Here is a 230,686-nt window from a genome sequence, read left to right on the forward strand (position 1 = left end):
GTGACGGGCGATACCCATGTGCATGCTCCTCGAGAGTTGGACCACGCACCCTAGCCCCCTACCCGTTACGCGCGCGTCCCTGTGATGCGACGCAACACCTGCACGTCTACGGCGGATGCACGATGATCCGGCCATGACACTTTCACCTGCCCTCGCCGCCGCGCTTGCCGATGCCGTGCTCGTCGTCCATCTCGGCATCGCGGTCTTCGTCGTCGCCATGACACTCGCCCTGCTCGTCGGCGGTCCGCGCGGCTGGCAGTGGGTGCGGCGCCGGTGGTTGCGCTGGCTGCATGTCGCGCTGGTCGTGGTGATCGCATTGCAGGCGTGGCTGGGTCGCCTGTGCCCGCTGACGATCTGGGAACAGTGGCTGCGCACGCGCGCAGGACAGCAGGTCTACACCGAATCCTTCGTCGCCCACTGGCTGTCGCGGATGCTGTTTTTCGAGGCGCCCTGGTGGAGTTTCGTCGCCGCCTACAGTGTGCTCGCACTGGTGGTCGCGGGCGCCTGGGTGCTCTGGCCGCCACGCCGTCGCAGCGCGCGATAGGACCGGGAAACGCAAAAGCCCTGTTTTTTTGCGGTTTCCTATTGGCGCACGTGCCACGATGCCCTACATTCCGCTAGCCGGCTCGCTCGGCCCGGACAACTCAATCATTACTCGACGAGGGAACCACACGCTCATGGCAACGAAGAAGGCCCCCACCAAGAAAGCCCCGGCCAAGAAGGCTGCTACGCCGAAGAAGGCCGCCGCCGCTAAGCCGGCAGCACCGAAGCCGATCAAGGAAGCCCTGAGCAAGTCGGGCCTGGTCGCGCACATCGCCGAATCCACCGGCGTCGTGGCGAAGGACGTGCGCGCGGTGTTCGCAGCGCTCGAAGGCGCCGTGCACGGCTCGATCAGCAAGAAGGGCGCGGGTTCGTTCACGCTTCCCGGCCTGCTGAAGATCACGTCGGTCAGCGTGCCGGCCAAGCCGAAGCGCAAGGGCATCAACCCCTTCACCAAGGAAGAGCAGTGGTTCGCCGCCAAGCCCGCCTCGGTCAAGGTCAAGGTGCGCCCGCTCAAGAAGCTCAAGGACGCCGCCGCCTGATCCAGGGCGCTACGTGTCTTTCGATCGGGACGGCCTTGGCCGTCCCGATTTCGTTTGGGGGTGTGCGGGACTGCGGCTGTCGTGTCGAGAGATTCGTTCGTCTACCTCGAACACGCCCGGCGATCCGCTTCTGAATGATCGGGGTAGCGGCCGGAAACCGTGCACATCCGGTGAACGTATCCCGCCGCATGCTCGGCGCCGTTTTCTCCCGACCGATGGATATCGAACGATGAGCTTCCAGGGTTTTCTCAATCATCTGCTCACCTCGCAGGCCGGCGGCAAGCCGGGCAGCAGCCTGCTCAATGCGGATTTCGGCAAGGGCGCGGCCACCGGCGGTGCGCTGGGCCTGTTGCTCGGCAAGAACAAGAAGACGCGGAAGGTCGCGACGTATGGCGGCCTCGCGGCGATCGGCGTCATGGCCTACAAGGCCTACGGTGATTACCAGAGGCAGCAGGCCGGCGCGCCTGCCGCGCCGCCACAGACTGTCGATCGTCTGCCCGCGCCGCAGGTCGACATCCACAGCCAGGCGATCCTCAAGGCACTGGTCGCCGCCGCGAAGGCCGACGGCCATATCGACGCGCGCGAGCGCGAAGTCATCGAAGGCGAGTTCAAGCGCATCGACGAGGGCGCCGACGTGCAGCACTGGCTGCATGCGGAACTGGAAAAGCCGCTGGATCCTGCCGAAGTCGCCAGCGCCGCGACCACGCCCGAGATCGCCTCGGAGATGTATCTGGCCAGCGTGCTCGTGGCCGACGAGACCAGCTTCATGGAACGCAGCTATCTCGACGAACTCGCGCGCCAGCTCAAGCTCGCACCCGAGCTCAAGATGCGCCTCGAGCAGGAAGTGAAGGCGAACGCCGAAGCGCGCTGAGCCGCTCCGCACCTCCGCAACGGCCTGCCCTGTGCAGGCCGTTCTGCATTGCGCTGGCCAGCGCACTGACTCGGGCTTCGCGCGCCGCCTGCGACCCTGACGCCATGCCCGAGCCCGATCCCACACCCGAGTCCGCACCGCCGGTCGCACCGAAGTCCACCCGCAAGCCGCGTCGCGACTACACGCCGCAGCTGCGCGCGACCTTGCGCTTCGTGTTCTGGGCGGCCTTGTTCGCGGCCGCCGGCTACTGGGCCTGGCACCAGCCCTTCATGGCGAAGCCGCGCGCGATCGCCGCGCTCTCGGCAGCGCCTGCACCGGAATCGTTACCGATGCCGGTCGACGGCGTACGCGCATCGCGCGTCGCCGATACCTACGGCGCGCCGCGCGGCAGCGACCGCCAGCACGAAGGCGTCGACATCTTCGCGCCGCGCGGCACCCCGGTACGCAGCACGACCGATGGGCTCGTCGTTGGCGTGCGCGAGGGCGGCCTGGGCGGCAAGCAGGTCTGGGTGATGGGTCCGGGTCGGCAGCGTCATTACTACGCGCATCTCGATGGCTTCGCGGATCTTCTGGAAGTCGGCGATCTCGTGCGGCCCGGCGATGCGCTGGGCGTCGTCGGCGATACCGGCAATGCGCGTGGCACGCCGCCGCATCTGCACTACGGCGTCTACGCCAGCGACGGCGCGTTCGATCCACTGCCGCTGTTGCGCGCGCACGGTGCCGACAACGGCGACGCGGCGCGCTAGCATCCGTGAAGGCCGCGCATGCGGCGCACGGAGAACATCGGATGTCGCATCGCGCCTGGTGGCTGGTCATCGCGGCCATTGTGTCGCTCGGCATCGCCGTCGCGTTGCAGGAGGGACTGCGTCGCAATGCGGCCGACGTGCCGTCGACGGATGCGCCCTCAGCTTCCGCATCGGACCCAACCCGCGTATCTCCTGTCGCCACCACTCCAGCCGCGAGCGCCGAACTGCGCGCGGCGCACGACGCCGCAATGCGTGACGCGGTCTCGGCCGTGCATGCCTATCTCGCCGCACTGTTCAAGGACGACCGCAGCGAAGCCGACGCTTTGTGGATCCACGGCCGTCCCGCGACGCAGGGCGAGGCGGATCTGCGTACGCTCGAAGGCGTGACCGGGTTGCGGGTCGACAACGAACGCCCGCAGCCGCTGGATGCCGCGCCGGTGCCCACCGCGCTGCGTGTACCGGTGCGCCTGCGCATCGGCGGGCAGGGACCGCTGCGACGCTACACCGGGCATTACGATCTGCGCCGAGACGGCGAGGCCTGGCGCATCACCGCCGCGTCCATCGATCCGTCACCTGCGCAACGCTAACCTGATCCACGCGACACGACTCTTCTGGACACCCTGTGATGGACAAACGGTTCTGGATCTGCGGCTTCACGATCTCCGCCACCGCGCTGGCGCTGGGCTTTTTCGTGCACGGCCTGCTGCTGCGCGACGACTATCTCGCCCTCGCCCATCTGTTCCGCCCACAGTCCGACGCGAACGCGCAGGTCGGCTGGATCCTGCTCGCCTACCTGTCGCTGGGTCTCTCGATGACCTGGCTCTATCGCTGGCTTCCGCCGCCCCATCGCAGCAAGCGCTGGCACGGCGCGCGCTTCGGCCTCGCGATCGCACTGGTCTCCTTCGTGCCCTGGCATCTGCTCGCGCATGCGGGCCAGCCGTTTCCATTGGCGCTGTCGCTGAAGCAGATCGTCTTCGATGTCATCGCGATGCTGCTGCTCGGCCTGCTGCTCGCGTGGCTGCAGCCGCACCGCCGCCCGCTGGCACCCGCGCCGGACTGATGCGCCGCTAATCCCGTATTCACAGCACCTGCGTAGGGTGCCTCCATCGTCGTTCCGGAGCGTGCCATGCGCCGTCCCCTGCATCTGTCCGCTGCAGCCGTGCTGCTGCTCGTCGTCACCGCCTGCACCTCGCTCGGTGTCGTCTCGGCCTGGCTCAACGACCAGGTCGCGTTCACCACGCCGCAGCTGCAGCGCCAGCTCGACACACGTTTTCCGCGCACGTTCGACAAGCTCGGCGGCCTGGTGTCGGTCACGCTCGACAATCCGCACCTGACGATTCCGCAGGGCAACCGCCGCCTGCGGCTGGATTTCGACCTCGGCGTCGGCGGCGTGGCGGCGGATGACCGCCCGGGCCGTCTTTCTCTGGTGAGCGGCCTGCGCTACGACCCCGCGACCCGCGGCCTGCATCTCGAGGATCCCGAGCTGCTGCAGTTCGATCTGCCCGGCTCCAACGCCCTGCTCAAGGGCGGCGCGCGCGGCATCGTCAACAGTCTGCTGTCGGAGTACGCGCGCAGCGAGCCGGTCTATCGCCTTGACGACGATCTGCTGTCGAAGCTGCCCTCGGGCAAGCGCATCGGCAACGTCGAAATCACCGATGGCCGCGTGGTGGTGCATCTTGCGCGCTGACCGCGGCTGCTTGCGGCACGGCGCCGCCCTGGCCGTCGCATTCGCCCTGGTGTGCGCTCTCGGTGCATGCGACCGCGATGCGGCACGCGTCGATGCCGCAGCGTCGGGCCAGTCGACAGACGGCCCGCTGCCCCAGCCGCAGCAGAACGCGGGCGGCGTCACCGGCCTGAGCGGAGAGCCGGGCCCCGGCAACATCCCGCTCGGCGGCGAACAGCCGCTGCCCGAAGCCGGTATCGAGGAAGATGCCCTGCTGCCGCTCGAGGACAACCCGGAAACCGGCCTGGCCGGCGTGCCGGGCGAGACTGCAGTCGCCGGCCCGGAACCGACACCCGAGGAAGCGGCGGCGGTGATCCGCACCTACTACGCGGCGATCAATGCGGTCGATTACGCGCGCGCCTACGCACTATGGTCGGACGGTGGCCGCGCCAGCGGGCAGTCGCCCGAGCAGTTCGCTGCAGGCTTCGGCGATACCTCGGTGGTGATGGTCGACATCGGCGCACCGGGCGCGGTCGAGGCCGCCGCCGGCTCGCGCTTCATCGAGGTACCGGTCTCGCTCCGTGCCCAGCAGACCGACGGCAGCAGCCGCCGTTTCGAAGGCCGCTACGTCCTGGTCCTGCGCCGCGCAATGGTCGACGGCGCCAGTGACGCGCAACGCACATGGCGGATTGCGTCGGCGGATCTGCGGGAAGTGTCTGCGGCGCCGTGATGCGCGACGCGTTTCGAGACTGGATGCGCCACTGAAGATTGATGAACACCTCTCCCTTTGGGAGAGGTCGACGCGCGCAGCGCGTCGGGTGAGGGTTGTGGCTTCGTGCGGGGATCAGCGAGCGCCTGTTCTAATTGCTGCCAGCGAATCCCGGTCAAGCCCCTGCCCTCATCCCACCATCGGCATCCGCCGATGGTTCTCCCCGCGCTTCGAGCCCCCGGCCCTCGCGAGCTGGGAGGGCGTTCCTCGCCACGCGAGCCAGTGGCTCGCAAACGTGTCGCTTCTCCCCAGAGGGGGAGGGGCACATGCGTCCTCCGCTACGCGGAAGACACCATCATTTCTTCGGCTGCAGCATCGTGCCGGTGCACTTCTTCGAACCGCAGCGGCAACCCCACAGCTGCTTGAGCTTGGGCGTGTGGCGCTCGGCAAGGGTGATGCCGTAGTTGTAGGCCAGCTCTTCGCCGGCGGCGATGTTGCGCGTCGCCTCGATGAAGACCTTGTCTTTGTGCCGGCGTTCCTTTGGATCCTCTTGCACAACCGCTTCGCAGTTCGGTGCGCAGCTGTGGTTGATCCAGCGCGCGATGTTGCCGCTCTCGTTCGCGTCGATCACGTACTCGTCGTTGAGCGTGAACAGGAACGTGTGACCGTCTTCGTCCACGTCGCCATACGCCGCATCGACCTCGTCGTGCGTACGCAGCCGGCCCTTGTAGCGGACAATCCGTTCGCCCTTGGCGATGGCCTCGGTCGCGAACACGCCATTGCCGTGGATGCTCGACAGACGCGCCTCGATCTTCTTCGGCGTCTTGGGCTTCTTCGGCGTCTTGGGCATTGCGGATTCCATGGCGGAGTGAGCCCGCATTGTGGCCAACAAGCCGGCGACCCGCCAGCGTGCACGCGTCTCCGCCACGCGGTGCGATGAACGCAGGCCGCCAGTCTCATTGAGCTGACGGACCCAAAAGCGTACAATTTTGGTCCGCTTTCCTACGACGCTCGCCCGGTCGCCCCCGCCCGCAATGCTCCGTGTCACCAAGCTCACCGATTACGCCACCGTTGTACTGACCGTGCTGGCCGCACGGCCGGAGACGGTCATGAGTGCGGCCGACCTGGCGGACCAGGCCGGGCTCGAGTCACCGACGGTCAGCAAGCTGCTCAAGCCGCTGGCACAGGCCGGTCTTGTCGAGGGCTTTCGCGGTACCAACGGCGGCTACCGGCTGGCGCGTCCGGCAACGGCGATCAGCCTGGTCGAGATCATCGAAGCCATGGAAGGTCCGCTGGCGATGACCGAATGCAGTCTGCACGACGGCCAGTGCGGCATTTCCGCCAAGTGTGGTGTCCGCACCAACTGGTTGCGCATCAACGACGTCGTCGCCAATGCGCTGCGCAGCGTGACGCTGGCGCAGATGCTCGGCGATGCACGCGCCACCCCCCTTTCCACCGAAGCCGACGCGAAGCGCATCGACGCCCGCCTCGCTTCCGCATAGACAGTAGGCAGCCCCCATGGCCACCGACATCGCAGAACCGATTGCGAACGCAGAAATTCACGAGCAGCTCGGCCGTCGCTATGACGCCGGCTTCATCACCGACATCGAGTCCGACAGCTTTCCGCCCGGTCTCGACGAGGACGTCGTCCGCGCCTTGTCTGCGAAGAAGGAAGAGCCCGAATGGATGACCGAATGGCGCCTCGCCGCCTATCGCCACTGGCTGACCATGCCGGTGCCGCACTGGGCCAAGCTGTCGATCGCGCCGATCGATTTCCAGTCGGTCAGCTACTACTCCGCGCCCAAAGCCAAGTACGCCTCGCTCGACGACGTGCCGCAGGAGCTGCTCGACACCTACGACAAGCTCGGCGTGCCGTTGCATGAGCGCGCCAGGCTCGCCGGCGTCGCCGTCGACGCGGTGTTCGATTCGGTTTCGGTCGGTACGACGTTCAAGAAGGAGCTCGCCGAGAAGGGCGTGATCTTCTGCTCGATGTCCGAGGCGATCGCCGATCATCCGGAGCTGGTGAAGCAGTATCTGGGCAGCGTGGTGCCGGTCGGCGACAACTATTTTGCCGCGCTGAACTCGGCCGTGTTCTCCGATGGCAGCTTCGTGTTCATTCCCAAGGGCGTGCGTTGCCCGATGGAACTCTCCACCTACTTCCGTATCAATGCCGGCCACACCGGCCAGTTCGAGCGCACGCTGATCATCTGCGAGGACAAGGCCTACGTGTCCTACCTCGAAGGCTGCACCGCGCCGATGCGCGACGAGAACCAGCTGCATGCGGCGGTCGTCGAGCTGGTCGCACTGGAAGACGCCGAGATCAAGTATTCGACGGTGCAGAATTGGTATCCCGGCGACGAGAACGGCAAGGGCGGCATCTACAACTTCGTGACCAAGCGCGCGGAATGTCGCGGCGACCGCAGCCGCGTGGTCTGGGCGCAGGTCGAGACCGGTTCTGCGATCACCTGGAAGTACCCGTCCTGCGTGTTGCTCGGCGATGACTCGAGCGGCGAGTTCCACTCGGTCGCGCTGACGCACCACCGCCAGCAGGCCGACACCGGCACCAAGATGATCCACGTCGGCAAGCGCACCAAGTCGAAGATCGTCAGCAAGGGCATCAGCGCCGGTCGCGGGCAGAACACCTATCGCGGCCTGGTCAAGATCGGCGCGGGCGCCGAGGGCGCGCGCAACTACACCCAGTGCGATTCGCTGCTGATCGGCAAGCAGTGCGGCGCGCACACGTTCCCGTATATCGAGGTCAAGCACCCCGGTGCGACCGTCGAGCACGAGGCCACCACCTCGAAGATCAGCGACGACCAGCTGTTCTATTGCCGCACGCGCGGCATCAGCGAAGAAGACGCGGTCAGCCTGATCGTCGACGGCTTCTGCAAGCAGGTCTTCCGCGAACTGCCGATGGAGTTCGCCGTCGAGGCCAAGAAGCTGCTCGACGTGTCGCTGGAAGGCTCGGTCGGCTGACGCCGGCCGAACCTTCGGGATTCGGACTACGGGATTCGGGATTCGCAAGAGCCCAACCGCAGTCAGGTTCCCCGCTTTTTCCGAATCCCCAATCCCGAATTTCGAATCCCTATGCTCAATATCGACAACCTCCACGCCTCCATCAACGAGCGCGAAATCCTCAAGGGCCTTTCGCTGCACGTGAAGCCGGGCGAAGTCCACGCGATCATGGGGCCCAACGGCGCCGGCAAATCGACGCTGGGCAACCTGCTCGCCGGTCGCGACGGGTACGAGGTCACCGACGGTACGGTCGCGTTCCAGGGCCAGGATCTGCTGGCGCTCGAACCCGAAGAGCGCGCCGCGGCTGGCGTGTTCCTCGCGTTCCAGTATCCGGTCGAGATTCCGGGCGTGAACAACACCTACTTCCTGCGCAGCGCGCTCAACGCGCAGCGCAAGGCACGCGGTGAGGAAGAACTCGACTCGATGCAGTTCCTCAAGCTGGTGCGCGAGAAGCTGGCCGTGCTGCATCTCGACGACCGCCTGCTGCACCGCGGCGTCAACGAAGGCTTCTCGGGCGGCGAGAAGAAGCGCAACGAGATCTTCCAGCTGGCCGTGCTCGAGCCGAAGCTGGCGATCCTCGACGAGACCGACTCGGGCCTCGACATCGACGCGCTGAAGAACGTCGCCGACGGCGTCAACGCGCTGCGTTCGAGTGAGCGCGCCTTCATCGTGATCACGCATTACCAGCGCCTGCTCGACTACATCAAGCCGGATGTCGTGCACGTGCTGGCCAACGGCCGCATCGTGCAGACCGGGGGTCCGGAACTTGCGCTGCAGCTTGAAGAGAAGGGCTACACCTGGATCAAGGATCGCGTCGCGCCGGAGACCGCTGTCTGATGAGTGTCCTGCTCGACTCTCTCGCCGCCGGATTCAAAGGCAACGACGCACGTCGCGCGGCCCTCGACGCGACGCTCGCCACCGGCCTGCCCGGCCCGCGCAGCGAGGCCTGGAAGTACACCTCGCTGCGCGCACTGGAGCGTCGCAGCTTCGTCGTGCCGCAGGCCGATACTGCCGTCGATGCGGATCTGCTGGCCGCGATTCCCGCGCCGCGCCTGGTCTTCGTCAACGGTCGCCTGTCCGCAGCGCTGTCCGATGCGGGCGCCACCGTCGCCGGCCTGTCGATCGGCACGCTCGCCGATGCCGGCACGCTGCCCCAGATCGACAATCGCGACGACGCCGTGTTCGCCCGCCTCAACGGCGCACTCGCCCGTGACGGCGCGTCGATCTCCATCGAGGCCGGTGCCCGCGTCGAGACGCCCGTGCATCTGGTGTTCGTCGGCGCGCCTGCCGAGGGCGACCTCGCCTGGCATCTGCGCCACCACATCACGCTCGGCGAAGGCGCGTCGCTGACCCTGGTCGAGCATCACCTCGACGCCGGGGCGCACCGCCATCTCGACAACACCGTGATCTCGGTGCGTGTCGCCGACCGCGCCGAGCTGCACCACGTCCGCCTGCAGCACCGCGGCAATGGCGCGACCAGCTTCCTGCGTACCGATGCCGAACTGCAGACCGCATCGGTCTACACCCGCGTCGATGTCGAGGCCGGCGGCGCGCTGTCGCGTCACGAACTCGATGTGCGCCTGCTCGGCGACGACGCGCGTCTGACCGCAAACGGTGTGCTGCTGGCCGGCGGCCGCGCGCACGTCGATACGCGTCTGGGCATCCGCCACATAGCGAAGAACACCGCCTGTGAACTCAAGTGGCGGGGGATCGGCGACCAGCGCGGTCGCGTCGTGTTCCATGGCGGCATCACCATCGATGCCGGCGCCGACGGTACCGACGCCCGCCTGTCGAACAAGAACCTGCTGCTGTCGCCCACGGCCGAGATCGACACCCAGCCGGTGCTGGTGATCCACGCCGACGAGGTGCAGGCCGCGCATGGCGCGACCGTCGGCCAGCTCGATCCGGGGGCCTTGTTCTATCTGCGTTCGCGCGGACTGCCGGCCCCGGACGCCCAGCGCCTGCTGACCGCCGCGTTCGTGCGCGAGCCGCTGTCGACGATCACCGATCCCGCCCTGCGTGCACACGCCGAGGCCGGCCTCGATCGCGTGCTGTCGGGGCTCGCGCTCGTATGAGCGCCACCCTGCCACCGCTGACGCCGCCGTTCGATGCGCCCAGCGCGCCGGTCGCGCGCGACGGCAGCGTCGACTGGGCCGCGGTGCGTGCGGACTTTCCGCTGTTGCTGCGCGAGGTCCACGGCAAGCCGCTGGTCTATTTCGACAACGCGAACACCGGCCAGAAGCCGGCATCGGTGATCGAAGCCGTCGACGGGTTTTACCGGCGGCAGAACGCCAACGTCAGCCGCGCCGTGCACCAGCTCGGCACAGAGGCGACCGAGGCTTTTGAAGGCACGCGCACGAAGCTTGCGCGGTTCCTCAATGTGCGCAGCGATGAACTCGTGCTGTGCAGCGGCACGACGTTTGCGATCAATCTGGTCGCCTATTCCTGGGCGCTGCCGCGGCTGAAGGCCGGCGACACGATCCTTGTCTCGCGCATGGAGCATCACGCCAACATCGTGCCGTGGCAGCTCGTCGCCGAGCGCACCGGTGCGACGGTGCGCGTGGCCGAGATTCTGGAGGACGGCACGCTCGACCTCGACGCGCTCCGCCGCGCGATGACGCCCGACGTCAAACTGCTCGCGCTGGCCCACGTGTCCAATGTGCTCGGCACCGTGAACCCGGTCCGCGAGATCTGCCGCGGCGCGCGCAAGCGCGGCATCGTCACGGTCATCGACGGCTCCCAGGCCGTGCCGCATCGCCGCGTCGATGTCGCCGCGCTCGGCTGCGATTTCTACGCCTTCACCGGCCACAAGATGTGTGGCCCGACCGGTACCGGCGCGCTGTGGGCGCGCCGCGAGCATCTGCAGGCCATGCCGCCGTTTCTCGGCGGCGGCGAGATGATCAAGGAAGTCAGCTTCGAGAAGACGGTCTACAACGACCCGCCGCATCGCTTCGAAGCCGGCACGCCGAACATCGCCGGCTTCGTCGGACTCGGCGCCGCAGTCGACTATCTCGACCGGCTCGGCATGGACCACGTCGAGCGCCGCGAGGCCGAGTTGCTCGCGCATCTCACCGGATCGCTGCAGGAGATCGACGGCCTGCGCATCTTCGGCACTGCGCCGGACAAGGCCGCGGTCGTGTCGTTCCTGATCGAAGGCGCGCACGCGCACGATCTCGCCACACTGCTGGATCTCGAAGGCGTCGCGATCCGCTCCGGCCAGCACTGCGCGCACCCGTTGCTGCAGTTCTACGGCGTCGCCGCCACCTGCCGCGCATCGCCCGCGTTCTACAACACGCACGAGGAGATCGACGCCTTCGTCGCCGCGCTGCGCAAGGTGCGCCTGCTGCTGGCGTGACGCGGCGCCTGCGCACCTGCAACGCAGCCTGAGAAGCCGCCACCATGACTCCGCGCGCGCAGTCGCGTAGCCAGCGCGGGATAATGCGGGCGTCACGACTTCTACCGCCGCCATGTCCGCTCCCGTGTTCCGCACCGCCACGCCCCTCGATGTCCCCGCCCTCGTCAACCTGGTGACGTCCGCGTACCGCGGCGAATCCAGCCGCAGCGGCTGGACCACGGAAGCCGACCTGCTCGACGGCGCGCGCATCGATCCCGATGTACTGGCGCGCGACATCGTCCGTCCCGACAGCCGCGTCGTCGTGATCGATGGCGCAGACGGTCGCCCACTCGCCTGCGCGCACGTCGCGATCGAGGATGGTTTCGGCTACTTCGGCATGTTCGCGGTCGACCCCACGCTCCAGGGCCGGGGCACCGGTGACGCCCTGCTGCGCGAATGCGAGCGCATCGCCCGCGACGAATGGCGCCTGCCCGGCATGCGCATGGCCGTCATCGACGTGCGTGATGCGCTGATCGCCTTCTACGTGCGCCGTGGCTACCGCCGCACCGGCGTGCACAAGCCGTTTCCCTACGGCGACACCCGCTTCGGCATTCCGCGCCGCGAGGACCTGCGCTTCGAAGTGCTGGAGAAGACCTTTGGAGTTGCACCATGAGCGAGACCTGGACCTTCGTCTGCGCCACTGCCGAGCTGTTGCCAGGTGAGATGCGCACCACCTTTGACGAGATCACCAGCGTGCCGATCATCGTCTTCAACCTCGACGGCGCGCTGTACGCGCTCGAGGACCAGTGCAGCCACGAGGACTTCGGTCTTTCGAGTGGCGGCGCATTCGATGCGGCAACCGGCACGATCGAATGCGTACTGCATGGTGCGAAGTTCGACGTACGCGATGGCCGTGCCCTGTGTGCACCGGCGTATGAACCGGTGGCGAAGTTTCCGACCAAGGTCGAACACGGCGGCGTCTGGACGCGAGACGACCGCGACTGACACGCCCGACAGCGCGACCTGACCGCAAAAGGAATCGTTATCCTTTGATGTCGAGAATCATTCTCGGTTAAGATTCGTCGGCGGGCATTCGGCCTGCCGGGGGATCCACGTGCCGCAGGGCATTCGACCATCGATCGCACAGTTCACCGCGCGCCTGCGCGCGGCAGGCACGTTGCGCAGCACCACGGCCGTGCTGCTGTGCGTGATGATGGTCTGGGCTGCCACGCTGGGACCGGCAGTAGCCGCCACGCTGTCCAACGACGCGTTGCCCCAGGCCCCAGCCCTTGAGCAGGGCGGCGAAGTACCGGTTGTCCCAGAAGCCCTGTCGGCCGCGCGCACGACGCGGGCCGCGCCTCGATCCGCGACGCCGACCGAGGCGCCCACTTCGCTCGCAGGCGTTTCCGCGCTGCCTGCTTCCCCACGTCGATCGCGCCCGCATGCGCATCGCCCACGCCTTGTCCGCACATCACGGCGCCCAACAGCATCCCGCGGTCGCCAGCATCGCGGACGGGCGCCGCCACGCTGAAACCGCCTGCCGGCCCCGCCGGCGTGCCGACCGATCTTCGCGCAACCGTTGTGCGGCATCGCGCGGCTGGCCACACGCCCTTGCATTTCCACACCGGCCAGCCGACGCCACGCCGCGCTTCGACTCCGTCCAACGAGACCTCCATGACCCGTTTCCCGATCCGTCGCCCGCTCGCCATCGCCCTGCTGGGCCTGTTGTCGGCGCCCGCGCTCGCCGACAGTGCCCCGGCGGCGTCGGCCACCGACTTCGACACCATCGTCGTCACCGCCGCCGGCTTCGAACAGAAGCTCACCGACGCGCCCGCGAGCATCAGCGTCATCACCCAGGAAGACCTGACCAAGCGCCCCTACATGACGCTGCTCGATGCAGTGCGCGACATCGAAGGCATCGATGTCGGCGAGACGCGCGACAAGACCGGCCAAGGCTCGATCTCGATGCGCGGCATGGGCTCGGACTACACGCTGATCCTGGTGGACGGCAAGCGCCAGAACAACCACGGCGACATCTACCCCAACAACTTCGGCGGCAACCAGTTCAACCACATCCCGCCGCTGGACGCGATCGAACGCATCGAGGTGATCCGCGGCCCGGCGTCCACGCTCTACGGCGCAGATGCGATGGGCGGCGTCATCAACATCATCACCAAGAAAGTGCTCGATGCCTGGCACGGCTCGGCGACACTCAGTCGCTCGTTCGAGGACAGCGAATTCGGCGACGACACCACGGTCGATGCTTTCGTCACCGGGCCGCTGGTGCCGGGCGTCCTCAACCTCAGCGCGCGTGCCAGCTGGTACGACCGTGAGGCGTCGAACCCGGTCTACGCGCCGATCACTGATCCCGACGGCGTCGAGCGCACGCGACCGCTCGGCTTCGGCGGCGGCGGCAAGACCGTCGACAACACCAACAAGGCAGGCGGCATCACGCTGGCCTGGATGCCGACCGAGAACCAGAGCCTGACGCTGGACTACGACACTTCGCGCCAGGAGTACGACAACGCGATCAAGATCAACGACCAGGGCGTCGAGGAATACCCCGTCGGCACGGTCGACAACATCAACAGCATCTTCACCGCCGGCAACTTCTGCCTCGGCGCTGCCGGCGCGAACGCGAACGCCTGCAGCGCCAATGGCGGCACCTGGGCACGCCGCGCCAATCCGCGCGTGGGCTACGGCGCAGTGCAGGAGTTCACCCGCGATGCGTGGTCGCTGACCCACGAAGGCCGCTGGGACTTCGGCAACAGTTTCGTCTCGCTGTCGCATGTAGCGACCAACAACGACGGCCGCACGATGCCCTTCACCGTGGACGAGCGCGCCGAACTGCTGCGGATGATCGACGGCACCGGCCCCTACGCCGGACTGTCGCTGGCCGAGCGTCGCGCTCTCGCGGAATCCACGTTCCTGCCGCGCCCCAAGCGCACGCTCGAGAGCGCGCAGTACACGCTCGACGCCAAGCTCGATATTCCGTTTCAGCTGGCCGGCGACCACACCGCCGTGTTCGGTGCGCAGGTGATCCAGGGCGAACTGACCGACGGCATCTTCGGCATCGAAAGCGGCACGCCGGGCCTGAAGCAGGAACACAACATGTACTCGCTGTTCGCCGAGGACACCTGGTACATCACCGAGCCGTTTGCGCTCACCGCCGGCCTGCGTTGGGATGATCACGAGATCTTCGGCAACCACCTGAGCCCGCGGCTGTACGGCGTCTACACCGTGAGCCCGCAGTGGACGATCAAGGGCGGCGTGAGTACCGGTTTCAAGACGCCCAAGACCACCCAGCTCTACGACGGTGTCATCGGGTTCGGTGCACAGGGCACGCTGCCGATGTTCGGCAACCCGGATCTGCAGCCGGAAACCAGCACCAGCACCGAGCTGGCGGTCTACTGGCAGAGCCCGGACGGCCACAACTTCAACCTGACCCTGTTCCACAACAGCTTCGACGACAAGATCGCGTCCCAGTCCTGTGGTCCGGGCACCACCCTCACCTGTACCAGCGCCGGCGAGTTCGCCGACATCGGCTACGCGTCGAGCAGCAGGACGGTCAACATCGACGAGGTGGTGATCCAGGGCGCCGAAGTCGCTGGTCGCTGGCAGATCAGCGAGGCATTCGGCTTCCGCGCGAACTACACCTTCACCGACAGCGAGCAGAAGAGCGGCAGCGAGGCAGGTCTCCCGCTCGGCAACAGCGCGCGCCACATGGCCAACGCCACGCTGGACTGGCAGGCGAGCGAGCGTTTCAACCTGTTCTTGACCGCGGAAGCCCGGTCCAAGCGCTATCGCGGCCTGCATGCCATCACCGGGGAGGTGCTGACGTACAAGGACTACGAGGTGCTGCACCTCGGCGCGTCGTTCAAGCTCAACGAGTCGGTCACCTTCAACGGGCGCATCAACAACCTGCTCGATCGTGACTTCACTACCTACGACACCGAGTTCCGCGAACTCGATGGCACTCCAGGCTTCGACGGCACCGACGAGATCCTCTATTACGACCACTACAACAACAAGGACAAGGCGCGCGGTCTCTGGCTGAGCGTCAACGTCCGGTTCTAAAGCGTCCGGCTCCAAGTGGCTGTATCCCATGCCTCGCTCGGCATCGGGATAAAGCCTCGAGGACGATGCGCCCGCTCCGTCGATCCGGAGCGGGCGTTTCTGCTGCCGCGATGGCGTCTTATGTGCGCTGCGGCTCAGGCGGCAGGCGCGGCGCGCTGGAATCGGGCCAGCAGCACTTCCCCGCCGCCATCGAGTACATGACGACAACGGCCACCGGGCGCCCGGAGCAGCAGGGTGTCGCCGCGTTCGAGTGGCCGCATGTGCGTACCGGCGAGACGCGCCTGCCCCGCGAGCAGGTGCACCATCCAGCAATCGCCGGTATCCACGAACACGACCATCGTGCCGACCAGGGGGCGGTGCCAGGTCGACGCCACCACCTCGCCCGGATGCCACATCAGATTCAGCGCGCTCACCGCCGGGCCGGCTGGCTCTCCACGTAAAGCGCGCTCGCCCGCAAAACGCAGCCGCGCATGCGGCGGCTGCAGGTCCGAGACCTGCCCGTCATCGAAGCGCAACGTCAGCCCATCGCCGGCAAGCAGCATCAGCTCCCGCTCGACCCCTTCAAACCGGGAAAATGCCGCAGGTTGCTCGATCTCGGCGATCGACAGACGCCAGGTCCAAGCGCCCGCCTCGGCGCCCGGTTCGGCGTGGATCTCCCGCGTCCATCCCAGATTATTGCGCCAGCGAAGACGCCGTGCCTCGTGCGCATCGATCCGCTGGAAGGATGAGAATTGGCCGGAAGACTGGGCGCTCATGCCCCAAGTCTAGAACGCCGGCCTGGGACTTTGGGCGAGCCGCCCGGACTGGGCTGATGGGGCAATGCATGTCCATCAGGTGAGGCGTCGCGCCACTGGCACTTGGTCACAACAAGCGTCACGCTTTTCAGCGTCCAGTCCGCGGCGCCGGGAAGCCGGCGTGCTTGGGCTGTTGGCCTCAGTGAACGGACATCCGCCCCGCCCGTTCGCACTCGCAGCGTGTCGCGAGCGAGGTCCCACGCGCCGTGCAGGCGCAATGGGGGAGCAATTCGGGCGTCGGCTCGGACTGCCATCGCCCAAAAAAAGATCGCCCGCATCGCATCCATTGCGAGGCGGGCGACGATTACGTCCCTGTAGCGGCATCCTGCCGGTCCCGTGGAGCGTCCTGCTCCTCGCCTGACGCCGGCACTCCCTGTGCCAACCTCAGCGATGGGTCAAGGTCAGCGCAGTTGCGCTGCCCCCTTGTTACCGGCAGCGGGCGGGTTCGGTGCCCGCGCCGCACCTGCCTGTGATCCGGCGGCGCCCACATCGATGCGATCGACGTTCTGCTCCACGGTCCGCAACCCGATGCCCCTCACCTGCGCCAGTTGCTCGGCGCTTCGGAACGGCCCGTTCTCATCCCTGTAGGCCACGATGGCTTCTGCCTTGGCCTGTCCCACGTTGTGCAGCACGCGTGCCAGCGTGGCTGCATCGGCAGTGTTGATGTTGACCTTCTCAGCGCTTTCGTTTGCGAACGCGGTACCTGCCAACAGCAGCGAAAGGCACAACGACGCCAGAACGGCTCGGATCGACTTCATGTCCTAACTCCTTGGTATTGGGTGGAATCCATTCCCGACTGGCGATTCATTCGTCCTTGCCGGTATTGCCAGTCTTCCCAACACCACGCAGACAGAGTATCCGCGGCCCCGCTGGGCGATAGCCAGCCGAACGCCCGAACCCTTGTAGGAAATTTCCTACACAGGCGTCCGCGATAGAATTGGTGTTTACGCACACTGGATACCCGAATGGACAGCAGCCAAACCGACCGATTCGTTGGCGCCAAGTGGGATGACGAAATCGTTCCCCAGCTTGTCGAATACATCCGGATTCCGAACAAATCGCCGATGTTCGATGCCGACTGGGTCGCCAACGGCCACATGGAGCGCGCGGTCGAACTGATGTCGACCTGGGCGCAGGCCCAGTCGATCCCCGGCATGGTGCTGGAGGTGGTCCGCCTCGAAGGCCGCACCCCGCTGATCTTCATCGAGATTCCCGCTGCCAACGGCGGCAGCAATGAGGACTGCGTGCTGCTTTACGGGCATCTCGACAAGCAGCCGGAGATGACCGGTTGGGACGACGATCTCGGCCCATGGAAGCCGGTGATGCGCGACGGCAAGCTGTACGGCCGCGGTGGCGCCGACGACGGCTACGCGATCTACGGCTCACTGACCGCGATCCTGGCACTGCACGAGCAGGGCCTGCCACATGCCCGCTGCGTGGTGCTGATCGAGGCCTGCGAAGAATCGGGCAGCTACGATCTGCCGGCCTACGTCGACCACCTCGCCGATCGCATCGGCAGGCCTTCGCTGGTGGTGTGTCTGGACTCGGGTTGTGGCAACTACGACCAACTGTGGTGCACGACCTCGCTGCGCGGCCTCGCCGGCGGCAATCTAACGGTCAAGGTGCTCGACGAAGGGGTGCACTCGGGCGATGCGTCCGGCGTGGTGCCATCGAGCTTCCGGCTGCTGCGCCAGCTGTTGTCGCGAATTGAGGACGAGGTGACCGGGCACATTCTGGTCGAGGGGCTGCATGCCGACATACCTGCCGAGCGCCTCGAGCAGGCGCGTCGCGCAGCCGAGGTGCTCGATACCGCGATCTACGACAAGTTCCCCTTGACCGGGACGCTCCAGCCGATGTTCCCGAAGAACGCGGATGGGCAGGTTTCCGAAGATCTGTCGGAACTGGTGCTCAACCGCACCTGGCGTCCGGCGTTGTCGGTGACCGGCGTCGACGGCATTCCGTCGCTGCAATCAGCAGGCAATGTGCTCCGCCCGCACACTGCGGTGAAGCTCTCACTGCGCCTGCCGCCGACCGTCGACGGTAAACGCGCCGGTGAGCTGCTGAAGGAAGCGCTGTTGACCGATCCGCCGAATGGCGCAACCGTCAGCCTTGTGCTGGAGAAGGCCGCAACCGGCTGGAATGCACCGGCGATGTCGCCATGGCTTGCGAAGGCGATTGACGATGCCAGCCATGCCTTCTTCGACAAGCCTGCGATGTACATGGGCGAAGGCGGCTCGATCCCGTTCATGGGCATGCTCGGCGAGAAGTTCCCCGGCGCGCAGTTCATGATCACCGGCGTGCTCGGCCCGCACTCCAATGCGCACGGCCCCAATGAGTTCCTGCACATCGAGATGGGCAAGCGTGTCACCAGCTGCGTTGCACGCGTGATCACCGAGCACCACCACGCGGGCCAGCGTGGCGAGACCACCGGTGCAGCGGTTGTGGCCGACAGCGGCACGCGACACGGTGACCACGGCTGCTGCTGAGATAAGCGACGGGTCGGCGGATCCACCGGCCCTTTCGTTATCCAGCGCTTTGTTCATTCGGTTCGAGCCAGGTAGTCGATGACCTGCGTCGCCAGCGACGCGGTGTCATGACGCACAGTGTCGAGCACCAGATCGGCGGCCTCAGGCACCTCATACGGCGCGTCAATGCCGGTAAAGTTAGGCAGCTCGCCGCGACGCGCCTTCGCGTAAAGACCTTTGGGGTCGCGCCGCTCTGCCTCCGCGAGCGGCGTATCGACGAACACCTCGACGAAATCACCGGACTCGAAAAGTGCGCGTGCGGCAGCGCGCTCGGCACGGTAAGGCGAGATGAAGCTCACGAGCACGACCAGACCCGCATCCGTCATCAATCTGGCGACCTCGGATACCCGCCGGAGATTCTCGACGCGATCGGCTTCCGTGAATCCGAGATCGCGATTGAGTCCCTGGCGCACGTTGTCACCATCCAGCAGATAGGTATGCACGCCGCGTGCGTGCAGCGCGCGTTCGACACGATTGGCGATCGTGGACTTGCCGGCGCCGGAAAGGCCGGTGAACCAGATGCAACGTGGCCGCCGGCCTTTCATCGCTGCGCGCGCCGCACGGTCGACATCCAGCGCCTGCCAGTGCAGATTGTCTGCGCGGCGCAGACCGTGCCGGATCATGCCCGCGCCCAATGTCGCGTGGCTGACCGGATCTACCAGCAGGAACGCGCCGAGTAGGCGCGACTCGGCATACGGCGCGAAAACGATCGGTGTATCCAGCGCGAGCGTCACCCGGCCAATGTCATTGGCCCCGAGCTGCTTGTCTGCCAACAGCTGAAGCGATACCGGATCGAGCCGGTGCTTGAGTTCGCCGATACGGCCCGCCGTCACCCGTCCTGCGGTCCGGCACAGATATCGCCGGCCGGCCACCAGCGGCGCAGCACCGAACCAGAACACGTCTGCGACGAACTGGTCACCGTGCAATACCGGCGAACCTCCGCGCGCCAGGACAGCGCCGCGCGCCGCATCGACCTCGTCGGCGAACCGGACCGCCACTGCATCGCCGTCGACTGCGAAATCGGCTACATCGCCCGCCACGCGCATCGCAGTCACCACCGCCCTCGTGCCATCGGGCGCAACCTGCAGACGTGCACCGACCCGCAACACATCGCCACACCAGGTTCCCGCATACCAGCGCGCGCCGCCGACCTCACGCAGCAACATCTGCACCGGCAGACAATCAAGCCTCGCGCGACGCGGCATCGACTGCAATGCTTCAATCGCATCCAGTACGGTGGGGCCATCGTGCCACGCGAGATGCGGCGAAGGCACGGCAACGTTGTCGCCATCGGCCGCCGCGACGGGCACGGCCTGTACCGAATCGATGCCCAGAACAGAAGCATGCGCGCGGTAGTCCGCTTCGATCGCTTCGAAAGGCCCGCGTGCGAACGCCACCCGGTCCATCTTGTTGATCGCCAGGACCACGTGGCGCACGCCGAGCAATGCGGCGATCGCAGTGTGCCGGAGCGTCTGCGGGGAAAGCCCCTTCTCCGCATCCACGAGCAACACCATTGCATCGGCGGTCGAAGCCCCGGTCGCCATGTTGCGTGTGTATTCGACGTGTCCGGGACAGTCCGCGATCAAAAAGCGTCCACGCGGGGTGCGCAGATGCCGCCAAGCAACGTCGATCGTAATGCCCTGTTCGCGCTCCGCGGCCAAGCCGTCCAGGAGAAGCGCATAGTCGGTCGCACTTCCCCGTGTGCCGTACGTGGCGCTCGCGTCGGCGAGCGCAGCCAGTTCGTCGTCAGGCACGTTGCCGGCGGCCAGCAACAATCGACCGATCAGCGTGCTCTTGCCGTCGTCAACGCTGCCGCAGGCAACGACGCGCAGAATGCGCTCCGCCATCAGAAATAGCCCTCGCGCTTCTTCTCTTCCATCGAAGCACCTTCGGTGCGGTCGATTGCGCGTCCGGCACGTTCAGACTGCCGCCCGTCTTCCATCTCGGCAAGAATCGCGTCGATATCGGCCGCTGCGGATTCCACTGCCCCGGTCAAGGGATAACAACCCAGGGTGCGGAAGCGCACGCGGCAGAGACGCGGCTGTTCATCGATACGCAAGGTATACCGTTCGTCATCGACGACGATCAGCATGCCGTCGCGCTCGACCACCGGACGCTCGGCAGCGAAATAAAGCGGCACGACTGGAATCTGTTCGTGTCGGATGTAGCGCCAGATATCGCGCTCGGTCCAGTTCGACAAGGGAAAGACACGGACGCTTTCGCCTTCGCCCACCTTCGGGTTGTAAAGATCCCAGAGCTCCGGGCGTTGACGGCGCGGATCCCAGCGCTGGGCCTCGTCGCGGAATGAAAACACCCGCTCCTTCGCCCGCGACTTCTCTTCATCGCGCCGGGCGCCGCCAATGGCGGCGTCGTAGCGTCCAGCAGCGAGCGCCTGCTTCAACGCCTGGGTCTTCATGACGTCGGTGTGGACAGCTGCCCCGTGGCTCAACGGCCCCACGCCATCGCGGATCCCGTCGGGATTCACGTGTATACGCAATTCGAGGCCGGTCTCGGCGATGCGGCTGTTCCGGAAAGCGATCATCTCGCGGAACTTCCAGCGCGTATCGACATGCAGCAGTGGGATCGGCGCATGCGCCGGCGCGAAGGCCTTCTGCATCAGATGCAGCAGTACCGAGCTGTCCTTGCCGATCGAATACAGAAGTACGGGACGCCGGCATTCGGCAGCGACCTCGCGCAAGATGTGGATGCTCTCGGCCTCCAGATCACCGAGATCCCCGTCCAACGTCCGCATATGTCACTCCCGTGCGCCTCGACCTACGATTGTGGCGACGCATTGCTGATGCGGCAACGCTATCTTGCGTGAGCGGTCCGCTGGAAGACTATGTGGTGAATGCGTCGCCACTGTCGTGCGATAAGGTCGTACTTGGCCCTTCCACCGGGATCGCCCATGCTCCGTGCGCTGTCATGCATCCTGCTCGTGGCCGCGCTGTCGCCGGCACTCGCAGAAGACCTCGTCCTTCGCAACGCGTCCTACGACCCGACGCGTGAGTTCTATGCCGACTACAACCGCATGTTCGCGGCCGGATGGCGGCAACGCGGCGGTGGCGATATCGAGGTGCTGCAGACACATGGCGGCTCCGGCGCGCAGGCCGATGCGGTGATCGGCGGAGAACCGGCGGATGTCGTGACCCTCGCGCTCGCGGCCGACGTGGACCGGATCGCGGCAGCCGGCCTGCTCGATCCCGACTGGCGGAGACGGTCGCCGCACGACAGCGCGCCCTACATCTCCACCGTGGTGTTCCTGGTGCGCAAGGGCAATCCCAAACGCATCACCGACTGGGGTGATCTGGCAGGGGACGTCGCGGTGATCACGGCCGATCCCAAGACATCCGGTGCCGCGCGCTGGAGCTATCTAGCCGCCTGGACATGGGCGGCGCGTGCACATCGCGACGGCCAGCGCGTGCTGGCCTACATGCGCGAGCTCTACGCGCACGTGGCGGTGCTCGATCGCGGCGCGCGGGGCGCGCGTGACACCTTCATCGAGCGCGGCGTGGGCGATGTGCTGCTGACCTGGGAGAACGAGGCGCTCCGCGTACTGGCCGATGCGCAGACCAGCCAGGCATTCGAGATCGTCTACCCCAGCATCAGCATCCGCGCCGAACCGGTCGTTGCCGTCGTCGACCGCAACGCCGATGCGCACGGCGTGCGCGCAGTGGCCGATGCTTACGTCGAGATGCTGTACACCCCAGCGGCGCAGCGGCTGGTCACGCAGCACCACTTCCGTCCTGCCCTGCGTGAGGGTGTGCCGGCTTCGCAACTGGCGCGCTTCCGCCCCCTGACCATGGTCACCGTCGAAGACGCATTCGGCGGCTGGTCGAATGCGCAGGCCACCCACTTCGCCGATGGCGGCCTGTACGACCACATCCGCGCCACGCCCGCGCGCTGAGTTCGGGGCACGTCCGACGCTGGCACCACCGGCGCGTCGCCACCGTGGCGCCGCATCATCCGATTCAGTAGCGGCGTCGCCATCGACACGGTGGCGACGGCGATCAATACCAGGATCGAAGACAGACCCAGCTTGATCACGCCGGCCTGCAGCCGGATGTCGATCAGGCTCCAGCGCCATGCCGGCGCGGAACTTGATCAGTGCGCTGATCGCCTGCGCATTGCGCGGTTCTCGCCGGCCATGCGCGCGGCCGCCAGGCCGATAACGCAAAAGGCCCGCACTCGGCGGGCCTTCAACGTTCTCGCAATGGTGGCCGGGGAGGGAATCGAACCCCCGACACGGGGATTTTCAATCCCCTGCTCTACCAACTGAGCTACCCGGCCACTGCGGGAGGCGCATGATACGGGGCGGGCTCGCGAACGGCAACCGTTTTTCGAAAGCCCGTGTCCTGCAGCGCATTTCGGCAACCGCCCTCGAGCGGCCGGCAACCGGCAACGCGTTAACATCGGCCTCCACCCGCCACCGGAGCGCCGCGCATGAAACCGTGGAAACTGCTGACTATTCTGCTGATCGCCAGCTTCCTCACCGCCTGCGCAACCGGCCAGCGTCGCGTCTCCGAACCCACCGCGAGCCTCCAGCAGCTGAGTGTCGGTGCCGATGGCAACTGGTCGCTGGATCTGCGCCTGCAGAACTACAGCAGCATTCCGATGCGCTTCGAGTCGATCCGCTTCGCGCTGTCGGTCGGCGGCGAGGCAGTCGGCACGCTCGAGGCCGCGACGACATTGACGATCGGACCGGAATCGGCCGACATCCTCAACCTGAGGCTCGCGCCGTCGGCGGAAGGCCGGCTGCATGCGGCCGATGCGCTGGCATCGGGGCGCTCGCTGAACTACCGGATCGACGGCACCATCCGCGCCGCACCGGACGACCGCGGCAGCGCAAGGGACTACACCGTCCGCCGCGACAGCACGCTGAGCCCGGTACCCGGCCTGCCCGGCGTGATGCGCTGATGCCACCACGTCCTTCCATCATGACCACGCACACGAGCCAGACAGACGCATGAGCACCTATCACGCCCCGCTGACCGACATCCGCTTCGCACTGCACGACGTGTTGCAGGTCGAGTCGCTGTTTTCCACCCTCGGCTTCGACGATGCCAACCGCGAGACCGTCGACGCCGTGCTCGACGAGTGCGCGCGCATGTGCGAGGCGGTGCTCGCGCCGCTCAACCGCATCGGTGACGAACAGGGCGTGCGCTTCGACAAGGCCACCGGCGCGGTGACCACGCCCGATGGCTTCAAAGCTGCCTACGACCAGTTCGCCGAAGGCGGCTGGACCGGCATGAGCGCGCCGACCGAATTCGGCGGCATGAACATGCCGCATGCGATCGGCATCTGCCTCGAGGAAATGATCGACGCTGCGAATCTCGCGTGGAGCAACTTTCCGCTGCTCTCGCACGGCGCGGTCAACGCACTGCGCCACCACGGCGAGGACTGGCAGAAGGAAGTCTTTCTCAAGCCGCTGATCGCCGGCACCTGGACCGGCACCATGTGCCTAACCGAGCCGCAGTGCGGCACCGATCTCGGCCTGCTGAAGACCCGCGCCGAACCGGCCGACGACGGCAGCTACTCGATCACCGGCACCAAGATCTTCATCACTGCCGGCGAGCACGACCTCACCGACAACATCGTCCACCTGGTGCTCGCGCGTCTGCCGGATGCGCCGGCGGGCAGCAAGGGCATCTCGCTGTTCATCGTGCCGAAGATCCAGGTCGCCCGCGACGGTACCGTTGGCGAACGCAACGCCGTGCGCTGCGGCGCGGTCGAACACAAGATGGGCATCCATGGCTCCGCGACCTGCGTGATGAATTTCGATGGCGCCCAGGGCTACCTCATCGGCCAGCCGCACAAGGGCCTGATGGCGATGTTTACGATGATGAACACCGCGCGCCTTGGGGTCGGCGTGCAGGGGCTGGGCCTTGCCACGCGCGCCTACGAGAACGCGCTGCGCTATGCACGTGAGCGTCTGCAGTCGCGTGCACTCTCGGGTGCGAAGCTGCCGTCGAAGCCGGCCGATCCGATCCTCGTGCAGCCCGACGTGCGTCGCATGCTGCTGACCTGCAAGTCACTGACCGAAGGCGGCCGTCTGCTGGCCTATCACGCCGGCTCGCTGGTCGACAGCGCCGAACTCGCCGCCGACGATGCCGCGCGCAAGGAGGCCGACGACCTGCTGGGCTTCCTGACGCCGATCGTCAAGGGCTGCCTGACCGAATGGGGCAACGAGTGCACTTACCATGCGCTGCAGTGCTTCGGCGGTCACGGCTACATCGCCGAGCACGGCATCGAACAGCTTGCACGCGACGCCCGCATCACCACGCTCTACGAGGGCACGACCGGCATCCAGGCGCTGGACCTGATGGGCCGCAAGACCCTGCAACTGCAAGGCGCGGGCCTGCGCGTGTTTCTCGGCATGATCGAGCGCTTCTGCGCGGAGCACGCGAACGATGCGGCACTGGCCGAGTTCATCGAGCCGCTGCGGGCCAAGGCGGGCGAATGGCAGGCGCTGACGCGTTCGATCGCCGAGCGCGCCGCGGCTGATCCCGAGGAGATCGGCGCAGCCGCCTACGACTACCTGTTCTTCTCCGGCTACGTGGCGCTGGCCTACTGGTGGGCACGCAGCGTGGCGGTGGCCGATGCCTCGTCGCGTCCGGAGACTTTCAAAGCCGGCAAGCGCGAAACCGCGCGCTTCTACTTCACCCGCATCCTGCCGCGCACGCTGACCCACGCCGCCGCAATTGCCAGTGGCCCGGCATCGCTCCTGTCGATCACCGACGAGGCGCTCGACAGCTGAGGCAATCCAGTCATGTCGCGACCGCCGCCCGGCGTCGCGACATGCGCGCATGCATTGCACAAAGTGTCATCGATCAGGTATATCCTCGAACGCAATGGAGGCATACAGCGCGATCACACGCCTGACCCCCGCCGGCGCTGCAAACGCGCTGGACACCGGAGTTTCCGCCTCACTTTCTGGTCATCCGCCGCGTCGCGATGCAGTGCGCCTGCTCGCACTCGATGCCCATGGCCGTGCACTCAACTGGATCAGCTGGCAGGACGCGGCGTGTCTGTATGCGCGGGGCGCAGTCGCTTGGACACTTGGCGACCCTTGCATGACGGTGCATGGCGGCACATGCCGCGCGACCGGTCAGCAGAGCCGGATGGATCTGCATCCGATCATCGCGGGCCGCAGCCACGTGCGACCGAGCGCGATCGATCCAACGCCCGCACTCACCAATACCTCACTGTTTGCCCGCGACCACCAGTTGTGCCTGTACTGCGGTCGCCGCGCAGGCCGGCAGACGCTGACCCGCGATCATGTCGAACCACTGTCGCGCGGTGGCCTCGATATCTGGGAGAACGTGGTCACGGCGTGCTTCCACTGCAATTCTCGCAAGGGCGCGCGTACGCCGCAGGAGGCCTCGATGCCGTTGCTGGCGGTGCCGTTCCGGCCGAGCTGGATCGAGCATCTGATCCTCAGCAACCGCAACATCCTCGCCGATCAGATGGCCTTCCTCAGCACCCATCTGCCGCGTCGCGATCGCGGGTGAATTCCGCGCGTCGCGCATCGCGCGCGCTGCACAGCATGCGTGGCACTGGATACACTTCACCGATCACGCGCCTCGCGCCGCGTCGCCCGGTATTGCCTGCATGCCCCTGACCATCGCCCTGAGCGGAATGGACACCGCCACCGAAACCGCATTGCGCGCCGCATTCGCCGGCGCCAACGCCCGTCTCGGCGAGCCGTTCCTGCTGGTCGCCGAACCCGATGCCGAACACGTCATCGTCGACATGGACAGCATGTACGGCCCGATGAGCTGGCTGCGTCTGCACGCGGCGGGCAAGCAGATCATCGGCCTCACCTCGGCGCCGCGCGTACAGACCCATTTCCGGCTCGGGCGTCCTTTCGACGACACCGCGATGGCCGCGTTGCTGCGCGAAATCGCGGCGACGCAGGATGTTGCACTGGATGGCCCGGCCCCGACGCTGCAGTCAGGCGCGCCTGCACACGCAGCTGTGGATGCGGTCGCGCAGGCGTCCGAAACGCGCGAAGCCTCGATCGATACTCCGTCTGCTGAAGACGCCGCAATACCCACCGTCACAGCAGCGGCGCCCGATGCGCCGCCCGCGAAGGCTGGAGCCGCCGCCAGGCCCCTGGACGGCGCCGATCCGCAGTCGGCGCTGCATCCAAGAGCGGAAACCAACGCGCCGCTGACCGAGCCGGCCCCACAGCCCGAACCCGAGCGCGCCCTGCCCTTCGCGACCTGGCTCAGTGTCGGCGTGCTGCGTGGGCGGCGTCGCTATCGCCGCGAGACCGGGCCGAGCTTGTGGATCGACTTCGATGCACAGCACTACCACGGCCCCACCACGCTGAAACCGCTGAGCCAGTATTTCGATGGGGTGATCGAGCGCGATGCGATCGAGGCCGTCGACGACGCGACGTGGTCGCGCGAAGCGCAGGCCTCAGGCGCGCCCCAGCCGCTTGTGCGTCTGGTCTGGCTGGGCGGCCTGCTCGCCGGCGACGGCACGCTCGCGCCTGCGCATGACCCGGACGCCCGCTTCCTGCTGAACAAGTGGCCGCAGACCGAGCGCGAGTACCCGCGGCACTTCCGTATCGCCACGGCCATGATGAAGGGCCCGGCGACGCTCGACGAGATCATTGCCGCCAGTGGGCTGCCGGCGGAGGACGTGATCCGTTTCGTGAATGCGAATCTCGCCACGGGCTACGCCGAGCCCTTCAGGGAAACGCCCGACGCGGTCGAAGCGACTGCGCGTCAGGGCGGCTTCTTCGCCCGCCTGCGCGGCCGCTGAAGGCCGCTGGCAGTCCCGGTTGCATGACAGGCCGATGACGCCAGTCATGGGGTCGCGGCGTACAATTGCGGCATGATCGACTCCACGCGATATCCGCGCCTTGCGCGCATCGACGCGCCGTCCGACCTGCGCCAGTTCGACGAAGCCGAGCTGCCCGCGATCGCCGACGAGCTGCGCGCTTATCTCATCGAATCCGTCGGCAAGAGTGGCGGCCATTTCGGCGCCGGGCTCGGCGTGATCGAGCTGACGACCGTGCTGCATTACATGTACGACACGCCGGACGATCGGATCGTCTGGGATGTCGGTCATCAGACCTACCCACACAAGATCCTGACCGGCCGCCGCGACCGTATCCACACCGTCAAGCAGAAGGATGGCGTGGCGCCGTTCCCGAAGCGCGAGGAGTCCGAATACGACACCTTCGGCGTGGGTCATTCGTCGACCTCGATCTCGGCCGCCTTAGGCATGGCGATCGCCAACGCCCAAGCCGGCAACGACCGCCGTGTGGTCGCGGTGATCGGCGACGGCGCGATGACCGCCGGCATGGTCTACGAAGCGCTCAACCACGCTGGCGGCATGGAGCCCGAGCCGGACGTGCTGGTGGTGCTCAACGACAACCGCATGTCGATCAGCGAGGCTGTCGGCGGCCTGACCAAGATGCTCGGCCGCGCGACCGGCAACCGCACGCTCAACGCGCTGCGCGAAGGCGGCAAGAAGCTGCTCGGCGACAAGAACAATCCGACCGCGAAGTTCGTGCGCCGGTGGGAAGAACACTGGAAGGGCATGTTCGTGCCGTCCACGCTGTTCGAGGAGATGGGCTTCCACTACACGGGCCCGATCGACGGTCATGACGTCAAGGCACTGGTCGACACGCTCAAGACCCTCAAGGGCCTGAAGGGGCCGCAGCTGCTGCACGTCATCACGACGAAGGGCAAGGGGTATGAACTGGCCGAGGGCGACCAGATCGGCTACCACGCCGTGTCGCCGTTCGATCCGGTCAAGGGCCTGATCGCCAAGACGGGTGCGAAGAAGCCGACTTACACCGACGTGTTCGGTGACTGGATTTGCGACATGGCCGCGGCCGATCCGCTGCTGCTCGGCATCACCCCGGCGATGCGCGAAGGCTCGGGGCTGGTGCGCTTCTCGAAGGAATATCCGGCGCGGTATTTCGACACCGCAATCGCCGAGCAGCATGCAGTGACGCTGGCCGCGGGCATGGCCTGCGAGGGCGCCAAGCCGGTTGTCGCGATCTATTCGACCTTCCTGCAGCGCGCCTATGACCAGCTGGTCCATGACGTTGCGGTGCAGAAGCTCGACGTGCTGTTCGCGATCGACCGCGGGGGTGTAGTCGGCCCGGACGGCGCCACGCATGCCGGCAATCTCGACCTGAGCTTCCTACGCTGCGTGCCGCACATGGTGGTCATGGCGCCGGCCGACGAGAACGAATGCCGCACGATGCTGACGACCGGCTTCCGCCATGAGGGCCCGGCCGCGGTGCGTTACCCGCGTGGCACCGGCCCCGGTGTCGCAATCGACACCCGGCTTGAGACCCTGCCGATCGGCAAGGCGGAAATGCGCCGTCGCGGCGCGCGGATTGCGCTGCTGGCGTTCGGTGCGATCGTGCCGGCGGCCGAGGTGGTGGCCGACGAACTTGATCTCACCCTGGTCAACATGCGCTTCGTGCGCCCGCTCGACCGCGCGCTGCTACTGGAACTGGCGAAGACCCACGATGGCTTCGTGACGCTGGAGGACAACGTGATCGCCGGTGGCGCCGGCTCGGGCGTCGCCGAACTGCTCAATGCCGAAGCCGTCACGATGCCGGTACTGCACCTCGGCCTGCCGGATGCGTTCCAGCACCACGCCAGCCGCGAGGATCTGCTCGCCGAAGCAGGACTTGATCCTGCAGGCATCCGCGCCGCCGTACTCGCGCGCTGGCCGGATCTGGCAGCGCGTCCCGCCGCAGGCGCGCAGGCCGCGGCGGGCTAAAGCACCGCGAAGCCGAGTGGCGGACAGCCTCAACGCCATCGACCGCATGTGGGTCAGGGCGTTGCCGGGCTGGTGCCCGCGGCGTCGCTGTCCTCGATCGTATCGGCCTCGTCCGGCGCGAGCACCGCATCCACGCGAGGCCGCAATGCCGCGAGATATCCGGCCGTCCCAAGCAGATCATTGACCGACAGCGTCGCGAAGGACACCGGATGTGTCGCGAGCGCCTCTTCGGCCATCGCCAGCCAGTGCGCACGCACCTGCGCTTCAAGATCGTCGAGCCCCCGTTTGCGCGCCGTCTCGGTCTGCAGGAACGACGACAGGCAGGCCTGCACCTGGCTGCCCTGCCCGGCCGTCGCACGCAGCGCGTCGAGGTCGCCGACGGCCCAGGCATTGGCCCGCGCGGCCACCTGCGGCAGTCCCCGCTCGATGACGTCGAGCGTGTCGCGGACGCAGGCCACGTCTTCTGGTTTCACGGCTTCGTTGCGGAAGTCAGCCAGTGCAGCGCGCGGATCGTCGATCTTGACCTCGAGCGTCGTCGGCGTCAGCGACATGCCGCGCGCCTTGAGGGCCTCGTTGAGGACCGGCGTGATCACACCGCCCTCGCGCAGCCCGTTGGCGTCGAGCGCGGCACGGTACAGCTCACGCACCGCGATCGCCGGCCGCTTGCGCTCGATCCCGCGGTCGCGCCCGATGTAGCGCTGTTTGAGCGTCGACCAACGCTGGTAGACGTCCGCCGGCAACAGTTCGTCCAGCGTGGCGCCGTCGGGATTCCGCGATGCACGCAGGGCGGATGGCAGCATCGTCAGGCCGCGGAACACACCGATATCGCCGCCGACACTGACGCCCGGCGGGCCGAGCACCACGCCGGCTTCGGCGAGCACCTCACGGACTTCGTCCGAGCGCCAGCTGATGGCTTTGGGCAGGGGCGACTGCGTGCCAAGAATGTAGAGCGTGTTCTCCCCGCGGCGAACGCGCCAGAGACCCGGACCGGGCTGAACACCTGTGACCACGACGGTGTCCATGTCGCGGACATCGGACGTATCGGCCTGCATTGCGGCTGCAGGCTCCGCAATCGGCGCGTCCTGAGCCTGCACCAGCGGGCACAGCGATGCAATTGCAAGGGCGAGCACCGTGACATTGAGCCGCTTGTCCATCAGCCAGATCCGTTCAAGAAGATGAAGGGCGAGCATACGAAGCCTCGATCGCGAATGTGCATCGCTAGGCGCAGTCCGTCAGCGCTCTGTTCAGCGTTGGGCGGCAGGTGGCGCTCTGTCCATCGCGCAAACACCCAGCCGACATCCGGATCGCTACCGTGAGACCTTCTCCTCACCGGACTCCCGCATGACGATCACCGACGACCAGCGCCGCATCCTGCGCGACATCGATGCCACCACCCCGATTACCGAAGCGGAGACCGACTGGGCCGTCCATGCAGGCTATGCCGTGCTGGCCGAAGACGGCGATATCGACCTCACGCAAGAAGGGCGCGCACTTCTGGACGCCGCCTGACACGCAATAGCAGTACGCGGTGGTGAGATGCCCGCGAACAGAACGGCCCGTGCTTGCGCACGGGCCGTTCGGATGTCGCGTGTTTTGGTCGGGGTAGCCGGATTTGAACCGACGACCACTTGTCCCCCAGACAAGTGCGCTACCAGGCTGCGCTATACCCCGGAATCTGGAAATTATACCGTCTGGCGGACGTTTCGCCCATCCATGTCGCAAGCGTTACTCAGCGCTTGAGCAGTTGCAGGACATCCTCAAGCTCCATGCGCACCTGGCGCACGATCTGGTTGCTGAGCGCGGACTCCTGCTTCGCGCCTTCGCCCTCGAGGCGCAGGCGCGCACCACCAATGGTGTAGCCCTGTTCGTAGAGCAACCCGCGGATCTGGCGTACCATCAACACATCGTGGCGCTGGTAGTAACGCCGGTTGCCGCGACGCTTGACCGGCTCGAGGCTCGGAAATTCGGTTTCCCAGTAGCGCAACACGTGAGGCTTGACGTCGCACAGCTCGCTGACCTCACCGATGGTGAAGTAGCGCTTCGCCGGAATCGGCGGAAGTTCTCGGTTGCTGCCCGGGTCAAGCATGGGCCGCGCCCACCGAACCGGTATAGGCCTCGACACGTTCCTTGAGCTTCTGGCCCGGACGGAACGTCACCACCGTGCGCGCGGAAATCGGAATCTCCTCACCGGTCTTGGGATTACGGCCGGGGCGCTCGTTCTTGCGGCGCAGGTCGAAGTTCCCAAAACCCGACAACTTGACCTGACGGCCCTGCTGCAAGGCATCGCGCAGCACGTCGAAGAAGGCGTCAACGAACTCCTTCGCCTCGCGCTTGTTCAAGCCGACTTCCTCGTAGAGCTTCTCGGCCATGTCCGCCTTCGTCAGTGCCACGCAGCAACCCCCTGTAAGGCCTCAGCCCCGGATCTTCGCGTCGTGTCCGCGCGCGAGCGCATCCACCACGTCCGCAACGACAGCATCGACATCGCGATCGGTCAGAGTGCGGGATTTTTCCTGCAGAATCAAGCCCATGGCGAGACTCCTGAACCCGGTTTCGACCCCCTGACCGGCATAACGGTCGAACAGGCGCACATCGGCCAGCAGCGGACCTGCGGCTGCCCGTACGGTGGCCTCCAGCGCGGCCCAGTCGACCGACTCCGGCGCGACGATCGCCAGATCGCGCCGCACCGACGGGAACTTCGACAAGCCGGTCACGCGCGGCAGCGGACGTGCCTGCAGCGCAGCGGCGTCAAGTTCGAACGCCACCACCGGCACGTCGATGTCGAGCGTGCGCAGCAGGCGCGGATGCAGTTCGCCAATCCAGCCGACGCGCGCGCCGTCGCGCAGCACGTCGGCCGAACGGCCGGGATGGCCGTGCGGCGCGGTCGAACGCGCAAACGTCAGATGGGCGCCAGCGACTGCGGCCAGCGCTTCGAGATCACCCTTGAGGTCGAAGTAATCGACCGGGCGCGTTGCATCACCCCACTGCTCGACGCTGGCATCGCCGGCAATCGCAGCGGCCAAGCGCAAGGTCTCGACGGGTGCGGCACCGGCGGCGTCCGCCTGCACGAACACCTTGCCGAGTTCGAACAGGCGCACGCGTTCCTGCTGGCGCGCAAGGTTGCGCGCCAGCGTGGACACCAGGCCCGGCAACAACGCGGTGCGCATGACACCCAGTTCGGCGCTCAGCGGATTCGCCAGCGGCACGCTGCCGGCATCCGCCTGCCAGGCCGCGAGCAGCGACGCATCGACGAAGGCGAAGTTGACCGTCTCCAGGCAATCGCGCGCGACCATCTGCCGGCGCAGCTCGGACTCGGCCACACGGGTTTCGCTGGGCGCGGCGATGCGCGTCGCGCCACCGGGCAGCGTGGTCGGCACGCGGTCGTATCCGTGGATGCGCACCACCTCTTCGATCAGATCTTCTTCGATCGCGAGATCGAAGCGGCGCGTCGGCGCGGTGACCTGCCAGCCTTCGCCATCGGCGACGACCTCCAGTCCCAGCGCGCGCAGGATGCGTTCGATCTCCGCGTCGTCAACGGTCAGGCCGAGCACCCGCGTCACGCGTGCGCGACGCAGCGCGATCTTGCGCGGCTGCGCGAGATGCGCGTCCAGTTCCGCGGCAGTCACCGGACCGGCCGCGCCGCCGGCGACGTCGAGAATCAGACGCGTCGCGTATTCGATCGCGGTGCGCGGCAGCTCCGGATCCACGCCGCGCTCGAATCGGTGCGCGGCATCCGTGTGCAGGCCGAGACGGCGGCTACGGCCGATGATCGCGTCCGGGGCGAAGTGCGCGGACTCGAGGAACACGTTGCGGGTGCCGTCGGTCACCCGCGTGTCGAAACCGCCCATCACGCCGGCCAGCGCGACGACGCGGTCCGCATCGGTGATCGCGAGGAACTGCTCATCCAGCGTCACGTCGCGACCGTCGAGCAGCTTGAGCGTTTCGCCATTGCGCGCACGGCGCACGCCGACCGGGCCTTTGAGCAGGTCACGGTCGAAGGCATGCATCGGCTGGCCGAGTTCGAGCATCACGTACTGGGTGACGTCGACGAGGAAGCTGACCGGCCGGATGCCGCTGCGGCGCAGGCGCTCGGCCATCCACGACGGCGTCGGACGCATCGCGTCGATGCCTTCGATCACACGGCCGAGATAGCGTGGCGCATCGGCGCCCGCGTCGAGCACGACCTGCAGCGATGCCTCCGATGTCGCCGGCACCGCGGGCGCCTCGAGCGCGACGACTTCGCTGCCGCAGGCCGCGGCGACGTCGAACGCGATGCCGCGAATACCAAAGCAGTCGGCGCGGTTCGGCGTGAGCTTGAGTTCGATGCTCGCGTCGGGCAGTCCGAGATACCCGGCCAGCGGTGCGCCGATGGGCGCGTCGTCGGGCAGTTCGAGCAGGCCGGATGCGTCGGCGTCGATGCCGAGTTCCCTGGCCGAGCACAGCATGCCGTTGGAGTCGACGCCGCGCAGCTGCGCGGCCTGGATCGTCAGCGTGCCGACTTTGGTGCCGATCGTCGCCAACGGTGCGACAAGACCCGGGCGCGCATTCGGCGCGCCGCAGACGATCTGCAACGTCTGGCCGCCTGCATCGACCTGGCAGACCTGCAGGCGGTCGGCTTCGGGATGCTTCTCCGCCGAGACGATGCGCGCGACGACGACGCCGTCGAGCGACTCGCCCAACGGCGTGATCTCTTCGACCTCGAGCCCGATCGCGGTCAGCGTCGCCGCCAGCTGGTCACGGGTGGCATCGGTCTTGACGTGCTGGCGCAGCCAGTTTTCTGAAAATTTCATGCTGAAATTCTGGAATTCGAAATTCGGGATTGGGGATTCGAAACAGCAGGCATCCGATCGTCGGCGGGGACCGGCGTTTCCGAATCCCCAATCCCGACTCCCGAATCCCGGCCTCAGGCAAACTGCCTGAGAAACCGCACGTCGTTGTCGAAGAACGCACGCAGGTCGTCGACGCCGTAGCGCAGCATCGCGAAACGCTCGACGCCGAGGCCGAAAGCGAAGCCGGTGTAGCGCTCTGGATCGATGCCGACGGCCTTGAGCACGTTCGGATGGACCATGCCGCAGCCCAGCACCTCGAGCCATCGCGTGCTGCCGTCGGCCTGCTGCCAGGCAATGTCGACTTCGGCGCCGGGTTCGACGAACGGGAAGTAGCTGGGGCGGAAACGCATCTCGAAATCGCGCTCGAAGAACGCACGCACGAACTCGCTCAGGGTGCCCTTGAGATCGGCGAACGTCGCGTGCTCGTCGACCAGCAGACCTTCGACCTGGTGGAACATCGGCGAATGCGTCTGGTCGCTGTCGGAGCGGTAGACCTTCCCGGCGGCGATCATGCGCAGCGGCGGGGCGTGATCGCCCATGTAACGCACCTGCACACCCGAGGTGTGCGTGCGCAGCAGGCGGCCGTCGCCGAAGTAGAACGTATCGTGCATTGCACGCGCAGGATGGTGCGGCGGGAAGTTCAGCGCCTCGAAGTTGTGCCAGTCGTCTTCGATCTCGGGACCGTCGGCGAGCTCGTAACCCAGGCGGCCGAAGATATCGGCGATGCGCTCGAGCGTGCGGCTGATCGGATGCACGCCGCCGCGCACACCGTCGCGGCCCGGCAGGGTCACGTCGATGGTCTGCGACGACAGCTTCGCATCGAGTGCGATGTCGTCGAGTGCAATCTTGCGTGTCGACAGCGCGGTACCGATGACATCGCGCGCGCGGTTGATCGCCTCGCCGGCGGCCTTGCGCTGGTCGCCCGGCAATGCGCCCAGCGCCTTGAGCTGCGCGGTGATGCTGCCGCTCTTGCCGAGCAGTCCGACACGCAGCGCTTCGAGCGCCTCCGGCGTGGCGGCGGCCTCGATATCGGCAAGCGCCTGGTTCGAAAGGGAGTCGATTTCGCTCATCGCACTGCTGGCCCGTCACTGATAGGGAATGTCACGCCCGGAAAGTCCGGCGCCACAAACAACAATGGGGAAGGACTTGCGCCCTTCCCCACGTGACCGCCGGACGGATCCGGCGGCAGTACCGCTTTACGGTGGAGACGACGGCCTCAGGCCGCCAGCGCGCCCTTCGCCTTCTCGGCGAGCGCGGCAAAGCCGGTTGCATCGTTGACCGCGAGGTCAGCCAGGATCTTGCGATCCAGGGTGATGCCGGCCTTGAGCAGACCGTTCATGAAGCGGCTGTAGCTGATGCCGTTCAGACGTGCGGCCGCGTTGATACGCGTGATCCACAGCGAACGGAAATCGCGCTTCTTGAGCTTGCGACCGATGTACGCGTACTGGCCGGCCTTGATGACGGCCTGCTTGGCGACGCGGAAGACCTTGCGGCGGGCGTTGTAATAGCCCTTCGCGCGGCCGAGAACCTTCTTGTGACGGCGGCGTGCCTGCACACCACGTTTGACTCGTGCCATTGTTCAGTCCTCAGAGATACGGAAGCATGCGATCGAGACGACCGCTGTCTGACGCGCAGATGATGTTCGTCTGCCGGAGACCGCGTTTCCGCTTGGTCGTCTTCTTCGTGAGGATGTGGCTACGGTTTGCGTGGCCGGCCTTGTACTTGCCGGACGCCGTCTTCCGGAACCGCTTGGCGGCGCCCCGGTGCGTCTTGATCTTGGGCATTGCGAGAGTCCTTGTGGGATACGAGTACTGACTGGGCGGTGGCTGGCGCCACGCTTTCCGTCCTGCCCATGCCGGTTTTAAGCCTTTGATCCCACGAGGGAATCCAGGCGGGTCCTGGATGAATCTGCCACCCCAGTGGACCGGGGAGCCGCGCATTATGCCGCGCGGGGATTGCGCTTGCAAATCATCGGCTTGGCGAGGCAGCGCCACGCCACCCCTCCCCAGCCAGCGATGGAGCGCCTCGAGCACCGTCCGACAGCAGAAGGCTGGATTCGCCTGCCGCCAAGACCTGAAACTGAAAGAGGCGCCTTTCGGCGCCCCTTCATCCGCCCTCCCCCATCAGGCGAAGAGGAACGGCCTACCTACGCGCAGAGCGCGTGGTTACTTCTTCTTGGGCGCGATCATCATCACCATCTGCCGGCCTTCCAGGCGCGGACGCGATTCGATGACGATGTCCTCGCCCAGGTCGGCCTCAATGCGCGATGCCATCTCGCGACCCAGCTCCTGGTGGCTCATTTCGCGGCCACGGAAACGGATGTTGACCTTGATCTTGTCGCCGTCCTCGAGGAACCCGCGCATCTTGCGCAGCTTGATCTGGTAGTCGCCCTCATCGGTGACCGGCCGGAACTTGAGTTCCTTGATTTCCTGCTGCTTGGTCTTCTTCTTGGCTTCGTTCGCCTTCTTCTGAAGGTCGAACTTGAACTTGCCGAAGTCCATGATCTTGCAGACCGGCGGATCCGCGTTCGGCTGGATTTCCACCAGATCCAGAGCTTCATCCTCAGCCGCCTTCAGCGCTTCTTCGCGCGTCAGGATGCCGAGCATTTCTCCGTCCGAACCAATCACGCGCACCCGCGGTACGCGGATGTCCTGGTTGCGCCGATTCTGCTTGTTGTCAGGGGTGCTAATACTGCGATCTCCGATGTGGAACATACCGCCGGTTCGTCAACCAACGGGGCGACCGGCGCGATCCATGATGGACCCGCGCCGGTGAAGGACTCATGCTGCCGCGTGTTCGGCGCGAAGGCGTGAAACGAAGTCGTCGATCGGCATGGTACCCAGATCTTCCCCGGAGCGCGTCCGAACGGCGATGGCGCCGGTTTCCTTCTCGCGGTCCCCGACCACGATCAGATACGGCACCCGCTGCAGCGTGTGCTCGCGGATCTTATAGCCGATCTTCTCGTTCCGCAAATCGGCCTCGATGCGGACCCCTTGATTTGCAAGGGATTTCCGAACTTGCTCGACGAAATCCGCTTGGGCATCGGTGATATTCATCACCACCGCCTGCACCGGCGACAACCACGCCGGGAACGCACCGGCGTGGTGTTCGATCAGGATGCCGATGAAACGCTCCATCGAACCGACGATCGCGCGGTGCAGCATCACCGGCACCTGCTTCTGGCTGTGCTCGTCGACGTACTCGGCGCCGAGGCGCCCGGGCATCATGAAATCGACCTGCATCGTGCCCAGCTGCCAGGTCCGGCCGATCGCGTCTTTCAGGTGATACTCGATCTTGGGGCCATAGAACGCGCCTTCGCCCGGCAGCTCTTCCCACGCCACGCCGCAGGCCGAGAGCGCATTGCGCAGCGCGGCTTCGGCCTTGTCCCAGGTGGCGTCGTCGCCCAGACGGGATTCGGGACGCAGCGCGATCTTGATCTGGATCTCGTCGAAGCCGAAGTGCGTGTAGACGCTGAGCGCCTGCTGGTGGAACGCGGTGACTTCGGATTCGATCTGCGATTCGGTGCAGAACACGTGGCCGTCGTCCTGGGTGAAGCCGCGCACGCGCAGGATGCCGTGCAGCGCGCCGGACGGCTCGTTGCGATGGCAGCTGCCGAACTCGCCGTAGCGGATCGGCAGGTCGCGGTAGCTGTGCAGGCCCTGGTTGAAGATCTGCACGTGGCCCGGGCAGTTCATCGGCTTCACCGCATACGTGCGCTTCTCCGACTCGGTGAAGAACATGTTGTCCTTGTAGTTGTCCCAGTGGCCGGACTTCTGCCACAGCGACACATCGAGGATCTGCGGGCAGCGCACTTCGCCATAGCCGCTGTCGCGGTAGACGCCGCGCATATGCTGCTCGACGACCTGCCACAGCGCCCAACCCTTGGGATGCCAGAACACCAGGCCCGGCGCCTCTTCCTGCAGGTGGAACAGTTCCTGCTGCTTGCCGATGCGGCGATGATCGCGCTTCTCGGCTTCCTCGATGCGCTGGATGTAGGCCTTGAGCTGCTTCGAATCCGCCCACGCGGTGCCGTAGATGCGCTGCAGCTGCTCGTTCTTGGAGTCACCGCGCCAGTACGCGCCGGAGATGCGCGTGAGCTTGAAGGCCTTGAGGAACCGCGTGTTCGGCACGTGCGGGCCGCGGCACATGTCCACGTATTCCTGGTGGTGGTACAGGCCCATTTCAGTGATGTCGACGGACATGTCCTCGATCAGGCGCAGCTTGTAGTCCTCGCCGCGGGCCTTGAAGGTCTCGATCACTTCGGCGCGCGGCGTCATCTTCTTGATGACGTCGTACTCGGTGTCGATCAACTCGGCCATGCGCGTCTCGATCGCGGCCATGTCCTCGGGCGTGAAGGGTCGCTCGCTGTGGATGTCGTAGTAGAAGCCGTCGTCGATCACCGGGCCGATGACCATCTTCGCGTCCGGGTACAACTGCTTGACCGCATGACCGACCAGATGCGCGCAGGAGTGGCGGATGATCTCGACGCCTTCGGGATCCTTCGGGGTCAGGATCTGCAGCGTCGCGTCATGGTCGATGACGTCGGACGCGTCGACCTGGCGGCCATCAACCTTGCCGGCGACGGTGGCCTTGGCCAGGCCCGGGCCGATCGACTGGGCGACCTCGAGGACGGACACGGGCTGTTCGAATTCGCGGCGACTGCCGTCGGGAAGCGTGATGGTGATCATGGCGAGAACCGGGATTGGGAATGAGGGATTGGGGATTCGGAATGGTGGCAATTCGGTACTTTCAATCCGAACCCCAACTCCAGAGATCTGCATGGCCGCTTGGCGGCCACAAAAAAAGCGCCGCGAGGGCGCCTGATGGCACACCCGGGAACGGTCAGCGATGGGCGGTGGTAGTGCTCATGTCGCACGCTCGGCCGGCGGGTCGCGGGCCACCTGTTCCTGATGGAGCGGAGCAGCCGATTCTAGCCGAGAACGGCGGCCTGCGGGACCGGGGCGCCGGGGGTGTCCGATGGGCGGCCGGATTGCGGACGCCCGCCGCCACGCGCTGCAGCCGGACGGGGAACGCGCCGCGGCGTGGCATCATCGATCAAGTTTCCGCCGCCCAGCGCAGGCCCGATGACGATCAAAGGCAAGCCGACGTCCCTGGATATCGCCCACATCGCCGGGGTGTCCCAGCCCACGGTGTCGCGGGCGCTACGCGGGCATCCGTCGGTCAACCGCGAGACCCGCGAGCGCATCCTCGCGATCGCCCGCGAGCTCAATTACAAGGTCGACAAAAACGCCTCGAACCTGCGCCGCCAGCAATCGGGCACGCTGGCGCTGCTGCTGTTCGAGGACCCGACCAGCGACCAGTCGCACATCAATCCGTTCTTCCTGCCGATGCTCGGCTCGATCACCCGTGCCTGCGCGCGCCACGGCCAGGACCTACTGATCTCCTTCCAGCAGCTGTCCAACGACTGGCATGCCGACTACGGCGACAGCCACAAGGCCGACGGCTTGATCCTGCTCGGCTACGGCGACTATCTCGCCTACCAAGGCAAGCTGCGCACGCTGGTCGAACAGGGCACGCAGTTCGTGCGCTGGGGCGCGGTGCTGCCCGACCAGCCGGGCATCTCGATCGGCTGCGACAACGCAGGCGGTGGTGCACTGGTGGGCGCGCATCTCGCCGACCTGGGGCATCGACGCATCGCCTTTCTCGGCGATGCGTCCAGTCGCTATCCGGAGTTCCTCGACCGTTGGCTCGGGTGCGAGTCCGCGCTGCAGACGCGCGGCCTGCCGATGGAACGCGCGCTGCAGGTCGACGCGGAAAGCGCGGAGGATTCGGGCCATGCGGCGGCGACCGAACTACTGCGGCGCGGGCAGCCGTTCGATGCGGTATTCGCGGCCAGCGACCTGATCGCGATCGGCGCGATGCGCGCATTCGCCGAGCACGGCTTGCGGATGCCGAGCGACCTCGCCATCGCCGGCTTCGACGACATCCCCGCCGCGCGCATGACGACGCCGGCGCTGACGACCGTGGTGCAGGACACGCTGACCGCCGGCGAGCTGCTGGTCGATACGTTGATGCGGCTGGTCGTCGGCGAGCCGGCGGAAAGCCTGCGGATGCCGACGTCGCTCGTCGTGCGCGATTCCACGGGCAGACAACACCTGTAGGAGCGCGCTGGCGCGCGAACAGGCATTACCGGGCAAGCCACATCGCGCGCGAGCGCGCTCCTACAGATACAAGGCCGAGACCGTGGTTGGCTGACAGATCTTGTAGGAGCGCGCTCGCGCGCGAAGGGGCATCGCCGGACACCCAAACGCGCCAGCGCGCCTGCAGCACGATCACCGCGCGTCCGGACCACCATGCCGTTCGGCCATCAGCGTCTGCAACCGCGCGCGCAGTGCGCCTGGCACCGCCACGTCATCACGCAGCAGCACGCGGACTCCATGGGCAGGCACATCGATGCGCAGCCCGGCATCGACAGCGACCGGAACACCACCGAACGCATCCCGCCAGCTGCCCGCCGAAATCTCGGCGTCAGTCAGCGTCGCCCGCCACGGTGCATCGCCCTTGTTGAGCAACACCAGCGCGGTCTGGCGCGCGTCGCCATCGCCGAGCACGCGATAGAACGCGGCATGGTCACCGTCGAGCTCGAGCACCAGTTGCAGGCCCCGCTGCAACGCCGGCGTGTCGCGGCGCAGGTTGGCGATGCGGGTCAGCGCGGCATGGATCGGACTCTGCGTGCCGGCGTCGACACGGGCCTGTCCGTAGTACGCGCGATTGCCGGCGTGCTCGCCGCGACCGCGCATGAAGCCGGTTTCCGAGCCGTAGTAGACAACCGGGATGCCGCGCGCGGTGAACAGCCAGTTGTGCGCGTCGATGAAACCGGAATCGCTGGCCGCCATGCGCGGCATGTCGTGGTTGTCGTAGAACGTCGCCAGATCGTAGGGATTGGCATAGGGCCCGCGCTCGAGGTGCAGCGCGGGCGCGAGGCGCTCGAAGCCGGCATCGCCGGCGAAGACCTCGTCCATCGCCTGCTTCATCGGGAAATCGAGCACGCTGATGCCGCCATTGCCGGCCCAGGTGTGCTCGGCGATCTTGTCGGCGTTGTAGTCGAAGGCCTCGCCGAACATGAAGAATCCGGGGTTCTGCGCGCGAATGCGGTCTGCGAAGCGCTTCCAGAACGCGTGCGGCATCCAGGCAATGGTGTCGATGCGGAACGCGTCGGCGCCCTGCCCGATCCACTGTTCATAGGCGCCGGCGAGGTAGTCGAACACGGCCGGATTGGCGGCGTCGAAATCCGAGAGCTGGGCGAGGTTGCCGTCGAAGATCGAGCCGTCCTTGGCATCGACGACGCCGGTCGCGTTGTAGAACGCGTGCAGCGGATTGCCCTTGGGGTCGAGCTGCTGCGGCGGCAGGTTCTGGTGATCGGCGATCAGCTGGCCCTCGGCATCGAAGATCTGGCCGAAGCCGGGCTGCGCCTGCGGCATCGTCCATGACGGCGCGCCATGGTTGCCGACGATGTCGAGCACGGTCTTGAGCCCGGCGGCGCGCATGCCATCGGTAAAACCGCGGAAATCGAGGTCGGCGCTCGGCAGGTGTTCGTCGACGCGGTAGAAGTTCGTGCCCCAGTAACCGTGGTAACCGGTCTTGCCGCGATCGGTCAGCGAGCTGCCGCACTCGACCGGATCGCCGCCGGTGAAGGCCTCGTCCGGGTTGTCGACGATCGGCGTGATCCACACCGCGCCGAAGCCCATGTCGCGAATGTAGCCAGCGTTTTCGAGCACGCCGCGGAAGTCGCCGCCGAGATACCCGATATTGCCGTCGATGCCGTCCGGGCAGCGCACCGGGATGTCGAAGGTCGGATGCGCCCCACCCTGTTCGCGCTGATCGTTCGATGTGTCGCCGTTGACGAAACGATCGGTGACGACGAAATACACCGCGTGTGCGGCGAAGGGCTCGCGGGTGCCGTACACGTTGCCCTCTTCGGCTGCGTGACCCGCCCGGACAGCGCCCGCGGAACTGCAGCCCGCGCACAGCAGCGCGGCAATGGCGACGGTCAAGGTTCGGGTCATGCAAAAACTCCTGTAGTGGATGTCATCGCGTGGTCTGTTCCGACAGCGGCCGCGACACGCGCAGTGCGAACAATCCGGCAATCGCCAGGCTCGCGCCGCCGAGCATCAGCACGCGCATCGGCGCGCCGCCGAACAGGTGACCGAGCAGAAAGCCCAGCGTGCTCACCGCGACCAGCTGCGGGATGACGATGAAGAAATTGAAGATGCCCATGTACACGCCCATCTTGTGCGCGGGCAGGCTGTCGGACAGCAACGCGTAGGGCAGCGACAGGATCGAGGCCCAGGCGAAGCCGACACCGGCCATCGACAGCAGCAACCACTGCGGATCCCGGATGAAGGCGATCGATACCAGACCCGCGCCGCCCAGCCACAGGTTCACCAGATGGGTCATGCGCAGACCGAGCGCGCGCGCCATCCACGGAATCGCGACCGCTGCGAGCGCAGCGAAGCCGTTGTAGGCGGCGAACAGCACACCCACCCAGTTCGCACCTTCGTTGTAGGCGGCTGACTGCGGATCGGTGGTGCCGTAGTGGGTCTGGGCGACCGCGGCGGTGGTGTAGATCCACATCGCGAACAGGCCGAACCAGGAGAAGAACTGCACGACGGCGAGCTGGCGCATCGTCGTCGGCATCGCATGCAGATCACCGGCGATCGCGGCGACCATGCCGCGACCGCGCAGCGCCGCAATCTGCCGCAGCAGTCCATAGGCCAGCGGCACTGCGGCGAGGACATAGAGCATGCGGTCCCAGCCCATCGACCAGACCAGGGCGACGCCGGCGATGCCGACCAGCAGCCACGGCAGGCCGCCGGTCGCCGAAGGTATTGGCGTTTCGCCGCCCGCGACCGTGCCCGGTGGATGCGCGTCATCGAATGCGGCCAGCGCCTCGGGCGGATACTCACGCGTGCGCAGCACAGTCCACAGCACCGCGCCCAGCAGCACCGCGCCGCCGAAGTAGAACGCGTAGCGCACGGTGTCGGGCACTTCGCCAGGGCCGGCGGTATTGGCGACGCCGAACTTCGCCAGCACGAACGGCAAGGCGCTCGCGACGACCGAACCGACGCCGATGAAGAAACTCTGCATCGCGTAACCGCTGGGGCGCTGCTTCGGCGCCAGCTGGTCGCCGACGAAGGCGCGGAACGGTTCCATCGACACGTTGAGCGACGCATCGAGAATCCACAGCGTGCCGGCCGCGATCCACAGCGCGGGCGAGTTGGGCATCACCAGCAACGCGGCGGTGGAGAAGATCGCGCCCCAGAGGAAATACGGCCGGCGACGGCCGAGGCGCGTCCACGTGCGGTCGGAGAAATAGCCGATCACCGGTTGCACCAGCAGGCCGGTCAAGGGCGCGGCGATCCACAGCCCGGGCACCTGTTCCATGTCCGCGCCGAGCGTCTGGAAAATGCGGCTGACATTGGCGTTCTGCAGGGCGAATCCGAACTGGATACCCAGAAAGCCGAAACACATGTTCCAGATCTGCCAGAACGGCAGCTGCGGTTTCGCGTTGCGCATGTGCTGCGACTCCCCTCCCAAGGACCGCTGCCCGCACCAACGCCGGTGCGTGCATGGCTGCATGGTAGCGAGCGTCTCGCGGCGCGCCGCGACCTGCATACGTATTCACTGCCGGCAGGGGCACGGCGTGCTTTCGCAGGCGCGGTGCGATGCACTACTTTCGCTGCGCGCCCCGTCCGGCGCGAGACGAGAGTTCCGATGAGCGAGAGTCCCTGGTGGCGCGGCGCGGTGATCTACCAGATCTACCCGCGCAGCTTCATGGACAGCGACGGCGATGGCATCGGCGACCTGCCGGGCATCATCGCCAAGCTGCCGTACGTGGCCGGGCTGGGGGTCGACGCGATCTGGGTGTCGCCGTTCTTCCGCTCGCCGATGCACGACTACGGCTATGACATCGCCGACCAGTGCGATGTCGATCCGATGTTCGGCACCCTGGACGATTTCGACACGCTGCTGGCGACCGCGCACGGGCTGGGTCTGAAGGTCATGATCGACCAGGTCTTCAGCCACACCTCGAATGCGCACGCCTGGTTCCTGGAGAGCCGCGCCTCGCGCGACAACCCGAAGGCCGACTGGTACGTCTGGGCCGACGCGCGTGCCGACGGCACCGCACCGAACAACTGGCTGTCGATCTTCGGCGGTCCCGCGTGGCGCTGGGAACCACGCCGCGGCCAGTACTACCTGCACAATTTCCTGTCGAGCCAGCCGGACCTCAACTTCCACAACCCCGAGGTGCAGCAGGCGACGCTCGACTACGTGCGTTTCTGGCTGGATCGCGGCGTCGACGGCTTCCGGCTCGATTCGATCAACTTCTGCTTCCACGACGCGCAGCTGCGCGACAACCCGCCCAAGCCGGAAGCGCTGCGGCTGGGCCGCGGATTCGCGCCGGACAATCCCTACGCGTTCCAGTACCACCACTTCAACAACACCCAGCCCGAGAACATCGGCTTCATCGAACGCCTGCGTGCGCTGATGGACGGCTATGGCGACGTCGCCGCGCTCGGCGAGATTTCGTCGGAGGATTCGCTGGCGACGACCGCGGAATACACCAGCGCCGGCCGCCTGCACATGGGCTACAGCTTCGAGCTGCTGGTCGAGGATTTCAGCGCCGGCTACATCCGGGGCACCGTCGAGCGCCTGGACGCGGCGATGACCGAAGGCTGGCCGTGCTGGGCGATCTCCAACCACGACGTGGTGCGCGCGGTCACGCGCTGGGGCGGCGCCGATGCCGACGCGGCATTTGCCCGGCAGATGGTGGCGCTGGTGTGCACGCTGCGCGGCTCTGTGTGCCTGTACCAGGGCGAGGAACTCGGCCTACCGGAAGCCGACGTGCCGTTCGAATCCCTGCGCGATCCCTACGGCATCACCTTCTGGCCCAACTTCAAGGGCCGCGACGGTTGCCGCACGCCGATGCCGTGGACCGCAGAGGCCGACGCGGGCTTCTCGACCGGCACGCCGTGGCTGCCGATTGCCGACGCGCATCGCCCGCTGAGCGTGGCGACCCAGGACGCCGACCCGCAGTCGGTGCTCGCGGGCGCGCGACGCTTCCTGCAGTGGCGACGGACGCAGCCGGCGCTGGTGACCGGCGCGCAGGTGTTCCTCGATGCACCGGAGCCGATCCTGGCGTTCGTGCGCGGCGACGGCGATGCGCGCGTGCTGGTGGTCTTCAACCTTTCCGCCGACACGGTCGCGTGGCCACTGCCGCCGATCGCCGCGGACGCGACGCCGCTCGAAGGCCACGGCCTGCCCGGCGCTCAGCGGGACGGTTCGACACTGACACTGTCACCGCGCGGCGCCTGGATCGCACGCCTCGCCTGACCGCACGCAGGGCACTCAGCGCTTCGGCGTGGCGGTGCCGCCACCTTCGTCGACCGCACGCGCTGCAGTGACATCCGGCCAACGATGCAGCCCGTCCGGCGACACGCCGACGCGGCGGCAGGCCCGCGGCGCCACGCCTTCGCCCAGCGCCCGGCGGAACACCGGCCCGAGGCGCGCGAGCACGCGCGCCGACACCGGGTCGCCAGCGCGCTGCAACGCGGTCCTCGGCAGCATCGCCACCGCCCAGTCCGGCAACAGCGCTGCGCCCGCACCGAGGAACAGGTTGCGTGACAGCCCTGCAAGCGGCACCGGCAGCCGGATCCGCGCAAGCACGTCGAGCACCTCGCGCGAGCGCGCATCGACGCGCAGCTGCGGCCGGATCGTGTCGAAATACGCCGCGACCTCGGCTTCCGAGCGCGGCACGTCGCGCGCGCCCAGCGCATCGGCGACCCGTCGCGACTCATCGTAGTAACGGTCGGCTGCGCCCGGCGGCAAGGCATCGGGTGCGTAGTGGCGGTAGCCCTGCAGGAAGCCATAGGCCTCGGTCACGTGCACCCAGGTCAGCAACGCCGGATCGTCCGCCGCATAGGTGCTGCCATCGGGCAGCGTGCCGCGCACACGCGTGTGGATGCAGGCGACGCGTGCGATCAGGCGGTTCGCTTCCCCGGTGCCTGCATAGGACGTGCCGGCGACGAAGGCCGTCGTGCGCCGCAGGCGACCGACCAGATCGTCGCGGAAGTTTGAGTGGTCGTAAACGCCGGCCAGCGCGCGCGGGTGCAGGGTCTGCAGCATCAGCGCGCACAGGCCGCCGGACAGCATGCCGGGGAAATCCGCGTGGATGCGCCAGGTCGCGCTGTCCGGTCCGAACAGGCCAGGATCGCCCGCGGGCGTGTCGTAATCGATCTGACTCTGTCCGCGCGGAAACACACGCAGCACCCAGTTGCGGACGCGTCCGGCGAGCAGCGTTGTCGCGAGCGGTGAAGAGGTCATGCCGACAAGGTTAGCGACGAACGCGTCGCGCGGCCGCGAGGGTGGATACACGACTGCAGACACGACGAACGCAACCGCGCATGCGCCCACGCATGCATTCGGGACTGGGTACGGGCCCGCCGCGCGGTGCCTCGCGAACGCCTGTGCCATGTGTCGATGCACGCCGCGCAATGAATACGTATGCAGGGTCGGTTGCCTCGCCGACCCCAGGTCTACCATGCGCGGGACCGCTCGACCCGGGCCGTCGCCGCACAGATCCCGTCACGGGACGCGGCGCCGGACCGCACCACTGCATGCAGTCCGCTGGACATCCTTGGGAGGGGACATGTCAAAGCTCAATCGCAATCTACTGAGCGCCGCGCTGGCGTCGGCACTGATCACGTTCGCCGTCGGCGCGCAGGCGCAGACCACCACCACGACCGATGCGGCCGTCGAGCTCGACGCGGTCAAGGTCACCGGCATCCGCCGCGGCATCGAGAGCGCGATCTCGGTCAAGCGCGACGCGACCTCGATCGTCGAAGCGGTCTCGTCCGAGGACATCGGCAAACTGCCCGATGTCAGCATCGCCGAATCGATCGCGCGCCTGCCCGGTGTGTCGGCGCAGCGCGTCGCCGGACGCGCGCAGGTGATCAGCGTCCGCGGCCTGTCGCCGGACTTCGCCACCACCCTGCTCAACGGCCGCGAGATGGTCAGCACCGGCGACAACCGCAGCGTCGAGTTCGACCAGTACCCGTCGGAACTCGTCAGCGGCGTCACCGTCTACAAGACACCTGACGCCGGCCTGTTCGGCCAGGGCCTGTCGGGCACGCTGGACATGCAGACGGTGCGGCCGCTGAACTTCAACGAGTCGGTGATCACGCTCAACGGCCGCTACCAGCGCAATTCGCTGGGCGAGGCGGCGAAGACCGATCCGTACGGCAACCGCATCAGCGGGAGTTGGATCGGTCAGTCCGCCGACCGCCGCTTCGGCTTTTCGATCGGCTACTCGCACAGCGACACGCCGATCCAGGAAAACCAGGTCGGCCTCTACGAACCGTGGAAGACCGATGCGCGGCCCGGTCTGGCCGAAGGCACCTGGGCCACCGATGGCATGAAAGCGCTGCGCCGCACCGGCTACACCAAGCGCGACGGCGTGATGGCGACGCTGCAGTTCCGGCCCTCGAACGCGTGGACCAGCACGCTGGACCTGTTCCATTCGCGCGCCGAGCAGGAAGACACCGCGAACCAGTTCGAGGTCAACACCCAGTTCAACGGCTCGTTCCCCTGCAATCCCGAGTGCGTCTACAGCGACGTGCGCACCAGCGAGAACGGCAGCTTCGCCGGCGGCACGCTGACCGGCGTCTATCCGCTGGTCCGCGGCATGTACAACTTCCGCGAGGACCGCATTTCGGCGGTGGGCTGGAGCAACGAGTTCAATTTCGAGTCCGCACGGCTGTTCACCGACATCAGCTGGTCGAAGGCGAAGCGCTCGGAGATCAGCCTCGAGAACAACGCCCAGCGGCTGCCGAACCCGTCGCTGGACACGATCGAGCTCGACATCCGCAGCAACGATTTCACCCAGCTGGCGCCGGGCCTCGACTACTCCGATCCCAGCCAGCTGTTCTTGACCAACACCATCTACGGCTCGGGCTACGGCAAGACGCCGCAGGTCGAGGACGAGCTCAAGGCCGCGCGGATCGGCCTCACCCTGCCCGGCCCCAGCTCGATCGCATGGCTGGCCGATTTCGATTTCGGCCTCAACCATACCGATCGCGAGAAGTCGAAGCGCCAGCCGGAAGGCAACATCCTCCTCGGCGCGCAGGGCGACACCGCGATCGCCAGCGACCTGCAGTACGGCCTGGTCGATCTGGGCTTCGCCGGTGTCGGCTACATCCCGGCGTGGAACGTGCCGGCCGCGGTCGACCGTTACATGGTGTTCGAGCCGACCGAAGATCTCGACTACCTGATCCCGAAGGCGTGGACCGTCAGCGAGAAGATCACCAGCGCTTTCGCCCGCGCCAACCTCATCACCGAATGGGGCGTGGCGACGGTGACGGGCAATGTCGGCGTGCAGATCCAGCGCGTCGACCAGTCGTCGGCGTCGCGCTACTGGGATGCGACACAGCCGGCCGGCAGCAACGTGCGGCCGTTCGAATCCGGAAAGACCTACACCGACGTGCTGCCGAGCATGAACCTCGCCTTCCAGTTGCCGAACGAGCACACGCTGCGCTTCGGCCTCGCCGAGCAGGTCGCGCGTCCGCGTGTCGACCAGCTGCGCTCCTCGCTGGAATTCGGCGTCGACACCGCGACCGGGCGGCCGGGCGGCAGCGGCGGCAATCCGCTGCTCGATCCATGGCGCGCGTACGCGTTCGACGTCTCGTGGGAGAAGTATTTCGGCAACCGCGCCTACGTGGCCGCGGCATTCTTCTATAAGGACCTGCGCACCTACATCTACACGCAGACGGTCGACGACTACGACTTCTCCGATTTCGTCGACAGCTATGTACCGCCGCCGGGCACACCGCCGGTGCAGAACATCGGCAACTTCACGTCGCCGCAGAACGGCGAGGGCGGCACCCTGCGCGGCCTGGAGCTGACGGCGTCGCTGCCGTTCGACCTGTGGACCGAGTCGCTCCGCGGCTTCGGCATCGTCGCCAGCGCCAGCTTCAATGACAGCAGCATCCAGATCTTCGATCCGGAAAGTGCGAACAGCGTGGGTAGCGGACCGATCGACCTGCCGGGCCTGTCGAAGCGGGTCTACAACCTGACCGCCTACTTCGAGCGCGACGGTTTCGAAGCGCGCGTCAGCCAGCGCCGGCGTTCGGACTTCATCGGCGAGATCGGCAACTTCGACGGTGCGCGCACATTGCGCTATGTGGTCGGCGAGAACATCACCGATGCGCAGATCAGCTACAGCTTCGGCGAAGACTCGTCACTCGACGGCCTGACCCTGCTGCTGCAGGCCAACAACATCACCAACGAGGCGTATCGCACCTATGCCGGCACGCGCGATCGACCGCTGGAGAACCTCGAATGGGGCCGGACGTATCTGTTGGGTCTGAACTACCGGTTCTGAGACATCACGAAGCGATACGACGGAGCGATACGACGAGGGCGGCCTGATGGCCGCCCTTTTTTTTTTCAGCGCCGCTCGGGGCGCACGCAACCCGCCGCGTCAAGCAGCGCGTCGAGTCTCGCTCGCACTGCGGCACGTTCGCGGTCATCGCGTGCGCGGGTGAGAATCTGCGCCGACAGCGCATCGAACTGTGGCCAGAACGCGTCCGGCTCACGCAACTTCTCGCGCCAGACCGGAAGCATTGCGGCCAGCGCGTCGAGCGCGCTTTCCAGTTCGATGCGCAAGGCCATCACCCGGCCCCGCTGTCCGCGCCCCGCGGCCACTCCAGCACCACCTCGTGCACCGCATCCGCGGTATGCAAGGCGATCTGCAGATCCGCCTGCACCACGCCGTCGAGCGTGAGCTGCGGCATATCCGCGTCGCTACGCGTGACTTCGATGCGATACACCGCCGCGCCATGGCGCAGCTGCATCCGGTAGCCGGGCCAGGTATCAGGAATGCAGGGCTCGATGCGCAAGGTGTCGCCGCGACGCTGCAGGCCCAGCAGCGATTCGCTGAGCAGGCGATACATCCAGCCCGCCGAACCGGTGTACCAGGTCCAGCCGCCACGTCCGACGTGCGGGGCGACACCGTAGACATCCGCCGCCATCACATAGGGCTCGACCTTGTAGACCGCCGTGCCCGCCGCGTCCTCGGCGTGGTGCACCGGGTTGATCATCCGCGCGAGTTCCCAGGCGCGTTCGCGATCGTCGAGCGCGGCGAAGGCCATCGCCGTCCACACCGCCGCATGCGTGTACTGCCCGCCGTTCTCGCGCACGCCCGGCACGTAGCCGCGGATGTAGCCGGGGTCGTGCGTGGTCCTGTCGAATGGCGGATCGAGCAGCTGGATCAGCCCGGCCTCGCGCTTGACCAGGTGGGTATCGAGCGCGGCCATCGCCTGGCGCGCTCGCGCCGGCTCGGCCGCGCCCGAGAGCACCGACCAGCTCTGCGAGATCGAGTCGATCCGGCATTCGTCGCTGGACTGGGAACCGATCGGCGTGCCGTCGTCGAACCAGGCGCGCCGGTACCAGCCGCCGTCCCAGGCTTCGGCTTCCAGATTGCCCTGCAGACGTGCCGCGGCCGCGACGCAGGTGTCGGCAAAGGCGGTGTCGCCGCGCGCGGTGGCGACCGGAATGAAGCGTTGCAGGACGTCGTAGAGGAAGAAGCCCAGCCATACGCTTTCGCCGCGGCCGGCCTCGCCCACCCGGTTCATGCCGTCGTTCCAGTCGCCGGTGCCGATCAGCGGCAGGCCGCGTTCGCCGAGCAGCGACATGCCGCGTTCCAGCGCGAGCACGCAATGGTCGTAGAAGGACTGCACGCGCCCGGACGTGACCGGCAGGTCGTAGTACGACTCCTCATCGGCGTTGACCAGTCGGCCCTCGATGAAACCGACGCGCTCGTCGAGCACGCTGTCGTCGCCGGTGACCTCCAGATAGCGGCAGGCCGCGAGCGGCAGCCACAGATAGTCGTCGGAGCAACGCGTGCGCACGCCGCGGTCGGCCGGCGGATGCCACCAGTGCAGCACGTCGCCCTGCGGGAACTGGTGCTCGGCGCTGAGCAGCAGATGCGCGCGGGTCAGCGCCGGCACTGCGTGCACGGTCGCCATCGTGTCCTGCAACTGGTCACGGAAGCCGAACGCGCCGCCGGACTGGTAGTAACCGCTGCGGGCCACATACCGGCAGGCCAGGGTCTGGTACAGCAGCCAACCGTTGACCAGCAGATCGGTCGCCGGTTCCGGCGTTTCCACCCGCACTGCGCCGAGCGTCTGCAACCAGTGCAGACGTACGCCGTCGAGCGCGTCGTGCGCCGGCATCGATCCACGCAGGGCCTTCGCCAGCTGCAGCGCGGCATGCATGTCGTCGCCGATGCCGAGCCGGAACACGGTTTCGGTCGCCTGCTCCGGGGCCAGGTCGACCTGCACCTGGATCGCGGTACAAGGGTCGAGCCCAGCGCCGAGCCGCCCCGACAGCCGCTCGCGACGCATCGCATCGGGCGCCCGCAGGCTGCCGTTGCGGCCGAGGAACTCGGTGCGGTCGGCGGTGAACGTGCGGCGGTCGCCGTCGACATCGAAGAACGCCACCCGCCCGCCGAACTCGGTGTTGTAGGGATTGCGCGCGGTCAGCACGCCACTGCCGGCGTCCTGCTCGGTGACCACGTGCATCTGCGACTTCACCCGGATGTCGCCGAGCACCCATTCGACATAGCCGGTAGCCGACAGCTTGCGCGCCCGCCCCGACAGGTTGCGCAGCTTGAGCACCGAGAACTTCACCGCATCACGCAGACCGACGTAGATCCACAGTTCGCTGGCGATGCCGTCCTCGACATGTTCGTAAACGCTGTAGCCGAAGCCATGGCGGGTGCGGTACGCCCCGCGTCCGCGCATCGGCAGCGGCATCGGCGACCACACGTGGCCGCTCTCCTCGTCGCGCAGGTAGAACGCTTCACCGCCCGTGTCGGAGACGGGGTCGTTGTGCCACGGCGTCAGCCGGAACTCGTGTGCATTCTCGAACCAGGTGTAGCCCGGACCGCTTTCGCTGACCACGCTGCCGAGCTTCGGATTGGCCATCACGTTCGACCAGGGCGCGGGCGTCGTCTCGGCATCGTCGAGCACGATCAGGTACTCGCGACCGTCAGCGGCGAATGCCCCCAGCCCATTGTCGAACAGCACCGCATCGGCCACCGCTTCGAACGGCCACGGATCCTCGTCGAGCGCGTCGGCCTGGCCTGGCGGCAGCAGTCCGTAGAGTCCGGGCGCGGCACCCGTCACGCCGCCGTCCTCGGCCTGCGCGCGCGTGGCGCCCTCACTCGCGACCAGCAACGGTACGCTGCGTTCCGGCGTCGCATGCCGGGCGACCTGGGCGGCCAGCGTGCCGTACTGGTCACCAACGATCACGCGTGCCACCGACTGGATCAGGATGCGGTCTTCCTGCGAAATCTGCTGCGCGGGGCGCACGAAGATGCCGCCGGGCCTGTCGAGGACGTTGCCCTCCGGGCCTGCCGAGACCAGACCGAGAATCTGCTCCTGCAACTCCTGGCGATACCCGACCTGGTCTTCGTTCCAGATCACCAGATCGACCTGCAGGCCCTTGAGGCGCCAGTAGGCGTGCGCCTGCACCATCTGCCGCACCAGCTCGATGTTCTCCGCGTGGGCGAGTTGCACGAGCACGATCGGCAGGTCTCCGGAGATCGAATGGCCCCACAGTCCCGACTGTCCGCGCCGGTTCTGCAGCAGTACCGCGCTGTCGGCGCGCAGGAACGGGTGCGCGAACGTCAGCAGTCCTGCGATGCGCTCGTAGAGTTGCGCGTCGCCCTGAGTGGCATTGATCTGCCGGCGCACGACCTGGCTGTGGGTCCACGCGAGATCGAACACGCGATCGGCGAGACGACGGTCGCGATACTTGTCGAGCAGCGCCGCACACGCGTCACGGTCGTCGGCGACGCCAGTCACCAGATCGAGCACGGCGGTCTGCTCAGGCGCCAGCGTCACCCGCACGCGGATTGCGACGATCGGATCGAGCACCGAGCCCGCGGTGTCCGACAGCGGTCCGGTCTGGCGCATCGCCAGCGGCTCGCGCGGCGTCAGGCCGCGACCGATGAAGCGTGCGCGGTCGGTCTCGTAGGAGATCGCATCAATGTCCGCATCGTGTGCGGCGACGACGTGGAACATCCACGGCGGAATCTCGTCATGCGCACGCGGACGCCGCGTGCACAGCAGCGCCTGCTTGTCGCGCACGATTTCGCTCTGCACAAACAGGTTGCTGAAGGCCGGATGCAGCTCGTCGGAGATCGCCGGCGCCAGCACCACTTCGGCATAGGTCGTGATCTCGATGGTCCGCGTCCGCCGCGACCGGTTGCTCAGGCGCAGGCGGCGCAGCTCGATGTCGTCCTCGGCCGAGATCGCGATTTCCAGATGCGTTTCGATGCCGCGCCTGCGACCGCGGAATTCAGCCTTGGCATCGGAGAAGATCGCCTCGTACTGCTCAACCGGCGCGCAGGTCGGCTGATACGCGGCTGACCAGACGTCGTGGTTCTCGACATCCTGCAAGTAGCAGAAGCTGCCCCAGTGATCACGCGTGCCGTCCTCGCGCCAGCGCACCACGGCCATGTCGTGCTGCCGCAGGTAGCCACCACCGGCGCTGGTGAGCAGCGCATGCATGCGGCCGTTCGACAGCATCTGTACGGCAGGTCGCGCGGTATCAGGCGTGCGGAACACGCGCAGCTGGGTTTCGTCGCCGCCTCCGGTGGTGGCGCGCACCCCGACCGACTCCACTTCGTGAGGCCGGAACACGCCTGTACGCGGCACGCGTTCCTGCAGCAGCAGCAAGGTCGCCTGGAACTCGGCGTCGGCGGTGAAGCGTTTCTGCATCGGCTGCTCGCGCAGCAGATGGTCGAGCGCGAGGAAACCCATGCCCTGGTGATGCGCCATGAACGAGCGGACCACCGCATGCGTTTGCCCGCGCGGCAGGCGCGAGGGTGTGTAATCGATCGCTTCGAACAGGCCGAAGCGTCCCGAGAAACCGGCCGCGTCGAGGCGTTGCAGGTTTTGCGTCGCCGCCTCCGGCGCGACCATCAACGCCATCATCGTCGCGTAGGGCGCGATCACCAGATCCTCGCCGAGTCCGCGCTTGAGCCCGAGCCCGGGGACGCCGAACGCGCGGTACTGGTAATTCATCCGCGTGTCGACGGTGTTGTAGCCGGACTCCGAAATGCCCCAGGGCACGTCGTGCTGGCGGCCATAGGCGATCTGCGCCTGCACCGCGTGACGCGCGGTCTGGTCCAGCAGGGTGTCCGGATAGCTCGGCATCACCAGCTGCGGCATCAGGTACTCGAACATCGAGCCGCTCCACGACAGCAGTGTCGCGTCGCCGTCGACCTCGGTCAGCAGCCGTCCCAGCGCGAACCACGTGTCCTGCGGCAGTTGTCCCTGCGCGACCGCGACGAAGCTGCAGAGGCGGGCTTCCGAGGCGAGCAGATCGTAATGGCCCTGGTCGAGGCGCCGGTTGTCGACGTCGTAACCGATCGACAGCAGATGCCGCGCGCGGTCGTAGAGGAAGCCGTACTCCATCAGCGAGAACTGGCCGGCGACGTGGGCGAGCCGTTCCAGTTCATGGACCTGGGCGCAGGCCCAGGCGCGCACGTCAGGTGCAATCCCCGGCGCACACAGCGCACGCAGCGACGGCAGGCCGTCTTCGGCAGTCAGGCTGCCGGGCGCGGCAATGGACGCTGGCAGGCAGGCCTGCAGCGCCTGGCGGGCGTGTTCGCAAGCGTCGACCAGGCGCGCGGCCCAATGCGCCGGTGCGTCTTCCAGCGGATCGTAGGTGTCGGGCGGCGGCGACAGGGCGGCGAGCGGCGAGGCCAGCGCCGCGAGTGTCTCGACGGTGGTGAGCGCCTCGCCGAGCGTCTCGGGCGGCGCGGCCCGTGCGAGCGCAAGCCGGGCCCCGAATGCGTCGATCGCCAGGGTCCAGGCCGGGTCGACGTGGCGCTGCGCATCGCAGAGTTCGTGCAACACATCCAGCGTGTGCGCGAGACCCGCAAAGGTCTGCGGTGCCAGCACCGGCGCGTCGATCAGGCCCAGCAGGCCCTGGCGCAGGGTGAGCAGATGGCCGGCGAGATTGCCGCTGTCGACACTGGAGATGTAGCGCGGCTGCAGCGGCGCCAGCGTTTCGGTGTCGTACCAGTTGTAGAAATGCCCGCGGTGTCGCTCCATGTGGTCGAGCGTGACGAACACGCGCTGCGTGCGCTGCATCACCGCGGCGGTCTGCAGGTAACCGAAGTCCCATGCGCCGAGATTGGCCAGCAGCGACAAACCGATGTTGGTCGGCGAGGTGCGCCGGGCGACGACCAGCGAGGGGTGCTCCTGGATGTTGTCCGGCGGCAGCCAGTGGTCTTCTTCGCGGATGTTGACCTCGAAGAAGGCCCAGGTGCGACGTGCCAGCCGGCCGAGGAAGTCGAGCTGGACCGACGACAGCTGGGCACTGCGTTGCGGCGGCGCGCGTCCGAGCCACGCCATCAGCAGCGGCGACGTCGCCCACAGCACCAGCACCGGACCGGCGACCCACAGCGCAGCGGGATTCGTCCGCCACACCAGCAGCCCCACCAGCAACGACAGGACGGGCGCGCCCCACATTGCGCGCAGTTCCGCGGCCGTGCCGCTGCCGAGCGAGCGTTCGACCTCGCTCGACGGGTTCCACTGCAACAGATGCCGGCGGCTGACCAGCGTGCGCCACAGGGTCAAGGCGATCGCCGACAGGCTGAACATCGCCTCGTAGGGCAGGCAGGCGAAATTGACCACCGCCCGCACCAGGCCGCGCCCGGTCGCATCACCGACCTGCAGCAGATGCGTGTCGAGGCGCATGTCGGCCGGCTTCGACAGCAGATCACGCAATGCGGGAATCAGCACCGGCGCGAAGAACACCGTGAGCAGCCAGAACGTCCACGCCGCCGGCGCGGCGAGCGCCACCCAGCCGAACACCAGCAGTGCCAGCGCAGACGCGGGCACCAGACTGCGACGCAGGTTGTCGATCAGCTTGCCGCGCGACAGCCATGACAGCGGATTGCGCACCCGGCCCTCGCGCGCGGTCGGCACCCACGGCAGCAACCAAGGCAACAGTTGCCAGTCGCCGCGGATCCAGCGGTGGCGACGTTTGACGTCGGCGGCGTAGCGCGCGGGGTAGTCCTCGTACAGGCGGACATCGCTGACCAGACCCGCGCGCGCATAGCAGCCCTCGAGCAGGTCGTGGCTGAGGATGCGGTTGTCGGGGAACCGGCCATGCAGCGCCTGCTCGAACGCATCGACGTCGTAGATGCCCTTGCCGACGAAGGAGCCTTCGCCGAACAGATCCTGGTACACATCCGACACGGTGCGGGTATACGGATCGATGCCCGGCTCGCTGCCGTACATGCGCGCGTAACGGCTGATGCGGCGCCCGCTGAAACTGCTGCCGACGCTGGGCTGCAGGATGCCGTAGCCGCGGGTCACGCGATCGCGCCTGGGGTCGAACACCGCGCGGTTGAGCGGATGCGCCAGTGTGCCGACGAAGGCACGCGCAGCGTCACGCGGCAAGCGCGTATCGGTGTCGAGGGTGATCACATACCGCACGTTGGCCAGCACCTCGGTGCGGCCGACGATCTGCTGGAACGCGCCCGTGCCGGCACCGCGCAGGAAGCCGTTCAATGCAGCCAGCTTGCCGCGCTTGCGCTCCTCGCCGATCCAGCGCCCCTCGCCCGCATTCCAGGTGCGCGGGCGATGGAACAGGAAGAAGCGGTCGCCGCCCGGCGCCGGGCTGTCGGCGAGATAGCGCTGGTTGAGGCCCGCGATCAACGCCGCCGCATGCGCCAGGACAGCCGCATCGCCGGGCAGCGTCTGCTGGTTTGCATCGAGATCGTCGCTGAGCAGGGCGAAATGCAGATGCGCATCGCGGTTGGCGAGGAAGCGCACCTCGAGGCCTTCGACCAGGGCGTCGACCGTGGCGATGTCGCCGAACATGCAGGGCACGACGACCAGCGTCCGTTCGGCGGCGGGCAGGCCGTGCGAGAAATCCAGACGCGGCAGCGGCTTGGGCGCCACGATCACCGTGGCCAGCCAGTTGGTCAGCGCGATGCCGAGCTCACTGAAGACCAGCAGGCCCAGCAGGATCAGCGCCCACGCCGGCGCCCAGGGCACCAGATGCGCGCCCGATTGCCCGAGCAGGCCGGTCGTCGCCAGCGCGACGACGACGGCGATCAACGCGAGATAGACCGGCAGCGGCACGGTGCGCGGCGCCATGCGCACTTTTCGCCGCCCGTGTGCGGCCGCGAGTGTGGACAGGGTGCGGTCGATACCGTCGTCGACCAGGTAATAGCCGACGTGCGCTTCGATGCTGTCGGCCGGATGCGCCTGCGCCAGTTGCACGGTGGTCTGCGCAACCTCTACTTCGCTGGCGCCGGAACGCTTCGCGATCGTCTCGACCGCGTGGCGGTAATGATCGCGCGTGGCGAAATCCATCAGCCCGTAGGTCGCGCCCGGATCGTCGCGTAGTGCGGCGTCGACCAGACTCATGGTTTCGACGTATTCGCGCCAATCCATGTTCGCGAGGAAACGCAGGCTGCCGATGCTGTTGCCGATCGACACCTGGTCGGCGGCCTGCTGCTGGCTTTCGGCGTGCACCAGTGCCTCGATGCGCAGGCCCGCGTCGGTCAGCCACTGCTCGATCCACGTCAGCGGCAAGGACAGCAGGGCGCCGCGGCCGTGCAGGCCACGGGTGAGCTCGGCGACGAACGCGCCGGTGGCCGGCGGGCGGCTGCGCGCCATGTCGGCGACGACCAGCACCACATCCTTCGGTGCCGATGTGGCGGTGGCATTGAGTTGCTCGGCCCATCGCCGCGCGCGGCGGTGGTCGCGGCCATCGCGGACCACGCGGGCGGCCATGCGGCGCAGGTTTTCCAGCACCGCGAGCCGCAGCATGATGGGAATCGCCCACAGTTCACCCAGCGTCAACGGCGTGACCTGCTGATAGGCCGCGACGAAGCGGCTCATCGTGACCGCGTCCACCTGCCCGTCACCGTGCGCGACCGCCTCCATCGCCAGGTCGTAGACCCGCGGCAATCCGACCGATGCGCCCTGCGACAGCGCCGGCAGCTCACGGCTGTAGCCCTTGGGCAGATGTCGCCGCGCAAGGCGCACCTGCTCTTCGATCAGGTGGTAGTTGTCGAGCAGCCATTCGCCGGCCGGGGTGATGCGGATATCGTCACGCACCATCAGCGACAGGAACGTGCGCGCATCCTCGAGCAGCGCGGCGTTCTCGCTCAATCGCGCGAGCAGTCGATCGGGCACGCGGCCGGTATGGATGCGATGGGTCAGCGCGAGCGCCTTGCCATGCAGTTCCATCTGCTCGGCGCTGAAAAGCTGCGCACGCAGCGGCGCCTCGGACTCGAGGTCGGCGGAAGCAACCGGGGGGGACAACTGGCCGGACCGGCGGCGCAAGCGCGACCAGCGGCGGAACATCCTCGAAGCAGCGTGCATGGAGGATCCTGTCAAGCCGACGCGGCCTACTTGCCGCTAGGTTGCGCCCGGGCTGCAGTGGCGCGCGTGATGACATGAGCGGGCGCGCGCTCCCCGACCGCCTGCACGCATCACGTACCCGGATCCGTCGAGCCATGATGTCGACGCCGCAACGGCTCGCTGCACGAGACACGAGAATGCGACCGGTGTGCGGTCAACGCGAATGCAGGAGAATTGGGGACTAACGGGCGCTCAGCCGGTCTACTTCCACATCGGCACGGGGAGGTTCAACACCCGTGCCGGATCTTCGATGCCACCTGCGCCTGTTGTCTCAGGGATGCAAGGTGGTGGGCGGTACAGGGTTCGAACCTGTGACCCCTACCATGTCAAGGTAGTGCTCTACCGCTGAGCTAACCGCCCGAAGGGTGCGAATCATACACCGGATTCGCGCGTTGTCGAATACCCGCGCGCAAATTTCTACCGGACCAGGCTGGCGTCCTTGATCTGCCGGATCTGGTCGCGGATCCGGCCCGCGGCTTCGAACTCCAGATCGCGGGCGTGCTGGTACATCTGCTGCTCCAGCGCCTTCAGCCGCGATGCGAGCTTCTCCGGCGACAGCGCCGCGTAATCCTCGGCCGGCTCGGCGACCTTGCGGCTCTTGCCCCGCCCTTTCTTCTCGAGCTCGGGCTCGGCGCGCGCGCCTTCCATGATGTCCACGATCGCGCGCGCCACCGATTTGGGCGTAATCCCGTGCTCGGTGTTGTACTCGACCTGCTTGGCCCGGCGACGGTCGGTCTCGTCGAGTGCCATCTGCATCGAATTGGTGATGCGGTCGGCGTAGAGGATCGCCTTGCCGCGCAGGTTGCGCGCGGCGCGGCCGATGGTCTGGATCAGCGAGCCGCCCGAGCGCAGGAAGCCTTCCTTGTCGGCATCGAGGATCGCCACCAGCGAGACCTCGGGCATGTCCAGCCCCTCGCGCAGCAGGTTGATGCCGACCAGCACGTCGAACTTGCCCAGACGCAGGTCGCGGATGATCTCCACGCGCTCGACGGTGTCGATGTCCGAGTGCAGATAACGCACCTTGACGTCGTGCTCGCCGAGGTACTCGGTGAGGTTTTCGGCCATGCGTTTGGTCAGCACCGTGATCAGCACGCGATCGCCCATCGACACCCGCTCGCGGATTTCGCCGAGCACATCATCGACCTGGCTCGCGACAGGGCGGATCTCGACCTCCGGGTCGATCAGGCCGGTCGGGCGCACCACCAGTTCGGTGATCTGACCTTCGGATTTCTCCAGTTCGTACTTGCCAGGCGTGGCCGACACGAAGATCGCGCGCGGCGCGCGTCCTTCCCACTCCTCGAACTTCAGCGGCCGGTTGTCCATCGCCGACGGCAGCCGGAAGCCGAAGTTCACCAGCGTCTCCTTGCGCGCGCGGTCGCCCTTGTACATCGCGCCGATCTGCGGAACGGTCACGTGCGACTCGTCGACGACCAGCAGCGCGTCCGGCGGCAGATAGTCGAACAGGCACGGCGGCGCTTCGCCCGGCATGCGCCCGGTCAGATGACGCGAGTAGTTCTCCACGCCGTTGCAGTAGCCGACCTCGGCCATCATTTCGAGATCGAACTGGGTGCGCTGCTGCAGCCGCTGCGCCTCGAGCAGCTTGCCCTCGGCATAGAACTGCTCGAGCCGCGGGGGCAACTCGGCCTTGATCGCGTTGATCGCCTCGTGCGTGGTGCGGCGCGTGGTGACGTAGTGCGACTTCGGATAGATGGTGTAGCGCGGCAGGGTGCGCTTGGTCTCGCCGGTGAGCGGATCGAACTGGGTAATGCGCTCGATCTCGCCGTCGAACAACTCGATCCGCAGTGCATCCATCTCCGATTCCGCCGGATGGATGTCGATGACCTCACCGCGCACGCGGTACGTACCGCGCCGCAGTTCGGTGTCGTTGCGGCTGTACTGCATCTCGGTCAGGCGGCGGATCAGCTCCCGCTGGTCAATGCGCTCACCGCGCACCATGTGCAGCACCATCCGGAAATACTCGTTCGGATCGCCCAGACCGTAGATCGCCGACACCGAGCAGACGACGATCGCATCGCGCCGCTCGAGCAGTGCCTTCGTCGCGGACAGCCGCATCTGCTCGATGTGCTCGTTCACCGAGCTGTCCTTCTCGATGTACGTATCCGACGACGGTACGTAGGCCTCGGGCTGGTAGTAGTCGTAATAGCTGACGAAGTACTCGACCGCGTTGTGCGGAAAGAACGACTTGAACTCGCCATAGAGCTGCGCCGCCAGCGTCTTGTTCGGCGCCATCACCAGCGTCGGCTTCTGCACCCGCTGGATCACGTTGGCGATCGTGTAGGTCTTGCCCGAGCCGGTGACACCGAGCAGCGTCTGGTGCGCCAGCCCGGCGTCGAAGCCGTCGACCAGCTTTTCGATCGCCTGCGGCTGATCACCCGCCGGCTGGTAGGGCGAGACGAGCTGGAACGCGGCGGGGTGGATGACGTCGTTCATGGCGGGCAGGCGATTCTGGGAAGCACGAAAGATGGGGACTGGCCCGCCGAACGGCAACCGCTCGACAGGCCCGTTCTGCGCCCTCACCCACCGGACAGGCGCTAGACGAAACGGCCCACGACCGCAGTGGGGACTTTCCGACCGCGACCACGGGAATCCGCCGGCTGCTCAGAACTGTACGCAGGAGGACGCTGAACGTCCTGCAGGATCGCAGGGAGCAGGTGCAGGAGACGAGACGGCAGGATGCGAACGGCAACGTAGAGCCGCTTGCAGCCAGTCGCCTCGCGACCTGCCGCGACAGGACAAGGATGTCCTTCCATGCGTCAGTACCAAAGCCAACGCCCCCCGCACCGGACGCGCCCACAAGCGCGCAGGCTGCATGGCGCCACGCTGATCGAACTCGCGGCCGTGCTCGCGATCGTCGTGACACTGTCAGCCCTCGCACTTCCGCCGCTTGCGGAACTCACGCATCAGCGCCGCGCCGACGCAACTGTCAGCGCCCTTCGTGCGGACCTGACGTTGGCCAGAACAACGGCCATCATGCTGGGTCGGTCCGTGACCGTATGCGGTCGGACTTCCACCAACCAGTGCGCGCCCGATCTCGACTGGAGCCAGGGCTGGCTGGTTGTCTCTGGGCCTCCCGCCGAAGCGGGGCCGGAGGACATCGTACGTATCGGGGCGCTGCTTGATGATGGCTTGAGTCTGCACTCGAACCGCAAGCGCCTGAGATACAGGAATGACGGCACCAGCCCCGGCACCAACCAGACGATCCGGGTCTGCGTGGCCGGTCGCCAACGGGCCGCGCTGGTCATCAACAACGCCGGACGTCCCAGAAGCTCCCGAACCGTCCCTCACATTGCATGTTGAGACCCCGCAGCGGCGCGGCAAACAAAGGACGCTTGACGTGGACCCGGCAGCCATTAGAATAGCGCCCTCGCCCGAATAGCTCAGCTGGTTAGAGCACTTGACTGTTAATCAGGGGGTCGTTGGTTCGAGTCCAACTTCGGGCGCCAGATTGAACAAAAAGGCCGCGACTCTGTCGCGGCCTTTTTGTTTTCAGCAGATGCAGGGCCAGTGCGACGAGGAACTACCAGCACCCCGCAGTAGTCGGGGTCTTCGCCCCCTGGTGATTGATCGTCAACGTGCCGCACGTGTCGGAATGTTGCGGAACGGCCTGCAGCGTATAGCTCCTTATGTCCACCTCACTCTGCGACACCACGTAGTGCGGCGCAGTGGAGCTGTCGCAGGTGAAGTTGCCCGGCGATCCGATGTAGGTCAGATTCGCCGTGTAGAAGCGCTCCATTTGCTGCGCGGCCTGCATCAGGCAGGCGGTTCCGCCCGCCCGGCGCCCCTTGAGCACATGTTCGTGGTAACTCGGGAACGCGATCGCGGCGATGATGCCGATGATGGCCACGACCACCATCAGCTCAATCAGGGAAAAGCCGGCCTGTCCGCGCGTACTACGAGGCAGCAACGTCGAGCCTGTGTCCATTCTGTTGATCATCTTCAATCCCTCCGGACTTCGCGCCAGGAGACTCGCTCCCAACGCGGGCTGACAGTACCCACCGAACCGATATTCGAGCCGGCGCTACCGCCGGCAGCCAACAGGCCACGCATCAGATTCGGCAGGGTCGGCATGCCCACTCCGAGATTGACCGAGCCGACGGGCAAGCCGTTGTTCACCGGATTGTCCGGGTCGACTATGGGACCAAGATCAAAATAGGACCCCGAGCCGCTGGTCCCGGTGAATGCGCTGAGCGCATTGATGAAGCCGGTGCCGCCCGCGTCACAGGCATTGCCGCTGGGCAGCATGCTCGCGGTGACCAGCATGCCCGATACAACCTGGGCATCCTGCACGATCCGCTCGCCCTGCGGAAGGTTGATAAACCAGCCCTTCTTGTCGGCGGGAATCGGGGCGCTCACTTCGAACGCGCGGGACGGATAGCCGTCTACGGTCGCACTGGTCACCGCAATCGTGCGCTGAACCAGATCCGCGCTGGTCAGCGTGGCTGTATCTTCGGCGAAACCATACATGCCCTGCGTCGCCTGACTACCAACACTGTCGGGATCGGCGTCAGACACGGTGAGATAGCGACCAGTGCCGAAGAACACCCAGCGCTTGCGTGTCTTGGGGTCGATGGATATAGCAACCCGCCCGCTGATCGGCCGGCTCGTACCGGCTGCAAACAGCTTGCTCACTGTCCACGCCGTCGCCGATCCGTTGCTCAGATCGAACTTCCAGACGTTGCCGAGCATGTCGCCCGCGTAGACGTAGGACAGCGTCCTGCCATCGGCGCCGTATACGCCGGTTGGTGCCGAGAGACCATTGGGCTGTGCTGCCGAGCCTACGCCGGTATCGATCTCTCGGATGACGTCGCCGGTTTCCGCATCCAACACAATGAGCACCGCCCGATTGTTGGCACTGTTCACGCCGTTGGACACCACCACCGCCGGCTTCACGGTGGTAGCCGAATTCCGCACGCGCGCGACGATAGGCTGGGACATCACCAGCCCCATGTTTGCAGTGTTGCTCTCCCACAGCACGTTGCTGGCCGAGAACGAATCGGGATCGGTCACATCAAGCGCGTACATGCCCCGGCCACCCTTGCCGAGACTGCCGAACAACAGGTTTTTGTCGGGCGTGATCTGACGGTTGCTGACGGTCACCGGGCCGTCCACGAGAAACTTGTGCACGTAATCGCCGCGGCTCAGCGTGGCCATGTTGCCGATGTTGACGATTCCAGGAACGAAGGCGAACAGCTCCCGGCCATTCGCGGCATCAAACGCATGCAGCATGCCGTCGTTCGCGGCTACATACAGGGTATCGGTGTCACGCACATAGGCTGGCGACGAACCGACGATGTCGCCCAGCAGGCTTTCGCGGACCCGCAACTGTCCAACGTTCGGCCCTTCTCTGGTCCTGTCGCCCTTCAGATAGCTCGCATTGTCCGCCCCCGACACCGGGTAATTCGCGATGCCTCCGGTCCGCTCCAGTGCCGTCTCCTGCGCGGTTGTGGGGAATGTCGCGCCCTGCGTGCCGTCGAAGGTGAACACGTTGCGCTGCGCCAATGCCGGAATTGACGAGGTCCAGATGGCGTCGGCGGACACGCCACTGCTGGACACCGCTTTGGCCGTGACCTGGCCGGTCCATACGCCCGACACATAGCTGGCATTGAAGACCCTCGCACCCGCTTCAAGGGAAACCGAATTGGCGGCGACATTACTGAAGGAACTGCTGCGCTCGGAGATGGCCGCAAGCGTCGAGCGCAGACCTGCCGTGAACTGCTCGGGATTGGAAGCAGAGACGAAGCCGCCGCGCCCGTTAACAGCCGCATGCAGCAAATCGTCGATCTTCGCAGCATCACTCGCGCCCGGGTCGGGCCAGGAGGCGTTGGCGGGTACGTCAGACACTGCCGACCAGCCGGTACTGCCCGACAGTCCGATTGAAATTCCGAATGTCACCATGTGTTGCCAGAACGCCGGATTCGCCGAGGTCGTCGCGACGTTGTTGACCATCCAAGTTTCCGGACGCAAGTCGCGCTTCCAGTAGTACATGGCCACGTCAGCCAGGGTATTGGAGTGGTCATCGCTATAAGGCGAGACCGCTGCATAGCGATAGCTCTGACCGTTCGGACCGGTGATCGTCGTGCCCGCAGTGCCGTCCGCGTTGGAACGGGATGGGCTCGGTCGCGTGGTCCAGTAGCCATCGGTCGTCAGGATCGCGAAGTTCTGGCGACAGGTAAATTGTTCTGCGCCACTCTCTGGGCCATACGGACCACTGCTACCGGTTTGACTGAAATACTCACCGGCAGTGTTCAGCGCCGTGCCCAGCGGGGTACCGCTGGTGCGGGCGGTCGCGTTGTGGAGACGCTGAAACCAGGTACTGCGCGAAGTGGTCGCCGGGCTGACGTTGTCGACGAAACGGCCGTCATTGCCGTCGCCCACGGGAATATTGAAGTTGCTGAGGCCGTTGATCGAGTGATAGCCGACACGCACGCGGCTATCGAGGGTGGTAAACGCATCGCTTGCGCCGGCCTTCGCCGCCTTGGCGCGGGTGCGGTGATAGGAATACCAGGTCGCGAAGTTTCTCAACTCTTCCGCCTGGGTACGCCCCGTGGGCGTCGCGACTGACACCGCCGAGGAGTAGGTGATCACGGTCATCGAGGCGTTCTGAACATTACTCCAACCAACATTTGCGACCCGGAACCGCCAAGCCCCCTGCGCAGGGTTCTGGATAACGATACTCTCCGTACTGCCGGACTCGTTGCTTCTCGCGGTGTAGGCGACTAAGTCCGGCGCGGTTGTGCCTTGTCGGGCATAAACGTCAAGATTTCCTCCAGCGACTGGCTGGCCCGCAACATGCACTTCGAGGCGCACAGTCCCCGCGGGGACACTGAAGCTAAGTGTGTTCCCCCAAGAAAGGGCATTCACCGTCTGGCTCGCACTGGCGCCGCCGTTCACCGCGCTGGTCACTACCTGCGTGGTGCCAGAATTTGTCCGGATCCAATAGCGGTTGAAATTCGCGAATGCGGTCGTGGCCGCAGCCCCCTCCTTGGGGACGTAAAACACCGACTCCTCGTTGTTGCGCAAATCACGCGTGCCGCGGTCATCATTGGCGAACTCCCAATCGAACCACGCTGCGCTGGGGTCCTGCCCGCCGGTCATGCGCGCACCATTGGCTTGCATCCATGGCTCGTAAGTCACGTTCGGGTTGTAGTAGATGGTGTTGTGGCGGTACGAGCGGTCCGCCGGCCGGTCCAGCATCTTGGTGGTATCGCAACCCGTGGTGCCATCATTGTTGTTGCCGGCAACGAATGCACGATCACTCGCGCATGCCGGCATGATCGTCGAGGCCATCGAGCCGGACGTATCCAGGATAAACAGGATATTGGGGGCGACCCGGGCTTCAGTGGTCAGGGGCGCGTCCGGAATGGGAAACGCTGCATTGACAGGCTGTGCAAGCAGCACAACCAGACACGCCACCGGCGCGGCCCACCAGGACCGACGCAGGCCGGGCCGGAATTCGCGCATGCGTAAAGACGTGTTCTCGTTCTTCATGATCAAATTCCCAAGTCCGGAAGACGGCTCATCACGCTCGCCTGGATGACGACATCGGCGCGACCTTCGGAGCGGCTACGTGCGGTGATGCGATAGATCGGGTTCACGCAATTGATGTCGCTCACGTCCTCGGGTCCCACAACATCGCAGCCGCCGGGGATCGCAGGCCCGGTCCCGATGTATTCGATCCAGTATTCGGGCGCAGCTTCCAGCCCGGCATTCGCAAAGTTATAGGACGCCAATGGAACTTCCTTCCAGGCCGCGGCAGCATCGGTGGGGCACACACCATCCGCAGTGCAGGCCGCACCGGGCGCTGGTGGAGTGATGTCCCATGCCGCACCACCCAGCACATCTGCTTGCGCATAGCGCAGCGCCGCTTCGGCGGCCTGGAAAGCAAGGCTGCGGTCGCGGACGTTGGCACTCATGCGCTCCTGCATCATCGCGCTGCGGAGGATGGCGATGCCGAGCAAGGCAGTAATGACTAGCAGGATCATCACGACCACCAAGGAAATGCCGCCCTGACGCCGCCCGGACGCAGCACGGGATTGGGAGACGGTCATAGGGTCCTCGCACGTACGTTGACGACACTGGAGGCAGTGCGGGACACGGCTTGCCCATCCACAGGCGCGCCAGCGAGGGTGATCTGCACATGCACTGCGTCGATATTCCCCGCCGTCGGCGCCGCTGTGTATGCACCTCCCACAGAGCGATACTGGAAGGCAATTGCGTTGACGCCTTCGACGACTTCCTCATTGCTCCCGCCTTCACGGGACACCCACAGCGATGAGGTCCCACGCGTGTTGCCAGCGACGAACCACCTGGCATTGCGGAACCGCGCCACCGCCACCGTGGCCAATCCGGCAAACTCATCCGAGCCGATGTCGTAGCCACCCGGCAACGCATCGTGGGTAATGTCGAGACCGCTGACAGCGGTAGCGTCGACGATGAAGCTCTTGCGGGCGTTGCACAGCAATAGCGTGTCGCCGACGGCGAAGGCATTGGTAGCGTCATCGCCATCCACCTGGCCCGCCTCCAGCGTGAGGGTTGTGGCGGACGCGCTGGCGATGCGGTAGGCGCTGTCCTCTGCGGATGTCACGGTAAGCGAAACCGCGTCGCCAGCCACGGGCGTGTCGCGGAACGCCTGCTCGGCGCCGCTGCCCCCCGTCAATTCCGAGGCGTTCGAGCAGGCGCTCCCGCCTGCAGCGCGGATGTCGCGCGCAATGAGTTCAAGGCCGACCCGCGCGCCTTCCTGGACGCGGTTGAGCCCTTCATTCGCGGTGTAACTCTGCTGGTTGGACAGGAATACCGCGAAGGCGGCCCCCACCACGATCAGTCCAAGCACCATCGCGATCATGACCTCGACCAGCGACATGCCTCCCTGTGACGCGAGACGTCTCACCCTCGCGCGATCGCTGCCGGTCATATCCGAGTCCTCGTGACAATTTGTCGATTCGCGCCCCCACCGGCGCGCTGGTCGTCCCACCGCACGGTGATCGTGCAATCCAGGGGGCAACGTTCGATAGTCCCGCAGGTCGTCGTATCCGCAGCCACGGCGCCTCCGATCGATGTCTTAAGATCGATCATCCACTGACTGATGTCGCGCTCTGCGCGCGTCCCGCTGGCGCCCGGCACGGCGCAAAGCTGACCGACGTTGTAGCTGGCGGCGGCCGCCGCGTTCGAACGGATCGCCTCCAGAATCGAGTTCGTCTGCGCTACCGCCATGCTGCTCTCAAAGGAACTTTGACCACCGCGAAGTGCAGTAGCCTGCAACGCGGCGGTGCCGAGCAGACCGACTCCGAGAACGACCACCGCGACCAGCACTTCGATCAGGCTCACGCCCCGCTGTCTCAGTGCGGCATCGATATGCCTGCGTCGCCGTGGCTTGTTTCGCATGACGCCCTCCTTCATGGACATGCACCCGCGCCATTGGCGCGTGTAGTGACGGGACTGCCGCTCAACACGACAGCCACGACACGTTGGTTGTTTGCCGGATTGGTCGTCGGCACGCACACCGTGAGCTGGGCTTGGCTGACCACCAGTCCGGACGGCCTGAACACGATCCTGCCTGCGGGTCCGCTGACCTGGGCGTTGCCGGGTGCGGTGCCATCGAGCACGACGTCCGTGCCGCCGGACGTGTTGTCAGGCGCCTGCACGATCCAGCGCGACCAGTCGGCGGAGTCCGAACAGGTTGCACCGTCTCCGCTGGCGCACAGCGTCACCCGCGCATTCCTCCGAACGGCCTCGCTGCGGGCGAGCTGGACGGCGGAGACGACTTCGCCGCTCAGGCCTGAAATTCTGGAATTGTTGATCAGGCCGGTCATCGCAGGCACCGCAACCACAGTGAGAATCCCGATGACCGCTACCGTCACCATCAGCTCGACCAGCGTGAACCCCGCCGCGCCGCCGCGGCCACTCGGCCCGCGCACGCTCCCCTTCATGCACCCCATATCGCCACCCCGGATTTGCAGATCGCACCATAGGCATCAGCGGAACTGCAGCCAAGCCCCCGCCGACCGGCGGCATGGCGGGACGGACCAGCGGCGGGCGCGGTATCGAGGCCGACTGGTGCACGATAGCGACCTGTCTCACTGGAGCCGCACATGTCCGCAATCGCCCAGCGCGAGCACCCCGTCGAGGCATTACTCCGCCCCAAGGCGCTCGTGGTGACCGTGCTGGCAAGCGAGGCGCTCGCCGTGGTCCTGAGCCTGACGCACCCGCTGGATGCAGACTGGCCCGTCCGCCTCGGACTGTTGTCGCTGTCCCTGCTGTGGATCACCATCACCGCGCTCTGCGGGCTGGCGCTGTGTCGCCCGCTGCTGCGTCGCCTGCCGACGACTGCATTCCCATGGCTTGCGCTCACCCTGCTCGTGCTCGCCACCGGCGCAGTCGCCCATACGGGATGGACGCTCACGCGGAGCGCTTCGGTATCGGACGATGGCTACAGCATGTTCATGCTGCGCGCCATCGCCACCGCGCTCGTGGTGGGCATGCTGGCGCTGCTGATCTATCAGAACTACCTGCAGGGTCGCGAGGCCGCGATCGGCCACAAGGAGGCAGAACTTGCCGTCCTGCGGGCTCGCGTACAGCCCCACTTCCTGTTCAACACGCTCAACACGGGCATCGCGTTGCTGCACAACCAGCCCGAGCGTGCGGAACGGCTACTGCTGGATCTCTCGGATCTGTTCCGGGCCGCTTTCAGTGGGCCGGCAGTCGGACCCTTGCGTGCGGAGATCGCATTGGCACAACAGTATCTGGCGATCGAATCGCTGCGCTTCGCCGAGCGGCTGGACGTGCAGTGGGTGCTACCCGACGAGGACAGCCCATTGCTGGACACTCAACTGCCCGCGCTGTCGCTCCAGCCGCTGGTCGAGAACGCGATCAAGCACGGCATCGAACCCAGTCTGCTCGGTGGGCGTCTCGAGATCTCCATCGAGCCGCAGGGCGCCCAGGTCCTCGTACGCGTGCGCAATACGATGCCAAACCCGCCCTCGACGTCGTCGCGCGGGCACGGCATCGGGCTGGATGCCGTGCGTGCACGGACCGAATCGTTCGGCGATGGCAGTGGCCGGCTGCAAGCCGGGCCCGACGCCGACGGCAACTTCGTCGCCGTCCTCACGCTGCCGCGCTGACCGCCGCCGCAGACCGATCAGACGACCACGCGTCGAACTCTGCGACTCAGGCCACCACGTCGTAGCAGGGCCTGTAATCCCCCGCGATCTTCATGCGCCGCTGCTCGACGAATGCGCGCAGCAGGGCGTCGAGCGACTGCATGATGTCGCGGTCGCCGTTGATGCGGAACGGGCCAAACTCTTCGACGCGGCGCAGGCCGTCTTCCTTGACGTTGCCGGCGACGATGCCGGAGAACGCGCGGCGCAGGTCGGCGGCAAGTTCGTGCGGGCGGCGACCGTGGTGCAGGTCGAGTGCGGCCATGGCTTCGTGCGTCGGCACGAAGGGCTGCTGGAGATCGAGTGGGATCGACAGCGACCAGTTGAAGTAGAACGAATCCTTGTGCGCCACCCGGTACTCCTTGACCTTGCGGATGCCGGCCGACATGCGGCGCGCGACCTGTTCGGGATCGGCGACGATGATCTCGTAACGCGACGCGGCTTCGTCGCCAAGCGTCAGACGGATGAACTGGTCGATCTGCTCGAAGTAAGGCGCCGACGCGGTCGGACCGGTGAGGATGAAGGGGAACGGGATGTCGCGGTTCTCTTCCTGCAGCAGCAGGCCCAGCAGATAGAGAATTTCTTCCGCCGTGCCGACGCCGCCGGGGAACACGATGATGCCGTGGCCGAGGCGCACGAACGATTCGAGGCGCTTCTCGATGTCCGGCATGATCACCAGTTGGTTCACGATCGGGTTCGGCGACTCGGCCGCGATGATGCCCGGCTCGGTGATGCCGATGTAGCGCGCGGGGTATTGACGCTGCTTGGCATGGGCGACATTGGCGCCCTTCATCGGCCCCTTCATCGCGCCCGGGCCGCAGCCGGTGCAGATGTCCATGCCGCGCAGGCCGAGCTCGTAACCGACCAGCTTGGTGTAGTCGTACTCGACGCGGTTGATGGAGTGACCGCCCCAGCAGACCACCATGTTCGGGTCGCCCGGCTGCAGCAAACGCGCATTTCGCAGCAAGCCGAACACCGCGTTGGTGATGCCGGCCGAGGATTCGAGATCGGTCGCGTACTCGGGACCCAACTCGATCGCGGTGTACGCAAGATCGCGCACGACCGCAAACAGCAGTTCGGCGACGCCGCGGATGATCTGGCCATCGACGAAAGCCATCGCCGGCGCGTTCACCAGCTCGATGCGGATGCCGCGATCCTGCTGCAACACCTGGATGTCGAAATCCGGATACAGCTCCTGCGCAGCGCGTGGATCGTCGGACGCGCTGCCGCTGGTCAGCACCGCGAGTGCGCATCGACGCAGCAGGTCGTGCATGCCGCCGAGCGACGCGTCCTTCAGACGGGCGACTTCGTCACGGGACAGCACATCCAGGCCACCACGCGGATAGACGTAGGCATTCACTGTGGGCAGCGCCGTCGCCGCCCCGATCTCGTTGCTCATTCTTCTTCGCTTTTCGTATGGGTGCGGCACTGTAGCGCAGGACCCCGCACATAAGAAAACGGCCGGGTTTCCCCGGCCGTTTTCAGATTACCGTGACACCGATGGATCAGAACTTGTAGCGGAAGCTGAGCTGTGCGGCCCAGCGGGAAATGCCACGGTCGTCGTAGATGTTGGCAGTGTCCGGGGTATTGAACCGATAGACGTACTTGCCGTCCGCGTCAACGCCGCCGTACTCGACGATGCCCTTCATTGCCGGGAAGCCCACCTCTTCGACACGCCCCCAATCCTTGTTGATCAGATTGCCGACATTGAGGATGTCCAGTGCAATCTCGGCCTTGTTCCCGTTGAAGAAGCCCGGGAATTCCTGCGAGATGCGGATGTCGAACTGGTTGACCCATTCATTGCGTGCAGCATTACGGCCGGCGATCTGGCCCTTGTGCGAACGCAGGTACTCGTCGCCGTCCACGTACGCCCAGAACGCTGCCTCCTCGGCAGCCGAGCCGAACGTGACGTCGCCCGGACCGGTCGGGATGTACAACAGATCGTTGAGACGACCGTCGCCGTTTGCATCGTTGTCGAAGGTGTAGCTGAAGGGACGGCCCGAGCGGCCTTCGTAGAACATCGCCACCGAGGTGTTGTTGTCACCGAAGAACGCACGCTTCCAAGTCAGCGCTGCGGAGAAGCGGTCGCGGATCTCGTAGTTCGAACGCGACGCGACGGCTTCATTCGCCTGAAACACTGCGGTGTTGCCAAGCTGCGAACCCGAGGTGGAACTGGTCAGCGCGCTGACTTCGGTGGCGTAGGTGTAGGTGTAGGCCAGCTGCCACGACCAGTCGCTGTCGTTGAACGGCTTGTTCAACGCAAAGGTGTACTGCTGGCTTTCACCCTCGTCGGTGGGCCTGGCGATGATGACGTTGGTGAAATCCGTGTCGCGATCTGCACGTGCGTTCACACCGGTGCCGACGCCCTGCTGGTTCCAGCTCGCAGGATTGTAGCCAGCCGCGTTCCAGTACAGCAGACGGCCGTCCTGTCCGACCCGGCTCGACGCACCGAGGTTGAGTTCCTGGTAATAAATCGCTTCCTTGACCTGCGTCCAAACGCCTTCAGCCGATGCGACCACACCCCACCACGGAAGCTCGGTATCAAACGCCAGATTGGCCTTCCACACGGCCGGCTGGCCCAGATCGGGATCGATGAAGTCGATGGCCTCAGCGCCACCGGCAGCTGCGCTCGGCGGGCAGGTCAGTCCGTTCTGAGTCACCAGCGCGCACTGGGCAGCCGGATCCGGGCTGAAGCCGACAAAGCCACCCTGCGCTGCCGTACGCAGGTAGTCCACATACGCCTCGCGTCCATAGTTCGAGAAGCCATTCGACAGCCACACGCTTGCCGCCGCGCCCTGGAACAGGCCCACACCGCCGCGCAGCTGCGTCGGCAGGTCGCTGTCGAAGGTGTAATTGAAGCCCACGCGAGGCTGGAACAGGCCGTTGCCGTCAATGGTCTTGCTGTTGTCGAACCCGAACTCTTCGAACGCGCGCGGGTTGTAGAACGGCGAACCGCCGACACGGGGTTCGTCGTAGCGCACGCCAAGGCTCAACGTCAGGTTGTAGTTGATCGCCCAGGAATCCTGCAGGAAGAGGCCCACGTTCTTTAGGCCGAAGATCGCGGCCATGTTGTTCGGATCGCCGGCGCGCGGATAGAACAGCTGGTAGCGGCTCGCAGTGCCCGCTTCAAAATCATCAATGCTGTCGTAGGTGTACACGCCGTTGAGGCGACGGCCATACAGGTTGTAGATGTCGTTGTCTTCGTAATCGAAGCCGAACTTCAGCGTGTGGTCGCCCAGGAACAGGTTGCCGGCGAAGAATGCATTCCAGGTCTTGGTGCCAACCTCGTTGACGTGGGTGTTTTCTTCGGTACCGAGGTTCAGCGTGTTGTCGCCGATGCGCACCGAGATCGCCGGCAGATTGGCCAGCGGCACGCGCGGCACGAAGTAGTCGCGGTACGAAACCTTGAACTCCGTCGAGAAGCGGTCGTTCCAGTCACTGAACAATTGCGCGGTCGAGGTCTCGACCTCGTAGCTCTTGGTGTAGTGGTAGGTATTGAGGGCCAGAGCGCTGTTGGTGAAGCCCTGCAGGTAAGCCTGGTTCTGCTCCGACTTGGCGTAGCGGAAGCTGGCGCGATGGTTGTCGTTGATGTTCCAGTCGATCTTGAGGCCGTATTCCTCAGACTCGGTGTCGAGCGAAGGCAGCACCAGCGAACCGGCATCGAAGCCCCAGGTGTTACGGGCAATGCCGATCACTCGGTCGATGTCGCCCTGCTCGATGCCGACAATATTGCTGGCACCGGAGCCGATCGGGCCGTAGCTGGAGTTGCCGATGAACAGGTTCTTGCCGGTGTACTTCTCGTAGTTGGCGAAGAAGAACAGGCGATCCTTGATGATCGGGCCACCGAAGGTCACCCCGTAGGTGTTCTCGCTGTCGAACAGTACCGGACGCACATCGCTCTGGTTCTTGCCCGACCAATCGTTGTCACGGTAGATACCGTAGACGGTGCCGCCAAAGGTATTCGTGCCCGACTTGGTGACCGCGTTGATCACGCCGCCGACGCCGCCGGAGATGGTGACGTCGTAGTTGGCCACGTCCACGGCGATTTCATCGATGGTGTCCATCGAGAACGGCTGGCGCGGCGCTGCCAGACCGTTGGATTCCAGGCCGAAGGTGTCGCCGCTATTGATGCCGTCGACGCGGATCGCGTTGTAGCGCGGGTTCTGACCGCCGATCGAGATCTCGTTACGGCCCTTGTCGGTCTGCGACACGCGCGGGTCGAGGCGAGCGTAATCCTGCAGCGTACGGCTGATCGAGGGCAGCGATTCGAGCTGGTCACTCGTCACGTTGGTGCCGGTGCCCATCTTGTTGGCGCTGAAGATTTCCGAGCCGCCGCCGATTGCCGTCACCGCCACAGTCTGCAACGTGGTCATGTCACCGGTCAGCGCCGTGTTGACGGTATTGACCTGGTTGAGATTCAGATAAACGTTGTCCTCGGTCCGCGTGCCCTCGCCTGCCTTCGTCACGGTGATCGAGTACGGACCACCCACGCGCAGACCGCGTGCGTTGTAACGACCACTCGCATCAGTCGTGGCGCGGCTGACAGTGCCGGACTCGGTGTGCACGATAGTCACCTCTGCGCCGGTCACCGGGGCGCCGCCTGCGCCTGTCACCTGGCCGCCGACACCGGCGGAGGTGCTCTGCGCGAACGCGGGAGCGGCTGCAAGGGCAACGATCAGGCCGAGCGACAGCTTGGAGAGTCGGGCGCGATGCGAGTGGTTCATGGGTTGTATAGCCTCGATACGTGGAGTGCGGCGCAAGCCGGATGGCGAACGACGATCAGGTCTTGAAACAAGAGTGGGGGCCCCGCCACGGGATGCAGGCGATGCGCCGTGGTTAACAACAGGTTAACACGGTACCCAACGCGCATGACAGTGGCATGACAGCCCACATGCCATGCAACTCACTGACCACATTGATATTTATGACCAGCGCGAGCAATCGGACGTAAGTCCTTGTCGCGCCTCGGTCACGCCGCCCTCACATGGGCGCGAGGCCTGCCCGGAGATAGCTGACGAGCCCGTCCAGCAGCATCTGGACCGAGATCGCGACAAGCAACATGCCCATCAGACGCTCGATCGCGGTCAACGCACGCGCACCAAGCAATTTGTAGAGATAGGTGGCCGAGAACAGGATCGCGGCCGTCGCGCCCCAGGCGATCAGCAGCGCGAGGCTCCACTCGCCGAGCCGGTCGGGCTCGTTGCTGCCCATCAGCATGACCGCGGCCATGCCGGACGGGCCGGCGACCAGCGGGATCGCCATCGGCACGATGAAGGGCTCGCCGTCTGGAATCTCGCCCATCAGGCCTTCCGGCGGCGGGAAGATCATGCGGATGCCGATCAGGAACAGCACGATGCCGCCGGCGATCGCCACCGATTCCTGACGCAGGTGCATGACTTCGAGCGCGTACTTGCCGGCCCACAGGAACAGCATCAGCACGACCAGCGCGATCAGCAGTTCACGGGCCAGCACGATGCGCTGCCGCTGCGGGGTGAGCCGCCGCAGCATGCTCAGGAAGACCGGGATGTTGCCCAGCGGATCCAGGATCAGGAACAGCAGCAATGCGGCCGAGGCGATGGTCATGCGGGCAGCACCGCGCCAGGCGACCAGAGCTGGCCGCGATGCGGCGCACCGGCGGGCGACAACAACGCGACGCAATGGGCCGCGACCTCGACGGGCGAGCGGGCGACGCGGTCTTCCGCCTCGACGTGTGCCTTGGCCCGGAGCGGCGTACGCATCGGCGGCGGCAGTAGCCCACTGACGCGGACCGGCGCATCGCCGAGTTCGGCCTGCAGCATGCCGACCAGAGCCGACAAGCCGGCCTGGGCCAACCCGTAGCCGCCCCAATAGGCACCGGTCGTGCGGGCGGGATCGTCGATCGCGAACACGACCGAACCGTCGCCCGAGCGACGCAACAAGGGCAGGCAGGCCTGGGTCAGCCACCAGCGCGCAGTGAGATTGACGTGCAGCGCGCGGGCAAACGTCGCCGGGTCGGTCAGCTCCAGCGGCGTAAGTCCCTCGAAGGCGGCCGCCACATGCACGATGCCGTCCAGCCGGCCGAACTCCGCATCGATGCGCGCCGCGAGTTCGGCATGGTCATCCGGCGTCGCGCCTTCGAGATCCAGCGGATACAACGCGGGCGCAGCGCCCGCCTTCTGCAACCGGTCGTGCAAGCGGTTGAGCTTCGGCACGCGTCGACCCAGCAGCACCAGTGACGCACCCGCCTCCGCGCAGGCTAGCGATGCAGCCTCACCAAGCCCGCCCGAAGCGCCCACGACGAGCACGACACGCCCGTCCAGTGCGCCGGGCACGCCCGCCGAAGCCGGCACGCTCACGCCTCCAGCACCTCGGCCACCATGCGCGACAGCTCGCCGGATTCGTGCAGTTCGAGGGTGATGTCGCAACCGCCGATCAGTTCGCCATGGATGAACAGCTGCGGGAAGGTCGGCCAGTTCGAGAAGCGTGGCAGATTGGCGCGGATCTCCGGCGTCTCGAGCACGTTGATCGCACGGTAATCCTTCGCGCCGGCTTCGCGTAACGCGGCGACCGTGCGACTGGAAAACCCGCACATCGGAAACTGCGGTGTGCCTTTCATGAACAACACGATGGCATGACCGTCGATTTCGGCCTGGATGTCTTCGAGGATCGACACGCTGACGCTCCCTGTGGACCACGCCGCGGCACTGGACCGGCGGGGATCGGGTTTCGGAATTGGTGCATTCTATCGCGTCGTCGCCACCGACCACCGGACCGCCGTCCATGCCCCTCGAACTCGCCGCCCTGCCCTACGACCGCACCGCGCTGGAGCCGCACCTGTCGGGCGACACGCTCGACCAGCATCACGGTCATCTGCAACGCGGCCACATCGAGCGCCTCAATACCTTGCTGGCCGGCACCGAGCTTGCCGACGCGTCGCTGGAAACCATCGTCCGCAAGGTGCAGGGCGCGGCATTCGATCATGCCGCGCAGGCCTGGAACAACACCTTCTACTGGCACTCGCTCAAGCCGGCCGCGGGTGGGGGTGGCGGTGAACCCAAAGGCCGCCTGGCCGAAGCCATCATCCGTCAGTTCGTTGATTTCGCCGGCTTTCGCGCGCGTTTCGACGCATTGGCGCTGTCGACGTTCGGCGCAGGCTGGGTCTGGCTTCTGCAGCGCCCCGATGGTCGTCTCGCATTGGCCGCGACCGCGAACGCGGCGACGCCGATCACCGGGCAGGACACGCCGCTGCTCGCGGTTTCGTTGTGGGAACACGCCTGGTATCTCGACTATCGCGACAACCGGCAGAAGTATCTCGATGCGTTCTGGCAGTTGGTGAACTGGGAGGCGGTGGCGGCCCGCCTGCGTTGAGCAAGCCCGGGCGAGCTGAACCCCGCAGACACAGTGACTGCTGAGGTCAACGGACACCGGCAACAACAGGCAACAGGGGCGCAGACCACGCATCGGCGGGCGCCAGGCGAACGATCAGATGGCCTTGCGGAGCGTTGCGATGTGCTTCGCGCAATCGCTCGCGTCGCAGGAAAGATGCCGGCCCTGGATGGGAGAACCGCCTATGATCGGAAGCCGACCCGATGCAGGAGTGTCCCCCATGCCGTCCCGTCGCCGTTTTCTCAGCGCCGCGTCCCTCGCCGCCGCCGGCCTAGCGCTGGCTCCACTTGCCGCCTGCAGCCGTGATGCCGCCGCCCCGGCCGCAGCCGCGCCCGCGCCGGCTGCGCCGCCCGCCGCTGCGAATGCCGGCAACCTGATGACTCGCGCCATTCCGTCCACAGGTGAAACCGTGCCCGTGATCGGCGCGGGGACGTCGGGCAGCTACGAGATCGCGCTGGACTCGCCGGATTTCGCGCGCCTGCAGGAGACCATCAAGGTCTTCTTCGACGGCGGCGCGACACTCTTCGACACTTCGCCCAACTACACCAATGCGGATGAGGTGCTCGGCGCCCTGCTCGCCGACGGTGGCTGGCGCGATCGCTGCTTCCTCGCGACCAAGATCGCCGCTGATGACCGCGCCGCGATGGAGGCGCAGTGGGCGCAGAGCCAGCGCCGCCTGCAGACCGATCACGTGGAACTGCTGCAGATCCATAATCTGCGCGCGCTCGACATCGCCTGGCCGTACGCGCAGCAGCTGAAAGAAGCCGGCGCGACGAAGTACATCGGCCTCACCCACTATCTCGAAAGCGGGCACGCCGCCCTGGTCGCCGCGATGCGCGCGCACCGCCCGGATTTCGTGCAGGTCAATTATTCGGTCAATGCACCGCAGGCCGCGCAGACCGTGCTGCCGGTCGCACAGGAACTCGGGATCGCGGTGTTGATCAACCGCGCATTCGACGACGGCAAGCTGTTCGCACGCGTCAGCGACACGGTGCTGCCGGACTGGGCTGCGGAAGTCGGCGTGACGTCCTGGTCGCAGATGTTCCTGAAGTTCGCGATCAGCCATCCGTCGGTGACCGCGGTGATCCCGGCCACCGGCCGTCCCGACCGCCAGGCCGACCAGCTGCGCGCTGGCACGGGCCCCTTGCTGAGCGAGGCGCAGCAGGCCGAGCTCGTCGCGCAGTTCGCCTGACGGCCGGCCACGATGACCACCGGAAAGATCGCGGATGTGTTCAACCTGCGCCGCGGCGAGGGTGCGCCGGTGCTTGTTGCAGGCCTGTTCTTTTTCTGCATCCTGACCGCGTTGATGATGCTGCGGCCGGCACGGGACGCGCTGGGCATGGAACGCGGCCTCGACAGCGTGCGCTGGCTGTTCATCGGTACGGCGGTGGTCACGTTGCTGGTCAATCCGGTGTTCGGCTGGCTCGTCGCGCGCCTGCGGCGGTTGCACTTCATCTCGGCGACCTACGCGTTCTTCGCGCTGAGTCTGGTGGGCTTCTGGGCGCTGCTGATGTTCGCGCCCGGCGCAATCGGCGCGCGCAGTGGGCAGGTGTTCTACGTGTGGTTCAGCGTCTTCAACCTGTTCGTGACGATGGTGTTCTGGGCCCTGCTGGCCGATCGCTTCAGCAGTGATCAGGCCAAGCGCCTGTTCGCACTGATCGCGGTCGGCGGCACGCTCGGCGCGATCTTCGGCCCCTGGCTCGCCGCGCGACTGGCCGAGCCGCTGGGCACGCCGGCGCTGCTGCTGATCGCCGCTGGATTCCTCGGGGTGTCGATCGCGCTGGCCTGTTGGCTGGTGCGGCTGCGCAGCGATGGGCCGCGCGATGCGGCCGTACACGACCCGGACGCGGTGCGCATCGGCGGCAGCGCTCTGGCCGGCATTCGCGCGGTGTTCGCGTCGCGCTATCTGATGGGCATCGCCGGTTACGTGGTGATCATGACCATCGTTGCGACCTTCATCTACTTCACCCGGCTGCAGATGGTGGCCGCTGCGGAAACCGACCTCGACGCGCGCACCGGCCTGCTCGGCAATATCGACATGTGGACCCAGGTCGCGGTGCTGGTGCTGCAGGTCACACTGACCGGTCACATCATCCGCCGGCTCGGACTGGCCTTCGCGCTGGCACTGTTGCCGATCGCGATGGCGGTCGGCTTCATCGGGCTGGCGATCTACGGCTCGTTTCTGGTGCTGATCCTGCTCGAAGCGACGAACAAGGCAATCCAGCGCGGACTGACCCGACCCGCACGCGAAACGCTGTTCACCGTCATCGGCCGCGAGGACAAATACAAGGCCAAGGCCTTCATCGATACCTTCGTCTACCGCGTCGGCGACGTGGTCGGCGCGCAGACCGAGGGCGTGCTCGGGCGGCTGGGGATGGCGCTCGGGGGCCTGGTCAGTGTGGTCGTGCCGCTGGCACTGGTGTGGGCCGCGCTGGGCATCTGGCTGGGCCGGGCGCAGCAACGGCAGGCGGACCTGGAATCGCCCCGCTCGACCACGGACGGAAACACCGCACCGCGCTGACCGGCGTCCGCCCGCAGCGGGCACCGGCGATGGATAATGCGCGCCCTTGCCGGCGCCCTCTCCGATGCAGCCCACGACGAAAGCCCATTGGCAGATCCACTTCTGCGTCCTGCTGTGGGGCTTCACCGCCATCCTCGGCAAGCTGATCACTCTGCCCGCGCTGCCGCTGGTGTGGTGGCGGATGCTGCTGGTCGCCGGCACGCTGATGCTGCTGCCGCGAGTCTGGCGCGGCGTGCGCGCCTTGCCACCGCGTCTGCTGCTCGCCTACGCCGGCGTCGGCGCGCTGGTCGCGCTGCACTGGCTCACCTTCTACGGCGCGGTGAAGCTCGCCAATGCATCGGTCGCGGCGACCTGCATGGCGCTGGCCACGGTGTTCATCGCGCTGATCGAACCGCTGGTCGCGCGCAGCAAATTTTCCTGGCGCGAGCTCGCGCTGGGTATCGCGGTGCTGCCGGGTGTGGCGCTGGTGGTCGGCGGCATTCCGGACGGCATGCGGATCGGTGTCGCGGTCGGCGCGCTGTCGGCGCTGTTCGTCGCCTGCTTCGGTTCGTTGAACAAGCGCCTGGTCGAGCGCGCCGATCCGCTGACCGTCACCGCGCTCGAACTCGGCGCCGGCACGCTGACGCTGACCCTGCTCGCGCCGCTGATGCCACTGCTGTTTCCGGCCTTCGCCGGCAGCCTGCTGACCTTGCCGAGCCTGCACGACGGCGCGTATCTGCTGCTGCTCGCCTTCGCCTGCACCTTGCTGCCGTTCGCACTGTCGTTGGTGGCGCTGCGGTACATGAGCGCGTTCGCCGCGCAGCTGGCGGTGAATCTGGAACCGGTCTACGCGATCGCACTCGCCATCGTGCTGCTCGGCGAACAGCACGAACTCACGCCGCGCTTCTACGCGGGCGTGGCGATCATCCTGGCTGCGGTGCTGGTCTATCCACTGCTGTCGCGGCCGAGACGCATCGCCCACCCAGAGAACCTTGCGGGCGAATCCAAGCAGATCGCGGACTGACCTCCGGCTGCGGGATGACGCGCGGCAGGCGGGCGCGCCGATACGGGCAGAGACACAAATGATGCAAGCGAGAGCAAGAGGCCATCTCGCATACCTGCATCAACGGCCGGCAGCCACGCCGCGAAACGCCACGCCTACACTTTGCGGCGATGCGCGCATGCCACCGACTCAGGGCAGCGCGCAGACGCGATCCCGCCCCTCGTGTTTGGCCTTGTACAGCGCCTGGTCGGCGCGCGCGAGCAGCGAGGATGCGTCCTCGCTGGGCTGTAGCGTCGCCACGCCGATGCTGATCGTCACCGGTAGCCCGGTCGGCATCGCCGCCACCGCTTCGCGCAGGTATTCCGACTCGCGCGCGGCGTCTGTCAGGCCGCGATCCGGCAATAGACGTACGAACTCCTCACCGCCGAACCGCGCCACCCGGCCACGCGCCGCCTCGCCGGTGAGCAACATGGCGCCCAGCGCCTGCAGCACGCGGTCGCCTTCGGCGTGGCCGTGGAGATCGTTGATCGACTTGAAGTGATCAATGTCGACGATCGCCACCGACAACGGCTCACCTGCCGCATGTGCCCGCGTGATCGCCGCCTCGAGCGTGCGCGAGAACGCGCGACGGTTGGCCAGACCGGTCAGCGGATCGGTCGAGGACTGTTCTTCGAGATCCGCGTTCTGGTGTTCGAGTTCCCGCTGATAATGCAGCAGCTGCTGCTCGTACCAGCCGCGTTCTTCCAGCTGCAGACGCAGGGCCCGGCTCACGCTGTGCAGTTCCATCAAGCGCGAAGCCTGCCGCGACAAGGCCTCCAGCGCGATGCGCTGCGGCGTTTCGAGCTGGCGCGGCCGGTCGTCGAGCACGCATACAGTGCCCATCGGCTGACCATTGGACGCACGCATCGGCGCGCCGGCGTAGAAGCGGACCCGCGGACCGCCGACCACAAGCGGGTTGCCGCTGAAGCGCGGATCCTCGCGGGCATCGTTGACCACCATGGTCTCGCTCGGATCGAGGATGGCGTAGGCGCAGAACGCCATCTCACGCGAAGTTCCGCTGCCGTCGATGCCTCGCGCCGCCTTGAACCACTGGCGATCGCGGTCGACCAGCGAGATCACCGCGATCGGCACGTTGCAGATCGCGGCGGCAATCGCCACGAGATCGTCGTAGGCCTCCTCGCGCTGCGTATCGAGAATCCGGTAGGCATCGAGGGTGGCCTGTCGGACATCCTCGTCGGCCGGCATCGGCGGGCGGATCATGGACGCAGGGCGCCTGATCGGATTTGGCTTGCAGCCATCGCTGTGCTCCTCAATGGTCAGCGCTCACGTTAGCGCACCCCACCTGACCGCGCCCGCCACGCGATACGCCGCTGAATCAAGGGCGCGTCGCCGATGCACGCAGTCCGGAACTCACGATCGCGGATAATGCCGGTCCGTACCACGAGACAGACCGATGCCCGCGCCAATCGATTTCCCGCTGGAACGCGACCACGTCGAACTCAACCAGTTGCTCAAGCTCGCCGGTCTCTGCGACAGCGGCGGCGCCGGCAAGGCGATCGTCGCCAGTGGTGCGGTGTTCGTCGATGGCGTCGTCGAGTTGCGCAAGACCTGCAAGATCCGCGCGGACCAGACCGTCGAACTCGACGGCCAGGTGATCCGTGTCGTCGCGGCAGGCTGATTGAACGACGCAGACACACGAACGGCGCCCGCAGGCGCCGTTCGGCAATTCAAACCGGCAAGCCGGCTCAGCGCACGCTGTAGCCCGACACGCGCCAGGTGCGGTCTTCGTCGAAACGGAACGACACCAGCTCGCGGACTGCTTCGGGCTGGCTGGCGAACGTGGTCGGGGATGCGACGTTGATGTAGATACCTTCGGGCACCGCTTCACCGGCGCCGAACTGCGAGCGGCTGACAACAGGCTGATCGCGCTTGGTCGGCGCACCAAGGCGGTTGCGGTCGACATTGAGCTGGCGCACGAACTCGTCGCGGGTCACTGCGCTCTTCATCGTCGCCGACGCGCCGTCCCAGACTTCACCGGCGCGGTTGCTGTCGATCATCTGCATGACCTGCAGCGCAGCGGCGCCCATCTCGGCATCCTGGCGGGCGACCTGCGCCTGCTGCTCGGGGGTAAGCGGCGGCTGGGCGGCAGCCCCCGCTTGCGCGGCAGGCTGCGCTGGCGGCTGCTGGGCATGTGCAGCGGAGGCCGACGCGACCAGCAAAGCGGCCGACAGCGACAGGCGTAGAGCGTTCATCATCGTGACGTTCCTTGCAGAACTGCATTAGAAGTGGACCGAGTGTACGCATTGCATCGCGGCCGGCAAGCGCCCGCAAACCCGGCGCGACCGGGTGGCTCTGACGTGCTGAGCGGGTATGCTCGGCCGCTTCCCCGCTCCCGCATGGTCCATGGATCGAATTCCCGACATCACAGGCGGTCATCCATGATGGCCACCCTCATCGGGGGGCTGCTGCTCGCGGCCCTGTTGGTCTGGGCAGTCATCGTGTTCAACCGCCTGATGCGCTTGCGCAACCAGGTGCGGACGGCCTGGGCCGATATCGACGTCCAACTGGTGCGCCGCCATGACCTGGTGCCACAACTGGTCAGCGCGGTGCAGGCCTACGCTGCGCATGAGCGCGCCACGCTCGATGCGGTGACCGCTCTTCGCGCGCGCGCGATGGCCACCGCGGACGCAGCGACGCTGTCGGATCTCGAACAGAGCCTCGGCGCCGGCATCCAGCGCCTGATCGCGCTGCAGGAGGCCTATCCGGTCCTCGCAGCGAGCGACAACTTCGCGCAGTTGCAGGCCGATCTCGTCGAGGTCGAAACCCAGTTGCAATACGCGCGTCGCTTCTACAACGGCGCGGTGCGCGATCTCAACGATGCAGTGCAACGCGTGCCCGACACGCTCGTCGCGCGGCTGACGGGCGTCGGCCAGGCCGTCTACTTCCAGGCCGTCGATGACAGCCGGCGACCCGCAGCCGTGGAGCTGACGCGCTGATGCGGGGCGCGCTCCTGCTGCTCCTCGTCTGTATCGCGCTGCCCGCATGGACGCAGGAGCGGATCCTCCACCACGACGTCGATGTGCGGGTGCTGGCAGACGGCCGACTCGACGTGACCGAGCGCATTGAGGTGCGTGCCGAAGGCCGTACGTTCCGCCACGGCCTCGTCCGGGATTTCCCGGTCCGCTACCGCGATCCACAGGGCGATGTCGTGGTCACCGAAGTGCAGGTGCAGGACGTGCGGCGCGATGGCCGCGTCGAACCGTGGCGCATCGAGCGTGCCGGGGACGTGCTGAGGCTGTCCACCGGCGACGCCGGACATCTGAAGACGCCCTCGCAACCGGTCTACATGCTGCACTACCGCACAACGCGGCAACCCCTGTTCGGCGAGACGCAGGACGTGCTGTCGCTGGATGCAATCGGCGCCGATCAGGCAGTTCCCGTCGAACAGGGCTCGGTCACGGTTACCCTGCCACGCGCGGTCGCCGTCGACACCCTGCACGCCCACGGCGTGACCGGCGCAGCCGGTCGTGACTTCCATGTCGCCCTGTCGGCCGCGGGGACCGCCCGCTGGACACTGGCGCGACCGCTGCAGCCGCACGAAGGCCTGCATGTGAGACTGGCATTTCCCAAAGGCGTGATCGCGCCGCCGACGCTGCGCCAGCGCAGCCTCTGGTGGATGCACGATCACGCCGGCCTGCTGGTCGCGCTGACCGGACTGTTGTTGCTGGCGGGGTACTGCGTCGTGCGCTGGCGGCGTGTCCGCCAACCGCAGGTGCTGGGCGCCGTGCCGGATCTGCACGAACCACCGCCTGGCTTCTCACCAGCGGGCCTGCGCTACCTGCGGCGCATGCGCTACGACGCGCGCTGTTTTGCGGCGGATCTGCTCGCCAGCGCGGTCGACGATCACCTGTGCATCCTTCGCCAGCCACAGGGTACGCGTACCGGCTGGCGGATCCAGCGGACACACGAGGGCGCCCACACCCTGCCGACGATGGAGCAACGCGCGCAGTTATCCGCGTTGCTGCCCGAGCCTCACGATGCGGTGGATCTGCGCAGTCGCGAGCACACGCGAATCGCACAGGCCTGCAAGGCGCACGAGACTGCCCTGCGCAGACGCTTCGTGCCCGCACTGTTCCGCGCACACGGCGGCAGCATTCTCGGCGCTCTGGCCATCGCGATTCCAAGCGCGGCCGTGGCGCTGCGGCTGGCCTGGCATTCGCCGGCGTTGATGGCGACGCTCCTGGCTGTCGTGCTGATGGTGCCGATGCTGCTCGCATTCGCACTGCTGGTACGCGCGCCCACGGCGGAAGGCCGGCAACTGCTGGCACACGCGGAAGCCCTGCGCCGGTATCTGGTCGGCAGCGCGCACGCCGGGCGCCGCCTCGAGGGGAACCCTGATGTCCCGCCGCTCGACGCCAGGCGCTACCTGCGCCTGTTGCCGTACGCGGTGGCCCTCGACGCGGAAGATGCGTGGACCAAGGGTTTCGCAGCGCGGGTCGGCCCCCAGCGCGCGGTCGAAGCCGTCGCCGGCGTTCCCTGGTACCGCGGACTTGTCGTCACCGACCTGGCGCGTTTCAGCCGCTCGATGGGCGACAGCCTGACCGCGCGCATCGCCGCAACGGCGCGTCCGAAGAAAAAGCGGCACGCGGCAAAGTCCGCCCGGTCCTGAGCGTGTACGCGCGCGCCGGGTGAAGCGCCTGCGAAGCGCCTCGCGCACAGCCGAGGCCTGCCAGCGTCAGCCTTCGAGATACAGCGCGCCGGGTCCGCGTGCGCCGGCGACGTCGTCCGGGTTGCGCAGCGGACAGGCCTTCAGGGAAAGACAGCCGCAACCGATGCAGCCGTCGAGCTGGTCGCGCAGCCGCGTGAGCTGGTCGATGCGTGCGTCGAGTTCGGCGCGCCAACGGCGTGACAGGCGCGTCCAGTCGGCGGTCGTCGGCGTACGGCCATCAGGCAGCGTATCCAGTGCCTCGCGTATCGAGGCCAGCGGAATGCCGGCGCGCTGCGCGACCTTGATGATCGTCACCCGCCGCAACACCTCGCGGCCATAGCGTCGCTGGTTGCCGGCGTTGCGACCGCCGTGGATCAGTCCCTGACGCTCATAGAAATGCAGCGCCGAGACCGCCACGCCACTGCGCGTCGCCAGTTCGCCGACCGACAGTATTTCGTCCCCGCGCCGTGCACGCGTCGCCATGGCTTGACCTCAACATTGGTTGAGGTCATAGCCTGCGCGCCAATCCTCCTGCTGTCCACGGCCGCCCGATGACCTTCGACGATTCCACACTTCATCCCGCCCCCGGTTCCGAAGACTTCAGCGTGACCGGGGCGACGCTGGACGAGACCATGCTCGCCCTCGCCTTCGAGCGCTTCGGGGGGGCCGAGGTGCTGTCCCTGGTCGAGCGACCGATTCCGCTGCCCGGCGCGGGGCAAGTGCTTGTACGCGTGCTGTCGGCGGGCTTCGGCCCCTGGGATGTGCTGGAGCGTGAAGGCGCGCTGGCGCCATTCGCCTGCGGCGCGCCGGTGTTTCCCTACGTGCCCGGCGCCGAGGGCGCGGGCACGGTGGTGGACGTGGGCGCAGGCGTGCAGCGTCTGCGCGAGGGCGACCGGGTCTGCGGCCTGCTGCCATTGCGCAGTCCCAAGCACGGCTTCCACGCACAGTTCGTCGTCGTCGACGCGGACCATCTGTGGCCGGTGCCGCCGCGCCTCACGCTGCCGCAAGCGGCCGCGCTGCCGGTCGACGGCGGCCTGGCGATGCACGCGGTTGCGGTCGCACTGGCGCTCGGCCCGGGGGATACCGCGCTGGTGTTCGGCGCCAGCGGCGGCATCGGCCACATGGCGCTGCAGTTCGCGCGGCAGCGCGGCGCGCGCGTGCTGGCGGTGGCGTCGGGCGCAGACGGCGTGGCACTGGCCGAACGGCTCGGCGCGGACATGGCCATCGACGGCCGACGCCACGCATTAGCGCCGGCCCTGCGGATCTTCGCGCCCGACGGCCTCGACGCCGCGCTGCTGACCGCGAGCACGCCGGACGCCGGCACCATCGTCGATGCGCTTCGCCCCGGCGGTCGCATTGCCTGGCCGCGTGGCGTCTCGGCGCCGCCGGCGCGCGACGCCATTGCCGCATCGGCATTCGGCGCAGGCGCCGGCGCGCGCCAGGTCCATGCAGCCTGCCGCGCTGCGGCGCGCGGGCCGTTCCATCTGCACATCGACGCACGCTTCCCGCTGGCCGACGCCGCCGCGGCCGCAGCCGCGATCGGGCGCCATCACCTAGGCCGCATCGTGCTCGACGTGCCCTGATCGCACGCAGCGTTCGCAGCGCGTCGCGCCAGCCGCGACCGCCATCGCCGACAATAGGCGACCTATCCCCGCGCGCCTGCCGCGCCGCCATTGGATTCCCCATGCTTCGCTGGTTCGAAAACCGCATCGATCCCTTCCCGCCGTCGATCCCGACCCAGCCGCCAACCACGCTGTTCGCGTTCTGCATGCATTACGTGCGTGGCAGCGGCCGCTGGCTGCTGCTGATGGCCGCGTTCACCGCCTTGATCGCGGTGGCCGAGGTCGTGCTCTACGCCTACGTCGGTTCACTCGTCGACCGGCTGGCGTCGCATACGCCTGAGACCTTCATGGCGGCCGAAGGCGGTCGACTGGTCCTGATGGCCGTGCTGGTGCTGATCGGCCTGCCACTGCTGACCTGGTTCAACACGATGGTCATCCACCAGACTCTGCTCGGGAACTTCCCCATGCGGATCCGCTGGAATGTGCATCGCTATCTGCTGCGGCAGTCGATGAGCTACTTCCAGGAAGAGTTCGCCGGCCGCATCGCGACCAAGCTGATGCAGACCTCGCTGGCCGTGCGCGAGACGGTGATCAAGCTGCTCGACGTCGGCAACTACGTCATCGTCTATTTCACCGGCGCGATCATCGTCGCCGCCGCGGCCGACTGGCGGATGATGCTGCCGTTCATTGGCTGGCTGCTGCTCTACGGCGCGCTGATGTGGCGCTTCGTGCCGCAGCTGAGCCGCATCTCTGAGAAACAGGCCGACGCGCGGTCGGTGATGACCGGACGCATCGTCGACAGCTACACCAACATCGCAACCGTCAAGCTGTTCTCGCATTCGCAGCGCGAGCAGGCCTACGCACGCGAGGCGATGGACGGTTTCCTGCAGACCGTGCACCGGCAGATGCGCCTGGTGACGATCGTCAACGTCTGCAACTACGTGCTGAACATGTTGCTGGTCGCCTCCGTCGCAGGCCTGGGCCTGTGGCTGTGGCTCGTTGGTGCGATCAGCACCGGCTCGATCGCCGTGGGTCTGGCGCTGGCGCTGCGCATGCTCGGCATGTCGCAATGGATCATGTGGGAGCTGTCGTCGCTGTTCGAGAACATCGGCACGGTGCGCGACGGCATCAATTCGATCTCGCTCGCGCCGACCGTCGAGGACACACCCGATGCGCCGCCGCTGGCGAAGATCGCCGGCGACATCCGCTTCGAACATGTCGACTTCCACTACGGCCAGAACGACCGCAGCGTCATCGAAGATCTCGACCTGCACGTGCGGCCCGGCGAGAAGATCGGCCTGGTCGGGCGTTCGGGTGCCGGCAAATCGACGCTGGTGAATCTGCTGCTGCGGTTCTATGACCGCGAGGCCGGCACGATCCGCATCGACGGTACCGACATCGCGACGATCGAACAGGACTCGCTGCGCGCGCAGATCGGCATGGTCACCCAGGACACCTCGCTGCTGCACCGCTCGGTACGCGAGAACATCCTCTACGGCCGCCCGGATGCGAGCGAGGCGGAGATGATCGAGGCGGCCAGGCGCGCCGAGGCGCACGAGTTCATCCAGACGTTGAGCGATGCCAAGGGCCGCACCGGCTACGACGCCCACGTGGGCGAGCGCGGCGTCAAACTCTCCGGCGGCCAGCGCCAGCGCATCGCCATCGCTCGCGTACTGCTGAAAAACGCGCCGATCCTGGTGCTCGACGAAGCCACGTCGGCACTGGACTCGGAAGCCGAAGCCGCAATCCAGGAAAACCTCTATCGCCTGATGCAGGGCAAGACGGTCATCGCGATCGCGCATCGCCTGTCGACGATCGCGGCCATGGACCGGCTGATCGTCATGGACCGCGGCCGCATCGTCGAGCAAGGCACGCACGAGGCGCTGGTCGCCGGCGACGGCGTGTATGCGCAGCTGTGGAAGCGGCAGTCGGGTGGGTTTCTGGCGGAGGGATGAGGCGTTGGCGCAGCGCGCCTATCGCGACCCAAGCGTCATCTTGTTGAGTCCCTCTCACTCTGGCGTGAGGTGGCACACATGCGAGCCACTGGCTCACGTGCCGACGCGCGCCATCGCGGCAACGCGAGGGCCGGGGCGCGGAGCGGGAGTTGGGGTGAGGGAGACAGGTCGCGGAAATCTTCGAGCGCTAGCGCTTTGAGCCCCTCTCCCTCAGGGAGAGGGGTTGGGGTGAGGGAAGCAGGTCGTGGATCACCGAAGGCGGCCCTAGGCCTTTTCACGGATGACTGGTCGAACCTCGCCCTCACCCGACGCGCTCCGCGCGTCGCCCCCGGATCAAGTCCGGGCAGGCTCTTTCCCAAAGGGAGAGGTGCTCAGTTCATGGCGGCCGGTTCGCCCCTGAGCCTGCAGTCTTCAATCAGTTCTTCGCGTTAATGCCGTTCCCACGGCCTGGCTCCACAGCCACGCCTGGATCAGCGCGAACCCCTTGCGCCAATTACGGAACAGGCGCCTCCGCCTCTTCATCCGTCGCCGAATCACCCTCGTCCGCAGGCTCGCTCGCCGCCCCAGCCCGCGACTCGGCAGAGACCGCCGCAGGTGCCGGCGTCGGCGTCGCACGCGTCGGCGTTGCAGGACGTGCAGCAGGCCGCGGTTCGCCCACAGGCACGCCGAGAATGCGCAAGCGGCTGGCATTGCCGGCTGCAGCGGTCAGCGCGCCGACCAGATCGAACTCCGACAGCGGACTCTCGGTCGGGCACTGCTCGTCGGGGAAACCGAACTTGCCGCGCAGCTCGAGGCCACAGTTCGCCATCTGTTCGACATCACGGTCGGGCGCGTTGCAGGTGGTGTCGAACGCACGCGAGTACGCATCGCGTCGGGCGACGAAATCCTGGCCGCATTTGCGCATCAGACGCAGGCGGTCCAGATCGTCCTGGGCCGGATTCACGCCGTCGAGGCCATAGAGCTTGAGTTCGTCCGGGGTGAGGATGCGCAGGCTGCGGTTGGGCACGGCCATCATCAGGTCGGCGACCGCGACCGCGGCGCCATTGCGCTCCAGGTAATCGCGCACCCGGCCGTAGACCGCGCGCAGTTCGCGGTTGAGCTCGGCGCGGGTCGAGGCGCTGGAACTCATGCGGATGATGCGGTGGATACCGACGCGTCCGCCGATCAGACGGGTGTCGCCACCGGCCAGCAGGAACACGCAGGAGCTGTGACACACCGCGCCTTCGCGCACCCAGATCGTCCAACGCGTTTCGGCGATCACGTCGCCGGCGCGGATGGCCTCCTCGACCATGCCGCCACTGGAATCGATGTCGAGCACGCGCTTGTTGATCGACAGTTCGTCGGCCACCACGGCCAGCCGCTTCATCAGGCGGGTGAAGTCTTCCGTCACCCGGCCCTTGAAGCGCAGCCGGAACACGCCACGTTCGGCGCAGTCGTCCATCGCCTCGCGCAGCGCGTCCTGATCGAACGCGGTCAGCGGAGCGCCATCGCCGGCATTGGCGTAATCGAGTTCGCAGCTGATCGAAGCGGTGGCTCCGGCCAACGTCATCGGCGACCAGTCCACCGCGCCGGTGTCGGGCTCGGCAACGGGCACGGCGGGTACGGCGTCCACGTCCACCGGCGCGCTGCTCACCGCACCCCCTTCCTCGGGGCTTGCGACCTCCACCGTCTCGACCGGCGGCGTGGTGTCTTCCACGGTGCGCTGGCAGGCCGCCAATCCCAGACAGGCGATCAGCAACACGGGCAGTGGCAGGCGCCGGATCAGCATCGGAAAACAGGTCCTGTTGGGCGGAGCGCACGACGCGCGGTGTAGTGACCAGTCTAGGGGCTGCGCCCTGCCCCGGACGAATGCGGAATGAATGTCGAATCGGCCATGGCTGCGAGGGTCGTGGTGTCGTCAACGGGGCACGAGTCCGCGCAGCAGGGCCGCATGGAATTCGTCCGGCGCCTCGACCTGCGGGGAATGGCCCAGCGCCGGAAACTCGATCAACTGTGCATCGGGAATGGACTCGGCGGCCTTGCGGCCCAGCGCCGGGTAATCGCCCAGCCGCGCGGCCACCACTTCGGGCGCGCGGTTCGCGCCGGGCGCGGTGCGGTCCTTGCCCCCGATCATCAGCAGCGTGGGCACGCGCAGCGCCGGAAATTCGTGGACGACCGGCTGGGTGAACACCATCTCGGAGGTCTGCGCCTGGTTCCAGGCGACGATCTCGCGATCAGGACCGGCGTACATGCCGGCGAGCATGTCGACCCAGCGGTCGTAGCGCGGCGCCCACTGGCCGTCGTAGTAGAACTTCAGCTGGTAGGCCTTGATGCTGTCGAACGTGGTCTTGCGCTCACCCTCGGCCATCGTGTCGATACTCGCGTACGGCACGCCCTCGGCCTGCCAATCCTCCAGGCCGATCGGATTGACCAGCACCAGTTGCTCGACCGCGTCGGGATACTGCAGCGCGTAGCGCGTGGCCAGCATGCCGCCCATCGAATGCCCGATCAGCACCGCACGCTCGACGCCCAGCGCTTCGAGCAGGCCCTGCGTGTTCGCCGCCAACTGGGCGAATGAGAACTGGTAGCCACGCGGCTTGGTGGACCCGCAGAAGCCGATCTGGTCGGGCGCGATCACCCGCCAGCCGGCCTCGACCAGCACGGTGATCGTGTCGTCCCAGGTCGGCCCGCAGAAGTTCTTGCCGTGCAGCAGTACCGCCGTGCGTCCATTGCCCGCGCCCTCGGGTCGCACGTCCATGTAGGCCATCGACAGTGCCTGCCCCTGCGAATCGAACGCGTGTGCCTGACGCGGGTGCGGATAGTCGAAGCCCTGCAGCTCGCCGCCATAGGGCGATGCGGACACGGATGTGGCCGACAGTGCAGCGAGCGACAGGAGATACGGTGCAATGCGGATCATCGGGCGGTCTCTTGCAGGGGCAGCGATCATGGCAGTGCGCCGCCGGCGGACGACCGGCGACGCGTGGCGGCGCGCGTCAGCAAGCAAGCGCCGCAAAACGTTGCGCAGGTGCTCAGCGCTCGGGCACGGTCCACAGGTAGATGCGGGTGCCGTCGATTTCCTGGGTCTGCTCGGGTTTCCACTGGTCGGCCATGTCGAAGGCGTGGCTGACGATGCGTGTGCCGGGCTTGAGCTCGGCCAGCAGCTTGGGCCGCAGCTTCACGTTGAGGCTCTGCAGCAGATACAGCGTGACCACGCTGGCCTCGCTGATGTCTTCCTCGAACAGGTCGGCTTCCTTGAACGTGACCAGATCGGTGACACCTGCCGTTTCCGCGTTCGCGTTCGCCTCGCGCACGCGAACCGGATTGATGTCGATGCCGACGCCGCGCACGCCGAAGCGCTGGGCCGCGGCGATCGGGATGCGGCCATCGCCAGAGCCCAGGTCGTAGAGCACATCGCCTTCTTTGACGCCGGCGAGGTTGAGCATCGCGTCGACGACAGGTTCGGGCGTCGGTACGTAGATCACATCGGGCTCGCGCGACGGCGCGGGCGCACCCTCGGCGTACGGCGAATCGGGACCGATGGCGGCGGTGACGGTGTGCGTGGTGTTCATCGCCGCGTCGTCGTCCGCCGCGGCTGGACTCGCGGCGCTGCCGTCGACCGGTTCATAGGCGTTGACCGCCTGGTCGGCGCAGGCCAGCAGGAACGGGGCGCAGATGGCGAGTGCGAGCAGGGTCTTCTTCGACTTCATGACGGTGTCTCCTCGGAAAGCGGGATCGGTTTGAACAGCAACAGCAGCAGGCCGCCCACCGCGAGCACGGCAACGCCGACAAGCGCCCCGCGGCCGGTGTAGGCCAGACTGGAATACAGCAGATAGGCGCTGGTCGCGCAGAACAGCAGCGGCAGCAGCGGATACAGCGGCACGCGGAACGGCCGCGCCAGATCGGGATCGCGTCGGCGCAGCACGAACAGCGAAATGCCGACCATCAGGAAGAACAGCCAGAACACCGGCGCCGTGTACTCCACCGCCACCTCGAAACCATCGCGCGCAAACGCACCGAGCGTGACCAGTGCAAGCGCCAGCACCCCCTGCGTCATGATCGCCGCGCGCGGCGTACCGCTGCGCGCGTCCCAACGGCCGATGAAACCGAGCGCGGGGAAGTCGCGGCCGACGGCGTATACGCTGCGCGCGCCGGTGATCATCGTCGCGTTCGCCGACGTCAGCGCAGCAGCCACGACGATCGCGCTCATCAACACCGCGCCGGTCGGTCCGAACACGCGTCCCATGACCTCGGCCGCGACGGCGTTGTGCTCGGCCATGCCGCCCAGGCCCAGCACCCGCAGGTACGCCAGGTTCACCAGCACGTACAGCGCGGCGATCGCGATCAGGCTCAGGATCAGCACGCGCGGCATCCATTTCTTCGCATCGCGCACTTCGGAGGTCACATAGACCGCCTCGTTCCAGCCGCCGTAGGTCAGCAGCACGAACACCAGAATCAGGCCGATCGCGCTGTCACCGCCGCTGCCCGGAATCGGCGCGATGTCAGTCGGCGCGAACCACAGTCCGGCTACGATGATCACCAGCACGCCGACGATCTCGGTGATCGTCAGCCATGTCTGCACCGCGGCGCCCTGCCGAGTGCCGATCCAGTTGATGGCAGTCAGGCCGATCACCGCAGCAGCGGCGTAGAGCGCCGACGACCATGGGCCCAAGTCGAACAGCTGCGCCATGTAGTCACCCACGATGAAGCACAGCAGCGCGATCGAACCGGTCTGGATCACCGACACGCGCGCCCAGGCGAACAGGAATGCGGGGCGCGGGCCGTAGGCGCGTCGCAGATAGGTGTAGTCGCCGCCGGCCTGCGGATAGGTGGTCGCGAGTTCGGCGTAGCACAGCGCGCCGATGATCGACAGGATGCCGCCCACCACCCAGGCCGCGAGCATGACGAATTCACTCCCCGACGCACCGGCGATCAACGAAGGCGTGCGGAAGATGCCGGCCCCGACGACGACGCCGATGGTGATCGCGAACGCGTCGCGCGCACGAAGTGTGGCGCGCGGTGGCACTTGGTCGGCCGTCGCAGGCCGGCGTTCGCGTATATCCATGGGGCTCCAGAGTGGCGCGGCACATCGCTGCCGGTCGGCGAGCGATTCGGAACTGCTGGGCCTGCCGATTCAAGCATCCTTGCGATGCGGAGCACGTGAACGCGCGGTGCATGGACCGTAGGAGCGCGCTTGCGCGCGAAGAAGCATTCCCGGCCAGACCCCATCGCGCGCAAGCGCGCTCCTACACGCACAGATCTGTGCGCCGGCAATCTGTCGCGCGGGTCCACTCAGTCGAAGGCCCAATCCGTCACCGGAGCGTCCACCGCGTCCGGCACCACCACCGTATCGACGACGGCCTCGTCGCGCATCGCCTCCAGCACGCCGAACAGGCTGCGCAGATCCTGTGCGTTGTGCAGCCCCACGCGGCGCAGCTTGTCCGCGCTGCCGCCGCGCAGATAGTCCAGCCACGCCGCGGGCGCTTCGCTGCCCGGCAGGTCGTCCTCGCGCAGCACGCCGAGCAGTTCGCGTTCGACCGTCGCCAGCTTGCAGTTGGCCCACACGCCGCGATAGCGGCGCCGCACCGGATGCAGCAGGTCGACATGGCGCAGCTCGATCAGCGGATCGCGCAGGCGCGCGAGCCGATAGCGCGTCGTCAGCAAGGGCCGGTCGTAACTGCGGCCGTTGTAGCTGACCAGCACGGTTTCAGGGCGCAGCCATTTCGAGAACGTCTTCAGCATCTCGCGCTCGGCGCCCAGCGTGGTGATGCACAGCTGGCGGATGCGCAACCGCCCCTCGACGAAATCGGCGGCGCCGATCATGAAGGCCCGCGTGCCGGTACCGCCGGCGAGGCCGGTGGTCTCGGTGTCGAAGGCCAGCAGATCGGTTCGCCGTGCCGGTTCGTGGCGGATGTCGTAGAGCGCGAGTTCGCCATCGTCGTGCGGCCACGGCGCGGTCTGCTCCAGATAGCGCAGACCGGGGGCGATCTCCTCCCCGGGCAGCGCGCGATCGACCGGTCCGGACGGGCGCTTCGCCGGCGTGGGCACGCGCAGCTTCATCAGTTTGCGCAATTGCGCGACGACCTCCTCCGGTGAACGCGCACCATCGGCACGTGGCCACTGCGCGCGCGTTGCAGTCGTCGGCATCGGCGGCGTCGGGGTCACCGACGGCAAGGCCGTCCCGGCCTGGCTGCGCAACAGGCCGAGGCGTTTGGCCAACGCGCTCATGCGGGCAGCTGCGGCGCGTGCGCCAGCAGTTCGATCACGCGCGCAGCGAGCTGGCGCGGCGTGCGTTCGGCATCCTCCTCCGACGCGAGAATGGGACCGACGCAGGCCGGACAGCCGGCGCGGCAGCTGCAGGACGCGACCAGCGCCGCGGCCTGGACGAGCAGTTCATCGCGCCGCTCGTACAGCGGCGACGACAGGCCCACACCGCCGGGGTAGTTGTCGTAGAGATACAGCGTGGGCGTGAACCGGGCGATGCCCTCGAAATCCAGCGCGGCGCCATCGCCATCGCGCAACTGGCCGCGGCCACGCTGGTCGGCGGTCGCGAACCAAGTTCCGTCGCCACTGCCCACCGCCTTCTGCAGATCGCGGCTTTCCGCCATCACCGCGACCTGCGCAACCAGGTGCAGCGCATACGACGCACCGAGAAAACCATCGAGCGCCTCGTGGCGCGCATCGAACGCGCGGTCCAGCGCGGCTTGCGGCAACTGCCACCACACCGCACTCGTATGCAGTTCCTGGTCCGGCAGGTTCACCGGCCCGTAGCCGATGTTCTCGTGGGTGTGGAAGCGGATCTTCTTGTAGCCCGACACGCGCCGCACCACATGCACTTCGCCCAGGTGCGCACTCCCCTGCCCCGCGTCGGCCTGCTCTTCATCGTCGAGGACTTTCAGCTTGGTGTAGTCGATCGCATCGGTGTAGTAGTCGACCTGGGTGCGGGTGACGTAGGCCTTGCGGCCCTCCCAGTCGAGGCGCTCCACCTGGAAGGGCTCGGACTGGATCATGTGGATCGCGCCCTCGTACAACGTGAGCGCGGCCGCGGAGTAGTCGACCTCGGCAATGATCGTCTGCCGGCCATCGGTACGGTCGACGACGACGAAGTTGCCGTCGGCGACCGAGCGCAGGTTCACCGCCTGCGCCGGATAGCTGTCGGCGATCCACTCCCAGCGGTCGCCCTCGTGATGCAGCACACCGGATTCGGCGAGCACTTCCAGCCACGGCAATGGTGCGACCGGGCCGAAGCCGTCGCCGTCGACGAACGGCAGCTCGAACGCGGCGCAGCGGATGTGGTCGAGCAGGATCAGCGACTGGTCGGGCTCGATGCGCGCGTGCTCGGGATTGGCGTCGGCGAAGAACTCCGGATGCCGCACCACGTACTGGTCCATCGGCTCGGAGCTCGCCACCAGCACGCCGACCGAGGGTTGCTGCCGGCGCCCCGCCCGACCGAAACGCTGCCACGTCGCCGAGATGCTGCCCGGATAGCCGTTGAGCACCACGACATCGAGGCTGCCGATGTCGACGCCCAGCTCCAGCGCCGAGGTGCTGACGATGCCGTCGATGTTGCCCGCGCGCATCTCGCGCTCGGCCGCGCGGCGTTCGGTCGGCAGATAGCCACCGCGGTAGGCGCGAATGCGCTTGGGCTTGCGCGGATCGTGGTCGAAGACTTCCTTCAGATACTTCGTCAGCACTTCGACCATCAGCCGCGTCTGGCAGAACACCAGCGTCTTGAGGCCCGCGCGGATCGCCATGCGCGCGATGCGGTTGGACTGCGAGCGCGCCGAGGCGCGCAGGCCGAGATCCGGATTGATCACCGGCGGATTCCACAGCAGCACGTGCTTGTCGCCGCGCGGCGCGCCGGATTCGAGGATCGCCTCCAGCGCGGCGTCGTCCACTTCCACCAGCGCAGCGCCGTGCTCGCGTGCATTGCCGATCGTCGCCGAGCACAGGATGAACTGTGGGGTCACGCCGTAGAACGCGCAGACGCGCTTGAGCCGGCGGATCACGTTGGCGACATGCGAGCCGAACACGCCGCGGTAGGTGTGGATCTCGTCGATCACCACATAGCGCAAGTTCTCGAAGAACTGCGCCCACTTGGTGTGATGCGGCAGGATCGCCTGGTGCAGCATGTCGGGATTGCTGACCACGATGTCGCCGTTGATGCGGATCGCCTGGCGCGCGTCGCCCGGGGTGTCACCGTCGAAGGTCGCCGCGCGCAGGCCCAGCTCGCCGGCCTTGTTGAGCTCCAGCAGTTCGGCCACCTGGTCCTGCGCCAGTGCCTTGGTCGGAAACAGGTACAGCGCCTTGCTGCGCGCTGTAATCGCCGCCGACAGCACCGGCAGCGTGTAGCACAAGGATTTTCCCGAAGCGGTCGGGGTCGCGACGACGAGATGGCGACCGGCCTGCGTCGCGGCCCAAGCCTGCGCCTGATGGCGATACAGCCGGTCGATGCCGCGACTGCGCAGCGCGCGTGCCAGCGCCTCGGGCACGTCGTCGGGCAAGGGCGCGTAGTCGCCGGCCTGGCCGGGCAGCAGCAAGGTGCCGGTCACGCGGCCCGGATATTTCGCTGCGAGCTTCGTCGCCAATGCGCTGCCGGACACGGCGTCGCCAGCGGTCGCCAGTGCCTGCACAGGCTTGAGAATTGCGTTCAAGGGCCTGCTCCGGCGCGTTTGATATCGGGGCGCAAGCGTGGCCGCGGCGCGTCTCACCAGACGAGACTGAAGTCTCACACGCGGCGAACGGCCGCTTCACGGCAGAGGGACTCGGCCTCGCCCAGCATCGTCGCTTCATTCCCCCGGAGACACCCCCGATGCAGAACCTCGACGGCAAGAAGATCGCCATCCTCGCCACCGACGGCTTCGAACAGTCCGAACTCGAGCAGCCGCTCAAGGCGCTGAAGGACGCCGGTGCACATGTCGACGTCATCTCGCCCGGCGATGCCAGCTCGATCAAGGGCTGGGACCAGAAGGACTGGGGCCGCAGCGTCGACGTCGATGTCGCCCTGTCCAAGGCCGACTCCGGCAGCTACGACGCACTGGTGCTGCCCGGCGGCCAGATGAATCCGGATGTGCTGCGCGCCGACAAGGACGCCGTGGCATTCGTGCGTGCATTCGGCGATGCCGGCAAGCCGGTCGCGGCGATCTGCCATGGTCCGTGGCTGCTGGTGGAAAGCGGCCTGGCAAAGGGCCGCAAGGTGACATCGTGGCCTTCGGTGAAGACCGACCTCGTCAATGCAGGCGCAAGCTGGGAAGATTCGGAAGTCGTCGTCGACGGCAACCTGATCACCAGCCGCAAGCCGGACGACATCCCGGCGTTCAACGCTGCGATCGCCAAGGCGGTCGCAGGCTGACACCTACAGAAACGGAGCAATGACGATGACGATCGAACTACAGATGCTGGGTTGGGCGATCGTCCTCGGTCTCGTCCACATCGGCGTCGCCGCCGCGTTCGCAACCGCGCAACGCGGCCTGCGATGGAATGCCAGCAATCGGGACAGCGCGGACATCCCGCCGCTGACAGGCGCCGCAGTCCGCACTGCGGCAGCGAGCCGCAATTTCCTCGAAACGTTTCCATTGTTCGCTGCCGCGGTGCTTGCGGTGGTGGTGGCCGGCCGCGCCGATGCGGGCACCGCACTCGGCGCGCAGGTCTACTTCTGGGCCCGCGTCGCTTACCTGCCGATCTACGCCATCGGCATTCCGTATCTGCGCAGCGCGGTGTGGGTGGTGTCTTTGTGGGGCACGATCCAGGTCATCAAGCCGCTGTTCTGAGTGCACTGCAACATTTCGGCCGTCTGAATTGGCACATGCCTTCCTGAGCGAAGGGTTGCACTTCGCCCAGTGCATCGCGCAATGCAGCGACCCGCAGCGCCTGCCGCTGAACACGCACGCCAGATACGTGCGTTGTCATCGAAATCGACAATGTGGTTCACGGGAACGAGACGAAACAGGTCTTAGCCTGCGCGCTCCCAACCGGCAGCATCTCCCCATGAAGCACGACTCGGACCGCACCCTGGTGATCTCGCTCGGCCGCAACGGCCGCGCTTCGTATCCGGAACGCCCGTGGGAGGACATCGAGCCGGTGCTGCGTCGCATGTGGGAGTTCGATGGCCGCCTGCGTGCATGGCAGGACGTCCGCGCCGCCGTGCAGGCCGCCTGGCGCGCCAGTGACGATGTTGTGCCTCCGCGCGAGCGGCGGGCGCTCGAGCGCAGCCGCGCTGCCTGAAGCGTTGCGCTTGCGGGATTCCTGTTCACAGTTCGGCTTGCGATGACGGCTGTCAGCGCTGCGAATTCGATTTCTATTCGCGTGACATCGGCAGCACTGTAGACCTCGCAACGATCCACGTAGTGGCGGAGACCTGCCATCGCCGGACATCGCACAAGGCTCACACCGCTTTGGCGCCGGCATGACGCATGCGGGCGCAGCCTGCAGTGCCGCACGAGGAGACTACATATGATCAAGGCGAACCCCACCCGACCGGCCGCGCCGGAAGACGAAAAGGCGTTGCGCGATCACGAGGACCTGCCTCGGACCGATGGTCCTGCGTTGCGCGATCCGCGATCGCAGTCGGCGATCGACAATATCGGCCTTGATGATCAGGCCGATCTGCTGGATCCGGAGCTCGACGATCAGCCAGGCGATCGGGACGCAAGTGGCCGGTCATTCGCGGACGATGTCCGCAGCGATACCGGGGTGGAGAACGGCGAGCCCAAGTAAGGTCCCGCCGACCATGCATGCAGAAACGGGCCGGCATCGCCGGCCCGCGCTGTGTCAGCGGCGATACACCGCCGCGTTAATGCAGGCAAAGATGCTGACCACGAACCAGCCGAACGGCAGCAGCGACACCGTGAGCAGCCAGGTGATCACGAACGCGATGCAGCCGGCGGCGAACCAGAGGATGGCCGAGAGAATGCGGCCCTGCACCAGCTGGCCAAGGCCGGGGATGAAGAAACTGCAGATAGCGGCAATGACGTTGCCAGCCGAACCCTGTGCGCTCATGGCGGTGCTCCGGAGAATCGATGAAGGCGGCGATCCTCTCGCACCTATCTGAATGGGTACGTGAAGGCGTCGCGCACCCGCCGCAACCCCACCTGCAGCGCACGCCCGTTGACGACACCACTCCCCAAGGATGTCGCCATGCCCCGTCTCCGCTCATGCCTGTGCGCCCTGCTCTGCCTGGCCGTCCTGCTGCCGACGATGACCACGGCCCAACGCCTGCCCGATCTCGCTGCGCCGGCGCTGATCGTCGCCGATGCAGGCGAATCTCCAGTGCGGCTCGAGTCCGCTTCGATGCGCGTGGACGCCGGCGCGGGTGTCGCGCGCACGACGATCGATCTGGTCTTGCGCAATCCCACGCAGCGCGTGCTTGAAGGCAATCTGCAGTTTCCGCTCGCGCCGGGGCAGCAGATCGTCGGCTTCTCGCTGGATATCGACGGCGCGCTGCGCGACGCGGTGCCGGTGCCGAAGGACCGGGGCCGCGAAGTCTTCGAGACCATTGTCCGCGAGGGTGTGGATCCGGGCCTGCTCGAGCACACTGCAGGCGATGCGTTCCGGCTGCGCGTCTATCCGTTCGCCCCCGGCGGCACGCGACATGTGCGACTGGTGTTGATGGCGACGCTGCAGCGCGAGGGACGCACCGACACGGTGGACCTGCCCCTCGCGTTCGCACGCGGACTCGATCGCATCGAGCTGACGCTCAAGACCACCGGTCGCCCGTCACTGTCCGGGCTGGTCGGCACACCCCCGATCACGCGGTCCGGCGACGTGCACCGCGTCACGCTGCGCGCTGGCGATGTGGCGGATGCGGGCATTGCGACGCTGCGAGTGCCCTCAGAACGGCGTCCTTTCGTGCAATGGCAACGACGCGACGGCGCGACCTGGTTCGTGGCCGATGTGCCGGTGGACGCGGCCGACGCGCCGCGTGCGCTGCCGCAGCGCATCGGGCTGCTGTGGGACAGCTCGATGTCCGGGCGAGAACGCGCGCATGCGCTGGAGTTCGCGCTGCTGGATGCGTATTTTCGCGCCGCCGGCGATATCGAAGTCGAACTGCTGCGCTTGCGGGATGTCGCGGACGCGCCGGTGAAATTCCAGGTGCGCGACGGCGACTGGCGGGCGCTGCGGCGCGAACTGGAATCGACGGTCTACGATGGCGCGAGTGCAGCCGGTGGCTGGACGCCGTCAGCGGGCGCCCGCGAATTCCTGCTGTTCGGCGACGGCCTGTTCAACCACGGCGCCCAATCGTTCCCGGCCTTCGACGACGGCCAGCGTCTGTACGCGGTGCAGTCCGCGAACGGTGACGCGACACGACTGGCAGCGCTCGCGCAGGCCCGTGGCGGGCGTGCGATCCCGTTGCGCACTGTCGCTGCATTGCCCGCTGCAACCCGCGCACTGCTGCGTGATGCACCCAGGCTCGAAGCGATCGACGGCACCGGTGCGCGCGACCTGGTCGCCGAATCGAACGTGGCGGAGAACGGCATCCTGCGCATCGCCGGCCGACTGGATGCGCCGCATGCCGATCTGACGCTTGTCGTGCATGCAGGAGGCCGCACGCAGCGGATTCCGCTGTCGATCGACGCCGCGCGCACGCCGCAGGGCGAACTGGCCGCGCTGCAATGGGCGCGCTTCCAGTTGGCGGCGCTACAGGCCGAACCCGAGCGCAACCGCCAGCGCATCGCCGCGCTCGGTCAGCGCTTCGGTCTGGTGACGCCGGGCACCTCGTTGCTGGTGCTCGAACGCATCGAGGACTACGTGCGCTTCGACATCGAAGCGCCGGCTTCGATCGCCGACGCAGTGGCCTCCGCGCGTGCGCAGGCCGAGATCACGCAGGTACGCGACCGGCAGACACGACGCGATGCGGTCGCGCGCGGCTGGGCCGAACGGATCGCGTGGTGGGCGCGCGTGTTTCCAAAAGACGCCCCACCGAAACAGATCGCCGCGCCGCAGGGCGTGGACGATTCGATGCCCCCGGCGCCACCCGCACCGGCGCCCATGGCTGCGGCCGCGCCGATGGTGATGGCCGAAGCAGCCTCGTCGCCGATGCCGCTCGATCGCACGCAGACGACTGCTTCACGCGCGCGCGCCGGCAATGTGGCCGATGCATCCAGCGACGCGCAGGCGCCCGCCGCGACAATCCGCCTCAACCCCTGGCAGTCCGACGCCCCGCTCGCCCGGCGATTGCGTGAAGCACCGGATGGCGAAGTCTATGCGCGCTATCTCGATGCGCGCGATGCCGAAGTCCAGGGCACCGCGTTCTATCTCGATGCCGCCGATGTATTGCAACGTCGCGGCGAGACCGCGCTTGCCTTGCGCGTGCTGTCGAACCTCGCGGAGCTGGATGTCGACAACCCGCATGTGCTGCGCGTGCTCGCCTATCGCCTGCGCGAACTGCAGCGCGACGATCTCGCGGTACCGGTGCTCGAACGCGTCCTCGCGATGCGGCCGGAGGAGCCGCAGAGCCTGCGTGATCTCGCGCTTGCCTATGCGGCGACCGGCGAACGCCAGCGCGCGGTCCATCTGCTCGCAGACGTCGTGGATGGCGACTGGAACGGCCGCTTCGCCGAGATCGAACTGACTGCGCTGGCCGAGCTCAACGCGCTGATTGCAACCGCAGCGACGCCGCTCGATACGTCCGCGATCGACCCGCGTCTGCTGCGCAATCTGCCGCTGGATCTGCGCGCGGTACTGAGCTGGGACAGCGACGACAGCGACATGGACCTGTGGGTCACCGACCCGGATGGCGAGAAGGCGTACTACGGCAACCGCCTGACCCGTCAGGGCGCGCGCATGTCGCCGGATTTCACCCGCGGCTACGGCCCGGAGGAATTCGCACTGCGCGATGCCAAGCCGGGCACGTACCGCGTGGAAGCGAACTTCTTCGGCCAGCGCCAGCAAGTGGTGACCGGTGCGACCACACTCACGCTGTGGCTCAGCACCGGCTTCGGCACTGCGGCACAAACCGACCAGCGCGTCACGCTGCGGCTCTCCGACGCACGCGAGACGGTGTTCGTCGGCGCGTTCGAGGTCGAATGACGCGCAGCCCCGCACACGCCCTACATTGCCGCGTTCAGGCCCGGCCACAGCACGGGCGCCAGCAGCATCCAGATCGCCATCGCGACCATCATCAGGTTCTCGGTCAGCGACACAAACCCCAGCGGCACGTTGCTGCCGCCACCGACGCAGGCGCACTTGAGCGTGCGCTTCTCGAGGTAGACCGCCTTGAATACCGAGACCGCACCGATGCCGCCGATGACCAGCGCCAGTGGCGCGGAAAACCAGGTCAAGGCGCCGGCGAGCATCAGCACGCCGGCCAGCCCTTCGGCGAATGGATACAGCGTCGCGTACGGCACCCAGCGCTTCGCCAGCAGGTCGTAATTGAGGAACATGCTGGAGAACGTCTGCACGTCCTGCAGTTTCAGCAGCGCCAGCACGCACATGCTCAAGGCGACGAACCACTCCGCTGCGCGCACCGTCAGTACGGACCCGTACACCGCGTACGACAGTGCGAGCGCCATCAACGCGGTCATCGCGAACAGCGCGGCGACCGGTCGATACGTCGTCGCCTTCGGATCGCGCACCTTCAGGCCGAGGAACCTGCGCAGATCGTCATAGCCGCCGATCCGCACGCCGTCGATGAACACCTGCGGCGTGGTCTTGACGTCGTGGGCGGCCTTGAACGCATCGGTGGCCTCGCGCGTCTCCAACCAGTGGTCTTCGACTTCGTAGCCATGGCTGCGCAGCAGATGCCGCGCCTTCAGGCCGAACGGACAGACATGGCCGGGCATCACCATGCGATGGAGCACCGCGCGCGGTCGGGTGGGGGACGTCGTCATCGCAATCTCCTCAGGTGGACGCCTTGCCGGCATCGGATGCCGTCCTGTATACCCCCCGTACCATGGTACGGAGTCAAGCGTGGACACGATGACCATCTCCGCATTGGCGGATGCGGGCGGCGTTGGAGTCGAGACCGTGCGCTTCTACCAGCGCCGCGGCCTGCTGGACACGCCGACGCGCGACGCGCGCATCCGTCGCTACGGCGCAGCTGATCTGCGCCGGCTGCGTTTCATCCGCAGCGCGCAGGCGGCCGGCTTCACTCTCGACGGCATCGCCGAACTGCTGGCCCTCGATGCCACGCATGACCGCAAACGCGTGCGCAGTCTGGCTACCGAACGCATTGCCGCGCTCGATGCGCGCATCGCCGAACTGCAACAGGCACGCGACGCGCTGGCCACCCTCGCACAGCGCTGCGGCCACGGTGGTCGGGGCCCCTGCCCGATCCTGGGCGCGTTCGATACGCAGACGGGAGACGCCTGAGCGCCTCTAGGCGCAGGAACGGCTGAATACGCGGCGGCGGCATGTCGAAACGCGCTGCCCTAGGGCGTCGTTCTCCAGGAAAACTGCAGCACGGTGCTGTAGTGCACCCGCGCATCCGCGCCCCGACAGGAGTTCCGCCATGTCCTACATCGATGGTTTCGTCATCGCCGTGCCGACGGCCAACAAGCAGAAGTTCGTCGACCACGCCACCAGCGGCGATGCGTTCTTCATGGAGCTGGGCGCCACGCGCGTGCTCGAGTGCTGGGCCGACGATGTCCCGGACGGCACGCTCACCGACTTCCGCAAGGCCGTGCAGGCCAAGGACGACGAGACGGTCGTGTTCTCGTGGATCGAGTGGCCGGACAAGGCCACCCGCGATGCCGCGTTCGCGAAGATGATGGACGGCAGCGATCCGCGCATGGATCCCGAAAAGAACCCGATGCCGTTCGACGGCAAACGGATGATCTACGGCGGGTTCACGCCCGTGGTCGAGCTCGGCGGCAAGGGCTGAGGCGCAGCATGCGCACGAATGCCGACATCGCGCGCGCTTGCTTCCAGGCCTATGCAGACGGTGACCGCGCCGCGCTCGACGCGGTACTGGCAGCAGACCTGCACTTCACCAGTCCGCTGGACAACGGGATCGATCTGAACACCTATCTCGAGATCTGCTGGCCCACGCAGGCCGAAATCGTCGGCTTCCGCTTCGTGCGTGTCGTCGAGCACGGCGACACGGTGCTGCTGACTTACGAGCAGACGCGCAGCGACGGCAGCGTGGGCCGCAACACCGAAGTGCTGACGATCCGCGACGGACTTATACACGCGGTCGAGGTGTATTTCGGTTGGCCGGTGCCCCATCCGGCGGCACCGGGCACGCATCTAGCAGCTGAATGACCAGACCGCACAATGTAGACCCTTGCTGCGTTTCCCCAAAGAAAAAGGGCGCGCCAACGGCGCGCCCTCGTCTACTCTGAAACGAAGCCAAGCTCAGCCGACGCGGAACTTGTCCGTATCGTCGCGGCCGCTGTTTTCGCGGATGTAACTGCCGCCGCTGTAACGATCGTGCGAGACGTACGCATCCTGCACTGCCGCCTTCGCGCGGTCCCAGTCCAGCGGCGAATCGCCACGACGGTTGGCCCAGTCGCGCTCCAACTCGGCCGCCAGGCTGTCGTCCCACGCACGGTCCGCATGACGCGTACGTGCGTAAGCGCCGTAGCGATAGGCCGGTTGATACTGGGTGTAGTCGGCGTCGGCATCACGGTAGGGCGCGCTTTCGAAGGCGTCGGCGTAGTAGGCGTCACTGCGCTCGTAGAGATCGTAGGTCCGGTCCGTGCGGTCCCAGGCGTCACGCACCGCCGGTTGCGCATCTTCCCAGGCCAGACGTGACTCGCCACGCGCCGACTCCCACTCCTTGCGCAGCGACGCCTCGGATTCGCCCCAGTCTCGGGTGCGATCGGCTTCGCGTGCCTGCAGCCCGAAGCCGTAGGCGGGTGCGTAGTCACGATCGTAATCGTGGTCGGTCTTCACGTAATCGCGTTCGCGATGCGCGTCGCGCCAGTATTCGGTTTCACCTGTGGGGTCGATCCGCTCGGCGACGCCCTTACCCACAGCCGCACCCGCGATTACGCCGATTGCTGCGCCGATCAGTGTGCCAACCGGTCCGAACACTGTGCCTGCCGCAGCACCTGCCGCCACGCCGCCCGCAGTACCGCCCACGCCGACGCCGACCGGATGGGCACCGGGCGTCTTGCTGATGGGATCGCGATTGAGGTCGCGGCCGCCGTCCTGGATTTCGTCTTTCCTGCTCATCTGGAGAATCTCCACGTGCGTTGGGTTCGAACCCACACCGTGCGGGGCATCAGATGAAACCGCCGTCGTTAAAACCCGAATACGCGCCCAAATCATTCAGTCCCGTGCGCACACCGGCATCACTCATCGGGCTGCATGTCGTCAGCGTCGGACGGATCCTTGCGCTGCAGTCTCGGCACTGCGCCGACGACGAGCAGGGCCATCACGGTGGTCGCGAGCGCGACCATCTCCTGCCCCATGCCGGCGGCCATACCGATTGCTGCCGTCATCCAGACGCCTGCCGCTGTCGTCAATCCCTGCACGCGTTCGCCCTTGTCGAGCTTGAGGATGGCACCCGCACCGAGGAAGCCGATGCCGGATACGATGCCCTGCATCACGCGCGTCACATCACCGCCGTCGATGCCGCTGAGCAACGGGGCGAGCACGAAGAGTGCCGAACCGATCGACACCAGAATGTGCGTTTTCAATCCGGCCGCGCGACCCTTGTGCTCGCGTTCCCAGCCCACCATTCCGCCCAGGACCGCGGCGACCAGCACGCGCACCACGATGGTGGTCGTCGTGTCCACGTCCGGCAGGGCGAGCTCCCGCATGACCGCGGCGCCGATCTGGTCGAGCACGCTCATCGTGGCGTTGCCGCGACGTGGCACACGGAAATACAGGTGATCGTTTGCGGCATCACGGCCCCTCCAGGACAGGTGGCGGGACGCTAACGCCTGCGTGGTTGGGTCACGGTGATGACCGGCGGATGACAGTTCCGCACGCATTCGCAACGAAGCATCCCGTGCCCCATACCGCCGCCGCGCTTGAAAAGCGGCCCCGCACCCAGCAGGTCAGGCGCTCACCGATTGGAACCTCCCCCTGATGCCCACCCTGTTCGATCCCCTGACCGCCGGCGCGCTGTCGCTCGCCAATCGCGTCGTGATGGCGCCGCTGACCCGCAACCGCTCGCCGAACGCGATTCCACCGCCGCGCACCGCGCTCTATTACGCGCAGCGCGCGACGGCCGGCCTGCTGGTCACCGAAGCTACTGCGATCACCCATCAGGGCCAGGGCTACGCCGATGTGCCCGGCCTGTACGCGCCCGAGCAGCTCGAGGGATGGCGCCGCGTCACCGACGCCGTCCATGCCGAAGGCGGCCGCATCGTGGTGCAGCTGTGGCATGTCGGCCGTATCTCGCACACGTCGCTGCAACCGGATGGCCAGGCGCCGGTCGCGCCCTCGGCGATTGCCGCCAAGGGCAAGACCTTCATCCATGACGCCGACGGCAACGGCGCCTTCGTCGACACGTCCACGCCGCGCGCGCTCGAGCTCAACGAACTGCCCGGCATCGTCGAGGACTATCGACGCGCCGCGCGCGCGGCGATCGATGCCGGTTTCGACGGCGTCGAGGTGCATGCCGCGAATGGCTACCTGATCGACCAGTTCCTGCGTAGCGGCAGCAACACGCGCAGCGACGCCTACGGTGGCAGCATCGAAAATCGCGCACGCTTCCTCGGTGATGTCATGCGCGCCGTGGTCGAAGAGATCGGTGGCGATCGCACCGGCATCCGGATCTCACCGGTCACGCCGGCTAACGACGCGCACGACCCGGATCCGCAGCCGCTGTTCGCACACGTGGTCGAGGTGCTGGCACCACTGGGTCTCGCGTTCGTGCACGTCATTGAAGGCGCGACGGGTGGCGAGCGTGACTACACCCAGGGCGATGCGCCGTTCGATTACGCCGCGCTGAAGGCGGCGTATGCCGGGGCCGGCGGCCGTGGCGCGTGGATCGTCAACAACGATTACGACAAGGCCGACGCCGAAGCGGCGGTCGCGTCGGGTCATGCCGATGCGGTGGCATTCGGCCGGCCCTTCATCGCCAATCCGGATCTGGTGCGCCGCCTGCGCGAGGACGCGCCGTTCAACACGCCCGATCAGGCGACGTTCTATGGCGGCGGCGACGCCGGCTATACGGACTATCCGACGCTGGACTGATGTGGGCATGCGCGCCGCCGGTTGCCGGCGGCGCGTCGGACGGACTTAGAGCGGACGCGGTGTCGGCGTCGTCTGGAACTCCTGACCGGTCACCGGATCGCGTGCGCGGCCGGGGACCACTTCCTGCGCGCCCGGCACGATGCGGCCCTGGGCATCCCGAACCTGGGTCGGCATTGCCCGAGGCGTGACCGGCGCGGTCGCCGGCGTCGCCGGTTCTGGTCGCATCTGCGGTGCGGGACCGGTGGACGGAATCGTCCCCGGCGGCTGGCCGCGCTGCGAAGGCGTCGCCGGCACTGCAGGGGGCGCAGGCATCGCGGCGGGTTGCGTGGCAGCACGCGCAGGCGTCGTCGGCTGCTGCAGCTGCTGTGCGAACACGGGCGCCGATGCGACTGCGAGCAGCATCGGCACACCAAGCTTGAAGATGGGACGGGTCATGACGCCTCCGGGGCGCGAGTGAAGCCCGACCCTATGCCCCGCCTTATGCAGAGCCCATGAAGTTTCCGCGGCCATCGCCCGGTGTCACGCCGGGCGATGCGCCTCGTTCAGTCGACGCAGATCGTCGAAGCGACGCCGTCACGTACACGCTGCTGGCAGCCGAAGGGATTGGTGTCGACGCTGCAGGTGCCGCCGACCTGGGTCCCGTCGACACTGCCCTCGGGAGCAAGACACTGGCCTTCGCACTGCTCCGACTCGGTGCATGCCTTGCCGGCATCTGCGGTCTGGCGCAGGCACTGCTTGACCGGCGCACGGCCAAGCTGGGTCCACTGCCCGCCCACCGCAGTGCACTCGGCTTCGTTGGTCACGGTGGCCTTGTCGGGGCCGCCGGTCGGCATGACGGTGTCGGTGCGTTCGGCAGGTGCGCTGCAGGCGGCGAGCAGGCCGACGAGAAGAACGGAAGCGAAGCGCTTGATCATGGCGAGAGGTCCGCGGATGGAGTGGCGGCGAGTCTAGCCACGCCGATGTGAACCCATGCGCATGGCCCGTCGCTGCCCATAACCCCGTGCTGCGCGCGCATACGTCGCAGCGCCGCACGTGCGACATGTCGATTTCGAGGATGCGTGGGCGTCGTCATGATGAAAGCGCCGCGCGGCCGCTACGCAACCGGAGACACGCATGCGCAAACTCATGGTGGCCGCCTTCGTCAGCCTCGACGGCGTGATGCAGGCGCCAGGCGGGCCCGAGGAAGACACCACGGGCGGGTTCATCCACGGCGGCTGGACCGTGCCCTTCGCCGACGCGGTCTTCGGCGAGGCGATGGCCGCGCTGTTCGCGCAGCCCTTCGAGCTGCTGCTCGGCCGCCGCACCTACGACATCTTTGCCGCGCACTGGCCGCGCGTATCTGAGAACAGTGGCGATGCCGACCTCGCCACGCTGTTCAACGGCGTGACCAAGCACGTCGCCACGCATCGACCCGACTCGCTGGACTGGCCGCACAGCCGCGCACTCGGCGGCGACGTCATCGGCGCGCTGCGCGCCCTGAAAGCACAGGACGGGCCCGACATGTTGACCCAGGGCAGCGGCGCGCTCGTGCGGCAACTGCTGGCCACGGATCTGGTCGATACCCTGCAGCTGATGACCTTCCCGGTGCTGCTCGGTGCCGGCAGACGGCTGTTCGGCGATGACGCGCAGGCCGCGGCGTTCTCGCTGGACACAACCATCGTGTCGCCGACCGGCATCGTGGTGTCGCGCTACGTGCGGGCGGGCAAGGTGCAGACGGGATCGTTCGCGCTCGACTAGCGCCGGTATCGGGCATGCCGCCCGGGTTCTTCAGCGCGGCAGATCCACCAGCAGGCCGGGCGCGGCGTTCGGATCGATCCACAGCGCGCCGATGCGCGGCGGCTGGGGATCGCCACGCTCGAGGCCCGCCACCAGCGCCGGCAGCGACAGGGTCTCGCGCTGCGCGAGCGCATCGAGCACGAACTGGAACTGGTACCAGCCGTACTGCATCGGATCCCGACCGAGCGCCTCGTAGTTGTCGTTGAAATAGGCAGGTGCCGTGGTCCCCGTCGGCACCGGGTCGGGCAGCATCGCGTGCGCCTTTGCGACGACCGGCGCCATTGCATCGAGAAACGCGACGCCCTCCGGCGTGCGCATCCAGTAGGCCACTGCGAACGCGTTGGCCTCGGACTCGTTGCGGTAGTGATCCACCTGGTCGAAGAACGCGTCGTTGTCGCGCAGCCCGGATGCCTGGAACTGCAGCCAGTGAGCGGCTTCGTGTACGACGAAGAACTGCTGGAACAGCAGATCGAACAACTGACGGCCCGCGGCTTCATCGCCGGCCAACTGGGCGAACACGGCCTGTGTCGCCGGATCCATGTCGTCCCACCACGGCACGAAGATCGTGCGCCGGTCGAAATCGACGAGGATCAGGCTCGGCGTGGTCTCGACGACAACGGGCACGCCGGTGAAGCCGGGCCGACCGCTGGCGCGGACCGCGTCGACGAAACCGTCCACCATCGACTGCGCACCGGACTGCAGCGCGGCCTTGTCGGTGTACCGGCACGCGCAGTCGGCAGCGAAGGCCGCAGCGCTCACACCTACCCACAGCAGCAGCACGATCAACACGCGCGGCAACGCGCGCAGCGGAAATCCGGACATGGGGAATCTCTTCGTGATGCGGCGGGACCAGGCGCCCATTCCATCCAACGCCAGACAGGCCGTCGGCCGGCCAGCACCCTTTCAACGCACCGCGAGGAGTCGGCGCTCACCAGACGTGGCTATGACTTACCACCTATTGACTACAGATGTAGTCAGGTGCAATCTGCCTACAGTTGTAGTCAACCAGGATCACGCCATGCGCAACAAGACCGTCGGGGACCAGGAACTGGCCCTGCTGCAGCACATCGCCGCACACGATGCCGCCTCGGTCGGTGAGGTCGCCGTCAGCTTCGGCGAACCGCGCGGACTGGCCCGCTCCACGGTGCTGACGATGATGGAGCGCCTGCGCGCGAAGTCGTACCTCAAGCGCAAGCAGGGCGATGGCGGCGTGTACCGCTACTCGGCCACCGCGCGCCAGGACGACGTCGTGCGCAACGCGGTCGGAAGTTTCGTCGAGAAGACCCTGCAGGGCTCGGTGTCGCCGTTCGTCGCGTGGATGTCGGAGCGCAAGGACATCAGCGCCGACGAACTGGCCGAACTCGAGGCGCTGGTCGCCAATCTGCAATCCAAGCGCAAGGAGCGTTGAGATGGCCTTGGAACTGATCAGTGACCTCCTGCTGCCGCGCCTGCTGGCCGCCAGCGTGCAGTCCACGATTCTGGTCGCCGTGGTCTGGGCGCTGTGCCGGTGCGTACCGCGCCTGTCCGCGGCCACCCGTTGCTGGTTGTGGTGGCTGGTTGCGCTACAACTGCTGGTTGGTCTGGCGTGGTCGAGCCCCATGGCGCTGCCGTTGCTGCCCGCAGACACCGTGCAGCCCGCGCTGCAGGTCGCGCAGGTCGCACCTGCCATGGCCGCGGACGCGTCCATCGTGTTTGCGCCGAGGTCGGCGTCCGCCGCATCGCCCGCATGGTCGTGGTCGTGGTCGTGGCCACTGGCGCTGGCCGCCGCGTGGCTGCTGGGCCTCAGCGTGATGGTCACGCGCAGCCTGCGCGGCTACCTCGCAACGCGCCGCCTGCTGCGCATGTCCGCGCCCTGCCGCGACCGCAGCCTGCTGCATGCATTGGCCCTCGCCGCCGAGGCGCACGGCCTGCGTGCGCCGCCGCGGCTCCGCTTGTCGGATGCGATCGATTCGCCGCAGCTCATCGGCCCGTGGCGTCCAGTGCTCCTGCTGCCTGCGCACCATGCGGACGCGCTGCAGCCCGATGAACTCGACATGGCGCTGACCCACGAACTGGTGCATCTACAACGCCGGGATCTGTGGCTCGGCCTCGTGCCAACGCTCGCGCAACACCTGTTCTTCTTCCATCCCCTCGTCCATCTGGCCGCGCGCGAGTACGGCCTGAGCCGCGAAGCCGCCTGCGATGCCGCCGTGCTCGAAGGCAACCGTCACTGCGCACGCCAGTACGGGCAGCTGTTGCTGCGCCTCGGCGTTGCGCCACGTCCCTGCGCCGGGCTGGCCAGCGCCTCGCCCGACTTCACCCTGCTCAAGCGGAGACTCACCATGCTCCAGACCACATCGTCCCTCCCGCGCGCCGTCGCGGTGCTGATGACCGTCGCGATCGGCGTCGTCGGCGTCATGCCCTATCGCCTGACGGCTGCGACGCCCCCCGCGACGCCGCAGACCGCTGCACCCGCCGCGCGTCCAGCGCCCGCATCGACACCCACACCGCTCTCGACGCAGACGTCGACGACGACGGCCACTCGCAATGGCGTGGCCGTCGACCCGGCCGACATGCCCGCACCGCCTGCACCACCCGCACCGCCTGCGCCTCCAGCGGCTGTCGTTCCGCCGGCACCCGTCGCAGCGCCCGAACCACCGGCCGGCGCACTGCGGGGCACCTTCACCCTAGGCACGCAGCCGGTCGAGAACGCATTCGTGCTGATCGACGACGACCACAGCATCGCCGTCAGCGCCACGTCCGATCTGCGCGAAGCCCAGGCTGCACGTCGTGGCGACGCACCGGTGCTGTGGATGCGCCGCGGCGACGCGCGCTATGTGGTCCGCGACCGGGCCACGATCGAGGCGATCCGCGATGCCTACGCTGAAGTCACCGCGCTCGGTGCGGCGCAGGGCGAACTCGGCGCGCGTCAGGGCGCTCTCGGCGGACAGCAGGGCGCGCTGGGCGCACGCCAGGCGCAGATCGCCCTGCAGGCCGCACAACGCGCACTCGCCGACGTCGATGTCCGGGCGCAGGTGGACGCGAACGTGACCGCGGCACTGCAGACCAGGCAGGCCGGCATGCAGGAAGAGATGCAGCGCCTCGCCGCCCAGCAGGCCGTGCTGGCCCGCGAGCAGACCGCACTGGCGACACGACAGCAGACCGCCAGCGCGCGCGCCGAGCGTGAAGCACGCGCCCTGATGGACGCCGCGATCCGCACCGGTCTGACCGAGCAGTTCTGAATCCAGAGCACTGCACAGCGCAGCCGATCGCTGCGCTGCGACCCGATACGCCATGCACCACCGGCCCGACACCACAGGCCGGTGATGATCGTGCGTGCAGGTCGATGGCCCGCGCCCTACCGGGTCAACGGTGTCGTGCGGAATCTGCAGGCTTGGTACGACGCAGTCGACGTGCGCGCAGGAAATGCAATGTTCGCCACGCCATCGGCACGCGCGGCGATCTGGTGAGCAGCGCTAGGGAAGGTCTGAACAATTCCGCTTCTGGCCGTCATTCCCGCGGGGCATCAAGCGTCTCTGGGTTTCAAAGGCTTGAAGTCACTGGATCCCCGCCTGACCGGACATGCGTCCGTTGAAAGCCGCGGGGATGACGGCAGTTATTCAGAGCTTCCCTAGATGTCTCATCGCTCCGGCCAGTACCACGCCGGCGCGTCCAACATGCCCTGCCCCTCGATCGTCGTCTGGCTGTCGCGTTTGACCAGTTGGACCGGATTGCAGTCGGGATCCTGTTTCAGCGCCGCGATCAGCCGCGTCGCATGCGAAACCACCCAGACCTGGGTGCGCTTCGATGCATTCGCGATCAGCCGCGCCAGCGCCGGCAGCAGGTCGGGGTGCAGGCTGGTCTCGGGCTCGTTGAGCACCATCAGCGGCGGTGGGCGCGGGGTGTGCAGCGCGGCGATCCACAGCAGATAGCGCAGCGTGCCGTCGGACAGCTCGGTGGCCGACAGCGGCCGCAGCAGACCGTGCTGCCGGAACTGCAGCGAAAACCGCCCGCCTTCGACCAGCACCTCGACCCGCGCACCGGGAAACGCATCGGTGACCGCGGCATCCAGCGCCTGTACATCGCCGATCTCGCGGATCGTCGCCCAGGCTGCTGCAAGATCGTGCCCGTCGTGACTCAGCACCGGGGTACGTGTGCCCAGTTGGGGCAGCCGCGCCGGCGCATCGGCATCGGCGCGGAAATGATCGTAGAAGCGCCAGCCGCGGATCGTCTCGCGCAGCTGCAGCACTTCCGGCGCGCTGCGCGGATCGGCGATCTGCGCGAACAGGCTCTCGAAGGGATTGAGATGCTCTCCAGCCCCACGCCAGTCGCGGCCGTCGCGCACGCGCACCAGCGCGCCGCGTCGATCGACCAGCGTGTTGCCCTGGCGCAGGAACGGCCCGCCCCAGATCACCTCACGCTTGATCTCAGGATCCTGCGCGAACAGCGACTGCGTCGGCACCGGCAATCCGAAATCGATCGCGTAGCCGAATTCCTCGCCGGCGAATCCGAGTTTCAGCGAAACGGGCTGCTGCCGCGGCCCGCCCTCGATCGGCACCTCGCCGCGACGCATGCGCGCACTGAGGGTTTCCGGCCCGGCCCACAGCGTGGACTGCAGCCCGCCCTCGCGCGCCAGTGCCGGCACCACGCCGCCCTGCGCGGTCTCGGCCAGCAGGCGCAGCGCGCGATAGAGGCTGGACTTGCCGCTGCCGTTGGCACCGGTGACGAGGTTCAAGCGCCCCATCGGCACCACCAGCGTGTGCAGCGAACGGTAGTGGGCGATGGCGAGTGTAGTGAGCATAGAAACAGGAAATCCGGGCGCGCCGCGTCTTGTACTACCGCGGCGTCGCAGGCCCTGCGATCTGCAGACGTACGCGCGCCAGGATGCTGTTGGACGTCAGATACAGCGTGCGGCCGTCGTCGCCGAAGGCCACGTTGGCGATCGGGCCGCCGGTTTCGATCCGGCCGAGCCGCGTGCCGTCCGGCGCGAACACCAGCACGCCGCCGGGGCCGGTGGCGAAGATCGTGCCGTCGGCGGCCACGGCCATGCCGTCGGGCAGGCCGGGCGCGTCGTCGCCGACCAGATCGCCGGCATCGGCGAACACACGACGCGAGCTCACCGCGCCCTCGGCGTCGAGTGCATAAGCCATCCAGATCGCGCGTTCGGGATCCGAATTGGCGACATACAGCGTGCGCCCGTCGGGCGACAGCGCGATACCGTTGGGGCGCGTCAGGCCGTCATCGAGCAGATGCACGCGGCCGTCGGTGTCGAGCCGGTAGACGCCGTTAAACGGCAGCTCCTTGACCGGGGAATCATCGAGATCCTTGAGGCCGTACGGCGGATCGGTGAAGAAGATCGCGCCATCGCGGCGGGGCACGACATCGTTGGGACTGTTGAAGCGACGGCCGTCGAATGCCTGCGCGAGCACGGTCTTCTGTTTCGTGCGCGGGTCGAGCCGTGCCAGCGTGCGACTACCGGAATCGGCCAGCAGCACCGTGCCGGACGGCTCCGCGTGCAGGCCATTCGCACCGGCCTCGCGCAGCACATCGAGCGGTGGGCCGTCGTAGCCGGACGGCTCGAGGAACACCGACAGTCCATCGGCCTCCGACCAGCGATGGATGCGATTTTCCGGCACATCGGAGAACAGCAGATAGCCGCCGTCCTCGATCCACACCGGCCCTTCGGCCCAGGTGAAGCCTTCGGCCAGACGCTCGATCCTGGCATCGGACGCAACGACGGCCTCGAAACCCGGCGCGTAGGTGGTCAGTCCGCCGATTGCGGGACGCTCACTGGTCGACATCGCCGCACCACCCGCGCAGCCGCCGAGCAGGGCGGCGCACAACAGGCCGGAGAAAGGACGGAAGGGCTGCATCGGCGTGCCTCGCATGTGGTCGGGCCGTACAGCCTGCCACGAGCCGAGGCGCAGGTCGCGCGACGATCAGAGCCGCAGCACGGCCTGCATCGCCCGCGCGATCCAGCCACTGAACTTCATCGGCGCGTCCGACGCGGCCACGCAGATGCACGGCACGCCCTGGCTTGTGACCGGCTGATGCTCGGTGTCGGCGTCGAGATCGGCGACATCACCAGGGCCGAAATGCCCGAGCACATCGTCGTAGGCGCCGCGCAGGATCAAGGTCAGTTCGTTGTTGCCGTGGCTGTGCAGCGGCATGCGCCGGCCAGGGGCGGTGCGCAGCATCATCAGCTGCGCGCCCAGCACGTCGTTCTGCGCCCGCAACAGGTGGATGCCCGGCCCCACCGCGCGCCAGCGCAGCGTCGAGTAGCGCTCGCCAAACCAGGGCCGCAGCGGCGTCGGCAGCAGGTCGGGATCGGCCTGCCGCTGCATCGGGGCCGCGGGGGGCGGCGCAATGAGTTCGCCCTCGAGCCGGGCACGGAACGCATCGCGCGCGGTCGCCGACAGCGGCGCGCCTTCCTGCTGCTCGATCAGCCGCGCGCCAATGGCATCAGCCGCCTGCAGCTGCGCGCGACAGGTGGCGCACAGCTCGAGGTGGCTGGCGACGACTGCGGCGAACGCGACCGGCAATGCACCAGCCGAGTACCCGACCAGGGTCGCGTGGTCGAGATGGCGTACCGGCCCGTTCATGCCTCGCCTCCGAGGCCGCGACGCAACTTGGCGAAGGCGCGGCGCAGGGTCGATTTCACCGAGCCCAGCGGCATGCCGAGTTCGTTCGAGATTTCCGAGTGACTCTTCGATTCCAGGTACGACATGCGGATCAGCCGCGCCTGGGCCACCGGCAGCGCATCGATCGCGCGGCCCAGGCCGACGTGGTCGGTGAAGGCTTCCGGCCCGCTCGTGCCCAGCTCGCCGTCCTCATCGTCCTGCAGCAGTTCGACATCGTCGGGCCATGCGGTTGCCGACGCCCCACGGCGCAGGGAGTCGATATGCAGGTTGCGCGCGATGCGGAACAGCCAGGTACCGAGACTGGCGCGGCTGCCGTCGAACGAGCGCGCACGTCGCCACAGTCGCAGCATCGCCTCCTGCACCAGATCCTCCGCCTGCGCAGGCGCAATGCCCTGCCCCAGCAGATAGCGTTTGAGACGAGGTGCGAAATGGTCGTAGATGCGCATGAAGCAGTCGACATCCGCATCCGCAGCCACCCGGGTCATCTGTTCAGACCAGAACGCCGCGTCGGGAGCCGGATCGGCGAGAAACTTGGACATGCGAAGCGGCCCGTGCAGGGGCGTGACCTTCGTGACGGCGGTAGCGGGCAGCTTGGGCATGGCGCCGTGTTCGAGGTGTGCAGGCGGAGACATGGGGTGATACGGCGCAGGGGCGCGATTGGATGCCCTGGCGTCGCAAGGATAAGTGGACGGGTCGGGGGATGCGGCGCGCGGGGTGCCCGTTGCGCAACGATGCTTCGCTGGCGTGACGGTTTATCGCCGCCGCCGGCAGGCCTAGCCTGTCCGCATCGTGGCCGCGCCCTTCCCCCGCCGGCCGCTCCAGGAGCACTCCGATGACCCGCATGCCCGCCCTCTACATCTCGCACGGCTCGCCGATGACCGCCCTGGCGCCCGGTCTGGTCGGCGCGCGCCTGGCCGACCTGGCGCGCGCGCTGCCGCGTCCGCGCGCGATCGTCATCGCCTCCGCGCACTGGCTGGCACGGGCACCGCTGGTCGGCGGCGCGGCTGTGCCGGAGACCATCCATGACTTCGGTGGCTTTCCGCAGGCCTTGTTCGACATCCGCTACCCGGCGCCGGGCGACACCGCACTGAGCGCACGCGTGGCCGGCCTGCTGCAGGCGGCCGGACTGGCGCCGCAGCTCGATCCGCAACGCGGTCTCGATCACGGGGTCTGGGTGCCGCTGCGCCTGCTGTACCCCGACGCCGACATTCCGGTGGTGCCGGTGTCGATCCAGCCCGGCCTCGGCCCGGCGCACCAGTTCCAGCTCGGCCACGCTTTGGCGCCCCTGCGCGACGAAGGCGTGCTGGTCATCGGCTCGGGCAGCATCACCCACAACCTGCACGACTGGCGCAGCTACGACGACGCCCGTCAGGCACCGTACGTACAGCCCTTCATCGAGTGGGTGGAGCAGCGACTGGCGGCCGAGGACGTGGAGGCCTTGCTCGACTACCGGAAACAGGCCCCGTTCGCCGAGCGCGCGCATCCGACCGACGAGCATCTGCTGCCGCTCTACGTCGCGATGGGCGCCGCCGGCACGCCGATGCGCGCGCAACGCATCGATGCCGGCATCGACATGGGCTTTCTGGCAATGGACATCTACCGGTTCGACGGCGAGCCGTCGAAGGCATGAACCCACGCGTGCTCCCCAAGGAGCACGCGCCACCGTCTCCGCGCAGCCCAAAGAAAAAGCCACCCGCGCCGGCTTATGCGCGAGTGGCTTCAAGGGTCACGCCGCAATCAGCCGCGCTTGGCGACCCGCTCGCGCATATGCGCTTCGTCGTCGAGCCAGTTCTGGTCCTTGTTCTTCAGGAAGAACACGTAGACCACCAGCGAGACCGCGATGATGGCGGTGGCGTACACCGCGAACGTGATCACCTGGTCCGACTTCAGCGCCGCCTGATAGAGCAGCGGCGCGGTGCCGCCGAAGGCCGAATTGGCCAGCGCGTACCCGAGGCCGACGCCCAGCGCGCGGATGTGCGTGGGGAACAGTTCCGCCTTCACCACCGCGTTGATCGACGTGTAGCCGGTGAGGATGATGAAACCGATACCCAGGATGATGAAGGCCGACAGCGCGCTGGTCTGCTGCGGCAGCGCCGTCACCAGGAACCAGGTGTAGAGCACGCCGCCGATGCCGAAGAACACCAGCAGGCTCTTGCGGCCCACGCTGTCCGACAGCCAGCCGCCGATCGGCTGCAGCACCATCAGGAAGGTCAGCAGACCGAGGTTGATCAGCGTGCCCACCATGACGTCGTCGCCGGCGAACGCGGTCTGGATCATCTTCGGACCGTTGACCGAGTAGGTGTAGAACGCGACCGTGCCGCCGGCGGTGATCAGGAAGCACAGCAGCAGCGGACGCCACTGGTTGACGAACAGCTCGCGGATCGACCCCGACGCCTGCGCGCCGCCGGTCTTGGCGGCCTTGATCGAATCCGACTCCAGCGACTCGTCCATCGTGCGACGCAGCCAGAACACCACGATCGCCGCGAGGCCGCCGATGCCGAAGGCCACGCGCCAGCCCCACTCGGAGATCTGCGAGGTGTCGAGCATCAGCAGCATCGCCAGCAGCGTTGCCTGCGCCAGCACGTGGCCGCCGACCAGGGTCACGTAGTGGAACGAGGACAGGAAGCCGCGACGGCCGGGAATCGCGGCCTCGGACATGTAGGTCGCACTGGCGCCGTATTCGCCGCCGGTCGCGAAGCCCTGGATCAGACGCGCAATCAGCAGCAGCACCGCGGCCCAGATGCCGATCTGCTCGGCGGTCGGGCTGATCGCGATGAGAAACGAACAGCCGGCCATCACCGACACCGAGACCGTCAGCGCCAGGCGCCGGCCGTAGCGGTCGGCGAAGCGGCCGAAGTACCACGCGCCGATCGGGCGCATCAGGAACGTCGCGGCGAAGATCGCCCACACGTACAGCGTGGAATTCTTGTCGTCGGGCGAGAAGAACTGCGACTCGAAGTACACGGCGAACACCGAGTAGACGTAGACGTCGAACCACTCGACCAGGTTGCCGGCCGAACCTTTGAGGGTGTTCGACACGGACCGGCGCAGGCTGGCCGGCCGGGCCGCGTTGGGCGCGGCGGGTGAAGCGACGGAACTCGAAGCAGTCATCGGGGGGAGCCTGCGTGGGGGCAAGGGTGGCGAGTATAGGCACCGGAGCGGGGAGGATCGGCGTCAATAGCGAAGAGGTATTAGATGGCTGCCGCCTTGCGCACCCGTGTGCCTCCGGCTACCCAGACAGATCCTCCCGCGAACCGGTCTTCTCGACGGGTCAGTGGCGTGCGTTGGCGCCTGGACGATTCGCGCATATCGGCCTCTGTCGTCGCGTGTTCTCCGCATTCACGAAGGCGCGCATCAGCAATCGATGTGCGGGCCCCGCGCCGCCGCGCTGCTGAGCGCATCCGCGTCGCATCGCCCTCGACCGCCCCACGGCGCCGACGACCGCAACCGCACATCACGCCACGACGATCTCCGCGTCACGTCGCCCTGTCATCGAGCTGCGTCAGATGTGCGCACCCCATTGCAACAGGACGACACGATGAAAGCGCTCACCTATCACGGCAGCAAGGACGTCCGCGTCGATACCGTGCCCGACCCGGTCCTGCAGGATGCCGACGACGTCCTGCTGCGCGTCACCGCCACCGCGATCTGCGGCTCGGACCTGCACCTGTTCCGCGGCAAGATTCCCGAGCTGCACAAGGGCGACATCCTCGGCCACGAGTTCATGGGCGTCGTCGAAGACATCGGCGCCGACGTCAAGAACGTCAAGCGCGGCGACCGCGTCGTGATCCCGTTCGTGATCGCCTGCGGCGACTGCTTTCACTGCCGCCTGGCGGAGTTCTCCGCCTGCGAAACCACCAACGATGGCCCCGGCGGCTCACTCAACGCCAAGGGCATGCGCCCGCCGGCGGCGCTGTTCGGGTTCAGCCATCTCTACGGCGGCGTGCCGGGCGGTCAGGCCGAGTACGTGCGCGTGCCCAAGGGCAATGTCGGCCCGATCGTCGTGCCGGATGCGTTGCCCGACGAACAGGTGCTGTTCCTGTCCGACATCCTGCCGACCGGCTACCAGGCGGTGCTCAATGCGCGCGTGACCAAGGGTTCGACGGTCGCGATCTTCGGCGCCGGCCCGGTCGGCCTGATGGCCGCCGCGTGCGCAAAGATGCTCGGCGCCGAGCGCATCTTCATGATCGACCGCTACCAGTACCGTCTCGACTTCGCGGTCGCGACCTACGGCGTGATCCCGATCAACTTCGAGGACACCGACGACCCGGCGGAAGAGATCATTTCGCAGACCAACGGCCGCGGCGTGGATGCGACGATCGATGCCGTCGGCTTCGAGGCCAAGGGCAGCAAGGCCGATACCATCGCCACCCAGCTCAAGCTCGAGACCAGCAGCGGCGCGGCGCTGCGCCAGTGCATCGCCGCGACCCGCCGCGCCGGCACCGTCAGCGTGCCCGGCGTGTATGCCGGCTTCATCCACGCCTTCATGTTCGGCGACGCCTTCGACAAGGGCCTGCGGTTTGAAATGGGCCAGACCAATGTGCAGAAGTACATGCCGGAACTGCTGGAGCACATCGGCGAAGGTCGCCTGCAGCCGGACGTGATCATCTCGCACCGCATGGCGCTGGCGGATGCAGCCAAGGGCTACGAGATCTTCGACGGCAAGGAAGACGCCTGCCGCAAGATCGTGCTGACGCCCTGACGTCAGACGGTACTTTTGATACCCGCACGCCGGCGCCTTCAGGGGCGCCGGCGTGTCTCGTGGTGGTGACAGAACGTCGACGCGGATGGCGTCGACGGCATCCGCCGCAGCCAGAGGCGTCCGGCGGAAATCGAGGGGCTGGAGGGCGACTGACCGCGCGCGCTCAGGCCAGTGGCAGTGCCTGCGCCGCGCGCGCGACTGCGTCATGCATTGCCATCACCTGCCCGGCCTTCGGATCGATGACGCCCGTGCCGAACGCGCGCAGGTAGCGGCAGGCTGCAAATTCTTTCGACTTCGCCTCGTAGTCCGCGATCCAGTCCAGCCGCTCCGGCAGCCGCGCCTGGCTGCGCGACCATGCCGCGCTGCGCGGCTTGATGCGGCGGTGCATGTCGAGGCGCCAGGGCTTGGGCGTGAGCCGGGCGCGGAAGCAGTGCTGCAGCCGGCACATCGTGGCGTAGAGGCTGTCCGCCTGCAGCGCCTGGAACAGCCGGTCCACATCGGGCTCCAGCGGATCGAACGTCCGGTGCATCACGAGCACGCGCAGCCCGGCCGCGGTGCGGTAGGTGCGCAGGTGCCAGTCCGGATTGGCCTCGGAGAACGCGGCGACCCGGGCCAGCGCCCGCGCCTCGGCGCCACCGTCGCGGTCGAAACGGTGCCGACGCCAGCCGAGCATCGCCAGGTTGGCCACCACCAGCACCGCAATGGCGACCGCCGCCGCCAGACGCCAGTCCATGGCCAGCACCGCCGCCGCGAACGCCGCGCCGCCCACCAGCACGCCGGTCGCCAGCGGCATCACGCAACCCGACGGGCGCGCCTCGAAATCCATGTCGGCGAACAGCACGTCCGGCGTGTTGAGGCACAAGGCGCCGTAGCTGTTGCGCGTGATCACCAGATCGCCCGCGCGCTCGACGATTTCCTCGCGGATCGGCACGCCCATCACGCCGTAGTTGGTCAGCGGCTCGCGGCGCGGCAGTGCCTCGCCGGCCAGCACCGCGTCGAACGCCCCCTGCACGCGCAGTTCCGCGTGCGCCTGCGCCGCGTCCTCGCTGTCGTCGGACCAGCCGAACCGGCGCACCGTCACGCTGCGCCCGCCATGCCGGGTCTGTCGCCGGGCCTCCGCCCAGTATTCGGGAACGATCACGCAGTCTCCCCATTCCGTGATGAGCGGGGATTGTCACCGACGGCCGCATTCCCGCCCCGCCGCCTGACCCACGCGCGACCGGATCAGGCGGGCACTGCGCTTATGCCGGACCCGCTTCCGCGCCGCCGCGCTGCAGCGGATCAGGCAGATCCTCGTCGGCGTCGACGAACGACAGCGACACCGAATTGAGGCAATGGCGCTCGAACGTCGGCGCCGGGCCGTCGGGGAAGATGTGGCCCAGATGACTGCCGCAGCGCGCGCAGACTTCTTCCACGCGGATCATGCCGTGGCTGGTATCGCGGATGCGTTCGATATGCGCCTCGTCGTACGGCGCGAAGAAACTCGGCCAACCGGTCCCCGAATCGAACTTCGCACTCGACTGGAACAGCGGCAGCCCACACAGGCGGCAGCAGTACGTGCCCTCGCGCTTGTTGTCGAGGAACACGCCGCAGAACGGCGCCTCGGTGCCGTGCTGCAGCAGCACCCGGCGCTCGTCGGCGGACAGATCGGCTTCCAGCGCGGTGCGCTGCTCGGCCGAAGGCGGTGTGAGATCGAAACGGCTCATGGGAATTCCGGCAGTGGCGCGGGTCCCACAAGATGGCGACGCGAACCGCGCTGCACAACCCGCACGGTCAGGCCGCGGCGGGTCCGCGGGACCGGCGCCAGATGCGGCGTGCAAGCGCATAGACGCCCAAGTGGGCGAACGCCGACAGCATCGCCACGATCCCGCCGACCAGCAGCGGCAGCACTGCGCCGAACACCACGGTCATCGCCAGTACAAAGCCCAGCAGGCACTCGGCGCGGTAGGCGGGCAGGACCAGGCCCAGCCCCAGCGCCGACAGCAGCACCGCGCTGGCGACATCCTCCCGGCCGCTGACGAACGCGAGCGACAGCGCCGCGCCGCAGGCCACAGCGATGACGAATCCGGTGAGCGCGCCCCGCAGCGCCCGGCGCCTGTCGACACGACGCCCCACACGCTGTGCCACGCGCCCGGAGACGTACCAGGCCATCGCGGGCAGCAGCACCAGCCCCCAGCCGTTCCAGACCGCGGGCAGATCGGGCCGTGCCAGCAGATGGTGGCTCACAATGCCACCATGCAGATGCTCCCAGGCCAGATGCGCCAGCGCGGCCAGCAGCACCACGAGTGTCAGCCCGATCCGCCAGGCGCGCACGCGCGTCGCGCCGTCGCGCTTTTCGAACCCATTTCCGCCCAGTGGCATCCGGATGTCCCCGTCGATTCGCATTCGAATCTAGGCCTCGCCGAGGCCGGGGGCCCGTGGCATTCGCCATCATGACGTCCGGCGACCGGTCTCCCGGCGCCGGCCAGGCTCAGGCGTCGGGTAGGCGGTCCGGGGCGAGCATCGCGCTGACGCGCGCTGCCAGCGTATCCACCGTGTAGGGCTTGCCGATCAATTGCACGCCCGGATCCAGCACGCCGTCATGCACCAGCGTGTTGCGGCTGTTGCCGGTGGTGAACAGCACCTTGAGATCGGGACGACGCTTCAGCGCCGCGTCCGCGAGCTGGCGCCCGTTGACCTCGGGCATCACCACATCGGTGAACAGCAGCACGATGTCCGGATGCGCGTCGAGCAGCTGCAGCGCGCTGGCCGCGCCGTCGGCCGCGAGCACGCGATAGCCCAGTTCGGTCAGCGCATCGGTCGAGAACTGTCGCACCGCCGGCTCGTCGTCCACCACGAGCACCAGCTCCTGCCGACCATGCGGCGGCGCGACGCCCTGGTCCGCCGGCGGCTTTGGTTCGACACCGCCGACCAGTCGCGGCAGATACAGCTTCACCACCGTGCCCCGCGCCACCTCCGACAACATGCGCACATGGCCCGCCGATTGCCGGACGAAGCCGTACACCTGCGACAGCCCGAGCCCGGTGCCCTTGCCGACCTTCTTGGTCGTATAGAACGGATCGAAGGCCTTGGCCATCACCTCGGGCGGCATGCCACTGCCGTCGTCGGACACGCTGATCAGCACGTACTCGCCGGGCGGCACGCCGTGTAGCGCCACGGCATCGTCGGCGTCCAGGCGGCAATTGTTCGTGGCGATGGTGAGCCGGCCACCGCCGGGCATCGCATCGCGCGCGTTGACCGCCAGATTGAGGATCACGTTCTCCAGCTGGTTGGCGTCCACGTGGGTACACCAGAGGTCGTCCTGCAGCAGGGTCTCCAGGCGCACGCTGCTGCCCAGCGAATGCACCAGCAGATCGCGCATGCCCGCGAGCAGGCGGTTCGCGTCCACCGGCACCGGCTGCAGGGGCTGCTGGCGGGAGAACGCGAGCAATCGCTGCGTGAGCTGCGCAGCCCGGTTCGCACCGTCGATCGCCATGTCGATGTAGCGCCGGGTGCGCGGATCGGGATGGTCCTTCAGACGCGAGGACAGCAGATCCAGCGGACCGACGACGGCGGCGAGCATGTTGTTGAAATCGTGCGCGATGCCGCCGGTCAGCTGGCCCACCGCTTCCATCTTCTGGCTCTGCCGCAGGGCTTCCTCGACCCGCGTGCGCTCGGCGACTTCTGCCAGCACGCGGCTCTCCAGCTGTTCGTTCAATTCCTGCAGGCGCGCATCGGCGCGTTTGCGCGCGGTCACGTCGATCGCCACGCCGAGCACGCGCACGCAGCGGTCGCCCTCGAAAACACCACGGCCCTTGGCCGCCACCCAGCGTTCGATGCCGTCTTCCTTGCCGATGGTCCGGTATTCCACGTCGTAGAGTGCGCGCCGGGCGGGATCGGCCGCTGCCTCGAGCGCGGCAGTGGTGGCCTCGCGATCCTGCGGGTGCAGGCCGTCGTAGAAATCGCGAAGCGTCACCTCAGCGTCGGGGGAGATGCCGAACATCGCCTTGGTGCGCCGCGGCCAGATCAGCGCGTCGTGCACCAGATCGACATCCCAGAAGCCCAGGTCGCCGGCCTCGGTCGCCAGCCGCAGCCGCTTCTCGCTCTGCGCCAGCGCCGCCTCGGCGGTCCTGCGTGCCGACAGGTCCAGCATTGCGCCGATCATGCGCACCGGTTCGCCTCCGCTGCCGCGCAGGACAGTGCCGCGATCGAACACGGCAGCGTAGCTGCCATCGTCGCGACGGAACCGGTACTCGTCCGTCCACACCGACGCGTCGCCTTCGATGACCTCGTGGATGCGGCTGTCGATGCGCGCGCGATCGTCGGGGTGGATATGGTCGAGCCACCACTGCGCGTCGGTCTCGACCTCGGCGTGGCCGAACAGCGTGGTCAAGGCCTCGTTCCAGACCACCTGGCCGTCGCCGATCTTCCAGTCCCAGATCGCATCGTTGGTCGCGCGGGCGGCGAGCCGGTAACGCTCCTCGACTTCCAGGTGGCGCGCCTCGGCGGCCTTGCGGTCGGTGATGTCGAGCGAGGTGCCGACCAGCCCGATGACCGTACCGTCGCTGTCCCGCAGCGGTGCCTTGGTCGACAGCCACCACGCGCGCCGACCATCGGGGAAACTGATCGCTTCCTCGATCTGCTCCGACTGGCCGCTGGCCATGATGCGTTCGTCAGTCGCCATCACCACCGCCGCCTGCACGGCGTCGCCCAGGAACTCGGCGTCGGTGCGTCCCACATAGTCTTCCAGCGGACGGCCGATCAGTTCGGTCGTGCCGCGGTTGCCGATCAGCATCCGGCCCTGCCGGTCCTTGGCGTAGACCACGCCCGGCGCGGCATCGATGAACGATCGCAACAGCGTCTGCGCATGGTCGCGCTCGGCTTCGATCCGCCGGCGTTCCTCGATGTCGATCAGCACGCCGGGAAATCCGATCGCGTTGCCGTCCGCGTCCAGATCGACCCGGCCGATCGCTTCGATCCAGCGGTACTGCCGGTCCGTGCCCAGCGTCCGGTAGGCGTGCGCATAGCGGCCGCCACGCGCAATGGCATCGGCGATCGCCGCCGACACACCAGGCCGGTCGTCGGGATGCACGTACTCGAGAATCTGTTCCAGCGGCAGATTGTCGCGCGAGACCGACGGATCCAGACCGAAGGCATCGGCCAACGCGTCGTCGATCGTCACCCGGTTCCGCGGAATGTCCCAGAACCAGGTGCCGACAATCGCGCCGGCGGCCAGGGCCATCTCGACGCGTTCGGCATCACGCACGCGATCGAGGTCGTCGGGTGTCGAAGCATCCAAGAGGGGCTCGGGTGGAATCGGAGAGAGCCGCATTCTCCCAAATTGCCGCGACAGTGGCGTCTACAACCCACAGAACCTGCCGCGCGGACGAACGGCCGGCATCCACGCGCGTGGATGCCATCGACTGCTTCCGGCGGCGCCCTCGCGGTGAAACGGCGCGACGGCTTCGGACGTGCATGCGCAAAGCACGGGCACCCGGCGACACGAACACGCAGGGCATCTCGCCGCGCCCGGCATACGCGCAACGACGCCGGTGCCTGGACACCGGGTCGACACCCCGTGCATGGTGTCGCCCCTCCGCAATCGCCCAAGGACCGTGACCATGCGCTTGATGCCCCTGCTGGCAATGACCGCCGCCCTCGCCGCCTGCGCACCGGATGCCGCGCCGCCCACGTCCGCCGCCGATGCCGGTGATGCGCGCGCCCACGCATCCCCCGCCACGACGACGGTCGAAGGAGGCACCGCCACCGCCTCCACGCTGGCCTACCAGCGCATCAACGAGACCATGCATGCCGGCATGGGCGCCGGTTTCACCGGCGACGCCGATGTCGACTTCATGCGCGGCATGATTCCGCACCACCAGGGCGCCATCGACATGGCCCACGTCGTGCTTGAGCACGGCACCGACCCGGAGGTGCGCGTCCTCGCGCAGCAGGTCATCGCCGCGCAGGAAGACGAGATCGCGCAGATGCGGCGCTGGCTGCAGGCGCGCGGCGTCGCCGTCGAGGCACCGGCAGCAGATGCCGGCGCGCACGACCATCACTGAAGGCACGGACGTGCGCTGCGTTCTTGAACGACAGGCCTGTAGCTCATGAATCCGGAAACACCCAGCACGACAGGCGGCACGTCATGACCCACGACATCGGCTCAATGCTGCGCGATCGCCTCGGTCTCGCGCCGCCTGTGCCCGTCGCATTCGAACGCGGCGAGGTGACCGGGCTCCATGGCTACACCCGACAGCGCATCGAGTACGGCGGGCTCGAGGGCGACACGATTCCCGCCTTCCTGTTCACGCCGACGGCGCAGCCCGCCCGAGGCGGCGTGGTGGTCTTCCACCAGCACAACGGCGAGTTCCACTTCGGCAAGAGCGAAATCGCCGGCGAGGTCGGCAGCCCGTTCCAGGCGCTCGCGCGTCGCGGACTTGCCGTGCTCGCACCGGACGCCCTCACGTTCGAAGATCGCCGCGGCCAGGTCCACGGCGTGGAACCGCATGACTACGACTGGCTGCAGCACTACAGCGCCATGAGCTACCGCCTGCTCGACGGCGACACGCTGATGCGCAAAGGCCTCGACGACGCCCAGCGTGCGCTGAGCGTGCTGATCGACGCGACCGAACTGGACTAGCAGCGCGTCGGCATCGCCGGGCATTCGTACGGCGGTTACACCGCGCTCTACCACGCCGCCGTCGATCCGCGCTGCCGCTTCGCCTGCATCAGCGGCGCGGTCTGCAGTTTCGAAACCCGTCGCCGCGAAGAAACCGGCATCACCCTGTTCGAAGCGGTGCCCGGCCTCGCGCAGCTGATCGACACGCACGATGTACTGTCGGCCATCGGCCCGCGCCCGACGCTGGTCGTGTCGGGGACGGAGGACAAATACTCGCGGGATGCGGATCAGGTCGTGGCGAAGGTCGCTGGTGATTTCATCACCGAGCTGCGCGTCGAGCGGGGGCATGCGCTCGATCAGGAAGGATTCGATGCGATGGTCGAGTGGATTGTTGGGCGCGCAGCCGAGTAGCGTCGCCGATCCTTGCACGCCCGGATGGAGATAACGCTCGACTGCCGTGCTCGCAGTTCAAGAAGATCACGCGCGGCGGGTGACCGTGGCACCGTGATTTCCGCGCTTCTGTCCTGACCGAGCCGACAGCACCGTTCCCCTGCAGGCAAGACCCGAGGTGATACGCCCGGGTTCCGCCTGTTGCGTGTCGGCCCGTCGGACATTCACACGCCGCCCATGCGGCGGGGCACGACACCGCGGGTTCCGCTCGGAAACACAAGGCGTCGAGTGGATGCGCCGTGCTCGACGCTCGTCACAGGCCGTGGCCGGCCAGAATCCATCTACACGACGAAGCGCGCGCGGCATGCCCGCGAATGCGCGCCGGTGGTCCACGCATGTATCTATATCCGCAGGCGGGTGCGCCGTGTCCGCGGCTGCCGCAGACGGCGACTCAAGTTCACGACCGCGCTGCCGATAGCGGCTTGAAGCGGCAAAGCCGCCATCGCCGCCGTGCAGGCCGCGGTCCATTGCTGCTCGCCCCACCCCACTGGAGCGTCATGAACGAACGTGTTGCCACCGCGGCGGCCGAGGCCAGCGTCGACGACCATATCCGCTCCGTGGCCGGCATTTCCGATGCGCTGCTGCGCCAGTTGCGCCAATCCCTGCAGCGCATCGACGACATCAACCGGGTGACGCGGATCATCTCCATGAACGCCCGGATCGAGGCCGTGCGCATCGGCGCCGCCGGGCGCAGCTTCGGGGTGATCGCGCAGGAAATGGACAGCCTGTCGCGCAACGTCAGCGACACCGCCCAGGAGATCGACCGCATGGCTGGCCAGACCAGCCTGGACCTGCAGGCTCGGCTGCAGCAGTTGCAGAACGACGTGCGGCACACGCGACTGACCGAACTCGCGCTCGGCAACATCGACCTGATCGACCGCAACCTCTACGAACGCAGCTGCGACGTGCGCTGGTGGGCGACCGATCCGTCACTGGTCGATGCGGCATTGCGCCCGGACACCGACACGCTCGCCCACGCAAGCCGTCGCCTCGCGCAGATCCTGGACTCGTACACGGTGTACTTCGATCTGGTCCTGGCCGGGCTGGACGGCCGCATCATCGCCAACGGGCGGGCCCATCAATACGCCTCGGTCGGCACGAACGCGGCCGAGGCCGCCTGGTTCAAGAGCGCGATCCGCACCCGGTCTGGCGAGGACTACGGTTTCCAGTCGGTGCATGCCAGCGCGCTCGCCGGCGGCGAACGCGCCCTCGTCTACTCCTGCACGGTGCGTCATGGCGGCCGAGTCGACGGCGCCCCGCTGGGAGTCCTCGGCATCGTGTTCCGCTGGGATGCCCTGGCCCAGACCATCGTCGAGCGCACGCCACTGTCGGACGCCGAGTGGCAGCGCAGCCGGGTCTGCATCGTTGACGGCAGCGGCCACATTCTCGCCGACTCGGGCACGCATGCGGACCGCTGCACCCTCGAGTTCGACGGCCGCGACAGGCTGTTCGCGCTGCCGCGCGGCGCCCTCGAAACATCGCATCTCGGCCGCCCGCATTGCATCGCGCAGGCCGCCTCACCGGGCTACGAGACCTATCGGACCGGTTGGCACAGCGTGATCATGCAGGCGCTCGGCTAACCCCGTCGGCGCGTGTGTCGTCTTCAGCCCGGCGGGCCCACCGGTCCTCGAAGCGGTGCGTCGCCGGGCCCCACTCGAACACGGCGCCGGGACACATACTGCTCTGCGGCAGGCGAAGTTGCATCCGGGCGAGACAGAGCGTCTGCCAATACCGTCCGTCAGCCTTGTGCAGGACCTTGATCGTGATGACCTCGGAGGCCTGGCTGCGCATCGCCAAGCGGAACTCGAACCGCTCGGTGGACGTAGCCTGCAGCACGGCGTGCGTGGCGCCCGGCCATGCGTCGTCGCTGTCCAGCGTGGCAGGTCCACCCGTAGCGGCAGCGCAGCCGGCATTCTTGTGGAACACCGGAACCCGGGGCCGCTGCCCGACTGGCGTTGCGCTAGGGAAGGTCTGAACACTTCTGCTTCTGGCCGTCATTCCCGCGCAGGCGGGAATCCAGTGTCTTTGGTTTTCAAAGGCTTGAAGTCACTGGATCCCCGCCTGCGCGGGGATGACGGCAGTTATTCAGACCCTACCTAAAGCGCGGCGCGCGATGCCAGCATCCGGAGCCCGGCGTAACCGAACAGGACCGCCAGCGTGCCTTCGAACCAGCGGTGCGTGCGCTGGTAGACACGTCTCGCAGCAGCGGTGGAAAAGACGAGTGCATAGCTGCAGAACACCGCCACGCCGATGGGGACGCAACCCGCGACGATGCCCAGCGCCTGGCTACCCTGGGCCCCGGCAGGCAGCGCGAGCGCCACGATCGACAGCCAGACGAAGATCGCCTTGGGATTGGTGAGATGCATGGCGGCGCCGCGCAGGAAGAGGCCCTGCACAGTCGAGCGCGTCGACGCCATCTGCAGCGCCGGCCGACTCACCTGCAACGCCGACCGCGCAGACTTGAAGGCCAGCCACAGCAGATAGAGCCCGCCCAGCACCTTCAGCACCACGAGCGACTTGGAGTATCCAGCCAGCAACGCGCCGAGCCCAAACGCTGCGAGAACTCCCCACAGAGCGGAGCCACACACCACCCCCAACGCCACGACGAGGGCGGCACGTCGTCCCTGGTGCATGGCGGTCGCCATCACCGCCAGATTGCTGGGGCCAGGACTGGCGGTGCCAAGCGCGTAGGCGCCGTACGCCAGGATGACGTTGGTCGTGAGAAAGGCAGGTTCGATCACCGGACGCTCCGCATCGTGCTGCAACACCGGAACCAGGCCGCACCGCGCAACAGCTTCGGCCTGGATGACCGTTGAACCCTATCCCAGATCGGGCGTCCGCCGGACATCGGGCACCTCGATGGGTCAACGCGCGCCGCCCCGCGCGCCTCGTCCCTGCATGCCGTGGATTACATCATCACGACTGCGGCGGCGATCTCCCTGCAGTGGCCAGCACAGCCCGGTTGGCGTCAGCTGACGCCACACCAGCCCACTACAGCCACGTCGTCTCGCCCAGCACCACTTTCTTGTAGTAGCTGACGTTGGCGCGCACTGCGTACAGGGCAGCGAAGCCGTAACCCGCTGCACGCGAGAACTCGCCGAGTCCCACCACTTCGAACAACACAACCAGTGTCACTGTGCACATCAGGTACACGATGGACTGTCGCCACAAGCCTTTGATCAGGAAATAGATCGGGCCGAAGAGGAAGCCGAGAATATTAAAGTTCACGCGCAGCCGCTCGCCGGGCCGTAGATCCCGGAACCCCGGCAACTTCGGCCCGCCAGCCTTTTCGATCAGTCGGAACTTGCGTTTCCACGATTCCGAAACATCAAGGCCAGCGATTGGATCTGGCTTGGCGCTGGCCGTGGACGTCGGGGCAGGCCGTGCAGCTGGAGGCGCGTACGGTCCCGCAGAGTTGTAAGGGTCGGTCACGTTGATTCCTTTCAGAGTGATTGGCTGGACAGCCCCGACGCCGGGCAGGCGCGGTGCATCAGCAACAAGCTGGTGAAAAAACCGTCGAATTCGGAACACGCAGCACCACCTTCCATCTTCGACAGGGCTGGAGCACTTACATCAGTCAATTGCACCGGACGCCGTGCATCCTCTCCGCCGGTGACACCTTCAACGCCAGAACGCCCACCAGGGCTTCGTCTGCGGAATGACTGGCGCAGCAGGCAGTGGCGGGGGCGCGAATGGCGTGGGCCATGTCGGACTCGTATTGGCGGCGCCCACGAGTTCGAACGCGTCGTAGGCGTGCATGTCTTCGGACCAGAGTCCGGTGATGTTGCGCAGCGCCGCGTCCATACGCAGTGCGCCCTCGGCAGCGGGCTGTTCCAGCTGCTGCAGCGCCTCGCGGAGCTGCGTCTCGAGTTGGCCTTCCTCCCCCATGCAGTCCAGCTCTTCGGTCCGGACCAACACATTCTCGTAGGGCTCGTCTGCCATCCGCGTGCACCAGGCCTCGTAGAGCGAGAACTGCGGCCCATCCAGCGATGCCCGCATCAGAGGCGCGCGAGCGTGCAGCCGGGCGACACCAGATGCCCGGTCGCAGATCAGATACGCATAGCTGCGCGCCTCTTCCTCGCCGTCAATCCCGTCATCGTCGAACGTGGCGATCCGGATGTCGGCTGCGGAAAAAAGCAGCAACCAGAACAGCGGAATGCACGCGCCGGCTTCGTACTCGACACCGGACTGCGCGAAGAACGCATCCCACTCGTCCGAGTTAGGCAGGGCCTGAAAACGGGTGCAGTGGAGATAGACGCGATTAGACATGTCGGTGACCTGGTTGGGTCCGTCACCCCTCGGCGCCGGATTGAAGCATTGCTGGCATTGCGATTCGACGCTGCATCCGGTGGATACCAAACGATCTGCCTGAGCAGTAAAAATCTGGATCAGCGAGATGCCCTGCCGCACGAGCTATTCAAGCTACAACACCAGGCCATGCGGCCAATCGCACTGCAAAGCCAAGCCTCATATCTCCGCGTCCGCCCACAAGAATGAAACCCGGCAAGTGAACGTGGCGCCGTTAGCTCCCGTTCGGGATATCAGCTGAAACCGACACTGATGTCTGGAGACGGATTAATTACCTCCGCCCCCTTTAGTTGCTGATTAATTACCTCCGTCCCCTTTAGTTGCTTGCCTGCGTGGGCGCACGCAGGTCAAGCCGAAAGACGTGCCAGATCGCATCGACCAGTGGGTGGACAGCCGTCAGCTGCATGCGCTGGCGTCGACGACGCCTTACGAACTGCCGCTGATGCTGAGCAATCGGAGTGATCCGATCGAATGCCGACTGGTGGTTTACGCGAAGGCGCGCCAGGGGCGGCGCAGCCCGAATCGGCGAATGCCAAGCAGGACATCGCGCTCGACCGCGAGCAAAAAGGCGTCCGCCAGCGAACGCGAGCCGTGGCTGATCGTGGCCTCACCGGAACTCGAAGCGCCCAGCGCACGACAGCTGGTGAATCTTTACGCGCGACGCATGCAGATCGAGCTCGGCTTCCGCGATCTCAAATCCCATCGTTACGGCCAGGGCATGGAAGACAGCCTCACCCGGCAAGGTTCTCGGCTGCAGGTGCTTCTTCTGGTGAGCACGCTCGCGAGCTTCGTCAGCTGGCTGGCAGGCCTGGGCTGTGAGGCGACCGGCGTCGCGCACTGGCTCTCGCCCCGCCGCAGCACGCGCAAACTCTACTCGACCATGCGCATCGGACGCGAAGCGCTGGTCAGACGATGGCCGCTTGAACCCGTATCCAGATGGCTGGACCGCATACGATCACTGCCGCCAGCTGTCCTCGATCAGATGGCGCTGACGCGATGAAAACGTGGGGAAACCTTAGAACCTGGCACCGTTAGTCATCGGGTGGCCCAACTGCTACCCGGTTATGAAAGAAAAGTAAGTGAACCTTGCACCGTTATCTGCCGCCAACGCTCTAGCTTTGATCCCACAAATCACCTCTAACACTTGAGATAAACGAGCCGCTAACGGCATCGGCTTCAATGAGCCATTAGACCACATGCGGGGGGCTTTGATTCTGCACACGAACAAAGACCCGATCATTGTCGACCGCTACGGATTGATAGGCGCTAGCCCTTACAGGCTTTGTTCGTGCGCCGATTCTGCATGACCCAAATTCCTCAAGAAACTGCGTCTGTGTCAGTCCATTGACGAAGTACCCGGCTTTCCTGCTCTCGTAAGCGCCGAATAGCTCACGGGCTTCGCAGGCCGTGAAATACATGGCATCTGGCTTCCGATGTAGCGCGTACCAAGACCCGCAGCAGAATCGATTGGTGGGACGACAGTTAACCGGGCAAGCATTCTGCAGTTCGCGCAGTTGCTGATCGTCTAGAACGACACGATCTGAAGAGTTCGGCTTCTTGTACTGCACAAGAACGAACTTCCTATTCCCGAGTTCATAGTAGAGATCCGCTCCTTTCACGTCGCTAAGGTCGAGCCCTAGGCGATGAACTTTCCATACCTTGAGCTTGGACTGGCCCACAGTGACTGTGCGGTGCCTGCCTGGCTGGGTCCCGAAGGAATCCATGTCTATGATCTGTTCTTCAGTAAGAGCATCACGTCGACGGTTGAGGAGGTCACGGATGCCACCTTGTGTCTCCGAGGCTTTTGTGAGCATCTCAATGTCGCGATTAACGGCTTTCGCTAAGACGTGCCAGTCTTCTGAATTCATGTCGTCTAACACCAGAATTAAGCCGCGCCGCGAAGCAGCGCCAACTTGAATGATTTTTTAGGTGGTGGCTTGCTCATTGGAGCGGTCTGAAATTGACTTTGCCGTATTGATGACCTTTCCCAAAGACGTAGCGGTCATATCATTCCACGCGGATTTTAGCTGGCGAGTACCCGCCTTTGTCGGTGGCAGTTGTTCATCGGGAATTCCGGCGATATCAGGGAAAGTACGCCAGAAGGCCAGTGCGCTTTGAGTTTCTTGCTGCAAGTCAAATAGCAACTCAATGTCTGTTGATTCTAGTCGATGACTGAACTGCAGTAGTCGCTCAGATTCCTGCCATGTTCCTTGCAAATGAGCTGCTAGCGTCTTCCACCCTTGAACATCTAAGGTCTCTAGTCGAGAACGAAGGTTCGGCTGAAGAACGTGTACTCCAATGCGCATAACTTCGGCATTGATCTTTCGCACGTCGCCAGACTGGATAACCGCTTCATTAAGGATGTCCGCTCCGTAGCCGAGTGAACTACGCAGACCGCTAACAGTCGCGTTGGATAGAGTTCGGAGCCTATCCGCAATTCGATCTGACGTTCCCTTCCAAGACTTCTTCTCGTGCGCCTTGAGCACCCAATCGACATAAGCGACCGTAACCACGATTCCTATTAGCTCTGTGGCTAGGTTGAGTAGGAATCCATCGGTTGGTACTGCAGAGTTGAGCCATAAGCTTGCAATCGCAAGCGCCAGCAAAGGCAAGGCCAGTTTGAGCAGGAGTGCTTTTCTCATCGCAGCGTCTTTGACCTTTACCAGTCACCTAATACGGAATTAGACCGACCTACAAAGCGGGCTCAGCTCAATGAACTGTTAGAGTTCGCTGTCACAGCAGCATCCAGCCTTCAGTGAGAAATGGAACTCTGAGAGGCCGACCAGTCTCATCCGCCTCTTCCAAGCGACCTTTTGCCTCGTCTATTACGATAGTTGAAGCCAAAAGGTCCGCTAAGCGCTCATCAGGAAAGGTCTGCTTTGTGGCTAGAAGTGTGAATGACTGGTTGCCGAGGTCTGCTTTGTGGGCAACGATGAAATACAGCCAATAGTTATGCTCGGCTGTCAAATTTTTCTTGCTCAAGGACAAATCAAAAGCAAGGCCTCGCTTTGTTGTGTGGGGAACATCCTGGAGCATCTCAGTAACTGGGGATGGCATGTTTTCTCCGTGCGAGCCGTAACACCAAGTAGCGGTGAAAAACGCGATATTCACGGATCATCTTTGACCACCCGATGGCTGTCAACGCCGCAAAACCCGCGCAGAGAACATTCGTTCCTTGCCAAGTGTGAGAGCCACCTCTCAGCGTCCGGTGCATCTCAGCGGAAATGCGCTTAGACGTTCTGTTAGGGCGGCGTTCCGACGGAACCAGAACGCGTCTCATGTACGCGCGGGGCCGCCAGTCCGCTTCAGGCAGGCAACATGCCGCAGGACACGCGTGGCAGAGTCCACAATCGCCAGCGAGACCGTGCTTATCGAGTGATCCGCAGCGCGGATCTGGCCGCCGGGCCGGCAGACGGCCAAACCTCCACCTGGACGGCTATCTGGCCATCCGTTCATTCAGCCCCTGCCCCACCCACCTTCCCCGCCACGATCTCCCCCAACGCCCGCTCAAACACTTCCACCGGCTGCCCACCCGAGATCAGGTGCTGCTGGTCGATGATGATGGCCGGCACGCTGTTGATGCCGCTGCGAATGAAGAATTGTTCCTCGGCGCGCACCTCATCGGCGTACTCGCCGGATGCGAGAAGCGCAGCAGCGCGCTCGACATCCATTCCCACGCCAGCTGCGATGCGCACCAGCGTCGCGTGGTCGCTGACGTTCTCGCCATCGCCGTGATACGCCTGCAGCAGCGCCCGCTTGAGGTCGAGCTGTCGGCCGGCGATACCGGCCCAATGCAGCAGGCGATGCGCATCGAAAGTATTCCAGGTGCGCAGGCGGTCGCCGAAGGTGAAGCCGACCTCGGTACCGCGGCTCTGGATGTTGGCGCGGGCGGCGGTCAGTTGCTCGGGCGACATGCCGTACTTGCGGGTCAGGTGTTCGGCGATGTCCTCACCTTCCGGCGCCATCTGCGGGTTGAGTTCGAAGGGGCGCCCGTGGAATTCGACATCCACGTTGTCCGGCAGGCGCGCGAGTGCCTGTTCCAGTGCGGCCAGGCCGATGGCGCACCAGGGGCAGACGATGTCGGAGACGAAATCGATGCGCAGCGGCACGCGGTCCGTGGCGGCGTTCATGCCTGCACCATCGGCAGCTTGAGCACTGCGCTCTGAAGCAATTCCCCGGCGACCCTGTTGCCAGTCATCGCAATTCCCAACACGTCACTCGCCATGTGGTCCTCCTGCACTCGTCGTGGTCGTGCCGCTGGTGACGTCGCAGGCATTGGTGCAACCCGCAGCCCGTCGCCTGCCCCCTGCCGCGTCGGCGCTGCCGCGCGGGCCGGTGGGCTGGGTGCCGTAGGTCAGGCGCAGTCCGATACTGCTGTTCTGCGTCGATTGGCTCGCCTGCTCGTGACCGAGCAGCAGCGACAGTGCCCAGCCGCCCGTCAGACGCACGTCCAGTCCACCCGACAGCGTCAGGGCATTGTCGTTGTAGCTGCGCATGGCGAAGCTGTAGTCGGTGGCCTGCGGCAGGATCACGTAGTTCATGGCTGCGTCGTTGCGGTTTTCAAGCGCCTCGCGGTATTCCAGGGTCCAGAACGGACGCACGCGGCCGGTGTCGCCGCCGATGCGATAGCTGCCTTCAACGCCCAGCGCCACGGTCGTGCTGTCGACGTCCTGGCGGCGATACGCCAGGTCGTAGAGGTCCAACCCGTATTCGCGATACGCATCCAGCGTGGAACGACTGGTATCCACGCGGCCGTAGCTGGTCAGCGTCATCGCCGGCCCGCGGTGTTCGTAGCCCATCGCGAGCGAGGCGAACCACTGGTCACCCTTGCGGGCGCCCGTTGCCAGGGCGCCAGCGTCACTGCTCCAGCGCCGCAGATCGAACTCCAGCCGGCCGGCGCCCGCCAGGGCATCGACGAAGACGTGCTCGCCGGCCCGCCACAGGCCATACAGCGCCAGCGAGCGCTGGTCGGCCTGCATGCGTGAACCACCCACGGCATCCAGCTCGGTGTTGTTGTGGGCGAGGCTGCCGGCGACGCCGATCAGCACTTGGTCGCTGAGCGCGCGATCGGCGCCGATGGTGATGCCATCGGTGTCGAAGTCGTACGCCGAGGCGCCGCCTCGGCCGCCGACGGTGGCGGTGCCCGAGACCCAGGCGCCCCAACCTGCCGGCATCGCCGGCCACAGACTAGCCGCGGCCTGCCCTACTGGTGCCGACAGGCCCTGGCCGTTGACGCCGCCGTCATAGGTCAGTGTGACGTTGCTGGACGAAGCATTGACGCCACTGCGCACCTGGCGCAGGCGGTCCCGGATGTTGGACTGCTGGGCCTGCGCGAACCGGACGCTGGCGTCCACCTGCGCCTGCAGCAGGCCGGTGACACCGGGATCGCGCGTCGGGTCCGGCCGGGTGGTCACGCTGAGCCGCATTTCGATGCTGGCCGCGGCGTAGTTGCCGGCCGCCGCCTGCGTGGCGGTGATGATCGCGACGCCTTCGCCGTGCAGGGTGACTGTGCGGCCGTCGATGCTGGCCACCTCGCGCTGGCTGCTGCTGAAGGCGAACGTGCCGGCGCTGGGGCTGTCGGGATCGTCCAGTGCAAAGGCGGCTTCACCCAGAATCTTGTTGAGCTGTTCGGGCCAGACGAGCGTGGGCACAGCTGCGGCGATCTCGACATCCAGCCGCACCTGCGGCGCGGCCTCGAAGTTGGCATCCCCCGCCTGGTCGGCCGTCAGGCTGCACAGCCCTGCCGCGCGCATCGTGACGACGGCACCCTCGACGGTGCAGACCGTCGGCGAGGTACTGGCGAACACCAGCGGAAGACCGGATGCACCACCTTCGGCGCTGAGCGCAAACGTGCCATCAGGCGCGAAAACAGGCGCGGCAGGATTCGTGGCAAAACCGGTAATGCTTTGGACCGCTTGCGAGACGACCAGCTCGAAGCCCTGCGACGCCGTGAACCCGTTGGCATCGCGGACCTGCGCGGTCACATCGAAGCGACCCGCGACGCTCGGTGCGCCGGACAACCTGCCCGACATGCTCAGCACCAATCCGGCGGGCAGCGCGCCGTCGATGACGGTGTAGGTGTAGGGCGCGGTTCCGCCGGTGGCATCGAGGGTCTGCTCGAACGTATCGCCATAGATCGCGTCCAGCGTCGCCGGCAATGACAGGCTGATCACCGGCGCTGCAACTTCCAGCGCATAGGCGCGTTGCGCGGTAAACGGACCCGTGCCCGTGCTGCTGTCGACCACGGCGGCAGTGAACGCAAAATCGCCGGATTCGGTCGGCGTGCCCGACAGGGCACCGTTGGCCGAGAGCGCAAGCCCTTGCGGCAGGCGGCCGCCGACCAGAGTGAACGTGTACGGCGCGGCGCCGCCGCTCGCCACGAGAGCGTGCGTGTACGTCGTTCCGCCAGTGGCCGCAGGTGGCGCGGTGGCGTCGAGTGCGACCGAGGGCGCGGCGACGGTCACCGTAACCACTGCGGGCGTTGTCGTGGTGTACGCGTCGCTGGCGGTGTAGGTAAAGCTGTCCTGACCCGCATAGCCGGCCGCGGGCTGATAGGTGATCGTCATGCCGCTGACGACCGCGACACCGTGCTGCGGGGCGCTCGCGATGCCGACCAAGGTCGGCGTGCCGGTGATCGCCAGGTCCACCGGTGAAGCGCTGGCGCCGTAGGCCACCGTGACGGCAACGGGATCGACATCCAGAGCAGGCACAGGCGTGACCGGGGCGGTCGCGCCCGAGGCGATGCCTGTCCCGACTGCATTGGTCGCAATGACGGTGAAGGTGTACGCAGTGCCCGGATCCAGCCCGGTCACAGTGACCGGGCTGCCGGCGCCCGTGGCGGACACGCCGCTCGGATTCGAGGTCACCGTGTAGCCCGTGATCGCGGCACCGCCGGCGAACGTCGGCGCGGTGAACGTCACCGCCACCGCGCCTGGACCCGCGATGCTGGCAGCGCCGATGCCCGGGGCGCCAGGCGCCACCGCATTGACGGCGAACGACTGGCTGACCCGCAGCGCGGGCGCGTTGCTGGCGTCACCGGTCTGGTCGGCGTTGATGGTGCAGGTGCCTGGGGTAACGAAGGTCAGCACGCCGCCGGAGGTCACCGTGCAGACACCGGTTGTCGACGAGGTGAAGGTGACCGGCAGGCCGGAGTCGGCGGTGGCGACCAGCGTGGGTGAAGTGCCGAAATCCTGCGCACCGGGATTGGCGAACGTGATCGTCTGGTCCGCGGACAGCGTGACCGGGTTGGATGCTACCGACGCGCTGCCGGTGCCGGCCGCGTTGTCGGCCGTGACCGTAAAGGTGTAGCTGATGCCATTGCCCAGGCCATTGACCGTGATCGGCCCCGCCACGCCCGTGGCGGTCAGGCCGCCTGGGCTCGAGGTCACCGTGTAGTTCGTAATTGCAGCGCCGCCGGTGGATGCCGGGCCCGTGAATGTCACCGCCACAGCGCCCGGACCATCGATGCTGGCGGCGCCCATGACCGGGGCACCAGGCACCACAGGATCAACGGCAAATGACTGACTGACCCGCAACGCGGGCGCGTTGCTGGCGTCACCGGGCTGATCGGCGTTGATGCTGCAAAGGCCCGCCGTGACGAAGGTGAGCACGCCGCCGGAGGTGATGGTGCAGACCCCCGTCGTCGACGAAGTAAACGTGACCGGCAAGCCGGAATCGGCGGTGGCCACCAACGTGGGCGAGGCGCCGAAATCCTGCGCACCGGGATTGGCGAACGTGATCGTCTGGCCTGCGGTCGGTGTGATCGCATTCGATGCCACCGACGCACTGCCGGCCCCGGCCACGTTCTCGGCGGTGACCGCGAAGGTATAGCTGACGCCATTGGTCAGACCACTGACCGTGACCGGTCCCGCCACAGTCGTGGCAGTGAGGCCACCCGGACTGGACACGACGGTGTACCCGGTCACGGCACTGCCGCCGGTAGACACGGGCGCGGAAAAGCTGATCGAGGCCTGCGTATCGCCGGCAGTCGCCGTGATTGCGGTCGGTTCACCCGGAACGACGGCATTGACCGCGAACGACTGGCTGACCTGCAACGCGGGCGCGTTGCTTGCGTCGCCGGCCTGGTCGGCGTTGATGGTGCAGGTGCCCGCGGTGACGAAGGTCAGCACGCCGCCGGAGGTCACCGTGCAGACACCGGTCGTCGACGAGGTGAAGGTGACCGGCAGGCCGGAGTCGGCGGTGGCGACCAGCGTGGGTGTGGTGCCGAAATCCTGCGCGCCGGGATTGGCGAAGGTGATGGCCTGGCCCGCCGCCGGCGTGATCGCATTCGATGCAGCCGATGCGCTGCCGGTGCCGGCGACGTTGTCGGCGACGACCGTAAAGGTGTAGCTGACGCCATTGGTCAGGCCATTGACCGTGATCGGCCCCGCCGCGCCCGTGGCGGTCAGGCCGCCCGGATTGGAGGTCACGGTGTAGCCGGTCACGGCGCTGCCGCCGGTAAACGCGGGTGCGGTGAACGCGACTGACGCCTGCGTATCGCCGGCAGTCGCCGTGATCGCGGTCGGCGCGCCGGGGGCAACGGAGTTGACGGTAAACGTCCGGCTGACCTGGGGCGCCGGCAGATAGCTCGCGTTTCCATCCTGGTCCGCATTGATGGTGCAGCTGCCCGCCGCGAGGAAGGTGAGCGTGCCGCCCGACGTCACCAAGCAGACCCCGGTCGTCGTGGACGTGAAGGTCGGCGTCAGACCGGAATCGCTGGTCGCCGTGAGCGTCGGCGTGGTGCTGAAATTCTGCGTGCCCGGGTTGTTGAAGGTGATGACCTGCGGCGACGCCGGCGTGATCGAATTGGATGCGACGGATGCGTCACCGGTGCCGGCGGCGTTGCTCGCGGTGACCGTGAAGGTGTAACTGACGCCATTGGTCAGGCCATTGATCGTGATCGGGCCCGCTGCGCCGGTGGCGGTGAAGCCGCTGGGGCTGGAGGTCACGGTGTACCCGATGACGGCACTGCCGCCGTTGGACGCGGGCGCGGTAAACGCGAGTGTTGCCTCCGTATCGCCAGCAGTCGCCGAGACCGCGGTCGGCGCACCCGGAACGATGGCATTGACGGTGAATGTCCGGCTGATCTGCGGCGCGGCTAGAAAGCCCGTGTCGCCCCCCTGGTCCGCATTGATGGTGCAGCTGCCTGCCGCGAGGAACGTGAGCGTGCCGCCGGAGGTCACCGTGCAGACCCCGGTCGTCGACGAGGAAAAGCTGACCGGCAGACCGGAATCGCTGGTCGCCGTGAGCGTCGGCGTGGTGCCGAAATTCTGCGCGCCGGGGTTGTTGAAGGTGATGGCCTGTTCGGCTTTCGGGGTGATGCTGTTCGATGCCGCCGACGCCGCGCCCGTCCCGACCGCGTTGGTGGCGGTGACGGTGAAGGTGTAAGCCGTGCCGTTGGTCAGCCCGGTCACGACGAGGGGCGAAGACGTCCCGCTGCCGACGATGGCGCCGGGACTGGACGTCACCGTGTAACCGGTGATGGCAGCGCCGCCGTTATCGGCTGGCGCGCTGAAGGTGATCGATGCCTGTCCGTTGCCCGCCGTCGCAGTGCCGATGTCAGGCGCGCCCGGCACCAGCGGGATCGCCACGGTGTGCGACGAGCCTGCGTTGAATGCGGCCGGAGGCCCATTGCCGGCACCGTCCAGGATGTCGGTGCCGCTGTTGAGATCCACACGCAGGGTGCCTGCGCCGGTGATGCCATTGACGACGAGGTTGAACGCGGCGCCGCTGCCCGACACGCTGGCGATGGTGCCCGTGGCACTGCCGGTGGACGTCAACGAGAAATCGTCGACAGAGAGACCGGTGACGGTTTCGGTGAAGATCGCAGTGAAAGTCACCGAGGTGTCGGTATCTGATGCGCCGCCCGCAGGCGCGATCGAGACGACCGCGGGCAGTGTGTTGTCGACGGTGGCGTTGGCCGTGTCCGCACGTGTGGTGAGGTTGCCGGCATTGTCGGTCGCACTGACGCTCACGTTCCGGCCGTCGGCACTGATGCCACCCGCCGCAAGGACGTAGGTTGCCGTCCAGGTGCCGCTGCTGTTCGTCGCGACCACGGCGGAACCGCCACCGAACCCGTTGAAATCCACGGTGACATTGCTGATGGTGTCGCTGTTGTTGTCACCGCCGGCCGTGTTGTTCCAGGTCGCCGTGACGGTGTCGCCGATCTTGTAGGCGCCCCCCGTCCCGCTGGCGCCAGAGATGGCGATGTTGGCAGCGGTGACGGTCGGCGCCACGTTATCCACAGTGGCGTTCGTCGTGTCGGCAGTGGTCGTCGGACCGACGTTGTTGATTGCCGTGACCCTGACATTGCGGTTGACTGCATCGATGGCCCCCGCCGTCAGGGTGAACGACGCTTGCCACGTTTCGGCGGTGTTCGTGGCGACGACGGCCGCACCCCCACCGAAGGCGCTGAAGTCGAACGTGACCTCGGTGACGCCCAGGTTGTTGTCGCCGCTGGCAGTGTTGTTCCAGGTCGCCGTGACCGTGTCGCCGATCTTGTACGCGCCACCGGTGCCGCTGGCACCGGAGATCGCGATGCGGGCGTCACTGACCACAGGGGGAAGCGGTACGACGGCATCGTCGATGACGATGTTGTTCATCGAGTGCCAAGTACCCGAATCGCCGTTCACTCCTCCTTCCGAAATGAACATCCGGACGTCATCCACATTGGCGAATGCATCGCTGAGTGCGATGGTCCTCTGTACGAAATCGGACGAATTGAATCCATTGAAAGTCATCGTCGCGACCTGAGCGCCATCGCGGTACCCGACCACGGTATTGGTAAACGGAGTCTGCTCGCCCCAGTTCAGATAATCGAATGACACCAGGCGGAATTCAGCGCCGTCGCCCGAGCGGACAGCCATCCCTTTTGTGGTGCCGTCGGCGAAGTCGTCATACGTCAGGGCGCTGGGAATTCCAAAGGCAGGACCCCGCCAGTGGATTGCGCCTCGATTCGTCCCAGCGGTGTCCGAGATGTTGATGATCTGGATATCCTTGCCCGGAATATCCAGCGAGCCCCCGTCGCCATCCGACGCGATGGCATCACCGAGGCCAGCATTGCTGGAGAACGTGAGGGTGGCGGGTGCCGCCAGCGCGCCGGGCGCCACGGCGAGCAGCGCCAGCAGGCCCAGCGCATGCAGCGCGGAGCGGATCTTGGTGGATACCGACATTGAAACTTCCCCTGTGTCTCCGCGTGCCGCGGTCAACCGACCGACGGGCGGATAGCTCGTTGACATGCTCCAGGGCATGACCGGCGCCAGGACGTCAGGTGTTTTCGACACCTTCGGCAAAGCGCTGCTGTCCTGCGTCCCGGCCCCCTGGGCGGCTCTCTCTCTTTCTTTCGAAGAGACGAACCACCCCTACGACGTTCGCTGCTCCCTCAGTCCGTCCCCCACCCCTGCCGCACCGGACTCCTTGCGCCTGTTCATCTTCGCACTTTCCAGTACGTCCGCGGCAGACCAGTGGTCATGCAGGATCTGTGCCGACGCAGGATTCCCCCGCGGGACGGGCGTGCGCTGTGCCCGATTGTCTGCAGATGACGCCGTTGGACTACCGCTTGTCCCGCACGTTCGGCGTTCCCACCGCGCCGCGGAGACTTCATGCGCTGCCGGCGACAGCGACACGGGCGCGTGCGTCTCGAACGCGAATCCGACTGAAGATCCGAAACAGCCTTACTACTCAGAAAGAGACTGCGCACGTTACGGGCGATTCGCCACCGGGTGACTGTCGATAACAGACGCGCGGGATAGCAACCAAGAGCGGCGCCTGTGGCGAGCTTCGACCAATCCCATCGCCTGCGCCGTTCTAGAGCGGATTAAGCGCTGGCACCGGCATTCGTCCGAATGCGTCCCCCAAACGCGCTTCCGGACCAACGGTCAGACAGCGGCCACGCTGGACAACGCGAAAATTCGGGTGCGCGGCCACCCAAAGACACGCACCAGCGTGTTCTGTCCCAGCTACACCATCGGCAGCTTGAGGCCCTGCTCTTTCGCGCAGGCCTTGGCGATGTCGTAACCCGCATCCGCATGGCGCATGACGCCGGTGCCGGGGTCGTTCCACAGCACGCGGGCGATGCGCTTGTCGGCTTCCGCGGTGCCGTCGCAGACGATGACCACGCCCGAGTGCTGCGAATAGCCCATGCCGACGCCGCCGCCGTGATGCAGGCTCACCCAGGTGGCGCCGCCGGCGACGTTGAGCATGGCGTTGAGCAGCGGCCAGTCGCTGACCGCGTCGCTGCCGTCGCGCATGGCTTCGGTTTCGCGGTTCGGGGAGGCGACAGAGCCGGAATCGAGATGGTCGCGGCCAATGACGATCGGCGCTTTCAGTTCGCCATTGCGCACCATCTCGTTGAACGCGAGACCCAGCTTGTCGCGCAGGCCGAGGCCCACCCAGCAGATGCGCGCGGGCAGGCCCTGGAAGGCGATGCGCTCACTGGCCATGTCGAGCCAGCGGTGCAGGTGCGGGTCGTCAGGGATCAGTTCCTTGACCTTGGCGTCGGTCTTGGCGATGTCCTCGGGATCACCGCTCAGCGCGACCCAGCGGAACGGGCCGATGCCGCGGCAGAACAGCGGGCGTACGTAGGCCGGCACGAACCCGGGGAAATCGAACGCGCGGGCGCAGCCGACATCCTTGGCCATCTGGCGGATGTTGTTGCCGTAGTCGAACGTGGGCACGTCCATCGCCTCGAACGCGAGCATCGCCTCGACGTGCACGCGCATCGACTGCTTGGCGGCGTCGCGCACCTTGTCGGGATTGGCTGCCTGCTCAGTGAGCCACTGTTCGACCGTCCAGCCGATCGGCAGGTAGCCGTGCACCGGGTCGTGGGCGCTGGTCTGGTCGGTGACGGCGTCCGGGCGCACGCCGCGCTCGACCAGCTGCGGCAGGATCTCGGCTGCATTGCCGAGCAGCGCGATGGATTTCGCTTCGCCGGCCTGCGTGTACTCTTCGATGCGGGCCAGGGCGTCGTCGAGATTGGCCGCCTGTTCGTCGACGTAGCGGGTCTTCAGGCGCATGTCGATGCGCGACTGCTGGCATTCGATGTTGAGGCTGCAGGCGCCGGCGAGACTCGCGGCCAGCGGCTGCGCGCCACCCATGCCGCCGAGGCCGGCGGTGAGAATCCACTTGCCGGTGAGATCGCCGCCGTAGTGCTGGCGGCCCATCTCGACGAAGGTCTCGTATGTGCCTTGCACAATGCCCTGGCTGCCGATGTAGATCCACGAACCGGCGGTCATCTGGCCGTACATCATCAGGCCCTTGCGATCGAGTTCGTGGAAGTGCTCCCACGTAGCCCAGTGCGGCACAAGGTTGGAATTGGCGATTAGCACGCGCGGCGCATCGGCGTGCGTGCGGAACACGCCGACGGGCTTGCCGGACTGCACCAGCAGGGTCTCGTCATCGCCCAGGGTCTTCAACGATTCGACGATGGCGCCGTAGCAGGCCCAGTCGCGCGCGGCGCGACCGATACCGCCGTAGACGACGAGGTCTTCCGGGCGCTCGGCCACCTCGGGGTCGAGGTTGTTCATCAGCATGCGCAGCGGCGCTTCGGTGAGCCACGAGCGGCAGCTGAGCTCGGTGCCGCGCGGCGCGCGGATGACGCGCGAGGGGTCGTGGCGCGAAGAGGTGTCGGACATGGCGGCGCGTTCCTGCAATGACGATGCGGCGATTATCGCACCGCGCCGCGCCGCGGCCTGACGCGCCGCGGCGTGAGCCGGACCGGGCACGACGGCTAAGCTGCGACGCATGAAACTGATCCCGTTTGCCCTCGCCCTGCCCGCCGCGCTCGGCGCGTGCACGTCCACCTCGCCCACGCCCACGGCACATGCGGCATCCGATGCCGATGGCGGGCCGCCGCGCGTGCTGGTGTTCACGCGCACCGCGGGGTTCCGCCACGATTCGATCCCCGTGACGATCGAGACGCTGCGCGCGCTCGGCACCACCGCCGGCCTGACGATCGAGACGACCGAAGACCCGATGCGTTTCGACGACGCAACGCTGGCCGGCTATCGCGCCGTCGTCTTCGCCCACACCACGCGCGAGGTGCTGGACCCGGCGCAGCAGGCGGCGTTAGAACGCTATGTCGCGAGCGGCGGCGGCTTCATGGGCGTGCACGCGGCGGCCGACAGCGGCTACACCTGGCCGTGGTACGGCGAGCTGGTCGGCGCGTGGTTCGCGCGGCATCCCGAAGGCCTGCAGTCGGTACGCGTGGTGTTCGAGGACGGCGGCGGACCCGATGGCCTGCAGGACTGGCACGTCACCGACGAGATCTACGACTACCGGCGCAATCCGCGGCCGCATGTGCGCGTCACCGCGTCGGTCGACCCGGCCTCGCACCCGGACGGCGGCATGGGCGACGACCATCCGATCGCCTGGTGCCACACGAACGCCGGTGGCCGCGCCTGGTACACCGGGCTGGGCCACGATGTCGCGCTGTACACCGATCCGGTGTTCCGCGCGCAGCTGCTGCGCGGCCTGCTGTGGACGACCGGACGCAGCGACACCTGCTGACGGCCAGACATGCAAACGCCCGGCCGGAGCCGGGCGCTTGCAGTGTCGCGTGGGAGCGGACTTCAGTTGATCGAAGGGTCGAGCCTGCGCAGCGCGTCCTTGACGTCGACCGAACCGGTGCGATCGATGTCCTCACGCGTATAGACCCGACCACCGCCCGTGGTGCATTCCTGATCGGCGCGCCTGGAGCGCGCGTTGCGGGCCGCAGTGACGCGCGAGCCGGTTTCGCGGATGCAGAAACGATCCGAGGCACTGGCGCGTTGGCCGCGGTCGCGCGCGGATTCCTCTTCCTCTTCTTCCTGCTGCTGCGCGTGCGCCACCTGGGAAACCGCACCGAACGCGAGGCTGGCGAAGATCGCCGCCGTCCACCATGCATGCTTCATTACGCACCTCCCGGTGCAGACCATCGGTGGCCACACGATACGCGCGATGGGCGGTGGCGTGGTCTGGGCAGGATGAATGTTCAGCCTGCATGTCGATGCGTCGTGCGTCGCTTCATGCTGCTGACTGCGAAGCGTCATGTCGCGCCGCTATCCTATGCGGATGCCCCGATCTGTCTGTCTGCGCGCCTTTGCGCTGCTCCCGTTGTTGTTGCTGACTGCCTGCACCACGGTCGAGCCTCCGTTCCAATCCACCACTGCAGTTGCCCCGGCGGCCGATGCCGAGGCGCGCCCGACGCTGCTGCTGGTGTCTCTCGATGGCCTGCGGCCCGACTATCTCGGACGTGGCGAGACGCCGCATCTCGACGCGCTGGCGCGCGAGGGCGTGCAGGCATGGATGCGTCCGTCGTATCCCTCGCTGACGTTTCCGAACCACTACACGCTGGTGACCGGGCTACGCCCCGACCGCCATGGACTGATCCACAACTCGATGGTCGATTCGACGCTCGGCGACTTCCGGCTGTCGGACCGCGACGCGGTCGGCAACGGCGCCTGGTACGGCGACGGCGAACCGTTGTGGGTGACGGCCGAGAACGCCGGCCTGCGCACTGCGACGCTGTCGTGGCCGGGTAGCGAGGCGCCGGTGCACGGCGTGCGCCCGACGCGCTGGTTTCCGTTCGATTACACACGCCCGATCGAAACGCGCGTGGACATGGTGCTCGACTGGCTGTCGGAACCTGCGGGCACGCGCCCGGCCTTCGCGACGCTGTATTTCGAGCACACCGATTCGGCCGGCCACCACTTCGGTCCCGATTCGCCGCAATTACATGAAGCGCTGCAGGCCGTGGACGCCGCCTTGGGGCGACTGATCGAGGGCCTGCGCACGCGCGGGCTGCAGGACCGCGTGAATCTGGTCGTGGTGTCCGACCACGGCATGGCCGAAGTGCCGCCGGGCCAGGCGATCGCGGTCGAGGACATGGTCACGCTGGAAGAAGCGCGCGTGACGTCTACCGGTCAGGTGATCGGCATCGTGCCCAATCCCGGCTTCGAGGCGCAGGTGGCGCGCAAGCTGATCGGCGCACATCCGCAGTACGACTGCTGGCGCAAGGGCGAGATGCCGGCACGCTGGAAGTTCGGCACCCATTCGCGCGTGCCGCCGATCGTCTGCCAGATGCACATGGGCTGGGACGCCGTGCCGCGTGACGCGCTGGCCCGGCGCCCGGCGCATGCACGCGGCTCGCATGGCTACGACCCCGCATTGCCGGAGATGCGCGCGGTGTTCATCGCGCAGGGGCCGGCGTTCCGTCGTGGCGTGACGCTGGAAGGCTTCGACAATGTCGACGTGTATCCGTTGCTCGCGCGGCTGATCGGGGTGACGCCGGCGGAGAACGACGGCAATGCGGAGACGTTGCTGCCGGCGTTGCGGGATGGGGTGCGGTAACGCGGGATTGATGCGCTGCGTTGGATTGTTGAGAGCTCCGCTGCAATTGGACGGCGGTTGGGAATTGCGGGTCCGGGTTTGATGCGAACGGCGGCCCTCACCCCAACCCCTCTCCCAGGGGGAGAGGGGCTCGGATGTCTGCGGCGTCACGCATCCGCGGCTGCCCGCAGATTGGTGATCGAGTGCGGCGCGCTTTAAGCCCCTCTCCCTCCGGGAGAGGGGTTGGGGCGAGGGCAGACGCTCGCGGCATCCCCCACAACATCCATGTCCGAATCCGGCCAGTCAGCATCCAGCCCCGGTGCTAGCCTGCACCGCATGTCCCCGCCCCTCCCCGCCTCCGACATCTGCGAACAGGCGCGCCTGAGCCGGGATGCACGCTTCGACGGGCTGTTCTTTACTGCGGTGCGCACGACCGGCATCTACTGCCGGCCGGTGTGTCCGGCGCCCGCGCCGAAGGCGACGAACGTCGTCTACTACCCGAACGCCGCCGCAGCCGAAGCCGCGGGTTTCCGCCCGTGCCTGCGTTGCCGGCCGGAACTGTCACCTGCGGATGGCCATTGGCATCGCGGCGACGATCTCGTTGCGCGTGCGCTGGCGCTGATCGACCAGGGTGCGTTGAACGAGGCGCCGCTGGCGGACCTCGCGCAGCGGCTGCACATCGGCGAGCGTCAGTTGCGGCGTCTGTTCGTCGAGCGCCTCGGCGCGGCACCGGTCGGCGTGCACGGCACCCGGCGCCTGCTGTTTGCCAAGCAGCTGCTGACCGAAACTGCATTGCCGATCACCGAGGTTGCGCTCGCGGCCGGCTTCAACAGCGTGCGGCGTTTCAACGCGGTGTTCCAGGATGCGTATCGCATGCCGCCGCGCGACCTGCGCGAGGCGCCGCGCGAATCGACCGGCGATGCGCTGACGCTGCGGCTCGCCTATCGCCCGCCCTATGACCTGCCGGCGATGCTCGACTTCCTGCGCGGACGCGCCTTGGCGGGCATCGAGGTTGTCGACGAGGTCGCCTACACCCGCGTGATCGGCACTGCGGACGCTCCCGGCTGGCTGCGCGTGCGCGCATGGCCCGGCAAGCGCGGCGAGCCTGCACCGGACGCGCTGCGTCTGGAACTGCACGGCTGTGCGCCGTTGCGGCTGCAGGACACCGTGCAGCGCGTGCGGCGGATGTTCGATCTCGATGCGGACCCGCACACGATCGCCATGCATCTCGGCCACGACGCCCGGCTGGCGCCGCTGCTGCGCAAGCGGCCGGGGCTGCGCCTGCCCAGCGGCTGGGACGGGTCCGAAATCGCGGTGCGCGCGGTGATCGGCCAGCAGGTCAGCGTGGCCGCCGCGCGCACGCTGACCGCAAGGCTCTCGAAGCGCTTCGGCACGCCGTTGCCGGAGGCGTTCGTCGCGCAGGGCTTCGCGCATCTGTTCCCCACGCCGGAGGCGCTGGTCGATGCCGACTTCGACGGCCTCGGCCTGATCGGCAGTCGCATCGCGACGATCCGCGGCATCGCCGCGGCGTTGCTCGATGGTCGCGTGGATTTCGACCGCGCGCGCACGCTCGACGACTTCGTCGCCCGTTGGGTGGCCCTGCCCGGCATCGGCCCGTGGACTGCGCAGTACATCGCGTTGCGCGCGCTCGGCCATCCCGATGCGTTTCCAGCCGAGGATCTGGTGCTGCAGAAGACCTTGCCAACAGGCGAAACGCGCATGACCGCCAGAGCATTGCGCGCGCACGCGGAGGCCTGGCGCCCATGGCGTGGCTACGCGGTCTTCCATCTGTGGCGCGAAGCCGCAGCGTCCGTGCCCGCGGCGCCATCGATCCGCCCGCGCGGCCGTTCCAAACGGAGTCCATCGCCATGAGCCCAACCACGCCCCAGGTGTTCACCTGCACCATCGACAGCCCGGTCGGCCCGCTGTTTCTCGCCGCATCCGACGCCGGCCTGCACGCGGTGGAGTTCGCCGAGCACCGGCATCCGGTGCCCCGCGGCGGCGATTGGCGCGACGGCGCGCATCCGGTGCTCGATGCCACCGCGCAGCAACTGGGCGACTATTTCGCCGGCACACGCCAGACCTTCGACCTGCCGTTCGCCGCGCATGGCACGCCGTTCCAGCAACAGGTGTGGGCTGCGCTGACGCGCATTCCCTACGGCGCGACCGCCAGTTACGTCGAACTCGCCCGCATGGTCGGCAAGCCCGGCGCCAGTCGCGCGGTGGGTGCCGCGAACGGCCGCAATCCGTTGTCGATCGTCGTGCCCTGCCACCGCGTCATCGGCGCCAGCGGCGCGCTCACCGGGTTCGGCGGCGGCCTGCCGACCAAGGAATTCCTGCTGACGCTCGAAGGCGCATGGCCGCGCACTGGCCGCCTCCTGTAGGCGCGCGCTCGTAAGCAAAACGTCGCCTGTGTGACTGCGCGCGCCAGGACGTCAGCGCGTCGGCGCCTGGGTCAGATGCGCGGCGATCAGCCGCCGGAACGGCCCGATGCGCTGGGCGATACGCAGCGTGACGCCCCGCAGCAGGCGTGCGGGCGCGCGGTCGTCGGTGTAGAGACTGGCGACAAGGCCGGTTGCGGTATACAGCGGCCAGCTCGCGGCACGGTGCCCGCGCGCCCAGCGCTCCAGCAGGCCGGCACCGGCGATGTCGCGTCCGGCCGCATGGGCTTCGCGAATCGCCTGCGCCAGCCGGTCCGCGCCCTGCAGACCCAGGTTGAAGCCGTGCGCGGTGACCGGATGCATGCCGACCGCCGCGTCGCCGATCAGCGCCGCACGCGGCGCGCAGAAGCGGTCGGCATAGACACCCACCAGCGGATAGACATGCCGCGTGCCGATCGTCGTCATCGTGCCGAGCCGATCGCGGAAGCGGCGCTGCATGTCAGCGGCGAACGCGGCATCGTCGAGCGCTTCGACCTCGACCATCTGCTGCGGGGGCAATGTCAGCACCACCGAGGCGCGCTGGCCGTTGAGCGGCAGCAACGCCAGCGTCTGCCCCTGGTCGAACCACTCCCAGGCCGCGTGGTGGTGCGACCGCGTATGCGCGACGCGGCACACGAGCATGCGCATGCCGAAATCCCGCGTGCGCGCGCCGATGCCGAGCAGGCGCCGCACGGCGGAGAACCGGCTGTCGGCCGCGACCAGCAGTCGCGCATCGATGCGCCTGCCATCCTCGAGCGCGAGCGTGACGCCATCCACGCGCTGGACGACATCGCGCACCGCGGCGTCACCGTGCACGGTGATGTCGGCCGCGTCCGCCACCACGTCGAATGCGGCCTGGCGGATGCGCTGGTTGGGCACCAGCCAACCGAGCTGCGCGCTGCGTCCGTCACGCGCGGTGATCGTGAGCCCGTCGGTGCGTTCGCCATCGAGGATGCGGGCATCGCGCAGCTCGGAGATCTCGGCCGGATCGAACCGTGCCCACAGACCCAGGTGTTCGAGGATGTGGCGCGATGCATGGGTCAACGCGATCTCGCGTCCGTCGAACGCCGGCTGCGCAATGGCCGCGTGCGCCTGGCGGTCGAACAGCGCGACCTTCAGCCCCGTGCCCGCCAGCGCGCGTGCGAAACACAGCCCCACTGGTCCTGCTCCGACGATGGCGATGTCGACCTGCATGCCCGACTCCTGCGTGGAATGACGCAGGATAGCGGGCACCGTCATTCCGGCGTAGGCCGGAATCCGGTGACCTGGATCTCGTTGCCGTCGTACGTAAATCGCAAAGTCACTGGATTCCGGCTTTCGCCGGAATGACGGCTAGAAAAGTGATCGCATCTGAGGTGCCTACATCCCCCGGAACCGGTGCACGAACGCCGCACTCACCGGCAGCGATTCGCGATGTCCGCGCAGTTCGATCCGTGCCTTGCCCAGCTCGTCGCGGCGCACGCGGTCGATCGTCGAGACCCGCACCACGGTGCCGCGATGCACCTGCCAGAACACGTCCGGGTCGAGCCCCGCCAGCAGCTCCTTCACCGGCGTGCGGATCAGCGCCTCGCCATCGGCGGTGACCACACGCACGTACTTGTCCTGGGCCTGGAAGAACAGCACTTCGTCGATGCCGATCATGCGGACGTGGTCGCCGATACTCGCGCTGATCCAGCGGATCTGACGTTCGCCCGCCGGGCGCAGTCGCGCTTCGAGATCGTCGACCAGCGCCTGCAGATCCCCGGCCGCCGGCTGCCGCAACCGCGCCTGCAGGCGCTCCACTGCGACATGCAACCGTGCTTCGGTCACCGGCTTGAGCAGGTAGTCGACCGCGCCCGCCTCGAATGCGCGGATCGCGTACTCGTCGTAGGCGGTGGTGAACACCACCAGACCACCCCCGGCGACGACGGCACGTGCGACATCGAGTCCGCCGACACCGGGCATGCGGATGTCGAGAAACGCAACGCATGGGCGGTGTTCAGCCGCGGCCTGCAGCGCGGCGATGCCGTCTTCGCAGGCGGCGATGACCTGCAGCGCGGGCCAGACGGATTCGAGCATGTCCAGAAGGGCCGCACGCTGTGGCGCTTCGTCTTCGGCGATCAACGCGGTGACCGGTACATCGCTCATGCGGACACCTCCAGCGGCGTGCGGATTTCTGCGTGCGCGCCGCCGCCTGCCGCGCCAGTCAGACGCAGCGAAGCGCGCGGACCGAACCGTGTCGCCAGTTGATCGCGGACGTTCGCCAGACCCATGCCACTGCCGACACCCGGCTGCAGGCCGGCGCCATCGTCGCTCACGCTGACGTGCAGCAATGCGTCCGCGCGCCATGCGCGGATCGCGATGCGGCCTGCACCTGGCTTGGGTTCGATGCCGTGCTTCACCGCATTCTCAACCAGGGTAATCAGCAGCAGCGGAGGATAGGGCAGCGCGCGCAACTCGGCATCGGACTCGACCGTATACCGCAGTCGATCCGCCGTGCGCAGACGCATCAGCTCGAGATAGTGCGTGCACAGATCCAGCTGTTCGCCGAGCGTGGAGCGCAACGCCGCTTCGCCATCGCGCAAACGCGGAATCGTCGCGCGCAGGTAATCGACCAGTGCGTCGAGCGTGGCCTCGGCGCGCAGCGGATCCTGGCGCACCAGGGCACGGACCGAGGCCAGCGTGTTGAACAGGAAGTGCGGCTCCACCTGCGCCTGCAGCGCGCCGAGCCGCAGGTCCGATTCGCGCTTGTGCGCCTGCACCGTCGCGAGTTCGAGGCGATGCCGGCTTTCGGCCAGACGCCGCTGCTCGCCGAAGTACGCACGCAGTGCCGTGCCGCCGCCCAGCAGTCCGTAGATGCCCACCGCGGTCAGCAACTGGATGGCGATCGCGCCGGAGCGCGCAGCGCCGGATGCGTAGTGCGCACGCATCGCCTCCAGGTCGTAGGGCGCCTTGCCCATCTCGGCCACCATGAACGCGTCGATCCGGGCACTCGCCCAGCGGTCGGCGAAGTAGGACAACGCGATCCCGATGCACAGCGACAGCACCACGCAGGTCCGTTCGCGCCGCAAGGGCAGGCGCAGATGTCGGGCACAGGTCGCCAGCAGCGGGCCGGCGGTGGTCATCAGCAGGAATGCGGCAAACATGTACGCAGACGCCGTGAACGCACCGACCGCACTGACCGGGCCGATCAACGCGCCCAGCAGCGTCAACAGCGAGAACCCCAGGATCACACTGCCGAATAGTAGCGTGCGGCCGACGAGCCAAGGCGCGCTGAACACCGGATAGCGGCGATAGCGCGTCCATAGGAATTCGCCTCCGACCACCACGTCGTCGGGCAGCGGCTGGCGAAGCGGGACGGAAGATGCGCGCATCGGCCCAGCCTCAGATACGCGCGCCACGCAGCACCTGTTCGCCCTGATGCAACTCGAGCGACGTCACCTCACCATCGGCGTCGCGGCGAAAGTGCAGTTCGATGCCGAAAGCCGGCGCGGCGAAGCTGTCGGTGCCGGTCGCGTCGAGCGGAAATGCGCCCTGTCCGGTCGCTTGAGCGCGCAGACGTCCATCAGCGCTGTCGACCTTCAGCACGAAGCCCGGCATCAGGGTGTAGCTGCCCGCATAGTCCTCGAGCGGCACATCTCCGCGGGACGCGCCGTTGGCTGCCGCTGCTGCTGCAGGCGCGCCGTCGGTCACACGTGTCGCCACACTCGTCCCGCCGCCCTGGCGCCAGACGATGCTGTAGCTGCCATCCGCCGCGCGCTGCGGTGTCAGCACCGCGTCGAACTGCGTGGGAAAGAAATCGCCGGCATCGTCATACGCGAGTTCGAACACCGGCTGGCCCGGCGGGTGGATCGTCAGCGTATCGCCGCTGCGCGCCAGCTCTGCCTGCATGCCGGTATCGAAACACCACGTGCCGACCAGCCCGTCGATGAGTTCCGACGGTGGCGTCGTCAGCTTGCGCGGCTTGCCGGGCGGCACCGACGGGTCGAGCAGATGTGCGCCCAAACTGCCGAGACCACCGAGCGCGCTCACGGCCGTGTCCGACAGGATCACCACGCCGCGGCCTTGCGCCGGATCGAAGCCGACCAGCGACGAGAAGCCGCCGGTGCCACCCTCGTGCATCAACACGTTGCGGCCGGCCAGCGGCACGATCATCCAGTGCATCGCCACCGGGGGATGCTGCGACACCGGTTGATGCGTGAGCTGCAACGCGGCGAGTACGGGCGCGGCCGTCGCGCCTTCGGCATGGCCGAGCTGGGCCTGCACGTAGCGGACCATGTCGTCGAGCGTGGCGCGCACGCCGCCGACGCCGGCCATGTCACCGGGAATCGTCCACGCTGGCGTACCACTGCCATTGGGCAGATGCCCCGCAGCCGCGCGCACGCCATCGGGGCGCTGCGCGATGTGGGCCTGGTCCATGCCGAGCGGCGCGAACAGCCGCGAGTTGATCAGGGACTCAAACGGCTGGCCGGCGCGCTGCGCGATTGCATACGACAGCAGCATCGACGCGAAGTTGGAGTACTCGAACTGCGCACCCGGTGCGCGCGTCAGGGTAACGTCGCCCAGCGAGGCGAGCAGTGCCTCGGGCGTCAGCGTGGCGTAGGGATCGGCGGGATCGGTCATCTGCATCCGCGCCGGTAGCGCAGGCAGGCCGGAGGTGTGGGTGACCACGTGCCGCAGCAGGATCGGCTGGCCTTCGAATGTCGGCACCGCGGTGCCTGCGGGCAGCCAGGCCGAGAGCGGGTCGTCGAGCGAAGCCTTGCCCTCGGCGATCAGCTGCGCGAGCAACGCGGCGGTCATCGTCTTGCTGACCGAGCCGATCTCGAACGCGCTGTCGGCGCCGATGCGCGGGTTGGCCGTACCGTCCGCGCAGCGATACGTGCGTGCGACTGCGTCGCCATCGACGAGGGCGACCGCGAGGCACGCGCCGGTGCGGTCCCCCGCGAGCCGCTGGTCGACGATGCCGGCGAGCTCGGCGTCGGTCATCGAGGATGCGCTGCCGCTGACGGCGAGCAGCGCGGCGAGCGTCAGTGCATTGGGCAACATGCGGATCTCCTGTCCATGGGCATGGTGTCATGCTGCGCACGTTTGGCGGTCCGCGCCGGGGTTTACGACGGAATCCCCGATCGAGCGGACGAACGCCCTTTTTGGGTGGTTATTCGCCGAACGGCCTGGCTGCAGGCGCCCAGCTCCAGCGCGAACCGGGCCAGCGTGGCCGAGCCGACAATCCTTGCGGCCGGCCTCGCTCGATCCGGAAAAGAACGTTCTTGTAGGAGCGCGCTTGCGCGCGATGGGCATTCCCGGCGATCGCATCGCGCGCAAGCGCGCTCCCACGCCATAGGCACGTGATTACGCCAGCAACCCCAGCATCGCGTTCGCGTACCCGCGCGCGACGTCCTCATGCAATGCATGACGTCCATCCGCCACGACCTGCCGGCCGGCTACGTGCACTTCGCGCACCAATGGGCGGTTGCCCGCGAACAGCCAGCGGTCGAGCACGTCGCGGTCCGTCGCGCCGGCGAGCAGCGGTGCATCGGCGTCGAGCACGACCGCGTCGTCATGCGCGTCGAACCCCGTTGACGCTGCGGCGCTCGCCTGCACGCCCGCGAACAGGGTCGCGCCGACGCTGGGCGTACCCCGCGCCACGGCGATGTTGCGGCGGCGCGTGGCCAGACGCTGGCCGTATTCCAGCCAGCGCAGCTCTTCGACCGGCGAGACCGAGATGTGCGAATCCGAACCGATGCCCCAGGCACCGCCGGCGTCGAGGTAATCGCGCAACGGGAACAGGCCATCGCCGAGATTGGCTTCCGTCGTCGGACACAACGCAACGGTCGCGCCGCTGCGTGCGATGCCGGCGACCTCGGCCGCGTCGAGATGGGTCGCGTGCACCAGCGTCCAGCGCGCATCGACCGGTGCGTTGTCGAGCAGCCAGGCGACCGGGCGCGCACCGCGCAGCGCAACGCACTCGTCGACTTCCGGCACCTGTTCGGCGATATGTATGTGCATGCGCGCATCACCCGGCAACGCGGCCAGCACGGCGTGCATCGCATCGGGCGGCACCGCGCGCAGACTGTGTAGCGCGCAGCCCACACGCAGGGTGTCGTCCTGGCGGGCATGCAGATCGGCGAACAGCCGCAGATACCCGTCGACATCGTGACCGAAGCGCCGCTGGCGTTCGCCCAATGGCCGGCCGTCGAAACCGCCGCTCATGTACAGCACCGGCAGCAGCGTCAGACGGATGCCGGTCGCGCGCGCAGCGTCGATCAATGCATCGGTCATCGCGCTGGCAGGTGCGTACGGCGCACCGTCGGGTGCGTGGTGGACGTAATGGAATTCGCAGACGGTCGTATAACCCGCTTCCAGCATCTCGACGTAGAGCTGCGCGGCGACGGCGCGCAGGCTGTCGGGATCGAAGCGCCCCGCCATGCGGTACATGGTCTCGCGCCAGGTCCAGAACGAATCGGCGGGATCGGTCTGCACTTCGGCCAGCCCGGCCATCGCCCGCTGGAAGGCATGCGAATGCAGGTTCGCGATACCGGGCAGGCGCCAGCCCGCAGGCGTGCTCGCGGGAACATCATGCATCGGTCCGGCTCCTCGAAAACGTGTGCGGTAGGCTAGCCGTTCTGACCGCCGGGAACATCCGATGAACCCAAGTTCGATCGCAATACTGTGTGCACTGGTGGCCGTGTTCGGGGGTCTGGTTGCGGTATTCGCCAGCCGGTCGTCGACGCGCAAGCGTCGATCTGCGGACGGCGGCGTCGTGGCAGGGGGCAGCACGAAGTCGGAACGCCACGACGGCCACGATTCGGGTGCAGACGCCGGCGGCAGCGATGGCGGTGGTGGCGGTGGCGACTGACGCCTGGGATGGCCTGCTGCTGGGGGCCACACTGGTCACGCTCGCCGACGACGCGGGCTATGGCCTGATCAAGGACGCGGCGCTCGGCTGGCGCGATGGCGTGATCGTTTATGCCGGCCCGCGCAGCGGTTTGCCTTCGGGCGCCGAGGCCGGCGCCGATCTGGTGATCGAGGCCGACGGGCTGGTGACGCCCGGCCTCATCGACTGCCACACCCATGCGGTGTTCGCGGGCAACCGCGCGGCCGAGTTCGAGCAGCGCCTGCAGGGTGCGAGCTACGAGGACATCGCGCGCGCCGGTGGCGGTATCGTCTCGACAGTCCGCGCGGTACGTGAGGCCGACGAAGACGCGCTGCTCGCACAGTCGTTGCAGCGCGTGCGTGCGCTGGTCGCCGACGGCGCGACCACGCTGGAGATCAAGTCCGGCTACGGCCTCGACTTCGACAACGAACGCAAGATGCTGCGCGTCGCGCGGCGCATCGGCGAGGTGCTCGGCATCACCGTGCGCACGACCTTCCTCGGCGCGCACGCACTGCCGCCCGAGTTTGCCGGCCGCGGTGAGGCCTATATCGACGCGGTCTGCGACTGGCTGCCGCGCCTGCACGACGAAGGCCTGGTCGATGCTGTCGACGCCTTCGCCGAGCGCATCGCCTTCAGCATCGATCAGACGCGACGGGTGTTCGAGGTTGCGCGCACGCTCGGGCTGCCGGTGAAGCTGCACGCCGACCAGCTCAGCGACGGCGCGGGTGCTGCGCTGGTGGCCGAATTCGGTGGTTTGTCCGCGGATCATGTCGAACACACCTCGGCGGCCGGCGTCGCCGCGATGGCCGCCGCCGGCACCGTCGCGGTGCTGCTGCCGGGCGCGTTCCACGTCTTGCGCGAAACCACGCTACCGCCGCTCGATGCATTCCGCAGCGCCGGGGTGCCGATGGCGGTCGCGACCGACTGCAATCCGGGCACTTCACCCTTGTTGTCGCTGCGCCAGGCGATGCAGTTGTCGTGCACGCACTTCCGGCTGACCCCGGAAGAAGCCCTGCGCGGCGCGACCGTGCATGCCGCGCGTGCGCTCGGCCTGTCCGACCGCGGCCGCCTGGCCGTGGGCCAGCGCGCGGATTTCGCCTGCTGGCGGGTCTCGCAGCCGGCGGAACTCGTCTACTGGCTGGGCGGGCCGTTGCTTGCGATGTCGTTCGCCGGCGGCATGCGTCTGACCTGAAACCGACCGATGCCCTGAAACGCGAAAGCCCCGCGCAGGCAGGGCTTTCGACGCGCGGCGGGACCTGAAACTCAGGCCTTCTTCGCGACGGCCTTCTTCGCCGGTGCCTTTGCGACGGTCTTGCTGCCGGCGGCCTTCTTCACGACCGGCGCGGTCGCGGTGCCGGTGGCCTTGATCAGGCCCTTCGAGCGGCTGTTGCCGTAGCTCGAGTTGTAGCGCTTGCCCTTGAGGGTCTTGCGGTCGCCCTTACCCATTTCTGTGCTCCTGGAGTGCTGCGTGTTGAATTCGTCTGACGCGAAGTGCGCCGCCAGGGCGCACAGGACCGCGGATTCTAGCACGCGGCCCGAAGTCCGAAGGCGCTCAGCGCCCGGCGCGGGTGTGGGTCAGGCGCAGGTTCAGCAGATGCGCGCCTGCCAGCAGCAGACCACCGATGGTCATCACCACCGCGTGGGTCGTGGTGTGGTCGTGCAGGTGCGTGAACGCGCCCGCCCAGACCAGCACCAGCCCCGGAATGAGCATCGCCCAGGCGTGGAACGCACGATGACGGCGCCAGCCCAGGGTCAGGGTGGTCGCGCCGAGCAGCGTGGCGAATACGACGAAGGCCTGGTCGATATCGACCCAGCCGCCCACGTTCAGACCGAAGGCCGGCAGCAGCGCCAGCGCCACCGGCAGCAGCGCGCAGTGAACCGCACACAGGAACGACGCGGCGAAGCCGACGCGATCTGCGCGTTGCAGGGTGGAATTGTGTGCAGGCATGTCTTTTGGGGGGTGCGGGGATCTGCGTAACATTATAACATTCCCTTTTCGTCCACCAGTGTACTGCATCCGCAATGACCAGAAGCCGCCGTTCCGCCCCCGTCCCCACCCGCCTTGCCATGGCCGTCGCACTGCTGCTTCCGGCTGCGGCGTTCGCCCAGACGACCAGTCAGACCCACGCGCATCCGACCACGCTCGACCGCGTGCAGGTCACCGCCACGCCGCTCGGCGGCGACGCCGAGAATCTCGCGCATCCAGTGGAGGTGCTGTATGGCGACGCGCTGGAAGACCGCAAGGCGGGCAACCTCGGCGACACCGTATCTTCGTTGCCAGGCGTGCAGAGCGGCTTCTTCGGCACCGGTGTCGGCCGGCCGATCATCCGCGGACAGGAAGGCCCGCGCGTGCAGGTGCTCTCGGGCGGCATCGGCAGCATGGATGCCTCGACAGTCAGCGCCGACCATGCGGTGAGCATCGAACCCTTCCTCGCCGACCAGATCGAAGTGCTCAAGGGTCCGGCCAACCTGCTGTACGGCAGCGGCGCGATCGGCGGCGCGGTGAACGTGGTCGACGGCCGCATCGCGCGCGAAGTGCCGGACCGCCCGATCAGCGGCCGCGCCGAACTGCGCGCCGCCAGCGGCAACGGCGAGCGCAGCGGCATGTTCCGCCTTGATGGCGTCAGTGGCGACAACCTCGTCCTGCACGTCGACGGCCTGATCCGCAACACCGGCGACTTCGACATTCCGGGCTTCGCGCAGGTGCCGGAGGATCACGACCATGATCACGACCACGAACATGCCGACGAAGAAGAAGAGAACGCCTACGGCACGCTGCCCAACAGTTCGATCCGCACGCGCGCCGGCGCGGTCGGTGCCACTTATTTCGGTGAACGCGGCCATCTCGGCTTCGCGGTCAGCACCTATCGCACCAACTACGGCCTGCCGGACGGCGCGCATGTGCATGCCGAAGAAGGTGGTCATGACCACGATCACGACCATGACCACGAAGAAGAAGGCCACGACGAACACGGCTCGGTGCGCATCGACATGGTGCAGAACCGCGTCGACCTCAAAGGTGGCATCTACAACCCGCTGCCGTTCCTCAGCGCCTTGAATGTGCGCGCGGCCTACAACGACTACGAGCACGTCGAACTCGAAGGCGGCATGCCTGCGACCCGCTTCACCAACAAGGGCACCGAGGCGCGCGTCGAAGCGGTGCAGAACACCTTCAATGGCTGGAACGGCGCGTTCGGCCTGCAGATCGGCCACGTCGATTTTGGCGCGGTCGGCGAAGAGGCGTTCGTCCCGCCGAGCGTCACCGACACGCTTGGCCTGTTCGTCGTGCAGGAAAAGGAATTCGGTCCGGTGAAGCTCGAGTTCGGCGGTCGCCACGAGCGCGTGGAGATCGACCCGGTTGCCGGCGAATCGCGCAAGTTCGACGCCAGCAGCCTGTCGGGCGCGGCAATTTGGCACCTGTCGGAGGTGTTCGACCTGCGCTTCGGCGCCGACGTCTCCGGACGCGCGCCGACGAATGAGGAACTGTTCGCCGCCGGCCCGCATATCGCCACGCGTTCGATCGAGATCGGCGATGCGGACCTCGACACCGAGCGCGGCCAGCGCCTCGAAGTCGGCCTGCACGCGCATACCGACCGCGTCGAGTTCAAGGCGGCCGTCTACCAGACGCAGTTCAAGCGCTTCACCTACCTCGCCGACACCGGCGTCGTCGAAGACGATCTGCCCGTGCGCCTGTGGACCCAGGCCGATGCGACGTTCCGCGGCGCCGAAGCGGAAGCGAAGTTCCACCTGCTCGAATCCGATGCCGGCGACTTCGACCTGCGCGTGTTCGGCGATGTCGTCCGCGCGGAACTCGACGGCAGCGGCACGCGCACGGTGCAGTTCGCGGTGCCGCACGGCGACCATGCGCACAACTACGAAACCGACATCGCGCTGGGCGGCGACCTGCCGCGCATCGCACCGTCGCGGATCGGCGCCGACCTCAACTGGACCCTGGGCGGCTGGCGCGCGAATGTCGGCGCAGTGCGCTACCAGAAGCAGGACCGTGTGGCCGCGCTCGAAGAGCCCAGCCCGGGCTACACGCTGGTCAACGCCGGTGTTGCCTGGCGTGTCGGCGAAGCGGACGGTACCCAGTGGGAGCTGTTCCTCGACGGCCGCAACCTGACCAACCAGGAAGCCCGCCCGCACACCTCGCTGCTGCGCGACTACGCCCCGCTGCCGGGCCGCACCGTCGCCGGTGGTATCCGCGTGTACTTCTGACCGTGCATGCCCTGACCGGCATGCACTGACCGTTTTCCGTTCTCTCCAGTGACGCGTGCGTCACCGCCCCGCCCCGGTCTCCGGTGCGGGGTTTTTCTATGCCTCTTCGCTTTGTGACGTAGACGCGCGCACCCATGCGCGCTGCACTTTCAATTCCAAAGCGCGTTGACCGGATGCAGATCGGCCTTCGGCGACCCGGGCCTTGGATGCCCCCGACGCGCGCGCATCCAAGGCCAAGCAGCCGGTCGCCGGGGGCCGCGCCAATGCGGCCCCATGGATGGAGACATGTCGTGAATCGAGCGTTGGACGCCAGACCCGTTGGACTTACGCCGCTCAGTCCGCCGCGACGTTCGCGCACTGCGCGCAGAGGCCGTGCACTTCCAGCGTCTGCGCCTGGGGCACGAACCCCAGCGCGCGGGCCCGTTCGTCAAGCGAGGCGACGACCGCCTCGTCTTCCAGCTCGACGGCGCTGTGGCAGCGGTCGCAGATCAGGAACGGCACCGAATGCTGCGCCGTGCTCGGGTGGTGGCAGGCCACGAAGGCATTGACCGACTGCAGCTTGTGGATGAAGCCATTGGCCAGCAGGAAATCGAGCGCGCGATACACCGTCGGCGGCGCCGCAGCGCCTGGCCCATCGCCCTCACGCACCTGATCGAGCAGGTCGTAGGCCTTGAGCGGCCTTCCGGCCTTGGCGATCAGGCCGAGCACGTATGCACGGATCGGCGTCAGCCGCAGCCCGCGTTCGCTGCATGCATGCTCCACCGCGCGGATGAAGCTCGCAGCGTCATCGACGTGGTGGTGCGGATCCGTGCAGGTGTGGTCGTGCTTGGCCATGCGCCCATGATGGGTGCGAGGGGGCACTGACTCAAGCGTGGCCGCTTTCGCGCGCGCTGGTTCGATGTGGCAGCTTCAGGCCTTTGTCTGACGCTCGCCGGAGATCGAGCATGAGAACTCATCCAGGCGCTTCGGCTTCTCGGTTCCTGCAGGACGACACGCTGACGTCCGCAGACCCGAAAAGCGCCGCAGATGATGTGCGGCGCTCTCCGAACGTGCAATCGGCAGGACTTTCCGTTCGCAGGAACAAAAAAGATAAGGAAAAGCTTCCAAAGCACGACCACCAGCAAAGCAAAACTTGCGCCTGCAACGTTCGGCGCATCCCGCCCCCGCTGCTAGCATGCAGTCATGCACCCCGCCCCCAACCTCGTGCTCGTCGGTCCGATGGGCGCCGGCAAGTCCTCGATCGGTCGCCGCCTGGCGGCGCGATTCGGCGTGGTCTTCGTCGATGTCGACCACGAGATCGAGCTGCGTACAGGCGCGCGGATCGCGACGATCTTCGAGTGCGAGGGCGAGGCCGGATTCCGCGCGCGCGAGCGAGCGACGCTGATCGACATCCTCGCCGGCGAAGGCCAGTTGATCGCGACCGGCGGCGGCGCGGTGCTCGATCCCGACAACCGCGCCTTGCTGCGGTCACGCGGCTTCGTCGTGCACATGCATGCCGATGTCGACGCGCAGCTTGCGCGGCTGGGGCGAGACCGTACGCGGCCGCTGCTTGCCGGCGACGATCGCACTGAGGTCCTGCAACGCCTCGCCATCGAACGGGCGCCGCTGTATGCCGACGCCGCGCATCTGCGTTTCGACACCGGGCCGCATGCCTGCAACGAAGCGGCCGCCCAGCTCGGCCATCTGGTCGAAGTGCATTGGCGACCCCCGGCCGGCAGTGTCCAGACGTCCATTTCCGACGCCGCCGCCGACGTGACATCCACGCACGCCTCATGAGCCGCGCCGCAGACAGCGCGTCGGCCAACTTTCCCACCTGTATCCGGATCGCATGACCACCAGTGCCCGAGAGGTCGCCGTCGCCGGCGACACGCCGTACACCATCCACATCGGCCCCCGTCTGCTCGACGACGGCGCATTGCTGGCGCGCAGCGTCCGCGGACGCGACGCGATGCTGGTCAGCGATGCGCACGTCGCGCCGCTGTACGCCGATCGCGTGACTGCCGCGCTGCAGGCCGCGCGCCCGGACTTGCGCATCCAACGGCACGTGCTGCCGCCGGGCGAAGCGGCCAAGACACTCGCAAATTTTGCCGAGGTGACCCTCGCCCTCGCCGATGCGCGCATGCGCCGCGACGCGACACTGTTCGCACTCGGCGGCGGGGTGATCGGCGATCTCGCCGGCTTCGCCGCGGCGTGCTGGATGCGCGGCATCGATTGCGTGCAGCTGCCGACCACGCTGCTGGCGATGGTGGATTCCTCGGTCGGCGGCAAGACCGCGGTGGACCTGCCGCAGGGCAAGAACCTCGTCGGCGCCTTCCATCCACCGCGCGCGGTGATCGCCGATACCGCCGTGCTGCGTACGCTGCCGGCCCGCGAACTGCGCGCCGGTCTGGCCGAAGTGGTGAAGTACGGCGCGCTCGGCGATGCGGACTTCCTCGACTGGCTCGACGACCATGCCGATGCGCTGCTGGCGATGGACGATGCGGCGCTGGCCGAGGCGATCGCGCGCAGCTGCGCGCACAAGGCGGCGATCGTCGCGCGCGATCCCTTCGAACATGGCGAGCGCGCCCTGCTCAATCTCGGCCACACCTTTGGCCATGCGATCGAGACCGAGCAGGGCTACGGTGGCCTCAACCACGGCGAGGCGGTCGCGGTGGGCATGGTGCTGGCCGCGCAACTGTCGGAAGTGCTCGGACTGGCGCCGGCGGCCGACACCGTGCATCTGCGCGATCTGCTGCAGCGCCTCGGCCTGCCGGTCGATCTGCCCGGCGGACTCGATCCCGACCGCCTGCTGGCGCACATGCGCCTGGACAAGAAGGCCCAGGCCGACGGGCTGCGCTTCATCGTCTGGGACGGCGTCGGCCGCGCCCGCGTGCTGGCCGGGGTGCCCGAGGCCGCGGTGCTGGACGTGCTGCGCGGCTGAGCCTCAGGGCGTCTCGCTGGTCCCGCGGCCCGGCTGGCCCATGCCCGGTCCGGCGCCGCCGCCGGCCATGCCGCCGCCCCCACCACCGCCACCGCCACCGCGTCCGCCCTGCGCAGCGCCCTTCTTCGCGCCTGCGTCGCCGCGCACCGGCCCCTGATCGGGCACGGCGAGATCCGTGGGCACGGGATCGAGATCCAGCGCCTGGCGGATGAAGGCGCGCAGCGATACGACCAGCGCCGAGACCCGCACCGGCCGCCGCGCGACCATGTCGCCGGCCGCCTGCGCCGCCAGCCGCACCTGGTCCTCGGTGCCGAGCAGGATCACGTCCGACAAGGCCGCTTCGACCGCGTCCCGAACCCGGCGCCGCCGCACTGCGGCATCCGAATCGAAGGCGGTTTCGGGCGTGCCGGCCTGCAGGTCCGTGCCGGTTTCCGCCTCGCGTGCGCTCTGGCGCAGATCGCGCAGATGCCGCGGATCGACGTCGAGTTCGCCGGTAAACGAACCGCCCAGGGTCTTGTACGCGGCGATGAGCGTCTTCAGTCGCTCGTTGATCTGCCGGTTCTCGCGCTCGCGCCGGCGTTGCATCCGCTGCATGAACACCAGGCGGATGCCGACCGCGATCAGCGTGAACAGCACCAGCCCGAGCAGGGTCGAGGCCGTGGCGCCCAGGGAGCTGAAATCGAGCATGCGCATCGTCGAACCCGTCGTTGGCAGCGGGAGCGCCATGATACGTGCGCCGCCGCAACGGGGCGGGCCGTACAATCGTGCGCCATGCGCCTCTTCCTGCAACAACACCCCGCCGGTCACGAGTCTCCGCGCTTCGTGCAGCTGACCCTGCAACCCGATCTGCTCGGTGGCTGGGTGCTGTTGCGCGAAGCCGGCCAGGTCGGCGGCCGCAGCACCTTGCGGCGCGACCAGTTTCTCGACCAGCCCAGCGCGCTCAAGGCGCTCGAGGCCGCACGCGATGCCCAGCTCAAGCGCGGCTTCCAGTTGATGTTCGCCCGCGGCAGCGATGCGCCGGCCTGAGCGCGCGACCACCGCCCCACCAGGAATTCCAGTCCCGATGTCCGCCGTCCTGAAGAACGACCGCTTCCTCCGCGCGCTCCGCCGCGAACCCGTCGACCGCACGCCCGTCTGGCTGATGCGCCAGGCCGGCCGCTACCTGCCGGAGTACCGCGCATCGCGCAAGGCCGCCGGCAGCTTTCTGGCGATGGCGAAGAATCCTGACCTCGCCTGCGAAGTCACGCTGCAGCCGCTGGCGCGTTTCGACCTCGACGCCGCGATCCTGTTTTCCGACATCCTGACCATTCCCGATGCGATGGGCCTGGAGCTGTACTTCGTCGAAGGCGAAGGCCCGAAGTTCCGGCATCCGGTGCGTGATGCCGCGAGCATCGCCAGGCTCGGCGTGCCGGACATGGAAACGGAACTGCGCTACGTCATGGACGCGGTACGCGTGATCCGCCGCGAGCTCGACGGCAAGGTGCCGCTAATCGGCTTCTCCGGCAGCCCGTGGACGCTGGCCTGCTACATGGTCGAAGGCGGCGGCAGCAAGGATTTCGCCCGCATCAAGGCGATGGCGCTCAACGACCCGAAGGCGCTGCACGCGCTGCTGTCGGTCAATACCGACGCGGTGATCGCATATCTGGCCGCGCAACGCGCCGCCGGCGCGCAGGCGCTGCAGGTGTTCGACACCTGGGGCGGCGTGTTGAGCCCGGCGATGTACCGCGAATTCTCGTTGCCGTATCTGACCCGCATCGCGCAGGAACTGTCGCGTGGCGACGGTGCGGATCGCACGCCGCTGATCCTGTTCGGCAAGGGCAACGCCGCGTATCTCGACGACCTCTCGCGCTCGGGCGCCGAAGGCGTCGGCGTCGACTGGCTGATCGAACTGGGCGATGCCGCGCGTCGCACCGAAGGCCGGGTCGCGCTGCAGGGCAATCTGGACCCGACCACGCTGTACGGCTCACCCGACGCGATCCGCACGCAGGTGCGTCACGCCCTCGACAGCTACCGCGACGGCAACGGCGGCTCGCGCGACGGCCACATCTTCAACCTTGGCCACGGCATGTCGCCGGACATGAATCCCGACCACGTCGGCGTGCTGGTCGACGAAGTGCACGCCTACAGCGCACGCTGACCCACACCGGATCCGTAGGAGCGCGCTCGCGCGCGAAGACGCATTCCCGTGAACGCTCGTTCGCGCGCAAGCGCGCTCCTACAGGGGATGTGGCGTGGACGCAGGGCCCCGCGGGCGTTGCAGACCGCCGCGGGCCAGATCGACGCGGAACCGGCATCCGTTCCGGATATCCAGCCCGGCCGACCGCCCCGGATGCCGCGAATGACGCCCACGCACGGGTCAAATCCGGGTGGGCAGATCTGTCCCGGGTACGGGCCAGACCTCTGCTTCGTCAGTCCGGCGACCGATTCAGACGCCGTCCGTCGGCGCCGCCAGCCGCTTCTGCACATCGTCGCGTAGGCGCGCGAGTTCGCCTTCGGCCTCGCGGCGCTGCTGCATGCCGTCGCGATGGATGCTGCGGACTTCCTCGACGGTCTGGATCAGCTGCTCGTGCACGTGGCGCAGCGTGCCGATGTCGATGACGGCGCGCTGGTTGGCTTTCGCGGTCTCGACCGAGGTCTGACGCAGCAGGTCGGCATTGCTGCGCATCAGTTCGTTGGTCGCGTCGTCGATCGCGTTCGAGAGTTCCACCGCATTCTTCTGCTCGCCCAGCGACAGCTGGATCGCGAACTGGCGCTTCCACGACGGAATCGTGATGTTGCGGACCGTGTTGAATTTCTCCACCAGCTGGATCGCATTGGCCTGGATCAACCGGATCATCGGCAGCGACTGGTCGGCGGCGTGCTGCATCACCAGCAGATCGCCGACACGCTTGTCGAGCAGGCGGACGGCGTTTTCGATTTCTGCACGGCGGGTGCGCGACTGCGGGTCTTCCGCGCCGGCGAGCGCTGCCTGTTCCGCGGCGAGGCGGGCCAGCCGCTCGCGACCGGCGATCACGTGCACACCCAGCGCGCGACGCTCCTCGAGCACCACATCGTGCATGCGGTCGAAATCGGTGATCCGCCGGGTCAGCAGATCCTGCTGGCGGCCGACATCGCCCATCAGACGTTCGATCTGCTGGTTGGTGTTGCTGAAGGTCTGCACCAGCTCGTCGCGGCCGGCGCGCATCTTGTCGATCAGGCGTCCGAGCAGCGGCACCTTGGAGCGGCCGGCGAAGCTGCCAAGATCGAGCGAACGCGCGATCCGCACGACTTCGCCCAGCTTCTCGCCGGTCGCGTCGAGATCGCTGTTGCGCACCTGGTCGAGCAGCTGGCTGGAGAACGCGGCGGTCTTGCTCGCGGCGTCGCGGCCGAACACGTGCAGGTTGCCGGGGGTGATGTCCTCCAGACTGCGGCCGACGACCTCGATGTCGGCGCGGTCGGCGGGCACCAGGCCCAGCGACTGCAACGCGGCATCGTCGGTCACCGGCGTCGCCGACGGCACGTGCGTGGGATAGGCGGTGTCCTGGGTCATGTGTCGGTCTCCTTGGGCCTGTCGGCGCGGTCAAACGCGCCTCGGGCGAGTGTAGCGGTCATGGCGTCGAGTTCATGGGCGACATCGGCCTCGATGTCGGCGGCGGTCACCGCGTGCGCGGCGCCCTGCGCGGCCTGCTCGCCGACGGCGCGTTGCCGCCACAATGGCAGCAACACGTCGCGGACGTTGCGGTAATGCGCGAGCACGGCCTCGTGCTGCTCGGCGATCAGCTGCAGCTGCCGCGCCGACAGCGTGTGCGTGGCGCGCACCGTGTCGAGGTGCTGGGCGCGGCGCAGCCGCAGATCGTGGTGGGCATCGTCGTCGGCGACCGTCTCGCGCAGCGCGGCTGCGGCCTGGTCGAGACGGTCGAGCGCAGGCGTCGATGCCGCGAGACGCGAACGATGGGCGGCGATGTCGGCGCGCAGCGCGGCAGCGGCGCGGTCAGCCTCAATCAGCAGCACGCCCATGCGTGCGCCGAGTGTCTCGGCCTCGTGCTGGTCGACGACATCGCGACCGGTCAGGCGCGCGAACAGGCCAGCGCGCGGCCGTGCACGCGCCGGCAGGACCCCGCGCATCGCGCTGTGCAGATCGCGTAGCCGCGCCACGAGCGCGGCGGCCGGCGCGGCGTCCAGCGTGTCCGCGACATCGACGGTCGCCAGCTCGGCGACGATCGCATCCGCATAGGCCGCGATGCCGGCGGCATCGGCGGGCACGGTGTCGATCGCGTCGTCGCCGGGCGACATCAGTCCTGCGCGCCCGGATCGGATTCCGCCGCGCCGAGACGATCGAGCGCGGCATCGAGGCGACGTTCGGCCGGCGTGCGTTCGCGTCGGCGTGCGGGCGTGCTGCTGTCGAGCGTCGTGCCGCGCGTGCGCAGCCACTGCGCCAGTTCCGCGAGCGCGGCATTGAGCGCCGCCTGCCCGGCGACCGACTGGCCCAGCTGGGCAAGCAGTGGTCCTGCGGTTTCGCGCAACACCGTCTGCAGTTCGCCCGCGACCGCCTTCGCCGTGTCGTCGGATCCGACCACGGGCGCCGCCTCGACAGGCGACGGTGCAGCGGGCGCGCGCAGGTCGTGCAGCGCGGCCAGCAGCTGGTCCCAGGGCGCAGCGGTCGCCTGTGTGTCGCTGCCCTGCCCCATGACCTGCAGGCCGGCGGCGATGTCGGCCAGCTGCGCGACCACGCGCGCGCCGGTGTCGGCGTCTTCGCCGCCCATTGCCTTGTCGCGCATGAAGTCGCGCTTGATCTGCGTCCAGCGCGCGGCTGCCGTCTCGTCGAGTGTGCCGCGCAGCTCGGCCAGCTTGAGCAGGTTCTCTTCGGCGCCAGTGGTCAGCAGTTGCGACTCGCCCATATAGTGATCGTCGAGCAGCTGTTCGAGCTCGGCGGCGTTCATCACCGGCGAGATCTTCTCGGCCAGCTTGTTCATGTTGCGGTAGCTGCCCTGCAGGCGGAACGCAGGCTCGGTGCGGTAACGATCGGCCTGCGCGGCGCTGGCGATGTACTGCTGGTTGACGCGGTAGACGATCTCGCTGACCTGCAGCAGTCGCTGCAGCGTCGCGGTGAGTTCGTTGACCTCGGCGCCGCTGTAGGCGTGCGAGAGATCGTTGGTCGAGACCTCCTTGCCGGCGGCGCGTTCGGCCAGCAGATAGAGATCCGCCATGTCGCGCGTCGCCAGCGGTGCGAGCACCGGGTTGGAGGTCAGGCTGTTCTCGATGTAGCTGAGCTTGAAAGAGTCCTCCATGCCGCCGAGCACGTCGCCGAGGTTGTAGATGTCGGCGCGGTTGGCGAGCATGTCCGGAATCTTGAACACCTCGCCGGACTCGGTGTACGGATTGCCGGCCATGACCACGCAGAACTTCTTGCCGCGCATGTCGTAGGTCCGGGTGCGGCCTTTCCACACGCCCTCGATGCGGCGCGTGCCATCGCACAGCGAGATGAACTTCTGCAGGAATTCCGGGTGCGTGTGCTGGATGTCGTCGACATACAGCATCGTGTTGCTGCCCATCTCCAGCGCGAGGTTGAGCTTCTCCAGTTCCTGGCGCGAGGTCGCATCGGGTGCCTGCGCCGGATCGATCGAGCGCACTTCGTGGCCGAGCGCCGGGCCGTTGATCTTCATGAAGACCAAGCCCAGGCGACTGGCGACGTATTCCATCAGCGTCGTCTTGCCGTAGCCCGGCGGGCTGATCAGCATCAGCAGGCCCATCAGGTCGCTGCGCTTGCTCTCGCCGACGGTGCCCATCTGCTTGGCGAGGTTGTCGCCGATCAACGGCAGGTAGACCTCGTTGATCAGCTTGTTGCGCACGAACGAGGTCAACGGCTGGGCCTTGAACTCCGACAGCCGCAGCGCCTCGCGCTCGCGCGCGGCGATGCGCTGGCGCACCGCCTGGTAGCGGTGGAAGGCCGGCACGAAATGCAGGCGATGGTCGTCGAAGCGCTGCAGGAAGCCGTCGAGCGATAGGCGCAGGCGTCCCTCGTGCACGCGCGGGTGCTCGCCGAGCAGGCCGTCGACATCGGTGATCAGCGTGACCTCGCGCACCGCGTGCGGCAGCGCGTCGGCAGCGAGCAGCAGCACGATCGCCTCGGGCACGTAATCGGCCAGCGCGGCATGCGTCTCACTGCCGCCGAGCGCGCCGAGCCACTGCGCGGCCAGCGACCAGCGCCGCGCCAGCGGGGCGTCCGCATCGCCCAGTGCGCGCTCGACATCCGCGGTCAGGCCCGCGCCGTCCAGCGCCTTGCGCAGCGCTTCACGCAGATCGCGTGCGTAGTGGCTGATGCCGAACGTCGGCGCACCCTCGCGCATTTCCTCGAACAGGTAATCGGCTGCGACCGGCGCGAGCGCGGCATCGAACGGCAGGGTCTGCGCTTCGACGAAGGCCGACACCGCATCGGCAATCTCCGAGCGCAGCGCATCCACGCCGGCATCGGACGCGAACAGCTGGCGGATCGCGCGCGCCCCGGCGCTGCGCTCGGGCCACTGCCCGGCGGCGGTGCCGTCGCGGCCGAAGGCCCAGAACGCCATCGCGAGCGCCCGCGCGGCAGGCGGCTTCGCCAGAGGACCGGCCTTGGCATGCAGCGGCAGCAGCGCGCGCAGGATCAGCGCCGCGTCATGGTCGTGGATGCCCTTCTCGTAGCCTTCGCGGTAGCGCGGCGCGGCGAACGCGCGGACGCTGCGCTCCAGCGCGTCGGGTTCGGAGAGTGCGCGCTGCAGCGTGTCGAGATCGAGACCTTCGCGCCCCTCGACCGCAGCCTGCAGCACGAGCCCGGCGAGGTATTCGGCGCGGGCGATATCCGGTGATTCGGAATCCAGCGTCACCTGCCAGTAGGGGCGCAGCGCTTCGAGTTCGGGATCGTCGATCGGCGCGTAAAAGTCGGTGCCGGTCAGATGGATCGACAGGCCATCGCCGCGCGGCAGGATCGTCAGGTCCAGCGGCTGGGTATTGACGCTGAAGCGGTGCCGCGGCCCGAGCCGGATCACCTGGCCGCCGCCTTCGAACAGATCGCTGCGGTCGCGCAGGCTGCGCACCGCCTGGTCGCGCACGGCCTTCAGGCGCGCTTCGACATCGTCGGCCTTCACCGTGTCGCGGTAGTCGCGCAGGCGGGTGGCGAGTTCGCGCAGCTTGAGAATCAGTGCGTCGCCCGCGAAGAAGGCATTGAGCTCGTCGGGGGTCTCGAACCGCTCGGTGCGCCGCGGCAGGCCGTCGAGGATGCGCGCGGCGGCGTCGAACACTGCCTGGGCCTTGCGCTGGCGCGCGTCGAGCAGCGACTGCTTGTGCGATTCGAAGGTCTCGAGCAGTTCCTCGCGCTTGGCGAGGATGTCGCCGAGGAACTGCTCGTGTTCGCCGAACTGGCCTTCGATCTCCTCGAGCTGGACCATCAACCGCGACAGCTGCTCGTCGGCGCGTTCGGGATCGGTCGCCAGCGCCAGCGCGCCGGCGATCGCCTGGCTGAACAAGGCGAACTGGGCCCCGAACTGCGCCACTGCTTCGGCGGAGCCGAGCGTGCGGCGGCGCTGATCGGCGCGCGCGCGGGTCTGGTTGAGCCGGGCGTAGAGAGCGGAGATCGCATCGACCACGCGCGTCCGCTCGGTCGCGTCGTCGACCTTCAGCGTCGCCATCAGTTCCGACAGCATGTCGAGATCGCCGGACAGCGCCTGCATCTCGGCGATCGACGCGGCGAGCGCTTTCGCGGTCGTGGCGGCCTGGGCGTCGGTATCGAGCACCTGCAACCGTTCCGACACCGGCTGCAGCGCGCGCTCACCGGCGAGGAAGGCGCCGGTCGCTGCGCCGACAGTGTCCTGCGCGGCCTGCAGCGCCTCGCCCATCGCGTCGATGGCGTCGGTATCGACATAGCGCAGCTCGCGGATGGTCAGCAGGTGTCCGCGCTGACTGGATATCTCGTTGAGCGCTTCGACGAAATCCTCGATCCGGTTCCAGCCCTCGGGTTGCAGCCGCCCCAGCAGCGCGCGATGTGCGGCTTCGGCCTCGCGCATCGCCGCATCGGACTGGCGGCGGATGCCCTCGACCTTCTCGTACTCGTCGAGTACCGATTCGCCGGTGGCGGCGATCTCGTGCAGCAGCGCGCCCGCGCCCTCGCTGTCGGCGTCGTCCAGCCAGTGGTGGGCGTCGAACATGCGACGGGTGTCGTGCACCAGCAGCTGGTAGCGCTGCAGCGACACGTCGCGGCCGTCGATCGTGCGCGCCAGATCGAGCAGGTTCGAGATGCCACGCACCAGTTCCGGATTGCCGATGCGCCCCATGAACCCGCTGCCCACCGGGGCATGGGCTGCGAATTCGTCGCTGGTGAACGGCGTCTGCCAGACCTGCATCGGATGCACGCGGGTCGGCGCGTCGCCCTCGGCATGGAACAGCACCATGCGGCCGTCGTGCAGCAGCGCGTAGCCGTGGCCGAACACCGGGTTCTGCAGCGCCCGCTGGATGGTGTTGTAGACGAACAGCGCCGACCGCCCTGCGGCGCGATCGTAGAACACGTACATCACGTCCTCGCCGTTGGGCGAGCGGATGGCGCGCTTGAACTGCATGCCGTCCATCTGCGCATCGAACGCGCGATGGTCGCCGTTCTGCAGGTAGTAGCCGCCTGGGAAGATGATGCCGTGGTCTTCGGGCAGCTGGACACAGGCCTGCACAATGGCATCGTTGCGGACGATCTTGCCGGTGATCGTGTTGTAGATCAGTCCACGCCACTGCTGTTCGCGGTAAGGCAGGACTTTCAGCAGGATCAGCGTGCCGACGCGCGCGAAATCGAAGGTGGCGTCGTCGATCGACTGGGTGCGGTCCTCGACCGGCTCATCAAAGATGCCGGCGCCGGTTTCGGTGTTGTTCTCGACCTTGACGGTGAGATCGCCGCCGGTGGTGTCGACGAACAGCGTGTCGAGGATATTGAAATGCGGATGGCGGCCATCGACCGCGAGTTCGCGGGTGGCGCGGGTCCATTCGAAATCGAACGGCGGCGGCAGCGCGATGTCGCGCTCGCCGCGGGAGTCGAGATAGCTCAACTCACCGGTGTTGGCGATCGACCAGCGGAACACGCGCACATCGGTGCTGCGCTCGCCGATCTGGAACGTCGCCAGCAGGCGGCCGTCGCGGACGATCAGCTGCAGCAGGCGCGCATGCTTGTAGTAGGCGTAGAGCTCGGTGAAATCGTGGACGAATGCCGGCTCCGCCAGGAACGTGCCGGCCGGGTCCACCGGCACCACGTCGTAACCGCCGTCGGCCTCGACCAGGCGATAGAGGCCGAACACGTCCTCGATCCGGGTCTTGCTCTTGAGCCCGATGTAGACGTTGTAGCCAAACAGCACCTGGTCGCCGGGAATCTGCACGACGTCGCGGCCGACGCAGTTGTTCTCGGTGCGGATGCGGAAGCGCCCGACCACCTCCATGCGGCTGTCGCCGAACTCGGCGAGGCGTCGCGTATTGAGCGATTCGGCGCGCGCGCGCAGGCGCGCGCCCTGTTCCACCAGACGCCGACGCAGCACCTCGTAGGCGCCGCCGCGGGCAACGGCCTGGTCGATATGGACATCTTCGGTGGACGCCGTTGCGGCGTCCTGGGTCTGTTCGGTCATCGGCTCACGATCCGGGCTGGCGCGGGCGCGCCGTCACGGCGGCGCCCTGCGTTCGAGATGGCGACCTGGGCCGCGTGCGGGTTCAGGCGGGATCGCCCTCGACGACGGGACGCGCCGGCGTGCTGCCGCCGGCCGCTGCCGGCAGGGCCGAGCTCGAGACACCGAGATAGCGCTGCAGCAGGTCCTGCAGGATCGGGCTCTTCTCGGTGATGCCCTCGATTGAGCGGCCTAGCGAGACCGCCTTGACCACGTTCTCGAACATGCCGCCGTCGCCGCCGATCAGATCGATGTTGGCATTGCGCAGCGCGGTCGCGATGACTTCGGCGTTCTCCTTCGACACTTCCTTGCCGGCCTCGAACGCCGCCAGCGCCTGCTTGAGGCTGGTGTCGAGGGTCATGCGGAATTCCTCGTGGCCGCGCGCGGTGTCGCTGAGCGCGTCGATCGCGCCGAATTTCCTGGTCAGGCCTTCCGCCTCGGCGAAGAGCTTCTTCTCGATCACGCTGGCTTCGGCCAGGCCCAGTGACTCGGTCGCCGTCGCCTTGGCACGGCCCATCTGCTCCTCGCCCTGCGCGCGCGCGGCCAGCTGCTCGGCCAGCACTTTCGCCTCGGCCGAACCCTGCTTGAGGTTGGCATCGGCCATCGCGTCCACGACACGTGCCTCGGCGATGCCGACCTTCTCGATCGCCGACGCACCGGCTTCCTTGACCTGTGCTTCAGCCAGGCCCGGCGCGGCGCGCTCGGCCCGCACGCCCTCGGCCAGCAGCTTCTTGGCCTCGGCCTGCTTGCCCGAGGCATCGAATTCGGCCTGCGCCAGCGTGGTGATCTCGACCGCGCGGTGACGGGCCGCGGTCTCGCGCGCCTCGGCTTCCTTGACCTGGCGCACCATCGATTCCTGGGCCTTGGCCTCGGCATCGAGGATGGTGATCTGCTTCAGGCGATCGGCCTCGGAGACCTCGCGCAGTTCCTTGATGCGTTCTTCCTCGGCCGCGACGGTGCGGTCGATCGAGATGCGCTCGCGGGTGATGTTGGCCACGTCCATGCGCCCCTGCTCGACCACCTTGTCGCGTTCCACGCCCTGCAGCTGCACTTCGCGATCGGTCGTGACCTGCTCGAGCTTGCGCGCGCGCTCGACGCGCTCGGCCTCGATGGCAACGGCGCGCTGGCGGTTCTGGGTGGCCACCTCGACCTCGCGCAGGCGGTTCTCCTCGCGGATGTCGATCAGCTGCTGCGCCTCGATGCGCGCGTTCTCCGACATCTGGCGCTGCTCTTCCTGCACCTTCTGCGTTTCCGCGGTCTCGCGCGCCTGGATGGTCTCGATCTCGCGCTTCTGCCGCGCCTCGGCCTCGGCCTGCTGGCGCTCGAGCGCGAGCGTCGCCTCACGCGTCTCGACGTTCTTCTTGGTGATCGCCAGGCGCTCGTTCTGCTCGAGCTCGTTGGTGACCACGTTCTGGGTCGCGGTGAGTTCGGTGATCTTGCGGATGCCCTCGGCGTCGAGGATGTTGTGCGGATCGAGCACGTGCTTGGGCGTCTGCTCGAGATAATCGATCGCGACGTCCTCGAGCACATAGCCGTTGAGGTCGTTGCCGATGACCGCGATGATCTCCTCGCGGAATTCCTGGCGCTTCTCGAACAGGTCGGTGAATTCGAACTTCTTGCCGACCGTCTTCAGGGCCTCGGAGAACTTGGCGTTGAACAGTTCGTCGACCGCGTGCTTGTCGGACGCGCGGTCGGCGCCGAGCGACTTCGCCACCCGCAGCACATCGGCCTGGGTTTCGTTGACGCGCAGATAGAACGCGACCGCGATGTCGGCGCGCATGTTGTCGCGGCAGATCAGGCCTTCCTTGCCGCGCCGGTCGATCTGCAGCGTGATCAAGCTGATCTTCATGTGCTCGGCGCGGTAGAGCACCGGCACGATCAGCGCGCCGGTGAAATGCACCTTGGGCTGCGCGCTCATGTCATTGACGATCAGCGCGGTGCCCTGGTCGACCTTCTTGTAGAAGGCCTTGAACAGGCCGGCGATGCCCAGCAGGGCGACCAGCAGGACACCCAGGCCGATCAGGAATGGGGCGATCGTGGCAACGCTCATTGCAGCTCCTTGCACATGAGACCCGCGGGCGCGGGCCGTGGAATCAAAGGGTTTGGTATTGGGTTTCAGGCAGCACGCGCCAGGCATGCGCGGCGGCATCGAACGCCACCAGCACGACGCGGTCACCACGATGCAGCTCGACGCCAGCGTCGGCGCGCACCTGCAGGATCAGGCCGGCGCCGCCATCGTCGACATCGGCCATGCCGGCGCGCTCCGACACCTGCGCCGTGCGCACCACCGCGACCTGCCCGAGCAACGACTGCTGCGCCGGCGTACGCCGCGACAGCAGCCAGCGGCGCAGCGGACGCAGCACGGCCGAGGCGATGAACACCGACGCGACGAACGCCACCAGCGCGACGCCACTGCCGACCAGCCAGCGCAGCCAGCTGGCGAATTGGCCAAGCACCAGCAGGTGGGTGAAATAGGTGAGGAACCAGGCAATGAACGCGACCAGGGTGACGACCAGCATCAGCGGCAGCCGGTCCAGACCGAGACGGCCGAGCATGCCGGCCAAGCCCGAGGTGTCGCCGAGTTCGACGGCATCGAGACCGTCGAGATCCAGATCCACGAGGCCGGTGGCCGCGAGCAGCCAGTAGACCGTGCAGAACGCCAGCACGATGCTGTAGACGAGCGTGGGATAGCCCAACGCCGTGCTTGTGAACTCCGCCATGCCGCGTCCAGCTCCCTGTTGCGCGCCGCCTGCGCGGTCGCTCCCCGATCCATCGGTCCTATCATGCCAGCGCCGCATGGCAATGCGCCAACCCGGCAACGGCGCCGATGCGCATCGACGCGTGTCGGATCAGCCGTGTTCGCCGCGCAATGCAAGCCAGCACAGGGCCACCGTGGTGGCATCGCCGAGTGCGCTGTGGCGACCGAGCACCGGGACACCCAGCGCTTCGGCGATATGGGCGAAATCGAGATCAGGGGGCACATCCGGACGCGCGCGGCGTGCACGCGTGGCGTAGGCATCCGCCAGATCCACGCGCGGGTTGGGCAGCGCGAAACCGGTCAGGCCGTGGACGTGCGGAGCCAGCATGGCGAGATCGAAGCGCAGGTTGTAGCCGAGCAGCGCGCGACTGCCGAGCCACTGCAGGAACGCCGCCACGACCGGCGTGACCGACGCGCCGGCGGCGGCTTCCTCCGGCGTGATGCGATGGTGGCGGATGGATTCGATGTCGAACCCGCGGTCGGGACGCACGCGCTGCTCGAAGCGTTCCGACAACACCACGCGGCCGTTGCGCACCGGCACCGCGGCGAGGCTCAGGATGTGGTCGCGGCGTGGATCGAGTCCGGTCGTCTCCAGATCCAGACTGACCCACTCATTGGCGGGCGGGCGCTGCAGCAGGCCGCCCCAGGCGCCCTCGCCGTGCCGGCGCCGCAACCACCACCGCTGCAGCGGCGTCATGCGCGCTCAGCCCGGCACGTGGAACACGCGCCGCACGTGCTCGCGGAACGCCTTGACCACGTGCAGCGCGTCTCGCAGCAGTTCGCGGTCGAGGCGTCGCAGACCTGCGGTATCGACATGGTTGTCGGCCACGCGGCCGTTGGCCAGCGCCGCGAGTTGCGCGTCCAGTCGCATCCGCTGGAACACGTTGAGGGCCTGCGGCAGATCGCGCTGCAGATCCCCGGGCAAGGCGCCCAGCGCCGCAAGCGCTTCGCAGCGCTCGATGCTGGCGGTGGCGGCAACGCCATGGCGCAACGCCAGGCAGCGCAGGCCGTGCACGACCGGGAAGATGCCGCCCTTCTTGAGATCGATGCCCTGCGCATCGCTGCGCATCCGCCCGAAGAACGTCAACGGCGCACCGAACCCCAGCGCGCCGGCGGCCAGGTGGTGCATCAGGATCTCATCCTGTCCCAGCGTCATCAGCGCGGTCTTGACCGGGGCGAACAGCGCGGCGTTGCCGGCGATCGGCCGTGCATCGAGGGCGATCGACAGGTCCAGCGCGGCCTCGCCGCCGTAGTGGTCACGCCAGTGCGCGACGCGCGCCTGCCACTGGCGCGCGGTCATGCGCCAGTGCGGGTTGTCGACCATCACCCGGCCCGGGCACGGCGGGTAACCGATCGTCGAAAGCGCAGCGCTGAAGCGGTCCATCGCCGCCTCGAGCCCCGGCCAGTCGAGATCGTCGGCGAGCACCAGCGCGTTGTCCTGGTCGGTCTTGAGCAGTTGCTCGCGACGGCCTTCGCTGCCCATGACCAGCAGGCAGACACGATGACGATATTCCGCCGGCACGACGTGCTCGAACACCTGCGCCATGACCCGTTCGTTGAGCGCGCTGACCAGGCCCATCAGATACGGCATGCGGGCACCGTGCGCGGCCAGGCTGCGCACCAGGCCGGTCATGCCGCTGGCGGCGGCGGTGATCTCGTCCAGGCTGCGCGCCCGGGCCAGACGCAGGCTGATCAGGTGCGAGTGGCTGGCGAAATGCGACAGCACCTCGGCGATGCCCAGCGTGCCGGCGATACCGCCGTCGCCGGTCCGCACCACCACGCGCTCGATGCGGCGCTCGGTCATGCCGATCAACGCCTGGAACAGCACATCGCGCGCGTCCACGCAGACCAGCGGCCGGTTTGCCAGCGGCCCCACCGGGGCGTCCAGCGGCAGCCGCTGCAGGGCGATGGCGTCGAGCAGATCGGTGCGGGTCACGATGCCGGGCTCGGGTACGCCCGACGTGTCGACCAGCAGGCAGTCCACCCCGGCATCGCGCAGCTGCGCGGTGGCGTCGGCGATCGACGTCGTCCCGGTCACATGGACCGCCGGCGCCAGCTGTGCCTCGTCGACGCGGGTGAGCATCAGTTCGGCGGACTCGCGCCTGGCATCGCCGGACACCGACAGCTGACCCTTGGTCGCCAGCCCCTCGTTGAAATACGCCGCGAACCGCGAATTGCCGGCGATCAGCGCGCGGAACACCTCGGCCGGAATCAGGAAACACAGACACTCGCCGGCCGTGCGGTAACGCAGGCGCGCGCGACCGGCCAGCACCGCCCAGGCACCGAACACGTCGCCCGGGCCGTAGTCGGCGAAGCGTTGCTCCACTCCGTCGACATCGCGTGCGTACGCATGCACGAGGCCCTTGAGGATCACGTAGACATGCGGCGACGCCTGACCGGCCTCGATGAGCGTGGTGTCGGCAGGATGGAAGCCGATGTCCACGCTGGCCTGCAGACGCGCGCGACCGGGTGCGTCGAGCAGGTCGAAGGGCGGGTGGTCGAGATCGAGGCCGGGCACGGGATCCATGCGGGCATTGTGGACCGATCGACGCCCTGCCCGCGCCTGCCGCGAACACTCAAGCCGACGACAGGTCCACCACCACGTCCGGCGCACACGCGAACAGCCGCGTGCCGGGCTCGGGATCGACCCGCCAACCACCGGCGAAGGCGGTGAACGCCGGCAGCACGCCCGATGTGGCATCGAAGCGGAAGGCCGGCAATCGCGGCACACCGGGCAGCCGCACCACCGGATGCAGGTGGCCACCGAGCCGGTAGCCTGCGGCCGCGTCGCTGATGTCGGCCGGGTCGTGCACGAACAGGAAGGGTGCGAATGCCAGCGCCGCGCCGTGGACATGGATGCCCAGTTGCGCGGCCAGTCCGGCACGCGCGCGCAGCGCGCGGTCGTGGTTGCCGCTGACGAGTTCCACCGACAGCGCGGCGCGACCGCCGCGCCAGTCCATCCAGGCGTCACGCCAGGGCGCATCGGTCACCGCTGCATGCAGCAGATCGCCGAGCACCAGCAGGCGCGCGGCACGGGTCGATGCGAGCAGGCCGTCGAGTTGCTGCAGGTCATGCGCAGTCCCGCCGCTGGGCAGCGCGATGCCGGCGCGGCGGAAATGATCGCCCTTGCCCAGATGCAGATCCGCGATCGCGAGCAGCGACATGCGCGGCCACCACAGCGCGCGCCCGGGGAGCAGCACCAGCGATTCGCCCGCGACCTCGATGACGAGGCTGCCCGGGACCGACGTCTCAACCACGGTTGCGTTTCTCCAGCTGCGCGGCGGCGCGCTGCACGCGCGTGCGCCAGTCCTCGGTGCTGAGCTGGCCGCGCAGCGACTCCGCCCACAGCGGAAACGACATCGGCGTGAACGTCTTCAACGCATGCAGGGACAGGGCGCGGCCGCTGCAATCCTCCAGCGTCTCGCGCAGGCGCACCACTTCCAGCTGCGCGGCGAACACCTCGCGCTCGGCCAGCGCCAGCAGCATGTGGTCGGGGTCGTGGCGGCGCAGCACGTCGAACAACAGGCCGCTGGAGGCCTGCAGTTGCCGCATCGAACGCGGCGCGCGGCCGGGCAGCGATGGTGGCAGCAGACCGGCAACGCGCGCGATGTCGCGGAACTGGCGTCGTGCGAGCTCGGCGAGGTTGAGGCTTTCGCGCAGATCCTCGAGCAGTGAATCGGGCGTCAGCAGCGCGACGATGTCGTCGACATCGAGCTCGACATCCTGCGCGGGCGACAGCACCAGTCCGTAGTCGTTGGCTGCGAACGTGAAGCTGTTGGGATGCCGGCGCCCCCAGCGCAGCGACCACAACGCGGCGAGACCTTCGTGGACCTGGCGGCCGGCGAAGGGATACAGAAACAGGTGCCGTCCACCGCGCACATGGATCCATTCCACCAGCAGGCGACCCGGCGCCGGCAATGCCGAGAGGCGCTGCTGCAGATCGAGCAGGCGCCCGATCGACCGCAGTTCCGGCACATCGCGTGGCGCCTCGAACAGGCGCTCGACTTCGTGCGCCAGCGTGCCCGACAACGCCATGCGCCCGCCCGACCATTTCGGCACGGTGCCGCTGCCCGACTTCGCCACGCGCACATAGGCGGTCATGTCCTCCAGCCGTACGAGTTCCAGCGTCCGCCCGGCGAACTGGAACCTGTCGCGTGGCCGCAGGCGGCCGATGAAACTCTCTTCCACCGAGCCCAGGCCGCCGCCACGCATCAGCTTCACCCGCACCGATCCGTCGCTGGCGATGGTGCCGATCGACAGGCGATGGCGCAGTGCGATGCGCCGGTCCTCGACACGATAGATCCCGTCGTCGCCCCGCACCACGCGGCGGAAATCCGGGTAGTGCGCGAGCGCAGCGCCGCCCTGCACGATGAAGTCGAGCACCGCGCGCCAGGCCGTGTCGTCGAGCGCGCGGAAGGCGTGTGTATCGCGCACTTCGCCCAGCAATGCATCGGCCTCGAAGCCGCCGCCCAGTGCCAGCGTCACGCAGTGCTGGGCCAGCACGTCGAGGCTGAGCACCGGTGGCGGCCGCGATTCGATGGTGCCGGCCGCGACCGCGGCGCGCGCGGCGGCGTATTCCACGAGTTCGAGCGCATGCGTGGGCACGCAGACCACGTGCCCCGCTTCACCGGGACGATGCCGCGCACGGCCGGCACGCTGCAGCAGGCGTGAGACCCCTTTCGGGCTGCCGATCTGCAGCACCTGGTCGACGGCGGGAAAATCCACGCCCAGATCGAGACTGGACGTCGCGACCACGCAGCGGATGCTGCCGTCGCGCAGGCCTTCTTCGGCCGCAGCGCGCAGCTTGGGATCGAGCGAACCGTGGTGCAGCGCCAGGGTTTCGGGCGCTTCCGGCCACACCGCATTCAAGGCGCGATGCCACAGTTCGGCCTGCGAGCGGGTGTTGGCGAACAGCAGGCTGGTGCGCTCGCGCATCAGCCGCTCAAGTACGCGCGGCAGTTGCGCCAGGCCCAGATGACCGCCCCACGGGAAGCGTTCGTCTTCGCCCGGCAGCAGGGTGTCGAGCGTGAAGCGCTTCGGCGCGACGCCCGCGACCAGCGGCGCGTCGGGCAGATGCGGCAGCAGTGCATCGCGCGCCTCATCCAGATTGCCGAGCGTCGCCGACACGCCCCAGATCCGCAGCGCGGGATTCAGACGGCGCAGACGCGCGAGCGCGAGCTGCAGCAGCACGCCGCGCTTGTTGCCGAGCAGTTCGTGCCATTCGTCGACGATCACGCACTGCAGCTGCGCCAGCTGCGGCGCGGTGTCGGCATAGGACTGCAGCAACGACAGAGATTCGGGCGTGGTGACCAGCACGTCGGCCTGCCCGCTGCGCGCAAGCCGCCGGTCACGCGCACTGGCATCGCCGGTGCGCATCGCGACCACCCAGTCCAGACCCAGCGCTTCGATCGGCGCACGCAGCGCGCGGGCCGTGTCGACGGCGAGTGCGCGCAGCGGCGTGATCCACAGCACCTTGAGGCTGCCGGGCGGTCGCGTGGTCGGTCGCTTGCCCGGTTTCGGCGTTGCGCTGTGGCGTGGCATGGAGGCGAGCGCGTCGAGCAGCGGGCCGCCGATCGCGGCCAGGGTCTTGCCGCTGCCGGTCGGCGTCTGCAGCAATCCCGATTCTCCGGCGAGATAGCGTTTCCAGACCTCGCGCTGGAACGGCGCCGCGGTCCAGCCCTGCGCCTCGAACCAGGCGCGCATTGGCGCATCGGGGCCGCGCAAGCGCTTCAACGCCCCGCCCTGTAGGAGCGCGCTTGCGCGCGATCGGGCTTGCCCGGTAATGCCCGTTCGCGCGCAAGCGCGCTCCTACATGTGCCAATCACCGCGCCAGTGCCTTCAAGGTGTCGAGCCGGTCGGCCTCGGCCATCGGCTTGTCCTGGCGCCAGCGCAGGATCCGCGGAAAGCGCACCGCGATCCCGGACTTGTGCCGCTTCGACACGTTGACGGCTTCGAAGCCGAGCTCGAAGACGTGATGCGCCTTCACCGAGCGCACCGGCCCGAAGCGTTCCAGCGTGTGGCTGCGGATCCACTTGTCGAGCGCGAGGATCTCGCTGTCGTCGAGACCCGAGTACGCCTTCGCGACTGGCACCAAGGTGTCGCCATCCCACAGGCCGAAGGTGTAGTCGGTATACAGCGTGCTGCGCCGACCGTGCCCAGCCTGCGCGTACAGCAGCACCGCATCGATGGTCAGAGGATCGATCTTCCACTTCCACCAGTCGCCGCGCCGCCGACCGGTCTGGTAGGGCGCGTCGGCGCGCTTGAGCATCAGGCCTTCGACACCGCGTTCCCGCGCCTCCTCGCGCAGTGTCGCGGCCGCCGCCCAGTCCGTGACCTCGACGCGGGGCGACACCACGATGCGCGGATCGCCATGCGCGGCGATCAGGACCTCGAGCGCCGCACGCCGTTCGTGCTGCGGCCGCGCGCGCCAGTCTTCGCCATCGCGTTCGAGCAGGTCGTAGACCTGCAGGCGCACTGGCGTGTCGGCCAGGGTCTTGGGGCCGGGCTTGAGGCGCTGGATTCGCGTCTGCAGCGCAGTGAACGGCAGCGGCGCATCGTCGTCGGCGCGCCACGCGAGCAGTTCGCCGTCGAGTACGACGCCGTCGGGCAGCGACAGTGCGGCCGCTTCTATTTCGGGAAAGCGCCCGTCGAGCCGCTCCTCGCCCCGCGACCACAGCGCCACTTCGCCGTCGCGGCGCAGCAGCTGCAGACGGATGCCGTCCCACTTCCATTCGAGCAGCCAGTTGTCGATCGGCCCGAGCGCGCGCTCGACAGCCTGGGGATCGTTGGCGAGCGCGATGATGTGCGGCGCGATCGGTGGTGCACCGTCTTCGGCCGGTGCGGCCTCAGGCAGTCCTGCCTCGGCACGCAGGGCCGATTCCAGCGGCGAGGCGAGAAAGAACGGATACGGCTGCTGGCGATCTCCGGGCAGTTCCTCGACCGTCAGCAGATCGCGCAGGAACTCCGGCGTCGGCGCCCAGCTGCCGAGCATCCGCTGCGCCAGGCGCGCGATATCGATGCCGGTCAGTTCGGCGAGCGCCTGCTGCACCAGCCGCTGTGAGACGCCAACGCGCAACGCGCCGGTCAGCAGCTTGTTGAAGAGCAGTCGCTCGTCGAAGCGCAGTGTGCGCCAGGCGTCAACGATCACCGCCCGCCTCAATTCGACGTCCTGGTTGGCGATCGGCAGCAGGCGCATTTCGATCCAGTCTGCCAGCGCGATATCGGGCGACGCCTCAATGGGATCATCGAGCAGCAAGGCCAGCGTCTCGCCCAGATCACCGACCTGGTCGTAGCTGTCGTCGACCAGCCAGTCCGGCGTGCCCGACTCGACCGCGATCCACTCGCGCAGCTCGCGAGTGTTGGCGATCTTCTTGCGTGCGCTGGCGACCTTGCCGCCCGACAGCAGATACAGCGCCCAGGCCGCATCGCGCGGCGGCGCCTCGCGGAAATAGCGGATCAGCGCGGCGCGCTTGTCGAGCGTGGCGGTGCTCTGGTCGAGCTCGCGGTAGAGCTGGGCGAAGCGCTTCATGCGCGTGCCTGCGCTGTCGGGCTGCCGAGCGCCACCTGACGGCCAGGCCCTGCCGGATGGCCGAGCCCTGTTCGGCTGCCGACTCCTGGCGGACTGCCACACAATTTTCGTGATCCGTCATTCCCGCGAAAGCGGGAATCCATGGACGTTGCCGCTGACCCAGTAAAGATCGAAGTCGCTTGATGACCCGCCATTCGGCGCTTGAGAAGCGCCCCGCCTGCGCGGAAACGACGGGCCATGGATGCGCCTTCTGCGGTTGTTTTGGCGGTTTTTTTTGCGGTTTTCTTCGCAGTTGCTGTTGCTGTTGCGGTTGCTCTCGCTCTTGACTCATCGAGCCGTAAAGCGAGCCGAGCATCGCAGGGCCGCGAGGCCGGAGAGCAGCCTATATCTGAGCGCAGCGAGTTTGGGCTGCGTGCCTCGTGGACCGAGAAGCACAGGGAACCGGTGCGGCGTAGCCGTGCCGGATCGCGTCCGGCGAAGACGGTTTTGCTTACTTTTGCCACGACAAAAGTAAGCCGCGCGACAGCGCGGAAGCCCTGTTCTTGATTTAAGCGCTTGTGTACAGCACGCAGACGATCCGTTGAACCCGCGAAGAGAGACGCATAAACAAAAACCACATCAGGTGCACGGCTTTCGCACGCTTCGCGCGCGAGTCCCTTTTTGACGGGCCAAAAAGGAACCAAAAATCCCCTTCGCCGGACGCGATCCGCCGCGATACAGCTGCGGCGGTCCCCTGCGCTTCTCGGACGACGGGGCACGCAGCCCAAACTCGCTGCGCTCAGACATGGGCTGCTCTCCGACCCCGTCGCCCTGCGATGCTCGGCTCGCTCTACGGCTCGATTCGAGATCAGAAGCGAAGAGCGAAAGCCAGAGCAAAACGCGAGCCGAGCCGAACCCGAAGCCAGGCTACCGGCCATCATTCCTCACCCCCGAAATCCGTCCGGAACGCCTCGGCCGCAATGCCAGCCTCGTTGAGCGCACGAATGATCGCGTCGGTGTTGCCATGCGTGGCGATCACCCGCGACGCGCCGGTCTCGCGCACCGTGCGCATCAGGTCCGGCCAATCCGCATGGTCGGACACCACGAACCCGCGGTCGTAGTTGCGACGGCGCCGGTTGCCGCGGATCTGCATCCAGCCCGAGGCGAAGCCCTGCTGCCCATGCCGGAAGCGGCGAATCCAGGCGCTGCCTGCTGCGGACGGCGGCGCCAGCACCAGCTTGCCGGCGAAGTCGGCAGCCTTGTCGGTATCAGCCACCGGCAGCGTGGCGATCATCGGCACGCCGGCGCGGCGGTACACGTCCACGCCATTCGCCACCGCGCCATGCAGCAGAACCGGTTCATCGGTATGCACCGCGAGTTCCGCCAGCACGCGCTGGGCCTTGCCGAGGGCGTAGCAGTACAGAATGGCCGCTTCGCCGCGCTCGGCGCAGTGCTCGCGCCAGGCGACGATGTCGCGGGCGACCTCGGAGGTGTCGGGCCAGCGGTAGACCGGTAGTCCGAACGTGGCCTCGGTGATGAAAGTGTCGCAGCGCACGACCTCGAACGGATCGCAGGTCGGATCATGCTGGCGCTTGTAGTCGCCCGACGCGACCCAGACCTCGCCGTCGACCTCCACCCGCACCTGCGCCGACCCCAGCACGTGCCCGGCCGGGTGCAGCGACACCGTCGCCGCGCCCATTTGGAACGGCACGCCATATTCGTGCGCCGCATAGATCTGCTCGCCGAGCCGCCATTCGAGGATCGGCAGACCGATGCGGGTGGTGTGATAGGCGCCCATGCCGGTCCGCGCGTGATCGCCGTGACCATGCGTGATCACCGCGCGCGCCACTGGCCGCCACGGGTCGATATGGAAATCGCCCGCCGGGCAGTACAGCCCTTCCGGGCGCAGCTGGATCAGATCGTTGGACGCGACGGCCATGGGCGCAGTCTGGATAGCGGCTTGTGCACGAGGCGCCAAGCCTGCATGTGCGCCGTCGCGGCATTCGAGACGGCACGAATGCGGCTTGTGCGGTTCAGACGCAGCAATGCAATCCGGCGGCAGCCGTCACAGCCCGCCTGGGGGTTCGTCGTCGTCGCGCCTGGGTCGCCAGCTCAAGGCCAGCGTGTCGGACAGCATTTCTCCGGTCAGCGGCTTACGCAGGAAGCCGTCGAAGCCCGCCGCGCGCGCCGCCGCCTCGGCCTCGGCATCCGCGCGTGCGGTGACCGCAACTATCGGCTGGACGAACCCGTGCGCACGCATCATCCCGGCCAGGGCCAAGCCGTCAATGCCGGGCAGATCGAGATCGAGCAGCGCCAGATCGAAGCTACGCGTGGCGATCTCCGACAATGCGGCGAGGCCATGCATGACGTGCACCACCTCGTGCCCCTGCGAATGCAAAAGCCCTGCAACCACTTCGGAGATAGTCTGATCGTCCTCGACCAGCAGGATTTCCAGACTCACTGCGGACGTGATGCGTTCGCCTCCGCAATCGGACTGCGGAGGCGGCGGATCGGTGACGACCGGCAATGGTAGAACCACCCGGAATCGCGTGCCTTCGCCCGGCGTGCTATCGACATCGATCTGCCCCCCCATCGTGGCCGACAGCTCCTGGCTGATGGCAAGCCCCAGCCCGCTACCGCCATAACGCGAGGCGGTGCGGGCGCCTTCGGCCTGTTCGAACCGGCGGAACAGGCGCTCGCGCTGTTCGCTGCTGAGACCCGGGCCCGTGTCGGTGACGACGAAACACAGCGCCCCGGATGGATCGACTTCCACGCGTAGACCGAGGCTGCCTTTCTCGGTGAACTTGACCGCGTTGCCGAGCAGGTTGAGGAGGATCTGACGCACACGCCCCGGATCGCCGAGCACCCACGCCGGAACGGCAGGGTCGACGACCACATCGAAGCCCAGCGACTTCTGGCGAGCCATCGGCGCGCACATCGCGACGACATCCTGCACCAGCCGTGCGACCTCGAACGGCTGCGGATCGAGTTCAAGCCTGCCAGCCTCGATGCGCGCCAGATCGAGCGCATCGTTGACCAGCCGCATCAGGTGCTCGCCAGCACGACGAATCGATTCCGCGTAACCGCGCTGGCGTGCATCCAGTGTCGTATGAAGTAACAACTCACTCATCCCGAGCACACCGGTCATCGGCGTGCGGACTTCGTGGCCCAGTGTCGCGAGAAAGCGTGTCTTCGCAAGCGATGCCTGCTCTGCTAGCTGCCGCTTGTGTTCAGCCAGCTGCCACTCTGCCTTGCGCCGCAGCCGACGGCGATAGGACGCAGCGGCAAGCGCTACCAGTATGAGCACGATCAAGAATCCTGCGATGAATGCCCAGATCGTCCGCCACCACGGTGGCGCCTGATGGATTGACATTGGCGCAAGCGCGGTCCACTCACCGTCTTCCGTTCTGGCCTCGACCAGCAGCGTGTAACGTCCGGACTCCAGGCGTGGGAACACACGCTCAGCAGCCTCGTCAGCGTTCACCCACTCGCTTTCATAACCGTCGAGTCGGAAACGATAGTGGTGGGTGTGCGCGTCGGTAAACGACAGCAGGCGGGCAACCACCCGCAGATCCCGGTCACCATGGCGCAGTTGGATCGCCCCCTGCATAGGCAGTTCGACCTCGGCGTCACCACGGCGCACATCCAGAAGTTCGATCACCAGCGGCGGCGTTGTTTCACGCCGATGCACGTTCTTTGGGTGGAACAGAAGCAGACCCTCAGCACTACCGACCGCGAGATGACCCGCATTCGATACCCCGAACTTCTGGTCGCTGAAATCCTGGCTGGGAAGTCCATCGCGCGCGCCATAGATACGGATGCGAGACGTCGACGGCTCGATACGCACGAGGCCGCGCACGGTCGTCATCCAGATATTGCCCTCGTCATCGAGAGCAATCCCGCCTGACATCACGAGTGGAAGCCCATCAGCGTGTCCGTACATGCGTTTCGCCTTGAGCTCGACGCCAGTCCACTCATAGGCGCCGAGCCTGCCTGCACCTGCCACCCAGATGGTGTCCCCACCCTGCCGCGCGAACGCGCCTACTTCCCAATCGGGGGCTCCAGGCACCGGCTTGAACTTACGGTCAGTCCTGTTCCAGCTGTACAGGCCGGAATCGGTCGCAAGCCACAGGGTTCCGTCGGGTCCGCGCGTCGCCTGTGTCGGACGGATCGCGGGCCTCTGTCCACGGATGTCGTCCCACCGGATCGATTCGCTCACGCGCCCGTCCGGTGCCCGCGCCTGAATTTCATAGTGACTCGCAAACCACAGGGTGCCGTCGTCCATCTCGGCGATATGGTCGATATGCCCTTTGACCGTCGGGTCCTGCACGTCGTCGCGGTGCCAGCGCCTGATCACGCCGGTAGTTGGATCGAAGCGCACCAACTGCTCAAAGCAGCCGATCCAGATCACGCCGTTCGCCGCCTCGTACACGGTCCGGATGACGAGATCTCCACAGACCCTGGGCAGGCGGTGGTCGATGCTGCCCGTTTTAGGGTCAAGATGGTCTAGCATGCCCCCGCTGCCGACCAACCAAAAACCGCCATCGGATGCGGATGCAACGCCCCGTACGAAGGCGTTGGCCATCGACGTCGGATCCGATACCTGCCGCTTCAATGTCGTGAAATTGCGCCAGTTTGCGGGTAGGTACCACAGGGCCGCATCGCTGCTGGCGAACCAAAGCCCGCCTTCTCGATCCTGGTAGGCAGCCGTCCAATAAGGGCGCAGCGCGCCTCGACTGGTGTAACTCACCAGTGGCACGTTCTCGACTTGTCCATCGACGCTACGTGCGAGGCCGCTGCGCGAATCAAACCATCGCGTGCCCTGTCGGTCCTCGATCAGCATGTGCAGCAGTGGCTGGTTCAATACAGGATCGCGGAGGGAAACCCGTTCAATACGTCCGGCCGTCATCCGCACCACGCCGTCCGCCGCCACAGCGATCCAAAGGTCACCGCCCGAATCGAACGAAAGGCCATCCACGACGCCGGACATGCCGGCGGGCATCTTGATTCGCTGGAAGTCACGCCCATTCCATGATGCGACACCGTCCCGGGTGCCGATCCACAGCGTGCCCTCGCGGCTGATGGCGAAATAGCCGACGCTGTCCGAAGGCAGGCTGCGTGGATTTGCTGCGTCGGCCCGAAACTGCCGGAGGCCACCGTCCGGTCCCAGCCGGTACAAGCCGGACTCGCCGGTCCCGAACCAGACTGCGCCATCCGCCGTGGAGGTCACGCTCCAGATGTCATCGACATTGATTTCCGGATGCGACGCGTGGCTGTAGTGGGTGAACGTCGTCCGGCGTGCATCCAGCATCGACAGGACACCGCGACTGGTGCCCACCCAGACGCGGTCTTGCGCATCCACATGGACCGCCCAGACAAGATTGTCCTGGAGACCATCCTCGATACGCCAGATGCGGAAGCCCACGCCATCAAACCGGGCGAGCCCATCACGCGTTGCGATCCACAGATAGCCCTGCTGATCCTCGGCAATGCCATTCACGCGATTCGACGGCAGCCCATCGAGCACGCCGATCTGCCGTGGCTGCGGAATGCTGGCCGTCACCGCCGCCTCCTGCGCCCACACGGCTCCGGCCCACAGGCTGCACAGCCACCCCACCAGCATCATCCCTGCAAGACGCATCCCACTCCCCGAACCCGCTGCCGCGCGTTGGCCGCGCGTCCCGACCGGCATCCTCGCAACGCTGCGTTGCCACCGCAAGTTGCGCCGCACCGACGGCACGCGCCTAGAATCGGCAAGACCGCCCGCTCGGCGGCCATCCGGACTCTCCGATGCGACTGCCGTGCCAGCTCGTCCTCACATCCTTCCTGCTGCTCGGCATGGGCGCGCCCGCCTGGGCCGCGCCGGCGCAGTACACGCTGGACCCGGTCCATACCCGCGTGCAGTTCGCCATCGACCACGCCGGTTTTTCGAAGGCGATCGGCACGGTGTCGGGCAGTACCGGCACGATCGTGTTCGATCCCGACGACTGGAGCACCGCGCGCGTGGAGGTGTCGATCCCGATCGCGCGCATCGATCTGGGCGATGCGAAATGGAACCAGGCCACGCTCGCGCGCAACCTGCTCGACGGCGAGCGGCATCCGGTCGCGACCTTTGTCTCCACGCGGATCGAGCCGATCGACGCACAGCGTGCGCTCGTCCATGGCGATCTCACCCTGCGCGGCGAAACCCGCGAAGTCGCGCTGCAGGTCGTGCTCAATGGCCTCAAGCGATACCCGCTGCCACCGTTCCGCCGCACTGTGGGCTTTTCCGCGACCGCGGCGTTGTCGCGCGCCGCCTTCGGCATCGACGCGTGGTCGTCGGTGATCGGAGACGCCGTCGAGCTGCGGCTCGAAGTGGAAGCCACGCGCAGTCGAGGCGCCGCGGATACAGGCGATGAACCGGATGCTGCGGATGATGTGCCCGATGCCGAAGTACCGGCGCCCGACACGCCTGTAGAAGGCACGCCTGCAACGCCGCCGACAGAGCCAACCCCATGACGCTCCGCAATCGGCCCGACCGCTGGGGCGGCGTCAGCCAGCTGCTGCACTGGCTGGTCGTGGCGCTGATCCTGACGACCGGCACTCTCGGGCTGGTGATGGGCGACATGCGCAACAGCCCGACCAAGATCGAGCTCTATGCCCTGCACAAGTCGCTTGGCCTGACGATTCTCGCGCTCGCCACGCTGCGGTTGCTGTGGCGCCTGTACGCCGGCGCACCGCGTCCGGTGCCAGGCCCGCGCTGGCAGGACCGGCTCGCGTCACTGACGCACTGGCTGCTCTACGGCCTGCTGTTCGCGATTCCGCTCAGCGGTTGGACCTTCAATTCCGCCGCCGGCTATCCGCTGCAGTGGTTCAAGCTGTTCAACCTGCCGGCACTGGTGAAGCGTGATGCGGACCTGCGCCAGTTGGCCGGCAACGTGCACGAACTGTTGTTCTGGACGCTGGCCGGCCTGGCAATGCTGCACGCAGCGGCAGCGCTGTATCACCATTTCTTGCAGCGCGACGACACGCTGGCGCGCATGCTGCCGCGTGGCTGGCTGCGTCACCGCACTCCGACTCCCTTCATCCAGGACTGATGCCATGCGCATGTTCCGCTCCCTCGCCCTCGGCGCGCTGACCGCCGCGCTCGCCCTGCCTGCCCTTGCCGCCGACTACGTGCAGGCGCCCGGCTCCTCGCTGGCGTTTGCCGGCAAGTACCAGGGCGAGACGTTCGCCGGCACCTTTCCCGGCTTCCGCACTACGGTCAGCTTCGATCCAGCCGATCTCGCTAGCGGCAAGCTGGCCGTGACCATCCCGGTCGCCACCGCGACCACGCAAAACGCCGATTACGACACCGAGATGCGCGGCGACGCGTTCTTCGACGCATCGAAGTTCGCGCAGGCGACCTACACCGCAACCGGCTTTCGCGATCTCGGAAACGGCCAGTACGCCGCCGACGGCACCCTGGAACTGCGCGGCGTGCGCAAGCCGGTGACGCTGACCTTCACATGGACGAACGGCGCACGACCGCTGCTGTCGGGCCGGGCGACGGTGCGCCGTCTCGATTTCGGCGTGGGCGGCGGCGAATGGGCCGATACCGGCACGATCCCGAACGAGATCGCGGTCAGCACCCGGGTCTACCTGACGCCGGCGCCCTGACCCGGCGGCCGGTCAACGTCGCCAGCAGGCCACCTCGCCTGCGGCGCCACGCAGGCAAATCACTTCATCGTCGATAAAGAAGCCAAGGATCGCCCCGGCGCGCATCAACAGCAGGCCTTCCCAGGTCGACGCCGGGTGACCCAGCTGCAGCAAGCCGAACCGGCCCTGCAGATCCTCGGCCCGGGCCGGCGACGAGGCGGCACGCAGCATCTCGCGGATGTTGCGCAGATCGACATCCCCCGGCGCACTGGTCGCCGCTTTCGTCAGGACGATGCGGTCGATGTCGTCCACGGCGAGGATGTCAACGAGCCGCTTGCCGATCCACGGCGACGCCTCTGCCCGCGCGATGCCGCCGGTATTGGCGAAATCCACATCGCCCACCGCAGGCGGCATGCCGGCGCTTGCACCAGTCGGCAACACCACCAGCGCGGCGGCGGCCAGCCACAGCCGCAGCCGTGCCACGTCGAACGGCCAGTCCAGTTCGACGCCACGCGTCGCGTCGCGCAGCACCGGCACGCGCTCGCCATAGCGTGCTTCGAGACGCGGATCGTCGTCGATGAAAACGCTGTCGAACGCGGGCGCGCGCCCCTGCGCGAGCACGTCGAGGGCCAGATCACACAGGTGGCAGTCGTCGCGCTGGTACAGGATCAACGTCGGAGCGGTCATGGCGCGTCGCAGCAGGCCTGGATGCAGGCGCGGGCCGTAGAATAGCGCGATGGCAGTCAGCACTTTCGACCTTTACAAGATCGGCATCGGGCCGAGTTCCTCGCATACCGTCGGGCCGATGCGCGCGGGCGCGCGGTTCGTGCGCCGCTGGCTCGAAGTGCCGGGGCGGCTGGATGACGTGGCGCGTATCCGAGCCGAAGTCTTCGGTTCGCTGGCATTGACCGGCCGCGGTCACGGCACCGACAAGGCGCTGATGATGGGCCTCGAAGGCCACATGCCGAATCTGATCGACCCGGACATCATTCCCGACGCGCTGGTACGCATCCGCGGCGAGAAGCGGCTGCTGCTCGGCGGCATCCGCGAGATCGGCTTCGACGAGAAGTCGGATCTGGTGATGAACAAGCGGCAGAAGCTGCCCTTCCACACCAACGGCATGCGCTTCACCGCCTACGATGCCGACGGCGCGGTCATCGCGACGCGCGACTACTACTCGGTGGGCGGCGGTTTCGTCGTCAACGAGGACGAGGCTGCCGAAGACCGCATCGTCGCCGACACCACCGACGTGCCGTATCCGTTCTCGAGCGGCGACGAGCTGATCGCGCAGGCCAACGCGCACGGGCTCAGCATCTCGACGCTGATGCTGGAGAACGAGAAGGTCTGGCGCAGCGAGGACGAGATCCGCGACGGCCTGCGCGAGCTGTGGGCGGCGATGCAGTCCTGCGTCGCGCGCGGCATCCGCCAGACCGGCACCCTGCCCGGCGGCCTGCATGTCACCCGCCGCGCGCCGGCGCTGCATGCGGAGCTCTCATCCAAGCCCGAAGCCGGCATGCGCGATCCTCTGACCGTGCTCGACTGGGTGAACCTCTACGCGCTCGCCGTCAACGAGGAAAACGCCGCCGGTGGCCGCGTCGTCACCGCGCCGACCAATGGCGCGGCCGGCATCCTGCCGGCGGTGCTGCATTACTACGACCGCTTCTGCCCGAATTCCACCGAGCAGGGCATCTTCGATTTCCTGCTGACCGCGTCGGCCGTCGGCATCCTCTACAAGGAAAACGCCAGCATCTCGGGCGCGGAGGTCGGTTGCCAGGGCGAAGTGGGCGTGGCCTGTTCGATGGCCGCCGCCGGTCTGACCGCCGCGCTCGGCGGCACGCCGAGCCAGATCGAGAACGCGGCCGAGATCGGCATGGAGCACAACCTCGGCCTGACCTGCGACCCGATCGGCGGGCTGGTGCAGATCCCCTGCATCGAGCGCAACGCGATGGGCGCGGTCAAGGCGATCAATGCCTCGCGCATGGCCTTCCGCGGCGACGGCAAGCACAAGGTCAGCCTCGACAAGGTCATCAAGACCATGCGCGACACCGGCCGCGACATGCGCGACAAATACAAGGAAACCTCGCGCGGCGGTCTGGCGGTCAACGTCATCGAGTGCTGATCTCGTGCGGGCGCTGCTGCTTCCCGGCATGGATGGATCGGGGGCGCTGCTCGGCGAATTCGTCTCCGCGGTGAGGCCGGGGTTCCAGGTCGATGTGGTGGCGTATCCGGCAGACCGGATTCTCGGCTACGACGGCCTCCAGGCGCTGGCCGTGGAACATCTGCCCCGCGATACGCCTTTCCTGCTGATCGGAGAATCGTTCTCCGGCCCAATCGCGATCCGGATCGCCGCAACACGGCCCCGGGGCCTGGTCGGACTGGTTCTGTGCGCGAGCTTCGCCGCCTCGCCCCAGCCCTGGTTTCGGCCGTTCCGGCCACTGCTCAGGCTGCCCTGGCCCAAGCCGCCGACCCGCCTGCTGATGCCGGCGATGATGGGACGCTGGACCACGCAGGAATGGATGCGTCGTGAGCAGGCGGCGCTTGCGGACATGCCGGCCGCTGTCGCGCGGGAGCGCCTTTCGGAAGTGTTGAAGGTCGATGCCAGCGCTGACCTGGCCCGCATCGGATGCCCGATCCTCTACCTACAGGCCAGCCACGACCGGCTGGTGCCGCCGCGCTGCTGGCGCGAGATCCAGACCCTACGCCCGACGGCGAAACGGGTCCGGCTGCAGGGCCCACACTTCCTGCTGCAACATCAACCTGTCCTTGCCGCCCAGGCCATCCAGCAGCACTTCAATGCAGGCTTCTGAGCGCGGATACCAGCAGCCACTCTGGCCCATGCAGGATGGCCGTGCGCACGACGCACTCGCTCGATCACCACTGCCTCGACGGCGAGCCCGACCGAAGCCGGGCTCGCATGCACTGACAGAGCTCAGGGCCGATCAGGCATTGATCGACAGCGTCAGGCTGAACTGCCACGGCACCGGATTGGCGACCGGCTCCGGATCCCGGTTCGGATTGTCGCTGCCCAGCGCCAGGCCACCGTTGAAGCTGATCGCCATCAGCCCGGTGAAGAAGCTGAAAATCTCGGAAAAATGCGCGAGGAAATCCGGGCCACCATTCTTCAGCTCGTCGGTCGCCAGGATGAAAGCCTGGTCGACATTCTGGATGTTGCCGTTCTGGTCGACGGCGATGAACCCGCTGCCGTTTTCGTTCTCCAGCAGCACGTTGCCGTCGCGCACCGCGGCGTCGAGCACGCGGCCACCACCGGCAAATTCCTGGAACGACAGATCGCCGTAGGTATTGCTGTCCACGCCGCTGATCTGCACGCCGTAATCGCCGTCGGTGATCGTGACCACGGAAGCGACCGTCGCGCCATTGCCGCCCTTGTCCCAGGGCGTGGTCTCGATCGTGACCTTGGTGCCGTCGTCGAGCTGGAAGGTGGTCTGGCCCCAGAAATCGAACGCATGCTTGCCGTCGATCTCGACATGGGGGTCGCCCCAGATGCGGTAGTTCTCTCCGGTGCCCTTGTTGAAGACGATGACTTCGTCGTTGTCGCCGGCGGTGATGCGGTAATTATCGTTTTCGAACTGGACCCGGCCGTCGGCAGTGCGCTGGGTGCTGGCGGCGCTCTGCACGCTGGGCAACTGGCCGCTGATGTTGAGCGAGACGGAGAGATTGAGGGAGTCGGTCATGGAATGGCCCCTGGCTGGATGGAAACTGAATGACGCTATTCCAGCGCGTGGGGCCTGCAGATAACACCGGGGCGCACCCGATCTAGGGTTTGCCCCAGTCAGAGAATTCCGACCCGCTCGCCACTGTCGGCCTGTGCATGCGCGATCGCCAGTACATCGTCCAGCAGCGCCGCAGCCGTGACCTCCGCGCCTGCGCCCGGGCCCTGGATCACCAGCGGCTGCGCGCTGTAACGATCGCTGTGGATCGCCACCCGGTTGTCGGTGCCGTTGCCCGCACAGAGCGGATGCCCGATCGGCAATGCCCGCAGGCCCACGCGCGCGCCGTCGGCATCGAAACGTCCGACGAAACAGAGCCGCTCTCCGTTCGCTGCCGCCTTCACGCGACGTGCGTCGAGTGGCCCGTCCAGCGCGGTCAGCGCCTGGTCGACATCGGCGTCGGCAGCGCGTGCGAGCACCTCGGGCACCAGCGATTCGACGACGACCTCATGCGCGGGCAACGCGATGCCCGCCGCCCGCGCGAGAATCAGCAGCTTGCGGCGCACGTCCTCGCCCGACAGGTCGACGCGCGGGTCCGGTTCGGTGTAGCCCGCCGCGCTCGCCGCGCGCACCAGCGCAGAGAACGGACGGCTGCAGTCGTGATGCGAAAACAACCAGGCCAGCGAACCCGACAGCACGCCTTCGATTGCATGGATGCGGTCGCCGCCGTCGATCAGCGCCCGCAGGCTGCGCAGCAACGGCAGGCCCGCGCCGACCGTTGCGCTGTCGCCGTAGCGACCGCCGATCGCGCGCGCATCGCCGATCGCCTGCGCCCGGCCCAGATCGCCACCGGTGCCGAGTTTGTTCGCAGTCACCACGTGCACGCCACGCGTCAGCCACTCGGGATGCCAGTCGGCGACGGTTTCGCTGGCGGTGGCGTCGACGATGATGTCGCCCGGCTTCGGGCTTTCGCCTTCGGCCCACGGGGGGAATCCAGCGCGTCGGTGCGCCGCGGCGCGCGCCTGCGCGAGCGCGGCGGGCAGATCGTCGCCGCCGAGGACCTGGGTGCGCGAATTGCACAGCCACGCGACCTCGGGCAGCGGGACGCCCTGCGCGGCGAGCCGCGTATAGCGCTCGACGAACGCCGAGCCGACCGTGCCGGTGCCCAGCAGCGCCAAACGCGCGGGCCGCGGCTGCGCCCGACGTCCCTGCCGCAACTGCACGACCGTACTCATGCTTCGATGCCTGCGCGGGACGGGCGCGTGGCCGCGTCCAGCACGGTCGCGGCGCGGGCGAGCCCGGCCTCGATGTCGATCAGCAGATCGTCCAGCGCCTCGATGCCGACCGACAGTCGCAGCAGACCGTCGGAGATCCCCGCCGCAGCGCGCGCCGCCGGCGTCATCGCCGCATGCGTCATCGTCGCCGGATGCGCGATCAGGCTTTCCACACCGCCGAGCGATTCGGCCAACGTGAACTGGCGCAGTCCGTCGACGAATGCGCGCACCACGTCGTCCTGCGCCACGCCGGGCGCACCGGCAAGTTCGAAGGACAGCATCGCGCCGAAGCCGGTCTGCTGCCGCGCGGCGATCGCATGCCCCGGATGATCGACCAGACCCGGATAGTGGACGCGCGCGACCGCCGGATGGGCGTCGAGCAACGAGACCACGCCGGCGGTGTTCTCCTGATGCACGCGCAGGCGCGCATCCAGCGTGCGCAGGCCGCGCAGGGTCAGGAAGCTGTCGAACGGCGAGCCGGTGATGCCCAGCGCATTCGCCCACCAGGCGAGCTGCGCGTGCAGTTCGGCGTCGCGCGCGATGACCGCGCCGCCGACCACGTCGCTGTGGCCGTTGATGTACTTGGTGGTCGAATGCAACACGACATCGGCGCCGAATTCGATCGGCCGCTGCAGCGCCGGCGACAGGAACGTGTTGTCGACCACCACCAGCGCGCCGGCGCGGTGCGCGGCGTCGATGACGAAGCGCAGGTCGGTGATGCGCAGCAGCGGGTTCGATGGCGTCTCCACCAGCACCAGCTTCGGCTGCGTGGCCAGCGCGTCGGCCAGCGCGCGTGGATCGGTGAGATCGGCGGTCACCAGCTCGAAGTGGCCCTTGCGTGCCAGTGCGTCGAACAGGCGCCAGCTGCCACCGTAGGCATCATGTGGCACGACCAGACGATCGCCCGGCTCGAGCAGCGCATTGAGCACCAGAGTGATCGCGGCCATGCCGGTGGACGTGACCACGCCGCCCGCACCGCCTTCGAGTTCGGCCAGCGCTTCGCCGAGCAGATCACGCGTGGGATTGCCGCTGCGGGTGTAGTCGTACTGCCGCTTCTCGCCGAAGCCGGCGAAGCTGAAGTTGCTCGACAGCACGATCGGCGGCGTCACCGCGCCATAGGCCGGATCGCGATCGATGCCGGCGCGCACGGCACGGGTTGCGGGCTGACAGGCGGCGTCGGTCGGGGCGTGGATGCTCATGCTTGGTCTCCGGATGTGGGGGCACGCAGCGCGGTGGCGAGCAGCGCATCGATGCGGTCGGTTTCTTTGAGGAAGGCGTCGTGGCCATAGGGCGAGCGCAGCACGCGCAGCTGGCCGCTCGGGCCCAGCCCTTCGAGCAGGGTCACTGCATCGGCCAGCGGGACCAGGCGGTCGCCTTCGACGGCGACCACGGTGGTCGGCACGCGGATGTCACGCGGATCGACGCGGTGCAGGTCGATGGATTCGGACAGGCGCAGCCACGCGGTGAGCGGCGTGCGCGAGACGTAGCGCGCGCCAGCGGCGTCGAGATAGTCCTCGGCGGCGACGCGTACGCGGCCGTTGACGATTTCGGGCGCGGCGTCGAAGCGCTCGGCAAATTCTTCCGGCGTGCGGTAGCTGAGCATCGCGAACTGGCGCGCCAGCGACAGGCCCTGTGCATCGGCGCACTGCAACTGGCCCAGCGCAACGGCCTGCCGCTGCAGCGCGCGCCATGCGGCCGCATACGGATGCGCGCGATGCGCACCGCTGACCGCGACCAGTCGCTGCACACGTGGCGCGTGGCGCGCCGCGAACTGCAGGCCGACCAGCGCGCCGTAGGAATAGCCGACAAACGCATGCAGACGCGCGATGCCCAGCGCGTCGAGTAGCGCGGCGATTGCATCGGCCTGGTCGGTGGTGTCGATCGGCGCGTCGAGCGTGCCATCGGCGCCGACAAAATCGAACGCCAGCAGACGCAGCTGCGATGGATCGAGCGTGCGCCCCGTTGCGACCAAACTGTCGAGCCAGCCGGCTTCGGCATGTGCGGCGTTCGCGGCCAGATGACGATGCGCGGAGATCCCGCCGGCGACGAACACCACCGGCGCCGATGCCGGTCCCTGCAGCTGATACCGCAGCGTGACCTGACGCATGCCGGCATGCCGGGTGGCGAGTTGCACATCGATGCTGCCGCGGGTGACGGCGTGCGCGATCGGCGCATCGGCAGCCAACGCGTGCACGTACGCCGCATCGGGCGTGGGGTCGGGGCGGTAAGCGGTAGTGTCGACGAGACTCATGGCACGGGATTCCGGATGGGCTGGGCCATCGCGTCTCGCGGGAATCACCGGAAGTCGCCTCTCGGCGGAACACAACACCGGCGCGAACGCCGATACGGCATCACCATCTTCCGGTGGACACTCAGGTCCCCGCAGGACTTGGCACCGCGATGGACGCCGCGCGATGCGCGGATCCCATCAGGTTGCCCCGGCATCAAAGGGCCTGCCCCTCCGCCGGTCTCGATGGATGCGTGCAGGTTGCCACCCGCTTTTTCGAAAGTCAATCGCTTCATCCGGATGCAGCGATGGAAGCTTTCGATTGCAACCGGTACGCCAGATGCGTGCCGGGCTCGTCATAATCCGCCGATGCGCATCGCCTTCCTGTTCGCGGCCGCTCTGCTGGCCGGCTGCACCGCTGCTCCCACCCGCCCAACCGCACCTGCGTCGCCGCCCTCGTCGGTCAGTGCGGCGGTCGATCGACCCGTCGTCGGCGAAGCCTGGCGTTCGTCCGCGCATGCGGACGACGAACTGGATTCACTGGCGACTTGGCCGACGCCGGAGGGTGGCACCTGGCTGATCGCGACGGCCAAACGCAGCCATCAACTGCGCGTCTTCGATGCCGACACCGGCGCGATGCTGCGCACCGTCGGTGCCCGCGGGGCCATGCCCGGCAAGTTCGACCGGCCCAACGGTATCGCCGTGCACGGCGATCTGGTGTTCGTCGTCGAGCGCGACAACCACCGCGTCCAGGTGTTCTCGCTTCCGGATTTCACCCCGCTTGCCGCATTCGGCGCCGACACGCTCCGCAGCCCCTACGGCCTTTGGGTCAACGAAGTCGCGCCGGATATCTTCGAGGTCTACGTCACCGACAGCTTCATGGACGGCGCGGACCACGCGCAGGTGCCCGATCTCGCAAGCCTCGATCAGCGCGTGCGCCGCTTCCGATTTGAGGCGCACGATGGTGCCTCGCCCAAGGCCACCGCGCTCGGCAGCTTCGGCGCGACGGATGCGCAGACCGCGCTGCGCATCGTCGAGTCGATCGCCGGTGACGCGGCCCACGACCAGTTGCTGATCGCCGACGAGGATGTGCGCCACAACGCCACCGTCCACGTCTACACGCTCAAAGGCGCATACACCGGCCGTCGCCTGCCGGCAGGCACATTCGAAGCCGAGCCCGAAGGCATTGCGTTGTGGTCGTGCAGTGTCGACGGCGGGTACTGGGTCGTCGCCGACCAGTTGCGGCCGCGCACCGTGTTCCGGATCTTCGATCGCGCACAACTGACGCCGGCTGGCAGCTTCGTCGGTGCGCACGTCGCCGGCACCGACGGCATCGCCCTGCATCCTTCACCGACCGCGCGCTTTCCGTCCGGTGCGCTGTTCGCGGTCGATAACGACGCGTCGGTCGTCGCCTTCGATCTGCGCGACGTGACAACTGCGCTGCAACTCGATCCCGATTGCGGGCGCTGAGTCGGCAGATGCGCCGGGTGCGATGGCATACGACGCTGGCCCTGTCGGCAATGTGGGCAGCGGGCGCCGTGCAGGCGCAGACGCCATCCACCGGCCACTGGACGGACGCGGCCGCAGCGCAGGCCGCACCTGCGCCTGTCGCAACGGCCACCTCGAAGTCCGCCCCGCGTGTCGAGCTCGAACTCCGTGCGCGCTTCGGCGGCACCGAGGCGATCGCGCTGAACCACCTCGCCGGCCCGGTCGAAGTGACATTGCAGGCGGAAGGCGCCCCACCGATCGCCACGCCGGCGCTGCCCGCCCGCGCGACCGTGCCGGCAGGCGGACGCGTGGTTGTCGCAAACCTGCGCGATGAGGCCGCGGGCACACGCCTGTCGCTGCTCGCGGTTCCGGGCCTGCCCGTCGCGCGCGTCCGCCACGTCGAATACCTCTATCCCCTGCGCGATGCACCGCTGCAGATCGCCCAGGGCTACGGCGGCGGCTTCAGCCATGCCGATGCGGAGAACCGCCACGCCGTGGATTTCGCAGTCACGCCCGGCACGCCGGTCCTGGCCGCACGGGATGGTGTGGTGATGCAGGTCGAAGCCGATGCGACCGCGCGCCTCGATCCGCGCGCCACGGTCGACCCGGCCGACGACCGCGTGCGCGGCAACTTCATCCGCATCCTCCACGACGACGGCACGATGGCGCTCTACGCGCATCTGCAGCAGGCCGGCGTGGTCGTCGCGCCGGGCGCGCGCGCGCTGCGCGGCACGATCATCGGCTTTTCCGGCAATACCGGCCTGAGCACGGCGCCGCATCTGCATTTCGTCGTCCAGGCCAACCGCGGCATGCGGCTTGAATCGTTGCCGTTCCGGATGCTTGGACCCGACGGCCCACTGCGCTTCGGACAGGTGCAGACAGACCCGGCGCCGGCGGCGCCCTGAGCCTGCGCGACGGCGGCGTATAAGTATAATCGCCGGCTTCCCGATTCCAGCCTGCGCGCACCCGCGCGGCCGCCCGCATGTCCGATATCGCCTCCGAAAGCTCCCGCCGCCGCACATTCGCGATCATTTCGCATCCCGATGCCGGCAAGACCACGCTGACCGAAAAGCTGCTGCTGTTCGGCGGTGCGATCCAGATGGCCGGCTCGGTCAAGGGCCGCAAGGCCGCGCGCCACGCGACGTCCGACTGGATGGCGCTGGAGAAGGAGCGCGGCATCTCGGTGACCAGCTCGGTGATGCAGTTCCCCTACGAGGGCCGCGTCGTCAACCTGCTCGACACGCCCGGCCACGCCGACTTCGGCGAGGACACCTATCGGGTGCTGACCGCCGTCGACAGTGCGCTGATGGTCATCGACGTGGCCAAGGGCGTCGAGGAACGCACGATCAAACTGATGGAAGTCTGCCGGCTGCGTGACACGCCGATCATGACCTTCATCAACAAGCTCGACCGCGAGGGCAAGGACCCGATCGACCTGCTCGACGAGGTCGAGACCGTGCTCGGCATCCAGTGCGCGCCGGTGACCTGGCCGATCGGCATGGGCCAGCGCCTCAAGGGCGTGGTGCACCTGGTGACCGGCGAAGTGCATCTGTACGAGCCGGGCCGCAACTTCACCCGCCAGGATTCGACGATCTTCCCGTCGATCGATGCGCCCGGCCTGGCCGAGAAGATCGGCGAGAAGATGCTGGCCGACCTGCGCGACGAACTCGAACTCGTCCAGGGCGCCAGCCATCCCTTCGACCTCGAGGCCTATCGCGCCGGCCGGCAGACGCCGGTGTTCTTCGGCTCGGGCGTCAACAACTTCGGCGTGCAGCCGCTGCTGGACTTCTTCGTCGAACACGCCCCGCCGCCGCAGCCGCGCGAGACCACGACGCGCAAGGTCGCGCCGCAGGAAGACAAGCTCACCGGCTTCGTGTTCAAGATCCAGGCGAACATGGATCCGATGCACCGCGACCGCGTGGCGTTCATGCGGGTGTGCTCGGGTCGCTTCGAAGCGGGCATGAAGACCTTCCACCCGCGCACCGGCAAACCGCTCAAGCTCGCCAATGCGCTGACCTTCATGGCCAGTGATCGCGAGATCGCCGCCGAGGCGTATCCGGGGGATGTGATCGGCATCCACAACCACGGCACGATCTCGATCGGCGACACCTTCACAGAGGGCGAGAACATCGCCTTCACCGGCATCCCGAACTTCGCGCCGGAACTGTTCCGCCGCGCGCGCCTGCGCGATCCGCTGAAGCTCAAGCAGCTGCAGAAGGGTCTGGCGCAGTTGTCGGAAGAAGGCGCGACGCAGTTCTTCAAGCCGCTGATGAGCAACGACCTGATCCTCGGCGCGGTCGGCGTGCTGCAGTTCGACGTCGTCGCCTACCGGCTGAAGGACGAATACGGTGTCGATGCGAGTTTCGAGCCGGTGCAGGTCAACACCGCGCGCTGGATCCGCTGCAAAGACGCGAAAACGCTCGAGGCGTTCCGCGACAAGCACGCGATGAACCTGGCACTTGATGCCGCCGACCAGCTGGTCTATCTGGCCCCGACGCGGGTGAACCTGCAGTTGGCCCAGGAGCGCGCAGAGGGCGTTGACTTCCTTGCCACGCGTGAGCATGCGCATGCGGTGTCGGTCGACTGATCCCACCTCTGACAGTTCACAGACGCGCGGTCATACTTCACCGCAGTCCAACCCCCCATCCGGACGTCGATGACCACCGCCCCGCCCCGCTCGCTGCGCGCGAAGCGTGAAGAATTCGCCAGCGCCCTGACCCACGGTCTTGGCGCGACCGCCGCGCTGGCCGGCGGCGCCGTCCTGATCACACTCGCGGCGTTGTACGGCAACGGCTGGCAGTTGGGCGCCTCGATCGTGTTCGGCGTCTCGCTGCTGCTGCTGTATCTGGCGTCCACGCTGTATCACGCAGTCGAACATCCGGTGGTCAAGGGCCGCCTGAAGGTGTTCGACCATTGCGCGATCTACCTGCTGATCGCCGGCACCTACACGCCCTTCACGCTGATCGGCCTGCGCGGCACGCTGGGGTGGTGGCTGTTCGGCATCATCTGGACGCTGGCGCTGGCCGGCGTGGTGTTCAAGCTGTTCTACACCGGCCGCTTCCGCGGCCTGTCGACCGCGATCTACGTCGCAATGGGCTGGCTGGTGGTGATCGCGATCGGCCCCGTCGCCGCCGCGCTCGACACCTGGACCCTGAGCTGGATCATCGCCGGCGGCGTGTTCTACACGCTCGGCACCTTCTTCTACATGCGTGATTCGATTCCGTATGCGCATGCGATCTGGCACCTCTTCTGCATCGGCGGCAGCGTCTGCCACTACGTCGCGGTGCTGGCCCAGGTCGTGCCGGCGCGTTGATCCCTGAGGCGCGCTTCTCGACAATCGAACCTTCGTTGTCCACGCCGGAGCCCCGCATGCGATCCGTCCAGATGCTGTCCGCACTCGCCGCCGTCACGCTGGCGGCCTGTTCCGCAGAGCCGCCGGCCCAGCCCGCCCCGGCCGCCGCGCCCGGCCCGCCGCCCGCCGTGCCCGCGCCGACACCTGAAACCGTGACCTCGACCTACGACTGCCCGAGCGCCGGTGTCGTCGAGATCATTCGCGAGGGGCGCTTCGCCCGCCTGCGCATGACCGATGGCCGCATCGTCAATCTCGGCGTGATCCGTGGCAGCCAGCCACCGGTGTGGTCCGAAGTCGGCCTGCGTTTTGTCACCACTGACGACGGCGCAGAACTCGCGCAGGACAATGGTCGTACCGTGGTCTGCAGCGAAGTGGCCCCGCCCGCCGCGGATGCTGCGGCCGCAAGCTAGCCCACCACGCCAGGGGACATTCACCCGCAGTTGACCGCGGCGCGTCGATGGTGGCGCAGAACAGGCCTCCCATGACGACCACGCCCCCACCTTCCGCATTGCCGCGTTCGCGCTTCCAGCGACTGACATCGTCACGCCCACTGCGCGTGGTCGCCCTCGTGCTGCTGGTCGCGATCGTATTGCTGGTGCTGCTCTGGGACTGGAACTGGTTCAAGGGCCCGGTCGAACGCATCGTCGAAGCACGCACCGGGCGCACGCTGGTGATTGGCGGCGACCTCGACGTCGACCTGGGCCGCACCACGACTGTCCGCGCCGACGCATTGCGGTTCTCGAATGCGGACTGGTCCGACTCGCAGACCATGGCCTCGGTCGAGCGGCTGGAGATTCAGGTCGAGGTGTTCCCGCTGCTGTTCAAGCGGCAGGTGCGACTGCCTGAAATCCGGCTCGTGAAGCCGATACTGCGTCTGGAGACCAACCCCGAAGGCGGCAGCGGCAACTGGGACATCGCGTTCGGCGATGGGGGCGAGGGACCTTCGCCGCAGATCCGACGGCTGTGGGTCGAAGACGGACGACTGCGCTATCTCGACGCACCTGGTGGAACCGACATCGATGTGCGGCTGGCGAGTCGCGAATCACGACGCGGCGAGGATGCCGCCCCCGCGATCGGAATCGAAGGTGGCGGCACCTGGACGCAGAATCCGTTCACGCTCGAAGGCGTGGCCGAATCGCCGCTGGCGCTGCAGGACACCGACAAGCCTTACCGCATCGATCTGCGTGCGCGCGCCGGCGCAACCCGCGCGCACGTCCGCGGCTCCCTCATCGCCCCGTTCCAGCTGCGCGACTTCGACCTGCAGTTCGCATTATCTGGCCGTAACCTCGCCGACCTGTTTCCACTCGTCGGCGTCGCACTGCCCGACACGCCGCCCTACGCACTCGATGGCCGCCTCACACGCGACGCGACGACCTGGCACTACGACGGCTTCACCGGCAAAGTCGGCCAGAGCGATCTCGGCGGTTCTGCCGCGATCACGCTCGGCGGCGAACGCCCGTTCCTGAAGGCAGACCTGGTCTCCAAACGTCTCGACTTCGACGATCTCGCAGGCTTCATCGGCGGCACCCCGGACGCGGAAGGTGACGCCCTGGATCCCGAACTCGTCGAACGCGAACGCGCGCTCGCGGCGAAGGGACGCGTGCTGCCGGACACGCCCTACGATCTCGCGAAGCTGCGCTCGATGGATGCCGACGTGCGCCTGCGCGCGCAGCGCATCAACGCGCCGAATCTGCCGATCGACGATATGGACGCGCATCTCAAGCTCGACGCCGGCCTGCTGCAGCTCGAACCGCTGAACTTCGGCATGGCCGGCGGCAACATCCGGTCCAACATCCGGCTCGATGCGCGCCAGGACATCATCCAGACCCGTCTTCAGGCCTCCGTGCGTCGCATCAGTCTGGGCGGGCTTTTCCCACCCGACACGCTGGCCGGCGAGGCGGTCGGCCGGATCGGCGGCGACTTCACTCTCGTGGGCACCGGCAACTCGGTCGCTGCGATGCTCGGCAGCGCGAACGGTGACGTCGCTATCGGCATGGGCGCCGGGCGCGTCAGTAATCTGCTGGTGGAACTCGCCGGTATCGACATCTACGAGACGCTGAAGTACCTGATCGGCAAGGACAAGCAGATTCCGGTGCGTTGTGCGTTTGCGGACTTCGGCGTGCAGGGTGGTGTGATGGAAACGCGTGCGTTCGCGTTCGACACCACCGACACCATCATCCTTGGCGAGGGCACGATCAGTCTGCGCGAGGAACAGCTGGGCCTGCTGCTGCGGCCGCGCCCCAAGGACCGCAGCATTCTTGCGCTGCGCACGCCGCTGACGATCGGCGGCACGTTCGCCTCGCCGAGTTTCCGCCCCGACCTCGCCAGACTCGGCCTGCGTGGCGCGGTCGCGCTGGCGCTCGGCTCGATCGCGCCGCCGGCGGCGCTGCTGGCCACGCTGGAACTCGGGGGCGGCGAAGACAGCGGCTGCGGCGGGGCCTACGCGAAATAGGCGGTCAGACGTCTGCCGGTGCCTGCGGTGCCTGCATTGCGCCAGGCCCCTGCGCGGGCCGCCAGGCGCTTACGAGATAGAGCGGACGCTGTTTGGATTCCTCGTACAAGCGTCCCAGGTATTCGCCGATCACGCCCAGCGCGACCAGCTGTACGGCGCCCAGGAACAGGATCACCGCCATCATCGTCGGCCAACCTGCAACGCGGTCTCCATACATCCAGGCCTTTCCGATCACGTAGAGCGCAAATGCGATCGCCCCGCACGCGGTGAACACGCCGACGTAGGTCGCCAGGCGCAAGGGCGCGGTCGAAAAACTCGTCACGCCGTCCAGCGCGAAATTCCACAGGCGCCAAAACCCGAACTTCGTGTTTCCCGCGATACGCCGCTCGCGCGCATACGGCACGGCGATGCGGTTGAATCCGATCCAGCCGAAGAGCCCTTTCATGAAACGATGCCGCTCGCGCAACTGGCGCAGCGCATCGAGCGCGCGCGGCGACAGCAGCCGGTAGTCGCCTGTGTCAGCCGGCACCGGCGTCTTCGCCAGACGCTGGATCACCCGATAGAACAGATGCGCGGTCGACCGCTTGAGCCAGCTTTCACCTTCGCGGCTCATGCGCGTGCCGTGCACGTCGTCATAGCCGTCGCGCCAGTGCGCAACGAACTGCGGAATCAGCTCCGGTGGATCCTGCCCATCGGCATCGAGGATCATCGCCGCGCCCTCGGTCACCATATCCAGCCCTGCGGTCAGCGCGACTTCCTTGCCGAAATTACGCGACAGCCGCAGCAGCGCCACGCGCGCATCTCCTGCCGCGATGCCTTGCAGCACCTGCCAGGTCGCATCACCACTGCCGTCGTCGACATACAGCACACGCGCTTCGATGCCATCTGCGGCGAGCGTCTCCATCACCGCCGCGATGCGCGGATGCAGGACCGGTAGCGCATGGGCCTCGTCGAACGCTGCAACGACGATGGTCAGCTGGTCGTGCCCGCTCACTTGAGCGTCTCCAGATACGACTCGCCGCCGATCTGGCGCGCGTTGCGCTGGATCCATTGCGCGCGTCTCTGCACGTAAGGCCCAGGCTGCGAGGCGCTGTAACGCTGCGGACTCGGCAGCACCGCAGCCAGTCGCGCGCTCTCACCCGCGTTCAACTGACCCGCGTCCTTGCCGAAATGGCGTTTCGCCGCGGCCTGCGCGCCATAGACGCCATCGCCGAACTCGGCCACGTTGACGTAGACCTCGAGGATCCGCGTCTTCGGCCACAGCGTTTCCATCAACAGCGTGTAGTACGCCTCCAGACCCTTTCGCACCCAGCTGCGTCCGCCCCAGAGAAACAGGTTTTTCGCAGCCTGCTGGCTGATCGTGCTGGCGCCGCGCATGCGTCCGCCGCTCGCGTTGTGCGCGCGCGCCTGCTCGATCGCGTCCAGATCGAATCCGCGGTGCTTGGCGAAATTCTGGTCCTCGGCCGCGATCACCGAGACCGGCAGCGAAGACGCGATCTGATCCAGATCACGCCATTGGTAATACAGGTCAAAATCGCGCTCTCCGCCGATCCAGGCCTCGGCCTGCCGGATCGCCATGAAGCTCGAGAACGGCGGATCGATGAAACGCAGCGCCAGTACCTGCAACACCGGCAGCACGGCGAGCAGGACGCCCAGCCACAACAGCCGGCGCAACCAGCGGCGGGCGAACGAGGGGCGTGCTTGCGGGACGGCAGTGCCGTCCCCATGTCGGAGAGCCGGTTGTTCCATGGCGGCCACTCTATCGGTCGCCCTCGACGCCGCCAATCGAAATCCCTTCGCGAGCCGATATGACCGACACCGCTCAGCCCGACAGCGACCGCCTGTCCCGCTTCCTGCTGCAGACCGCTGGCGTGCGCGGCGTGCGCGTCCATCTACGCGAGGCTTGGCAGGCCGTGCGCGCGAACGGGCCCTACCCGCCGGCGATCGAAGAGATGCTGGGCGAAGCCTGCGTGGCATCGGCACTGTTTACCGGTCACGCCAAGGTCGACGGCCGCCTGTCGGTGCAACTGCGCGCGCCAGGCCCGATGCGCACCCTGTTCGCCGAATGCACGGCCGCCGGCACGATCCGCGGCATCGCCCGCTTCGACGGTGACGGCGCGGACGTCTCCCGCGATCTGCGCGCGCTCGGTGACGACGCGCTGCTGGCGATCACGATCGAGAACCCCTCCCCGCATCGCGAGCCCAACCGCTATCAGGGTCTGGTGGCGCTGACGGCCGAGTCGCTCTCTGGCGCGTTCGAGGACTATTTCCGCCAGTCCGAGCAGCTGCCCACACGCGTGCTGTTGACGGTCGACGGCGACGAGGCCGCCGGCCTGATGCTGCAGAAGTTGCCGGGCGACGAGGGCGACGGCGACGGCTGGAATCGCGCCAGCCTGCTGTTTGACACCTTGTCGACAGCGGAGCTGCTTCGATGGCCCACCGAGACGCTGCTTTCGCGACTGTTTCCGGAAGACGCGCCGCAGTTGCTCGGGGAACGGCCACTGGCGTTCGGCTGTTCCTGCTCACGGGGACGCGTGGAGGAAATGCTGGTGTCGCTCGGTGCCGAAGAGGCCCGCGCTTCGGTCGTCGATGGGGAGGCCGAAGTGATCTGCGAGTTCTGTGGACAGTCCTACCGATTCGGTGCCGAAGAGATCGATCGGTTGCTCGAAACACCCGGGGGCGACGTCGAAGTGTCGAATCGGTTGCAGTAGCGCGATTGGACCTCGGAGCCTGATTGTTAAAGAAATATAAATGTTCTAGAGTTCTGGATCGACGATAGGGGAACTTCCGGGCGGGGCCCGGGTCACAACCGCCATGCGATTGCCTGTCACACGCCTTGTACTTGCCCTCGGCCTTGCCCTCACGGCGGCCTCGGGCGCGGCCGCGCAGGAAAAACGCAACCAGACCGTGCTGCCCGTGCTCGACACATCCGGCAAGGTCGAGGCCTTCCTGGTCCTCGAACCCACCACCGCCAGCCAGTCGAGCCGCCGCTGGCGCTTTGGTGAAAGCCAGTTCGACGCTGCATTCGGTCTTGAATCCGGCAGCTCGCTGGCTCTGTTGTGCAGTCCCGGAAGCAGCTTCAACGGCGCCGTCAGCAGCCTGGCGCGCAATTGCCAGCTGGCCTCTGTGGGCGATACCACGCCCGGCGCACGTCGCGCGAGCGCCACAGCCAGCATGAGCCGCCCTGGCGGCGGTGTCGGTCTGACGCTCGGCGAAGGTCGTGACACGCTTCCCAGTTTTCTCAGCCCGTCCCGCGCCGGTTCGGCCGGACAGGTTGATCTCAATGACCTGACCGTCTTCGCCAAGAAGGACATCGGTGACGATGCCTACGTCTCGCTTGCCGGCACCTTGGCCAAAGCGACGCTGATTCCGACATCCGCGGCGCCCGCTACGCTCAACGACCACTGGACCAGCCGCAGCCTCAGCGTCGGCGGCGGCATCGGTCGCTTCAGCGCCAACATTGTCGGCCAAGTCGTCGACACCCCAGGCCTCCCGAAATGGGAAGGCGTGGGCCTCGGCGTCAGCTGGCGCACCCCGTGGAGCGGCCAGCTCACGGTCGGCGCCGACAACGTGATCACCCGCGGCAAGAATCCGTTCTCGAAGATGACTGAGAACGCGGACGACGAGGGCGCGGTGCCGTATATCCGGTATCAGCAGGATCTATAGCGGCCGCTCAACTCGCTGCAGTGTGCAAACGAAACGCTGCGCGTTGCAAAGACTCCATTTGGAGCAGCGATTTGCTCACTGCTCCCAGCGCAGCGGTCTCAACCTCTCTGAAATCTTTGCATTTCTCAGACAGGACTTAACGGAGTCCTCGTCGCCCCGCGGGTCCGATCCGGTACGCGTATTCATTAAAGTGTGTCGCAGGCTCGATTAGCAAAATACTTTCACAAGGTCCAATCTTTTTGTTAACGACTCTTTAATTTTCGTACAGAGAGCGCTAGGATCATCCAACCTTGCCGTTCTTGGCGTCCAACTTGACGACGACGGCCGGGTCACCGGGATTTTCCCAAGACACTCGTTGGAGAGAGAGATGACCTTGAAAACCACGAAGCTGCGTGACGCGATCACGTTTGCGCTCGTCAGCACCGCATCGTTTGGCGCGGTGGGCACCGTGTCGGCACAGACCACCGACGCAACCACCCTCGACCGCATCGAAGTGACAGGTTCGCGCATCCGTCAGGTCGACGTCGAAACTGCCCAGCCGATCACCACGATCAACCGTGACCAGATCCAGGCCGGTGGCTTCAACACGGTTGCGGACATTCTGCAGAACATCCCGTCGGCTGGCTCCCCGACCTTCAGCCGCACCTCGCCGCTGACCTCGAATCAGGAGGCCGGCGGCCAGTACATCGACCTGCGCAACCTGGGCGCCCAGCGCACTCTGGTGCTCGTCAACGGCAAACGCCTGGGCATCAGCCCGGATGGTTTCCAGGATGTGTCCACCATTCCAACCGCGATGGTCGAACGCATCGACATCCTGAAGGATGGCGCGTCTTCCATCTACGGCTCCGATGCCATGGCCGGCGTGATCAACATCATCACGCGCACCAATTTTGAAGGCGCGGAAGCAAACGCGTACTTCGGCCAGTACGATGATGGCGATGGTGCGAAGAAGAGCTTCGACTTCGTGATCGGTATGGCCGGCGAGCGTGGATCGATCACGATCGGCGCCGAGTCCCACACCGAAGATGAAGTCTGGGCGCGCGATCGCTTTTTCTCGAACGATTCCTATCCCGGCTATCCGCAGTACAGCACCACGGTAGTCGGCCAGTGGGGCAACTGGCGCCCCGTCGGCAGCACCGGGCCCTGGCAGGCCCCCGATCGCGGTAGTTCCGCACTCGGGCCCGGCGTGTGGCATGACCAGAACGCCAGCGACACCAGCAAGCCGTCTGACCAGATGCATGTCATGACGCCGCTCGAACGCCGCTCGTTGTTCACCAATGTCAACTACGATCTGACTGACAACGTCCGCTTCACTGCCGACATGTCGTACACCAAGCGCTCGTCCGACCGCCAGATCGCGGGCTATCCGACCCAGTCGACGGTGATTGGCGCGCCGATGTCCGTCGACAGCTATTTCAACCCGACCGGCGGCGCCGACCCGGTCAACTGGCGTCGCCGCGGCTGGGAAGTGCCGCGCACCACGGCGACGGACCAGACCACTTGGCGTTTCGCTGCCGCCCTGCAGGGTTCGTTCGAAATCGGTGACCGGTTCTTCGACTGGGACGCCGGCTACATGTACAACGAAAACGACCTGACCATCATCAATAACGGCAACTTCTTCATTCCGAACGTCCGCCGCGCCGTAGGCCCATCGTTCGTGAACGCCCAGGGTCAGGTAGTTTGCGGTACGCCTGGCGCAGAAATCGCCGGCTGCGTGCCGTGGAACCCCTTTGCTGGTTTCGGCACCGGCGCAGTGGCGAATTCGCTTGCCGATCCCGCGGTGCAGGCCTACCTGTTCAAGCAGGAGCAGGCGCTCGGCAGGACCGAGACCAACAACTTCTTCGCAAACCTGGCGGGCTCGCTGTTCACCCTGCCGGCCGGCGATCTCGGATTCGCCGTGGGCGTCGAGCATCGCAAGGAAGAGGGCGGATTTACGCCGGATGCCATCGCGCAGTCGGGTGATTCCACCAACCTCGCGTCCGGCCCGACCTATGGCGCCTACTCGCTGGACGAGGTCTACGCGGAGTTGAACATCCCGGTCTTGGCTGACGTTGCATTTGCCCAAGAACTTTCGTTCAACGTCGCCAGCCGTTATTCGGATTTCGACACCTTCGGCGATACCACGAACAGCAAGGCCGGCTTCAAGTGGCGTCCGATCGAGGATCTCTTGGTCCGCGGCACTTGGTCGGAAGGCTTCCGAGCACCGACGATCGGCGACCTGTTCGGCGGTACAAGTGACACGTTCACCACTGGTTTCCGTGACCCATGCGATACGGTCTACGGCGTCGCGGCGGGATCGCCGCGCTGCCTCCAGGATGTGCCTGTCGGCTATCGCCAGTTGCAGCAGGGCTTCGTCCCAACGACCACGCCCGGTGCGCAGACGCCGGTCGCTTTCACGTCGGGTTCCAACCCGCTCTTGGAACCGGAAACCTCGGTCTCCAAGACCCTTGGCTTGGTCTACAACCCCAACTACGTGCAAGGCCTGAGCGTCGCGCTGGACTGGTGGAACATCCGCATCGAAAACACGATCGTTGCAGACGCCCCCAACACCATCCTGAGCGACTGCTATGTCGGTCTCATCGAGAGCCGGTGCGCCCTATTCTCGCGTGATCCGAGCCTAGGCAATATCGTTGCCGAACTCCAGTACGGCGGCCGCAACGCGGGCTATGCAGAGACCGAGGGTTATGACCTTGACGTGAACTATGGCCTCAGCACCGATTTTGGCCGGTTCGACGCGCGTTGGGCGACAACCTACGTGAGCTTCTACGAGATCAAGTCGACCAATGACGTCGAGGCGGTTCCGGGCCAAGCAAACGGCTTCGGCGGAAGCTTCCGCGTCCGGTCGAACCTCAACCTGAGCTGGTCTTTGGAAGATTTCGCGGTCACATGGGGCATGCGCTACAACTCGGGCTCGAAGGAAGGTTGCTACTTCGAGGAGCTTTGCTCGCTTCCGAACTATCAGGCCCCGGATACCCTGGGCACTATCGTCCCGCAGAACGAGATCGGTTCGGTTACGTACAACGACCTGCAGGTCAGCTGGCAGGCGCCGTGGAACGCGCGTATCGCAATCGGCGCAAACAACGTGCTCGATCGCGATCCGCCGATCTACTTCTCGCAGCCGAGCTCCGGTTTCGCGTTCTACGGCGGCCACGACATCGGTCGCTTCATCTACATGCGTTACCAGCAGAAGTTCTGATCCAAAGAATTTCAGTTGAGCTTTGAACTACAGCCCCGCAAGGGGCTGTAGTTTTATTTGCGCCCTGCAAACGGGAGCTGCCGTCAATCCTTCATAATGAGCAGCCGCGGCACGATACCGACGCCGACGCCGAAGCAAATCGAACATGCAGATATCTGGAGATCCGAGCAGCCTTGAACGACACGCGACCATTGCGCTGCAGCAGCGTCGCTGGCCAGAGGCGCACTCGCTAGCCCTCAGCCTGATCGAGCGAAATCGATTCAACCCCGCCGGCCACTACATCGCTGGCGTGGCTGCTCTTGAGCGTCGCCAGGTCCGCGATGCGCAGGATCATTTCGAACAGGCAATCGCCTTGGATCCGCAGTGCCCCGACTTTCGCCTGATGCAGGCGAGAGCCTGTGCTTCTTCCCAGGATTACCAAGCGGCTCTGGATGCAGCCGATCACGCGGAACGTCTGCTGCACACTGACAACGCCAACGAATTCGATACCCTCGGTGTCATATTCGTACAGTGTCACGCCTTTGAACGCGCAGCCAATGCGTTCCGCCGCGCGGCGCGACTGGCACCCGCTGACGCTGCCATCCGTTTCAACTTGGGAACGGCGCTGACGTTTCTCGGTGACATCGATGGGGCCGAACATGAGTTCGAGGCCAGCATCGGCTTGAATCCGTATCTGTGGCGTGCCCACCACTCGCTCTCCCAGCTTCGCAGGCAGACCAGGGGGTCCAACCATCTCGAGCGGCTGTCGAGGCTTGCCGACGATGCGCGGGGCAAAGTCACCGCGACTACTTTCCTGAATATGGCACTGGCCAAAGAGCTCGACGATATCGGCGATTACGAGAATGCGTTCGATCGATGCGTAGAGGGGAAGAATGCGCCACGGCAGATGCTGCGCTACTCCAGGTCAAAGGACGCAGCGCTGTTTGAATCCTTGGCATCCGCCTTTCCGAGCCCGCATTCGCCGACGACCACCGACGGCAGCGATTCGGACGACCCGATCTTCATCGTCGGCATGCCGCGTAGCGGCACCACCCTCGTGGACCGCATCGCATCCAGTCATCCACTTATCCAGTCCGCAGGCGAGCTTCACAATTTCCCGTCCGTATGGAAGCGCGCACTCGGCGGCGCCCCCTTCGAGATGTTCAACGCGGAACATATTGCCCGCGCGAGCGGCGAGGCCCTGGACTGGCGCAAGCTGGGAGACGACTACGTTGCCAGCACGCGTACCTTCACCGGCTCACGCCCCTTCTTCACCGACAAGCTTCCGCATAACTTCCTTTACCTCGGCTACATCGCCTGCGCACTCCCGCGCGCGAAGATCATCTGTGTCCGTCGGCACCCTTTGGATACATGCCTCGGCAATTTCAGGCAGCTCTTCGGACCAGAATCACCTTACTTTGATTATTCCTACGATCTTCTCGATACCGGCCACTACTTCATTCTTTTTGACAGGCTGATGTCCCATTGGCGGCACGTTTTTCCCGGCCGGATTCTCGAGGTGCAGTACGAAAGGCTCGTCATGGAGCAGGAACAGAGTAGTCGGGCGATCATCGGCCACTGCGGTCTCGACTGGGACGATGCCTGCCTGTCGTTTGAAAAGAACGTTACGCCAGTCACGACAGCGAGTGCCGTACAGGTTCGCGCGCCGATGTACACCACCGCGCTCGCGCGCTGGAAGCACTACGAGCGCCAGCTCGGGCCTCTCAGGACGATGCTCGAGGATGCAGAGATCGACTGCAGCTGAAGGGTGTGCGGGAGGCCGTACGACGCAGCCGCCTTGCTCCTGATGCCGTGAATATCAGCAGCAAGGAGCCTGCACGCTTCTGTCATCCGCCGACGAAATCTGCGCGCTAGCAGCGGACTTCGGCGGCTTGCATTCGGAGAGCCAGCCTGTCTCGGGCGCCAGCAGAAACGGACGCGTCCGTGGCACAAGAAGAGCGACTGGAGTCAGACCGGAACCAGCGTCTGCGCGAGATGCTCGACGTAAGCATCGAACTCATCCTGCTGCATCCGCGCCTGGTGAAGTTGCAGATTGAGCTGCAGAAAACCGACATAGGCAGCGTAGGTCAGGCGCGCGCGATGCTGGGCATCTTCTCGGCCGAGTCCGGCCTGACGGAACGAGGCGGTGAGGTAGTCGAGGCGGCGCTTGGAGACGCGCTCGATCACCGGCTGCACGGTCGGGCGGTCCTGCGCCTTGAGCAAGGCGCTGTAGATCACGTGGGACTTGTATTCGCGCGCGACCATATGGAACAGCGCGCGCAAACGCTCGCGTGCGTCCGGCACTTTTTCCAGCGCGCCGAACAGCGCTTCCTGCTCGACGTTTTCCCAGCGCTCGAGCGCAGCCTGCAGCAGCGCATCGCGCGACGGAAAGTGCCAATAGAAGCTGCCCTTGGTGACACCGAGCCTTCGTGCCAACGGCTCGACCGCCACCGCCTGGACGCCGGTTTCGGCGATCAGATCCAGAGCGGCTTGGGCCCAGTCGTCGGCGCTCAGGCGGCTTGGACGTTCGGGGGGGGGAGCGTCGGCCGGCTGGGCGGTCACCGCGAGTTTCGGGGCAGGTCTGCTCATCGCGACAGTCTATCCATACGCATCCATCCGCAACAGTATCGACGCGCCCGACACAGGACGACTGGCAGCATTGACACCACTGGAAACCGCAACCATACTCGACCGTACGGTCAGCATCGGGATCCCGCCCGTGCAGCCGGCCCCGTGCCGGCCCCGTTCTCTGTAATGCCGATTGCCCGGAGTTGATGATGAGCGTCGCGATCCCTTTTCTCGCCTTTCTGCTGGTGGGTGCCTTCGCCGCCTACCACCGTCTTCGCCTTGTCTATTGGGCGGCGCTCACGTTCACCGTGTTGCTCGCCTGCCGGCTGTTCGGGGCCAACGGCGTCGCCACTCTGATCGCCGCGCTGCTGGTCGCGGCCATCGCGGTCCCATTGCTGATTGCGCCGGTACGCAAATCGCTGATCACCACGCCCTTGCTGAAGTTCTTCCGCAAGGTGCTGCCGCCGCTGTCGCAGACCGAACGCATCGCGCTTGAAACCGGTTCGGTCGGTTTCGAAGGCGAGCTGTTCACCGGCGATCCCGATTGGCAGAAGCTGCTCGACTATCCCAAGCCGCAGCTCACCGCTGAAGAGCAGGCGTTCCTGGACGGCCCCGTCGAAGAACTCTGCAGCATGATCAACGACTGGGAAATCACCCACGTCCACGCCGATCTGCCGCCGGAGCTGTGGGACTACATCAAGGTCAACAAGTTCTTCGGCATGATCATTCCGAAGGAGTACGGCGGCCTCGGGTTCTCGGCGCTGGCGCACCACAAGGTGATCCAGAAGCTGGCCTCGATGTCGAGCGTGGTCAGCTCGACGGTCGGCGTGCCGAACTCGCTGGGCCCCGGCGAACTGCTCAACCATTACGGCACCAAGGAGCAGAAGGATCACTATCTGCCGCGCCTCGCGATCGGCCAGGAAGTGCCTTGTTTCGGCCTGACCGGTCCGTTCGCGGGTTCCGACGCGACCTCGATTCCCGACTACGGCATCGTCTGCAAGGGCGAATGGAACGGCGCGAACGTGCTCGGCGTGCGCCTGACCTTCGACAAGCGCTACATCACGCTGGCGCCGGTAGCGACGCTGGTCGGCCTTGCATTCCGCATGTACGACCCGGACGGCCTGATCGGCGACACCCAAGACATCGGCATCACCCTGGCGCTCCTGCCGCGCGAGACGCCGGGCGTGGAAATCGGCCGTCGCCATTTCCCGCTCAACTCGCCGTTCCAGAACGGGCCCATCCACGGCAAGGATGTCTTCATCCCGTTGAGCCAGCTGATTGGCGGCGCGGAAATGGCGGGCAAGGGCTGGAACATGCTCAACGAATGCCTCGCCGTCGGTCGCTCGATCACCTTGCCCTCCACCGCCTCGGGCGGCGCGAAGGCCGGCGCGGTCGTGACCGGTGCGTATGCGCGCATCCGCAAGCAGTTCGGTCTGTCGGTCGGCCGTTTCGAGGGCGTCGAGGAAGCACTCGCGCGTATCGGCGGCAAGGCCTACATGATCAGCGCGCTGTCGCAGGCGACTGCGGCCGCTGTCGATCGCGGCGATGTGCCGTCGGTGCCATCCGCGATCGCCAAGTACCACTGCACCTCAATGAGCCGCGAAGTCATCAGTGACGTCATGGACGTCGTTGGCGGCAAGGGCATCATCCTCGGCCCGAAGAACTTCGCCGGCCGCAGTTGGCAGGCTGCGCCGATCGCGATCACGGTCGAAGGCGCGAACATCATGACGCGCAGCCTGCTGATCTTCGGTCAGGGCGCGATCCTGTGCCACCCGTGGGTCATGAAGGAAATGAAGGCGGCGCAGGATCCGGACGCGCAGCGCGGACTCGAGGAATTCGACCGCAACCTGTTCGGCCACATCGGCTTTGCGATCTCCAATGCCGTGCGTTCGTTCTGGTTCGGCCTCACCGGCGCAAAAATCGGTTCGGCTCCCGGCGACGATTACACCCGCCGCTACTTCCGCAAGCTCGATCGCTATTCCGCGAACCTGGCGCTGATGGCCGACGTGTCGATGCTGACGCTCGGCGGCAAGCTGAAATTCAAGGAATCGCTGTCGGGTCGCCTCGGCGACGTGCTGAGCCATGTCTACATGACCAGCGCGATGCTCAAGCGCTATCACGATGAAGGCGCGCCGCAGGCCGACCAGCCGCTTCTGGCGTGGGCCTTCCACGACAGCGTGCACAAGATCGAACTCGCGCTGTCGGCGGCCCTTCGCAACTTCCCGATCCGTCCGGTCGGCTGGTTGATGTGGCTGCTGATCTTCCCGTGGGGCCGTCGCGCCGAGGCGCCAGGCGATCGTCTGTCGCGTCGCGTTGCAGCGCTGCTGATGGCACCCAACGAAGCCCGTTCGCGTCTGGCCGATGGCGTGTACATGACGCCGTGCGAAAACAACCCGGGCGGCCGTATCGACAGCTATCTCGCCAAGGCGATCGCGGCCGAGCCGGTGGAGCGCAAGTTCCTCAAGGCGATGAAGAGCAAGGGCATCGAGGCGCTGGACTACGACGCACAACTGGACGAAGCCGTGCGCGAAGGCCATATCACTGCCGAGGAGCGCGCGTTGCTGGTGGAACTGCGTGAGCTGACGCTGGACGCGATCACCGTCGATGACTTCGACACCGAGGAACTGCGTTCGGCGGGTTATCGCGCGCCGACCCAGCCTTCGAGCGCGTCGCGCGAAGCGGCCTGAGCGACACGCGCGACGTGACACCGACAACGGCGGGCCAGTCCCGCCGTTGTCGTATCCGGGATTCCAAGCCAGTGCCTTGCATCAGGTGCGATGCCATGAAAGCGCTGCTGCAGCCGTTTCGCACACGCCGCCTCCACTGCCCGGCTTGCGCTGGCGATGTCCGGCCTGCCGCCTCGTCCGCCACCGAGCGCGTTGGCTTTGCAGACGTCACGGTTCGCATCACCGTGGGCGACGCCGCTGGCAAAGCGGCGCTGCACCAGAACCGGGCGATGTATGCGACACGCGGCCGGTCGATGCGTTGCGCTGCGAGTCAATCGGCCAAGTCGTATTGCACGCGCGGATCGCGATGCGGGCCCTGCCGCGCAGCATGCGCCGCGCTTGAGCACGCATAGATGCGCATCGCATCGGACTGGCTGATCCTCGCCTGCGGACTGCACAGCGCGGCCTTCGCACTGTTCCATCTCGGCTTCTGGCGGCTGTTCGACTGGCCGCGCACGCTGATGGCGACGACGCGGCCCAACCGCGCGATCGTGCAGATCGCGAATGCGCAGCTGGTGTGGGTGTTCGGCGCGGTCGCCCTGCTCTGCTTCGTGATGCCCGCCGAGCTGGCAGCCACGCCGCTCGGACGCGCCGTGCTCGCCGGCATGGCCGGTTTCTGGTGGCTGCGGTTGGTCCTGCAGTTCGTCTGGCTGCGCGTTCGCCATCCGCTGGTGCACAGGTTGAGCGTGACGTTCCTTGTTGGCGCGATGCTGTTTACCGCGGCCGCAGTGCGCTGAGCTTCGACGGTAAGGCGCATCTGCGCCGCGATGGTGCGCTGCTTGAATGCCCCATCGCGCGCGAGCGCGCTCCTACAGACGCACCTTCAGAGGCTGCGCGCGTGCCATGCAGCCAGCACCTCTGCCTCGCGTTGCGGCGTCAGTCCCGACTTGAGCGCGGCGCGGCGTTCGGCCGGCTGGTCCCGCCACCAGACCAGCGTGTCGCGCACGGTGTCGTCGATCGGGCGGTAGGTGAGGCCAGCCGCCATCGCGCGATCGACGCGTGTCCGGCCGAAGCCGGCGTAATCGCCGGCAGGCGCGATCCACACCGGCATGTCCGACCACGCCTTGACGTTCTGCGCTTCGAGAAAGTCGGCAGGCAACCATGTCAGCCGGGCATCCGACGCACCGCCTGCTGCCTTTGCCTGCCGCAGGCAGCTGTCGAGCAGACGCCCCATGTCGAGCGTGCCGGGCGCTGCGTCGGCATTGAACACGCCGGTCGTGTCCCGTTCGATCAGATGCAGCAGGAAGGTCGCCAGGTCGCGCACGTCGATGCACTGTGTCGGATTTCCGGGCGCGCCGGGCGCAGCGATCTCGCCACCGCGATCGGCGCGCGCAGGCCAGTACGTGAAGCGATCGGTCGGATCGCCCGGCCCGACGATCAGTCCCGGTCGCACCACTGATGTGCGGTCCGGCAATGCGGTCTGCGCAGCGCGCTCGCAGGCCGCCTTAAGCCCGCCGTAGGTCTCGCCCGTGATCGTGCGGGTGGTGGGATCGTCGAGCGTCGCCAGCGAGCTGTCCTCGTCATTGGCGATGTCGTTGCGGGCGTAGACCGAGATCGACGAAATGATCTGGTAGCGGCCGATACGCCCGGCGAGTAGCGTCGCGCTGCGCGCCACGTCGTCCGGGAAGTACGCCGAGGTGTCGAGCACCGCGTCCCAGCGGCGGTCGCCTTCGAGCGCAGCGAGATCGTCCTTGCGATCTCCGCGCAGCTGTTCGATGCCTGCCAGCGGCGTACCGTCGAAGCGCTCGGGATGGCTGCGTCCGCGATTGAACAGGGTCAGCGTGTGACCGCGCGCATGCGCGCGCTCGACGAAGTGCGGGCCGAGAAAACCGGTGCCGCCCAGCACCAGCAGTTTCAACGGGCGCACGGCGCGCCCGGTCGATGCGAAAACGGAGACGGGAAACGCCGCGAGCGCCGCGGCGGTCAGGCTGTGGGCGATGAACTCACGACGGCTTGCCATGGCTGTGCTCCGGAGGCCGGCCCGGTGCCGGTTGTTCCGGCAGCCTGCGCTCGGCGCGGATCACCCGCCATGCGCCGAAGGTCATGCCCAACGCGATGCCGATACCGGCGACGAACACCACCTGCGACCCCAGCGCCGACAGCGCCTTGTGCACCCAGACGAAGGTGACGTCGCCGCCCCGATACACGGCAGTGTCGATGACCGCCTTGGCCTTGTAGCGCGATTCGCGACTGACCCGGGTGTACAGCGTTTCGCGCGCCGGCTTGGCCAGCGAGAACTCGCTGGCGCGGGTCATCACCTGCACAGTCGCGATCAGCAGCGGCAGCGGCGATGCCGACAACAGCGCGAAGCCGATCAGGATCGCCACCGCCGGCAGCAGCAACAGCGGCGCCACGCCATAACGGCGCAGCAACCAGCGCGTCAGCAGCAACTGCACCAGGATCGTCAGGCTGGCGACCGCCCAGTCGATGATCGAGTAGTAGCGCGTCGCCGCCTCGGCGGTCGGGTAGTACTGGCGGACGATCGCGGCCTGCTCGTTGTAGAGCAGCGTGCCGACACCGACGCCGAAGAACATCAGCATCGCCAGGCCGCGCAGCAGGGGATCGGCGGCGATGAGCTTCAGGCCCGCCCAGATCGAGCCACCGATCGCCTGCTCGCCCTGCTCGGCCCGCGTCGCCTCGTTGCGCCGCGCCCAGCTGCGTAGCTTGAGGATGCACAGCAGGCACACGCACAGAAAGCCGACCGACACCAGCGTCAGGTTCGCCACGCCGATCCGGCCTACCAGCATCGTGGTGATGAACGGCCCGACGAATGCGCCGATGGTCCCACCCGCGCCGATGTAGCCGTAGTAGCGCTTGGCATGCTCGTTGTCGAAGACATCGGCCATGAAGCTCCAGAACACGGTCACCGCGAACAGGTTAAAGACCGCGATCCAGATGAAGAACAGCGCGCCGCGCCCAGACAGGTTTGTCTCGAAGGCCCAGCGGAATCCCACCAGGCAGACGATGAAGATCAGATAGACCACCGGCAGGAACACCCGCCGCGGAAAGCGCGACACCAGTGCGCCGTACAGCGGCTGCAGCAGCAGCATCACCACGAAGGTGGCGCTGAAGAGCACCTGCAGCGTGAACTCGCCCAGCGCAATGCCGCGCGTTGCGGCCCAGTCCAGCAGAAAGGTCGGGAACACCGCCGACGCATCCGACGATGCCCCCATCGCATCGCGCACCGGGCGCAGCACGTAATAGCCGCACAGCAGGCAGAAGAAATACAGCAGTGCCCACCACAGCGGCGGCGACTCCGCCAGCGCGGCGCGCAGCCGCGGGCGTGGCGGCGTCATGACGGGGGGGCGCATGGCGGGCTCCTGGCGGACGCGGCACGTTAACGCAACGCCATGATGGCGACCAGCACATGGCCAGCACGGTCCGATGCGCGGAGCATATGCTCTAGCCCCCTTGCCTACCGTGCCGCGATGCCTCCCCGCCCTGCTCCCGTCTACGACTACATCATCGTCGGCGCCGGTTCCGCCGGCTGCGTGCTCGCCCACCGGCTCAGCGCCGATCCCGACGTGCGTGTACTGCTGCTCGAAGCGGGGCCCAACGACACGCACCCCTTCCTCCATATGCCTGCGGGCATTGCGAAGCTGGTCAACCGCAAGGGCGTGAACTGGGACTACGACACTGCGCCCGAGCCGCAGCTCGACGGGCGCACCCTGTGGTGGCCGCGCGGCAAGGTGCTTGGCGGGTCGAGTTCGATCAACGCCATGTGCTACATCCGCGGCGTACCGGCGGATTACGACGACTGGGCCGCGCAGGGCGCCGAAGGCTGGTCGTGGGACGAGGTGTTGCCGTGGTTCCGCAGCAGCGAAGGCAACACGCGCGGCAGCGATGCGCTGCATGGCAGTGACGGGCCGCTGACGGTGTCCGACCTGCGCTACGTCAATCCGGTCTCGCGCATGTTCGTCGAGGCCGCGCAGCAGGCGGGCTTGCCGGCGAACGATGATTTCAATGGGCCACGGCAGCAGGGCGTCGGTCTGTACCAGGTCACCCAGCGCGATGGCGCGCGGTGCTCGGCCGCGACCGCGTATCTCGATCGCGACACCCGGGCGCGCCCGAACCTGACGATCCAGACCGGCGCGCTTGCCAGCCGCGTGACGTTCGAACACGGCCGCGCGACCGGCGTGGTCTATTCGACCGCGCGCGGTGCGTTCCACCAGCCGGCGACGCGCGAGGTGCTGTTGTGCGGCGGTGCGATCAACACGCCGCAGCTGCTGATGCTCTCAGGGATCGGCCCGGCGAGCGATCTGCGTCGACAGGGTCTGAAGGTCGTGCACGATGCGCCCGGCGTTGGCGGCAATCTGCAGGACCATCTCGACATCTGCACGCTGTTCCATGCGACCCAGCGCATCACCTACGACCGCGCCAGCGATGTCGCGATCGCGTGGGACTACTTCGCCCGCGGCCGTCGCGGTCCCGGCACCAGCAACATTGCCGAAGCCGGCGGCTTCTACCGTTCGCCGCTCGCGCCCGACGATCGCGCCGACATCCAGTGCCATTTCGTCCCGGCGATGCTCGACGACCACGGACGCAACCGCCTGGCCGGCGACGGCTATACCCTGCATGCCTGTTTCCTGCGCCCGCGCAGCCGCGGCCGTGTGACCCTGGTGAGCAACCGCATCAGCGACAAGGCGCGCATCGAGGCGAACTACCTCAGCGATGCGGACGGCTTCGATCTGAAGATGATGGTCGAATGTGCGCGGATCTCGCGCACGATCCTGTCGCAGGCCGCATTCGACGGCATCCGCGGCGCGCCGATCTTCCCCGCGCGCAACGATCTGACCGATGCCGAACTGGCCGACTTCGTCCGCGCGAAAGCCGAGTCGGTCTACCACCCGGTCGGCACCTGCCGCATGGGCGTCGACGATACGGCTGTGGTCGATCCGCAACTGCGCGTGCATGGCGTCGAGGGGCTGCGCGTCATCGACGCCTCGGTGATGCCGGCATTGCCAGGCGGCAATACCAACGCAGCGGTGATCATGATCGCGGAACGCGCCGCCGCAGGTATCCGCGCGGGCTAACGTGCTGCGTGGGAAGTGGGTCGCGTCACCAGCCACACGCCGACTGCAGCGAGTGCGAAGCCGCCGAGCTTGAGCGCGGTGAGATGCTCGCCGAGGGTCCAGCTGCCGAACAGTGCGGTCACCGGCGGCATCAGGAAGAACAATGCGGCGACCCGCGTGGCCGCGCCGCGACGGATCAGCACGAACAACAGCGCGAACCCACCCAGCGAGTTGACGACGACGGTCCACAGCATCGGCAGGTAGAAGCCGGATGCGTGCGCGAAGCGGAACCCTTCGAGCCACAGCGCACCGGGCAGCAAGACCGCCGTCGCCGCAAGATTCTGTACCGCCAGGCCCGCCCGCAGATCGCCCTGCGAGGCATGCCGCTTCTGATACACCGTGCCAAAGCTGATGCCCGCCAGTCCGGCGAGCAGCGCAAGCCATGCGGCCCATTCGGTCGTGCCGTCGATTCTGTCGGCGACCACCAACGCAACGCCTGCCACGCCGAGCAGCAAGCCCGCCCATTGCACCGGTGCCAGACGCTCGTCGCCGCCGGCCACCGCCAGCACCGCCACTACCATCGGCATCGTGCCGATGACCAGCGCCGCGACGCCGGCGCTCGCATCCCAGGACAAGGCCAGATACACGCCGCCGAACTGAAGCGCGAGCATCAAGACGCCGGTCACGGCGCTGTGCAGGACCGATCGCGCGTTCCCCCAAGGGGCTCGCGCGGCGAGCGCGAGCGCGGCAAACACCAGCCCAGCCACGCCGAAGCGCCAGACCAGCGCGGTCATCGGCGCCGCGTGCGCCACCATCAGCTTGCCGGCGATGTAGCCCGTACACCACAACAGGACGAACGCCGTCCCGAGGGTGGTGTGCGACGCCGCTGGGCGTGAGTCGGTCATGCGTCGTCCGGGCGGGCCATACCGCCATCCTCGGTTGCAGGCGCGCGCGCGTCACTGCGACCTTCGGCGAGGCGGCTCAATGCGGAAGCTGTTCCAGTGTGGGCGGCAGCGGGCAATGCAGCACGCCGCAGATCGTCCGCAGCAGTTCGGACTCGGCGACGCTGACCTGGCCGTCGTGACTGACCGACGCGGTGATCGCCTCGACCATAACCTGCTTGGCCAAAGGATCGAGCGCGTCGAGCGGCTCCCAGACATCGTCGAGCGCCTGCACGCCGCCTGCTGGCGGTGCGTAGGGCACATGGTCGCGCGGCAGCACGCGTTGCATGCCGGCGAGGTAGGCACGTTGTGCGGCGCCCTTGTCACCGGGGTTGCCGGCCTGCGCGACGACGGCCAGCAGCGTCGCGAATTCCTGTTTCACGTTGCCGGGCTTGCGCCGGCCGAAACGGATGTTACGCGCAGGGTCGAGCGTTTCGCGCAGCTGGACCTCCAGCAACCGGCCCAGGCAGTACTCGAAGAGTGAGACCTTCTGGTCGGCATGCACCACCGCATGCACGGTGTCGAGGAATGTCGCCAGTTCCGGACGCGGGCGCCGACGCAGCACCGGGAACGCCAGCGACGCCAGCGGCATACGGAGCATGGGATGCAACTCGAGCAGATGCGTCTCGCGCAGATGGTCGGCCTCTGTCGCGACCGACGCGCCCATCCGGGCGACGATCTCGGCGTGCTGGCGACCGCGGACGCCCTCGTCGTCGTCGAACAGCAGCGCGAGCACCAGCGGCATCGCCGCCTCGCGATGCGTGGCGACATCGTGCAGCGGGTCACTGATCGCCATGACCAGCGTATGCGCGCGCGCGTAGTCGTCGTCGTGCGGATGCGCGACCTGCGCGGCGACCATCGGCGGCGTCACCGCCAGCGCACGATCCTTCTGCGGCAATGCTTCACTAGGTGCCACCAGACCCAGCGCCAGGTCTTCCTGCAGGCCGTCGGGGGGATGCGTCATCCATTGCTGCTGCAGGCGCGTCAGGTGGTCCGGGCGGAACCCCGGCTCCAGCGCCTGGATGCGCTTGATCAGCGGCGGGTGCGTGGCAAACAGCCCGCTCAGGCCCACGCCGTCGCCGAACAGCATGTGGCTCACTTCCTCGGCGTCCTCGCGGTGCGCGAGGCGCGAGCCGCTGTCGAGGCCGCCGATCTTCTTCAATGCCCCGGCGATGCCGGCCGTCTGTCGGGTGAACTGCACCGCCGATGCATCGGCCAGTACCTCGCGCGAACGGCTGACGCCGGCCTTGATCATGCGACCGAACAACATGCCGAGGCTGCCCACGAGCATCGCAGCGAGCGCGCCGCCGATGACCACGATCGTCGCGCTGTTCCGGAAGCCACGCCCATGGATCAGGATCTTGCGGCCGATGATGCCGATCATCAGGATGCCGAACAGCACACCGATCAGACGGATGTTGAGCCGCATGTCGCCGTTGAGGATATGGCTGTACTCATGCGCCACCACGCCCTGCAGCTCGTCGCGGTTGAGCCGGTCGAGCGCGCCCCGGGTCACCGCGACCACGGCATCCGATGTCGAGTAACCGGCCGCGAAGGCGTTGATGGCGGCCTCCTGCTCAAGCACGTAGATCTTCGGCACCGGCACGCCGGACGCAATCGACATCTCCTCGACCACGTTGCGCAGGCGGCGCAGCTGCGGATCCCGCGTGTCCTCCGACACCGGCACACCGCCAAGCTGCTGGGCCACCGTCTCGCCGCCGCTGCGCAAGGACGAGATGCGGAACAACGACCCCAGACCGATCACCGCGAGTGTCGCCACCGCGGCCGCCAGCAGCGGCCCGGGACGCGGGCCGACGATCAGCACCACCAGCACGCCGACCATCACCACGATGCCCAGCACCGCGAGGGAGAACAATGCAATCAATCGCGTGCTGTTGCGCCGGGCCTGGGCCTGGCGTTCGAAGAAGTTCATGCAGAGGCCGAGATTGGTAATGGGTGATGACCGGACATTCGTCCGTTGAAAGCCGTGACTGAAAGAAGCGAAGGCCGGCAGAACACGTGCGCGCCACGCGCCACCCGACGTGCCGGTGGCGCGCACCTGCCTCTGCGCTTTCGAATCACCAATCCCGAATCACCAATCACGGCTTTAGAACGACACCTTCGGCACCTCGCGCACTTCCGCGCGATCGGCCGGAATGTCGAGCAAGGCCGCTTCCTTGAAATTGAACATGCCGGCGAGGACGCTCGAGGGAAACACCTCGCGCTTGTTGTTGTAGGCCATCACCGAGTCGTTGTAGGCCTGACGTGCGAACGCGACCTTGTTCTCGGTGCTGGTCAGCTCTTCGGTGAGCTGCATCATGTTCTGGCTGGCCTTGAGGTCCGGATAGGCCTCCGACACCGCGAGCAGACGGCCGAGCGCACTGTTGAGCATGCCCTGCGACTGCGCGAGCTGCGCCATCGCCGCGGGATCGCCGGGGTCGGCCTTCGCCGCCGACAGGCCGGCCTGCGCCAGATTGCGCGCCTGGGTGACGGCTTCGAGCGTCTCGCGCTCGTGGCTCATGTAGCCCTTGACGGTCTCGACCAGATTCGGAATCAGGTCGAAACGGCGCTGCAACTGCACGTCGATCTGGGCGAACGCATTCTTGTATGCGTTGCGGGCGGTGATCAGCCCGTTGTAGATACCCACGCCCCACAGCGCCAGACCCGCGGCGAGCGCTACGAGCAATACCAGCAGGATCAATGCACTACCCATCAAACTTCCCCTTGTTCATGCAATCCATTACACAGGCGCTATCATCGCCGCAGCACCAGAGCATACGCAGGGGGCAGGGCCGATGAAAAGCCGATATCCATCCCACCGGCCGCTCGTCCGGTTGGGTCTCATTGGCCTGCTGCTGCCTGCCGCGCTGGGGTCCGCCGCGCAGGCACCGACGTCCACCGACGTCATCGACAGCGAAGGCGAGGATGAAATCACCGCCATCGTGCCGCTCGACGAGCAGGCGGGCCGATCGGCCATCGTCACCCGCGAGGATGCCGTCAAACCGCAGCCGCGGATCCCGGGCCAGGGCAAACCGCTAGCGCCTACGTTCGACGTGACCCTGCTCGAAGCGATGGCGCAGGATCTCGTCGCCAACCAGCGCGTGCCGGGTCTCGCGATGGCGATCGTGCACAAGGGCCAGGTCCTCAGCGCTCGTGGCTACGGCATCACCGATGTCAAAGCGGCCGAACCGGTCGACGCACATACCGTGTTCCGGCTGGCCTCGCTGTCGAAGTCATTCGCCGGCACCGTGACCGGCATGCTCGTGTCCGAAGGCGCGCTGCGCTGGGACAGTCACATCGTCGACTACCTGCCGTCGCTGCGGTTCTCCGATCCGCTGGCCGCGCAGCAACTCACCGTCGCCGACGTGTTGAGCCATCGCGTCGGCCTGGGCCGCAACACCTACGATCGCGACATCGAACGCAACGCCGACTACCACGACCTCGTGCAGCGCCTCGCCGCCGCGCCAATGAGCTGTCAGCCGGGCAACTGCTACGCCTACCAGAACGTCGCTTTCAGTCTGGTCGGCGATGTCGTGTTCGCAACGTCCGGCCAGTTCTTCAGCGAAGCCGTCTCGCGCCGCATCTTCAAACCGCTCGGCATGAACGATGCCAGCTACGGGCTTGAAGGCATCCAGGCGAGCACGCGCTGGGCCAAGCCGCACGTGCGCGCCGGTGGCGGCTGGACGTCGCTGATGCCCAAGCCCACCTACTACCGGCTTGCGCCGGCGGCGGGTGTCAATGCCAGCATCAGCGACATGGCGCAGTGGCTGGTCGCGCAGACCGGCCATCGGCCCGACGTGCTGCCCGCACCGCTGCTGGCGACGCTGCAGGCACCCATCGTCGGTACGCCGCCTGAGATGCGCAATTCCTCATGGCGGCGCGACCGTCTCGACGCTGCGGGTTACGGCCTGGGTTGGCGCGTCTACGACTACGCTGGTCAGCGCGTGGTCTTCCACGGCGGCGCCGTGCAGGGCTATCGCGGCCTGATGGCGATGATTCCCGACCGCGATTTCGGCATGGTCGTGTTGTGGAACAGCGAGAGCAGCCTGCCCTCCGGCCTGCTGCCGACGATCCTCGACCGCGCGATCGGCCTGCCGCCGCAGCGCTGGCTGGATGTGGATCCCAACCTTGAAACGCTGCACGCCCAGCGCACGCATGCGCCGCCGTCGACGCAGTCGGCCGGCAGCACCACCCAGCGCGCGGCGGCGACGCCGGAGTAAGCGCTCGAGGTCGGCGGAAGACGGGCCGCCTTTTTTGGGCGGCCTTGTGATTGCTGCCTCGGCGTCTGCCAACGCATTCGCTGCGTCTCCGACGCGACGTGGGTTCTTGAGTTCCGGTCCTTTGCGACGATCACGGTTGCCCGCGACTCAAGCCTGGCGAACCGGGACGATGGGTTCGCTTCCGCTCTACGCCTCCTACGCAAGGCGGCGATCCGTCGACGTGGTGCGCGTAGGCACCTCATCTGGAGCTGCACGTCCGACGCCTGACCTAGGCCAAAAAAAACGCCTCCTCCGCCTGGGCACGCGGAGGAAGCGCTTTCGATGACGAAGTGTGGCTACGTCAGATCAGCGGGGTCGGCATCTGCGGGATCACGACCGGCGCGGACTTCTTGGCGCGCTTGGCCGGGGCACGCTTCTTGGTCGCGGCCTTCTTGGTTGCAGACTTCTTGGCCGCAGCCTTCTTCGGAGCGGCCTTCTTCGTGGCCTTCTTGGCAGTCGACTTCTTGGCAGTCTTCTTGGTTGCAGACTTCTTGGTCGCCTTCTTCGCAGTCTTCTTCGCCGTCTTCTTGGCAGTCGACTTCTTGGCGGTCTTCTTGGTCGCCTTCTTGGCTACGGACTTCTTCGCGACCTTCTTGGTGGTCTTCTTCGCAGCCTTCTTGGCAGTCGACTTCTTAGCAGTCTTCTTGGTCGCCTTCTTGGCTGCGGACTTCTTCGCGACCTTCTTGGTGGTCTTCTTCGCCGCCGGCTTCTTCTTGGCGACCTTGGCGACCTTCTTCGCGACCTTCTTCACAGCCTTCTTGACCTTGCTCACCACCTTCTTGGCGGTGGATTTCTTCGCGGTCTTTTTGGCCGCCTTCTTGGCAGGCGCTTTCTTTACAGCTTTCTTCGTGGCCATGGAATGGCTCTCCTCGTCAGTGGACTTGCAGGTACAGCGGCCCAGTTCTCAAACGGCACGCGGGAGTTGGACCCGCGCACAACCGCCGACGCGCACCGCGCATCGGACCGGATTC

Annotated in this window: 189 protein-coding genes, 4 tRNA genes, 2 pseudogenes and 1 riboswitch (1 of these 196 cut by a window edge); of the genes and pseudogenes, 89 read left to right on the forward strand and 106 right to left on the reverse strand. The window is 67.1% G+C overall.

All coding sequences use genetic code 11. The features are described from left to right. Positions 1-18 carry the 5' end (the start) of an OsmC family protein gene (locus J2W68_RS00680; protein WP_310155403.1) on the reverse strand. It extends 417 nt beyond the left edge of the window, so 18 of the gene's 435 nt are visible here — the first part of the coding sequence; its start codon is at positions 16-18; the stop codon falls past the left edge of the window. A 115-nt stretch (positions 19-133) separates the two neighbouring features. Here J2W68_RS00680 and J2W68_RS00685 point away from each other — a divergent pair, with 115 nt between their 5' ends. The 8 genes from J2W68_RS00685 (at position 134) to J2W68_RS00720 (ending at position 5,092) form a co-directional block, all read left to right on the forward strand. After that, complete coding sequence (locus J2W68_RS00685; RefSeq protein ID WP_310231653.1) at positions 134-544, forward strand: DUF2784 domain-containing protein; 411 nt, start codon at positions 134-136, stop codon at positions 542-544. A gap of 133 nt (positions 545-677) precedes the next feature. After that, the gene (locus J2W68_RS00690; RefSeq protein WP_310232422.1) at positions 678-1,082 is read left to right on the forward strand and encodes an HU family DNA-binding protein; all 405 of its coding nucleotides are present in this window, start codon (positions 678-680) and stop codon (positions 1,080-1,082) included. A 229-nt stretch (positions 1,083-1,311) separates the two neighbouring features. Further along, positions 1,312-1,953: a tellurite resistance TerB family protein gene (locus J2W68_RS00695; RefSeq protein WP_310231656.1), complete on the forward strand. Its 642-nt coding sequence runs from the start codon at positions 1,312-1,314 to the stop codon at positions 1,951-1,953. 104 nt (positions 1,954-2,057) lie between these two features. Then, positions 2,058-2,699, forward strand: coding sequence for a M23 family metallopeptidase (locus tag J2W68_RS00700; RefSeq protein WP_310231658.1), 642 nt, complete (start codon positions 2,058-2,060; stop codon positions 2,697-2,699). Between the two features lie 41 nt (positions 2,700-2,740). Then, positions 2,741-3,286, forward strand: coding sequence for a hypothetical protein (locus J2W68_RS00705; protein ID WP_310231659.1), 546 nt, complete (start codon positions 2,741-2,743; stop codon positions 3,284-3,286). 38 nt (positions 3,287-3,324) lie between these two features. Next, positions 3,325-3,759, forward strand: coding sequence for a hypothetical protein (locus J2W68_RS00710; protein ID WP_310231661.1), 435 nt, complete (start codon positions 3,325-3,327; stop codon positions 3,757-3,759). 66 nt (positions 3,760-3,825) lie between these two features. Then, complete coding sequence (locus J2W68_RS00715) at positions 3,826-4,386, forward strand: DUF1439 domain-containing protein (protein ID WP_310231663.1); 561 nt, start codon at positions 3,826-3,828, stop codon at positions 4,384-4,386. Next, positions 4,376-5,092: a hypothetical protein gene (locus J2W68_RS00720; protein WP_310231666.1), complete on the forward strand. Its 717-nt coding sequence runs from the start codon at positions 4,376-4,378 to the stop codon at positions 5,090-5,092. Before J2W68_RS00715 ends, J2W68_RS00720 begins: the two co-directional genes overlap by 11 nt. A gap of 334 nt (positions 5,093-5,426) precedes the next feature. Here J2W68_RS00720 and J2W68_RS00725 read toward each other — a convergent pair whose 3' ends face one another. Then, the gene (locus J2W68_RS00725; RefSeq protein WP_310231669.1) at positions 5,427-5,921 is read right to left on the reverse strand and encodes an SET domain-containing protein; all 495 of its coding nucleotides are present in this window, start codon (positions 5,919-5,921) and stop codon (positions 5,427-5,429) included. A 184-nt stretch (positions 5,922-6,105) separates the two neighbouring features. Here J2W68_RS00725 and J2W68_RS00730 point away from each other — a divergent pair, with 184 nt between their 5' ends. The 8 genes from J2W68_RS00730 to J2W68_RS00765 all read left to right on the forward strand — a co-directional run bounded on the left by J2W68_RS00730 (position 6,106) and on the right by J2W68_RS00765 (position 15,497). Further along, positions 6,106-6,573 carry an SUF system Fe-S cluster assembly regulator gene (locus J2W68_RS00730; protein ID WP_310155378.1) on the forward strand — a complete coding sequence of 156 codons (468 nt, stop codon included), beginning with the start codon at positions 6,106-6,108 and terminating at the stop codon, positions 6,571-6,573. A gap of 16 nt (positions 6,574-6,589) precedes the next feature. After that, positions 6,590-8,047, forward strand: coding sequence for a Fe-S cluster assembly protein SufB (sufB, locus tag J2W68_RS00735; protein WP_310155375.1), 1,458 nt, complete (start codon positions 6,590-6,592; stop codon positions 8,045-8,047). A 111-nt stretch (positions 8,048-8,158) separates the two neighbouring features. Then, complete coding sequence (gene sufC / locus J2W68_RS00740) at positions 8,159-8,923, forward strand: Fe-S cluster assembly ATPase SufC (protein WP_310231672.1); 765 nt, start codon at positions 8,159-8,161, stop codon at positions 8,921-8,923. Further along, positions 8,923-10,161: a Fe-S cluster assembly protein SufD gene (sufD, locus tag J2W68_RS00745; protein ID WP_310231675.1), complete on the forward strand. Its 1,239-nt coding sequence runs from the start codon at positions 8,923-8,925 to the stop codon at positions 10,159-10,161. The genes sufC and sufD overlap by 1 nt, the downstream gene beginning before the upstream one ends. Further along, the gene (locus J2W68_RS00750) at positions 10,158-11,441 is read left to right on the forward strand and encodes a cysteine desulfurase (RefSeq protein WP_310231678.1); all 1,284 of its coding nucleotides are present in this window, start codon (positions 10,158-10,160) and stop codon (positions 11,439-11,441) included. The genes sufD and J2W68_RS00750 overlap by 4 nt, the downstream gene beginning before the upstream one ends. A gap of 112 nt (positions 11,442-11,553) precedes the next feature. Beyond that, positions 11,554-12,093 (forward strand): GNAT family N-acetyltransferase, encoded by a 540-nt coding sequence (locus J2W68_RS00755; RefSeq protein ID WP_310231681.1) that lies wholly within the window; start codon positions 11,554-11,556, stop codon positions 12,091-12,093. Further along, positions 12,090-12,425, forward strand: a complete 336-nt coding sequence (locus J2W68_RS00760; protein WP_310155359.1) for a non-heme iron oxygenase ferredoxin subunit — start codon at positions 12,090-12,092, stop codon at positions 12,423-12,425. The genes J2W68_RS00755 and J2W68_RS00760 overlap by 4 nt, the downstream gene beginning before the upstream one ends. Positions 12,426-13,094: 669 nt before the next feature. Next, positions 13,095-15,497 carry a TonB-dependent receptor domain-containing protein gene (locus J2W68_RS00765; protein WP_310231684.1) on the forward strand — a complete coding sequence of 801 codons (2,403 nt, stop codon included), beginning with the start codon at positions 13,095-13,097 and terminating at the stop codon, positions 15,495-15,497. 134 nt (positions 15,498-15,631) lie between these two features. Here the strand turns inward: J2W68_RS00765 and J2W68_RS00770 are convergent, their stop codons facing one another. Both J2W68_RS00770 and J2W68_RS00775 read right to left on the reverse strand, forming a co-directional pair. After that, the gene (locus J2W68_RS00770; RefSeq protein ID WP_310231686.1) at positions 15,632-16,252 is read right to left on the reverse strand and encodes a HutD/Ves family protein; all 621 of its coding nucleotides are present in this window, start codon (positions 16,250-16,252) and stop codon (positions 15,632-15,634) included. Positions 16,253-16,692: 440 nt separating this feature from the next. Next, positions 16,693-17,049 (reverse strand): ComEA family DNA-binding protein, encoded by a 357-nt coding sequence (locus J2W68_RS00775; protein ID WP_310231690.1) that lies wholly within the window; start codon positions 17,047-17,049, stop codon positions 16,693-16,695. Between the two features lie 207 nt (positions 17,050-17,256). Between J2W68_RS00775 and J2W68_RS00780 the strand changes: the two genes are divergently transcribed. Beyond that, positions 17,257-18,777 (forward strand): M20 family metallopeptidase, encoded by a 1,521-nt coding sequence (locus tag J2W68_RS00780; RefSeq protein ID WP_310231692.1) that lies wholly within the window; start codon positions 17,257-17,259, stop codon positions 18,775-18,777. 53 nt (positions 18,778-18,830) lie between these two features. Here the strand turns inward: J2W68_RS00780 and cysC are convergent, their stop codons facing one another. Together cysC and cysD are read right to left on the reverse strand one after the other, a co-directional pair. Continuing rightward, positions 18,831-20,663, reverse strand: a complete 1,833-nt coding sequence (gene cysC, locus J2W68_RS00785; RefSeq protein ID WP_310231694.1) for an adenylyl-sulfate kinase — start codon at positions 20,661-20,663, stop codon at positions 18,831-18,833. After that, entirely contained in the window at positions 20,663-21,568 is a 906-nt protein-coding gene (gene cysD / locus J2W68_RS00790) for a sulfate adenylyltransferase subunit CysD (protein ID WP_310231698.1), read from the reverse strand. The genes cysC and cysD overlap by 1 nt, the downstream gene beginning before the upstream one ends. A 156-nt stretch (positions 21,569-21,724) precedes the next feature. On the opposite strand from cysD, the gene J2W68_RS00795 reads away from it, so the two are divergent. Further along, positions 21,725-22,723, forward strand: a complete 999-nt coding sequence (locus J2W68_RS00795; RefSeq protein WP_310231701.1) for a sulfate ABC transporter substrate-binding protein — start codon at positions 21,725-21,727, stop codon at positions 22,721-22,723. A gap of 307 nt (positions 22,724-23,030) precedes the next feature. On the opposite strand, the gene J2W68_RS00800 is transcribed toward J2W68_RS00795, so the two are convergent. After that, positions 23,031-23,106: transfer RNA gene (locus J2W68_RS00800), tRNA-Phe, on the reverse strand. Positions 23,107-23,259: 153 nt separating this feature from the next. Here J2W68_RS00800 and J2W68_RS00805 point away from each other — a divergent pair. From J2W68_RS00805 to dxs, 5 genes are all read left to right on the forward strand, one after another. Beyond that, positions 23,260-23,733, forward strand: coding sequence for an LEA type 2 family protein (locus J2W68_RS00805; protein ID WP_310231703.1), 474 nt, complete (start codon positions 23,260-23,262; stop codon positions 23,731-23,733). Between the two features lie 49 nt (positions 23,734-23,782). Beyond that, positions 23,783-25,573: an acyl-CoA dehydrogenase C-terminal domain-containing protein gene (locus J2W68_RS00810; RefSeq protein ID WP_310231706.1), complete on the forward strand. Its 1,791-nt coding sequence runs from the start codon at positions 23,783-23,785 to the stop codon at positions 25,571-25,573. A gap of 94 nt (positions 25,574-25,667) precedes the next feature. After that, complete coding sequence (locus J2W68_RS00815) at positions 25,668-26,327, forward strand: HNH endonuclease (protein WP_430539638.1); 660 nt, start codon at positions 25,668-25,670, stop codon at positions 26,325-26,327. Between the two features lie 100 nt (positions 26,328-26,427). Continuing rightward, entirely contained in the window at positions 26,428-27,588 is a 1,161-nt protein-coding gene (locus J2W68_RS00820; RefSeq protein WP_310231708.1) for a hypothetical protein, read from the forward strand. Positions 27,589-27,660: 72 nt separating this feature from the next. Further along, positions 27,661-29,574 carry a 1-deoxy-D-xylulose-5-phosphate synthase gene (gene dxs, locus J2W68_RS00825; RefSeq protein ID WP_310231711.1) on the forward strand — a complete coding sequence of 638 codons (1,914 nt, stop codon included), beginning with the start codon at positions 27,661-27,663 and terminating at the stop codon, positions 29,572-29,574. A 53-nt stretch (positions 29,575-29,627) separates the two neighbouring features. Here dxs and J2W68_RS00830 read toward each other — a convergent pair whose 3' ends face one another. Beyond that, a complete protein-coding gene (locus tag J2W68_RS00830) occupies positions 29,628-30,728 on the reverse strand; it encodes a TraB/GumN family protein (protein ID WP_310231715.1) in 1,101 nt (366 codons plus the stop codon). Between the two features lie 187 nt (positions 30,729-30,915). On the opposite strand from J2W68_RS00830, the gene J2W68_RS00835 reads away from it, so the two are divergent. Continuing rightward, entirely contained in the window at positions 30,916-31,083 is a 168-nt protein-coding gene (locus tag J2W68_RS00835) for a hypothetical protein (RefSeq protein ID WP_310231717.1), read from the forward strand. An 85-nt stretch (positions 31,084-31,168) separates the two neighbouring features. Here J2W68_RS00835 and J2W68_RS00840 read toward each other — a convergent pair. From J2W68_RS00840 to thrS, 9 genes are all read right to left on the reverse strand, one after another. Further along, a tRNA-Pro gene (locus J2W68_RS00840) sits at positions 31,169-31,245 on the reverse strand. Between the two features lie 58 nt (positions 31,246-31,303). Then, positions 31,304-31,660, reverse strand: coding sequence for a MerR family transcriptional regulator (locus tag J2W68_RS00845; RefSeq protein ID WP_096209477.1), 357 nt, complete (start codon positions 31,658-31,660; stop codon positions 31,304-31,306). After that, on the reverse strand, positions 31,653-31,964 hold the full coding sequence (locus J2W68_RS00850; RefSeq protein ID WP_232114670.1) for an integration host factor subunit alpha: 312 nt from the start codon (positions 31,962-31,964) through the stop codon (positions 31,653-31,655). Before J2W68_RS00850 ends, J2W68_RS00845 begins: the two co-directional genes overlap by 8 nt. 21 nt (positions 31,965-31,985) lie before the next feature. Continuing rightward, positions 31,986-34,391 (reverse strand): phenylalanine--tRNA ligase subunit beta, encoded by a 2,406-nt coding sequence (gene pheT, locus J2W68_RS00855; protein WP_430539654.1) that lies wholly within the window; start codon positions 34,389-34,391, stop codon positions 31,986-31,988. An 83-nt stretch (positions 34,392-34,474) separates the two neighbouring features. Beyond that, positions 34,475-35,470: a phenylalanine--tRNA ligase subunit alpha gene (gene pheS / locus J2W68_RS00860; protein WP_310231723.1), complete on the reverse strand. Its 996-nt coding sequence runs from the start codon at positions 35,468-35,470 to the stop codon at positions 34,475-34,477. 146 nt (positions 35,471-35,616) lie between these two features. After that, complete coding sequence (gene rplT / locus J2W68_RS00865; protein ID WP_159678264.1) at positions 35,617-35,976, reverse strand: 50S ribosomal protein L20; 360 nt, start codon at positions 35,974-35,976, stop codon at positions 35,617-35,619. A gap of 10 nt (positions 35,977-35,986) precedes the next feature. After that, the gene (gene rpmI / locus J2W68_RS00870) at positions 35,987-36,184 is read right to left on the reverse strand and encodes a 50S ribosomal protein L35 (RefSeq protein ID WP_310154803.1); all 198 of its coding nucleotides are present in this window, start codon (positions 36,182-36,184) and stop codon (positions 35,987-35,989) included. A 381-nt stretch (positions 36,185-36,565) separates the two neighbouring features. After that, positions 36,566-37,114 (reverse strand): translation initiation factor IF-3, encoded by a 549-nt coding sequence (infC, locus tag J2W68_RS00875; protein ID WP_310154800.1) that lies wholly within the window; start codon positions 37,112-37,114, stop codon positions 36,566-36,568. A 66-nt stretch (positions 37,115-37,180) separates the two neighbouring features. Next, positions 37,181-39,088, reverse strand: coding sequence for a threonine--tRNA ligase (thrS, locus tag J2W68_RS00880; RefSeq protein WP_310231728.1), 1,908 nt, complete (start codon positions 39,086-39,088; stop codon positions 37,181-37,183). A gap of 396 nt (positions 39,089-39,484) precedes the next feature. Here thrS and J2W68_RS00885 point away from each other — a divergent pair, with 396 nt between their 5' ends. Further along, entirely contained in the window at positions 39,485-40,522 is a 1,038-nt protein-coding gene (locus J2W68_RS00885) for a LacI family DNA-binding transcriptional regulator (protein WP_310231731.1), read from the forward strand. 171 nt (positions 40,523-40,693) lie between these two features. Here J2W68_RS00885 and J2W68_RS00890 read toward each other — a convergent pair whose 3' ends face one another. Beyond that, positions 40,694-42,427, reverse strand: a complete 1,734-nt coding sequence (locus tag J2W68_RS00890; protein ID WP_310231733.1) for an alpha-amylase family glycosyl hydrolase — start codon at positions 42,425-42,427, stop codon at positions 40,694-40,696. 22 nt (positions 42,428-42,449) lie between these two features. Next, entirely contained in the window at positions 42,450-43,937 is a 1,488-nt protein-coding gene (locus J2W68_RS00895; protein WP_310231736.1) for an MFS transporter, read from the reverse strand. Positions 43,938-44,135: 198 nt separating this feature from the next. Here J2W68_RS00895 and J2W68_RS00900 point away from each other — a divergent pair, with 198 nt between their 5' ends. Further along, positions 44,136-45,755: an alpha-glucosidase family protein gene (locus tag J2W68_RS00900; RefSeq protein ID WP_310231739.1), complete on the forward strand. Its 1,620-nt coding sequence runs from the start codon at positions 44,136-44,138 to the stop codon at positions 45,753-45,755. Between the two features lie 15 nt (positions 45,756-45,770). Here J2W68_RS00900 and J2W68_RS00905 read toward each other — a convergent pair whose 3' ends face one another. Next, positions 45,771-46,745, reverse strand: a complete 975-nt coding sequence (locus J2W68_RS00905) for an oxygenase MpaB family protein (protein ID WP_310231742.1) — start codon at positions 46,743-46,745, stop codon at positions 45,771-45,773. A 325-nt stretch (positions 46,746-47,070) separates the two neighbouring features. On the opposite strand from J2W68_RS00905, the gene J2W68_RS00910 reads away from it, so the two are divergent. Continuing rightward, complete coding sequence (locus tag J2W68_RS00910; protein WP_310231744.1) at positions 47,071-49,800, forward strand: TonB-dependent receptor; 2,730 nt, start codon at positions 47,071-47,073, stop codon at positions 49,798-49,800. Positions 49,801-49,865: 65 nt separating this feature from the next. Here the strand turns inward: J2W68_RS00910 and J2W68_RS00915 are convergent, their stop codons facing one another. The 4 genes from J2W68_RS00915 to uvrB all read right to left on the reverse strand — a co-directional run bounded on the left by J2W68_RS00915 (position 49,866) and on the right by uvrB (position 61,330). Next, positions 49,866-50,090 carry a hypothetical protein gene (locus tag J2W68_RS00915; protein WP_310231747.1) on the reverse strand — a complete coding sequence of 75 codons (225 nt, stop codon included), beginning with the start codon at positions 50,088-50,090 and terminating at the stop codon, positions 49,866-49,868. Further along, positions 50,090-58,840: a GH36-type glycosyl hydrolase domain-containing protein gene (locus tag J2W68_RS00920; RefSeq protein WP_430539639.1), complete on the reverse strand. Its 8,751-nt coding sequence runs from the start codon at positions 58,838-58,840 to the stop codon at positions 50,090-50,092. Before J2W68_RS00920 ends, J2W68_RS00915 begins: the two co-directional genes overlap by 1 nt. Positions 58,841-59,164: 324 nt before the next feature. Beyond that, positions 59,165-59,239 (reverse strand) — tRNA-Val (locus J2W68_RS00925). Between the two features lie 57 nt (positions 59,240-59,296). Continuing rightward, a complete protein-coding gene (uvrB, locus tag J2W68_RS00930) occupies positions 59,297-61,330 on the reverse strand; it encodes an excinuclease ABC subunit UvrB (protein WP_310231750.1) in 2,034 nt (677 codons plus the stop codon). A gap of 318 nt (positions 61,331-61,648) precedes the next feature. Between uvrB and J2W68_RS00935 the strand changes: the two genes are divergently transcribed. Then, entirely contained in the window at positions 61,649-62,197 is a 549-nt protein-coding gene (locus tag J2W68_RS00935) for a GspH/FimT family pseudopilin (RefSeq protein WP_310231753.1), read from the forward strand. Positions 62,198-62,266: 69 nt separating this feature from the next. Then, positions 62,267-62,343, forward strand: a tRNA-Asn gene (locus J2W68_RS00940). A 74-nt stretch (positions 62,344-62,417) separates the two neighbouring features. On the opposite strand, the gene J2W68_RS00945 is transcribed toward J2W68_RS00940, so the two are convergent. Genes J2W68_RS00945 through J2W68_RS00970 form a run of 6 tightly spaced genes read right to left on the reverse strand, consistent with a single transcriptional unit; the run spans position 62,418 to position 68,826 of the window. Then, the gene (locus J2W68_RS00945) at positions 62,418-62,834 is read right to left on the reverse strand and encodes a type IV pilin protein (RefSeq protein WP_310231756.1); all 417 of its coding nucleotides are present in this window, start codon (positions 62,832-62,834) and stop codon (positions 62,418-62,420) included. Between the two features lie 2 nt (positions 62,835-62,836). Beyond that, positions 62,837-66,388, reverse strand: coding sequence for a PilC/PilY family type IV pilus protein (locus J2W68_RS00950; RefSeq protein ID WP_310231759.1), 3,552 nt, complete (start codon positions 66,386-66,388; stop codon positions 62,837-62,839). A 2-nt stretch (positions 66,389-66,390) separates the two neighbouring features. Next, positions 66,391-66,948 carry a pilus assembly PilX family protein gene (locus J2W68_RS00955; protein WP_310231762.1) on the reverse strand — a complete coding sequence of 186 codons (558 nt, stop codon included), beginning with the start codon at positions 66,946-66,948 and terminating at the stop codon, positions 66,391-66,393. Then, positions 66,945-67,811 (reverse strand): PilW family protein, encoded by an 867-nt coding sequence (locus J2W68_RS00960; protein ID WP_430539640.1) that lies wholly within the window; start codon positions 67,809-67,811, stop codon positions 66,945-66,947. Before J2W68_RS00960 ends, J2W68_RS00955 begins: the two co-directional genes overlap by 4 nt. Then, entirely contained in the window at positions 67,808-68,281 is a 474-nt protein-coding gene (pilV, locus tag J2W68_RS00965; protein WP_430539655.1) for a type IV pilus modification protein PilV, read from the reverse strand. The genes J2W68_RS00960 and pilV overlap by 4 nt, the downstream gene beginning before the upstream one ends. 11 nt (positions 68,282-68,292) lie before the next feature. Next, a complete protein-coding gene (locus tag J2W68_RS00970; protein ID WP_310231772.1) occupies positions 68,293-68,826 on the reverse strand; it encodes a GspH/FimT family pseudopilin in 534 nt (177 codons plus the stop codon). A gap of 162 nt (positions 68,827-68,988) precedes the next feature. On the opposite strand from J2W68_RS00970, the gene J2W68_RS00975 reads away from it, so the two are divergent. Continuing rightward, on the forward strand, positions 68,989-70,017 hold the full coding sequence (locus tag J2W68_RS00975) for a sensor histidine kinase (RefSeq protein WP_310231773.1): 1,029 nt from the start codon (positions 68,989-68,991) through the stop codon (positions 70,015-70,017). Between the two features lie 46 nt (positions 70,018-70,063). On the opposite strand, the gene ppnN is transcribed toward J2W68_RS00975, so the two are convergent. The 5 genes from ppnN to grxD all read right to left on the reverse strand — a co-directional run bounded on the left by ppnN (position 70,064) and on the right by grxD (position 76,705). Then, positions 70,064-71,452, reverse strand: a complete 1,389-nt coding sequence (ppnN, locus tag J2W68_RS00980; RefSeq protein WP_310231777.1) for a nucleotide 5'-monophosphate nucleosidase PpnN — start codon at positions 71,450-71,452, stop codon at positions 70,064-70,066. A 106-nt stretch (positions 71,453-71,558) separates the two neighbouring features. Continuing rightward, on the reverse strand, positions 71,559-74,777 hold the full coding sequence (locus J2W68_RS00985; RefSeq protein WP_310231779.1) for a TonB-dependent receptor: 3,219 nt from the start codon (positions 74,775-74,777) through the stop codon (positions 71,559-71,561). Positions 74,778-75,033: 256 nt separating this feature from the next. After that, a complete protein-coding gene (locus J2W68_RS00990) occupies positions 75,034-75,636 on the reverse strand; it encodes a YhgN family NAAT transporter (protein WP_232114615.1) in 603 nt (200 codons plus the stop codon). Beyond that, the gene (locus tag J2W68_RS00995) at positions 75,633-76,388 is read right to left on the reverse strand and encodes an SDR family NAD(P)-dependent oxidoreductase (RefSeq protein WP_310231782.1); all 756 of its coding nucleotides are present in this window, start codon (positions 76,386-76,388) and stop codon (positions 75,633-75,635) included. The genes J2W68_RS00990 and J2W68_RS00995 overlap by 4 nt, the downstream gene beginning before the upstream one ends. Next, complete coding sequence (grxD, locus tag J2W68_RS01000) at positions 76,385-76,705, reverse strand: Grx4 family monothiol glutaredoxin (RefSeq protein ID WP_310231785.1); 321 nt, start codon at positions 76,703-76,705, stop codon at positions 76,385-76,387. The genes J2W68_RS00995 and grxD overlap by 4 nt, the downstream gene beginning before the upstream one ends. Positions 76,706-76,812: 107 nt before the next feature. Between grxD and J2W68_RS01005 the strand changes: the two genes are divergently transcribed. The 4 genes from J2W68_RS01005 (at position 76,813) to J2W68_RS01020 (ending at position 80,942) form a co-directional block, all read left to right on the forward strand. Continuing rightward, positions 76,813-77,400, forward strand: a complete 588-nt coding sequence (locus tag J2W68_RS01005; protein ID WP_310231787.1) for a Fe-Mn family superoxide dismutase — start codon at positions 76,813-76,815, stop codon at positions 77,398-77,400. Between the two features lie 238 nt (positions 77,401-77,638). Next, entirely contained in the window at positions 77,639-78,610 is a 972-nt protein-coding gene (locus tag J2W68_RS01010) for an aldo/keto reductase (protein WP_310231790.1), read from the forward strand. A 12-nt stretch (positions 78,611-78,622) separates the two neighbouring features. Further along, a complete protein-coding gene (locus J2W68_RS01015; protein WP_310231793.1) occupies positions 78,623-79,939 on the forward strand; it encodes an NTP/NDP exchange transporter in 1,317 nt (438 codons plus the stop codon). A gap of 64 nt (positions 79,940-80,003) precedes the next feature. Further along, complete coding sequence (locus J2W68_RS01020; protein WP_310231795.1) at positions 80,004-80,942, forward strand: DMT family transporter; 939 nt, start codon at positions 80,004-80,006, stop codon at positions 80,940-80,942. Between the two features lie 168 nt (positions 80,943-81,110). Here J2W68_RS01020 and J2W68_RS01025 read toward each other — a convergent pair whose 3' ends face one another. Beyond that, the gene (locus J2W68_RS01025) at positions 81,111-82,181 is read right to left on the reverse strand and encodes a sensor domain-containing diguanylate cyclase (protein ID WP_310231798.1); all 1,071 of its coding nucleotides are present in this window, start codon (positions 82,179-82,181) and stop codon (positions 81,111-81,113) included. Positions 82,182-82,374: 193 nt separating this feature from the next. On the opposite strand from J2W68_RS01025, the gene J2W68_RS01030 reads away from it, so the two are divergent. Then, positions 82,375-82,599: an RNA-binding S4 domain-containing protein gene (locus J2W68_RS01030; protein ID WP_310154715.1), complete on the forward strand. Its 225-nt coding sequence runs from the start codon at positions 82,375-82,377 to the stop codon at positions 82,597-82,599. 67 nt (positions 82,600-82,666) lie between these two features. Here the strand turns inward: J2W68_RS01030 and J2W68_RS01035 are convergent, their stop codons facing one another. Beyond that, positions 82,667-83,173, reverse strand: coding sequence for a DUF4019 domain-containing protein (locus J2W68_RS01035; protein ID WP_310231800.1), 507 nt, complete (start codon positions 83,171-83,173; stop codon positions 82,667-82,669). A 186-nt stretch (positions 83,174-83,359) separates the two neighbouring features. On the opposite strand from J2W68_RS01035, the gene J2W68_RS01040 reads away from it, so the two are divergent. Then, entirely contained in the window at positions 83,360-83,917 is a 558-nt protein-coding gene (locus J2W68_RS01040; protein ID WP_310231802.1) for a LemA family protein, read from the forward strand. Beyond that, entirely contained in the window at positions 83,917-85,590 is a 1,674-nt protein-coding gene (locus tag J2W68_RS01045; protein ID WP_310231805.1) for a DUF2207 domain-containing protein, read from the forward strand. The genes J2W68_RS01040 and J2W68_RS01045 overlap by 1 nt, the downstream gene beginning before the upstream one ends. A gap of 66 nt (positions 85,591-85,656) precedes the next feature. Here J2W68_RS01045 and soxR read toward each other — a convergent pair whose 3' ends face one another. Further along, positions 85,657-86,112 carry a redox-sensitive transcriptional activator SoxR gene (soxR, locus tag J2W68_RS01050; RefSeq protein ID WP_310231808.1) on the reverse strand — a complete coding sequence of 152 codons (456 nt, stop codon included), beginning with the start codon at positions 86,110-86,112 and terminating at the stop codon, positions 85,657-85,659. 68 nt (positions 86,113-86,180) lie between these two features. Between soxR and J2W68_RS01055 the strand changes: the two genes are divergently transcribed. Continuing rightward, positions 86,181-87,212, forward strand: coding sequence for a quinone oxidoreductase family protein (locus J2W68_RS01055; protein WP_310231811.1), 1,032 nt, complete (start codon positions 86,181-86,183; stop codon positions 87,210-87,212). 101 nt (positions 87,213-87,313) lie between these two features. After that, positions 87,314-89,146, forward strand: a complete 1,833-nt coding sequence (locus tag J2W68_RS01060; protein WP_310231813.1) for an ABC transporter ATP-binding protein — start codon at positions 87,314-87,316, stop codon at positions 89,144-89,146. A gap of 493 nt (positions 89,147-89,639) precedes the next feature. Here J2W68_RS01060 and J2W68_RS01065 read toward each other — a convergent pair whose 3' ends face one another. The 6 genes from J2W68_RS01065 to J2W68_RS01090 form a co-directional block, all read right to left on the reverse strand. After that, positions 89,640-90,914, reverse strand: a complete 1,275-nt coding sequence (locus J2W68_RS01065) for a hypothetical protein (protein WP_310231815.1) — start codon at positions 90,912-90,914, stop codon at positions 89,640-89,642. Positions 90,915-91,043: 129 nt separating this feature from the next. Continuing rightward, entirely contained in the window at positions 91,044-92,042 is a 999-nt protein-coding gene (locus J2W68_RS01070; protein ID WP_310231818.1) for an alpha/beta fold hydrolase, read from the reverse strand. A 112-nt stretch (positions 92,043-92,154) separates the two neighbouring features. After that, positions 92,155-92,832 (reverse strand): SAM-dependent methyltransferase, encoded by a 678-nt coding sequence (locus J2W68_RS01075; protein ID WP_310231821.1) that lies wholly within the window; start codon positions 92,830-92,832, stop codon positions 92,155-92,157. Beyond that, positions 92,829-94,187: an APC family permease gene (locus tag J2W68_RS01080; protein ID WP_310231822.1), complete on the reverse strand. Its 1,359-nt coding sequence runs from the start codon at positions 94,185-94,187 to the stop codon at positions 92,829-92,831. The genes J2W68_RS01075 and J2W68_RS01080 overlap by 4 nt, the downstream gene beginning before the upstream one ends. 227 nt (positions 94,188-94,414) lie before the next feature. Then, on the reverse strand, positions 94,415-95,350 hold the full coding sequence (locus tag J2W68_RS01085; protein WP_310231824.1) for a ribonuclease H-like domain-containing protein: 936 nt from the start codon (positions 95,348-95,350) through the stop codon (positions 94,415-94,417). Continuing rightward, a complete protein-coding gene (locus J2W68_RS01090; protein ID WP_430539641.1) occupies positions 95,347-97,776 on the reverse strand; it encodes a DEAD/DEAH box helicase in 2,430 nt (809 codons plus the stop codon). Before J2W68_RS01090 ends, J2W68_RS01085 begins: the two co-directional genes overlap by 4 nt. 158 nt (positions 97,777-97,934) lie before the next feature. On the opposite strand from J2W68_RS01090, the gene J2W68_RS01095 reads away from it, so the two are divergent. The 4 genes from J2W68_RS01095 (at position 97,935) to J2W68_RS01110 (ending at position 99,838) form a co-directional block, all read left to right on the forward strand. Beyond that, complete coding sequence (locus J2W68_RS01095) at positions 97,935-98,474, forward strand: type 1 glutamine amidotransferase domain-containing protein (RefSeq protein ID WP_310231826.1); 540 nt, start codon at positions 97,935-97,937, stop codon at positions 98,472-98,474. Positions 98,475-98,493: 19 nt separating this feature from the next. Continuing rightward, positions 98,494-98,892, forward strand: coding sequence for an MAPEG family protein (locus tag J2W68_RS01100; protein WP_310231827.1), 399 nt, complete (start codon positions 98,494-98,496; stop codon positions 98,890-98,892). Positions 98,893-99,109: 217 nt separating this feature from the next. Beyond that, positions 99,110-99,346, forward strand: coding sequence for a hypothetical protein (locus J2W68_RS01105; protein WP_310154676.1), 237 nt, complete (start codon positions 99,110-99,112; stop codon positions 99,344-99,346). A gap of 228 nt (positions 99,347-99,574) precedes the next feature. Next, positions 99,575-99,838 (forward strand): hypothetical protein, encoded by a 264-nt coding sequence (locus J2W68_RS01110; protein ID WP_310231829.1) that lies wholly within the window; start codon positions 99,575-99,577, stop codon positions 99,836-99,838. A 54-nt stretch (positions 99,839-99,892) separates the two neighbouring features. On the opposite strand, the gene J2W68_RS01115 is transcribed toward J2W68_RS01110, so the two are convergent. Beyond that, positions 99,893-100,120, reverse strand: coding sequence for a hypothetical protein (locus J2W68_RS01115; protein WP_310231830.1), 228 nt, complete (start codon positions 100,118-100,120; stop codon positions 99,893-99,895). Between the two features lie 138 nt (positions 100,121-100,258). Here J2W68_RS01115 and J2W68_RS01120 point away from each other — a divergent pair, with 138 nt between their 5' ends. Next, complete coding sequence (locus J2W68_RS01120; RefSeq protein ID WP_310231833.1) at positions 100,259-103,150, forward strand: VIT domain-containing protein; 2,892 nt, start codon at positions 100,259-100,261, stop codon at positions 103,148-103,150. A 20-nt stretch (positions 103,151-103,170) separates the two neighbouring features. Here J2W68_RS01120 and J2W68_RS01125 read toward each other — a convergent pair whose 3' ends face one another. After that, positions 103,171-103,950, reverse strand: coding sequence for a glutaredoxin (locus J2W68_RS01125; RefSeq protein ID WP_310231836.1), 780 nt, complete (start codon positions 103,948-103,950; stop codon positions 103,171-103,173). An 88-nt stretch (positions 103,951-104,038) separates the two neighbouring features. Here J2W68_RS01125 and J2W68_RS01130 point away from each other — a divergent pair, with 88 nt between their 5' ends. From J2W68_RS01130 to J2W68_RS01140, 3 genes are all read left to right on the forward strand, one after another. Continuing rightward, positions 104,039-104,431, forward strand: coding sequence for a MerR family transcriptional regulator (locus J2W68_RS01130; RefSeq protein ID WP_310232429.1), 393 nt, complete (start codon positions 104,039-104,041; stop codon positions 104,429-104,431). A 139-nt stretch (positions 104,432-104,570) separates the two neighbouring features. Further along, complete coding sequence (locus J2W68_RS01135; RefSeq protein WP_310231838.1) at positions 104,571-104,942, forward strand: DUF1428 domain-containing protein; 372 nt, start codon at positions 104,571-104,573, stop codon at positions 104,940-104,942. Between the two features lie 8 nt (positions 104,943-104,950). Continuing rightward, positions 104,951-105,322 (forward strand): nuclear transport factor 2 family protein, encoded by a 372-nt coding sequence (locus J2W68_RS01140; protein ID WP_310231841.1) that lies wholly within the window; start codon positions 104,951-104,953, stop codon positions 105,320-105,322. A gap of 93 nt (positions 105,323-105,415) precedes the next feature. Here the strand turns inward: J2W68_RS01140 and J2W68_RS01145 are convergent, their stop codons facing one another. Together J2W68_RS01145 and J2W68_RS01150 are read right to left on the reverse strand one after the other, a co-directional pair. Next, on the reverse strand, positions 105,416-106,237 hold the full coding sequence (locus J2W68_RS01145; protein ID WP_310231844.1) for a hypothetical protein: 822 nt from the start codon (positions 106,235-106,237) through the stop codon (positions 105,416-105,418). A 119-nt stretch (positions 106,238-106,356) separates the two neighbouring features. After that, positions 106,357-106,854, reverse strand: coding sequence for an MgtC/SapB family protein (locus J2W68_RS01150; RefSeq protein ID WP_310231847.1), 498 nt, complete (start codon positions 106,852-106,854; stop codon positions 106,357-106,359). A gap of 244 nt (positions 106,855-107,098) precedes the next feature. Here J2W68_RS01150 and J2W68_RS01155 point away from each other — a divergent pair, with 244 nt between their 5' ends. Then, on the forward strand, positions 107,099-108,211 hold the full coding sequence (locus J2W68_RS01155; protein ID WP_310231850.1) for an alkene reductase: 1,113 nt from the start codon (positions 107,099-107,101) through the stop codon (positions 108,209-108,211). A 45-nt stretch (positions 108,212-108,256) separates the two neighbouring features. Here J2W68_RS01155 and J2W68_RS01160 read toward each other — a convergent pair whose 3' ends face one another. Both J2W68_RS01160 and J2W68_RS01165 read right to left on the reverse strand, forming a co-directional pair. Beyond that, positions 108,257-108,646 (reverse strand): hypothetical protein, encoded by a 390-nt coding sequence (locus tag J2W68_RS01160; RefSeq protein ID WP_310231852.1) that lies wholly within the window; start codon positions 108,644-108,646, stop codon positions 108,257-108,259. A gap of 107 nt (positions 108,647-108,753) precedes the next feature. Beyond that, a complete protein-coding gene (locus tag J2W68_RS01165) occupies positions 108,754-109,125 on the reverse strand; it encodes a hypothetical protein (protein WP_310231854.1) in 372 nt (123 codons plus the stop codon). A gap of 199 nt (positions 109,126-109,324) precedes the next feature. Here J2W68_RS01165 and J2W68_RS01170 point away from each other — a divergent pair, with 199 nt between their 5' ends. Beyond that, positions 109,325-109,948, forward strand: coding sequence for a dihydrofolate reductase family protein (locus J2W68_RS01170; RefSeq protein ID WP_310231857.1), 624 nt, complete (start codon positions 109,325-109,327; stop codon positions 109,946-109,948). Between the two features lie 30 nt (positions 109,949-109,978). Here J2W68_RS01170 and J2W68_RS01175 read toward each other — a convergent pair whose 3' ends face one another. Next, positions 109,979-110,809 carry a hypothetical protein gene (locus J2W68_RS01175; protein WP_310231860.1) on the reverse strand — a complete coding sequence of 277 codons (831 nt, stop codon included), beginning with the start codon at positions 110,807-110,809 and terminating at the stop codon, positions 109,979-109,981. A 196-nt stretch (positions 110,810-111,005) separates the two neighbouring features. Here J2W68_RS01175 and J2W68_RS01180 point away from each other — a divergent pair, with 196 nt between their 5' ends. The 3 genes from J2W68_RS01180 (at position 111,006) to J2W68_RS01190 (ending at position 113,436) form a co-directional block, all read left to right on the forward strand. Beyond that, entirely contained in the window at positions 111,006-111,395 is a 390-nt protein-coding gene (locus tag J2W68_RS01180) for a BlaI/MecI/CopY family transcriptional regulator (RefSeq protein ID WP_310231863.1), read from the forward strand. 1 nt (position 111,396) lies between these two features. Continuing rightward, complete coding sequence (locus tag J2W68_RS01185) at positions 111,397-113,208, forward strand: M56 family metallopeptidase (RefSeq protein ID WP_310231866.1); 1,812 nt, start codon at positions 111,397-111,399, stop codon at positions 113,206-113,208. Between the two features lie 84 nt (positions 113,209-113,292). Then, positions 113,293-113,436, forward strand: a complete 144-nt coding sequence (locus J2W68_RS01190) for a hypothetical protein (protein WP_310231869.1) — start codon at positions 113,293-113,295, stop codon at positions 113,434-113,436. Positions 113,437-113,606: 170 nt separating this feature from the next. On the opposite strand, the gene J2W68_RS01195 is transcribed toward J2W68_RS01190, so the two are convergent. The 4 genes from J2W68_RS01195 to J2W68_RS01210 all read right to left on the reverse strand — a co-directional run bounded on the left by J2W68_RS01195 (position 113,607) and on the right by J2W68_RS01210 (position 117,146). Further along, a complete protein-coding gene (locus J2W68_RS01195) occupies positions 113,607-114,767 on the reverse strand; it encodes an AAA family ATPase (RefSeq protein WP_310231872.1) in 1,161 nt (386 codons plus the stop codon). Positions 114,768-114,801: 34 nt separating this feature from the next. Then, positions 114,802-115,839 (reverse strand): SMP-30/gluconolactonase/LRE family protein, encoded by a 1,038-nt coding sequence (locus J2W68_RS01200; RefSeq protein WP_310231874.1) that lies wholly within the window; start codon positions 115,837-115,839, stop codon positions 114,802-114,804. A 66-nt stretch (positions 115,840-115,905) separates the two neighbouring features. After that, entirely contained in the window at positions 115,906-116,568 is a 663-nt protein-coding gene (locus J2W68_RS01205) for a ChrR family anti-sigma-E factor (RefSeq protein ID WP_310231876.1), read from the reverse strand. After that, positions 116,565-117,146 (reverse strand): sigma-70 family RNA polymerase sigma factor, encoded by a 582-nt coding sequence (locus tag J2W68_RS01210; RefSeq protein ID WP_310231879.1) that lies wholly within the window; start codon positions 117,144-117,146, stop codon positions 116,565-116,567. The genes J2W68_RS01205 and J2W68_RS01210 overlap by 4 nt, the downstream gene beginning before the upstream one ends. Before the next feature lie 293 nt (positions 117,147-117,439). Between J2W68_RS01210 and J2W68_RS01215 the strand changes: the two genes are divergently transcribed. After that, complete coding sequence (locus J2W68_RS01215; protein ID WP_310231881.1) at positions 117,440-118,237, forward strand: dioxygenase family protein; 798 nt, start codon at positions 117,440-117,442, stop codon at positions 118,235-118,237. 107 nt (positions 118,238-118,344) lie between these two features. On the opposite strand, the gene J2W68_RS01220 is transcribed toward J2W68_RS01215, so the two are convergent. After that, complete coding sequence (locus J2W68_RS01220) at positions 118,345-119,718, reverse strand: MFS transporter (protein WP_310231884.1); 1,374 nt, start codon at positions 119,716-119,718, stop codon at positions 118,345-118,347. 427 nt (positions 119,719-120,145) lie between these two features. Here J2W68_RS01220 and J2W68_RS01225 point away from each other — a divergent pair, with 427 nt between their 5' ends. Then, the gene (locus J2W68_RS01225) at positions 120,146-121,309 is read left to right on the forward strand and encodes a zinc-dependent alcohol dehydrogenase (protein WP_310231887.1); all 1,164 of its coding nucleotides are present in this window, start codon (positions 120,146-120,148) and stop codon (positions 121,307-121,309) included. 163 nt (positions 121,310-121,472) lie between these two features. On the opposite strand, the gene J2W68_RS01230 is transcribed toward J2W68_RS01225, so the two are convergent. From J2W68_RS01230 to J2W68_RS01245, 4 genes are all read right to left on the reverse strand, one after another. After that, a complete protein-coding gene (locus J2W68_RS01230) occupies positions 121,473-122,450 on the reverse strand; it encodes a hypothetical protein (protein WP_310231890.1) in 978 nt (325 codons plus the stop codon). A 100-nt stretch (positions 122,451-122,550) separates the two neighbouring features. Next, positions 122,551-123,015 carry a peptide-methionine (R)-S-oxide reductase MsrB gene (gene msrB, locus J2W68_RS01235; RefSeq protein WP_310231893.1) on the reverse strand — a complete coding sequence of 155 codons (465 nt, stop codon included), beginning with the start codon at positions 123,013-123,015 and terminating at the stop codon, positions 122,551-122,553. Between the two features lie 67 nt (positions 123,016-123,082). Beyond that, positions 123,083-123,670 carry a hypothetical protein gene (locus tag J2W68_RS01240; protein ID WP_310231895.1) on the reverse strand — a complete coding sequence of 196 codons (588 nt, stop codon included), beginning with the start codon at positions 123,668-123,670 and terminating at the stop codon, positions 123,083-123,085. Between the two features lie 109 nt (positions 123,671-123,779). Next, on the reverse strand, positions 123,780-126,587 hold the full coding sequence (locus J2W68_RS01245; RefSeq protein ID WP_310231897.1) for a PAS domain-containing hybrid sensor histidine kinase/response regulator: 2,808 nt from the start codon (positions 126,585-126,587) through the stop codon (positions 123,780-123,782). Between the two features lie 322 nt (positions 126,588-126,909). Here J2W68_RS01245 and copM point away from each other — a divergent pair, with 322 nt between their 5' ends. From copM to J2W68_RS01265, 4 genes are all read left to right on the forward strand, one after another. Continuing rightward, positions 126,910-127,353: a CopM family metallochaperone gene (gene copM, locus J2W68_RS01250; protein WP_310231899.1), complete on the forward strand. Its 444-nt coding sequence runs from the start codon at positions 126,910-126,912 to the stop codon at positions 127,351-127,353. Positions 127,354-127,436: 83 nt separating this feature from the next. Then, on the forward strand, positions 127,437-127,931 hold the full coding sequence (locus J2W68_RS01255) for a hypothetical protein (protein WP_310231901.1): 495 nt from the start codon (positions 127,437-127,439) through the stop codon (positions 127,929-127,931). 156 nt (positions 127,932-128,087) lie between these two features. Next, on the forward strand, positions 128,088-128,321 hold the full coding sequence (locus J2W68_RS01260; protein ID WP_310231903.1) for a hypothetical protein: 234 nt from the start codon (positions 128,088-128,090) through the stop codon (positions 128,319-128,321). A 536-nt stretch (positions 128,322-128,857) separates the two neighbouring features. Then, positions 128,858-129,940 (forward strand): methyl-accepting chemotaxis protein, encoded by a 1,083-nt coding sequence (locus J2W68_RS01265; RefSeq protein WP_310231905.1) that lies wholly within the window; start codon positions 128,858-128,860, stop codon positions 129,938-129,940. On the opposite strand, the gene J2W68_RS01270 is transcribed toward J2W68_RS01265, so the two are convergent. The 4 genes from J2W68_RS01270 to J2W68_RS01285 all read right to left on the reverse strand — a co-directional run bounded on the left by J2W68_RS01270 (position 129,921) and on the right by J2W68_RS01285 (position 132,770). Beyond that, positions 129,921-130,286 carry a hypothetical protein gene (locus tag J2W68_RS01270; protein WP_310231909.1) on the reverse strand — a complete coding sequence of 122 codons (366 nt, stop codon included), beginning with the start codon at positions 130,284-130,286 and terminating at the stop codon, positions 129,921-129,923. The two genes, J2W68_RS01265 and J2W68_RS01270, sit on opposite strands and share 20 nt — an antisense overlap. 170 nt (positions 130,287-130,456) lie before the next feature. Continuing rightward, a complete protein-coding gene (locus tag J2W68_RS01275; protein ID WP_310231911.1) occupies positions 130,457-131,128 on the reverse strand; it encodes a LysE family translocator in 672 nt (223 codons plus the stop codon). A gap of 223 nt (positions 131,129-131,351) precedes the next feature. Next, positions 131,352-131,891, reverse strand: coding sequence for a DUF2628 domain-containing protein (locus J2W68_RS01280; RefSeq protein ID WP_310231913.1), 540 nt, complete (start codon positions 131,889-131,891; stop codon positions 131,352-131,354). A gap of 90 nt (positions 131,892-131,981) precedes the next feature. Next, entirely contained in the window at positions 131,982-132,770 is a 789-nt protein-coding gene (locus J2W68_RS01285) for a hypothetical protein (protein WP_310231915.1), read from the reverse strand. Between the two features lie 217 nt (positions 132,771-132,987). Here J2W68_RS01285 and J2W68_RS01290 point away from each other — a divergent pair. Beyond that, positions 132,988-133,668, forward strand: a pseudogene (locus J2W68_RS01290) (IS4 family transposase); the annotation flags it as partial. 187 nt (positions 133,669-133,855) lie between these two features. Here J2W68_RS01290 and J2W68_RS01295 read toward each other — a convergent pair. From J2W68_RS01295 to hutU, 6 genes are all read right to left on the reverse strand, one after another. Then, positions 133,856-134,536: a hypothetical protein gene (locus tag J2W68_RS01295; RefSeq protein ID WP_310231917.1), complete on the reverse strand. Its 681-nt coding sequence runs from the start codon at positions 134,534-134,536 to the stop codon at positions 133,856-133,858. Positions 134,537-134,593: 57 nt separating this feature from the next. After that, complete coding sequence (locus tag J2W68_RS01300; RefSeq protein ID WP_310231920.1) at positions 134,594-135,310, reverse strand: hypothetical protein; 717 nt, start codon at positions 135,308-135,310, stop codon at positions 134,594-134,596. A 91-nt stretch (positions 135,311-135,401) separates the two neighbouring features. Beyond that, positions 135,402-135,779, reverse strand: coding sequence for a hypothetical protein (locus tag J2W68_RS01305; protein ID WP_310231922.1), 378 nt, complete (start codon positions 135,777-135,779; stop codon positions 135,402-135,404). A 341-nt stretch (positions 135,780-136,120) separates the two neighbouring features. Further along, on the reverse strand, positions 136,121-136,798 hold the full coding sequence (locus J2W68_RS01310) for a DsbA family oxidoreductase (protein ID WP_310231924.1): 678 nt from the start codon (positions 136,796-136,798) through the stop codon (positions 136,121-136,123). Between the two features lie 84 nt (positions 136,799-136,882). Then, on the reverse strand, positions 136,883-143,839 hold the full coding sequence (locus tag J2W68_RS01315; RefSeq protein WP_310231926.1) for a fibronectin type III domain-containing protein: 6,957 nt from the start codon (positions 143,837-143,839) through the stop codon (positions 136,883-136,885). Positions 143,840-144,625: 786 nt separating this feature from the next. Continuing rightward, positions 144,626-146,299: a urocanate hydratase gene (hutU, locus tag J2W68_RS01320; protein WP_310231928.1), complete on the reverse strand. Its 1,674-nt coding sequence runs from the start codon at positions 146,297-146,299 to the stop codon at positions 144,626-144,628. Between the two features lie 109 nt (positions 146,300-146,408). Between hutU and J2W68_RS01325 the strand changes: the two genes are divergently transcribed. Beyond that, positions 146,409-147,173, forward strand: coding sequence for a ThuA domain-containing protein (locus J2W68_RS01325; RefSeq protein ID WP_310231929.1), 765 nt, complete (start codon positions 146,409-146,411; stop codon positions 147,171-147,173). A 62-nt stretch (positions 147,174-147,235) separates the two neighbouring features. On the opposite strand, the gene J2W68_RS01330 is transcribed toward J2W68_RS01325, so the two are convergent. After that, a complete protein-coding gene (locus J2W68_RS01330; protein ID WP_310231932.1) occupies positions 147,236-147,556 on the reverse strand; it encodes a hypothetical protein in 321 nt (106 codons plus the stop codon). A gap of 154 nt (positions 147,557-147,710) precedes the next feature. Between J2W68_RS01330 and J2W68_RS01335 the strand changes: the two genes are divergently transcribed. The 3 genes from J2W68_RS01335 (at position 147,711) to J2W68_RS01345 (ending at position 151,357) form a co-directional block, all read left to right on the forward strand. Continuing rightward, on the forward strand, positions 147,711-148,994 hold the full coding sequence (locus tag J2W68_RS01335) for an ectonucleotide pyrophosphatase/phosphodiesterase (protein WP_430539642.1): 1,284 nt from the start codon (positions 147,711-147,713) through the stop codon (positions 148,992-148,994). A gap of 315 nt (positions 148,995-149,309) precedes the next feature. Further along, positions 149,310-150,845, forward strand: coding sequence for a DNA-3-methyladenine glycosylase 2 family protein (locus J2W68_RS01340; RefSeq protein ID WP_310231937.1), 1,536 nt, complete (start codon positions 149,310-149,312; stop codon positions 150,843-150,845). Further along, positions 150,842-151,357 (forward strand): methylated-DNA--[protein]-cysteine S-methyltransferase, encoded by a 516-nt coding sequence (locus tag J2W68_RS01345; RefSeq protein WP_310231939.1) that lies wholly within the window; start codon positions 150,842-150,844, stop codon positions 151,355-151,357. The genes J2W68_RS01340 and J2W68_RS01345 overlap by 4 nt, the downstream gene beginning before the upstream one ends. A gap of 51 nt (positions 151,358-151,408) precedes the next feature. Here J2W68_RS01345 and ubiM read toward each other — a convergent pair whose 3' ends face one another. The 5 genes from ubiM to J2W68_RS01370 form a co-directional block, all read right to left on the reverse strand. Next, positions 151,409-152,587 (reverse strand): 5-demethoxyubiquinol-8 5-hydroxylase UbiM, encoded by a 1,179-nt coding sequence (ubiM, locus tag J2W68_RS01350; RefSeq protein ID WP_310232431.1) that lies wholly within the window; start codon positions 152,585-152,587, stop codon positions 151,409-151,411. A gap of 165 nt (positions 152,588-152,752) precedes the next feature. Beyond that, positions 152,753-153,520: a LytR/AlgR family response regulator transcription factor gene (locus tag J2W68_RS01355; RefSeq protein ID WP_310231942.1), complete on the reverse strand. Its 768-nt coding sequence runs from the start codon at positions 153,518-153,520 to the stop codon at positions 152,753-152,755. Next, a complete protein-coding gene (locus J2W68_RS01360) occupies positions 153,517-154,746 on the reverse strand; it encodes a sensor histidine kinase (protein ID WP_310231945.1) in 1,230 nt (409 codons plus the stop codon). The genes J2W68_RS01355 and J2W68_RS01360 overlap by 4 nt, the downstream gene beginning before the upstream one ends. A 10-nt stretch (positions 154,747-154,756) precedes the next feature. Then, positions 154,757-156,418 carry a serine hydrolase gene (locus tag J2W68_RS01365; RefSeq protein WP_310231948.1) on the reverse strand — a complete coding sequence of 554 codons (1,662 nt, stop codon included), beginning with the start codon at positions 156,416-156,418 and terminating at the stop codon, positions 154,757-154,759. Between the two features lie 303 nt (positions 156,419-156,721). After that, positions 156,722-157,954 carry a formimidoylglutamate deiminase gene (locus J2W68_RS01370; RefSeq protein WP_310231952.1) on the reverse strand — a complete coding sequence of 411 codons (1,233 nt, stop codon included), beginning with the start codon at positions 157,952-157,954 and terminating at the stop codon, positions 156,722-156,724. A gap of 61 nt (positions 157,955-158,015) precedes the next feature. On the opposite strand from J2W68_RS01370, the gene J2W68_RS01375 reads away from it, so the two are divergent. Continuing rightward, positions 158,016-158,228 (forward strand): hypothetical protein, encoded by a 213-nt coding sequence (locus J2W68_RS01375; RefSeq protein WP_310231954.1) that lies wholly within the window; start codon positions 158,016-158,018, stop codon positions 158,226-158,228. Next, positions 158,203-159,438 carry an imidazolonepropionase gene (gene hutI, locus J2W68_RS01380; RefSeq protein WP_430539643.1) on the forward strand — a complete coding sequence of 412 codons (1,236 nt, stop codon included), beginning with the start codon at positions 158,203-158,205 and terminating at the stop codon, positions 159,436-159,438. The genes J2W68_RS01375 and hutI overlap by 26 nt, the downstream gene beginning before the upstream one ends. A 71-nt stretch (positions 159,439-159,509) precedes the next feature. Here hutI and J2W68_RS01385 read toward each other — a convergent pair whose 3' ends face one another. Continuing rightward, the gene (locus J2W68_RS01385) at positions 159,510-159,692 is read right to left on the reverse strand and encodes a 30S ribosomal protein THX (RefSeq protein ID WP_232134518.1); all 183 of its coding nucleotides are present in this window, start codon (positions 159,690-159,692) and stop codon (positions 159,510-159,512) included. Positions 159,693-159,798: 106 nt separating this feature from the next. Further along, the gene (locus J2W68_RS01390; protein ID WP_310151291.1) at positions 159,799-160,194 is read right to left on the reverse strand and encodes a MerC domain-containing protein; all 396 of its coding nucleotides are present in this window, start codon (positions 160,192-160,194) and stop codon (positions 159,799-159,801) included. A gap of 119 nt (positions 160,195-160,313) precedes the next feature. On the opposite strand from J2W68_RS01390, the gene J2W68_RS01395 reads away from it, so the two are divergent. Next, entirely contained in the window at positions 160,314-162,464 is a 2,151-nt protein-coding gene (locus J2W68_RS01395; protein ID WP_310231959.1) for a TonB-dependent receptor, read from the forward strand. A 333-nt stretch (positions 162,465-162,797) separates the two neighbouring features. On the opposite strand, the gene J2W68_RS01400 is transcribed toward J2W68_RS01395, so the two are convergent. Beyond that, positions 162,798-163,298, reverse strand: coding sequence for a transcriptional repressor (locus J2W68_RS01400; protein WP_310231961.1), 501 nt, complete (start codon positions 163,296-163,298; stop codon positions 162,798-162,800). A 348-nt stretch (positions 163,299-163,646) separates the two neighbouring features. Between J2W68_RS01400 and J2W68_RS01405 the strand changes: the two genes are divergently transcribed. Further along, entirely contained in the window at positions 163,647-164,240 is a 594-nt protein-coding gene (locus J2W68_RS01405) for a shikimate kinase (protein ID WP_310231963.1), read from the forward strand. Positions 164,241-164,292: 52 nt separating this feature from the next. Further along, positions 164,293-165,384, forward strand: coding sequence for a 3-dehydroquinate synthase (aroB, locus tag J2W68_RS01410; RefSeq protein WP_310231965.1), 1,092 nt, complete (start codon positions 164,293-164,295; stop codon positions 165,382-165,384). A gap of 3 nt (positions 165,385-165,387) precedes the next feature. Here aroB and J2W68_RS01415 read toward each other — a convergent pair whose 3' ends face one another. Further along, positions 165,388-166,077, reverse strand: coding sequence for a hypothetical protein (locus J2W68_RS01415; protein ID WP_310232434.1), 690 nt, complete (start codon positions 166,075-166,077; stop codon positions 165,388-165,390). 78 nt (positions 166,078-166,155) lie between these two features. On the opposite strand from J2W68_RS01415, the gene J2W68_RS01420 reads away from it, so the two are divergent. Beyond that, on the forward strand, positions 166,156-166,410 hold the full coding sequence (locus J2W68_RS01420) for a WGR domain-containing protein (RefSeq protein ID WP_310231967.1): 255 nt from the start codon (positions 166,156-166,158) through the stop codon (positions 166,408-166,410). Between the two features lie 37 nt (positions 166,411-166,447). Continuing rightward, positions 166,448-167,521: a uroporphyrinogen decarboxylase gene (gene hemE, locus J2W68_RS01425; protein WP_310231968.1), complete on the forward strand. Its 1,074-nt coding sequence runs from the start codon at positions 166,448-166,450 to the stop codon at positions 167,519-167,521. Positions 167,522-167,809: 288 nt separating this feature from the next. On the opposite strand, the gene J2W68_RS01430 is transcribed toward hemE, so the two are convergent. The 12 genes from J2W68_RS01430 to J2W68_RS01485 all read right to left on the reverse strand — a co-directional run bounded on the left by J2W68_RS01430 (position 167,810) and on the right by J2W68_RS01485 (position 190,931). Continuing rightward, entirely contained in the window at positions 167,810-168,913 is a 1,104-nt protein-coding gene (locus J2W68_RS01430) for a toxic anion resistance protein (RefSeq protein ID WP_310231970.1), read from the reverse strand. Then, entirely contained in the window at positions 168,910-169,656 is a 747-nt protein-coding gene (locus tag J2W68_RS01435) for a hypothetical protein (RefSeq protein ID WP_310231972.1), read from the reverse strand. The genes J2W68_RS01430 and J2W68_RS01435 overlap by 4 nt, the downstream gene beginning before the upstream one ends. Next, the gene (locus J2W68_RS01440; RefSeq protein ID WP_310231975.1) at positions 169,656-174,989 is read right to left on the reverse strand and encodes a DNA repair ATPase; all 5,334 of its coding nucleotides are present in this window, start codon (positions 174,987-174,989) and stop codon (positions 169,656-169,658) included. Before J2W68_RS01440 ends, J2W68_RS01435 begins: the two co-directional genes overlap by 1 nt. Before the next feature lie 82 nt (positions 174,990-175,071). Beyond that, positions 175,072-177,075 (reverse strand): hypothetical protein, encoded by a 2,004-nt coding sequence (locus J2W68_RS01445; protein WP_310231977.1) that lies wholly within the window; start codon positions 177,073-177,075, stop codon positions 175,072-175,074. A gap of 43 nt (positions 177,076-177,118) precedes the next feature. Next, the gene (locus J2W68_RS01450; protein ID WP_310231980.1) at positions 177,119-177,745 is read right to left on the reverse strand and encodes an OB-fold-containig protein; all 627 of its coding nucleotides are present in this window, start codon (positions 177,743-177,745) and stop codon (positions 177,119-177,121) included. Positions 177,746-177,874: 129 nt separating this feature from the next. After that, positions 177,875-178,480 (reverse strand): 3'-5' exonuclease, encoded by a 606-nt coding sequence (locus J2W68_RS01455; RefSeq protein ID WP_310231983.1) that lies wholly within the window; start codon positions 178,478-178,480, stop codon positions 177,875-177,877. A 6-nt stretch (positions 178,481-178,486) separates the two neighbouring features. Beyond that, positions 178,487-180,310: a DUF294 nucleotidyltransferase-like domain-containing protein gene (locus J2W68_RS01460; RefSeq protein ID WP_310231985.1), complete on the reverse strand. Its 1,824-nt coding sequence runs from the start codon at positions 180,308-180,310 to the stop codon at positions 178,487-178,489. 49 nt (positions 180,311-180,359) lie between these two features. Next, on the reverse strand, positions 180,360-181,040 hold the full coding sequence (gene pdeM, locus J2W68_RS01465; RefSeq protein ID WP_310231988.1) for a ligase-associated DNA damage response endonuclease PdeM: 681 nt from the start codon (positions 181,038-181,040) through the stop codon (positions 180,360-180,362). Beyond that, a complete protein-coding gene (locus tag J2W68_RS01470) occupies positions 181,033-183,486 on the reverse strand; it encodes a ligase-associated DNA damage response DEXH box helicase (protein ID WP_310231991.1) in 2,454 nt (817 codons plus the stop codon). The genes pdeM and J2W68_RS01470 overlap by 8 nt, the downstream gene beginning before the upstream one ends. 118 nt (positions 183,487-183,604) lie before the next feature. After that, complete coding sequence (locus J2W68_RS01475) at positions 183,605-185,311, reverse strand: cisplatin damage response ATP-dependent DNA ligase (protein ID WP_310231993.1); 1,707 nt, start codon at positions 185,309-185,311, stop codon at positions 183,605-183,607. A 916-nt stretch (positions 185,312-186,227) separates the two neighbouring features. Further along, a complete protein-coding gene (locus tag J2W68_RS01480) occupies positions 186,228-187,229 on the reverse strand; it encodes a ligase-associated DNA damage response exonuclease (RefSeq protein WP_310231995.1) in 1,002 nt (333 codons plus the stop codon). 126 nt (positions 187,230-187,355) lie between these two features. Then, positions 187,356-190,931 carry a hybrid sensor histidine kinase/response regulator gene (locus tag J2W68_RS01485; RefSeq protein ID WP_310231996.1) on the reverse strand — a complete coding sequence of 1,192 codons (3,576 nt, stop codon included), beginning with the start codon at positions 190,929-190,931 and terminating at the stop codon, positions 187,356-187,358. Positions 190,932-191,080: 149 nt separating this feature from the next. On the opposite strand from J2W68_RS01485, the gene J2W68_RS01490 reads away from it, so the two are divergent. From J2W68_RS01490 to J2W68_RS01500, 3 genes are read left to right on the forward strand one after another with little or no spacing between them, the layout of a single operon-like run. Beyond that, a complete protein-coding gene (locus J2W68_RS01490; protein ID WP_310231998.1) occupies positions 191,081-191,788 on the forward strand; it encodes a YceI family protein in 708 nt (235 codons plus the stop codon). After that, positions 191,785-192,366, forward strand: a complete 582-nt coding sequence (locus J2W68_RS01495) for a cytochrome b (protein ID WP_310232000.1) — start codon at positions 191,785-191,787, stop codon at positions 192,364-192,366. The genes J2W68_RS01490 and J2W68_RS01495 overlap by 4 nt, the downstream gene beginning before the upstream one ends. A gap of 4 nt (positions 192,367-192,370) precedes the next feature. Further along, positions 192,371-192,928 carry a YceI family protein gene (locus tag J2W68_RS01500; RefSeq protein ID WP_310232005.1) on the forward strand — a complete coding sequence of 186 codons (558 nt, stop codon included), beginning with the start codon at positions 192,371-192,373 and terminating at the stop codon, positions 192,926-192,928. 435 nt (positions 192,929-193,363) lie between these two features. On the opposite strand, the pseudogene J2W68_RS01505 reads toward J2W68_RS01500, so the two are convergent. After that, positions 193,364-193,594: pseudogene (locus J2W68_RS01505) on the reverse strand (glutaredoxin family protein); the annotation flags it as partial. 49 nt (positions 193,595-193,643) lie between these two features. Between J2W68_RS01505 and J2W68_RS01510 the strand changes: the two are divergent. Both J2W68_RS01510 and J2W68_RS01515 read left to right on the forward strand, forming a co-directional pair. Next, entirely contained in the window at positions 193,644-195,026 is a 1,383-nt protein-coding gene (locus J2W68_RS01510) for an L-serine ammonia-lyase (protein WP_310232008.1), read from the forward strand. 4 nt (positions 195,027-195,030) lie between these two features. Further along, on the forward strand, positions 195,031-195,714 hold the full coding sequence (locus J2W68_RS01515) for an alpha/beta fold hydrolase (protein ID WP_310232011.1): 684 nt from the start codon (positions 195,031-195,033) through the stop codon (positions 195,712-195,714). A gap of 132 nt (positions 195,715-195,846) precedes the next feature. Here J2W68_RS01515 and J2W68_RS01520 read toward each other — a convergent pair whose 3' ends face one another. The 4 genes from J2W68_RS01520 to metX form a co-directional block, all read right to left on the reverse strand. Next, positions 195,847-196,599, reverse strand: coding sequence for a DUF1521 domain-containing protein (locus J2W68_RS01520; RefSeq protein WP_310232014.1), 753 nt, complete (start codon positions 196,597-196,599; stop codon positions 195,847-195,849). Between the two features lie 98 nt (positions 196,600-196,697). Next, on the reverse strand, positions 196,698-197,810 hold the full coding sequence (locus J2W68_RS01525) for a homoserine dehydrogenase (protein ID WP_310232016.1): 1,113 nt from the start codon (positions 197,808-197,810) through the stop codon (positions 196,698-196,700). Further along, positions 197,807-199,048, reverse strand: a complete 1,242-nt coding sequence (locus J2W68_RS01530; RefSeq protein ID WP_310232018.1) for an O-succinylhomoserine (thiol)-lyase — start codon at positions 199,046-199,048, stop codon at positions 197,807-197,809. Before J2W68_RS01530 ends, J2W68_RS01525 begins: the two co-directional genes overlap by 4 nt. After that, on the reverse strand, positions 199,045-200,100 hold the full coding sequence (gene metX / locus J2W68_RS01535) for a homoserine O-succinyltransferase MetX (RefSeq protein WP_310232020.1): 1,056 nt from the start codon (positions 200,098-200,100) through the stop codon (positions 199,045-199,047). Before metX ends, J2W68_RS01530 begins: the two co-directional genes overlap by 4 nt. A 100-nt stretch (positions 200,101-200,200) precedes the next feature. Beyond that, positions 200,201-200,329: riboswitch (SAM riboswitch) on the reverse strand. 116 nt (positions 200,330-200,445) lie between these two features. Here metX and J2W68_RS01540 point away from each other — a divergent pair. From J2W68_RS01540 to J2W68_RS01565, 6 genes are all read left to right on the forward strand, one after another. After that, the gene (locus J2W68_RS01540) at positions 200,446-201,546 is read left to right on the forward strand and encodes a phytase (protein WP_310232023.1); all 1,101 of its coding nucleotides are present in this window, start codon (positions 200,446-200,448) and stop codon (positions 201,544-201,546) included. Between the two features lie 8 nt (positions 201,547-201,554). Further along, positions 201,555-202,469: a M23 family metallopeptidase gene (locus J2W68_RS01545; protein WP_310232026.1), complete on the forward strand. Its 915-nt coding sequence runs from the start codon at positions 201,555-201,557 to the stop codon at positions 202,467-202,469. Between the two features lie 77 nt (positions 202,470-202,546). Further along, positions 202,547-204,151, forward strand: a complete 1,605-nt coding sequence (locus J2W68_RS01550) for a peptide chain release factor 3 (protein ID WP_310232029.1) — start codon at positions 202,547-202,549, stop codon at positions 204,149-204,151. Positions 204,152-204,220: 69 nt separating this feature from the next. After that, positions 204,221-204,877, forward strand: a complete 657-nt coding sequence (gene trhA / locus J2W68_RS01555; RefSeq protein ID WP_310232032.1) for a PAQR family membrane homeostasis protein TrhA — start codon at positions 204,221-204,223, stop codon at positions 204,875-204,877. Positions 204,878-204,933: 56 nt separating this feature from the next. Further along, the gene (locus J2W68_RS01560) at positions 204,934-205,326 is read left to right on the forward strand and encodes a hypothetical protein (RefSeq protein WP_310232034.1); all 393 of its coding nucleotides are present in this window, start codon (positions 204,934-204,936) and stop codon (positions 205,324-205,326) included. Between the two features lie 71 nt (positions 205,327-205,397). Then, entirely contained in the window at positions 205,398-207,368 is a 1,971-nt protein-coding gene (locus J2W68_RS01565) for an AsmA family protein (RefSeq protein WP_310232038.1), read from the forward strand. Between the two features lie 4 nt (positions 207,369-207,372). Here J2W68_RS01565 and J2W68_RS01570 read toward each other — a convergent pair whose 3' ends face one another. Further along, positions 207,373-208,362 (reverse strand): glycosyltransferase family 2 protein, encoded by a 990-nt coding sequence (locus J2W68_RS01570; RefSeq protein ID WP_310232041.1) that lies wholly within the window; start codon positions 208,360-208,362, stop codon positions 207,373-207,375. After that, positions 208,359-209,117 carry a monofunctional biosynthetic peptidoglycan transglycosylase gene (mtgA, locus tag J2W68_RS01575; protein WP_310232044.1) on the reverse strand — a complete coding sequence of 253 codons (759 nt, stop codon included), beginning with the start codon at positions 209,115-209,117 and terminating at the stop codon, positions 208,359-208,361. The genes J2W68_RS01570 and mtgA overlap by 4 nt, the downstream gene beginning before the upstream one ends. 59 nt (positions 209,118-209,176) lie before the next feature. Between mtgA and J2W68_RS01580 the strand changes: the two genes are divergently transcribed. The 4 genes from J2W68_RS01580 to J2W68_RS01595 all read left to right on the forward strand — a co-directional run bounded on the left by J2W68_RS01580 (position 209,177) and on the right by J2W68_RS01595 (position 215,974). Beyond that, positions 209,177-210,079, forward strand: a complete 903-nt coding sequence (locus tag J2W68_RS01580) for an Hsp33 family molecular chaperone HslO (protein WP_310232047.1) — start codon at positions 209,177-209,179, stop codon at positions 210,077-210,079. Between the two features lie 103 nt (positions 210,080-210,182). Further along, positions 210,183-211,034 (forward strand): hypothetical protein, encoded by an 852-nt coding sequence (locus tag J2W68_RS01585; RefSeq protein ID WP_310232049.1) that lies wholly within the window; start codon positions 210,183-210,185, stop codon positions 211,032-211,034. A 367-nt stretch (positions 211,035-211,401) separates the two neighbouring features. After that, on the forward strand, positions 211,402-214,230 hold the full coding sequence (locus J2W68_RS01590) for a TonB-dependent receptor (RefSeq protein WP_310232050.1): 2,829 nt from the start codon (positions 211,402-211,404) through the stop codon (positions 214,228-214,230). 145 nt (positions 214,231-214,375) lie between these two features. Continuing rightward, positions 214,376-215,974, forward strand: coding sequence for a tetratricopeptide repeat-containing sulfotransferase family protein (locus tag J2W68_RS01595; protein ID WP_310232052.1), 1,599 nt, complete (start codon positions 214,376-214,378; stop codon positions 215,972-215,974). A 203-nt stretch (positions 215,975-216,177) separates the two neighbouring features. Here the strand turns inward: J2W68_RS01595 and J2W68_RS01600 are convergent, their stop codons facing one another. Next, positions 216,178-216,798, reverse strand: a complete 621-nt coding sequence (locus tag J2W68_RS01600; protein ID WP_310232054.1) for a TetR/AcrR family transcriptional regulator — start codon at positions 216,796-216,798, stop codon at positions 216,178-216,180. 188 nt (positions 216,799-216,986) lie between these two features. Here J2W68_RS01600 and J2W68_RS01605 point away from each other — a divergent pair, with 188 nt between their 5' ends. After that, a complete protein-coding gene (locus tag J2W68_RS01605; RefSeq protein WP_310232056.1) occupies positions 216,987-219,464 on the forward strand; it encodes an acyl-CoA dehydrogenase in 2,478 nt (825 codons plus the stop codon). A 392-nt stretch (positions 219,465-219,856) separates the two neighbouring features. Next, the gene (locus J2W68_RS01610) at positions 219,857-220,240 is read left to right on the forward strand and encodes a hypothetical protein (protein ID WP_310232059.1); all 384 of its coding nucleotides are present in this window, start codon (positions 219,857-219,859) and stop codon (positions 220,238-220,240) included. An 86-nt stretch (positions 220,241-220,326) separates the two neighbouring features. Here J2W68_RS01610 and J2W68_RS01615 read toward each other — a convergent pair whose 3' ends face one another. Further along, on the reverse strand, positions 220,327-221,463 hold the full coding sequence (locus J2W68_RS01615; protein WP_310232061.1) for an NAD-dependent epimerase/dehydratase family protein: 1,137 nt from the start codon (positions 221,461-221,463) through the stop codon (positions 220,327-220,329). Further along, the gene (locus J2W68_RS01620; protein WP_310232063.1) at positions 221,447-222,814 is read right to left on the reverse strand and encodes an NTP/NDP exchange transporter; all 1,368 of its coding nucleotides are present in this window, start codon (positions 222,812-222,814) and stop codon (positions 221,447-221,449) included. The genes J2W68_RS01615 and J2W68_RS01620 overlap by 17 nt, the downstream gene beginning before the upstream one ends. A gap of 117 nt (positions 222,815-222,931) precedes the next feature. Between J2W68_RS01620 and J2W68_RS01625 the strand changes: the two genes are divergently transcribed. After that, complete coding sequence (locus tag J2W68_RS01625) at positions 222,932-224,536, forward strand: GMC family oxidoreductase (protein WP_310232065.1); 1,605 nt, start codon at positions 222,932-222,934, stop codon at positions 224,534-224,536. On the opposite strand, the gene J2W68_RS01630 is transcribed toward J2W68_RS01625, so the two are convergent. The 3 genes from J2W68_RS01630 to J2W68_RS01640 all read right to left on the reverse strand — a co-directional run bounded on the left by J2W68_RS01630 (position 224,533) and on the right by J2W68_RS01640 (position 228,169). After that, complete coding sequence (locus J2W68_RS01630; protein ID WP_310232068.1) at positions 224,533-225,420, reverse strand: DMT family transporter; 888 nt, start codon at positions 225,418-225,420, stop codon at positions 224,533-224,535. The genes J2W68_RS01625 and J2W68_RS01630 overlap by 4 nt on opposite strands. Positions 225,421-225,496: 76 nt before the next feature. Further along, the gene (locus J2W68_RS01635; RefSeq protein WP_310232070.1) at positions 225,497-227,389 is read right to left on the reverse strand and encodes a M48 family metallopeptidase; all 1,893 of its coding nucleotides are present in this window, start codon (positions 227,387-227,389) and stop codon (positions 225,497-225,499) included. Positions 227,390-227,563: 174 nt separating this feature from the next. Then, a complete protein-coding gene (locus tag J2W68_RS01640; RefSeq protein WP_310151431.1) occupies positions 227,564-228,169 on the reverse strand; it encodes a LemA family protein in 606 nt (201 codons plus the stop codon). 82 nt (positions 228,170-228,251) lie between these two features. Between J2W68_RS01640 and J2W68_RS01645 the strand changes: the two genes are divergently transcribed. Then, the gene (locus J2W68_RS01645; protein ID WP_310232072.1) at positions 228,252-229,676 is read left to right on the forward strand and encodes a serine hydrolase domain-containing protein; all 1,425 of its coding nucleotides are present in this window, start codon (positions 228,252-228,254) and stop codon (positions 229,674-229,676) included. Positions 229,677-230,016: 340 nt separating this feature from the next. Here J2W68_RS01645 and J2W68_RS01650 read toward each other — a convergent pair whose 3' ends face one another. Next, on the reverse strand, positions 230,017-230,571 hold the full coding sequence (locus tag J2W68_RS01650) for a hypothetical protein (protein WP_310232074.1): 555 nt from the start codon (positions 230,569-230,571) through the stop codon (positions 230,017-230,019). Between the last annotated feature and the right edge of the window lie 115 nt (positions 230,572-230,686).

Source organism: Luteimonas terrae (genome assembly GCF_031457535.1).
Taxonomy (GTDB): Bacteria; Pseudomonadota; Gammaproteobacteria; order Xanthomonadales; family Xanthomonadaceae; genus Luteimonas; species Luteimonas terrae_A.

Excerpts from the sequence above, each read along its gene's own strand:
- J2W68_RS00685 (WP_310231653.1), top strand. The coding sequence starts at position 134 with ATGACACTTTCACCTGCCCTCGCCGCCGCGCTTGCCGATGCCGTGCTC.
- J2W68_RS00690 (WP_310232422.1), top strand. The coding sequence starts at position 678 with ATGGCAACGAAGAAGGCCCCCACCAAGAAAGCCCCGGCCAAGAAGGCT.
- J2W68_RS00695 (WP_310231656.1), top strand. The coding sequence starts at position 1,312 with ATGAGCTTCCAGGGTTTTCTCAATCATCTGCTCACCTCGCAGGCCGGC.
- J2W68_RS00700 (WP_310231658.1), top strand. The coding sequence starts at position 2,058 with ATGCCCGAGCCCGATCCCACACCCGAGTCCGCACCGCCGGTCGCACCG.
- J2W68_RS00705 (WP_310231659.1), top strand. The coding sequence starts at position 2,741 with ATGTCGCATCGCGCCTGGTGGCTGGTCATCGCGGCCATTGTGTCGCTC.
- J2W68_RS00710 (WP_310231661.1), top strand. The coding sequence starts at position 3,325 with ATGGACAAACGGTTCTGGATCTGCGGCTTCACGATCTCCGCCACCGCG.
- J2W68_RS00715 (WP_310231663.1), top strand. The coding sequence starts at position 3,826 with ATGCGCCGTCCCCTGCATCTGTCCGCTGCAGCCGTGCTGCTGCTCGTC.
- J2W68_RS00725 (WP_310231669.1), bottom strand. The coding sequence starts at position 5,921 with ATGCCCAAGACGCCGAAGAAGCCCAAGACGCCGAAGAAGATCGAGGCG.
- J2W68_RS00730 (WP_310155378.1), top strand. The coding sequence starts at position 6,106 with ATGCTCCGTGTCACCAAGCTCACCGATTACGCCACCGTTGTACTGACC.
- sufB (WP_310155375.1), top strand. The coding sequence starts at position 6,590 with ATGGCCACCGACATCGCAGAACCGATTGCGAACGCAGAAATTCACGAG.
- sufC (WP_310231672.1), top strand. The coding sequence starts at position 8,159 with ATGCTCAATATCGACAACCTCCACGCCTCCATCAACGAGCGCGAAATC.
- sufD (WP_310231675.1), top strand. The coding sequence starts at position 8,923 with ATGAGTGTCCTGCTCGACTCTCTCGCCGCCGGATTCAAAGGCAACGAC.
- J2W68_RS00750 (WP_310231678.1), top strand. The coding sequence starts at position 10,158 with ATGAGCGCCACCCTGCCACCGCTGACGCCGCCGTTCGATGCGCCCAGC.
- J2W68_RS00755 (WP_310231681.1), top strand. The coding sequence starts at position 11,554 with ATGTCCGCTCCCGTGTTCCGCACCGCCACGCCCCTCGATGTCCCCGCC.
- J2W68_RS00760 (WP_310155359.1), top strand. The coding sequence starts at position 12,090 with ATGAGCGAGACCTGGACCTTCGTCTGCGCCACTGCCGAGCTGTTGCCA.
- J2W68_RS00765 (WP_310231684.1), top strand. The coding sequence starts at position 13,095 with ATGACCCGTTTCCCGATCCGTCGCCCGCTCGCCATCGCCCTGCTGGGC.
- J2W68_RS00770 (WP_310231686.1), bottom strand. The coding sequence starts at position 16,252 with ATGAGCGCCCAGTCTTCCGGCCAATTCTCATCCTTCCAGCGGATCGAT.
- J2W68_RS00775 (WP_310231690.1), bottom strand. The coding sequence starts at position 17,049 with ATGAAGTCGATCCGAGCCGTTCTGGCGTCGTTGTGCCTTTCGCTGCTG.
- J2W68_RS00780 (WP_310231692.1), top strand. The coding sequence starts at position 17,257 with ATGGACAGCAGCCAAACCGACCGATTCGTTGGCGCCAAGTGGGATGAC.
- cysC (WP_310231694.1), bottom strand. The coding sequence starts at position 20,663 with ATGGCGGAGCGCATTCTGCGCGTCGTTGCCTGCGGCAGCGTTGACGAC.
- cysD (WP_310231698.1), bottom strand. The coding sequence starts at position 21,568 with ATGCGGACGTTGGACGGGGATCTCGGTGATCTGGAGGCCGAGAGCATC.
- J2W68_RS00795 (WP_310231701.1), top strand. The coding sequence starts at position 21,725 with ATGCTCCGTGCGCTGTCATGCATCCTGCTCGTGGCCGCGCTGTCGCCG.
- J2W68_RS00805 (WP_310231703.1), top strand. The coding sequence starts at position 23,260 with ATGAAACCGTGGAAACTGCTGACTATTCTGCTGATCGCCAGCTTCCTC.
- J2W68_RS00810 (WP_310231706.1), top strand. The coding sequence starts at position 23,783 with ATGAGCACCTATCACGCCCCGCTGACCGACATCCGCTTCGCACTGCAC.
- J2W68_RS00815 (WP_430539638.1), top strand. The coding sequence starts at position 25,668 with ATGGAGGCATACAGCGCGATCACACGCCTGACCCCCGCCGGCGCTGCA.
- J2W68_RS00820 (WP_310231708.1), top strand. The coding sequence starts at position 26,428 with ATGCCCCTGACCATCGCCCTGAGCGGAATGGACACCGCCACCGAAACC.
- dxs (WP_310231711.1), top strand. The coding sequence starts at position 27,661 with ATGATCGACTCCACGCGATATCCGCGCCTTGCGCGCATCGACGCGCCG.
- J2W68_RS00830 (WP_310231715.1), bottom strand. The coding sequence starts at position 30,728 with ATGGACAAGCGGCTCAATGTCACGGTGCTCGCCCTTGCAATTGCATCG.
- J2W68_RS00835 (WP_310231717.1), top strand. The coding sequence starts at position 30,916 with ATGACGATCACCGACGACCAGCGCCGCATCCTGCGCGACATCGATGCC.
- J2W68_RS00845 (WP_096209477.1), bottom strand. The coding sequence starts at position 31,660 with ATGCTTGACCCGGGCAGCAACCGAGAACTTCCGCCGATTCCGGCGAAG.
- pheS (WP_310231723.1), bottom strand. The coding sequence starts at position 35,470 with ATGAGCGAAATCGACTCCCTTTCGAACCAGGCGCTTGCCGATATCGAG.
- rplT (WP_159678264.1), bottom strand. The coding sequence starts at position 35,976 with ATGGCACGAGTCAAACGTGGTGTGCAGGCACGCCGCCGTCACAAGAAG.
- rpmI (WP_310154803.1), bottom strand. The coding sequence starts at position 36,184 with ATGCCCAAGATCAAGACGCACCGGGGCGCCGCCAAGCGGTTCCGGAAG.
- infC (WP_310154800.1), bottom strand. The coding sequence starts at position 37,114 with ATGTTCCACATCGGAGATCGCAGTATTAGCACCCCTGACAACAAGCAG.
- thrS (WP_310231728.1), bottom strand. The coding sequence starts at position 39,088 with ATGATCACCATCACGCTTCCCGACGGCAGTCGCCGCGAATTCGAACAG.
- J2W68_RS00885 (WP_310231731.1), top strand. The coding sequence starts at position 39,485 with ATGACGATCAAAGGCAAGCCGACGTCCCTGGATATCGCCCACATCGCC.
- J2W68_RS00890 (WP_310231733.1), bottom strand. The coding sequence starts at position 42,427 with ATGACCCGAACCTTGACCGTCGCCATTGCCGCGCTGCTGTGCGCGGGC.
- J2W68_RS00895 (WP_310231736.1), bottom strand. The coding sequence starts at position 43,937 with ATGCGCAACGCGAAACCGCAGCTGCCGTTCTGGCAGATCTGGAACATG.
- J2W68_RS00900 (WP_310231739.1), top strand. The coding sequence starts at position 44,136 with ATGAGCGAGAGTCCCTGGTGGCGCGGCGCGGTGATCTACCAGATCTAC.
- J2W68_RS00905 (WP_310231742.1), bottom strand. The coding sequence starts at position 46,745 with ATGACCTCTTCACCGCTCGCGACAACGCTGCTCGCCGGACGCGTCCGC.
- J2W68_RS00910 (WP_310231744.1), top strand. The coding sequence starts at position 47,071 with ATGTCAAAGCTCAATCGCAATCTACTGAGCGCCGCGCTGGCGTCGGCA.
- J2W68_RS00915 (WP_310231747.1), bottom strand. The coding sequence starts at position 50,090 with ATGGCCTTGCGCATCGAACTGGAAAGCGCGCTCGACGCGCTGGCCGCA.
- J2W68_RS00920 (WP_430539639.1), bottom strand. The coding sequence starts at position 58,840 with ATGCACGCTGCTTCGAGGATGTTCCGCCGCTGGTCGCGCTTGCGCCGC.
- uvrB (WP_310231750.1), bottom strand. The coding sequence starts at position 61,330 with ATGAACGACGTCATCCACCCCGCCGCGTTCCAGCTCGTCTCGCCCTAC.
- J2W68_RS00935 (WP_310231753.1), top strand. The coding sequence starts at position 61,649 with ATGCGTCAGTACCAAAGCCAACGCCCCCCGCACCGGACGCGCCCACAA.
- J2W68_RS00945 (WP_310231756.1), bottom strand. The coding sequence starts at position 62,834 with ATGATCAACAGAATGGACACAGGCTCGACGTTGCTGCCTCGTAGTACG.
- J2W68_RS00950 (WP_310231759.1), bottom strand. The coding sequence starts at position 66,388 with ATGAAGAACGAGAACACGTCTTTACGCATGCGCGAATTCCGGCCCGGC.
- J2W68_RS00955 (WP_310231762.1), bottom strand. The coding sequence starts at position 66,948 with ATGACCGTCTCCCAATCCCGTGCTGCGTCCGGGCGGCGTCAGGGCGGC.
- J2W68_RS00960 (WP_430539640.1), bottom strand. The coding sequence starts at position 67,811 with ATGACCGGCAGCGATCGCGCGAGGGTGAGACGTCTCGCGTCACAGGGA.
- pilV (WP_430539655.1), bottom strand. The coding sequence starts at position 68,281 with ATGCGAAACAAGCCACGGCGACGCAGGCATATCGATGCCGCACTGAGA.
- J2W68_RS00970 (WP_310231772.1), bottom strand. The coding sequence starts at position 68,826 with ATGAAGGGGAGCGTGCGCGGGCCGAGTGGCCGCGGCGGCGCGGCGGGG.
- J2W68_RS00975 (WP_310231773.1), top strand. The coding sequence starts at position 68,989 with ATGTCCGCAATCGCCCAGCGCGAGCACCCCGTCGAGGCATTACTCCGC.
- ppnN (WP_310231777.1), bottom strand. The coding sequence starts at position 71,452 with ATGAGCAACGAGATCGGGGCGGCGACGGCGCTGCCCACAGTGAATGCC.
- J2W68_RS00985 (WP_310231779.1), bottom strand. The coding sequence starts at position 74,777 with ATGAACCACTCGCATCGCGCCCGACTCTCCAAGCTGTCGCTCGGCCTG.
- J2W68_RS00990 (WP_232114615.1), bottom strand. The coding sequence starts at position 75,636 with ATGACCATCGCCTCGGCCGCATTGCTGCTGTTCCTGATCCTGGATCCG.
- J2W68_RS01005 (WP_310231787.1), top strand. The coding sequence starts at position 76,813 with ATGCCCCTCGAACTCGCCGCCCTGCCCTACGACCGCACCGCGCTGGAG.
- J2W68_RS01010 (WP_310231790.1), top strand. The coding sequence starts at position 77,639 with ATGCCGTCCCGTCGCCGTTTTCTCAGCGCCGCGTCCCTCGCCGCCGCC.
- J2W68_RS01015 (WP_310231793.1), top strand. The coding sequence starts at position 78,623 with ATGACCACCGGAAAGATCGCGGATGTGTTCAACCTGCGCCGCGGCGAG.
- J2W68_RS01020 (WP_310231795.1), top strand. The coding sequence starts at position 80,004 with ATGCAGCCCACGACGAAAGCCCATTGGCAGATCCACTTCTGCGTCCTG.
- J2W68_RS01025 (WP_310231798.1), bottom strand. The coding sequence starts at position 82,181 with ATGATCCGCCCGCCGATGCCGGCCGACGAGGATGTCCGACAGGCCACC.
- J2W68_RS01030 (WP_310154715.1), top strand. The coding sequence starts at position 82,375 with ATGCCCGCGCCAATCGATTTCCCGCTGGAACGCGACCACGTCGAACTC.
- J2W68_RS01035 (WP_310231800.1), bottom strand. The coding sequence starts at position 83,173 with ATGAACGCTCTACGCCTGTCGCTGTCGGCCGCTTTGCTGGTCGCGTCG.
- J2W68_RS01040 (WP_310231802.1), top strand. The coding sequence starts at position 83,360 with ATGATGGCCACCCTCATCGGGGGGCTGCTGCTCGCGGCCCTGTTGGTC.
- J2W68_RS01045 (WP_310231805.1), top strand. The coding sequence starts at position 83,917 with ATGCGGGGCGCGCTCCTGCTGCTCCTCGTCTGTATCGCGCTGCCCGCA.
- soxR (WP_310231808.1), bottom strand. The coding sequence starts at position 86,112 with ATGGCGACGCGTGCACGGCGCGGGGACGAAATACTGTCGGTCGGCGAA.
- J2W68_RS01055 (WP_310231811.1), top strand. The coding sequence starts at position 86,181 with ATGACCTTCGACGATTCCACACTTCATCCCGCCCCCGGTTCCGAAGAC.
- J2W68_RS01060 (WP_310231813.1), top strand. The coding sequence starts at position 87,314 with ATGCTTCGCTGGTTCGAAAACCGCATCGATCCCTTCCCGCCGTCGATC.
- J2W68_RS01065 (WP_310231815.1), bottom strand. The coding sequence starts at position 90,914 with ATGCTGATCCGGCGCCTGCCACTGCCCGTGTTGCTGATCGCCTGTCTG.
- J2W68_RS01070 (WP_310231818.1), bottom strand. The coding sequence starts at position 92,042 with ATGATCCGCATTGCACCGTATCTCCTGTCGCTCGCTGCACTGTCGGCC.
- J2W68_RS01075 (WP_310231821.1), bottom strand. The coding sequence starts at position 92,832 with ATGAAGTCGAAGAAGACCCTGCTCGCACTCGCCATCTGCGCCCCGTTC.
- J2W68_RS01080 (WP_310231822.1), bottom strand. The coding sequence starts at position 94,187 with ATGGATATACGCGAACGCCGGCCTGCGACGGCCGACCAAGTGCCACCG.
- J2W68_RS01085 (WP_310231824.1), bottom strand. The coding sequence starts at position 95,350 with ATGAGCGCGTTGGCCAAACGCCTCGGCCTGTTGCGCAGCCAGGCCGGG.
- J2W68_RS01095 (WP_310231826.1), top strand. The coding sequence starts at position 97,935 with ATGCAGAACCTCGACGGCAAGAAGATCGCCATCCTCGCCACCGACGGC.
- J2W68_RS01100 (WP_310231827.1), top strand. The coding sequence starts at position 98,494 with ATGACGATGACGATCGAACTACAGATGCTGGGTTGGGCGATCGTCCTC.
- J2W68_RS01105 (WP_310154676.1), top strand. The coding sequence starts at position 99,110 with ATGAAGCACGACTCGGACCGCACCCTGGTGATCTCGCTCGGCCGCAAC.
- J2W68_RS01110 (WP_310231829.1), top strand. The coding sequence starts at position 99,575 with ATGATCAAGGCGAACCCCACCCGACCGGCCGCGCCGGAAGACGAAAAG.
- J2W68_RS01115 (WP_310231830.1), bottom strand. The coding sequence starts at position 100,120 with ATGAGCGCACAGGGTTCGGCTGGCAACGTCATTGCCGCTATCTGCAGT.
- J2W68_RS01120 (WP_310231833.1), top strand. The coding sequence starts at position 100,259 with ATGCCCCGTCTCCGCTCATGCCTGTGCGCCCTGCTCTGCCTGGCCGTC.
- J2W68_RS01125 (WP_310231836.1), bottom strand. The coding sequence starts at position 103,950 with ATGACGACGTCCCCCACCCGACCGCGCGCGGTGCTCCATCGCATGGTG.
- J2W68_RS01130 (WP_310232429.1), top strand. The coding sequence starts at position 104,039 with ATGACCATCTCCGCATTGGCGGATGCGGGCGGCGTTGGAGTCGAGACC.
- J2W68_RS01135 (WP_310231838.1), top strand. The coding sequence starts at position 104,571 with ATGTCCTACATCGATGGTTTCGTCATCGCCGTGCCGACGGCCAACAAG.
- J2W68_RS01140 (WP_310231841.1), top strand. The coding sequence starts at position 104,951 with ATGCGCACGAATGCCGACATCGCGCGCGCTTGCTTCCAGGCCTATGCA.
- J2W68_RS01145 (WP_310231844.1), bottom strand. The coding sequence starts at position 106,237 with ATGAGCAGGAAAGACGAAATCCAGGACGGCGGCCGCGACCTCAATCGC.
- J2W68_RS01155 (WP_310231850.1), top strand. The coding sequence starts at position 107,099 with ATGCCCACCCTGTTCGATCCCCTGACCGCCGGCGCGCTGTCGCTCGCC.
- J2W68_RS01160 (WP_310231852.1), bottom strand. The coding sequence starts at position 108,646 with ATGACCCGTCCCATCTTCAAGCTTGGTGTGCCGATGCTGCTCGCAGTC.
- J2W68_RS01165 (WP_310231854.1), bottom strand. The coding sequence starts at position 109,125 with ATGATCAAGCGCTTCGCTTCCGTTCTTCTCGTCGGCCTGCTCGCCGCC.
- J2W68_RS01170 (WP_310231857.1), top strand. The coding sequence starts at position 109,325 with ATGCGCAAACTCATGGTGGCCGCCTTCGTCAGCCTCGACGGCGTGATG.
- J2W68_RS01175 (WP_310231860.1), bottom strand. The coding sequence starts at position 110,809 with ATGTCCGGATTTCCGCTGCGCGCGTTGCCGCGCGTGTTGATCGTGCTG.
- J2W68_RS01180 (WP_310231863.1), top strand. The coding sequence starts at position 111,006 with ATGCGCAACAAGACCGTCGGGGACCAGGAACTGGCCCTGCTGCAGCAC.
- J2W68_RS01185 (WP_310231866.1), top strand. The coding sequence starts at position 111,397 with ATGGCCTTGGAACTGATCAGTGACCTCCTGCTGCCGCGCCTGCTGGCC.
- J2W68_RS01190 (WP_310231869.1), top strand. The coding sequence starts at position 113,293 with ATGATCGTGCGTGCAGGTCGATGGCCCGCGCCCTACCGGGTCAACGGT.
- J2W68_RS01195 (WP_310231872.1), bottom strand. The coding sequence starts at position 114,767 with ATGCTCACTACACTCGCCATCGCCCACTACCGTTCGCTGCACACGCTG.
- J2W68_RS01200 (WP_310231874.1), bottom strand. The coding sequence starts at position 115,839 with ATGCAGCCCTTCCGTCCTTTCTCCGGCCTGTTGTGCGCCGCCCTGCTC.
- J2W68_RS01205 (WP_310231876.1), bottom strand. The coding sequence starts at position 116,568 with ATGAACGGGCCGGTACGCCATCTCGACCACGCGACCCTGGTCGGGTAC.
- J2W68_RS01210 (WP_310231879.1), bottom strand. The coding sequence starts at position 117,146 with ATGTCCAAGTTTCTCGCCGATCCGGCTCCCGACGCGGCGTTCTGGTCT.
- J2W68_RS01215 (WP_310231881.1), top strand. The coding sequence starts at position 117,440 with ATGACCCGCATGCCCGCCCTCTACATCTCGCACGGCTCGCCGATGACC.
- J2W68_RS01220 (WP_310231884.1), bottom strand. The coding sequence starts at position 119,718 with ATGACTGCTTCGAGTTCCGTCGCTTCACCCGCCGCGCCCAACGCGGCC.
- J2W68_RS01225 (WP_310231887.1), top strand. The coding sequence starts at position 120,146 with ATGAAAGCGCTCACCTATCACGGCAGCAAGGACGTCCGCGTCGATACC.
- msrB (WP_310231893.1), bottom strand. The coding sequence starts at position 123,015 with ATGAGCCGTTTCGATCTCACACCGCCTTCGGCCGAGCAGCGCACCGCG.
- J2W68_RS01240 (WP_310231895.1), bottom strand. The coding sequence starts at position 123,670 with ATGCCACTGGGCGGAAATGGGTTCGAAAAGCGCGACGGCGCGACGCGC.
- copM (WP_310231899.1), top strand. The coding sequence starts at position 126,910 with ATGCGCTTGATGCCCCTGCTGGCAATGACCGCCGCCCTCGCCGCCTGC.
- J2W68_RS01255 (WP_310231901.1), top strand. The coding sequence starts at position 127,437 with ATGACCCACGACATCGGCTCAATGCTGCGCGATCGCCTCGGTCTCGCG.
- J2W68_RS01265 (WP_310231905.1), top strand. The coding sequence starts at position 128,858 with ATGAACGAACGTGTTGCCACCGCGGCGGCCGAGGCCAGCGTCGACGAC.
- J2W68_RS01295 (WP_310231917.1), bottom strand. The coding sequence starts at position 134,536 with ATGAATTCAGAAGACTGGCACGTCTTAGCGAAAGCCGTTAATCGCGAC.
- J2W68_RS01300 (WP_310231920.1), bottom strand. The coding sequence starts at position 135,310 with ATGAGAAAAGCACTCCTGCTCAAACTGGCCTTGCCTTTGCTGGCGCTT.
- J2W68_RS01310 (WP_310231924.1), bottom strand. The coding sequence starts at position 136,798 with ATGAACGCCGCCACGGACCGCGTGCCGCTGCGCATCGATTTCGTCTCC.
- J2W68_RS01315 (WP_310231926.1), bottom strand. The coding sequence starts at position 143,839 with ATGTCGGTATCCACCAAGATCCGCTCCGCGCTGCATGCGCTGGGCCTG.
- hutU (WP_310231928.1), bottom strand. The coding sequence starts at position 146,299 with ATGTCCGACACCTCTTCGCGCCACGACCCCTCGCGCGTCATCCGCGCG.
- J2W68_RS01325 (WP_310231929.1), top strand. The coding sequence starts at position 146,409 with ATGAAACTGATCCCGTTTGCCCTCGCCCTGCCCGCCGCGCTCGGCGCG.
- J2W68_RS01330 (WP_310231932.1), bottom strand. The coding sequence starts at position 147,556 with ATGAAGCATGCATGGTGGACGGCGGCGATCTTCGCCAGCCTCGCGTTC.
- J2W68_RS01335 (WP_430539642.1), top strand. The coding sequence starts at position 147,711 with ATGCGGATGCCCCGATCTGTCTGTCTGCGCGCCTTTGCGCTGCTCCCG.
- J2W68_RS01340 (WP_310231937.1), top strand. The coding sequence starts at position 149,310 with ATGTCCCCGCCCCTCCCCGCCTCCGACATCTGCGAACAGGCGCGCCTG.
- J2W68_RS01345 (WP_310231939.1), top strand. The coding sequence starts at position 150,842 with ATGAGCCCAACCACGCCCCAGGTGTTCACCTGCACCATCGACAGCCCG.
- ubiM (WP_310232431.1), bottom strand. The coding sequence starts at position 152,587 with ATGCAGGTCGACATCGCCATCGTCGGAGCAGGACCAGTGGGGCTGTGT.
- J2W68_RS01355 (WP_310231942.1), bottom strand. The coding sequence starts at position 153,520 with ATGAGCGATGTACCGGTCACCGCGTTGATCGCCGAAGACGAAGCGCCA.
- J2W68_RS01360 (WP_310231945.1), bottom strand. The coding sequence starts at position 154,746 with ATGCGCGCATCTTCCGTCCCGCTTCGCCAGCCGCTGCCCGACGACGTG.
- J2W68_RS01365 (WP_310231948.1), bottom strand. The coding sequence starts at position 156,418 with ATGTTGCCCAATGCACTGACGCTCGCCGCGCTGCTCGCCGTCAGCGGC.
- J2W68_RS01370 (WP_310231952.1), bottom strand. The coding sequence starts at position 157,954 with ATGCATGATGTTCCCGCGAGCACGCCTGCGGGCTGGCGCCTGCCCGGT.
- J2W68_RS01375 (WP_310231954.1), top strand. The coding sequence starts at position 158,016 with ATGAACCCAAGTTCGATCGCAATACTGTGTGCACTGGTGGCCGTGTTC.
- hutI (WP_430539643.1), top strand. The coding sequence starts at position 158,203 with ATGGCGGTGGTGGCGGTGGCGACTGACGCCTGGGATGGCCTGCTGCTG.
- J2W68_RS01385 (WP_232134518.1), bottom strand. The coding sequence starts at position 159,692 with ATGGGTAAGGGCGACCGCAAGACCCTCAAGGGCAAGCGCTACAACTCG.
- J2W68_RS01390 (WP_310151291.1), bottom strand. The coding sequence starts at position 160,194 with ATGCCTGCACACAATTCCACCCTGCAACGCGCAGATCGCGTCGGCTTC.
- J2W68_RS01395 (WP_310231959.1), top strand. The coding sequence starts at position 160,314 with ATGGCCGTCGCACTGCTGCTTCCGGCTGCGGCGTTCGCCCAGACGACC.
- J2W68_RS01400 (WP_310231961.1), bottom strand. The coding sequence starts at position 163,298 with ATGGCCAAGCACGACCACACCTGCACGGATCCGCACCACCACGTCGAT.
- J2W68_RS01405 (WP_310231963.1), top strand. The coding sequence starts at position 163,647 with ATGCACCCCGCCCCCAACCTCGTGCTCGTCGGTCCGATGGGCGCCGGC.
- aroB (WP_310231965.1), top strand. The coding sequence starts at position 164,293 with ATGACCACCAGTGCCCGAGAGGTCGCCGTCGCCGGCGACACGCCGTAC.
- J2W68_RS01415 (WP_310232434.1), bottom strand. The coding sequence starts at position 166,077 with ATGCGCATGCTCGATTTCAGCTCCCTGGGCGCCACGGCCTCGACCCTG.
- J2W68_RS01420 (WP_310231967.1), top strand. The coding sequence starts at position 166,156 with ATGCGCCTCTTCCTGCAACAACACCCCGCCGGTCACGAGTCTCCGCGC.
- hemE (WP_310231968.1), top strand. The coding sequence starts at position 166,448 with ATGTCCGCCGTCCTGAAGAACGACCGCTTCCTCCGCGCGCTCCGCCGC.
- J2W68_RS01430 (WP_310231970.1), bottom strand. The coding sequence starts at position 168,913 with ATGACCCAGGACACCGCCTATCCCACGCACGTGCCGTCGGCGACGCCG.
- J2W68_RS01435 (WP_310231972.1), bottom strand. The coding sequence starts at position 169,656 with ATGTCGCCCGGCGACGACGCGATCGACACCGTGCCCGCCGATGCCGCC.
- J2W68_RS01440 (WP_310231975.1), bottom strand. The coding sequence starts at position 174,989 with ATGACCGAACAGACCCAGGACGCCGCAACGGCGTCCACCGAAGATGTC.
- J2W68_RS01445 (WP_310231977.1), bottom strand. The coding sequence starts at position 177,075 with ATGAGCGTTGCCACGATCGCCCCATTCCTGATCGGCCTGGGTGTCCTG.
- J2W68_RS01450 (WP_310231980.1), bottom strand. The coding sequence starts at position 177,745 with ATGGCGGAGTTCACAAGCACGGCGTTGGGCTATCCCACGCTCGTCTAC.
- J2W68_RS01455 (WP_310231983.1), bottom strand. The coding sequence starts at position 178,480 with ATGACGCCGCTGCAGCGGTGGTGGTTGCGGCGCCGGCACGGCGAGGGC.
- J2W68_RS01460 (WP_310231985.1), bottom strand. The coding sequence starts at position 180,310 with ATGGATCCCGTGCCCGGCCTCGATCTCGACCACCCGCCCTTCGACCTG.
- J2W68_RS01470 (WP_310231991.1), bottom strand. The coding sequence starts at position 183,486 with ATGCGCGCCTGGTTCGAGGCGCAGGGCTGGACCGCGGCGCCGTTCCAG.
- J2W68_RS01475 (WP_310231993.1), bottom strand. The coding sequence starts at position 185,311 with ATGAAGCGCTTCGCCCAGCTCTACCGCGAGCTCGACCAGAGCACCGCC.
- J2W68_RS01480 (WP_310231995.1), bottom strand. The coding sequence starts at position 187,229 with ATGGCCGTCGCGTCCAACGATCTGATCCAGCTGCGCCCGGAAGGGCTG.
- J2W68_RS01485 (WP_310231996.1), bottom strand. The coding sequence starts at position 190,931 with ATGCGTCTTGCAGGGATGATGCTGGTGGGGTGGCTGTGCAGCCTGTGG.
- J2W68_RS01490 (WP_310231998.1), top strand. The coding sequence starts at position 191,081 with ATGCGACTGCCGTGCCAGCTCGTCCTCACATCCTTCCTGCTGCTCGGC.
- J2W68_RS01495 (WP_310232000.1), top strand. The coding sequence starts at position 191,785 with ATGACGCTCCGCAATCGGCCCGACCGCTGGGGCGGCGTCAGCCAGCTG.
- J2W68_RS01500 (WP_310232005.1), top strand. The coding sequence starts at position 192,371 with ATGCGCATGTTCCGCTCCCTCGCCCTCGGCGCGCTGACCGCCGCGCTC.
- J2W68_RS01510 (WP_310232008.1), top strand. The coding sequence starts at position 193,644 with ATGGCAGTCAGCACTTTCGACCTTTACAAGATCGGCATCGGGCCGAGT.
- J2W68_RS01520 (WP_310232014.1), bottom strand. The coding sequence starts at position 196,599 with ATGACCGACTCCCTCAATCTCTCCGTCTCGCTCAACATCAGCGGCCAG.
- J2W68_RS01525 (WP_310232016.1), bottom strand. The coding sequence starts at position 197,810 with ATGAGTACGGTCGTGCAGTTGCGGCAGGGACGTCGGGCGCAGCCGCGG.
- J2W68_RS01530 (WP_310232018.1), bottom strand. The coding sequence starts at position 199,048 with ATGAGCATCCACGCCCCGACCGACGCCGCCTGTCAGCCCGCAACCCGT.
- metX (WP_310232020.1), bottom strand. The coding sequence starts at position 200,100 with ATGAGTCTCGTCGACACTACCGCTTACCGCCCCGACCCCACGCCCGAT.
- J2W68_RS01540 (WP_310232023.1), top strand. The coding sequence starts at position 200,446 with ATGCGCATCGCCTTCCTGTTCGCGGCCGCTCTGCTGGCCGGCTGCACC.
- J2W68_RS01545 (WP_310232026.1), top strand. The coding sequence starts at position 201,555 with ATGCGCCGGGTGCGATGGCATACGACGCTGGCCCTGTCGGCAATGTGG.
- J2W68_RS01550 (WP_310232029.1), top strand. The coding sequence starts at position 202,547 with ATGTCCGATATCGCCTCCGAAAGCTCCCGCCGCCGCACATTCGCGATC.
- trhA (WP_310232032.1), top strand. The coding sequence starts at position 204,221 with ATGACCACCGCCCCGCCCCGCTCGCTGCGCGCGAAGCGTGAAGAATTC.
- J2W68_RS01560 (WP_310232034.1), top strand. The coding sequence starts at position 204,934 with ATGCGATCCGTCCAGATGCTGTCCGCACTCGCCGCCGTCACGCTGGCG.
- J2W68_RS01565 (WP_310232038.1), top strand. The coding sequence starts at position 205,398 with ATGACGACCACGCCCCCACCTTCCGCATTGCCGCGTTCGCGCTTCCAG.
- mtgA (WP_310232044.1), bottom strand. The coding sequence starts at position 209,117 with ATGGAACAACCGGCTCTCCGACATGGGGACGGCACTGCCGTCCCGCAA.
- J2W68_RS01580 (WP_310232047.1), top strand. The coding sequence starts at position 209,177 with ATGACCGACACCGCTCAGCCCGACAGCGACCGCCTGTCCCGCTTCCTG.
- J2W68_RS01585 (WP_310232049.1), top strand. The coding sequence starts at position 210,183 with ATGCGATTGCCTGTCACACGCCTTGTACTTGCCCTCGGCCTTGCCCTC.
- J2W68_RS01590 (WP_310232050.1), top strand. The coding sequence starts at position 211,402 with ATGACCTTGAAAACCACGAAGCTGCGTGACGCGATCACGTTTGCGCTC.
- J2W68_RS01595 (WP_310232052.1), top strand. The coding sequence starts at position 214,376 with ATGCAGATATCTGGAGATCCGAGCAGCCTTGAACGACACGCGACCATT.
- J2W68_RS01600 (WP_310232054.1), bottom strand. The coding sequence starts at position 216,798 with ATGAGCAGACCTGCCCCGAAACTCGCGGTGACCGCCCAGCCGGCCGAC.
- J2W68_RS01605 (WP_310232056.1), top strand. The coding sequence starts at position 216,987 with ATGAGCGTCGCGATCCCTTTTCTCGCCTTTCTGCTGGTGGGTGCCTTC.
- J2W68_RS01610 (WP_310232059.1), top strand. The coding sequence starts at position 219,857 with ATGCGCATCGCATCGGACTGGCTGATCCTCGCCTGCGGACTGCACAGC.
- J2W68_RS01615 (WP_310232061.1), bottom strand. The coding sequence starts at position 221,463 with ATGGCAAGCCGTCGTGAGTTCATCGCCCACAGCCTGACCGCCGCGGCG.
- J2W68_RS01620 (WP_310232063.1), bottom strand. The coding sequence starts at position 222,814 with ATGCGCCCCCCCGTCATGACGCCGCCACGCCCGCGGCTGCGCGCCGCG.
- J2W68_RS01625 (WP_310232065.1), top strand. The coding sequence starts at position 222,932 with ATGCCTCCCCGCCCTGCTCCCGTCTACGACTACATCATCGTCGGCGCC.
- J2W68_RS01630 (WP_310232068.1), bottom strand. The coding sequence starts at position 225,420 with ATGACCGACTCACGCCCAGCGGCGTCGCACACCACCCTCGGGACGGCG.
- J2W68_RS01635 (WP_310232070.1), bottom strand. The coding sequence starts at position 227,389 with ATGAACTTCTTCGAACGCCAGGCCCAGGCCCGGCGCAACAGCACGCGA.
- J2W68_RS01640 (WP_310151431.1), bottom strand. The coding sequence starts at position 228,169 with ATGGGTAGTGCATTGATCCTGCTGGTATTGCTCGTAGCGCTCGCCGCG.
- J2W68_RS01645 (WP_310232072.1), top strand. The coding sequence starts at position 228,252 with ATGAAAAGCCGATATCCATCCCACCGGCCGCTCGTCCGGTTGGGTCTC.
- J2W68_RS01650 (WP_310232074.1), bottom strand. The coding sequence starts at position 230,571 with ATGGCCACGAAGAAAGCTGTAAAGAAAGCGCCTGCCAAGAAGGCGGCC.